This is a genomic window from Paenibacillus sp. J22R67 (assembly GCF_059692175.1).
Genome location: NZ_JCAUAX010000001.1, coordinates 1,093,456 through 1,324,141, shown reverse-complemented (window position 1 = coordinate 1,324,141; position 230,686 = coordinate 1,093,456). Strand labels below are relative to the sequence as shown.

Annotated in this window: 178 protein-coding genes and 1 pseudogene (2 of these 179 running past the window's edge); 145 read left to right on the top strand and 34 right to left on the bottom strand. The window is 44.1% G+C overall.

The window, feature by feature from the left end; genetic code table 11:
* The 3 genes from AC58VC_RS05800 to AC58VC_RS05790 form a co-directional block, all read right to left on the bottom strand.
* Positions 1 to 797, bottom strand: the 5' portion of a protein-coding gene (locus AC58VC_RS05800; protein WP_497367857.1) for a carbohydrate ABC transporter permease. Its footprint begins 79 nt before the window's first position; only the first 797 of its 876 coding nucleotides appear in the window; the start codon lies at positions 795 to 797; its stop codon lies off the left edge, out of view.
* 19 nt (positions 798 to 816) lie between these two features.
* Positions 817 to 1,692 (bottom strand): carbohydrate ABC transporter permease, encoded by an 876-nt coding sequence (locus AC58VC_RS05795; protein WP_497367917.1) that lies wholly within the window; start codon positions 1,690 to 1,692, stop codon positions 817 to 819.
* Between the two features lie 74 nt (positions 1,693 to 1,766).
* Complete coding sequence (locus AC58VC_RS05790; RefSeq protein ID WP_497367856.1) at positions 1,767 to 3,086, bottom strand: extracellular solute-binding protein; 1,320 nt, start codon at positions 3,084 to 3,086, stop codon at positions 1,767 to 1,769.
* A 205-nt stretch (positions 3,087 to 3,291) separates the two neighbouring features.
* On the opposite strand from AC58VC_RS05790, the gene AC58VC_RS05785 reads away from it, so the two are divergent.
* From AC58VC_RS05785 to AC58VC_RS05740, 10 genes are all read left to right on the top strand, one after another.
* The gene (locus tag AC58VC_RS05785) at positions 3,292 to 3,810 is read left to right on the top strand and encodes a GNAT family N-acetyltransferase (RefSeq protein WP_497367855.1); all 519 of its coding nucleotides are present in this window, start codon (positions 3,292 to 3,294) and stop codon (positions 3,808 to 3,810) included.
* A 196-nt stretch (positions 3,811 to 4,006) separates the two neighbouring features.
* Positions 4,007 to 6,310 carry a helix-turn-helix domain-containing protein gene (locus AC58VC_RS05780; RefSeq protein WP_497367854.1) on the top strand — a complete coding sequence of 768 codons (2,304 nt, stop codon included), beginning with the start codon at positions 4,007 to 4,009 and terminating at the stop codon, positions 6,308 to 6,310.
* Positions 6,311 to 6,507: 197 nt separating this feature from the next.
* Entirely contained in the window at positions 6,508 to 8,052 is a 1,545-nt protein-coding gene (locus AC58VC_RS05775; RefSeq protein ID WP_497367853.1) for a glycoside hydrolase family 28 protein, read from the top strand.
* Positions 8,053 to 8,304: 252 nt separating this feature from the next.
* Complete coding sequence (locus AC58VC_RS05770; RefSeq protein ID WP_497367916.1) at positions 8,305 to 9,162, top strand: ABC transporter permease; 858 nt, start codon at positions 8,305 to 8,307, stop codon at positions 9,160 to 9,162.
* Positions 9,163 to 9,180: 18 nt separating this feature from the next.
* Entirely contained in the window at positions 9,181 to 10,059 is an 879-nt protein-coding gene (locus AC58VC_RS05765; protein WP_497367852.1) for a carbohydrate ABC transporter permease, read from the top strand.
* A gap of 26 nt (positions 10,060 to 10,085) precedes the next feature.
* Positions 10,086 to 11,606: an extracellular solute-binding protein gene (locus AC58VC_RS05760; RefSeq protein ID WP_497367851.1), complete on the top strand. Its 1,521-nt coding sequence runs from the start codon at positions 10,086 to 10,088 to the stop codon at positions 11,604 to 11,606.
* 70 nt (positions 11,607 to 11,676) lie between these two features.
* Positions 11,677 to 12,555 (top strand): family 43 glycosylhydrolase, encoded by an 879-nt coding sequence (locus AC58VC_RS05755; RefSeq protein ID WP_497367850.1) that lies wholly within the window; start codon positions 11,677 to 11,679, stop codon positions 12,553 to 12,555.
* A gap of 2 nt (positions 12,556 to 12,557) precedes the next feature.
* Entirely contained in the window at positions 12,558 to 13,460 is a 903-nt protein-coding gene (locus AC58VC_RS05750) for a glycoside hydrolase family protein (protein ID WP_497367849.1), read from the top strand.
* A 14-nt stretch (positions 13,461 to 13,474) separates the two neighbouring features.
* The gene (locus AC58VC_RS05745) at positions 13,475 to 16,621 is read left to right on the top strand and encodes an alpha-mannosidase (protein ID WP_497367848.1); all 3,147 of its coding nucleotides are present in this window, start codon (positions 13,475 to 13,477) and stop codon (positions 16,619 to 16,621) included.
* 13 nt (positions 16,622 to 16,634) lie between these two features.
* Complete coding sequence (locus AC58VC_RS05740; protein ID WP_497367847.1) at positions 16,635 to 17,501, top strand: glycoside hydrolase family 43 protein; 867 nt, start codon at positions 16,635 to 16,637, stop codon at positions 17,499 to 17,501.
* A gap of 65 nt (positions 17,502 to 17,566) precedes the next feature.
* Here the strand turns inward: AC58VC_RS05740 and AC58VC_RS05735 are convergent, their stop codons facing one another.
* Entirely contained in the window at positions 17,567 to 18,406 is an 840-nt protein-coding gene (locus AC58VC_RS05735; RefSeq protein WP_497367846.1) for a helix-turn-helix domain-containing protein, read from the bottom strand.
* A gap of 176 nt (positions 18,407 to 18,582) precedes the next feature.
* Between AC58VC_RS05735 and AC58VC_RS05730 the strand changes: the two genes are divergently transcribed.
* The 23 genes and pseudogenes from AC58VC_RS05730 (at position 18,583) to AC58VC_RS05620 (ending at position 58,249) form a co-directional block, all read left to right on the top strand.
* Positions 18,583 to 20,475, top strand: coding sequence for a beta-L-arabinofuranosidase domain-containing protein (locus AC58VC_RS05730; RefSeq protein ID WP_497367845.1), 1,893 nt, complete (start codon positions 18,583 to 18,585; stop codon positions 20,473 to 20,475).
* A gap of 154 nt (positions 20,476 to 20,629) precedes the next feature.
* Entirely contained in the window at positions 20,630 to 22,423 is a 1,794-nt protein-coding gene (locus tag AC58VC_RS05725) for a cache domain-containing sensor histidine kinase (protein WP_497367844.1), read from the top strand.
* Positions 22,401 to 24,002 carry a response regulator gene (locus tag AC58VC_RS05720; protein WP_497367843.1) on the top strand — a complete coding sequence of 534 codons (1,602 nt, stop codon included), beginning with the start codon at positions 22,401 to 22,403 and terminating at the stop codon, positions 24,000 to 24,002. Before AC58VC_RS05725 ends, AC58VC_RS05720 begins: the two co-directional genes overlap by 23 nt.
* 269 nt (positions 24,003 to 24,271) lie before the next feature.
* Positions 24,272 to 25,615 (top strand): ABC transporter substrate-binding protein, encoded by a 1,344-nt coding sequence (locus AC58VC_RS05715; protein WP_497367842.1) that lies wholly within the window; start codon positions 24,272 to 24,274, stop codon positions 25,613 to 25,615.
* 91 nt (positions 25,616 to 25,706) lie between these two features.
* The gene (locus AC58VC_RS05710; protein WP_497367841.1) at positions 25,707 to 26,609 is read left to right on the top strand and encodes a carbohydrate ABC transporter permease; all 903 of its coding nucleotides are present in this window, start codon (positions 25,707 to 25,709) and stop codon (positions 26,607 to 26,609) included.
* 1 nt (position 26,610) lies between these two features.
* Positions 26,611 to 27,441: a carbohydrate ABC transporter permease gene (locus AC58VC_RS05705; RefSeq protein ID WP_497367840.1), complete on the top strand. Its 831-nt coding sequence runs from the start codon at positions 26,611 to 26,613 to the stop codon at positions 27,439 to 27,441.
* Positions 27,442 to 27,567: 126 nt separating this feature from the next.
* Positions 27,568 to 28,593, top strand: a complete 1,026-nt coding sequence (locus AC58VC_RS05700) for a dienelactone hydrolase family protein (RefSeq protein WP_497367839.1) — start codon at positions 27,568 to 27,570, stop codon at positions 28,591 to 28,593.
* A 113-nt stretch (positions 28,594 to 28,706) separates the two neighbouring features.
* The gene (locus tag AC58VC_RS05695; protein WP_497367838.1) at positions 28,707 to 29,861 is read left to right on the top strand and encodes a glycoside hydrolase family protein; all 1,155 of its coding nucleotides are present in this window, start codon (positions 28,707 to 28,709) and stop codon (positions 29,859 to 29,861) included.
* 45 nt (positions 29,862 to 29,906) lie between these two features.
* Positions 29,907 to 32,348 carry a hypothetical protein gene (locus AC58VC_RS05690; protein WP_497367837.1) on the top strand — a complete coding sequence of 814 codons (2,442 nt, stop codon included), beginning with the start codon at positions 29,907 to 29,909 and terminating at the stop codon, positions 32,346 to 32,348.
* Positions 32,345 to 33,922, top strand: coding sequence for a glycoside hydrolase family 43 protein (locus AC58VC_RS05685; RefSeq protein WP_497367836.1), 1,578 nt, complete (start codon positions 32,345 to 32,347; stop codon positions 33,920 to 33,922). Before AC58VC_RS05690 ends, AC58VC_RS05685 begins: the two co-directional genes overlap by 4 nt.
* Positions 33,923 to 34,061: 139 nt before the next feature.
* The gene (locus tag AC58VC_RS05680) at positions 34,062 to 36,389 is read left to right on the top strand and encodes an AraC family transcriptional regulator (RefSeq protein ID WP_497367835.1); all 2,328 of its coding nucleotides are present in this window, start codon (positions 34,062 to 34,064) and stop codon (positions 36,387 to 36,389) included.
* A gap of 241 nt (positions 36,390 to 36,630) precedes the next feature.
* Positions 36,631 to 37,614 (top strand): ABC transporter permease, encoded by a 984-nt coding sequence (locus tag AC58VC_RS05675; RefSeq protein ID WP_497367834.1) that lies wholly within the window; start codon positions 36,631 to 36,633, stop codon positions 37,612 to 37,614.
* A 16-nt stretch (positions 37,615 to 37,630) separates the two neighbouring features.
* Positions 37,631 to 38,512: a carbohydrate ABC transporter permease gene (locus AC58VC_RS05670; protein WP_497367833.1), complete on the top strand. Its 882-nt coding sequence runs from the start codon at positions 37,631 to 37,633 to the stop codon at positions 38,510 to 38,512.
* A 52-nt stretch (positions 38,513 to 38,564) separates the two neighbouring features.
* Positions 38,565 to 40,178, top strand: a complete 1,614-nt coding sequence (locus AC58VC_RS05665; RefSeq protein ID WP_497367832.1) for an extracellular solute-binding protein — start codon at positions 38,565 to 38,567, stop codon at positions 40,176 to 40,178.
* Positions 40,179 to 40,262: 84 nt separating this feature from the next.
* Positions 40,263 to 43,670 carry a hypothetical protein gene (locus tag AC58VC_RS05660; protein WP_497367831.1) on the top strand — a complete coding sequence of 1,136 codons (3,408 nt, stop codon included), beginning with the start codon at positions 40,263 to 40,265 and terminating at the stop codon, positions 43,668 to 43,670.
* A 46-nt stretch (positions 43,671 to 43,716) separates the two neighbouring features.
* Positions 43,717 to 46,860 carry a heparinase II/III domain-containing protein gene (locus tag AC58VC_RS05655; RefSeq protein ID WP_497367830.1) on the top strand — a complete coding sequence of 1,048 codons (3,144 nt, stop codon included), beginning with the start codon at positions 43,717 to 43,719 and terminating at the stop codon, positions 46,858 to 46,860.
* Positions 46,861 to 47,059: 199 nt separating this feature from the next.
* Positions 47,060 to 53,671, top strand: coding sequence for an immunoglobulin-like domain-containing protein (locus tag AC58VC_RS05650; protein WP_497367829.1), 6,612 nt, complete (start codon positions 47,060 to 47,062; stop codon positions 53,669 to 53,671).
* Between the two features lie 52 nt (positions 53,672 to 53,723).
* Positions 53,724 to 53,816, top strand: a pseudogene (locus AC58VC_RS05645) (NAD(P)H-dependent oxidoreductase); the annotation flags it as partial.
* 149 nt (positions 53,817 to 53,965) lie between these two features.
* On the top strand, positions 53,966 to 54,643 hold the full coding sequence (locus AC58VC_RS05640) for a Crp/Fnr family transcriptional regulator (RefSeq protein ID WP_497367828.1): 678 nt from the start codon (positions 53,966 to 53,968) through the stop codon (positions 54,641 to 54,643).
* Between the two features lie 30 nt (positions 54,644 to 54,673).
* Positions 54,674 to 55,513, top strand: a complete 840-nt coding sequence (locus AC58VC_RS05635) for an ABC transporter ATP-binding protein (protein WP_497367827.1) — start codon at positions 54,674 to 54,676, stop codon at positions 55,511 to 55,513.
* Positions 55,446 to 56,210, top strand: coding sequence for an ABC transporter permease (locus AC58VC_RS05630; RefSeq protein ID WP_497367826.1), 765 nt, complete (start codon positions 55,446 to 55,448; stop codon positions 56,208 to 56,210). The genes AC58VC_RS05635 and AC58VC_RS05630 overlap by 68 nt, the downstream gene beginning before the upstream one ends.
* 28 nt (positions 56,211 to 56,238) lie before the next feature.
* Positions 56,239 to 57,300 (top strand): ABC transporter substrate-binding protein, encoded by a 1,062-nt coding sequence (locus AC58VC_RS05625; RefSeq protein ID WP_497367825.1) that lies wholly within the window; start codon positions 56,239 to 56,241, stop codon positions 57,298 to 57,300.
* A gap of 28 nt (positions 57,301 to 57,328) precedes the next feature.
* A complete protein-coding gene (locus AC58VC_RS05620) occupies positions 57,329 to 58,249 on the top strand; it encodes an MBL fold metallo-hydrolase (protein ID WP_497367824.1) in 921 nt (306 codons plus the stop codon).
* Between the two features lie 93 nt (positions 58,250 to 58,342).
* On the opposite strand, the gene AC58VC_RS05615 is transcribed toward AC58VC_RS05620, so the two are convergent.
* Positions 58,343 to 59,194, bottom strand: a complete 852-nt coding sequence (locus AC58VC_RS05615) for an aldo/keto reductase (protein WP_497367823.1) — start codon at positions 59,192 to 59,194, stop codon at positions 58,343 to 58,345.
* A 221-nt stretch (positions 59,195 to 59,415) separates the two neighbouring features.
* Positions 59,416 to 60,333: an AraC family transcriptional regulator gene (locus tag AC58VC_RS05610; RefSeq protein WP_497367822.1), complete on the bottom strand. Its 918-nt coding sequence runs from the start codon at positions 60,331 to 60,333 to the stop codon at positions 59,416 to 59,418.
* A 211-nt stretch (positions 60,334 to 60,544) separates the two neighbouring features.
* Here AC58VC_RS05610 and AC58VC_RS05605 point away from each other — a divergent pair, with 211 nt between their 5' ends.
* From AC58VC_RS05605 to AC58VC_RS05580, 6 genes are all read left to right on the top strand, one after another.
* On the top strand, positions 60,545 to 60,874 hold the full coding sequence (locus AC58VC_RS05605) for a carboxymuconolactone decarboxylase family protein (protein ID WP_497367821.1): 330 nt from the start codon (positions 60,545 to 60,547) through the stop codon (positions 60,872 to 60,874).
* Between the two features lie 21 nt (positions 60,875 to 60,895).
* On the top strand, positions 60,896 to 61,291 hold the full coding sequence (locus AC58VC_RS05600; protein WP_497367820.1) for an aldo/keto reductase: 396 nt from the start codon (positions 60,896 to 60,898) through the stop codon (positions 61,289 to 61,291).
* A gap of 61 nt (positions 61,292 to 61,352) precedes the next feature.
* Positions 61,353 to 62,333, top strand: a complete 981-nt coding sequence (locus tag AC58VC_RS05595; protein ID WP_497367819.1) for an aldo/keto reductase — start codon at positions 61,353 to 61,355, stop codon at positions 62,331 to 62,333.
* Between the two features lie 188 nt (positions 62,334 to 62,521).
* Positions 62,522 to 62,977, top strand: coding sequence for a hypothetical protein (locus tag AC58VC_RS05590; RefSeq protein ID WP_497367818.1), 456 nt, complete (start codon positions 62,522 to 62,524; stop codon positions 62,975 to 62,977).
* Positions 62,974 to 63,657: an MFS transporter gene (locus AC58VC_RS05585; RefSeq protein WP_497367817.1), complete on the top strand. Its 684-nt coding sequence runs from the start codon at positions 62,974 to 62,976 to the stop codon at positions 63,655 to 63,657. The genes AC58VC_RS05590 and AC58VC_RS05585 overlap by 4 nt, the downstream gene beginning before the upstream one ends.
* Positions 63,615 to 64,382, top strand: a complete 768-nt coding sequence (locus AC58VC_RS05580; protein ID WP_497367816.1) for an MFS transporter — start codon at positions 63,615 to 63,617, stop codon at positions 64,380 to 64,382. The genes AC58VC_RS05585 and AC58VC_RS05580 overlap by 43 nt, the downstream gene beginning before the upstream one ends.
* A 106-nt stretch (positions 64,383 to 64,488) precedes the next feature.
* Here the strand turns inward: AC58VC_RS05580 and AC58VC_RS05575 are convergent, their stop codons facing one another.
* Positions 64,489 to 64,653, bottom strand: a complete 165-nt coding sequence (locus AC58VC_RS05575; RefSeq protein WP_497367815.1) for a hypothetical protein — start codon at positions 64,651 to 64,653, stop codon at positions 64,489 to 64,491.
* Positions 64,654 to 64,832: 179 nt separating this feature from the next.
* Between AC58VC_RS05575 and AC58VC_RS05570 the strand changes: the two genes are divergently transcribed.
* A complete protein-coding gene (locus AC58VC_RS05570) occupies positions 64,833 to 65,777 on the top strand; it encodes an SDR family oxidoreductase (RefSeq protein WP_497367915.1) in 945 nt (314 codons plus the stop codon).
* 76 nt (positions 65,778 to 65,853) lie between these two features.
* Here the strand turns inward: AC58VC_RS05570 and AC58VC_RS05565 are convergent, their stop codons facing one another.
* Both AC58VC_RS05565 and AC58VC_RS05560 read right to left on the bottom strand, forming a co-directional pair.
* Complete coding sequence (locus AC58VC_RS05565; protein ID WP_497367814.1) at positions 65,854 to 70,188, bottom strand: S8 family serine peptidase; 4,335 nt, start codon at positions 70,186 to 70,188, stop codon at positions 65,854 to 65,856.
* Between the two features lie 39 nt (positions 70,189 to 70,227).
* The gene (locus AC58VC_RS05560; protein ID WP_497367813.1) at positions 70,228 to 73,539 is read right to left on the bottom strand and encodes a S8 family serine peptidase; all 3,312 of its coding nucleotides are present in this window, start codon (positions 73,537 to 73,539) and stop codon (positions 70,228 to 70,230) included.
* Positions 73,540 to 73,992: 453 nt separating this feature from the next.
* Between AC58VC_RS05560 and AC58VC_RS05555 the strand changes: the two genes are divergently transcribed.
* The 5 genes from AC58VC_RS05555 to AC58VC_RS05535 all read left to right on the top strand — a co-directional run bounded on the left by AC58VC_RS05555 (position 73,993) and on the right by AC58VC_RS05535 (position 85,820).
* Positions 73,993 to 75,156 (top strand): DUF4317 domain-containing protein, encoded by a 1,164-nt coding sequence (locus AC58VC_RS05555; RefSeq protein ID WP_497367812.1) that lies wholly within the window; start codon positions 73,993 to 73,995, stop codon positions 75,154 to 75,156.
* Between the two features lie 477 nt (positions 75,157 to 75,633).
* Entirely contained in the window at positions 75,634 to 79,428 is a 3,795-nt protein-coding gene (locus tag AC58VC_RS05550) for a rhamnogalacturonan lyase family protein (RefSeq protein ID WP_497367811.1), read from the top strand.
* Positions 79,429 to 79,579: 151 nt separating this feature from the next.
* A complete protein-coding gene (locus tag AC58VC_RS05545) occupies positions 79,580 to 80,590 on the top strand; it encodes a zinc-dependent alcohol dehydrogenase (protein WP_497367810.1) in 1,011 nt (336 codons plus the stop codon).
* A 113-nt stretch (positions 80,591 to 80,703) separates the two neighbouring features.
* Positions 80,704 to 81,579: an AraC family transcriptional regulator gene (locus tag AC58VC_RS05540; protein WP_497367809.1), complete on the top strand. Its 876-nt coding sequence runs from the start codon at positions 80,704 to 80,706 to the stop codon at positions 81,577 to 81,579.
* Positions 81,580 to 81,689: 110 nt separating this feature from the next.
* A complete protein-coding gene (locus AC58VC_RS05535; protein ID WP_497367808.1) occupies positions 81,690 to 85,820 on the top strand; it encodes a carbohydrate-binding protein in 4,131 nt (1,376 codons plus the stop codon).
* 91 nt (positions 85,821 to 85,911) lie between these two features.
* Here AC58VC_RS05535 and AC58VC_RS05530 read toward each other — a convergent pair whose 3' ends face one another.
* Both AC58VC_RS05530 and AC58VC_RS05525 read right to left on the bottom strand, forming a co-directional pair.
* Positions 85,912 to 87,684, bottom strand: coding sequence for a cache domain-containing sensor histidine kinase (locus AC58VC_RS05530; RefSeq protein ID WP_497367807.1), 1,773 nt, complete (start codon positions 87,682 to 87,684; stop codon positions 85,912 to 85,914).
* Positions 87,681 to 89,264: a response regulator gene (locus tag AC58VC_RS05525; protein ID WP_497367806.1), complete on the bottom strand. Its 1,584-nt coding sequence runs from the start codon at positions 89,262 to 89,264 to the stop codon at positions 87,681 to 87,683. The genes AC58VC_RS05530 and AC58VC_RS05525 overlap by 4 nt, the downstream gene beginning before the upstream one ends.
* Positions 89,265 to 89,471: 207 nt before the next feature.
* Here AC58VC_RS05525 and AC58VC_RS05520 point away from each other — a divergent pair, with 207 nt between their 5' ends.
* From AC58VC_RS05520 to AC58VC_RS05500, 5 genes are all read left to right on the top strand, one after another.
* Positions 89,472 to 90,374, top strand: a complete 903-nt coding sequence (locus AC58VC_RS05520) for an ABC transporter permease (RefSeq protein ID WP_497367805.1) — start codon at positions 89,472 to 89,474, stop codon at positions 90,372 to 90,374.
* A 29-nt stretch (positions 90,375 to 90,403) separates the two neighbouring features.
* On the top strand, positions 90,404 to 91,294 hold the full coding sequence (locus AC58VC_RS05515) for a carbohydrate ABC transporter permease (protein WP_497367804.1): 891 nt from the start codon (positions 90,404 to 90,406) through the stop codon (positions 91,292 to 91,294).
* Between the two features lie 107 nt (positions 91,295 to 91,401).
* Positions 91,402 to 93,021: an extracellular solute-binding protein gene (locus tag AC58VC_RS05510; protein WP_497367803.1), complete on the top strand. Its 1,620-nt coding sequence runs from the start codon at positions 91,402 to 91,404 to the stop codon at positions 93,019 to 93,021.
* Between the two features lie 86 nt (positions 93,022 to 93,107).
* A complete protein-coding gene (locus tag AC58VC_RS05505) occupies positions 93,108 to 94,595 on the top strand; it encodes an alpha-amylase family protein (protein WP_497367802.1) in 1,488 nt (495 codons plus the stop codon).
* A 6-nt stretch (positions 94,596 to 94,601) separates the two neighbouring features.
* Entirely contained in the window at positions 94,602 to 95,147 is a 546-nt protein-coding gene (locus AC58VC_RS05500) for a hypothetical protein (RefSeq protein ID WP_497367801.1), read from the top strand.
* Here the strand turns inward: AC58VC_RS05500 and AC58VC_RS05495 are convergent.
* Positions 95,139 to 96,746, bottom strand: a complete 1,608-nt coding sequence (locus AC58VC_RS05495; RefSeq protein ID WP_497367800.1) for a hypothetical protein — start codon at positions 96,744 to 96,746, stop codon at positions 95,139 to 95,141. The genes AC58VC_RS05500 and AC58VC_RS05495 overlap by 9 nt on opposite strands.
* 254 nt (positions 96,747 to 97,000) lie before the next feature.
* Here AC58VC_RS05495 and AC58VC_RS05490 point away from each other — a divergent pair, with 254 nt between their 5' ends.
* Together AC58VC_RS05490 and AC58VC_RS05485 are read left to right on the top strand one after the other, a co-directional pair.
* The gene (locus AC58VC_RS05490) at positions 97,001 to 97,600 is read left to right on the top strand and encodes a TetR/AcrR family transcriptional regulator (RefSeq protein WP_497367799.1); all 600 of its coding nucleotides are present in this window, start codon (positions 97,001 to 97,003) and stop codon (positions 97,598 to 97,600) included.
* Between the two features lie 64 nt (positions 97,601 to 97,664).
* The gene (locus tag AC58VC_RS05485; RefSeq protein ID WP_497367798.1) at positions 97,665 to 98,873 is read left to right on the top strand and encodes an MFS transporter; all 1,209 of its coding nucleotides are present in this window, start codon (positions 97,665 to 97,667) and stop codon (positions 98,871 to 98,873) included.
* A 7-nt stretch (positions 98,874 to 98,880) separates the two neighbouring features.
* On the opposite strand, the gene AC58VC_RS05480 is transcribed toward AC58VC_RS05485, so the two are convergent.
* From AC58VC_RS05480 to AC58VC_RS05470, 3 genes are read right to left on the bottom strand one after another with little or no spacing between them, the layout of a single operon-like run.
* Positions 98,881 to 99,984 (bottom strand): GerAB/ArcD/ProY family transporter, encoded by a 1,104-nt coding sequence (locus AC58VC_RS05480; protein WP_497367797.1) that lies wholly within the window; start codon positions 99,982 to 99,984, stop codon positions 98,881 to 98,883.
* Positions 99,981 to 101,165 carry a Ger(x)C family spore germination protein gene (locus AC58VC_RS05475; RefSeq protein WP_497367796.1) on the bottom strand — a complete coding sequence of 395 codons (1,185 nt, stop codon included), beginning with the start codon at positions 101,163 to 101,165 and terminating at the stop codon, positions 99,981 to 99,983. Before AC58VC_RS05475 ends, AC58VC_RS05480 begins: the two co-directional genes overlap by 4 nt.
* Positions 101,166 to 101,172: 7 nt before the next feature.
* Entirely contained in the window at positions 101,173 to 102,639 is a 1,467-nt protein-coding gene (locus AC58VC_RS05470) for a spore germination protein (RefSeq protein ID WP_497367795.1), read from the bottom strand.
* A gap of 248 nt (positions 102,640 to 102,887) precedes the next feature.
* On the opposite strand from AC58VC_RS05470, the gene AC58VC_RS05465 reads away from it, so the two are divergent.
* The gene (locus tag AC58VC_RS05465) at positions 102,888 to 104,501 is read left to right on the top strand and encodes an ATP-binding protein (RefSeq protein ID WP_497367794.1); all 1,614 of its coding nucleotides are present in this window, start codon (positions 102,888 to 102,890) and stop codon (positions 104,499 to 104,501) included.
* Positions 104,502 to 104,697: 196 nt separating this feature from the next.
* On the opposite strand, the gene AC58VC_RS05460 is transcribed toward AC58VC_RS05465, so the two are convergent.
* Positions 104,698 to 105,486, bottom strand: a complete 789-nt coding sequence (locus tag AC58VC_RS05460) for a GNAT family N-acetyltransferase (protein WP_497367793.1) — start codon at positions 105,484 to 105,486, stop codon at positions 104,698 to 104,700.
* 388 nt (positions 105,487 to 105,874) lie between these two features.
* On the opposite strand from AC58VC_RS05460, the gene AC58VC_RS05455 reads away from it, so the two are divergent.
* The 4 genes from AC58VC_RS05455 (at position 105,875) to AC58VC_RS05440 (ending at position 109,947) form a co-directional block, all read left to right on the top strand.
* Complete coding sequence (locus AC58VC_RS05455) at positions 105,875 to 106,534, top strand: type 1 glutamine amidotransferase domain-containing protein (protein WP_497367792.1); 660 nt, start codon at positions 105,875 to 105,877, stop codon at positions 106,532 to 106,534.
* 18 nt (positions 106,535 to 106,552) lie between these two features.
* A complete protein-coding gene (locus AC58VC_RS05450; protein WP_497367791.1) occupies positions 106,553 to 107,719 on the top strand; it encodes an iron-containing alcohol dehydrogenase in 1,167 nt (388 codons plus the stop codon).
* 226 nt (positions 107,720 to 107,945) lie between these two features.
* Positions 107,946 to 108,782 (top strand): GNAT family N-acetyltransferase, encoded by an 837-nt coding sequence (locus AC58VC_RS05445; protein ID WP_497367790.1) that lies wholly within the window; start codon positions 107,946 to 107,948, stop codon positions 108,780 to 108,782.
* A 271-nt stretch (positions 108,783 to 109,053) separates the two neighbouring features.
* Entirely contained in the window at positions 109,054 to 109,947 is an 894-nt protein-coding gene (locus AC58VC_RS05440) for a LysR family transcriptional regulator (protein WP_497367789.1), read from the top strand.
* 5 nt (positions 109,948 to 109,952) lie between these two features.
* On the opposite strand, the gene AC58VC_RS05435 is transcribed toward AC58VC_RS05440, so the two are convergent.
* Positions 109,953 to 110,822 (bottom strand): LysR family transcriptional regulator, encoded by an 870-nt coding sequence (locus AC58VC_RS05435; RefSeq protein ID WP_497367788.1) that lies wholly within the window; start codon positions 110,820 to 110,822, stop codon positions 109,953 to 109,955.
* A gap of 286 nt (positions 110,823 to 111,108) precedes the next feature.
* Between AC58VC_RS05435 and AC58VC_RS05430 the strand changes: the two genes are divergently transcribed.
* The 14 genes from AC58VC_RS05430 to AC58VC_RS05365 all read left to right on the top strand — a co-directional run bounded on the left by AC58VC_RS05430 (position 111,109) and on the right by AC58VC_RS05365 (position 129,068).
* Entirely contained in the window at positions 111,109 to 112,146 is a 1,038-nt protein-coding gene (locus AC58VC_RS05430) for an NADH:flavin oxidoreductase/NADH oxidase (protein WP_497367787.1), read from the top strand.
* A gap of 189 nt (positions 112,147 to 112,335) precedes the next feature.
* Positions 112,336 to 113,766, top strand: a complete 1,431-nt coding sequence (locus AC58VC_RS05425; protein WP_497367786.1) for a PTS mannitol transporter subunit IIBC — start codon at positions 112,336 to 112,338, stop codon at positions 113,764 to 113,766.
* 65 nt (positions 113,767 to 113,831) lie between these two features.
* Positions 113,832 to 115,874 carry a BglG family transcription antiterminator gene (locus AC58VC_RS05420; RefSeq protein ID WP_497367785.1) on the top strand — a complete coding sequence of 681 codons (2,043 nt, stop codon included), beginning with the start codon at positions 113,832 to 113,834 and terminating at the stop codon, positions 115,872 to 115,874.
* A 24-nt stretch (positions 115,875 to 115,898) separates the two neighbouring features.
* Positions 115,899 to 116,333: a PTS mannitol transporter subunit IIA gene (locus AC58VC_RS05415; protein ID WP_497367784.1), complete on the top strand. Its 435-nt coding sequence runs from the start codon at positions 115,899 to 115,901 to the stop codon at positions 116,331 to 116,333.
* Entirely contained in the window at positions 116,333 to 117,490 is a 1,158-nt protein-coding gene (locus tag AC58VC_RS05410; protein WP_497367914.1) for a mannitol-1-phosphate 5-dehydrogenase, read from the top strand. The genes AC58VC_RS05415 and AC58VC_RS05410 overlap by 1 nt, the downstream gene beginning before the upstream one ends.
* Before the next feature lie 30 nt (positions 117,491 to 117,520).
* Positions 117,521 to 119,248 carry a phosphoenolpyruvate--protein phosphotransferase gene (gene ptsP, locus AC58VC_RS05405; RefSeq protein WP_497367913.1) on the top strand — a complete coding sequence of 576 codons (1,728 nt, stop codon included), beginning with the start codon at positions 117,521 to 117,523 and terminating at the stop codon, positions 119,246 to 119,248.
* A complete protein-coding gene (locus tag AC58VC_RS05400; protein ID WP_127449032.1) occupies positions 119,245 to 119,508 on the top strand; it encodes an HPr family phosphocarrier protein in 264 nt (87 codons plus the stop codon). Before ptsP ends, AC58VC_RS05400 begins: the two co-directional genes overlap by 4 nt.
* An 807-nt stretch (positions 119,509 to 120,315) precedes the next feature.
* On the top strand, positions 120,316 to 121,449 hold the full coding sequence (locus AC58VC_RS05395) for a glycoside hydrolase family 88 protein (RefSeq protein ID WP_497367783.1): 1,134 nt from the start codon (positions 120,316 to 120,318) through the stop codon (positions 121,447 to 121,449).
* A 155-nt stretch (positions 121,450 to 121,604) separates the two neighbouring features.
* Complete coding sequence (locus tag AC58VC_RS05390) at positions 121,605 to 122,591, top strand: ABC transporter permease (RefSeq protein ID WP_497367782.1); 987 nt, start codon at positions 121,605 to 121,607, stop codon at positions 122,589 to 122,591.
* A 12-nt stretch (positions 122,592 to 122,603) separates the two neighbouring features.
* Positions 122,604 to 123,479, top strand: a complete 876-nt coding sequence (locus AC58VC_RS05385; RefSeq protein ID WP_497367781.1) for a carbohydrate ABC transporter permease — start codon at positions 122,604 to 122,606, stop codon at positions 123,477 to 123,479.
* Between the two features lie 126 nt (positions 123,480 to 123,605).
* Positions 123,606 to 125,291: an extracellular solute-binding protein gene (locus tag AC58VC_RS05380; protein WP_497367780.1), complete on the top strand. Its 1,686-nt coding sequence runs from the start codon at positions 123,606 to 123,608 to the stop codon at positions 125,289 to 125,291.
* A 189-nt stretch (positions 125,292 to 125,480) separates the two neighbouring features.
* Positions 125,481 to 127,691 (top strand): AraC family transcriptional regulator, encoded by a 2,211-nt coding sequence (locus AC58VC_RS05375; protein ID WP_497367779.1) that lies wholly within the window; start codon positions 125,481 to 125,483, stop codon positions 127,689 to 127,691.
* Positions 127,692 to 127,932: 241 nt separating this feature from the next.
* Entirely contained in the window at positions 127,933 to 128,817 is an 885-nt protein-coding gene (locus AC58VC_RS05370) for a protein kinase domain-containing protein (RefSeq protein ID WP_497367778.1), read from the top strand.
* A gap of 44 nt (positions 128,818 to 128,861) precedes the next feature.
* Positions 128,862 to 129,068, top strand: coding sequence for a discoidin domain-containing protein (locus tag AC58VC_RS05365; protein WP_497367777.1), 207 nt, complete (start codon positions 128,862 to 128,864; stop codon positions 129,066 to 129,068).
* Between the two features lie 83 nt (positions 129,069 to 129,151).
* On the opposite strand, the gene AC58VC_RS05360 is transcribed toward AC58VC_RS05365, so the two are convergent.
* On the bottom strand, positions 129,152 to 130,495 hold the full coding sequence (locus AC58VC_RS05360; protein ID WP_497367776.1) for a hypothetical protein: 1,344 nt from the start codon (positions 130,493 to 130,495) through the stop codon (positions 129,152 to 129,154).
* A 147-nt stretch (positions 130,496 to 130,642) separates the two neighbouring features.
* On the opposite strand from AC58VC_RS05360, the gene AC58VC_RS05355 reads away from it, so the two are divergent.
* Complete coding sequence (locus AC58VC_RS05355) at positions 130,643 to 131,110, top strand: NUDIX hydrolase (RefSeq protein ID WP_497367775.1); 468 nt, start codon at positions 130,643 to 130,645, stop codon at positions 131,108 to 131,110.
* Between the two features lie 92 nt (positions 131,111 to 131,202).
* Here AC58VC_RS05355 and AC58VC_RS05350 read toward each other — a convergent pair whose 3' ends face one another.
* The gene (locus AC58VC_RS05350; protein ID WP_497367774.1) at positions 131,203 to 132,399 is read right to left on the bottom strand and encodes an MFS transporter; all 1,197 of its coding nucleotides are present in this window, start codon (positions 132,397 to 132,399) and stop codon (positions 131,203 to 131,205) included.
* Between the two features lie 117 nt (positions 132,400 to 132,516).
* On the opposite strand from AC58VC_RS05350, the gene AC58VC_RS05345 reads away from it, so the two are divergent.
* Positions 132,517 to 133,404, top strand: coding sequence for a LysR family transcriptional regulator (locus AC58VC_RS05345; protein ID WP_497367773.1), 888 nt, complete (start codon positions 132,517 to 132,519; stop codon positions 133,402 to 133,404).
* 226 nt (positions 133,405 to 133,630) lie between these two features.
* Complete coding sequence (locus tag AC58VC_RS05340) at positions 133,631 to 134,134, top strand: HEAT repeat domain-containing protein (RefSeq protein ID WP_497367772.1); 504 nt, start codon at positions 133,631 to 133,633, stop codon at positions 134,132 to 134,134.
* Positions 134,135 to 134,156: 22 nt separating this feature from the next.
* Here AC58VC_RS05340 and AC58VC_RS05335 read toward each other — a convergent pair whose 3' ends face one another.
* Positions 134,157 to 134,774 (bottom strand): TVP38/TMEM64 family protein, encoded by a 618-nt coding sequence (locus AC58VC_RS05335; protein ID WP_497367771.1) that lies wholly within the window; start codon positions 134,772 to 134,774, stop codon positions 134,157 to 134,159.
* A gap of 143 nt (positions 134,775 to 134,917) precedes the next feature.
* On the opposite strand from AC58VC_RS05335, the gene AC58VC_RS05330 reads away from it, so the two are divergent.
* The 8 genes from AC58VC_RS05330 (at position 134,918) to AC58VC_RS05295 (ending at position 144,056) form a co-directional block, all read left to right on the top strand.
* Positions 134,918 to 135,559, top strand: coding sequence for a PadR family transcriptional regulator (locus tag AC58VC_RS05330; protein ID WP_497367770.1), 642 nt, complete (start codon positions 134,918 to 134,920; stop codon positions 135,557 to 135,559).
* 68 nt (positions 135,560 to 135,627) lie between these two features.
* The gene (locus tag AC58VC_RS05325; RefSeq protein ID WP_497367769.1) at positions 135,628 to 136,533 is read left to right on the top strand and encodes an alpha/beta fold hydrolase; all 906 of its coding nucleotides are present in this window, start codon (positions 135,628 to 135,630) and stop codon (positions 136,531 to 136,533) included.
* A 10-nt stretch (positions 136,534 to 136,543) separates the two neighbouring features.
* On the top strand, positions 136,544 to 136,954 hold the full coding sequence (locus AC58VC_RS05320) for a hypothetical protein (protein WP_497367768.1): 411 nt from the start codon (positions 136,544 to 136,546) through the stop codon (positions 136,952 to 136,954).
* A 223-nt stretch (positions 136,955 to 137,177) separates the two neighbouring features.
* Positions 137,178 to 138,128 carry an ABC transporter permease gene (locus AC58VC_RS05315; protein ID WP_497367767.1) on the top strand — a complete coding sequence of 317 codons (951 nt, stop codon included), beginning with the start codon at positions 137,178 to 137,180 and terminating at the stop codon, positions 138,126 to 138,128.
* A 32-nt stretch (positions 138,129 to 138,160) separates the two neighbouring features.
* A complete protein-coding gene (locus AC58VC_RS05310; protein ID WP_497367912.1) occupies positions 138,161 to 139,015 on the top strand; it encodes a carbohydrate ABC transporter permease in 855 nt (284 codons plus the stop codon).
* Positions 139,016 to 139,061: 46 nt separating this feature from the next.
* Positions 139,062 to 140,636 (top strand): extracellular solute-binding protein, encoded by a 1,575-nt coding sequence (locus AC58VC_RS05305; protein WP_497367766.1) that lies wholly within the window; start codon positions 139,062 to 139,064, stop codon positions 140,634 to 140,636.
* A gap of 156 nt (positions 140,637 to 140,792) precedes the next feature.
* Complete coding sequence (locus AC58VC_RS05300; RefSeq protein ID WP_497367765.1) at positions 140,793 to 142,229, top strand: response regulator transcription factor; 1,437 nt, start codon at positions 140,793 to 140,795, stop codon at positions 142,227 to 142,229.
* A 24-nt stretch (positions 142,230 to 142,253) separates the two neighbouring features.
* Positions 142,254 to 144,056 (top strand): cache domain-containing sensor histidine kinase, encoded by a 1,803-nt coding sequence (locus AC58VC_RS05295; RefSeq protein ID WP_497367764.1) that lies wholly within the window; start codon positions 142,254 to 142,256, stop codon positions 144,054 to 144,056.
* Here the strand turns inward: AC58VC_RS05295 and AC58VC_RS05290 are convergent.
* Positions 144,053 to 144,337, bottom strand: coding sequence for a hypothetical protein (locus AC58VC_RS05290; protein WP_497367763.1), 285 nt, complete (start codon positions 144,335 to 144,337; stop codon positions 144,053 to 144,055). The genes AC58VC_RS05295 and AC58VC_RS05290 overlap by 4 nt on opposite strands.
* 289 nt (positions 144,338 to 144,626) lie before the next feature.
* On the opposite strand from AC58VC_RS05290, the gene AC58VC_RS05285 reads away from it, so the two are divergent.
* The 5 genes from AC58VC_RS05285 to AC58VC_RS05265 all read left to right on the top strand — a co-directional run bounded on the left by AC58VC_RS05285 (position 144,627) and on the right by AC58VC_RS05265 (position 152,436).
* Positions 144,627 to 144,971, top strand: a complete 345-nt coding sequence (locus AC58VC_RS05285) for a YojF family protein (protein WP_497367762.1) — start codon at positions 144,627 to 144,629, stop codon at positions 144,969 to 144,971.
* Positions 144,972 to 144,994: 23 nt separating this feature from the next.
* Complete coding sequence (gene bshB2, locus AC58VC_RS05280; RefSeq protein WP_497367761.1) at positions 144,995 to 145,651, top strand: bacillithiol biosynthesis deacetylase BshB2; 657 nt, start codon at positions 144,995 to 144,997, stop codon at positions 145,649 to 145,651.
* 335 nt (positions 145,652 to 145,986) lie between these two features.
* The gene (locus tag AC58VC_RS05275; RefSeq protein ID WP_497367760.1) at positions 145,987 to 149,571 is read left to right on the top strand and encodes an Ig-like domain-containing protein; all 3,585 of its coding nucleotides are present in this window, start codon (positions 145,987 to 145,989) and stop codon (positions 149,569 to 149,571) included.
* 256 nt (positions 149,572 to 149,827) lie between these two features.
* On the top strand, positions 149,828 to 150,988 hold the full coding sequence (locus AC58VC_RS05270; protein WP_497367759.1) for an FtsW/RodA/SpoVE family cell cycle protein: 1,161 nt from the start codon (positions 149,828 to 149,830) through the stop codon (positions 150,986 to 150,988).
* Between the two features lie 77 nt (positions 150,989 to 151,065).
* A complete protein-coding gene (locus AC58VC_RS05265) occupies positions 151,066 to 152,436 on the top strand; it encodes a UTP--glucose-1-phosphate uridylyltransferase (protein WP_497367758.1) in 1,371 nt (456 codons plus the stop codon).
* 114 nt (positions 152,437 to 152,550) lie between these two features.
* Here AC58VC_RS05265 and AC58VC_RS05260 read toward each other — a convergent pair whose 3' ends face one another.
* Positions 152,551 to 153,417 carry an AraC family transcriptional regulator gene (locus AC58VC_RS05260; RefSeq protein ID WP_497367757.1) on the bottom strand — a complete coding sequence of 289 codons (867 nt, stop codon included), beginning with the start codon at positions 153,415 to 153,417 and terminating at the stop codon, positions 152,551 to 152,553.
* A gap of 214 nt (positions 153,418 to 153,631) precedes the next feature.
* On the opposite strand from AC58VC_RS05260, the gene AC58VC_RS05255 reads away from it, so the two are divergent.
* The 19 genes from AC58VC_RS05255 to AC58VC_RS05165 all read left to right on the top strand — a co-directional run bounded on the left by AC58VC_RS05255 (position 153,632) and on the right by AC58VC_RS05165 (position 176,004).
* On the top strand, positions 153,632 to 153,970 hold the full coding sequence (locus tag AC58VC_RS05255) for a hypothetical protein (protein ID WP_497367756.1): 339 nt from the start codon (positions 153,632 to 153,634) through the stop codon (positions 153,968 to 153,970).
* Between the two features lie 33 nt (positions 153,971 to 154,003).
* Positions 154,004 to 155,176 (top strand): MFS transporter, encoded by a 1,173-nt coding sequence (locus tag AC58VC_RS05250; protein WP_497367755.1) that lies wholly within the window; start codon positions 154,004 to 154,006, stop codon positions 155,174 to 155,176.
* A gap of 230 nt (positions 155,177 to 155,406) precedes the next feature.
* Positions 155,407 to 155,988, top strand: coding sequence for a hypothetical protein (locus AC58VC_RS05245; protein ID WP_497367754.1), 582 nt, complete (start codon positions 155,407 to 155,409; stop codon positions 155,986 to 155,988).
* Positions 155,989 to 156,010: 22 nt separating this feature from the next.
* Positions 156,011 to 156,688, top strand: a complete 678-nt coding sequence (locus AC58VC_RS05240) for a hypothetical protein (RefSeq protein ID WP_497367753.1) — start codon at positions 156,011 to 156,013, stop codon at positions 156,686 to 156,688.
* Positions 156,685 to 157,170 carry an HIT family protein gene (locus tag AC58VC_RS05235; protein WP_497367752.1) on the top strand — a complete coding sequence of 162 codons (486 nt, stop codon included), beginning with the start codon at positions 156,685 to 156,687 and terminating at the stop codon, positions 157,168 to 157,170. The genes AC58VC_RS05240 and AC58VC_RS05235 overlap by 4 nt, the downstream gene beginning before the upstream one ends.
* A 62-nt stretch (positions 157,171 to 157,232) precedes the next feature.
* Positions 157,233 to 157,655: a hypothetical protein gene (locus AC58VC_RS05230; RefSeq protein ID WP_497367751.1), complete on the top strand. Its 423-nt coding sequence runs from the start codon at positions 157,233 to 157,235 to the stop codon at positions 157,653 to 157,655.
* Positions 157,656 to 157,736: 81 nt separating this feature from the next.
* On the top strand, positions 157,737 to 158,186 hold the full coding sequence (locus AC58VC_RS05225) for a hypothetical protein (protein ID WP_497367750.1): 450 nt from the start codon (positions 157,737 to 157,739) through the stop codon (positions 158,184 to 158,186).
* A gap of 189 nt (positions 158,187 to 158,375) precedes the next feature.
* Complete coding sequence (locus AC58VC_RS05220; protein WP_497367749.1) at positions 158,376 to 158,699, top strand: hypothetical protein; 324 nt, start codon at positions 158,376 to 158,378, stop codon at positions 158,697 to 158,699.
* Positions 158,700 to 158,801: 102 nt separating this feature from the next.
* Positions 158,802 to 159,530: an ATP-grasp domain-containing protein gene (locus AC58VC_RS05215; protein ID WP_497367748.1), complete on the top strand. Its 729-nt coding sequence runs from the start codon at positions 158,802 to 158,804 to the stop codon at positions 159,528 to 159,530.
* Positions 159,531 to 159,647: 117 nt separating this feature from the next.
* Positions 159,648 to 160,139 (top strand): GNAT family N-acetyltransferase, encoded by a 492-nt coding sequence (locus AC58VC_RS05210; RefSeq protein WP_497367747.1) that lies wholly within the window; start codon positions 159,648 to 159,650, stop codon positions 160,137 to 160,139.
* Positions 160,140 to 160,391: 252 nt separating this feature from the next.
* Positions 160,392 to 160,943: a GrpB family protein gene (locus AC58VC_RS05205; RefSeq protein ID WP_497367746.1), complete on the top strand. Its 552-nt coding sequence runs from the start codon at positions 160,392 to 160,394 to the stop codon at positions 160,941 to 160,943.
* A gap of 276 nt (positions 160,944 to 161,219) precedes the next feature.
* On the top strand, positions 161,220 to 162,074 hold the full coding sequence (gene mle, locus AC58VC_RS05200; protein WP_497367745.1) for an alpha/beta fold macrolide esterase: 855 nt from the start codon (positions 161,220 to 161,222) through the stop codon (positions 162,072 to 162,074).
* 924 nt (positions 162,075 to 162,998) lie between these two features.
* Entirely contained in the window at positions 162,999 to 163,445 is a 447-nt protein-coding gene (locus AC58VC_RS05195) for a hypothetical protein (RefSeq protein ID WP_497367744.1), read from the top strand.
* A gap of 430 nt (positions 163,446 to 163,875) precedes the next feature.
* Positions 163,876 to 165,789, top strand: coding sequence for a threonine--tRNA ligase (gene thrS / locus AC58VC_RS05190; RefSeq protein WP_497367743.1), 1,914 nt, complete (start codon positions 163,876 to 163,878; stop codon positions 165,787 to 165,789).
* A gap of 245 nt (positions 165,790 to 166,034) precedes the next feature.
* The gene (locus AC58VC_RS05185; protein ID WP_497367742.1) at positions 166,035 to 168,293 is read left to right on the top strand and encodes a helix-turn-helix domain-containing protein; all 2,259 of its coding nucleotides are present in this window, start codon (positions 166,035 to 166,037) and stop codon (positions 168,291 to 168,293) included.
* 224 nt (positions 168,294 to 168,517) lie between these two features.
* Complete coding sequence (locus AC58VC_RS05180; protein WP_497367741.1) at positions 168,518 to 170,035, top strand: extracellular solute-binding protein; 1,518 nt, start codon at positions 168,518 to 168,520, stop codon at positions 170,033 to 170,035.
* A gap of 152 nt (positions 170,036 to 170,187) precedes the next feature.
* Complete coding sequence (locus AC58VC_RS05175) at positions 170,188 to 171,144, top strand: ABC transporter permease (RefSeq protein WP_497367740.1); 957 nt, start codon at positions 170,188 to 170,190, stop codon at positions 171,142 to 171,144.
* 14 nt (positions 171,145 to 171,158) lie between these two features.
* On the top strand, positions 171,159 to 172,034 hold the full coding sequence (locus tag AC58VC_RS05170) for a carbohydrate ABC transporter permease (protein ID WP_497367739.1): 876 nt from the start codon (positions 171,159 to 171,161) through the stop codon (positions 172,032 to 172,034).
* Positions 172,035 to 172,308: 274 nt separating this feature from the next.
* Positions 172,309 to 176,004 (top strand): discoidin domain-containing protein, encoded by a 3,696-nt coding sequence (locus AC58VC_RS05165; RefSeq protein WP_497367738.1) that lies wholly within the window; start codon positions 172,309 to 172,311, stop codon positions 176,002 to 176,004.
* Between the two features lie 142 nt (positions 176,005 to 176,146).
* On the opposite strand, the gene AC58VC_RS05160 is transcribed toward AC58VC_RS05165, so the two are convergent.
* On the bottom strand, positions 176,147 to 177,058 hold the full coding sequence (locus AC58VC_RS05160; protein WP_497367737.1) for a glycosyltransferase family A protein: 912 nt from the start codon (positions 177,056 to 177,058) through the stop codon (positions 176,147 to 176,149).
* Positions 177,059 to 177,445: 387 nt separating this feature from the next.
* Between AC58VC_RS05160 and AC58VC_RS05155 the strand changes: the two genes are divergently transcribed.
* The 8 genes from AC58VC_RS05155 (at position 177,446) to AC58VC_RS05120 (ending at position 184,511) form a co-directional block, all read left to right on the top strand.
* Positions 177,446 to 178,285, top strand: a complete 840-nt coding sequence (locus AC58VC_RS05155) for a copper amine oxidase N-terminal domain-containing protein (protein WP_497367736.1) — start codon at positions 177,446 to 177,448, stop codon at positions 178,283 to 178,285.
* A gap of 194 nt (positions 178,286 to 178,479) precedes the next feature.
* Entirely contained in the window at positions 178,480 to 178,695 is a 216-nt protein-coding gene (locus AC58VC_RS05150) for a DUF896 domain-containing protein (protein ID WP_497367735.1), read from the top strand.
* 169 nt (positions 178,696 to 178,864) lie between these two features.
* Positions 178,865 to 179,428, top strand: coding sequence for an NADPH-dependent FMN reductase (locus tag AC58VC_RS05145; RefSeq protein WP_497367734.1), 564 nt, complete (start codon positions 178,865 to 178,867; stop codon positions 179,426 to 179,428).
* A gap of 38 nt (positions 179,429 to 179,466) precedes the next feature.
* Positions 179,467 to 180,468: a type I glyceraldehyde-3-phosphate dehydrogenase gene (locus AC58VC_RS05140; protein ID WP_497367733.1), complete on the top strand. Its 1,002-nt coding sequence runs from the start codon at positions 179,467 to 179,469 to the stop codon at positions 180,466 to 180,468.
* Between the two features lie 192 nt (positions 180,469 to 180,660).
* On the top strand, positions 180,661 to 181,647 hold the full coding sequence (locus tag AC58VC_RS05135) for a hypothetical protein (RefSeq protein ID WP_497367732.1): 987 nt from the start codon (positions 180,661 to 180,663) through the stop codon (positions 181,645 to 181,647).
* A 56-nt stretch (positions 181,648 to 181,703) separates the two neighbouring features.
* Positions 181,704 to 182,918, top strand: coding sequence for an MFS transporter (locus AC58VC_RS05130; protein ID WP_497367731.1), 1,215 nt, complete (start codon positions 181,704 to 181,706; stop codon positions 182,916 to 182,918).
* A 98-nt stretch (positions 182,919 to 183,016) separates the two neighbouring features.
* Positions 183,017 to 184,066: a sulfite oxidase gene (locus tag AC58VC_RS05125; protein ID WP_497367730.1), complete on the top strand. Its 1,050-nt coding sequence runs from the start codon at positions 183,017 to 183,019 to the stop codon at positions 184,064 to 184,066.
* A gap of 73 nt (positions 184,067 to 184,139) precedes the next feature.
* Entirely contained in the window at positions 184,140 to 184,511 is a 372-nt protein-coding gene (locus AC58VC_RS05120; protein WP_497367729.1) for a GNAT family N-acetyltransferase, read from the top strand.
* A 104-nt stretch (positions 184,512 to 184,615) separates the two neighbouring features.
* Here AC58VC_RS05120 and AC58VC_RS05115 read toward each other — a convergent pair whose 3' ends face one another.
* Both AC58VC_RS05115 and AC58VC_RS05110 read right to left on the bottom strand, forming a co-directional pair.
* Complete coding sequence (locus AC58VC_RS05115) at positions 184,616 to 187,033, bottom strand: carbohydrate-binding protein (RefSeq protein WP_497367728.1); 2,418 nt, start codon at positions 187,031 to 187,033, stop codon at positions 184,616 to 184,618.
* Between the two features lie 78 nt (positions 187,034 to 187,111).
* Positions 187,112 to 188,158, bottom strand: a complete 1,047-nt coding sequence (locus AC58VC_RS05110; protein WP_497367727.1) for a glycoside hydrolase family 19 protein — start codon at positions 188,156 to 188,158, stop codon at positions 187,112 to 187,114.
* A gap of 391 nt (positions 188,159 to 188,549) precedes the next feature.
* On the opposite strand from AC58VC_RS05110, the gene AC58VC_RS05105 reads away from it, so the two are divergent.
* Complete coding sequence (locus tag AC58VC_RS05105; protein WP_497367726.1) at positions 188,550 to 189,521, top strand: hypothetical protein; 972 nt, start codon at positions 188,550 to 188,552, stop codon at positions 189,519 to 189,521.
* A gap of 46 nt (positions 189,522 to 189,567) precedes the next feature.
* On the opposite strand, the gene AC58VC_RS05100 is transcribed toward AC58VC_RS05105, so the two are convergent.
* The 4 genes from AC58VC_RS05100 to AC58VC_RS05085 form a co-directional block, all read right to left on the bottom strand.
* Positions 189,568 to 189,969, bottom strand: coding sequence for a DUF6843 domain-containing protein (locus tag AC58VC_RS05100; protein WP_497367725.1), 402 nt, complete (start codon positions 189,967 to 189,969; stop codon positions 189,568 to 189,570).
* Between the two features lie 71 nt (positions 189,970 to 190,040).
* Positions 190,041 to 190,991, bottom strand: a complete 951-nt coding sequence (gene mraY / locus AC58VC_RS05095) for a phospho-N-acetylmuramoyl-pentapeptide-transferase (protein WP_497367724.1) — start codon at positions 190,989 to 190,991, stop codon at positions 190,041 to 190,043.
* A gap of 328 nt (positions 190,992 to 191,319) precedes the next feature.
* The gene (locus tag AC58VC_RS05090; protein ID WP_497367723.1) at positions 191,320 to 192,408 is read right to left on the bottom strand and encodes a M24 family metallopeptidase; all 1,089 of its coding nucleotides are present in this window, start codon (positions 192,406 to 192,408) and stop codon (positions 191,320 to 191,322) included.
* A 165-nt stretch (positions 192,409 to 192,573) separates the two neighbouring features.
* Complete coding sequence (locus tag AC58VC_RS05085; RefSeq protein WP_497367722.1) at positions 192,574 to 193,107, bottom strand: hypothetical protein; 534 nt, start codon at positions 193,105 to 193,107, stop codon at positions 192,574 to 192,576.
* 164 nt (positions 193,108 to 193,271) lie between these two features.
* Here AC58VC_RS05085 and AC58VC_RS05080 point away from each other — a divergent pair, with 164 nt between their 5' ends.
* The 16 genes from AC58VC_RS05080 (at position 193,272) to AC58VC_RS05005 (ending at position 209,839) form a co-directional block, all read left to right on the top strand.
* Positions 193,272 to 193,733, top strand: coding sequence for an SMI1/KNR4 family protein (locus tag AC58VC_RS05080; protein ID WP_497367721.1), 462 nt, complete (start codon positions 193,272 to 193,274; stop codon positions 193,731 to 193,733).
* A 264-nt stretch (positions 193,734 to 193,997) separates the two neighbouring features.
* The gene (locus AC58VC_RS05075) at positions 193,998 to 194,477 is read left to right on the top strand and encodes a DinB family protein (protein ID WP_497367720.1); all 480 of its coding nucleotides are present in this window, start codon (positions 193,998 to 194,000) and stop codon (positions 194,475 to 194,477) included.
* A gap of 44 nt (positions 194,478 to 194,521) precedes the next feature.
* Positions 194,522 to 194,932 carry a GNAT family N-acetyltransferase gene (locus AC58VC_RS05070; protein WP_497367719.1) on the top strand — a complete coding sequence of 137 codons (411 nt, stop codon included), beginning with the start codon at positions 194,522 to 194,524 and terminating at the stop codon, positions 194,930 to 194,932.
* 149 nt (positions 194,933 to 195,081) lie between these two features.
* Positions 195,082 to 196,038, top strand: a complete 957-nt coding sequence (locus AC58VC_RS05065; RefSeq protein WP_497367718.1) for a hypothetical protein — start codon at positions 195,082 to 195,084, stop codon at positions 196,036 to 196,038.
* Between the two features lie 192 nt (positions 196,039 to 196,230).
* The gene (locus tag AC58VC_RS05060) at positions 196,231 to 197,424 is read left to right on the top strand and encodes a TIM barrel protein (protein ID WP_497367717.1); all 1,194 of its coding nucleotides are present in this window, start codon (positions 196,231 to 196,233) and stop codon (positions 197,422 to 197,424) included.
* Between the two features lie 227 nt (positions 197,425 to 197,651).
* On the top strand, positions 197,652 to 198,623 hold the full coding sequence (locus AC58VC_RS05055) for an SDR family NAD(P)-dependent oxidoreductase (RefSeq protein WP_497367716.1): 972 nt from the start codon (positions 197,652 to 197,654) through the stop codon (positions 198,621 to 198,623).
* A 149-nt stretch (positions 198,624 to 198,772) separates the two neighbouring features.
* On the top strand, positions 198,773 to 200,974 hold the full coding sequence (locus AC58VC_RS05050; protein ID WP_497367715.1) for a hypothetical protein: 2,202 nt from the start codon (positions 198,773 to 198,775) through the stop codon (positions 200,972 to 200,974).
* A gap of 27 nt (positions 200,975 to 201,001) precedes the next feature.
* Positions 201,002 to 201,583 carry a dienelactone hydrolase family protein gene (locus AC58VC_RS05045; RefSeq protein ID WP_497367714.1) on the top strand — a complete coding sequence of 194 codons (582 nt, stop codon included), beginning with the start codon at positions 201,002 to 201,004 and terminating at the stop codon, positions 201,581 to 201,583.
* Between the two features lie 251 nt (positions 201,584 to 201,834).
* A complete protein-coding gene (locus AC58VC_RS05040) occupies positions 201,835 to 202,785 on the top strand; it encodes an L-lactate dehydrogenase (RefSeq protein ID WP_497367713.1) in 951 nt (316 codons plus the stop codon).
* A 49-nt stretch (positions 202,786 to 202,834) separates the two neighbouring features.
* Positions 202,835 to 203,164, top strand: coding sequence for an antibiotic biosynthesis monooxygenase family protein (locus tag AC58VC_RS05035; protein ID WP_497367712.1), 330 nt, complete (start codon positions 202,835 to 202,837; stop codon positions 203,162 to 203,164).
* A 63-nt stretch (positions 203,165 to 203,227) separates the two neighbouring features.
* Positions 203,228 to 203,791, top strand: coding sequence for a TetR/AcrR family transcriptional regulator (locus AC58VC_RS05030; protein WP_497367711.1), 564 nt, complete (start codon positions 203,228 to 203,230; stop codon positions 203,789 to 203,791).
* A gap of 326 nt (positions 203,792 to 204,117) precedes the next feature.
* Positions 204,118 to 204,999, top strand: a complete 882-nt coding sequence (locus AC58VC_RS05025; RefSeq protein ID WP_497367710.1) for an oxidoreductase — start codon at positions 204,118 to 204,120, stop codon at positions 204,997 to 204,999.
* Between the two features lie 50 nt (positions 205,000 to 205,049).
* Positions 205,050 to 206,216: an MFS transporter gene (locus tag AC58VC_RS05020; RefSeq protein WP_497367709.1), complete on the top strand. Its 1,167-nt coding sequence runs from the start codon at positions 205,050 to 205,052 to the stop codon at positions 206,214 to 206,216.
* A 33-nt stretch (positions 206,217 to 206,249) separates the two neighbouring features.
* The gene (locus tag AC58VC_RS05015) at positions 206,250 to 207,680 is read left to right on the top strand and encodes an aldehyde dehydrogenase family protein (protein ID WP_497367708.1); all 1,431 of its coding nucleotides are present in this window, start codon (positions 206,250 to 206,252) and stop codon (positions 207,678 to 207,680) included.
* 302 nt (positions 207,681 to 207,982) lie between these two features.
* Positions 207,983 to 209,131 carry a hypothetical protein gene (locus AC58VC_RS05010; protein WP_497367707.1) on the top strand — a complete coding sequence of 383 codons (1,149 nt, stop codon included), beginning with the start codon at positions 207,983 to 207,985 and terminating at the stop codon, positions 209,129 to 209,131.
* 102 nt (positions 209,132 to 209,233) lie between these two features.
* On the top strand, positions 209,234 to 209,839 hold the full coding sequence (locus tag AC58VC_RS05005; RefSeq protein ID WP_497367706.1) for an S-Ena type endospore appendage: 606 nt from the start codon (positions 209,234 to 209,236) through the stop codon (positions 209,837 to 209,839).
* Between the two features lie 7 nt (positions 209,840 to 209,846).
* Here the strand turns inward: AC58VC_RS05005 and AC58VC_RS05000 are convergent, their stop codons facing one another.
* The 5 genes from AC58VC_RS05000 to AC58VC_RS04980 form a co-directional block, all read right to left on the bottom strand.
* Positions 209,847 to 210,188: a DUF3992 domain-containing protein gene (locus AC58VC_RS05000; RefSeq protein ID WP_497367705.1), complete on the bottom strand. Its 342-nt coding sequence runs from the start codon at positions 210,186 to 210,188 to the stop codon at positions 209,847 to 209,849.
* A gap of 27 nt (positions 210,189 to 210,215) precedes the next feature.
* Complete coding sequence (locus tag AC58VC_RS04995) at positions 210,216 to 210,593, bottom strand: DUF3992 domain-containing protein (RefSeq protein WP_497367704.1); 378 nt, start codon at positions 210,591 to 210,593, stop codon at positions 210,216 to 210,218.
* Between the two features lie 171 nt (positions 210,594 to 210,764).
* The gene (locus AC58VC_RS04990; protein WP_497367703.1) at positions 210,765 to 212,399 is read right to left on the bottom strand and encodes a type 2 periplasmic-binding domain-containing protein; all 1,635 of its coding nucleotides are present in this window, start codon (positions 212,397 to 212,399) and stop codon (positions 210,765 to 210,767) included.
* Positions 212,400 to 212,423: 24 nt separating this feature from the next.
* Entirely contained in the window at positions 212,424 to 213,305 is an 882-nt protein-coding gene (locus tag AC58VC_RS04985; protein WP_497367702.1) for a carbohydrate ABC transporter permease, read from the bottom strand.
* Positions 213,306 to 213,316: 11 nt separating this feature from the next.
* Positions 213,317 to 214,177 carry an ABC transporter permease gene (locus AC58VC_RS04980; protein ID WP_497367911.1) on the bottom strand — a complete coding sequence of 287 codons (861 nt, stop codon included), beginning with the start codon at positions 214,175 to 214,177 and terminating at the stop codon, positions 213,317 to 213,319.
* A gap of 355 nt (positions 214,178 to 214,532) precedes the next feature.
* Between AC58VC_RS04980 and AC58VC_RS04975 the strand changes: the two genes are divergently transcribed.
* From AC58VC_RS04975 to AC58VC_RS04910, 14 genes are all read left to right on the top strand, one after another.
* Positions 214,533 to 216,761, top strand: coding sequence for an AraC family transcriptional regulator (locus AC58VC_RS04975; protein WP_497367701.1), 2,229 nt, complete (start codon positions 214,533 to 214,535; stop codon positions 216,759 to 216,761).
* A 96-nt stretch (positions 216,762 to 216,857) separates the two neighbouring features.
* Entirely contained in the window at positions 216,858 to 217,565 is a 708-nt protein-coding gene (locus AC58VC_RS04970) for a response regulator transcription factor (RefSeq protein ID WP_497367700.1), read from the top strand.
* On the top strand, positions 217,562 to 218,554 hold the full coding sequence (locus AC58VC_RS04965) for a sensor histidine kinase (RefSeq protein WP_497367699.1): 993 nt from the start codon (positions 217,562 to 217,564) through the stop codon (positions 218,552 to 218,554). The genes AC58VC_RS04970 and AC58VC_RS04965 overlap by 4 nt, the downstream gene beginning before the upstream one ends.
* Before the next feature lie 124 nt (positions 218,555 to 218,678).
* Positions 218,679 to 219,452: an ABC transporter ATP-binding protein gene (locus tag AC58VC_RS04960; RefSeq protein WP_497367698.1), complete on the top strand. Its 774-nt coding sequence runs from the start codon at positions 218,679 to 218,681 to the stop codon at positions 219,450 to 219,452.
* Positions 219,424 to 221,346 carry an ABC transporter permease gene (locus tag AC58VC_RS04955; protein ID WP_497367697.1) on the top strand — a complete coding sequence of 641 codons (1,923 nt, stop codon included), beginning with the start codon at positions 219,424 to 219,426 and terminating at the stop codon, positions 221,344 to 221,346. Before AC58VC_RS04960 ends, AC58VC_RS04955 begins: the two co-directional genes overlap by 29 nt.
* 256 nt (positions 221,347 to 221,602) lie before the next feature.
* Positions 221,603 to 222,190 carry a glucosaminidase domain-containing protein gene (locus AC58VC_RS04950; protein ID WP_497367696.1) on the top strand — a complete coding sequence of 196 codons (588 nt, stop codon included), beginning with the start codon at positions 221,603 to 221,605 and terminating at the stop codon, positions 222,188 to 222,190.
* A 552-nt stretch (positions 222,191 to 222,742) separates the two neighbouring features.
* Positions 222,743 to 224,404, top strand: coding sequence for a sensor histidine kinase (locus AC58VC_RS04945; RefSeq protein WP_497367695.1), 1,662 nt, complete (start codon positions 222,743 to 222,745; stop codon positions 224,402 to 224,404).
* 47 nt (positions 224,405 to 224,451) lie between these two features.
* Positions 224,452 to 225,072, top strand: coding sequence for a response regulator (locus AC58VC_RS04940; RefSeq protein WP_145655808.1), 621 nt, complete (start codon positions 224,452 to 224,454; stop codon positions 225,070 to 225,072).
* Positions 225,073 to 225,458: 386 nt separating this feature from the next.
* A complete protein-coding gene (locus AC58VC_RS04935; protein WP_497367694.1) occupies positions 225,459 to 226,202 on the top strand; it encodes a YveK family protein in 744 nt (247 codons plus the stop codon).
* On the top strand, positions 226,186 to 226,827 hold the full coding sequence (locus AC58VC_RS04930) for a CpsD/CapB family tyrosine-protein kinase (protein WP_497367693.1): 642 nt from the start codon (positions 226,186 to 226,188) through the stop codon (positions 226,825 to 226,827). The genes AC58VC_RS04935 and AC58VC_RS04930 overlap by 17 nt, the downstream gene beginning before the upstream one ends.
* Before the next feature lie 33 nt (positions 226,828 to 226,860).
* Positions 226,861 to 227,799, top strand: a complete 939-nt coding sequence (gene galU / locus AC58VC_RS04925) for a UTP--glucose-1-phosphate uridylyltransferase GalU (protein ID WP_161407258.1) — start codon at positions 226,861 to 226,863, stop codon at positions 227,797 to 227,799.
* Positions 227,768 to 228,451 (top strand): sugar transferase, encoded by a 684-nt coding sequence (locus AC58VC_RS04920; RefSeq protein ID WP_497367692.1) that lies wholly within the window; start codon positions 227,768 to 227,770, stop codon positions 228,449 to 228,451. The genes galU and AC58VC_RS04920 overlap by 32 nt, the downstream gene beginning before the upstream one ends.
* Positions 228,452 to 228,476: 25 nt before the next feature.
* Complete coding sequence (locus tag AC58VC_RS04915) at positions 228,477 to 229,412, top strand: glycosyltransferase (protein WP_497367691.1); 936 nt, start codon at positions 228,477 to 228,479, stop codon at positions 229,410 to 229,412.
* An 8-nt stretch (positions 229,413 to 229,420) separates the two neighbouring features.
* On the top strand, positions 229,421 to 230,686 hold the 5' portion of the coding sequence (locus AC58VC_RS04910; protein ID WP_497367690.1) for an O-antigen ligase family protein. The gene runs 75 nt beyond the window's last position; 1,266 of the gene's 1,341 nt are visible here — the first part of the coding sequence; its start codon is at positions 229,421 to 229,423; the stop codon falls past the right edge of the window.

Sequence of the window (230,686 nt, the reverse complement as noted above, 5' to 3'; positions counted from 1 at the left end):
ACAGCGATTGTCATAGCGGCGAGTGTTAAGCCATAATCGGTTTGGTAGCCGTCCGCGAAATTTGCAATACTTAATGGTAACGTTTTTAAGCTGCTTTTGCTAATAAAAACAAGTGCGAACGAAAAATCGTTCCAGAAATGCAGGAAGCTTAAGATGACAACCGTCGATAGTGCTGGCAAGGAGATAGGTAACATGATGCGCCAAAATACACCCCAAAGCTTAGTGCCATCAATATAGGCTGCTTCTTCTATTTCTTTTGGCACAGAAGCCAAATAAGCGGTAAGTACGAAGATAGCTGTCGGTAATGCGAAAGCGGTGTAAGGCAGTATGAGTGCCCAATACGTATTCAGAAGTCCGATTTGCTTCATGAGAATAAACAAAGGAACTAGTGTACTATGAATAGGAATCAGCATTCCAATGACGAAAAAAGCAAGGATAATACCTTTGAAACGGAATTTGAGTCGGGCGAGAACATAAGCCGCTAGGGAACTCAAAAACAACGTGAGTGCCAGTGAGACCAGCGATACAATGACCGAATTGAGAAAAGCGGTACTCATTTTGGACGCTTGCCATGCAGTTACATAGTTAGAAAACTTCCATGCTTGGGGCAAGCCGAACGGATGGTTAAAGAATTCGCTATTCGTTTTAAATGAGGAAATAACGAGCCAAAACAAGGGATACAACGTGAGGACCGCATAGAGAGTCAGGAACGTCCAGAGTGCACCTTGTTTCCATAAACGAAATGAAAACTTGCGAGTTGTCGCAGTTGATTTTACTTGAATTGGAATAGAAGACATAGTCAGCTTCCTCCTTTCACTATACTTTGGATTTACGACTTGTTGCCCATTGGCTAATACCAATGAAAATAAGACTGATCAAGACGATTGTTGTCGAAATGGCACTACCAAATCCATATCGGTACGACGAAAAGGTCGAATTATACATATACGTAGCGAGCAGCTCAGTCGCATGAGCAGGTCCGCCCTTGGTCATCACATACACGAGATCAAAAGATTTCAAGCTTCCAGAGATACATAAGATAATGGCAATTTGTACGGTGCTCCACATCATCGGCAGGGTAACTGAAAATAACTTGCGTGCGCCTTCAGCACCATCGATCTGAGTAGCATCATGGATTTCACCAGGAATATTCTGAAACGCGGAAATGAAAATAATGAGATAGAGACCGACAAAACTCCAAATGAGAGGAGGGGCTAAAGCAAAAATCGCAATCTTAGAATCAGATAACCATTGCAGCTTCCAGGATGCTAAACCAAGTTTATCAAGCAGCAGGTTCAGAATACCGATTTGTGGATGATAAATATATTGCCAGATCATCCCGATAACGACGGATGACATGACCATCGGAACGAAGACGGCAGAACGGATGAACCGTTGCAGCGCGTTGCTTTTGTGCAGCAGAATTGCCAGGATAAGTGCTACAGGAAGCTGACCGAAGACAGCGACAACTAGAAAAATAAGGTTGTTCTTTAAGGATGTCCAAAAAATAGGATCATGAATAATTTCTACATAGTTTTTCAAACCGATAAATTTGGCCGCGCCAATTCCTTTCCAGTCGAAAAAGCTATAGTATCCTGACCAGATGACAGGGACAAACACAAATAAGGCGTAAACTAAAATCGCAGGGGCAAGGCTCATAAATACGAACCTGCGTACGTAAGCTGCATTCATCATTCTCACTTCCTTCATGTATGAAATTAGCCAGCCCTGCCACAGACGTGGAGGGCTGGATGTGCTATCTTGTATTATTTACCTAGTGAAGCAGCTTGCGAGTCTTGAATTTTCTTAGCAATTGCTTCGGCGTTTCCACCCATTAGTAGCTCTTGCAGCCCGTTGTTGATGACCTCAACGGCAGCAGAGCTTAATTTAGCATCGTAGACCGGGGTGATTTTCGTGGTTTTCATCAAATCGTTGAGTTCTACGAATAACGGATTTGCTTTGGAAGGATCAAGCTCGATTTTGTAACTAACTAATGTGGAGCTGTTCAATGTTGCTTGCTGTCCTTCAGGACCAGATAGTGCGTAGAATAATTTCTGAGCTGCTTCTTTTTTCGCGCCAGTAAGTTTCTTGCTTACGCCAAGACCTGTACCAACAACACCTGAAGTGGATTGAGGATCACCTTTTCCACCAGCAACGGAAGGCATTAAAGCGATATGCGTGTTGCCAAGCACATCTTTAGGTGCGTTCTGAACTACGTCAGCCATTGCCCAGCCACCATCGATGAACATAGCTGCTTTTCCTTGATAGTACAGCTGTCTCATTTGATTTTGATCAATACTGTTGAAGCCGTCTTGGAAAGCTTTCGCGTTGCTTAGCTCTTGCAGCTTTTTCAAGGATTGAATAAATTCTGGATCTGTAAACTCCACGCCCTCTTGATTAGCCGCTTTAAGGAACCAATCGGAACCAGTCATGCGGTCAGCAAGTCCGCTGAAAATGGTGGATTGTACGGCCCAGTTTGCTTTGTTGCCCAGCGCGATTGGGATGATTTTGTTATCGTTAAACGTCTTCACAGCAGCCATAAGCTCATCCCACGTTTTTGGAACAGAGACATGGTATTGATCAAGAATGGCTTTGTTGTAGTAGATAAAGGATGTTGGAGATAGGTTCATAGGTACGGAATAGACCTTGTTATCTACGGTATATCCATCAAAAGCACCTGGAATGAAATTATTTTTCCACTCTGGCTTGCTGTCCAAGAACTCGTTGATCGGTTGAAGCAGGTTACCGCTAACGAATTCTTTCGTCATAGCGTCTGGCCACATAACGAACAAGTCTGGCATTTCATTCGCTGCTGCAACTGTTTTCAAACGAGTTTTCAAACCGTCTGTAGGCAGACCTTCAATTTCCAATTCGATATTTTTATTTTGAGCTTGGAAATCATCAAGAATTTTACGCATAGCGACAGCTTTCGCATCTTGACCAGACCAGTTGTGCCAAATGGTAAGCTTTACTTTCCCGCCAGTTGTACCGTTATCTGTAGTAGCAGCTTGTTCTCCATTCCCGCATGCGGAGACAAGCACTGTGGTTGCTAGTAATGCTGTAGAGATTAGAGTTAGTTTTTTCATGTTCGACCTCCTGATTGATTGACTCTTCCTCATTCTAAAGATTTTCTTAGGATTCGTAAGGTGAACAGGATAAGGAACTGGGTAGAAAATGATCGGATGTGATCTTCTATTCATAAGCATATCCATTGCACTGTTTTTCATTTTGGAAATGTGAATGTTATTATGTTTAATAGTGCAATACGCTAGTATGAGGGGGAATCTGACTATGTACGACAGTGAATTTGATAAAATTTTCGCGATTATGATGACTTCATTTCCGGAAAATGAACGTAGAACTTATGCTGGACAGAAGGAATTGTTATCTGATCCTCACTATCGTCTTATTACTGAAATGGATAGCAGCAACAATATGATTGCTTTTGTTGCTGTATGGGAATTTCCTTTATTTCATTTTGTCGAGCACATTGCTGTTGATCCGGCCGTACGGGGAAGCGGTCTAGGAGGAAAATTAATGAAAGCGTATATCGGTGAGTCACTAAAGCCCATTCTATTGGAAGTGGAACTCCCAGCTACGGACATAGCGCAACGGAGAGTAAGCTTTTATAAACGATTGGGTTTTCATTTCAATCATTTCGAATATGTGCAGCCTCCTCTTCAGAATGGGCAGGCTGATTTGCCGCTCAAGATTATGAGTTACCCTCAATCTCTCACAGAAGCGGAGTTTTCTCTTTTTAAAGACATTCTATATACAAAAGTGTATAAGGTTAATAAATTGTCTATATAAAAGGACCTTGGGAGGATACGAGTAGATTACGCCGGCTCTCACCATCTTGAGTAATCCTATCGCGTTTAGGGAAGGAATTGAAATAATCCTAACGAATATCTTTACTATACCTACTGCAATCAACCACCACCCGAGGATCGTTTTATCGCTCCTTGTTTTTTATTGCCTTTTTGATGAATGAAGGAGTGTACCGCCTATGTTCAAACTTATATCATCGAAGTATTGGATTCGTCTACTTTTACTAACGTTACTGATTGGAACGATTCCCGTGGTAGTTTTGGGGAGTCTATCTTATATGCGTGCAAAAGATAGCGTACAAGAAAAAGTCAATGATAGTAATATGCAGCTTCTGCAGCAAACTCAGTTGAACGTAGAGCAGGTTCTTCAATTGTTTGAGAATTTGATGACTCAGTACATCTCCACATCAACGGTGAATGAAGCTTTGCAGACGCCGTTTTCACCAAACAATTTTGTGCTGATGAACGAACTTTCTGTTGGCTTAAATAAAATGCAGCCTTATGAGCTGGGAATTCATGATGTTTATGTAGTAAACCAGCAACATGGATGGGTATTATCCAATCAAGGTTACAGCACATTAGATGAATCAACAATGAAAGATAGTATCCTAGAATATGCAAAATCAACGGAAAAATCGTTCTGGCGTACATTTACAACTGTTGCTGCTGCAGGCACACCTGCAAACGATGCCGAGGAAGCAGTGACGTCAGGCGTTCGGCTTGTCAAAAAACTTCCGATTAATAGAACAATAAGCTCTGGATTAATTATTGGAGAGCTGTCACGCAGTAAATTGGAAAAGCTGGTCTTTAATGAGTCACAGGAGCGCGAGACCGTTATCCTGGACAATAAGTTTATACCTTTGACCCAGCCTTCCGGTAGTGTTCTGAAATCAAGTGCTGAGTTGAAGCAGGCCGTGGAAATGATTCCGGATAATGCCGATCCTCACCGTGGTTATTTTACTTTAAAAGTGAATCAAAAAATGATTGGCGTAAACTTTACGAAATCTGATTATAATGACTGGTATTATATGTCTTTTTCATCATTGAATGACATCACAAAAGATTCCCGTTCGATAGGCTGGTACACCTTCTATATTTCGATGGGGACGTTTACCCTCATCTTACTAATGGCGTTAATTGGCTCCAAGCAAATGTATATGCCAGTTCGTCGTATCTTCTCTGCAGCCGCAGGCGACGACGCTGCCGATAAGCGGCAGGGCAAGGATGAGTTTCAGTTTATCGGTGAACAAATTCATCATCTGCGAACCTCACAGAATCATATGAAGGATCAACTTCGTATTCATTCCAAGCAATTGGAAGCGTTTTTTATTCGCCGGCTTTTGCAAGGAGAAGGTAGGCCAAGTGAAACACGTGAGAGGTGGATCCAGTTTGCTTATGACCCGTTGCCTGATCTTTTCGCTGTGCTTGCAGTTGAAATTGATACGCTCGAAAACACAAGATACAGTGAGCAAGATGTGGATTTGCTCCTTTTTGCGATAAACAATATGACCAGCGAGCTTATTCCTCCTAGTCGCCGGCTTGAACCTGTCGTCATGGTAGACAACCAGTTGACGATATGCCGGGGCGGCGGCCTGTCCGGGCAGGATTTCGATATGCAAATGTATGCCTATGCGGAACAGATTCAAAAGACAGTAGATGAGATTTTGGGTCTTAAGATTAGTATTGGCATCAGCAGGCCATATCCGGATATTGATAAGAGCCATCAGGCTTTTAAGGAGAGCTTGGAGGCACTTAAGTACAGGGTACGCTTCGGAGCTCAGGCCATTTTGCCATTTAATAATGTACTGCCCGATACCCAAATTGTCGCTGCCTACCCAGATTGGCTGGAGAAAGAGTTGATTGATGCTGTTAAGATGGAGGCGCGGGACAAAGCTAGAGAGCTGCTCAGGGAATTTATCCAAAAGGCAATCATGGATAATCCACGGTACGATGACCTTCAGATGGTGTTAACGCGACTTTTGATCGATCTTTTGCGGGAATGGCAAGAAGCCGGAGAAACGACGAACTCTCTGCATGGTACAAGTAAGCCTCTGCAGGAGCATCTGCTTGAACTTCGAACTGCAGAGGAGATCGAGGCTTGGTTTTATCGGGAAGTCATCGAACCGATGATGGTCTCGCTGCGCCACAAATGGGAAAGCGGGAATCAGAAAATTTCAGAGCGTATGCTGGAGATGATTCATGAGGAATTCGATTCAGCCTTGACGCTGGAACTGTGTGCGTCTCGTCTGAATTATCATCCGAATTACATTAAAACCGTTTTCCGTAAAGAAACAGGCACCAACTTCAGTGATTATCTATCCAAGTACCGCCTAACAATAGCCAAGCAGTGGCTCGTAGAAACCGATTTGAAAATAAGCGAAATTGCCGAAAAGCTCCACTACCAGAACTCGCAAAATTTCATCAGGTACTTCCGTAAAATGGAGGATATGACGCCTGGCCAATATCGAGAAAAGCATAGATAAATGATAAAAGAACCTGGTGGTGATCCCCGATCCCCATCAGGTTCTTTTATTTTCCTAATCTGCTCCGATGATTATGTCGTCTGCTCCTAGGATTATTAGTGTAAACTTTCGCTAATACCTGCCGTACCGATTATCGACAGGAATAGGTAAGGAACGTACAGTTAGACCAACGCCACTGAAATGGAAGGAAGGAAACCATGAATAAATTATCATATAACATACGCGATTTCGGTGCAGCCGGGGATGCCGTAACCAAAGATACCAAGAGTATTCAAGCAGCGATTGATACATGCTCGGAACAAGGCGGAGGAACAGTGATTGTGCCGCAGGGCAATTATTTAACAGGAACAGTCATGTTAAAACAGAACGTCAACTTGCATTTGGAGGCAACAGCAAGGATTATCTCTTCAATGGAAGAGCAAGATTTCGATCCCGATCCGCACATCGGCAGGCGAGGTCTGATCTCAGCTCGGAGTGCGAATAACATTTCTGTAACCGGTCCTGGAATTATTGACGGACAGGGTCCACGCTTTCTGGAAGAAGATGACGGGAACGGCGATCATGTGCTCCTGCCTCTGCAGGAGTTCCGTCCTAAACTCATTGATCTGGAAGGCTGCTATGATGTTCTTTTCCGTGAGGTCACCTTATTTCATGCTTCCTCATGGTGCCTTCATATGACGGGATGCCAGCGTGTGAATGTGCATGGCATCACCATCCTCGGTCAGCTCCGTGGGCCGAACAACGATGGGATTGATCCGGACAGTTGCCGTGACGTGCATATCTCCGACTGTCATATTGAAGCAGGTGATGATTGCATCGTGTTAAAAACGACAAAGCATGGTGCTGCGAATTACGGTGCTTGCGAGAATGTAACGGTAACGAACTGTACGCTGATTTCACGTTCTTGTGCGCTGAAAATTGGAACGGAAACTTTTGCTGATATCCGGAACGTTGTTTTTCAGAACTGCGTTATACGCAATTCAAATCGAGGAATGGGTGTTTGGTCTAGGAATGGCGGAACGATTGAAAATATTTTATTTTCCAATATTATCGTGGAGACTCGCCTATTCAGCGACGAATTTGAGCAGCAGCGTAAGCGTAAATGGTGGGGAAAAGGGGAGCCTATCTTTGTTTCGGCAGAGCGCCGGCGTGAACTCGATGCTGGAACACCTGGGGTCATTCGCAATATCCGTTTTGACCATATTTTGGCTGAGGGGGAAAACGCCGTTTACTTAGAGGGCTCGGAAGAATGCCGGATTGAGAATATTGCTATCCGGAATATGAAGCTAACGATGAAGCAGCGAAGTCCGTATCCAGGGGGCGTATTTGATACGAATCCTACGGCTAGAGGCGTCTTCGCCCATACGATTCCGGCAATCTTCTGCCGGTACGGTACGAATATTTCTCTGCAGGATATTGAAGTCGATTGGAATGGTACTAGAAATAGACATTGGAAGCAGGCGCTTCATGGCCAATATATTGAAAAGCTGTCGTTGCTCCAGTTCCACGGCGCACCCGCTCAGGAGGATGGAACGGCTATTGAATTAACAGATGTCCGTCATCTGTCGGTAGAGCACTGCAAAGCGCAGCCGGGAACACATACTTTTATGTCATTGGAACGTGTAGACGCACAGAGTATGTTTGTTGTAGGCAACGACTTTGCTCAAGCCGAAACCGCCATCCGCTTTACGGATGGAACCAATCCAGATTACTATGCTGCGGCAAATCGGATGCCGAAGTGATTATTCGATCTGCCCACTTGATTATTGGCAGGATTAATGGCTGCGATTCAGCATCTAAGCAGGGTTTACGCACATAATCTGCCATCAGGATTGTCGACAGGAATCCGTCACTGCTGTACGATTGGAATCAATCAGCAGGACGGATAGGGAGGGATAAACTTGGAAACGATCAAAACCGTCAAACAATCGAAAGCGTTTACAGCGGATGGTACATTTGTAAGGCGGCTCAAGCGTCAACGCTGGTTTTATTTCATGCTTTTTCCGGGACTGTTATATTTTCTAATATATAAATATATCCCCATGTGGGGAGTGTTAATTGCCTTTCAAGACTACCAGCCGTTTCAAGGATTTTTTGGTAGCAAATGGGTCGGATTCAAGCATTTCGAAACATTCTTTACGGATGATGCTTTTTGGATGCTGTTTCGAAATACGTTTGTTCTGGCTGTGTACAACATTGTATTCTTTTTCCCATTACCGATATTAATTGCCTTAATGCTGAATGAAATACGCAAAGAAATGTTCAAACGTTTCGTTCAGACGCTTATTTACATCCCGCACTTTGTTTCTTGGGTCGTTGTTGTCGGAATTAGCTTCTTGTTCTTTTCTACCGAGGGCGGCATTGTAAACACCATGTTATCTAGCGTAGGAAAGGATCCTGTTAATTTCTTGCTCAGCAAAGATTGGTTTCGAACCATCATTACCTCTCAAGTGATTTGGAAGGAAACCGGTTGGGGTACGATCATTTTTCTTGCAGCGCTGGCAGGCGTCGATCCGCAGCTGTATGAGGCTGCGCGAATCGATGGTGCCAACCGTTGGCGGCAAATGTGGCACATCACGCTACCGGCAATCCGAGGCACCATTATTATCCTACTGATCTTGCGCATAGGCAGCTTCCTTGATTCGGGGTTTGAACAAATTTTCCTCATGGTCAATCCATTGAATCGTGATGTGGGAGAAGTATTCGATACCTATGTATACAGCACTGGGATCTCCCAAGGGAAATTCAGCTATAGTACCGCAGTTGGTATGTTTAAATCGATTGTTGGACTTATTCTGGTCGTGCTTGCGAACCGGTTAGCGAAGCGGTTTGGTGAAGAAGGGATCTATTGATGAAAGGAGAGCAAACCAATGACGGGTAGAACGATTTCCGGCAGAATGGCCGACTTCATGATATATTCGATACTTATTCTAATCGCTGCTGCATGCGTGATTCCGTTTATCTATATTTTGGCGGCTTCTGTAACGGCTCCAGAGGAACTCATCAAGAAGGGCTTTATTTTGATCCCGACTAAATTTTCTCTTATTGGCTATCAATATATCTTATCAACTAGCGTAATCTTATCAAGCTTGGCCGTTTCGATTCTCGTTACGTTGATTGGAACGTTAGCGAATCTGTTCTTTACAGCACTTATGGCGTATCCGCTTGCTCAGAGAGACTTAATGGGCGTGGGTTTCTTCATGAAGTTGGTTGTATTCTCCATGCTATTCAGCGGTGGAATGATTCCGACATATCTAGTTGTTAAAGAGACTGGACTTTTGGATAGTCCAGCTGCGCTGATTGTGCCTGGACTGATAAGTGCATTTAACTTAATTATTATGCGCAGTTTTTTTCAGCAGCTTCCGGATGGGCTGGAGGAGGCGGCGCGGATTGATGGATGCAGCGACATCGGCATTTTATTCCGCATCGTACTCCCGTTATCAGCACCGGTGCTGGCTTCGCTTGCTCTATTTTACGCAGTAGGCCATTGGAACGCTTATTTTAGCGCCATTCTTTATATCAATGACAGCACGTACTGGCCTATCCAGGTGTGGTTAAGACAAATCGTAATCTTAGCACAAGGGGGGATTGGGGATTCTTCGCAATTCGGTGCGGATTTCGTTCCACCGCCAGCGGAAACCATCAAGATGGCCGTTATCGTGCTCTCTACGCTACCCATCTTAATTGTTTATCCGTTTTTGCAAAAGCATTTCGCCAAAGGTGCATTATTGGGGTCAGTGAAAGGCTAAATTAAAAACAGAAGAGGAGATTTTGTATGAAAACAAACACTTCCCGCAAATCTGTAAAAATGCTTAAAGTTGCCTGTATCACTTGTTTATCCGCTTCCATGTTGGCAGCGTGCTCAACTCAGAAAGAATCCCCTGGGCTACAGTCCTCCCAGCAGCCTTCCGGCACGCCGGTTAAGCCTCTGGAATTGAAAGTGATGATGATTCAACAGGCCCCAGAGCCGCCTAAAAAGGATAGTCCTTTTCTCAAAAAAATGGAGGAGCATACGAATACAAAGTTAGATATTACGTGGGTTCCGGGTGCCGGAACAGCCTATGACGATAAAGTAAGCGCAACAATTGCTTCAGGAAATTTACCGGACCTAATCCTCATCAGGAAAACGAAAGATTCCGCTAACTTAAATGCGCAGCTGTCAGGTGTATTCTGGGAGCTCACGCCATACTTGAAAGACTACAAAAATTTAAGCCAAATGAGTCCTGTTGCCGTTAAAAACGCGAGTATCAGCGGAAAACTGTACGGTATTCCACGGGAGCGTGTACTTTCCCGTTATGGCATGATTATTCGCAAGGATTGGTTGGATAATTTAGGATTGCAAATGCCCAAGACGGTAGATGACTTGTACAAAGTGGCAAAAGCTTTTACAGAGAATGACCCCGATAAAGACGGTAAAAAGAACACATACGGTATCCAGGAAGACGCGACTATGGAACTGCTGAAGCAATTGGTTGTTTATAACGGAGGTCCAAACGTATGGGGCTTAAAGGACGGCAAGGTGATCCCGGATTTCATGGCTCCAGAGTTCAAGCCGGCACTCGATTTGTATAAGAAAATGGTAAATGAAAAAATCATTGCGGCGGATTTCCCGATTGCCAAGAAATATGATTATTTCAATCAAGGAAAAGCGGGTATCTATTTCTCTGTTATGGATGACGGCTACGGTCGGCATATCGATATGATCAAGCAGGATCCTAAGGTTGTGGTGGATGTCACACAAAACTTCGACGGGCCGCAGGGACAGCGCGTAAGGGGAACGACCGGTTACGACTCACTGATTGCGATCCCAAAATCAAGTGTGAAGGATGAAACGAAACTGAAGCAAATTCTAGGGTTCCTAGATAAAATGGGCGATGAACCAATGTTGTCTTTGATCAATGCTGGCCTGGAAGGAGCCGACTACAAAATGGAAGGCGCAACCGCCAAAAAGGTCGCCGGTTCGAAAGGTTCAGAGGATTGGCAAAATTTTAGATGGGGCGATCCATACGCAGGTGTCAAAATTGAGAAAACACCAATTGAGCAAAAGATCGATAAATCGTTTACAGACAACACTAAAATCGGTGTAGTCGACCTCAGCTCCTCTCTGCTCTCCGATACCAACACCCAAAAAGGCGCAGATTTGAAGAAAGCTATTACCGACGCGCAAGTCAAATTCGTCTTGGGGGAATTGGACGATAAGGGCTGGGAAGCGGCTGTTGCCAAATGGCGTTCTGGCGGCGGCGACAAAATCGTCGAGGAATACACTGCTGACTATAACAAAAGTGGCGGTAAATAGTTGATGTTATTTTAAATCCGCCGAAACATCGGCGGATTTTTCATAATACAACGGAAAAGGATAGGACGCCATGGAAATGATACCTTCTACTAGTCAGCTAAGGCTATTATTTGATTATCCGCTTCGCGATACATCGATTTGTTTGGGCGGAGACGGAAATTATTACGTCACAGGAACGACCGGCTTCCCCGATTGGTGGGCAGTAACGGGAGACATTCAAATCTGGAAGTCAGCAGACTTGCAGACGTGGACACCAGTTATTACGGAACCTCGAAAGCGTTCCACGGTGTGGAACATAGATCGGGACGGCACTTGGCAGAAGCCGATCGAACTGCGCGACGGTGCACCGTTCCGCCCGCTATGGGCACCCGAGATTCATTATCTGAGAGACACCTATTGGTTGACGTACAGCATTCCACGAGTGGGCAACGGACTGTTAAAAAGCGTCAGCGGACTTGCTGAAGGCCCCTATATCGATCATATTCTTTCCGATTCGCCTCTCAGTCCGTACATCGATGCCTCCCTTTTTGAAGATGAGGACGGCAAGGTGTACTTCTTATGTGATAACGGTAAAATTGCCCGGATGAATAACGATATGACAGCCCTTGCAGAACCGTTTCGTCTACTAAGTCCAGCTAATGCCGAGCATGTTGGGTTTGAAGGGACATTCTTGTTTAAGGCGCATGGTCTTTACCATCTGGCGGGAGCGGATTTCCTTGACGGGGATTATCATTGCTATGTAGCTAGCTCCGAGCACCTATACGGACCTTATGGAGAGCGATATCTGGCGATTACGCACGGGGGGCATAATATGTTTTTTCAAGATAAGGAAGGCCAGTGGTGGAGCTCGTTCTTCGGAAATAACGCGAATGCGCCGATTAGGGAGAGACCTGGCATATTACGAGTGGAGTTCGATGACCAATTAAGAATTAGGCCTTTGGAGGAATGAAAATGACTCGCATTAATTTGGCAAACCTACAGTGGCCTGTTCTTCTACAGGGCAGTGAGCAAATCGCTTATCGCGATCCGACAGCTATTTATCATGATGGAGTATTTCGGCTCTACTATACTAGGGTAGAAACTGAAGCCGATGGCGGGACCTATATGTATACGGCAATGAGCCAAAGCGAGGATCTGGTGAACTGGAGCGAATCCAGGCTGTTAACACCTAGAGACCGCCGTTTGAACTTTTCGAGTCCAGGCAATGTAATCCGATGTCAGAATAAATGGATCATGTGTCTCCAGACATACCCTAGGCCAAATGGAGAAAAGTACGGGAATGCAAGCTCGCGGATTTGGACGATGGAAAGCTCGGATCTTGACCATTGGTCGGAGCCGGAGTTGCTTCAATTAAAAGGGGATCACGTTCCTGTGAAAGATATGGGGCGCATGATTGATCCTTATTTGATCGAAAGCAAGGATGAACCGGGAAAATGGTTTTGCTTCTATAAGCAGAATGGCGTTAGTATGTCTTATTCGTATGATCTTAAGCACTGGACTTATTATGGCAATGAACAAGCTGGTGAAAACGTCTGTATCTTGAACATGAATAATCAGTACGTCATGCTTCATTCGCCAGAAAACGGCATCGGGATCATGAATTCTCCAGACTTAAAAAATTGGACGCACGAAGGTCCTTTACTCACGCTTGGGCAGCAGCAATGGGATTGGGCGCGCGGAAGAATTACTGCAGGGTTCGTTTTGGACTGCAGAGAACTCAGTGGGGTGGGCAAATTTCTTATGTTTTTCCACGGAAGCGGACCGGAAAATGAACAGACGATTTTCGATACGCATGCTTGCATCGGAATTGCCTGGAGCGACGATCTGAAAGAATGGGATTGGCCGCAATCATGAATGGAGGAATCTCTATGTTTTTTACAATTGAGAAGCTGGAGAAGCGTTTGCTGGAGCTGGAGCCGTTCAGGTATCGGGACAAACTTCCTTTAGATGGTCTACGGATCAAAGAGGAGAGCCAGACCCAAGTCGGCCTTTATCCGGATGAAGACGGCGAGTGGAGACCGATTGCTCATCGAGAAAGCTGGCAGGGATATGATAAATATTTTTGGTTGGCAGCCGATGTCGGAATTCCAGAGGAATGGAAAGGACGTAAAGTGTTGGGCTTTTTCAACATGGGGGTAAGCGGCAGAGGGGGAATTAGCGGATTCGAATCCCTGTTGTTCGTTAACGGCACTCCTTATCAGGGACTGGATACGAACCATCAGGAGGTTTTTCTAGATCAGAGTCTCACGGGTACGACCGCCTCTTTACGCTTTCGGATGTGGACGGGATTAAACGGCTACAATCCGGCTACTACGCCGATTGACTATACAATTGATCGATTGGAGTTATGCTGGCTGGATGAACAGGCAGATGATCTATATTTTACGGCAAAAGCTATTTTGCAAGCATTAAAGGTGTTGGATGAAAACCGCTCTGAGTATCAAACCTTATTAAAATTGCTGGATCGCGCCTTTCTATGCCTGGACTGGTCGAGGCCCGGATCGGAAGCTTTCTATGAATCCGTTCAGGAGGCTGCAGACCGATTACGCGAGCAGCTGCAGCAAGAGCCGAAAACGCACGCTGTCATCGTGCAATGCATCGGCCATACACATATTGATGTCGCATGGCTGTGGAGACTGGAGCATACGAGGGAGAAAGCCGCCCGGTCCTTCTCCACGGTGCTTCGTTTAATGGAACAATACCCGGATTATGTATTTCTCCAAACCCAGCCCCAGCTCTATGAGTACATGCAGAAGGATTACCCTGAACTATATGAGCAAATTCGTCAGAGGGTTGCTGCAGGACAATGGGAAGCTGGAGGAGCAATGTGGCTGGAAGCGGATTGCAATTTGTCGTCGGGCGAATCATTGGTTCGGCATATTTTATATGGAACGCGGTTTCTGCAGAAGGAATTTGGGGTGAACTGTACCTATCTGTGGTTGCCCGACGTGTTCGGATACAGCTGGTCGCTGCCACAGATTCTAAAGAAAAGCGGTATCAGCACGTTTATGACGACCAAAATCAGTTGGAACCAATATAATCGGATGCCTAACGATACATTTATGTGGCGTGGTATTGACGGTTCTGAAATCATCACGCATTTCATCACGACACCTGATCCAGGACGGATGGAAAACGGGGCGTTCTTCTACACGTATAACGGGGGTATCACTGCGGAGTCCATTCAAGGGATATGGAACGGATACCGTGATAAAGGGATTAACCAAAAGCTGCTGCTTGCTTATGGATATGGAGATGGCGGAGGCGGCGTCAACCGCGAGATGCTGGAAATGCGCCGGAGATTGTCCGAGCTGCCAGGACTTCCGCAAGTGACGACAGGAAGAGCAGATCAGTATTTTGCCGAGCTCGAGCAAACGATTCGAGAAAGTGACCAGTATGTGCATACGTGGGACGGCGAGCTATACTTGGAGCTGCACCGAGGGACTTATACGAGTCAGGCGTACAATAAACGGATGAATCGCAAGCTCGAGTTATTGTATAGGGATACCGAATTCATGCAGGTTCTGGGCGGCGTTTGTGATCACGCCTTTATGCCGTCGCCAGACTTGGCTCAAGGCTGGAAAATCATTTTGCGTAACCAATTCCACGATATTATCCCAGGTTCTTCGATTAAAGAAGTTTACGAGGATAGCCGTGTGGAATATAACGATGCTCTTACGATTGCTGATCGAATCAGAGATGAAGCGGCGCTCTCTGTCTTAAAGCCGGAGGAAGATACTTGGACAGTATTCAACAGCGCTTCGTGGACTCGGAATGATCATGTTTTGATCCCTGCTGCGCAAGTTCCGGATCAAGGGCGATGGCTGCGAGATTCAGGAGAGATTTGCCCATCTCAGCGGACTGAGGAGGGCTGGCTCGTTTATTTGACAAATGTGCCTTCCATGGGCTTTGTAGCAATTCGCTTTGAGAAAACCTCCGCATTCGAGGTAGCGAAGGCGGAAGGTGTTCCCTTTAATCGTCTAGAGCAAGGGATTGAAACGCCTTTTTATATTGTAAAGTGGAACGATCACGGTCAGCTTACTCAAATTTACGATAAGCAGGCAGCGAGAGAAGTGCTGAAGTCTAGTGAAAATGGGAATGTGTTCGAAGTATTCGAGGATAAACCGAAAAGTCGGCATGAGGCATGGGATATCGATCTTTACTACTTAGAAAAGAGAAGAGTTATCGACGATTGCAGACAGATCCAAATAATTGAAATGGGGCCATTACGCGCAGTCGTTCAGTTCTCCTGGACGTATATGGACTCTGAATTGACCCAGAAGATGGTCCTTTACGCTGACAGCCTTCGAGTCGATTTCGACTCGAAGGTTGACTGGCATGAGCAGCGCCAGCTGCTGAAGGTTGCTTTTCCAGTTGATATTAGGGCGACAGAAGCCACTTACGATATTCAGTTCGGGAATGTAAAGAGACCTACGCATTGGAACACTAGCTGGGATTATGCGAGATTTGAAACGGTAGGGCACCAGTGGGCCGATCTATCCGAGAGAGGATATGGCATTAGTTTAATGAATGACTGCAAATATGGTTATGACATTAAAGATCACATTATGAGGCTGACTTTGATCAAGTCCGCAATGGTGCCGGATCCGACGGCAGATCAAGGGGAGCATATTTTTAGCTATTCGCTCTACCCGCACCGCGGTGATTGGTTTGCAGGCCAAACTGTGCAAGCAGCCTGGCATTTAAATAGTCCTTTGACTGCGATCCCGGGGCTGTCGGTGAAGGACTCAGGTTCGCTTTTCACCTTGGATGCGGATCATGTGTGTATAGATGCAGTTAAGCTAGCTGAGGATGGCGTGGGATTCATTGTTCGATTGCATGAATTTGGCGGTGCAAGGGGCACGATGAGACTTGCAAGCGATTGGTCCGAATTCCATTGGCAGGAGACGGATATGCTTGAATATCCTCTTTCAGGTGAAGGGATGAGTGGTCAAGGCAGCGTTCAGTGTGATATTGAGCCTTATGAGATTAGAACGTTCCGGATACAGTTTTAGGAGGGAAAATTGGATGTATCTTTTCAGCTATTTTAAGGAAGTGCAGGAGAGTCTCTTTCTTGCCATGAGTGTAGACGGTTATGCGTGGAGAGAACTAAACGGCGGTCATCCCGTATATACTTCCAGTGTCGGTACGGGTCAAATGCGTGATCCTTTCATTTGGCAGGATGGGCAAGGAGTCTTTCATCTCATTTGGACGGATGGCTGGAAGAGCCGCAGTATCGGATATGCGCGCTCGAAGGATCTCGCTCACTGGGAGGATGAAAAGCTGATCCCGGTGATGGAGCATCTGCCGGAGACCCAGAATACATGGGCTCCGGAAATCTTTTTTGACACGGTAGCCGATAGCTACAGAATCATTTGGTCTTCAACTGTTGGAGCGGGACCGCGGAATCACCGCATCTGGTCGACCACAACAAAGGATTTCAAAACATTTATGGAAGCCAAGCCATTTTTTGACCCTGGCTATAATGTCATTGATGCGAATGTGACGGATATCGGAGATCAATATGTCATGTTTTTCAAGGATGAACGGGGTACGAATGAAAGAGGGACTGATTATAAGGCTATACGTTTTTGTTATCTAACCAAGCAGGATAGCGACCGTCCTGAAGTGAAGCGGATTTCGGACTTGATCACTCCTGCGCTGACGGAAGGACCGACATTATATGCGGTCGAGCGGGATGGGAGTAGGGAGTGGATTCTGCTTGTTGACGGTTTTCAAGAACAATACTATGGCGCTTATCGATCTCGCGATTTGGAAAAGTGGGAGCCTATCGGAGATGTAATGAGGCTGCCCCGGGGCGCACGCCACGGTTCGGTTATACACTCGCGAATTCCTACTCCAACATTCCCATTCGGTACCGTCACATGGCGCTAGGCTTCTTAAGTTGTACTAAAAATAAAAAGCAACCCCATTCTCGTTTGAGGATGGGGTTATTGACCCTACGTATTCTTGTAGAAATTACTCATATAAGAAGAAGGAGATTCCCCTATTACTTTCTTAAAGACGCGGCTGAAATAGTAAGGATTCCTATATCCTAGTCTCTCGCTAATCTCAGATACATTGAGAGAAGTGTTTCGCATCCAATCGATCGCTTTGTTTATTCTTAATTTCGTATGCGCTTCAATAATGCTTAGTCCTGTTTGAGTTTTAAAGGTTGCTGATACGTAACTGTAGTTTAAATTCAGATGGCTGCTTAGTTTGGTAGAATCAAAATCCTCGTCGATATGCTGTTTAAGAAAAGTCATAACTCGCCCAGCGATAGCTTTCCCTTTGCCTAAATTTCTTGTAGATTGGCTATGTTCCTTCGTTGCTTTGTGAAGTTCCAAAAACAACTGATACACCTGAATGCTTAGTTGGACCATACCATGTTCCTTGGTATTTCCAAAATGCTCCACTAACATTTGTAATCTGTTTTCTAAGGTTCGATGAAAAGGCGAAGTTCCATGCTTTGGCATCGGGAATCGATAGGCATAGTGATCAGGATAAAAGAAGTCGATCTCGGGTAGAGGGGAGTGCTCTTTATAGGAAGAGTAGTCATGTACAGGTGAATTAAAGTGAATCCAATACCATGAAGTTCCTGGCAACGTTTCAGGGCGTCCCCAATGATGAAGTCCTTTTTTCAGAAACAAGTGTTCCTTCTCATTAATGATATATTCCGCAGTTTCCTCAACGATCTGCATGCTCCCCTGAGTCACAAATACGAATACATCAAAGTCTAATATGCGATCGTGATGCGTATACACCTCGTTAACTTGATTCCACCCAATATCCCTTATCATGGGAAACCGATCACCAGTTAAATAAACTAATGGATCTATCTTGTATGCCCCCTTACATTACTTGTATTTAGAATATACCCAAAGAAAGTATATGTAAAATATTGTTTTGTGCATTCTTATCAATATTTATTGCGGTTTAAAATATTCTTAAGATACAAAAAAATGGAGGTATCTCATTGAATATAACTAAAATGAAAGATTATCAGGCAGGAAGTGTTAAACTATCCGCGGGTCCGCTTACGGTTCGTTTCGAGCTAAATAAAAAGTATGTCTTAAGCTTAACGAATGAAAATCTACTTCGTAATTTCTATCTGGAAGCAGGATTGTGGAGTTACAGTGGAAATGGGGGGACGACAAGCGCGACTACGACGAGTATGGACGGACCCGAACATTGGCATTGGGGATGGGAATCACCGACTTGTGAGTTGAGAGGACATATGATGGGGCATTGGCTGTCTGCAGCAGCCCGCATTTATGCGCAAACCGAAGATTTGCTGGTTAAAGCAAAAGCGGATTACATCGTCCAAGAATTGGCGCGTTGTCAGGAGGCTAATGGAGGGGAATGGCTTGCTGCTTTCCCAGAGTCTTACATGAATAGAATCGCCAAAGGAACGTATGTCTGGGCACCTCATTACACGATTCATAAGCTTTTGATGGGGCTATACGACATGTATTCAATGGTTCAAAATAAAAAAGCGCTCGATTTAATGCGCGGTTTAGCTTCTTGGTTTTACCGCTGGACGGGGCAGTTTAGCCAAGAACAAATGGATGACCTCCTTGATTTAGAAACAGGTGGCATGTTAGAAGTATGGGCAGATCTATATGGTGTAACTCGTGAAGAAACACATCTCGATTTAATCCATCGTTACGATCGCCGTCGTTTTTTTGACGCATTGTTGACAGGACAAGATGTATTGACGAATAAGCATGCGAATACGCAGATTCCTGAAATTTTGGGAGCTGCTAGAGCGTGGGAAGTAACGGGAGAAGAACGTTTTCGAGAGGTCGTGGAGGCGTTCTGGGCATGCGCGGTTACGGATAGAGGATATTACTGTACGGGGGCTGGAGATGATGGTGAATTATGGGTGCCGCCCGGTCAGATGGTGGAAAGGATGGGAGTTGGACAGGAACATTGTGTGAATTACAACATGATGCGACTTGCTCATGTGCTGCTCAGATGGACAGGAGAACCACAATATGCTGACTATTGGGAGAGAAGATTCTATAACGGAGTTCTTGCTCATCAGCATGGAGAAACAGGCATGATTTCGTATTTTCTAGGTATCGGCGCAGGGAGTCATAAGAAGTGGGGCTCCCCTACACAGCACTTTTGGTGCTGCCATGGTACGCTTATTCAAGCGAATGCCTCTTATGAGCAGCAGATTTTCATGGAGTATAAGGAAGGAGTGGCTGTGTGCCAGTGGCTGCCATCTGAAGTTCATATGAAACTAGTGGATGCAGCAATTACCATTAATCTTAAGCAGGACGGGCAATATGGTGTCTATCCTTTGAATAATTGGAATGTAACGGGAATGACGGCAATAACAAAAATTGATATGCCACCAATTCCTGTACATCGACCTGATCGATTTAAGTATAGTTTGACAGTTACTTGTGACAAGGATGCTGAATTTACATTAAAACTTAGAGTCCCAAGATGGGTGAAAGATGAGCCCATTATTTACGTGAATGGCGTCCAAATGAGTGATCCAGTAAGACCTCAATCTTTCATTGGGATTCGTAAAACATGGAGCAATGGGGATATCGTACAGATTGAGTTTCCTAAGTCATTAACAACCGAGCCACTTCCTGGCGCCGAAGACATGGTAGCCTTTATGGATGGCCCGATTGTTTTGGCGGGGTTAATTGAACGTGAACATAGATTAATTGGTAACCCTACGTCGCCAGAGACCATGCTCGTAGCAGACCGCGAAAGAAATCACAGCTGGTGGAATGTGGGTTACTATCGAACGAAGGGACAAGACATTGGAATACGCTTTATTCCTCTCTATGAAATCAAGGATGAGACGTATACGGTTTATTTTCCTGTTGATCAGGTCCAAAAATAAGTGCGGCTTCTTTTGACAACGACATCCGTAAGGGTGGCGTTGTTTCTTATATCTTAAAAAAGCGCACATCCACATGAAATATCATCGCTCGTTTAGTGTGTGATTTCTGTTAGAATAGACATATTCTAAAACGAAAGCATGAGGCGGCTCACAGATGGCATCGAACCCTTTTCGGCTGCACAAAAGCATTTTTGCCAAATTTACACTCTCATTCATTTCGGTAGGTCTTATCCCGCTGCTCATTCTTAGTTATATTTCTCTGCAGACGTTCAGCGGATTCATGGAGCGTTATGCGACGAATAACTATGAGCAAATGCTACTGTTTGCGAGTCGAAATGTGGACGATATGTTCGTCAAATACAACAATATTTCCAAACTCATGTACTCCTACGGAGTTGGCGGTCTCTATGGTCAGTTGGGGCAAGCCATTGCAGCGCAAAGCAAGGAAAAAGACATCCGATTGACGATGACAATTAACGATTTCTTACAAACGGTGTTATATACAGAACGTAATTTGCAAAGTGTCTTTTTTGTTCTGCCTAACGGGACTTATGAAAGCCTGTCTAAGAACAATGTTGCTCTGGATTACCAATATGCATATCCAAAGGTCGAATGGAAAGAGCAGACGAAACTCAATCGTAACGGACTCAGCTTTTTTCCGACACACAAGCAGGATTATTTTCTTGGGGCTACGGATCCAGTGATGACGTTTGGCCGTAACCTTACTGATGTACTGGGCTCTTCCAAGGTAGAAGGTGATATTGTTGGTACCTTTTACATGGACGTAGGACTTGACGCGTTTACTGAAATCTTTAAACAAATGGTCCTGAATAAACAAGATACCGTCTATGTGGTAGATGATCAGGGGATTATCCTTTACAGTAATCAACTGGAGCTAATTGGTACTCTTTTCCATGAGAATATGTCGGATGATTTCTTGCATCTGCAACAGGCTACAGCTGAGAATAATATCAAAATTGTCGGTGAGTTTTATAAAAAAGAAATGTTTCTCAAGGTCGAACAGCTCTTACGGACGATTACGATTGTCATTGGCCTGTGTATCCTTTCGTTGATCGTGGTTGCGGTTTGGTTCTCGAATCGCTTCTCCAATCCGATTCGAAGTATTACGCGAGAAATGTCGAAGGTGGAGTCGGGTAATTTCGATACAAATGTGACCGTAAAGACAGCGGATGAGTTGGGGCTTCTTTCCCACGGCTTTAATAAAATGGTGGGACGCCTGAAGGAATACATTGACGTGGTGTATGTTGCGCAGATTAAGCAGAAGCAAACTGAGCTGAACGCATTGAAAAGCCAGATCAGGCCGCATTATTTGTACAATACGTTGGAAGTGATTCGGATGAGTGCTGTTGCGGAAGATGCGAATGAGGTAGGTGATATGATTTTGTCATTATCCCATCAGCTCAAGTATGTGCTCGATTACGGTGAAGAAACCGTTACAATCATGTCAGAGAAAACCAATGTGGAGCAATACTTTCAATTGATGGTTATCAGGTACGGCGAGCATAGGCTGGGTTTAGACTTCCGGTTCGATGCGGACTTAATGGACTGTGCGATTCCGAAGCTGTCCCTGCAGCCGATCGTAGAAAACGCCATTTATCATGGTATTATGCCAAAGTCAGGGAAGGGTACCATTCGCATTTCAATTGAAAAGCTGCCGGATAACCTACTTAGTGTCACGGTGGACGACGATGGTGTAGGGATGAGTGAAGATACACTTGAACGAGTTCGATTAAAGTTGGCTAAGGGCAGCTCGCTAGATATAGGGAGCAGTATAGGGCTAATTAATGTCCATGAACGCATCGTGGGACTGTATGGGCACGGTTTTGGTGTAGAGATCAACAGCAGCCAACATATTGGTACTACCGTCCGTCTAGTCATTCCGTTAACGAAAGAGGTGAGCGTCCGTGTTGAACGCCATTCTAGCTGATGATGAACCGATTATTATCAAAGGGTTAAAAAAGCTCATTCCATGGGAAGAGCTAGGTATTACGATCGTCGGTGAGGCGATGACGGGTAGAGGTTTGATGGAGCAGATTGAACTCAAACAGCCTGATCTCGTCATCACGGATATTAGTATGCCGGACGGATCAGGCATCGATGTCATGAAAGAAGTGCAAAGGCGGCAGTTGCATACGAAAATTATTTTCGTCAGTGCGTATCAGGAGTTTTCCTATGCCAAGGATGCGTTAGCCTTCGGTGCGGTCGATTATTTGGTGAAGCCGATTGAGAAGAGTCTGCTGCTCGAGGCAGTAGACAAAGCGATGACACAGCTGAAGGAAGCGAATGAGGATCAATCCTCCAAAGGTAAGCTGGCCGTTTATGAGCAAAAAGATAAGAAGACGCAACTCGAAGAGCTGTTTGATAGGCTTACTCAGGGGGATATTCGGTGGGAGGAAGCGCAACGTAAGCTTCAGGCCTTGAACACGCAGTTTACGGCTTCATGTTTCAGCGTGCTGTATGTGGAGCTTGCTCATGTACAGTTACAGGATGGCAGATGGGGGGAGCATGAGAAGCGTTTATTAGTGTTTGCAGTATCCAATTTGGTAGATGAGATGATCCAGCAGTATGGCAGCGGTCTCGTCATTCGAAAAGGCGAAAATTTATGCGTTATCGTGAACCACATGCGCATAGAGGATGATTTGCAGCATCTCGCGAGCGAAATGCGGGATAAGATTTCATATTTTCTTAAAATTATTGTAACGATATGTATCGGTAGGCCGGCCCGCAGCCTGCAAGAACTAAGGCAATCCTATATGTCGGCAGTTGAAACGATGAACTATAGCTATTTTGAGAATGAAGGGACGATTCTGTCCTGGTCACAGAATGCACAGCATGGAGGCTCAGAACACCTCTTGACAGATGCCAAACAGGCTGTGATTAAAGCGGTCATCGCAAAGGAAAAGCAGCAAGTGCAGGATCTGTTGGGGAGCTTCTTTGAGCATGCAGCAACCAATGCCAATGGCCGCAAAGAATCAGCTGTATTAATCGTTTATGCCTTGCTGACCGACTTAATGGAGGAGATGTCGACTGTCGGGATTGACCTTCAGATTTCGCGGGAGCTGCGCAAAGACTGGCAACAGCAGATGCATCAATTTTACCGTTTTAATGATCTCACAGATTTCATATCTGATCGCATTTTGGACATACTGGAACAAGTAAGCACCGCAGGCGGTAGCCGCGAAGCGCAGCAGATGAAGATTATTAAGGACTACATCGAGGAGCACTATAGCGAAAATATCACACTGGAAAGCATGGCTTCCCAAGTGTTTATGAATCCGTATTATTTTAGCAGCTTCTTTAAGAAGCACACGCATGAAAATTTTAAGCAGTACGTCACAAACATCCGGATGAAAAATGCCGTCCGATTACTTTTGCAAACGGATCTGCTCGTTTATGAAATTGCAGAGCAGGTAGGCTATCATAATCCAAGGCAATTCAGCGATATGTTTAAGAAAAGTTATGGCAAACTTCCGCAAGAATATAAGAGTCAAATCAAGGGTAACTAGTCAAGAATTCGACATGTTCTGGGGAACAGCTTCTGCTTAGCTTCGTTTTGAAGCGTTGGCGGAAGCTGTTTTTCATATAGATGATCTCCATAGCATTCGTTCACACCTTCTTAAATTCATGCATATCGACCTTAAAAAACTTCATTCTAAACGATTTTGTCGTATGTTAGTCTTAAATCAGGAACAGAACAGCACCTGATGAGTCGAGAAAGCATACAGCATGAGTTGTTCACAAGAAGCTAGATATTAAAGGGAGGTTACTTTTAAACATGGTCAAAACTTTTTCTAAAGTACTCGTTGGATCGACAGCATTAGCACTCATTGTAGCAGGCTGCGGTAACAACAGTGATTCCGCAACTTCAACTTCAAGCGCCACTCCGGCTGGCACAGCTGCAGCGACGACGGCTCCGAAGAAAGACGTAACATTCAGCGTCATTTATGCAACTGGCGATCCAGCGACCAAACAAGCTGTGGTTGATTCCATTGCTGCTTACACGAAAGCAAATCCGAACGTTAAAATCAAAGATTTGAGTGAAACAACAACAGCTGCTTATCTAGACTTTTTGAAAACGAAAGATGCAGTTGGCGAATTCCCGGATCTTGTCGAAATGCGTGATACACAATTGTTCGCGGACGCTGGCAAGCTGGCTGAACTTCCTAAAGATCTACAAGGTTTGTTTGAAAGCGTGCCACAAGTAAATGGCAAAGTATACAATGCGCCAATCTCGCTACCTGCACCGCAAGGGATTATCTATAGCAAGAAAGCTTACGCGGATGCAGGCATTACTGAAGAGCCTAAAACGTATGCAGATTTCATCGCGGCTCAAGAAAAACTGAAAGCAAAAGGGATTTCACCGATTGTTGTCGGCGGTAAAGATATTTTCCACTGGGGCTTCTGGGTCAATAAATTCTTGATTGATGAAGTGTTCATCAATGATGCAGATTGGAACGCTAAACGTTCTGAAGGTAAAGTGAGCTTTACAGATGCAGGTCCAGCGAAAGCGATGCAACTGATGACAGATCTGTTCACTAAAGGTTACGTAGATAAAGGGTACATGAGTACGGCGGATAATCAAACGGCTTCCATGCTCGTAACAGGCAAAGCAGCAAGCTTGTACTCCGGTCCTTGGATGTTCCCAACGATCGCACAAGCGGATCCGAAATTTGATTTCGGATGGTACCCGGTACCGGATCAAAAAGGTGCTGTAAACGTTGTGGGTCTTGCTCAACCTGCAGGTTGGTCCCTGTCAGCAAATGCAGCGAAAGATGCAGATAAAACAGCTGCAATCTCGGATTTCATCAAATTCTTCTTCAGCAAAGAGCAATACCCGAAATACCTGAAAGTAGCAAGTGCAATTCCATCAACGAAAGAAAAAATGACCTATGATGCTTCACCTCAATTGCAAGAAGTGCTAACGATGATGGCGGATCCAAATGTGAAAAAATCGCTTCAAATCAACAACTTCTGGGGAGCTAACCAAATCCCGCCGCAATTCCGTAACTGGTTCTACAAATCCGTTCAAGATTGGTTAGTAAAAGGCGATTTCAGTGCTGATTACTTGAAAAAAGCGGATGCTGAGTGGGACACTGAAGTGAAGGCAATGAAAAAATAACAAACAAAAAGGCTGCAAACGGAGAACCTCTGCGTCACTTGCGGAGGTTTTCCTGCTACTGCCTTGAACATTCAATAGGAGGCATAAGAGAATGAACACCATACAGCCTGTAAAGAGAAAAAGAAAATGGCTAACCTTTTCTGTCGTGTTTCTTATTCCTGCTCTGATCCTCTACACCTTATTCGTTATGGTACCGACAGCGAGCAGTATCTACCTTAGCTTTACTTCCTGGGACGGTGTTAGTCCTGATATTCGTTTCATTGGTTTCGATAACTTCGTAGAGATGTGGCACAGCGAGCGCGTACATAATGCGCTGAAAAATACGTTAATATTGTCAGTTGTCCTAGTTATTATAGAAAATGCCGTTGCTTTGTTACTGGCGATGCTGGTCGATCAGGTGAAATGGCTCCGTAACTTGTTTCGCAGTATTTTTTACTTTCCAACGCTACTCAGCGGGATTGTTATGGGATTTGTCTGGACGATTATTCTGAATTACAACTTTGGTGTAGTTACGCAATTACTCGATAATCTGCATCTTTCCTTCTTAAAGGTTGATTGGCTTGGAAATCCGGATTACGCATTGATCGCTATCATTTTCGCAACGGTATGGAAAGGCGCCGGCTATTATATGATTATTTATTTGGCTGGGTTGCAGGGTATTCCGCCAGAGCTATCAGAAGCGGCTAGTATTGACGGTGCGAACCGCTGGCAGCAATTCCGCCACATCACGTTTCCGCTCCTGGCAGGTGCCTTTACGGTGTGCATGATGTTATCGATGATTGCGTCCCTCAAAATATTTGATCAGATCGCCGTCATGACGGACGGAGGACCTGGTTTTGCAACAGAAACACTGACTTACATTATTTATAAAGTCGGATTTGGCGAATTGCGGCAAGGATTCGGAACCGCATTATCACTTGTTCTCTTTATTCTGATTCTAATCGTATCACTCATTCAAATTAAGCTGCTTCGCAGCAGGGAGGTGCAGTTATAAGATGAGAAGACAGAAAAGCATACTGGAGATTCTCCTCTTTGTCCTGACGCTGGTCCTTGCCATTATCTTCTTCTTCCCGATCTATTTCAGCTTGATTTCCGCCTTCAAAAGCAATGGAGCCATTCTGCGAGACGCGATCTCATTTCCAACCAGCTGGTACGTGGACAGCTTCGTGTATCTGTGGACCAAAACAGATTTCCCAAGAGCGATGGTCAACTCCATCATATTAACATTGAGCTCGATTATTGCGATGATTGCGATCATCCCCATGGCGGCGTACGCCATTGAACGGACGAATAAAAGATGGACGAATATGGTTTATGTCTACTTTCTTGCTGGTATGATGATTCCGTTCCAAGTCTATATGATTCCTTTGTTTAAAGAAATAAAAATGATGGGCTTTTACGGTAACTTGAGTGGGCCAATTCTCATCTACATCTCAGGTTCAGTCGGATTCGGCGTGCTGCTTTATACAAGTTTTCTCAAAGGGGTGCCACGTGAAATTGAGGAAGCGGCTGAGATCGACGGTTGCTCCAAATACGGCATTTTCTGGCGGATCGTATTCCCACTGCTCGGGCCGTGCACAGCGAGCTTGGTCGTGCTGAACGGTCTCGGCATTTGGAACGACTTCCTGATGCCGAGCTTAGTATTACCTTCGGATAAACCTAAGACGATGATTGTTGAAATCTTCGGCTTCGTCGGCGAATATGCTTCCCAATGGGATATGGTATTCGCAGGTACCGCGATTTCAATTATTCCTGTCTTAATTGCGTTCATCGCGCTGCAGAAATACTTTGTCAAAGGGATTGCTGCGGGTGCGACCAAAGGCTAAGCTCCTGATAACTAAAAAAGCAGTCAAGAGGAAATGCCTCTATGACTGCTTTTTTAGTGCTCACTTAAGTCTAGTTGGAAATTTGACTATAAAAAGATTATGGAATTTAGTGAGGAGGATGTACTTATGTGGTATGCGGATCATTTTCTAGCATCCGAATATGAGAAATCAAGGATGAACCACGGGCAAGATCATAATATCCAAGCGGACGACGATCGGAAAGTACGGTTAAGAGAAGTTTTAGTGCGCTCCATCGGTACTTTTGAGAAGAACGAAAATCATACGCCAGTGCTTTTAGAAGAAATAGACTGTGGTACTTATATAAGAAAGCGGGTAGAACTCTCTGCCACGCCAGGATTAACTTTTCCTGCTTATGTATTAGTGCCGAAAGGATTTGAGAAGAGAAAACTGCCAGGTGTGATGGCCGTTCACGGTCACGGATATGGAAGTAGACAAATCTTGGGCATGCATCCAGACGGCTCGTGGGATGAAGGTCAGCCTGGCATTTATCGTAACTTTGCCCTCGAATTGGTTCATCGTGGCATGGTCGTGATTGCACCAGATGTCGTCGGATTTGGAGAGAGAAGGTTACAGTCAGACTTAAAGGAAGACCCTAATGCTCCTAGCTCTTGTTATACGATGGCTGCACAATTGTTAATGGTTGGTAAGACGTTGACAGGACTTCGTGTTCAAGAGGCTTTATGTACTTTAGATTACTTTAGTGGTTTGGAGGAAGTAGATCCAGAACATATTGGAATCATGGGTTTCTCAGGAGGTAGCTTGATAGCTTTCATTGCTTCCGTCCTAGACAAACGGTTACGAGCAACTGTGCTAGCAGGCTTTCCGAACACGTTCAAGGAAAGTATTCTTGCAGTTCACCACTGTCTGTGTAACTATACCCCAGGTATTCTAAATCATGCCGAACTACCGGAACTGATTAGCTTAATTGCGCCTAGACCGCTGTTTCTGGAGTCAGGGTTGGATGATCTTATTTTTCCTAAAGAAGGATTTATAAAAGCAGTCGAAGCAATTCGAGCTGCTTATACGAGTGTTGGAAAGGCAGATAATTTGGCAACAGATCTTTTCCCTGGTGCTCATGAGATTAGCGGGAGACTGTCGTATGATTGGATGTATGACAAACTAACAGAATAGTTTAGGATATTGCTAAAAAAACCGCATATTTTGCATAAAAAACTGTACATGACCTAGTGGTATGATTAATTCATATCCAAATAAATCAATTTTAAGGGGTAGGAGAAATGAGCATGCTTGAGGCACAAGATCAAATTTGGCTGGAGAATGTGATTGGCAAAATAAAATTGAAAATGGACTGGGTTAGCGAAAAGTCTAAACATAAGATTCCGTATACGACCATTAACGGAACCCATGATAATCGCATCGTGGACAATCCAACAGGTACAGAAACAGACGAAATTAACTGGTGGACCAATGGTTTCTGGGGCGGCATGATGTGGCTCATGCATCACGAAACCGGCAACGACAAATATAAAGAAATCGCACAAATCTCCGAAAAAGAATTAGATCGTTGTTTTGAAGAATTTTACGGACTGCATCATGATGTCGGCTTTATGTGGTTGCCGACAAGTGTGGCGAATTATAAAGTGACTCAAAATCCGGAATCTCGTAAAAGAGCGCTGCATGCCGCTGTTCTGCTCGCAGGTCGCTTTAATTTGGCAGGCGGCTTTATTCGTGCTTGGAACGATTTGGAGGGCTCCGATACAAGAGGCTGGGCGATCATTGACTGCATGTTCAATATTCCACTGCTGTACTGGGCTTCGGAAGAAACCGGCGATCCGCGGTTTAAGCAAATCGCAATAAAGCATGCAGATACGTGCATGACAGCGTTTGTACGCCCGGATGGGTCTGTTAACCATATCGTGGAATTTGATCCATTTGAAGGCGGTGTTGTTCGCACATATGGGGGGCAAGGCTATGAAGAAGGCTCTTCCTGGACGAGAGGCCAGACCTGGGCGTTGTACGGGTACATGATGAGCTATATTCATACGCAAAAGGAAGAGTATTTGCAGACCGCTAAACGGATTGCCAACTATTTTATCGCGAATATTCCTACGGATGGCGTGATTCCAGTTGATTTCCGGCAGCCGAAAGAACCGATACGCGAGGATGATACGGCTGCAGCAATTGCAGCATGCGGTCTGATTGAAATTGCGAAAGTTGTAGGCGAGCATGAAAAGGATCTGTATCTGGGTGCTGCGTTGAAGATGCTCCAAACGTTGGATAGCTCCCGAATCAATTGGACAACAGACAGTGATAGCTTGGTTCAATACGGTTCAGCGGCCTATCATTCGGCAAACCATCATCACGCGATTATTTATGGCGATTATTACTTCATCGAAGCGATTTTCAAGCTAAAAGGGAACGATTTGTATCTGTGGTAGTGGTTATCGAACTAGGATAAGTAACTAAAAGGAGCATTAAACATCATGGATGCAAGCCGTTTGAGGTTTATGGCGCTGTGGGCTATTAATGACAGCTTGGATTTAGGCAAATTAAAGCAGCAGCTGGATGACATGCAAGTGACGGGGATAACGGGTGTCGTCTTTCATCCTCGCAATTATCCGGATATACCTGTCTATATGAGCAAAGCATATTTGACTATCGTCTCCGATTTGATTTTGTATGCGAAATCAATTGAGATGAGCTTCTGGATTTATGACGAAAACGGTTGGCCATCGGGAACGGCAAGTGGGCAAGTGATCGCTCGTCGTCCTGATTTGATTTGTGAATGGGTAGAATGGCGTGAGGAAGTAAGTGGCGAAGGAACGGTACACTTCCACAAGAAAAATGCCGTATCCTCGCTGGACCCGCAGGCGACATCGTTGTTTATAGAGATTACGCATGAAGGATACCGCAAAGGTCTGTCGCAAGAGGCCTGGGCGTATGTGACTGGATTTTTCACCGATGAAGTAGCCTTTCTTGATGGACATAGCGTCTCGGTGAAGCAGGGTGATGTTCCATGGGTAAGTACGCTACCAGAAATGTACCAAGCACGATTTGGCGAGGATTTGCACCCGCTTTTACCTTTGTTATTTATTGAAGGTGAACGAAGTAGAGAAGTGCGTGTACGCTATTGGGAGTTGATCACAGATGCGCTCATCGAAGGCTTTTACAAGCCGATCCAAGATTGGTGCGCAGCCCAAGGCAAGCTGTTTACGGGGCACTTGAAAGGGGAGGAAAATCCGTTCTTTCAATTGTCCTACAGTGGATCCTGCTTCCATATGTTAAAAGGTTTGACCATGCCGGCTATTGATGCGTTGGAACGCTTCCCCGGCAACGACTTCTATCCGCGTATGGTGCACTCGGTATCCGTACAGCAAGGCCGCGAAAGCAGTCTCGTAGAAGCACATGGCGGCAGTGGATGGGGCGTGACACCCGAATCGTTTTCGACTTATATCCTGTGGCTCGCTGGTCATGGTCTGGAACAATTTGTCCTACATCTTGCACAATTCCGCTTGAAGTCGGAAGCGGTCCACGATTGGCCGCCATCGATGCCGCTGCATCTAACCTGGCGGCATGCACTCCCGGCAGTGCTAGATGATATCCGCAGCAAGGTTGCAGAGCTGCCAGAGCTTCGTTCCAACCAGCCGGAACTGCTCATTGTGACACCAACACGCGGCATCATGGAGCACTTTGACCCTCGGGATGCGATGGTGATCAACGAGCATAACGGGGATGGTGTTCCAGATACAGTGAGCGGCAGCTTGAGTAATCAATTTATTGCACTTGTTCAGCAGATTCATGCATCCGGCGCACACTATGAACTGTCCGAAGAGCGTACATTAGAGGAGATAGGGGCTGTAGCCGAGGGATGGCTAACAGTCGGGCACCGAGCTTATAGCAAGGTGCTCGTCTCTAACAGCTGCAGCTGGATGCGGGATGATGCGGGTAAAACGATCGTCGATCGCATGCTGGCTTCAGGCGTCGAAGTCCTTTCCGCAGAAGCGTTTGCAGCTAGCGCCGAGCCAAGCGAGCAACCGGGTGCGCATACGCTCACCGAGGAGATACCGGTTCAAACAGCTTGGGTTGCATCCATTCCGTCTGCCAATCTCTTTGCCGTGGAGTTCACCCCGAACGAGGGAGGCAAGTTGGCAGCATCTGTCGAGATCGGAGCATTCGATGAGGATTCGGAGATGGATGTTGTCTTTCTGGATGAACCGAAGGCACTGTCATTGAACGGTCGTGTATTCGGCAATTACACCGTTAAGGATGAACGTTATCGCTACCGGGTTCCTCACAACTTGCTTGCCGGAGGCGGCAGCCTGGAGCTGCTGTTGGAACTGGCTGAAGTCGATGAACCCAATCCTGTCGTATTCATGGAAGGGAATTTTGTTGTTAGAAGCTTGTCGGCGTACCTTGATAAGGATGCCAGGCAGCAACAGACCGAAGGTCCTTTCTTGCTTACGCCAGCCTCGGAGGTGGAAGCAGCTGATCTAATCGCAGCAGGCTTACCGTTTTGCGGGGCACAAGTGAAGGTTACGAAAAGCTTTGAGATAGGACAACATGCTGAGCATGTCACTTTGCAGCTTACTGGCATCCATGCTGATGCAGCACAAATTTATGTTGATGGCGCTGAGCTCGGGTGGACATGGGGACCTAATTGGTACATGAATCTGCCAGAAGGGCTCGCAAGAGGCAAACATGAACTTGCCGTACAGCTTATTCCTAGTACCTTTAATGTGTTTGGTCCACATCGGCATGTGGATGGCGACCGCCATCTGACGAGCCCAGATCAGTACAAAGGCGTCAAGAACTTCGCGGATTCACCAGATGCACCTGATCACACTCTCGGGAAGGCATTTCATTTTGTGAAGTTTGGTATTAGCGGTGAGATCAAGCTATTACGACAAGGGAGCACGACAGCATGATTCAAAATCCAATTTTACGTGGCTTCAACCCGGATGCATCGATCATTCGGGTTGAAGATGACTATTATATTGCAACATCTACCTTTGAATGGTTTCCAGGTGTGCTCATTCATCATTCCAAAGATTTGATGAACTGGAGGCCGTTGACACGTCCACTAGATCGCTTGAGTCAACTTGATCTGCGCGGAGTGCCAAGCTCAGGCGGTATTTGGGCGCCATCCTTAAGCTACGACAACGGTACCTATTATCTATGTTTTACGAATGTGGTTGGTCGAAAAGGCGTATATAAAGATCTGCACAACTATATTGTGACAGCGCCTTCGATTGAAGGGCCATGGTCTGAGCCGATCTATCTGAATTCTAGCGGTTTTGATCACTTTTTGTTCCACGATACGGATGGCCGCAAGTATTTGTTTAACATGCAGTGGGATTTTCGCAAAAACAGAAGCAGATTCGCTGGCATCATTATGCAGGAGTTCTGCCCGGATGAAGGCAAGCTGATCGGCGAAATCAAGCTGATTACCCAAGGGACAGATTTAGGTGTTACGGAAGGTCCGATGGTGTATAAGAAGGATGGGTTCTACTACTTGCTCGTTGCCGAAGGGGGAACGGGTCCGATGCACGCAGCAACTCTCATGCGGGCGACTTCCGTCGACGGTCCTTATGAAGTTGATCCTGACTATCCGATTATCACGACAAGAAATACGCCAGAGCATCCTTTACAAAACGCAGGCCACGGCTCCTTAGTAGAAACGCAATTCGGTGACTGGTACATGGTATTTATTTGTTCTCGTCCTCTTCCGGATGGTAACAAGCTAAGTCCCTTAGGGCGAGAAACTTCGCTGCAAAAAGTAGAGTGGACACCGGACGGCTGGCTGCGACTGGCAGCAGGTGGGAAGCAGCCGCAGCTGTATATTCCGGAGACGGAGCTCACAGCGCATCCGTTTGCTCCAGACCTGATCCGGGATGATTTTGACGAACTGAAGCTCAGTGTGCATTGGCACACATTGCGTGTCCCGGCTGATGAGTCATGGTTAAGCTTAACCGAGCGTCCTGGCTTCTTGCGATTGAAGGGAAGAGAGTCACTGACCTCATTGCATAACCAAAGTCTCGTGGCAAGACGCATTCAAAGCTTCCAGTGCGAAATGGTAACATGCGTGGCGTTCGAGCCGGTAGCTTTTACCCAAATGGCAGGTCTTGTACTTTATTATGATGAGTCCGATCATTACTATCTGCGCATTTCCCACGATGACCAGCTCGGCAAGCATCTGGCGATTGTCGTAAGCGATCAGGGGCAATATGACGAGTTGGACGCTTATGTGCCGATTCCTGAAGGGGAGCGCATCTATCTAAAAGCCGCAATGAATCTCGACAAGATTCAATTCTCTTATCGCACTGACGGTCAAGCGTGGCAGACGATCGGTCCGACGTTGTACTCAGGCAATCTTGCCGACAGCTATCAGCGGAAATTATCTTTTACAGGTGGTTTCGTTGGACTTTGTACACAGGATTTGCGAGGAACTCGCCTGCATGCGGACTTCGACTTCTTTGATTACATGGAGTTGGATGCTTAATGCAAAATCCTTAAAAAAGCGCATACATTTGTTGAAAAACTGCATCCAATTTCCTTCACCTTTCTGATACAGTAAAAAGAGGCGACCTATCTAACGGCTGTCTCTTTTTTCTTTTGCCATAAACCAGAGGAGGATCGTGATGAAAAGTTTGCAAGCCTTCCTGAAAAATAAAAATATGTTGATTCGAATTATTTTGTCCTATCTGTTGGTAGGGCTCTTAGTCATTGCCATACTGACGTTTGTCATCGCGTCCAAAGTGTCCCGAAATTTAACGGAACAGATTAATCGATCAACCGATACGGCTATTGAACAGTCTTTCAATACAGCGAACATTTTATTGACATCGACATTCACTAATTTCGGAAGTCTGTTTAACGGACCTGAAATTCAGATGAGCTTTTATAATATGGACTTCAATACGAGTGAACTTGGTCGGATTGGCAACAAGCTCTATGAATTAACCAGTACGAATCCACTGATCCACTCGATCTATTTGCTAAATGATCAGAAGAAGCTGGCTTTCTCTTCACTTAGTACCGTCAAATCGTTTGAGGACTTCTATGACCCTGATGTGCTTAATCTATTGGCAAGTATTCAGCCCAATCGCTCGAACATTTTTTATCCCCGACATATCGATTATGCCATTTATGATAAGAAATATAAGATGAATGTGATTTCTCTCCTATTTCCAAATGCGGTTGGCAAGGTGGCGAATGGCGCGATGGTGCTTAATTTGGACCAGCGTACACTGCAAAGTATGGTCATGAACGGCGCGCAAAGCAGTTTGTTCGAATCCATGATTTTGAATAAACAGGGCACCGTTATTACTCACTCGATGAACGAGATGATTAATAAGAATTTAACAGATGAGTCCTATGTTCAGTCAATTAATAACTCTCCTACACCGAAAGGTTCTTTTGAATTTAAAAAAGAAGGTCGCAATTACCGAGTTTCCTATATCAAATCAGAAAGCTTGGGATGGACGTTCATTGGCTTAATCGATTATGAGAATCTCTTGCGTGAAGTCAAGGAAACACAACGGTTCATTTTAATGATGACCGGCTGTCTACTTCTGATTGTTTTGCTTATTGGCGGCTTCTTTACGAAGTGGATTTACGGTCCAATTCATCGTCTTCTTGCGAAAGTGAATCATTCCGCTGGAGGTGCCAATAAGCCGCAAGGAGAATCCGAATTGGATGTGCTTGGTAGGACATTTTTTTATTTGGATCATCAGATTCAGGATCTACAGTTGAGTGTACAGGATTATCGATCGGCCAAAAGGCACGAGGTGCTTCGCCTGCTGACATCTGGAGGCTGGTCGAATGAAGAGGAGATGGCTAGAAAACTGGCCAACGTGGGGATTGAATTTACTTATCCGAGATATGTTGTATGTTTGCTTCGACTCGATGCCTACCGTCAGCTGCTAGCTACGTATAAGGTGTCAGATATTGCCTTGCTAAGATATGCAATATCGAATATAGCCGTTGAGGTCAGTTCTAGCCGAATGCCATCTGTTTGTTTTGACTCAGGCGATGATGGAATCGCAATAATTATGAACGTGCAGGAGAATATTGAGCTAGAGCCGAAAATCACAGATATGCTGCAAGTCATTCAAGACAATGTGGCTCAATTTCTACATCTATCCGTTTCAATTGCAGTGGGATCGGAGAGTTTAGCTTTATCGGAAATCGAATCCTCAAGGGAGGCAGCTAAGCTTGCTTCCACTTATCGCATTATCTTTGGGAACGGAGCCATTATACACTCAGGCATCGAAAAGTCGAGAGAGCCGCTGCAAGACAGCCAAGTCTCTGCCTTGGAGAAACAGATCACGGATCAGTTAAAACTCGGGGATATGGCGAGCATCAGAGAAGCCTTTGCTACCTTCCTTGCCTATACCCGCCAAGCTACACCTGATGAGATGATGCTCAGCTTGACTCAGTTGCTCATTTCTACAGCGCGAACAGCTAAAGCAATGACCATGCCGATCAGCACGGATTCAATCATGGATATCGGTGGCCTCATGGCAACGCTCAATCAATGGGAGACGATAGAAGAAATCGAGGCTTGGTATTTAGAGTTATGTGAGCAAACCATTGGCTCTAGAGACTTGCAGTCGCAACAGAAGAACAAGTGGATTGTGGATAAAATAATTCTATATATTCATGAGCATTATGCAGATTCGAACTTAACCGTTGAGTCATTGGTGGAAGTAGGCGGCCTCTCTATGAATTACATGCGTAAAGTGTTTAAAGAGATTGCGGGACAATCGATTACCTCCTATTTGAGTGAATACCGTTTCGCCAAAGCCAAAGAACTGCTCGTTGAAACCGATCTTCCAGCAAATAGAATTGGCGAGATGGTAGGGATGGAAAATACGAATTATTTTTATGTATCTTTCAAAAAGCATTGCGGCAAGACACCGGATCACTATAGGAAACATCATAAGTTCAGCGTACAAGAAGCGTAATAAGGCGTATTCCAGCAACATGATACGTATTTAAAATCTGATAGCGGACCTATGAACTTTGGCATAATAAGTTCATATGTTCGCTTTTTAGATGATAAAAGCATAAATGAATGAAAGTGGTGTAATTTCACACATGGATTTCGGTGAAAACCAGTGATTTTGACTACATCTTAAACTTTCAAGAAGAAACGATCCAACGTAAAGTAGAGTCATCGAGCTGGTGAAAGGAGGAAACAACAAGATGAGCAACACAATTACATCTACACAAACAACGATGAAAGCATCGAAGGTTAAGAAACAACGTGGTGCGGTTAGTGCTTTTCTTTACGAGCTGAAGGTTAATAAATTTATGTACTTTTTGGCGCTTCCCGGAGTTATCTGGTTCTTAGTCTTTGCTTATCTACCAATGGGGGGGATTGTTGTCGCCTTCCAAGACTTCAAAGCGGTGAAGGGGATTACTGGAAGTAAATTCGTCGGATTAAAAAACTTCCAATTCTTCTTCAACTCCAGCGATTGGATTAAAATCGTGAGCAATACGGTATTTCTGAACGTACTGTTTATTACATTCGGAACGATTGCCGCTGTTGCGATCGCGATTATGGTGACGGAGATTGGAGGTAAATGGTTTAAGAAAATTTCCCAATCCGTTATGATTTTTCCGCATTTTCTCTCTTGGACGGTTGTTGCCATGTTCATGACAGCTTTCGTGGCGACAGATGGAGGATTCTTAAACCAATTCATAGGTATGTTCGGGATTGAACCCATACAATACTTGTCTTCTCCGCACTACTGGCCAGCCATTCTCGTTATGTTGAAAATTTGGCATGGGGCTGGCTTCGGTTCCATTGTCTACATGGCCACGATTTCGGGTATTAATCCGGAAATTTATGAATCTGCTGCCATGGACGGCGCGAGTCGTTTCCAGAAAATTCGTTTTATCACCCTGCCGCTCTTGAAGTCGACAGTCATTCTATTGACCATACTTGCAGTCGGGGGCATTTTTAACGGAGATTTCGGCATGATTTATGCGATTATTGGCAGAAATCCGCTTCTTTATCCATCGACAGATGTCATTGACACTTACGTTTTCCGTGCATTAATGGATCTTGGGGACATGGGGATGTCAGCAGCTGTCGGCTTCTTACAATCGATTATTGGATTCATTTTAGTGATCACAGTGAACTATGTGGCTAAGAAAACATCGCCAGACTCGGCTATCTTTTAAGAAATGGAGGCTGCATATGATTCAAGAGAGTTTATCAGACAAGTTGTTGAAATTCGTTTTTTATCTCATTCTTGTTTTGTTCTCGATTTACTGTTTGATTCCTTTTATTTCGGTTCTGGCAAGCTCGTTTGCTACAGAAGGAGAAATATTGAAGAAAGGCTATACATTTTTTCCAAAAGAATTCTCCCTACAGGCGTATAAATTGATTTTTGAAGATAATACAATCTTTCGCGCGTATGGAGTGACCACCTTCGTTACCCTCGTCGGCACGACGTTATCGATGATTTTCACCAGCGCAATGGCTTACGCCATTTCCGTTAAATCGGTCAAATATCGAAATAAAATCGCGTTTTTCGTTTATTTTACGATGCTGTTCCATGGTGGTTTGGTCGCTTCCTATTTGTTGATTTCCAAATATTTAGGAATGAAAGACTCGATTTGGGTACTCATCATCCCGAGCATGATCAGCGCTTGGAACATGTTTCTACTGCGAAATTTCTTTGCAACGATTGATGAGTCGCTTGCTGAATCCGCAAAGATGGATGGTGCGAACGATGCCTATATTTTATTTCGTATTATTCTTCCAGTTTCGCTGCCCGCGCTCGCTACAATTGGTTTGTTCTACGCTTTGAGTTATTGGAACAATTGGTTCAGCGCGCTGCTGTATATCAACGATCCACATAAGTTTCCGCTGCAATATTTAATTCAGCGTATTATGAACAATTTGGACTATATTAATCAGGTTTCTGCCGATGTAAATATCCCCAACTTTGTCCCGCCAGCGATTACAGTACGGTTGGCTACGACAATCGTTACGATCGGCCCAATCATTTTCTTGTATCCGTTTTTACAGAAATATTTTGTCAAAGGTTTAATGGTTGGTGCTGTGAAAGGCTAGTTCCGCTGTCTGCGGTTTAGTATAGATGAGGAATATTAGGGAGGATAAAGACATGAAAACGAGAACGCTTTCTACTTCGTTATTGGCAGTAGCAGTGATTACTACGGCTACGGCTTGCAGCGATTCCAAACAACTTGAAGAAAGTCCAGCAGCTTCTGCTGCTGCTTCCGCAGCACCAGCGAAACTTTCGCCTGTGACTCTAAAGGGGATGCTTTTCGGTGATCCGCCGAAAGATATGCAACTCGTTATGGATGAATTCGAAAAGCGGACCAAAGACTCGCTGAATACGAAATTAAATATTCAATGGAATCCCAGTGCTGATCATAAGCAAAAAGTGAAGTTGATGATGACTGCCGGTGAAGAGGTTGACTTCGTGTTTGACGCCGATTTTATGAATCTGAAGGAGCTTGTACCACAAGGTGCCTATGCGCAGCTGGATAAATATTTTAATAATGATGCCTATCCAGGTTTAAAGAAGGCTTTTACTCCTGAATTTGTAGAAGCGAATAAGCGTTTTGACGGACATCTGTACACGATTCCTTTCACGCAATATTTCTTTGATCTACCTGTCGTGTATATTCGTAAAGATTTACGGGAGAAATACGGTTTAGATAAGATTAACAGTTATGAAGATCTAGAGAATTTCTATAAGAAAGTACAAGAGGCTGATAAAACGCTAACTCCTCTTGCGGTAAAAGGTAATGGCGGCTTTCAGGAAATTTGGACAGGTGAAAGTAATACGAAGATTCCTAATGTTGGTACAGTTGGTATTGCTGGTATTCCAATACTTGTTCAACTATCTGATGATGGGAAGAAAGTTCAAAATATGGCTGCGCTGGGTGACGACACTGCAGCGTTTGCGAAGCTGCCTGCTCCCTTCAATACGGCTAAGACTGCTTATCCACAGTACGATAAATGGGCGGAATGGAGCAAGTTTTTAGAGAAAGACGTTGTTAGCCAAAAGGATAATAAAGCTTATTTCATGTCAGGAAAAGCAGCTTCTTATTATGGCACAATTAGCTCCTTTGCAGCAGATAGAAAGAAGCTGAAAGAAACGATCTCTACGGCAGATCTGGAGTTTTTCGTGCTGAGAAAAGATATTCGTGATATGAAACCGCAAGCCATCAGCACGAACTACAGATCAAACAATTCGATTGCAATTCCTACGACTTCTAAAAACATAGATAGAACAATGAAGTATTTCGATTGGTTGTTTAGCTCTCAAGAAAACCATGATTTAATTGAATACGGTATTCCAGGTATACACTGGGAAGCAGTAGGCAGCAATCAAATGAAATTATTGGATGAGTCCAAAAATTATGTGTTTAATGCTTTTGAAATGTCTTGGAATCCAACGATGATCCGACTCAGTCAAGATTTGGATGACACATCACGCAAATATTTTGAATACTCGGCGAAAGCGGATACGTATTATTCAGCGCCGTTAGCCATGTTTACATTTGACAGTACAAATGTGAAAGCGGAAGTTGCAAGTATTACCTCCAAAACGGATCCATTTATTCAACTGCTAAAAGCTGGTCAAATCAAAGACTGGGAAGCTCAGACTGCAAAGTTGAGCGGTGAGTTGAAAGCGCTTGGCATGGATAAAGTCCGCACAGAGCTGCAGAAGCAAATCCAAGCTTATTTGGATAAAGGCGGCAAATAATAATACGGGCGACAGTTGAGTGTGATTGTGCTCAAATGTCGCTTTCTTTTGTCAAACTTTTAAAAGTAGAAAGGAGTGAATCAAATGACAAATCGAATAAATATGTTGGAAGAGTGGCATCATTCAGGCGCCAAAGGCGGCTATGGGTATCAACTGAAAGAGGGCTTGAAATTGGAATTTCCAACTCCAGAGGGGGCCGTTGGTTGGTATCCGATTGGGTTCGAAAGAGGGAATGATGCAGCGCTGGATGTCATGGGCTGGCATGGTTTGGAACTTGCCATTTATTCAGCAGATGAAGAAACGGAAGTAAACGTAATAGCTAGGTTCATCGATGGGCGGTCAGTGACTGCAGTGATCTGGCTGGCAGGAGCGGGAGAGCATAGAGTCAGACTGAAGTTGTCTGATTTTGATATGGAAACGAGCAAAGGAAATATTTGGAGATTTCTCAAAGGTTTTGAGCTGCACGGAGAAGCTGAACTCATTCGGGCGGAACTTCGAAGAGGTCAGAAAATCTATGTGGAAAGCGATGTACGGGGCAAATCCGGTGAGATTGGTGATGATGTTGTTTATACGATGACAATTCATAATTGCACGGAGGATAAGCAAAGCGTTACTGTCAAGCAGGTGTTTGAAGGCTGGGAGTCATTACTGCCGATCGTTACACCTTCGCGATTTATTTTAGAGTCAAATGGGGAGCAGAAGGTTACAGCGAGGGTTAACGTACATGAACGAATGGTGCCTGGGGGGCATGAAACGACGACTCTTCGTTTTATCGCAGGCGGAGACAGTGAAAATGCCGTTCAAGTCGCATTAAAAACGATGCGCAGCTTACAGCATCCTTATATTTATCATAATGAAGAACAATGGGAAGCGGTTAAAAAGAAGATTGATACCCATGCCGTCTTTAAATCAGGGTATGACAATATCATCACAGTTGCCGATCAGTGGGAGGTGACTCCGCCGCTACCTGTTAATGAGAGAGACTACTGCTATAACACAAGTGAAGAATATGGGATTATGTCGGCTGCATATGCCTATGCATTGACCAAGGAGTTGAAGTATGCAGAAAAAGTAGCGGAATTCTTACGTTATTTCATTGATGAAGACAACGGATATCCGAAAAAGAAGAAGGGTTGCAGCCAAAGCTATGTGCAGGAGGGGCACTTTTTTCAGCATTTAGCGATTCCTTACGATATCATTCACGATGCTAATGTGCTAACCGAGGAAGATCATCGTGGTATTGAACAATCGTTCCGGATCTACATGGACATCCTGGATCACCATCTTCAGAGAGGTCATATTTCCAATTGGCTCTTATCCGAAATCACAGGTGCCTTGTATTGTGCACTAGCGATTCAAGATATGGAAAGAGCACTTCGCTTTGTATACGGCGCTGGAGGCTCGATCGAGCAATTGAAATACGGTTTGTTTAACGATGGATGGTGGCATGAATGTTCTGTAGGATACAACACGTGGGTTTCGTCCATGTATATCCATACTGCGCATGCGCTACTTCCGTTCGGATACAATTTGCTGCACACGCATTTCAGGATTCCATTTAATGACGAAGTTAACAGTACATATGACGGCCAAGAAGCGGAAGTAAGATTCGGGATGTACAACAAGAAGTGGGGCGGCAATCGTAAAAGCTACGTTTGTATCAAAGATTTGTTCGATGCGGTCATTCCGTTCCTCGATGATCGTGGTGTGCTGTTCGGCATCAGTGATTCCGATGAGAAGAAATTGGATGGCGTTCATTTCGGTTCTACATTTGATTTGGCCTATCAATATTATAAGGATCCAGAATACATCGCGGTTATTCAGAGGTTTGAACAAGTAGATCCTATTTTCGGGCATGCCGAGCTACCAGAGTATGTCTCTACCTATACGAAGAAAAACGCATTTTCAGATAATGTAGGTATCGCCATGTTAAGAAGTCAGACGGAGAACCGCGAACAAAAAGATCAAATTCAAGCTGTCCTGCGATATGGTTCACATGGGTATGCACATGGTCATTTCGATCGCACAGAAGTGCTATCCATCATGCGTCATGGACGCAGCTTCTTTAATCCTGAGCATGTCTGGTGGGGCTACGGGCATTTTATGTATAAGTTTTATGTGCAGAATTCGATGACCAAAAACATGGTGGTTGTCGACGGGAAAATGCAGGTGCCAAGCGACTCCAAACGCCTGATGTTTTATAGCGGGCAAGTCATTCAGGCTACAGCAATCGAAACTGTGTCACGTTGGTCTTATCCGCCTTATGGCGGCATGATTTATAACGACAATGAAACATTGGCAGATCGGTGTCTAATGAACGCAAGTTGGCTGCCAGAAGTGAAGGATGCACCACCATATGGCGCTTTATCGGATTTCACGGAACCGATCGTACAGCGAAGAGTGATGGCCGTTACGGATGATTATTTGGTTTTGTTTGATTATGTGAAAGGAGAAAAGGAGCATCAGTACGACAGCCTATTTCAAATTAAAGGGTTTAAAGGGATCCAAGGGGAGGATGTGAGTTTAACTAAACATACGAGTCAATGGACGGATAATCCTTTGTCGGACGCCCAGTTTATAACGGACTGCCATTGGTATGAAGTCTCTGGAGCAAGCATCGCCAGCTTCGAGACGGTGTTCGGCGATGGGGAAGATATGCGCGGGAATCGAACTGCACATAATATCCCTGGCGTACTGAAGATGGACGTTCATACCGCTTGGCCACGTCAATCAGTTCAAATCACTGGCAGAGCAGCAGAACATCATGGTATTACAATCCCATTCACTTATCAGGTAGAGGTTGATGGTGAGGTTCAAGCGGAAGGAGAGTTTGGGGCATGGCTGCTTGGTGAAGGTAAATGTGATGTTTCGCTGCAAGGAGCGAAGATGATGAAGTTAAAAGTGAACAATCATCCTGTCTATAATGAGCAGCGGTATCCACAACGAACCAAACAAGGGCTGTTCTGGGGAGATGCTTATTTAGTCCTGGCAGACGGAAGCAGAAAACCTTTATCCGAGCTAACCTTCATGTATGAGAATATCGATCGTGGCTTCGGTATTGGCAAAGATTACGAAGGTGGACGAGTAACGATTGTTGGCAATGAATATTCGAATGCGATTCCGACGAGTCCTATCGATCATGACAAGGAAGGCACCATAAATGTGGATGTGTCAGGGATGGGAGCTGTGCGTTTCGTAGGGCTTATAGGAGCTGACGCGTTTCCTGGCGACGAGACTCAACGTCGAATCACATATGCAGTCCGAACAGAAGGGCAGATTGGTCGGTTTATTACGGTTATTGAGCCATTTGAATCCCAAGCGATGGTTGTATCGGTGCAGGCTATTGATGACAGTACAGTGGAAGTACGGCTGAAGGACGGCAGAACACAGATACTCACAGTTGACCATATCGAGGCTGAAGATGTATCCGTCCGAATTGTGGAGTCCAAAGAAGGTCGAATCGTTCGTGAAGAACTCGCTTTCGGCAGATAGAGCAGAGCAATAAGTCATATTTATAGACAGGAGATGATAATGGACAATGGGAGAAAAAACAGAACATTGGACTCAATTACAAACGCTCGTCGATAATGCTGAAAACCTATTGAAAACGAAAGGTGAGTATTTTACCGAGGGTGCTAAACTGGCGTTAACAGCCATGGTGAATGATGCAGTTCTAGCTTTGAATGGGAAATACCGTGTTCCTTTCATTAGAAATCGTGAATTCTACAAACCTAGAGAAGAGGAAGCTGTTTTATTTGCGACAAAACGTTTTACGATGGCACCTACCTACAATATGGACGGGAAAGTTTATCATGAATATGGGCTGGAGCCTGCTCTAACGTGGTTCAAAGAGCAAGACATGTTAAATAAAGATCTAGAAACGCTGCAGAACTTGGCTGACTTTGCCATTAGCAAAGCGGAAGAGTTGTTAGCCTCTTCGACGATTGGCACAGATATTGGACAATTCGAAGCCGTTACAGTAGCTAAACTCCAAGCTTCAATCCAGGAATTGATCGCAGTCAATGAGGGAAATGCTAGCTCAGTTGAGCATGTAGCAAAGGCCGTTGTGCAGGTTTTTAATACGAGTAGAGAGGTCAGGTTCTCACGAGTATTGCGCACGGAAGTTGATACGGCTTCCACACTATACCTGACGCCAGATGGTTTGCAGAAAGTAAAGGAAATGGCCCAATCCGATATCCTGATAAAAAAACAATATGAGCAAATCGTTAACATCGCAAACACATACAGTTTGGATTACATCGAAAAGGCACTTGATTTAGTCGTGAAGGATAAAAACGATTATGAGGAAATAAATAAGCACTTTTATGTATGGAGCTCCACGGATAAAATCGTCAATTTCCGAGCGCCGGAGGGAGCGGTCAAAGCGGCGCTCTCATTCATTCTTCCGTCTCAAGAGAATGAACAGGAGGGACTTGGCCATGTCTGGATCGACAATGTGAACATCCTTTCAGCGCAAGGCGGTACCCTGGCGATTGAGAATGGCGGATTCGACGAAGGCGATGACATGCCGTTTCACTGGCAGAGTGAAATACTTCGTGGCACCCCGATACTCAAGTGGGAAGGCGAGTATCCATTCTGCGGCGGAGGAGCCAAAGGAGAAGTAGTTACGGTTAACCCATCTTCGCAAACGCAATTCTCCTATAAAGCGGATACTTCTAAGCATTCCATTTATATTTGTAATCCTACAGCTGAGGATGAAGGAGGATGGTCGTACGTCAAGGATATTTCCATAATTGGCGGCTTGGCGTACACGTTGACCTTCGCTGCCAAGATTGATGGGAAGCTGAAACAAGGGTTGAAAACGGTTATTACGTTTAAAGACGAGATGGATCAGGTCCTCGACGTGTTTGATTATGATTTTAATCGAAAATCTTCGTTACCTAATTCTTGTTTTCTGTTAACGATGCAGTGCGATGCTATTCAGTACGCATTTACACAAGATATGACATATGCCTTCAAAGCAAAAAATGAAATCTTGTATATCTTGAATGACTTCTGTCAAGGGGCAGAGCATTGGTTAGCTTGTAATTCTCGTCCTGATGGCAGTGATTCTTATGGTGCAGTTCAAGGTGGAAGAGTCCTATGCAGTGTGGCAGTAACGTACTCTTTCATTAAAGAAGCGGATGTCTTTACCCGTGAGGAGAAGGAGCGCTTCTATGCAATGATTGAATATTTGCTGCCTTATATGCTTGATTTGAGGGATCGTACTGAGCTTTCTCCCCTAGAAGCCCAACATGGCAGCGGCAATTGGCAAACGGATATGTGTGCGGGGACAGCTTATATGATGATGGTGCTGGACGACTTCCCGAATCGAAAAGCATGGTTCTATAATGCTTATATGGTGTTGAAATCTCAACTGGAGCTAAACGTCAATCCGGATTCTTCTTGGCCGGAGTCAATCCGTTACCATCATGCGGCGTTGGAGCGCTTTGCCGGTTTTGCCAGAGTGCTGAATCATGCCATCGGAGAAAATTGGTTCGAGACAACATCGCTTGCCCACATGTTTGATTTCAGCATCGATGTACAGACACCGGGATACTCATTTTTTGATGGACGCATTGGAACGCCGCCATTCGGAGATCATGCCTTGAGCGGAGGGGCCGAATTCGGGAGCTACGGAACCTATTTAGTAGACATCGAAAAGGTTGATAAAACATTAGCGGATCGCATGTATCATTCGTGGCGCATGGCAGGTAAGCCGTTTAAGAAGTTTTGGGGCGAAGGTATAGCTCTCGATAATATTCTCGGTAAAGGTGATACTTATCAGGTTTCTGGATCCATTTCCTTAGATTCAACCCTGCATTATAAGAATGCAGGAATTTATGTATTCAGGAAAAACTACGGAACCATCAGCCAGAGTTATTTTGCTATTATGTCCAGTCCTGAGCCGATCGCTCACGGACATTTGGATCAAGGCTCGTTTATTTTATATAAAAATAGTATCCCGCTCGTTATGGATTCCGGTATTGAAGGGTATTTCGACAGTAGCACCAGTTGGCATATTAGTTCATATTCGCATGCTTGCATGCAGTTTGCTACACAGAAGACATTACAGGAGAAGTCCGGTAACGGTACGATTAATCTTTCTGCAGGAACGTATAGCTTGGAGCGTGGGTGGGTTGATGTTCCCAAGACAAGCACGGTGGTGAGTGCTAACATTGGCAACTATCTAGATTCGATTACCATTCAGATAGCGAATCCTGAAGGAACAGGTATTCACACTCGAAAGGTTATCTATGTAAAGGAATATGATCTCTATGTCATTCGTGATACCGTTCAGGATTTTGAAGGGGAGTTGTTATTTAATTTACCAGTGGCAGCAAACCATTCTTTCATAGATGGTAATCGCGTTTATTCCGAAGGGATTTACAATGTGGACTTGGAGACGGTTTTTGTCAGTAACGTGAAACGAATAGATTTAGAAAAGGGGCGCTCCACGGCATTTTTTGAGAGTGAGCAAAAACACGTATGTTTGATGGATTATGTTCGAGCCATCTCTGATGCCAATGAAGGCTTTCTAACAATTCTGCATCCAAAAGAGAGGGGGCAGAAGAGTTTGAATGTAACAAAACTCGATGAAGATACGCTTCTCATTTCTACAGGGGATATAGAGTTAGAAATTGATGTGCAACATGAGCATGTATCGGTGACAAATAAATAATGTTATTTTCATAGTTTCTTCAATGCATAACGGTCTTAAAAAACAGCAGATATACCTTAAATAAGTTCATGTCTATGTATGCTAATCTTTCGTTAAACAGTAACACAAATCAATGCGAGCGTAGTTAGAGGGGATTATTCGCTATACCTGCAACCGATTACATGATTAACTATAACAAATTATTTTGGAGGTGCTCCTCATGGTCGTGAAATTATGGAAGACAAGAGTTTCAAGTATTTTGGTATTTTGTATGTTCTTCAGTTTATTTTATGGAACAGTATCCCCGGCATTGGCTGCAGATGATTCTGGGATGAGCGTTGTTGTGGTGAAGAAGGGCCCGACGGACGATGCTACGATTCACTCAGGGAGTACCACTACCAACTATGGAACTGCTACGTCACTAGTCATTGGGAGCAGCAGATCCGGCTTAATGAAATTCGATTTATCCGATATCACCGATCCCATTCAAAGCGCTACTTTAAAACTATATAAAGATAATACGAATGCGACAAATTTTACTGTTTATCGAAGTGTTTATGATAACTGGTCAGAGAACACAATTACATGGGATAAGTGGTACCCTAAAGTGGGGGGTGTACCAGATCTGACTCAAGCAGGCGAATCCTTGATCAGTACGGCATGTGCAACCAATCCTTGTGCAGCTAGCGGTGCAGCTGGAACGTTGGTTTCTATTAATTTGACCGATGCTGTCATTCAAGAAATACAGGGAGATAAGAAACTCTCACTCGTGTTCAAACGAACGGACGCTAGTGGAGTGGACAGCATTGCACTGACTTCAGCCGATATAGCTTCTAAAGAGTCTATTAAAGTAACAAATACTTACAGACCTGTACTCGAGATTTCAACCCTCAAGGCTTTGACTGAAGCTGATCGCATTGCCAATGATAAGGCTAAGCTCCTTGAGCAGCTCAACAACAAGTCCGTATCGGCTAATCTGGTATTACCATTAGAAGGGGCGACCAATACCGTTATTACTTGGTCTTCAAGTCAACCGAGTGTTCTTTCAAATGCGGGGGTAGTTACGCGCCCCGAATATACGCAATCGGACGTTCCTGTTACCTTAACTGCGACCCTCACATATGGAGGTATAACGGATACGGCAACGATGAACGTCACAGTCCTTCGTATGCCAACTCCGACGGATGCTGAGAGGGTCATGAAAGACAAGGAGCTTCTCATAGCAAAGTATAATAACATGACGGTTTTCGGTAACGTAAACTTGCAGCCATTAGGCTCATATGGATTTTCAACAATGACCTGGAAATCTGATCAACCGGCAATGGTTTCGGATGCGGGGGTTGTGCAACGACCGCTTGCTGATCAAACGGATGCTAAAGTGAAAATGGAAGTTAACATTCATTTCGGAACGGTTACTGAAGTTACCTATGTTAATTTTCTCGTACCGAAATTGACAATACGTACCGCAACTAAGCTACAAGCCTTACAGACTATGATCTTAGAGGCAGGAAAGTTGCAGGATCAATTTACCGTTGGAACTGGTCCTGGACAAGTTACACAGGCAGCTAAAGATGAATTTGCAACAGTGATTGCGTATGCCCAAACGGTAGTGAATGATCCTGATGGGGATCTCGAGCTCGGAATGGATCGTCTAAGGACGGCAGGAAAGACCTTCATAAGCACTGCCGTTATTTCTAATACTGTTATTGACGTCAAAGAAAACAAGCTGGCGTATTCCACTTACCGCCAAGAGTTGACTAAGTTAGTTTGGGAAGCAAAAGGCTTGTTGCAGATTGATCCAGACATGTACACGCAAGCCTCCAAAGATGCTGTTCAGGAACAAATCGATCATGCAGAAGCTGTTTTGAAAGGAACTTATAAAGTACCTTTTATACGCAACAGAGAATTTAATAAACCCAGACCGGATGAAGACATTCAGTTCGCAATCGATCACTATTCCAAGGCTTCACTTCCGTTTGCAGAGAAATATGGCCTTAAGGAATTAATTTCGTGGTATGCGAGCAATCATATTTTGGCAGGCACTTATAATACGATTCAGCTATCTCCAACAGGTGATGCCTTCGTCTGGGTAACGGAGAAAACGAAGCCGCATAATGGAAATACGCTTATTTACAGTGAAGGTCGGACTGCTTACATGAAGTTCGATTTGTCTTCCATTACTGCTAATGTGATGAAAGCGGATTTGCATGTATCGAACTTCAAAACGGATCGAAATAACACACAAGTACATGTTGAAAGCAACGATGCTTGGCAAGAAGATACGCTTGTGTATCCAACATCCGGCGATCCAATTCTCGGGCCTATCGTTAATACATTTATTCTTGGTACAAAAGACGCGATTGGTGCCGGTTCCGTTGATTTGACGAGCTCGGTGAAAGTTGAATTGCTAGGCGACAAAAAGCTAACCCTTAGCTTTGATAATACGCCGGGGACGACTTACGCTTCTGAAATATATTCAAATAACACAGCTGATCCGGCTAAACGTCCATATTTAGAACTCTCTTTGAACCAAATCGTGGATGCGAAGCTGCAGCAAAAGTACGACCGAATCATGGCAGATGCTAATGCTCTTGTTCAACAAGCTGTTGTCGGCTCTGACGCATGGCAATATCCGCAAAGTGTTGTAGATGGCGTGAACTCAACTGTGACAGCAGCTATTCAAGCAAAACAAGATGGTAATACCGAAGCGCTTGGTGCTGCACTTGTTCGTGTATATAATGCAATGAACGTCATGCGAGCTGCTCAGGTATTGAGAACAGAAGTCGAGCCAAATTCTAATCTCTATTTCACGGAAGCAGGTTTGCAAGAGCTGCGCGACAAGATTAATCAAGATCCTGCACTGAGGGCAAAGTACGAAGAAGCGAAACAAATTTCCGATCAACAAACACTTGCAGAGCTGGAAAACTATCGACTTTTCCTGAACGATCAAGTGGACTACAATGCGATGAACTCGCAGTATAAGCTGTGGAGTAACTCTGCTACACTTAATTTCAATCCACCTGCTGGAACAGCTACGGCAACATTGCAGTTTACATTAGACTCAGCTGACAATGAAGCTGCTGGTTTGGGGCATGCATGGATTGATAGTGTCAAAATTTCCCCTCCTGACGCGGCTGATTTGGATATTTTAAACCCTGGGTTTGATGCAGGAACGAATAGTCCAGATTATTGGCAGCCAAGCATTGTCAAAGGAAGCCCTATTATGCGATGGGAAAATAGAACCAACTACATGAATGATGGAACTCGTTCCATTTATATCGAGAATCCAACCGCAAATGATCAAGGGATTTGGACATCGCAGCAGAATATCCCTGTAACTCCAGGTTTGAATCATACGCTTACTTTTGCAGCTAAAATCGATGGGAAGTTAATTAATGGTGTCAAAGCGATTATTACCTATAAAAACCAAGCTGGTGTCGCAATCGGTTCTATTGAACTAGTAAACAACAAGAAATCAACCATGGGCCCGAACTCTAATTTGAGTATCCAAGCAGATGCCCTTGTGTACGCGATTACTGGTGATATCACGTATGCTAAAAAAGCAAAAGAACGGATCTTTTTCAATCTTAATGATTTTCTTCAAGGAGCAGAATATTGGCAGCTCACTAATGCAAGACCTGATAATATCGATGCCTACGGTAAAGTGCAGGGTGGAAGGGTTGCGTCAGTTATTGCTTCTGCCTACACATTTATCAAGAATGCTGGTGTTTACACGGAAGAAGAGCATCGTGATCTGATCGATAAGCTTACCTATTTCAATCTTTTCTTGAACGACAGACGTGATCGTAACGAGTTGGATGATTACGCTGTTCAGCTTGGAGCTAGTAACTGGGAGTCCGATGCAGTGACGGGAGCCAGCATGCTTGGTATGGTCTTTCCAGAACTTCCAGCTAGCAAACTGCTAATTGCCAACGCGAATAAGCTTCTGAAAGCTCAGTTAAATTATCAAGTCGGAGCAGAAGGGGAGTGGCCGGAATCCGTTCGTTACCATTTTGCAGTGCTCCAACGGTTGGCAGCCTATGCGAAATCTCTTCGTAACGAGACAGGGGAAGATTGGTTCGCCAATCCGAAGTTGGTTAAAATGTTTGAGTACAATCTTGAAGTTCAGACGCCGCCTTATGTATATACCGATAATATGATCAACTCGCCAATTTTTGGTGACGACATTATGACGAGTGGCAACGAGTTTTCATTGCTTGGTGTTTATTATGATGAAATTGGTCGTACCAATGAAGCGCTAGCTTCTAAGATGTTTCAGACTTGGTTGAAGGCCGGAAGTAGATTGCCAGCAAATGGTGTAGAGACGATTTTGCTTGAAAGCTTCTTCACACCACTTCATTACACGCCGGCTTTTACGCCTTTGGATTTAAAATCGACAGATAAATATCAGGGAGTCGGGCTTGTTATGTTCCGCAACCGTTTCGGTAATCCGAATGAGACGTTTATGTCGATCATGGCGAACACAAAAGCTCTTGGTCATGGACATTTTGATCAGGGATCCTTTGTCCTTTATGCGGGCGGAACGCCATTAGTATTGGATTCAGGGGTTGAAAGTTATTTTGCTGGGACTAAAGCTTGGTATACGGGTTCATCATCTCATTCCACTGTTCAATTTAAGAAAACGGATAACACGTCTTACTTGAACACACCAGCAATCAGTGATAATCATAGCTTTTCGACGAATGCGCACTTGGATACGACATCGCTGCGCGTTGCTGATCCGAATGCCAGCTCAACGGGTTCACAGACACGGAAGATTGCCTATGTGAAAGACGGCATGGAGGCTTTCGTCATTTGGGATCAAATTAAGGGTTCCAGCTCCAGTACAATTTGGAATTTGCCAGTTGCTGCTTCGCAATTATCTGACATTCAAGGTAATAAAGTTACCTCCACAGGCCATTACAATATGGACTTGGAAACAACTGTGCTTCAGCCGGCTAATCCAAACATCACCCAGGAGTGGGGACGTACAACTAATATGGTTCCGAAAATAGACGGTGATAATAAGCTGAATTACATTCGGATTACGAATCAGCCAAATCAGAATTACTTGACAGTTCTCTATCCGAAAGGCAAAGGAGCACAAGGACTGGTTACGGAACAAGTACCTGTCAGCAGTGTTCAAGTTAATGTATATCGCCTACAAACAGCGGAAAATAATTGGGCATATGTAGCACTTAACAAAGGAGTTACGGATGCAAGTGTTTCCGTTCCAGCTGACTCAGATTTGATGGACTTGAAGTCTGAAAAGGTTTATCCGGTTACTAATGGAAATGCCGTGATTCAAGTAGAGGCAGGTGACATGGTTGTTCTGAAAAGTACGACGGCCGATGGTCCTTCGACTCCAATTTCAGTAACAGGTATTTCGTTGGATAGTAGCTCTACTAGTATTAAAACCGGTGCTAGTCAACAATTACAAGCGGTCGTGGCACCTTCGAATGCAACCAATAAAGGCGTTAGCTGGTCTTCTAGTAACACAGCGGTAGCATTGGTTGATCAAACCGGTAAAGTTACTGGTATTGCGGCTGGAACAGCTACGATTACCGTTACTACAGAGGATGGTGGATTAACGGCAAATTCGACTGTAACGGTTACAACTGCAACAAGTGAAAATCCATCATCAGGTGGAGGCAGTACAGTTCCTCCTGCAGAACAACCTTCTTCACAGGTTGACCATAATAAGATAACTGTTGCGCTTAAATTGGATGAGCAGGGGATAGCTTCAGCCGTAATGACAGAAAAGGATTTGGCAGAAGCCATCCAAAACTCAACTGACAGCACAGTTATTATTTCTGCGAAAGCGACAGGAGAGGCGAAGGAAGTAAAGGTGGATGTCCCTGTACAGGAATTCCTTGCTGCTGGTAAAAAGCAAGTTGATGTCCTTAAGGTCGATACCGGATTCGCCATGGTTTCGTTGTCTTCGAAGTTGCTCGAAAAAGAAGGAGCTACCCACATTCAGCTTCAAGTCGCAAAGGTAGATACCTCCTCGTTATCTGCGGAGGCACGGCAACAGATTGGCTCCTCTGCGTCGATTTATGATTTTAGCTTAATGGTGAATGGCAAGAAAGTAACGAATTTCAATGGCAATGAGGTCAAAGTGGAATTACCTTATAGCTTAACGCCAGGCGAGAATCCCAATAAAATTGTCGTTTACTATTTGACAGACGACGGCAAGTTGGAGGCCATCAAGAATGGTAAATATGATTCTGTAACAGGCATGGTGGCATTTAAGGCAAAGCACTTCAGTAGATATTTAGCAGCGTATACAGAAGTGAGTTTCCATGATCTTGCGAGTGTAAAATGGGCGAGCGACGCAATTGAAGCGCTGGCGGCAAGAGGCGTTGTACAGGGAGTAGGGGATTCCCAGTTTAATCCAGAGAGTCAGGTGACGAGGGCGGAGTTTATTACGATGTTGGTTAACGCTTTCGATCTGAATGATCCTAATGCGGCTACAACTCTGGCAGATGTTCAACCCAATTCCTGGTATTACAGTTCAATTGCAAGCGCGCAGAAGCTAGGAATCGTAAATGGTAAATCAGCTACCTTATTTGGTGTTAACGACAGAATCAGTCGTCAGGATATGGCTGTCATGGTTTATAGGACGATGCAGGTAAGGAATGTTCATTCAGCGACGAATAACACTGCTATCACATTTACGGATCAGGCATCAATTAGCAGCTATGCTCTGGAAGGAGTAACAAGTATGCAGCAAGCAGGCATCATTGAGGGGATGAACAATGGTGATTTTGCACCTAGTTCTTTGGCGACAAGAGCTCAAGCAGCCGTTGTTATTATTAGATTATTTGAGTAGGTATTGCAAGTAGCGAACTGGTAGAAGTAAGAGGTCTCCTTATTTATAAGGGGACTTTTTTCATCTTAATAATGAACAAGCAATACTGGACTGGACATCAAAAGAAACTTATATTGCACTGGGAAAAATAGATGCTCTCCTAGGTCAAGTTGTTCATCCACAACACGATTACTTTAATTTATTTATAAATTCATTTTGTCGGCTAGATGACTGTTTTATCCTTTTTTAATTTATTATAATACCTATAGGTTAAGTAAGAATTATTACATTTTCTTGTATTGGGGTGACGATAGTATGTCAGAAAAACAAGCTTCTTCTTTAAAGGACCCAATGAAGGAAAAAGGTAATCATGAGCAGGTTTTATTAGCTGAGTTATTTGAAGAATACGGGGTTTCGCAGCATTATAAAAAAAATGAATCTATCTTCAGAGAAGATGAGGAAAGTAAGCATATTTATTTTCTCAGGTCTGGACTTGTTAAAATCTCGCAATCGGCAGAGGAAGGCCATGGTATTACTTTGTTTTTACGCAGTATGGGTGAAGTATTCGGTGCAGCTGAGGTGTTGACCGGCCAGCATAGACAAAGATTCGGGCGATGTATACTGAACAGCGAAGTGCTACTCGTACCTGCAGATCATTTTAAAAGCTTGGTACTAAGCCGACCGGATGTCCTTTATGCACTAACTGTTTCTAATGCAAGGCGTTTGCTATCTACCCAAAGGTATGTAGAAACACTCATCTCCCGACCCGTCGCTTGGAGGCTCGCCTATTTCCTGAGTCAGATCGGAGAGTGGAAGCAGAGCGAAATTCATGTCAGGCTACCGCTGAGTCATGAAGAGATGTCCTACATTATCGGGTGCAGCAGACAGACGATAACGGAAACATTGAACAAATGGAAGGAGCAGGGTCTTATTCATTACGAAAAGAAACGGGTGATTATTTACGATTATGAAGATCTCATGTCTAAGCTATGACTCGGCATATGGATCAAGGGGGAACAAGACATGATCGAAATTCAAGGGGTTAGCAAAACGTTCAAGGAGCGGGATGGTGGTGCCTTTATAGCAATTGAGAACGTCTCTTTCTCTGTCCGGAAAGGAGAGTTTGTTTCGATCCTAGGGCCATCGGGCTGTGGAAAATCAACATTGCTTAATTTGGTCGCTGGGCTGGAACAGACGGAAACAGGGAGGATTGAAGTACTTGGGCAAGCAATTCAGGGACCGGGTACGGACCGAATTGTGGTTTTTCAAGAGCATACCTTATTTCCGTGGCTGACGGTACTTGAGAATGTCTCCTTTGGACTGAAGCAGCGAGGGATGAAGAAAAAGGAGCGCTATGAGCTGGCTATGGAGCAGATGAAGCTCGTCCACCTTAGCAAATTCGCAGATCGCTACCCGCATGAGCTTTCCGGAGGCATGAAGCAGAGAGTAGCAATTGCCAGGGCACTTGTTATGGATCCAGACATTTTGTTGATGGATGAGCCGTTTGCAGCGCTCGATGAGCAGACCAGGCTGCTCTTGCACAAAGAACTCGAGGAAATTTGGATGAAAACTCGCAAAACCATACTTTTCATTACACATAATATTCGGGAAGCTGTCCTGCTGTCCGATAGGGTGCTTGTCATGTCAACTCGGCCGGGCAGGATTAAGAAAGAGTATGAGATTCAGGCAGCAAGGCCGCGAAATGCAACTGATTCGGTGCTTCATCATATTGAAGGACGCATCATGGATACATTGGCCGATGAGCTGGAAAAAGTGGCAAGAGAGGAGCATGGCGATGACTACCAGATTCAGAGGAGCAATCTTTCTCATCCTTCTGGTCATTTTATGGGAGATAGCATATAGGGTATTCAATTGGGGCTGGATGTTTCCCTCTGCTCTGCAGACTGCTCGAACCCTTTACGATGGCATCATTCATGGGCATCTGCTCGAAGCAATTGGCGGTAGTCTTCGCCGTATTCTCATAGCGTTTGGACTCTCTTGCGTCATTGGAATGACAGTAGGAGTGATTTTTGCCCGAAACCGGTTGGTGGATGAGACCTTTGGCTTTCTGGTGGTCGCTTTGCAAACAATTCCAAGCATCGCCTGGTTGCCGTTCGCCATTATCTGGTTCGGTCTGAATGATTTTTCTGTCATCTTTATTACTACCATTGGAGCAACATGGACGATGACGATCGCTACAAGGACCGGAATCAAGAACATTCCGCCTTTGTACATCAAAGCGGCTCAAATGTACGGAACCGGCCGGGGATTTAAGCTTTTCTATCAAGTGATGATTCCTGCTTCAGTTCCTCATCTTATCATGGGAATGAGAATGGCATGGGCGTTCGCTTGGCGAGCACTCGTATCTGGAGAATTGATTGCGCGTGGCATTGGACTCGGACAAATGCTGCAGGAAGGCCGTAATATCGGCGATACATCACTTATGCTGTGCATTGTGATTGTTATTGCCGTCATCGGAACCATATCTGACCGCTTTTTCTTCAAGCGTATGGAGGATCGGGTATTAATCAAATACGGCTTGAATGGCATTAAAGCTTAATTCTATGTATAAGAAAAGGAGATTTAATATGAAGAAATCTCAATCATTTTTACTCCTGGCGTTTCTGCTGACTACTTCTCTCTTATCTGCCTGTGGCACAGGAGCTTCAGGCGGCAACAAGGAGCAGACATCAGCATCAAGTCAACTGGCAGAACTTTCGACAGTGAAAATCGGTTTGCTCAAAAATGTGACCCACGCCCCAGCCTTCATCGCGATCAAAAAAGGTTATTTCCAGAAGCAATTTGGCAATAACGTCAAGGTTGAGGTTGTGGGCTTCGATAACGGCTCCGATTTCTCCACAGCTATGGCCACCAATCAGATTGATATTGGCTTTGTGGGACCTAGTCCTGTGACCAACCAGTACGTTCGAAGCAAAAATATCAAAATTATTTCTGGCTCCAATAATGGAGGAGCGGTATTGGTTGCCAGAAACGACTCTGGCATTTCCAACGTCAAGGATTTGGCAGGAAAAACAGCGGTCATCCCGACGAAAGGCAGCACGAATGAGATTTCCCTGCGTTTGCTGCTTGAACAAGAGGGACTGAAAGTAACAACTGATACTTCAGGAGTACAATTAATTACGATGGCGCCGGCTGATACGCTCGTGGCGATGAAGCAGAAGCAAGTAGATGTTGCACTGCTGCCGGAACCGTGGGGAACGCAAATTGTAAGCGAAGGCATCGGAAAGATCGTTGTTGATTGGAATAAGGTACCGCCGAATGACGGCGATTATCCACTAACCATATTGGTGGCGAACGATAAATTCCTGAAGGAGCATCGCAATGAGGCGAAAGCGGCAATTCAAGCCAATATGGAGGCAATTGAGTTTATCCAGAAAAATCCTGAAGAAGCCTATAAATTAGTTAGCGACGAGTTAAAGGAATTGACAGGTAAGGGCTTGGCACTGGAACTAATCAAGGCTGCATTAGATCATCTAAGACTGACAACGGATGTGGATAAAGCTTCGCTGGAGACAATGGCCAAGGTTGCTATTGATGCAGGCTATATGAAGGGAATCGAGAAGAACTCGCTGGATTTGAGCGATATGTTGGATTTGTCTTTGCTTCAGGAAGTAAAAAGTGAGAAATAATAGACCTTTAACGCAGGAGGAATTAAATATGCACATACAGCCACAGGAAAATCTTCAGCCCGAGTTTCATGAGGACATTAAAGTGATTTTACTCGGAACAGGCTCTCCAAGAGCATTTTATGGGAGAGCTAAGCCCGCTGTGGCCGTACTTGCGGGTCATAAGGTGTTTTTGGTAGATTGTGGAGGCGGTGTCGTGGATCAGCTAATTAAAGCAGGGGTCATGCCTCAGAGGGTATCCGATGTGCTGTTTACACATCATCATTACGATCACAACGGCGGTTTTTTCGATGTGTTTATTACCAGCTGGCGAACACACATTACCCCCGAGCATGTATTTGAGGGACGATCAACGCCGTTGCAAGTTTACGGTCCCGAGACAACCAAAGAAATTATCGGTAAAATGCGGGAATCTTTCGAGTTCGATGTCAAGCTTCGCGTCAGTTACAATTTGTCGGATGAAGCGGGTGCACGTATCGAATATACTGAACGAAACGAGGGAGTTGTCTACGAGAAGGATGGAATCAAGATTACTGCTTTCGAAGTAGATCACCGCCCAGTCTATCCTGCGGTCGCATATAAATTTGAGTACAATGGGAAGTCGGTTGTTATTTCCGGGGATACGATTCCTGTAGCAAATATGTTGAAGTACAGTCAAGAAGTCGATCTTTTGCTACACGAGGCGTATAACAAAGAATGGCTGGATATGCTGATTCAGCAATATCCGGCCTATGACAAAGCACTATCCAATCCAGCTAAATATCACACGACGACATTGGAAGCAGCCGAAATCGCAAAGCAAGCAGGTGTGAAGCATCTGGTGCTTACTCATCATATTCCCGCTCCGGCGGCAAATGAGGATGCAGAGGAAGAGTATATCCTTGGGATGCGGGATATCTATCAAGGACCGATTACGGTAGGATGCGACCTGATGTCCTTTCAGTTAGGCTAGAGTATCGGCTGCCGTTTCCAAGATAACGAAGACATTATTCCTATTATGAGGAAATACCGTGGAGACCACAATATGCATTCTACTTATCGTTTATTAAATATCGAGTTTACGAGTACCAAGCCACTTCACCTTTTCAGGATCGCGATGCGAAAAGAACAGGCTCTGTTTCGTATCTAACGTAGTAATAGACTCCATATCCTCTTGCTTTAATTCAAAATCAAAAATATGGAAGTTTTCAATAATTCTTTCTTTACGAACCGACTTTGGAATCACAACGACTTCTCTTTGTGTCAACCAACGTAAAACGACCTGAGCAACGGATTTTTTATATTTTTCAGCTATATTTACCAATATCTCATTCTGGAACAAGTCATTTTTCCCTTCAGCAAAAGGCGCCCAGGATTCGATCTGAACATGATTCTCTTTCATGAATTGTGCATTTTCTATTTGTTGGTTAAAAGGATGTGTTTCAACCTGATTGACGGCAGGAACGACTTCATTATGAATGATCAGATCGATCAGACGATCCTCATGGAAGTTACTAACGCCAATTGCACGGACCTTTCCTTCACGATACAATTCCTCCATAGCTCGCCATGAACCATGCACATCGCCGAATGGCTGATGAATTAAGTACAAATCCAAATAATCCAATTGCAATCTTTGCAGAGATTTTTCAAATGCTTTTTTTGTGCGCTCATAACCAGTATCCTGAACCCAAAGTTTAGTAGTTATAAATAACTCTTCTCGACCCACGCCACTACGTTTAATCGCTCTGCCAACTGCTTCTTCATTGAGATAAGAGGCAGCGGTATCGATCAAACGATATCCAGCCGTAATAGCGTCATAAACGCTTTGTTCACATTCATTTGCATCTTGAATCTGAAAAACACCAAAGCCGAGTATCGGCATCTCAATACCATTGTTCAAGATTACTTTTTGCATATAAAATCCTCCAGTTTTTTATGATTGTGTGCAAGTCAAGTCAAATCAATCCTATCCATAACAGCCACCTTGTTCTCATTCTTATTATGCATCAGATGATAAAGCAATCGTTATCCCATTCGTCTCAAATGTTTGCCTAAATCTCTCGCTGCCGCATGAATAACGTTAAGAGGCTCTCCCTCGGTCATTTGATGACCTTTGGGGCAGCCTCTATGCTTGCTTTACGCGTGGACTCTTTGGTCGTAGCCTGCTTTCAACCGCTTTATATCTTCTCTAGGTGGAAGGCCAAACATACGAGAATATTCACGGCTGAACTGCGATGCACTCTCATAGCCTACTCGGAAAGCTACATCGGCGGCATCTGTTGATTCGGACATTAATAAGCGCCGGGCTTCCTGTAATCGCAGCTGTTTCTGAAACTGAAGCGGACTCATGGCAGTTACCTCTTTGAAGTGCCTATGAAACGTAGAAATCCCCATATTGGCTAATTCCGCAAGCTCCTCGATTCGTAAAGGCTTATCCATGTTATTGATAATTTGATCAATAGCCTCCCGGATTTGGTAGGTGCTGCTACCTTCCATCGCGATTTGCGCCAGCGTAATACCGTACTGCCCTTGAAGGAGTCTGTATAAAATTTCTTTCGTGTAGTAGGGAGCCAGAAACGGAATGTCTTTCGGTCTGTCTAGTAAACAAGACAATCTCATGATCGCATCCAATATGGCTAACTCGATCTCGCCGACAAACATCGCCCGTTTGGTACCTTCTTGCGGGGCGAATTCAATGTTTCCCTCATTTAATACATCTAATATTTGATTCTGTGTAAATTCTAGTTTTAAGCTAAGATAAGGCTCATCGGGAGAAGCTTTGATAACGTGACCGATCACGGGCAAGTTCATGGATGAAACCAGATAGTCGGCAGGCCCATACTCAAAGCGCTCCTGGGACAGTAGTACGTCTTTATAACCTTGAGCGATGAAACATAAGCAAGGTTTGTATACTCTGTAAACGGGCTGAGACACTTGCAAGGCACGAACAATAAATAAAGATGGAATCCCCGTCTCGTGAACACCGTCTTGACCCGCATGTCGCTCAATCAGTTCGGCGAGTTCATTCTGTAGGTTATCAATACGTCCTGACATACAGTCCTCCTTGCGAATTGACTTTTGATGATCTCATTATAATATAACAATCGTCAATTGCAAAAGTAGCGACGAGAGGATTAGGCAATCATTTGAGACGAATGAGATAACGTTCTCTTTTGAAATTGTAGCATAATAAGATTGTGCTTAAATTTGCAGGCCGAGTTTTAACAACCGTTGACATAATAAGAGTGAAAGGGAGCGAGATAAAATGTCAGATTCCAAAGAACTTACTATTGCTCAGAAAGCGATCGGAGATTTCGCGCCTAAGTTGGTTGAACTAACCGACGAAGTATTATTTGGGGATGTATGGAAGCGTGAGGAACTTTCTCCGCGCGACCGCAGTTTGATTACCGTAGCGAGCTTAATCACCGGCGGAAATACACAACAGCTGAAAAACCATTTAAATTTGGCAAAACAAAACGGTTTGTCAGAAAAAGAGCTAATCGAAGCGATGACCCATCTTGCCTTCTATGCAGGTTGGCCGAAAACAATGTCAGCCATTATGGTTGCCAAAGAAGTATTCACTTCTGAAAAATAAGTGGGCAAGCGAGGTGATCAATTGGAAATTCGTTCGCTAGGAAATACGGGATTAAAAGTAACCAGCTTGTGCTTGGGAACAATGACTTTTGGCAACCAAGCGGACAAAAAGGCTTCCTTCGAAATGTTGGACAAAGCCTATGAGGCAGGTATAAATTTCATTGACACGGCCGATGTGTACCCGATCGGAAGGCAATCGCATGCCGTCGCAGGTGCGACCGAGTCGATCGTCGGGGAGTGGCAGCAAGGTAAACGAGACAACCTGGTGCTTGCGACAAAGTGTGCTGGCGCGATGGGACCTGGCCCCAACGAAAAGGGCTTGAGCAGGAAGCATATCTTCACTGCGGTTGAGGATAGTTTACGCCGCTTAAAGACGGATTATCTCGACCTTTACCAAGCAGCAGTTGGCATGGCTTGACGGGCTGTGGTTTTCACTGCCCCGCCGCCGCGAATTTAGTTAGCATAGAGGAGGCAATGAAATGGAGTATGTGAAACTAGGAAATACCGGCATGGACGTATCAAGGTTGTGTATTGGCTGTATGAGTTTTGGTGTTGCGGATCGGTGGAGTCATCCGTGGGTACTAGACGAGGAACGGAGCCGGCCGATCATCAAAAGAGCCCTCGAGCTTGGCATCAATTTTTTCGATACGGCAAATATGTACGCAGTAGGAACGAGCGAGGAAATTGTCGGGCGTGCGCTGAAGGATTACGCCAATCGGGATGAAGTTGTTCTTGCGACGAAGGTTCGATTTCCAATGCGCCAAGGTCCGAACGCGGCAGGTCTATCCCGGAAGGCCATCATGACAGAAATCGATCATAGCCTCAAACGTCTGGGTACGGATTATGTGGATTTGTATCAAATTCATCGCTGGGATTATGAAACGCCGATCGAAGAAACGATGGAAGCGCTTCATGATGTGGTGAAGGCGGGCAAAGCGAGATATATTGGTGCTTCCGCCATGTACGCGTGGCAGTTCCTGAAGGCGCAGCATATCGCAGAGAAAAATGGATGGACCCGATTCGTATCGATGCAGAATCATTACAATCTTATCTATCGGGAAGAGGAGAGGGAGATGCTCCCGCTATGCAAGGACCAGAAGATCGCCGTTATTCCGTATAGCCCGCTTGCCAAAGGAAGATTGACGCGGGACTGGGAAGAATCAACTCATCGTTCCGAAACGGACCAAGTGCAGAAATCCCAATATGGCCCGCATGAGGCTGCGGATCGGGTCATTGTGGAACGAGTTGCGGCACTGGCGGAGCAGCGCGGAGTTCCGCGTTCCCATATCGCGCTTGCTTGGGTTTTGCAGAAGGAGCCCATTACGTCACCGATTATCGGAGTAACTAAAATAGCCCATCTAGAGGATGGAGTAGCAGCTCTATCAATCAAGTTAACGCCTGAGGAGATTACTTTTCTAGAAGAACCGTATATTCCTCATCCGTATATCGGCTTTCAGTAAAACTAAACTACAGCTGTACAAAGCGAGGAGCAGGTCTGCCGCCGTGGCAAACTGCTCCTTTGGTATGTAAATGTTTATTTACGCATCGATTGTGTTTATAAGATAGTAGGGCAACTTTAACCCCCGAACAATACGATCGTTTCACAAGGAAAGGAAAAGGTAGGATTATGACTAATCTAAGCAAAAGGATGAAAGTCACGACGATCTTAGGGCTATCCTTATCTATTGTGATGGCTTCATGCTCGACAAAGGAAGTGGCAGCCGGGCAAACGCCGGTTACCTCGAATACCGGTTTAAGCAGTTCAAGATCAGAAGTGGGTAATGAATCCACATATGTTGACGGCATCCACTCTGCGATCGGTGACTACGGGAGCAACGACTCGTCCATCGGAGTGACGATTACCCTAGTTGACGACGTCATCACCGGCATCCAAATTACTCCTCAGGCAACGGATCCGAAATCCCTTGACTTGCAGCAACGTTTCGCCGATGCGATACCGGCGGTTGTCGTAGGGAAGAGGATCGACGAAGTAAACATAGATAGACTCGCCGTACCCAGCCCTACCCCGGGCGGGTTCGAGACGGCGATTGAGCAGATTAAGGAGCAGAATCGGATCGGACCGACACCCACAGGAAATGAATGAACGCAGAGTGCCGTTCAAGGAGGATAAAAGATAAAAGAGCCGCATTAGGGACTTTGAATCCTGCGGCTCTTTTTCATTTTAGAAGTAAAGTGAGAGGATTAGACAATGATCCGAGACGAATAGGATATCAGTCTCTTTTTCATTTATTGCATAATAAGAATAAGCTTAATGTGGAAACCAGCGGTAATCATCATGTTTTAAGGAGGCAAAAGTTGTTTACTCGAATAAATAAATTGTTTGCAATCAAGGGATATAGTTTGTTTGTCATTTGTGTTCTATTGGTAGGTACAGGTATTTCAATTTCACTGCCGTACTTAGCGCTCTATTGTACAGAGAAATTGGGAATGAGTGCGGCAACCTTCGGTATTTTCACAGCAGTGAGTTCGTTAAGTGGCGTGGTGGCCAACTCTTTCATAGGTAAACATTCTGATCGCAGGATGGACCGGAGATTTATTATTATTATAGCAACGGTTTCATCTGCACTAGGCTATACCTCCTATTTAGTGTTTGATAACTACTTAATTTTGCTTATTATCGTCAGTTTTTTTAGTGGTTTAGGGGCTGCCGCTATGCCGCAAATTTATGCTTACGCTCAGGAATCGGCAAATGAAAGCAATCCGATGACAAGACATTTGCCATGTCCACTTTACGTTCACTCGTATCTCTCGGTTTCCTGGTAGGACCCTTAATCGGAACAATAATCTTAGGAACTGTTGGATATAAGGGTCTCTTTCTGGGTACTTCTGCTATTTTTATTACAATAGAATCTCTTGTTTATACATTTTTACCTAAAAAAGGAAAAATTCAAAAAAAGAGAATGGGTACTGGTACAACTGCACTCAAACGCAGTCAGATCTACTATCCGTTAATTGCCTTCATCTTTCTATTTGCGGTCAATGCCATTAACGGGATTGTTACGCCATTATTTATTGTCAACGAGCTCCATGGTACATATTCCGATGTTGGAATGGTTGTTAGTATTTGTGCTGGTTTAGAGATTCCCATTATGTTCGTGTTAGGTGCTGTAAGTAGAAAAATATCCAACCATTCTTTGATGATCAGCGCATGTTTTATTGCCATACTTTACAATATTATTTTAAGTGTTTCTACCGATTCCTGGCATCTGATCGTAGCCCAGCTTTTGCAGGCAGCTTTTGTGGCTATTGTTATGGGCAATGGATTAAGCTATTTCACGGAATTGCTTCCAAATTCACCAGGGCTGTCCACATCGATTTATTACAACGGGTCTATTATTGGAAGGTTAGTAGGAAATTTAGGCGGAGGTATCATAGCTCAGTATGCTGGGTTTCGAGATGTTTATTGGGTGTGTCTGGCAATTGTAATTGTCTCATTCTTTATCTTATGGCGCATAAGACCCCATAAGGATATTGAAGTAGCTGCTTGATTACTGTTGGTTGATGAGAACCTGATGTCATAAATCACAAGAAAAGTATATCGTTCCCGGCAAAAAACCATCGTCAGATTGAAATTTGACGATGGTTTTTTGGGAGTTAAATGATGGCGTACGCTGGTTCATAACGGGGATTCGTATAGTAGGGCGGTCTGATTGAGATGACAGGCATTGGCCACGAGTGATTCAAATATTCCATCGTAAGTTTTTCATTTGAATGATGAATGAGTAAGATCTTTACTTGGGGACTGAAAATAAACCTCATTGACGTACTCCTCCTTGTTCTAGAGATGTGTGATACATTCTATTTCATTTTGGCATTAATGATTCATCTATTCAATAAATGGCGAGAGGTATTGTTTTTACCAAGGCAGCATAGATTATTGTGAAATTGAAGGCTGAGGAGGGCTGTCAGCTATGAGTAATGACAATGTTGAGAACGAAATGAGAGAGTTGCAAAAATGGTTTGAACAGAATAAAAAAAATGATCCGTACCCCCTTTATCCAAGCTATGGGAAAATAACGAGATATGAAGAGATTCCGATATCATTTCCAGAGCAACAACAGCTTCGCCAACCAGGATTAGAAAGGCTCATGGTTCCCAGCCCTATCCTTGAAAATCCCCATTACAAGGGTAGTGAAAAATTAAAAGGGAAAGTGGCATTGATTACTGGCGGAGATAGCGGGATGGGAGCTGCTATAGCGATTATTTTTGCTAAAGAAGGTGCTGACGTAGCGATCTCCTATTTGGATGAGCATGAGGATGCGCATCGTACAAAAACTCGCGTAGAACAATTAGGACAGCGTTGTCTTCTTCTTCCAGGTGATTTGCGAAGTAAGCAGCAATGCATCGATATTGTGGAAAAAACAATAGCCTTTTTTGGAAAGTTAGACACTCTTGTGAATCATGTAGGCGTCCAATTTCAGCAAAATTCGTTGACCGATATTACAGATGAACAATTTAACGAAATCTTTACGGTAAATGTATATTCTCATTTCTATACAACAAGAGCAGCTCTTCCTCACTTGAAAGCAGGGAGTACGATTATTAATACAACTTCAATAGTTGCTTATATTGGTCAGAAGCTATTGCTGGACTATACAGCAAGTAAATCTGCTATAGTAGGTTTCACCAGGGCACTTGCAAGCAGTGTAAGCAGTCAAGGTATCCGGGTTAATGCAGTCGCACCGGGACGAATTTGGACGCCTTTAATCCCGGCAAGTATGACGAGTGATGAAATAGCCCTGTGGGGTACGAACAACCCAATGAAGAGAGCTGGACAGCCCTTTGAGTTAGCTCCTACTTGGGTTTACTTAGCATCGGATGATTCCAGTTTTGTTACCGGTCAGGTGTTGCATGTCGACGGCGGGGAATGTACGAGTTCCTGATCACGGCTGGTATTACATACTTTGAAAAAAAAGCCCCTTCATCGGGAGTAATCCCGAAACGAAGGGGCTTCTTCTGTTAATTTATTCGCTTCGCAGCTAGAAGCAATTCATGAAGTACCTTGGCTGCCGCTTCACGTGTAGTTGACAGCGTTGGACGGAAGAACAGGCTTCCTGCTTCTTCAATACCATCCATTAAACCGGTGTCTGTTACTGTTTGAATACTGTCTTGGGCGTAATCACTGAATTGAGTAGAGTCAGTGTATGGCTTCACATTGCCAACTGATTGTTTCGTGATGCTCAAAAGTTTGATCGCTCTGGAGAGCATAACCGTCAAATCTTGTCTGCTAATTTCCGAGTTAGGATTGAAAATGCCGTCATAACCGGAGATCAGTCCTGCTTGATAAGCGACCGCAACATCTTGTGCGAACCAATCCTTGCTTGTGACATCACTGAATGGCGCAGGTGCTGCGCTCATATGCAGGCCAAGTGCTCTTACCAGCATCGAAGCGAACTGAGCACGTGTTACATTAATCTTCGGTGAAAATGCTGTTGACGATGTCCCATTTAGAATAAATTTATGGGCAAGTGTTTCGATCTGATCTTTCGCCCATGACGAATCGATATCGGTAAATGCAACCGAGTGACTCGCAACCGCATAGGTAGATAACCCTGGACGGCCGATCGTTACAATCGTTTTGCCATCAGCTGTTTTCTTGAATTGAGCCGGGACAGGATAACCCTCTGTTCCTTCTGTATAGAGAGCACCTGTACGACTAGCATCCACAGCTTGATCGACGATAAATGATCTGTAGACCACTTGATCTGGTTTCAACGTAACCGGTGTTCTCACACCATCTACGACAGACGATACTTCAAAGGTGTATGGCGTGCCGATGACCGCTGCACCTTCATAGCTTTCCGTGAAGTGCGATGCTTCCTCGGCAGCCGGCGTAATGTCGATCACCAAACCAGCTGTCGTCTCCAAGCCTTCTAAAGCGGATAGCGGGAGCGATACGGAGGCATCCTTCCAAGTAAAGACAATCGCACTTTGCTTGGAGGCCGCCTGCAGCATTTTTACTTGCGAAGCTGTAAGGCTTAGACTTGCGGACTGATCAGCTCCATTGGAAGAAGATATGGATACACTGAAGGCTGTCGAAGACTGCTTAGCCGAATCCAGTGCTTTCTGTAGATCAGAATCTGTTACCGTCACAACGCTATGATCTCCTTGCTTGGCAACACTTCCTGCCAAAGCAGCAATTGTTTGATTGCTTTGTACGACGGATGATGCAACTTCCTGATTACCGGCAGCTGGCGGTGCTATGTAGCCACCACCGCCGCCGCCACCTCCCCCTCCACCTGAAGGTGGCGGTGTTGGAGTTGTCGGAGGCTGAGGTTGTTCCGTACCTGCCGAGCTTTTTTGCACATAAACGGTCTGAGAGATAGAGGTCACTTTCTCAGGTTTCAGACTTTTATCGTAGTGCACGGCAACCACGACAAACTTGTACGGCCCCTCGGGAAGCTGTTTTACCACGAGTCTGCCATATTCATCTACTTCCTCCCCTACATAACTACCGTCTATATTTTCAAATGTAAACTTGCCTGCAGGAATCGGCTTTAAGCTTGCGTCAAGGAGATTGATATCGAACCATGAAGACAGCATACCTGAAGTTTCATCATCCACGCCAGTATAGTAGAGCTCCATGTAGTTCATTTCGTCGCTTAACAAGTTAGCAGAGACTTCGATTGGGGCATCATACGATACCTTCACATTGGATACTTTCATGTCCTGCAATTCAAAATCGTTATCAGAAGCATCCTTGCCTACATGAATGACAAACGGGAGATGCAGGTTCGGTAGTCCAGTACTTTGCAATAAGACTTCGCCTTCGTAAACACCGTGAACAGCTCCATTCTTAGCTTTGGCTGAAAGCGTAAAGGAATGACTCGTATTTCCAGCCACGGTAATGGTGCTGGACTGTGAATTCACAAGTCCTCCGAGCTTCACTTCGACGTTATCGCTGCTCGGTGTTTCGATAGGATCGCTTGGATCCGAAGTTACATGGTTATGCATGACGACAGAAACGGAGTAGGTCAATTCGCTTTCCGATGTATTTTTCAATCGGAGTGGTTTGACGACAGCGTCAGCACCAGGCTCAATCGCTCCGAAGCTGAGACTGCTGGCTTCGCTTTGCAGTACTTTTGGATTCATTTTCTCATCATAAATGGTAATCGGATCCATGGCTTCCACAAGTGCTGGCGTTGCAAGCGCACTAAACACATCGGCGCGCCCTGCACCCTGGGAGTAGGCATCATACTGTGTACCTTTCTCATCAAAAAGGGTGTCTGCCGTATTGGCAAGCGCAGCACGCACATCGCGAGGAGTCCAGTCTGGATGTTTTTGCAGTACCAGCAGCGCAAGGCCCGCAATATGCGGCGATGCCATGCTCGTACCACTAATTCGGTTGTACGCTCTTTCGTAATCGGCATCCGGATTTATTTTCCCGAAAGCAGGCCATGTAGAGCGAATATTCACGCCTGGCCCACTGATGTCCGGTTTAATACTGTAGTTGCCGTCGGAATTCGGTCCACGTGAGCTGAAATCGGCAATGCGATCCCCAGGTACAATCTCCGATTTGAACGAATCACCAAATGTAAACTTCAACACCTTATTGCTGTACTCAGCTGAAATTATCTTTCTTGCGAGTGCTCGACCCTCATAACCGCCCATATCGAAGGTAGGGAGGAAATCATAATTTTCGCCAAGGAAACCGGCAACGCCGATCTTGCCATCTCGTCCGCCGATATGTTCGGAGAGATCCACTTCCGTGCCTTGCCCATTCTTGGCATTTCCATTAAAAATAATGAGTGCTTTTGCATGGTGGTTTTTGGCGTTTTTCACTTTTACATCAAAAGAGAGCACACCACGTGAAGCAAAGACCACTTTTCCATCGTAATTGACATCGCTCGAATAATCCGAATCCGCTCCTAGGCCTACATAGGCGGCTTCCAACGGATCGGTGCCCAGCACTTGTGCCAGATCTTCTTGACCGACGCCCCAAGCCATAACATCCAGAGCGTATACCGCTTCATTGACCGTAACAGCCCCATAAACTGCATTGTTTACTGAGACGCGTGGTTGGGGGACTGGCGCATCAGAAAAGGCGGGTGCAACAGTGCCGCTGATGTGCTTGCTCGTACTCGTCGCAGCTGCAACCGTGATGCCCAGCTGCGAGCTGGCAGGCGATCCCATACTGTAATAATAGTAACCATCGCTTCCAGAGTTACCACTGGCAACGACAGCAGTGACACCCGAAAGAACAGCGTTATTAATGGCAATGGAATCCGGTGAGTCAGGACTTTTCTCCATATCCGAGCCCAAAGAAAGGTTGATAACGTCCATCCCATCCTTAATCGCATGCTCAATCCCGTCAATGACTTGAGCGGAGCTTCCTGTGACTTGAACTACGGGCCAACCTTTCTCATCTAAAACAATATTTTTCCCTAATACTTTATAGGAGTAAAGATCTGCTTCATAAGCAACCCCTTTTTGAACCCATTCTGAAGTTTGATTCACCGCCCGTCCAACAATGGTTCCCGAAACGTGGGTGCCGTGATCGCTACCTTCAAAACCATAATTATCATCGGGTAAGTCCTCATATGGGTCATCATCCTTATTGAAGGAGTCATATCCACCCTTGTAGGCACTTGCTAAATCCGGATGCAGGTAATCGACGCCGGTATCGATGACGCCAACCTTCAGTCCTTTGCCGGTATAGCCTAAGTTCCAAGCTTCTGTAGCCCCAATTTGTTGAAGCGGATCAATATCGTAGTTAATCGGATCATTTGTTTCAGAACTCAAAATCGGTGTTGCCGGAAGCGGAGCTGCATAATAAGTGATGTTCGGACTGATGGCTTTCACACCTGGAACTTTGGCCAGTTGAGGAATTTGATTCGCATCGATGGTGACTTCCAACCCGTTAAGGACGGTATTGTACTCAAAATTAACTTTCATCCCAATGCCTTTTGTACTGGCAGCGCTCAAGAACGATTTCTGTTCTGCTTTAACCGTTTGCTCAGCAGACTGAGCAGAGAATGACTTCTTGGCAAGCCCTGCAGCATGTTTGGCTACAGTGACTGGCTGTCCGCTTAGCTGAACAATTACATTCACTTTTTTAGATGAAGTGGTGTCGATGTCAGGATCTATGATGGCAGCGCCTGTATCAGCAGATTTCAGCAAGCTGCCGCCTTTCAGCGAATCCATCAACGAGGCGTGCAATTTGGACTGGAGTTGTTGTAGATCGGTAGAATTCGATGATGTCCCAGCTGCCTCGACTTGGTAACTGTAGGGAGCAGCAAGCATAAGAGAAGCCATTAAGAGAGCAACCGATTGTTTAATCAGCAATTTAGCCAAGTTCTATTTCCCCATTTCTTCAAATATGATTCTTGCTTCTTACTGAATGATGGAAATTGCATCAAATGAGACGAACGTACCGCTGGATGCCGCATTCTTTTGTCCTGTATTGACGATCTTGATCGTATGAACGCCAGGTGATAAAAGAGCCGACTCGAAAACAACTGCACGGTATTTCGTTGTTGCACTGTACATATCAACAGGTACAGGTGTCACAAGATTATCGTCAATGTAGATATTGGCTTTACCGCGATTCGGACCGGTATATGCGATGAGTTGAACCTTTTTGCCCTCAAATTGATATTGAGCGGTGCTGTCTGCAAGCTCTGAGTATCTGGCCATTCCACCCAAATGCTTCGAGCTGATATTCGTGAACCACGGGACGTTGAAGCTGCCTGAATAATCGTCATCCTCCACGAAGTTAGCAACCATAAAGGCATCCACGTTGAGGAAGGCAGTTCCTGATTTTTTGGCTTCAGGGTCGAGTTTGCCTGTCCATTCTATGCTGATGGTATGCTGTCCATAAGGGAACAGTTTCTCGAAGATCACTTGTTTGCTTAGTGCAGTAGGGCTGTACAAGGATGGGGAGGCTACTTTCACACCATCAAAGAACACATCGGCAATACCCTGATTTTCATTTTTCAAGCCTATCCAAGAGAAATAATTACCTTGGAATGAAAATTCAACCTTGCCTTTTTCATTGATTTGTTTCGCGCTTTTGCCTGAAAATGCACTATTGTTGAGTGTTGACCATGGGCCAATAAATACCAATGAAGGGCTTGATTCTTCATAGCCACCGATCTGGTTGTCAGTTTTGACTGTAAGCGTATAGCTGCCGCTGCCCTTATAGGCATATACATTCACATAATAAGTACCGCTCGTTGTTACCTTGTAAGTGATAGTTTCTGTGGAGGTGTCTTGATTTTCTGAATAGGCAAGCAAGTTGCCGCTTGTATAGATGGTCTTGGCATCAGGCGGATATAAGAGAAGATCAAAATCAGTGCCATTGTCGCCTGTCAATGAAATGTTGACATTGTCCCCCGCATTCAATTCCAACGAGTAAACGTCATTCGCGTCGCTCTTGTCATTCAGTTGGTTAGTAACACTTTCGCCGAAGAACGGCGTTCCTGGGATATCGTCGTCTGTTAGTGCCTTATAGGCGTTAATCATTCTGCCACTAGCCACGAATCCTGTTAAGGAGCTAAGGCGCGTACCGCTATTAATAATTCGCTGCTTAATCGCGACAGCACTTAGAGAAGGATCCTGACTAAGCACGAGTGCTGCAACGCCTGAAGCGTGAGCAGCCGCAATCGAGGTACCACTCAGAATCTCGTAATTACTTTCATAAAAGTCAGAATTCGTGTAGTTCAAATTAATTTTCGTGATCGAAGGATCTCTGGACAAAATGACATTGTAACTGTCCCTATCCTCTTCGAGCGGATACTTCATATTCGCATAAATCGTATCCGGCATGCCTTCGGCATAACTGTAATCGTGTTGTTCCACCCATTGAAAGTGAAGAACGTTTTTCACAAAATCGCTCTCGACGATACTAGATTCTCCATTAGTGCCACCTCTCTCGTCAAAACCATTGAGCACATTGTTACCTGAAAACAGGATATGACCGCTATCCTTCGTGAGGTATTCCGTTAATTGCTTCTGGTCTTCTGCCGTCAAGTTCGAAACGGACAATCGGTCAGCCATACCCGTAAACCAGATGACTGCATCGTAATTTTTCATCACTTCAGCTGTCGGACCGTCTCCTCCGTTAACAGCTGCCTGAACATGCGTGATCGTACCTGCATAATCCTTGAGTAGCTCTTCATAGATCGGAAGCCTATTCACGCTTGCTATCGGAGACATATTGGAGAGATCATCCTGAACCAGAAGGATTTTTGAGTCAGCATTGAACTTGGAAACACCCAGATACTCCATCGCTCTGTCGAATACATCTTGACGGTAGTTGAAGGAATCCTTAGATGCAGCGAAGCCCTCGTCCTCCTCATCATCTTCCTGACCATTCGGGATATACTCAAAGCCAATCCCGTTAAAAACGACTTTGTCATTCAAAACAGGATCATAGATCTCAGCGCCAAGCCCGGGATTATTCGTCGGAATTGTCGTTACGATCGCGTCACCAGGAGCCGCAACGTCAACAGACTTGAATCCATAATTTCCGATCGCGGAAAGCTGTCCTTCGTTGGTGACGGATGTCACGGAAACAATATTGGGGCTGTCATAGGAAGATGGATAAGCAGGATAACCATCATTATTGTATCCACCATTGCCCGCAGCGGTAATAAACAACATAGAAGAGGCATCAATCGCATCTTTCAGCGCTTGGCTATATTCTTCCATTTCGATACTTAAATTGGCGATCTTCACGCCTTTGTTCTCCGCATAGGCAATTGCCTTAATGATATCGGATACTGCCCCCGTTTCGGGTCCAATGAATTTGAGCGGCATCAGTTTGACATTCGGTGCGATGCCGGAAATGCCTGTCTCGTTATTGTTCGATGCAGCAATAATTCCGCCTATCACCGTACCGTGCAAATCGCCGTCAAGCTCACTGTATATCTGATTGTTATTTCCAAAGAAATTCCATCCGGAGACATCATCGATATAACCATTACCATCATCATCTTTCTGATTGCCTGGAATTTCCTTGGAATTGGTCCATAGACTGTCCTTCAAATCCAGATGGTTGCTTGCAATCCCTGTATCAATCACTGCGATGACAACATCGCTGCTGCCCTTCGTAATCTCCCAAGCTTCAGGTGCCTTGATGTCAAGGCCCACCAGACCCTCGCGCCCTTCTAGATAAGGGTTGTTGTAGTTATAAGGCACGATCTGGCCGGTGTTGTGAAGTCCCCATTGCTTCGGGAAGTACGGATCGTTTGGCAGGCTGGCCGGACGAACCTTGTGGTCAGGCTCTGCATACTGAACATTCGAATCTTTGTTTAATTCTGCGAGTAGCTGTTCAATATCTGTAGATGGGGTAAGCTGCATGACCTCTGCGTCAATGCTGCCGAGCGTCACTCTATTCTGAATGCGGCTAGCAGCAATTGCCGCTGAGGATAGAGAGCTAAAGCCTTTTTTATATTTCACAATGATACGATCGTTGACATAATCGTTTTTTGCATGGGTGACTGGAGGTTTTTGTGCTTTCTCGGATGACTGATTTTGTGCAGAGATTTGAAGAACCTCTTCTTTTGGAGCGGTTTCTTCAGTCCATGCGCTTTTCCGGGGGTTCATATCATTTGCATAAGTCAACGGAGGACTCAAGGTGCCGATTAGGAACGATGAGAACGCCATAACAATGATCGACTTCATTAACAATTTTCTCTTCAAGTGGATAGCCTCCTACGATCATATGATAGATTCGTTGCTCCTTAACCGCTGCACTTGTTGTTGGTTATGTAGTTGATCACCCTCTTAATAAGGACGGAAATGTCTGATATTGACGAATTCTGCGTTAATTAATCTTACACATAAAATGAAAATACTGGATTACACAACAAAATTTCTTATTTTTTTATATGTGATCACCACTTTCTCTTGCTGTTCATGTCATGTAATCTGACTTGACATAATGATAGTATCATATTCTTTGGAAAAATAAAGATATTTTTGTGTTTCGATTGCCAAGCGCATCCAAGAATATGTACGAATTACCGAGACTCACATTTTTGGATGATTTAGCATGGATTCTCTTAAAGTTGTTGAGTAATTAATCATAATGAATTAACATACAGAAGTAGTTCATCCAAGTGATAGGAAAGCACAGGAGTTGACCGAAGGATCATGATGAAAAAAGAAATCGCGCATATTCGCAAGCAATTTAAGTTGGATCACGAGATGCTTAAACTTTTCGATATTTTTAACGTGTATATCATGAAGGAAAGCAATGAGATCTACCATTATGAGCGCCAGCCGTTCGCCCTATTGGACAGGGAGAAGCAGGAATTATATATGGCCAATTTCAAAAAACTGCTGACCGGCGAATTAGATCAGAAGATGTTCGAGTTAAAATTTCAGGAGGAAGCGGAAGAGCCTACGCAGGTGCTTCTCCATCAAGGTTTGATAACCGGCAATGCGCAAGAATGGCAGGATTTAATGCTCTTGTTGGTGGACAAAATGTTGGTGGATACCGTATACGAACAGGATACGGTGATTACTTTCGTCCGCGGGCAATATTCTAGACCGACCAAGGCGAGAAACGATGAAGCCGAACAGAGCGAGAAGGACGAAATGTTCGCGAATTTGTTCATTTTGTGCAGCGTGAATTCCACAGAGCAACAGCGGAAAACGCTCATGTTTGATTATGTCGAGAGGGAATTTAAGTATAATGTCTTCGTAGATCCGATCATCAAATTAAACACGCCAGAGCAAGGTTTTTTCTACCCTAGCGTGACGGACAACTATTCTGACGTAAATCGCATTCTATATTGCTCAGGGAGAGCGAATGAACCCAATGTGGCCTTCATCGAGCAAGTCTTAAATGCCGAGATGACCGTGACGGCGTTAGAAGAGAGAGCCATTTTTGAGGATATCGTGAAGGAAGTAGCGGGAGAACAACTGGATGCGGCAACGATCGCTCAAGTGTACGAGGAAATTCATCGGGTCATCGAATCCAACGAGGAGGAAGAGCCTCCGAAGCTGGATTATAAAGATGTGGAACGCATGCTGATGGTGAGCGGTGTGGAGGACGTGACGAGGGAAAAGGTGGAACGAGCATTCCAGAATGTCATCGACGACAAAAACTACGAAATCAAAGCGAGCAGCGTCATTCCGAAGTTCACTTCGAAATCAATTAAGATTGATACGAAGGTAGCCACGATTACGATCAGTCCGCAAGATTTAAAGTACGTGAAACAGGTGAATTATCAAGGGAAACGATGTATCTTGATCGAGGTTGACGAAGACGCCGTGATCGAAGGATTCACACTTAATACGGAGACGTTGTAGAACGCGAGCAAAATCAAGTTTAAGAAGACACGGACCTAAATGGTACAGTGTCTTCTGTGTTTAAGTAAGGGCATTAGTTAACATCTCTGTTTTTTGAACAAACAGGTATGATTTTTAACCTACCCCTTGACTGACACGTAGTGTAAGGTGGGATTACCTGGATATCGCAGCGATTCTGGTGGTTTACTGGCGAAATGAAATAAAAGGGGGGGTGAGTCGATTGGTTGCAAATCTATAGAGTATGAATGGCTATCCAAATGAGGCAGATAATGCTGCGAGCCCACCTACTCCGAGTAATGACGCCGAATTTTCATTTACTACTTTCCATCATGATCTACGTAAAGTACCCGTATGTTGGAATAGTTTCACATGATATAAAACATTTATGGTAAGCGCTTCCAAATAAACTTTTTTTGGCACTCTACAACGGATCAACCCGTTGACACATCAACATTTGTTAAAGGAGGAAAACAAATCATGCAAAAGACAATGCAAAAACTCGTATCTCTGTCCCTGGCGCTGGCCATGTGCCTGTCCCTGCTGACCTTCAGCGTCCCGGCATCGGCTGATGACGCAGGGCGCAGTCTGCGACCAATGGAGTATCTGACACGCGGCTTGGTCGCTGCCCAGGTCACAGGCGGCATATTCCTGAGCTGGCGCTTCCTGGGAGACGAGCCCGATGGCCTCTCTTGGAACGTCTACCGGAAAGACGGTGAAGCAGATTTTGTGAAGATTACCACGATCACACCCCGGAATGTACAGCCCGAGAGTAACTACGAGACAAACCCCGGCATTGTAAAAGAAAACGTCACACCATCTAACTACACCGACCCAAATGGCCTCTTAACTTCCATCTATGAGGTAGCACCTGTCAGTAGCGGCGTTGAAGGTTTGAGACAGGGGATGTCCGTACCCATGTTGTCGGCCTTGGCAGGAAGCGCGGGGCAGGCTGGCAGAGGCGCCGTGCAATATATCCCGATGAAGCCAGCCCCTGCCCCAGTGCCGCTCGCGCACTTCATGTACCGAGGCAATAGGTTCGGCCCGGGCACCAATCTGAACACGGCTAACATGGTTATCCCCGGAACGGGCGGCCAGCACTGGTATGTTGTCGACATGGATTTGCTCAAGGCTTTCCGCGAGCCGCATGACAACAAGACCCCGGTCAGCGTGACAGATCTGAGCGGATGGGTCGACAAGCTGAACGGGTACAACCATGAAACGTGGCAGCCTACCAATTCCCTTGGGACCGATGGCATCGTCAGCGATGCCTTGTACACTGAGCTGGAGGCCAAGTTCATAAAGTACGTCGAGGAACTAGACAATGGCGCCAAGCTGGCCTACGCGAAAACCAGTACTGGCGCGATATACACATCCCAGAGCTCCGCTTACTCCACCCATGACATGACAGTGGGCGATTTTGACGGCGACGGCGAATACGAGATCGTCGTTAAATGGCGCAGTACCCAGCAAGACCCCATGTATTCTGAACCGATCTTCAGCGGCAGTAACAACTTAACCGCTCCTGAGTACATAGACGTGTACAAGTTGGATGGAACCCTGCTGTTCCGTGTCGACATGGGCTATAACGTTAGAGCGGCCAATGACCACGAGACTACGATGTTCAGCGAAGACTTTGATGGTGACGGCAAGGCCGAGCTAATGCTCAAGACTGCCTTAGGCACACGTATTGGTAACTGGGACGATGAGTCGCAGTCCGTCATATATCCGGACACTCTGAGCACCGTCGTTGGAGGCGAGAATGGCCTTAACGCGACCACGGACAAGTTCAAGGAGTACTTCGCCACGGGCAACGAACAGGCCCTTGACAACTATTGGTCTCTCCTTAACAGCTTCACCATCTCTTACCGCAGCCCGATAGCCGGAGGCGGCAACGACGGAGTCAATGATCCGACAATCAAACGGTGGATTAAGACCTATCACGTTGGCCCGATCGGCCCCGCCAAAGACGACCAAGAGTTTTTCTCGGCCTATAAGTGGGACGATGATGCTGGTAAAGGCGTGCTCGTGGACAGCGCCAAATATCCGTTCCCTTACGAGGGCAGTGTCGACGGCGAGAACTGGGCCATGACGCCTGAATCCCAGCGCGGCAATTTCTCTTATCTGGCCTTCCCCGGCCCTGGCGCTGGTAGTTCGGCAAGTGATTATAAAGCACAGATAATGGCCGAGAAAGAAGCCTACTGGCTTGAGCATCCTTGGAAGGCCGCCGTTTGGGGCGACGCGCAGGGCAATCGCGCCAACCGCTACCTCGGCATCGTAGCCGCTCTTGACGGCGTTAACAAATACGCAGTCTCCCAGCGTGGCTACTACGCAAGGACGACATTTGCCGCCTTCAATATCGTGAACGGCAAAGTCAGACTCCAGGCCAGCTTCGACTCGGCTGACCCGCGGTACTGGGCTCTGGGTGGCACCGCCTACGACTACCAGAACCGTGGTAACCATCAAACCCAAACCGCCGACCTCGACGGCGACGGTCGGGATGAGATCGTGATGAAAGCCATGGTCCTCGGTCTGAATTCCGACAAGACCATGATCCTGCCCAAGGTACTTAATGGCGATATCATGCCCACAATCGAGGGGCAGAACAGCATCCCTCCGGTAGCTGACAGCTTTGAATTCGGCACCGACGCGGTGCGCAGCAACCCGCTGAACCTGTGGGCACCTCTCCGCCACGGTGACCGCAGCGCGCTGCTCCCGGTCGACAAGGACAACAGCATCAGAATGTGGTCAGGTAGCGAGGAGCACCTTTTGGACGACATCCGAAACGGCAAGCATTACGGCTGGATGCCCGGCCCGGAGGCCCACGACCCGATGAAGGGCAAACGGCTTAACGAGCAGGGCGAGGTTATCAATGAAAACTCGCTTATCTTCGGTGTATACGCTGGCAGCGACGCCGAGGGCGCAGTGGCGGGCAACTTCTCTAACCGCTGGCCAGGCGCGCAAGGATATTCGGAGAATGGCGCCAGGAGTATGATCACCGGCGAGCTCCTGAACGGCAGCAGAAACCTGGGCAGCGGCCAGAACGCCATCTGGTTCGGTGGCGGCTTGACGGCCATGGCTGTCAGCAGCGCAACTATCAGTACGGTCAACGACCTGACTTTCGCGACCTCACCCTATCTCGCGACAGGCCTCACGTCGACCGGCAATAAAAGCACACCAACACTCAAGGCCGACATGTTCGGTGATTGGCGCGAGGAGCTCATTCTCCGAGGCAGCAACAACCGTCTGGCCATCGTCACAACCCTATCACCGACGGAGTACGGTATCCGCACGCTGATGCACGACCCGATGTACCGCAGCGGAGTGGCGAACAAGAACACCGGCTACGATCAGATGGGCTTCGCCAGTTTCTATCTAGGCGACGAGGCTAGGCTGCCGTCCAAGAGGACCGACATTGCGGTCCCGACGATGGCGCCTAATACCCAGAGTAAAATCAAGCTAACGGGTCCGGCCACGGTCCGGCCTGGTGAAACGTTCGAGCTGATTTACAGCGGGAAGGATCTAGAGTCAGGAGTCATAGCGCAGGATCTGACCTTCGAGTTCGATCCGACGGTCGTGGAGCAGGTATACGACCCTATCACGATGGCCGACGAGCAATTCGTCATCGTTAATCAGAAGCTGGTGGACGGCAAGCTGCGCGTGCTGGGTGTTCATCTTGGCGCCAAGCAGACAGATCCGAACGGGGATCTGTTGAAGCTGAGGCTAAGGGCGAAGCCGGAATCGGAGGGGAATACGTCGATCCTGCTAAGCAAGGTGGTTACGGCGGATGCAAGCGGCGTTGAGACGTCGCTCACAGGCGTGAGCCACAGCCTGAGCATTCAGCAGCAGGCGGTAGTAGATAAGTCGGCTCTGAATGCGTTGATTTCGGATGCCCAGGCTAAGCATGACCAAGCGTCGGAAGGTAGCGGAGTCGGCGATTATCCGGCAGGCTCGAAGGCTACGCTGCAGGCGGCGATCGATCAAGCCAAGGCAGTTGCGAATAACCCAGCAGCCGATCAGGCGGCGGTGGATCAGGCGACTGCACAACTACAGACGGCGCTGCAAACGTTCCTGAATTCGGTCATTAAGCCAATTGGCGGCGACTATAACAATGACAATAGGGTTAGTGTCGGCGATCTGGCATTGGCGGCTCAAGCCTATGGCAAGTCGTCCAAAGATTCCGATTGGAGCTCATGGCAGAAATTTGACCTGAGCGGCGATAGCAAGGTAGACATTCAGGATCTGTCCATGCTTGCTAGCCAAATTCTGAATTAGCAAACAACAAAAACGGAGTACCGCGGGTTCGCGGGCTCCGTTTTCTATTTATCGTGCTTTTCGATAAAAAATCATGTTTTATGTCAAAGACGCTCCAAGTAAAAACATTTATATTGAAAATGAGATCAATAGGAAGGAGTGTTTCGATGCGATGAACAACAAAAAAGTAATTTTTCTAAATCCGTGGCAGGTTGAAACGGTGGAAGAGAACTTCTCAGGACCTATTGGCGGAGAGGAAGTTCTGGTCAAAAAGCTTTATACATTAATCAGTCCAGGGACTGAACTGGCTATGCTGTCTGGAAAAGAAGCCTGGTTCCAAATGCCTGACATTCCAGGTTATGCGGCGGTAAGTGAGATTATGGAAGTGGGGGCGGGAGTGACGGGGTATGAACCCGGCGATGTTGTATTTCATTATGGGAGCCACTCCAAGTATGAAGTTGTTTCGGTTAGGGGGAACTTTCTTAAAGTTCCGGAGAGTCTGGATTTGAAATGGGTGCCGTTTACTCGCATGGCAACGGTCGCAACAACGGCGATTCGTGTTTCGAATATTGAATTTGGGGATTATGTTAGCGTAACTGGGCTTGGACTAATAGGGAATATGGCCGCTCAACTGGCTCAGACTCAGGGCGCAACTGTGATTGGTATAGATTTATCGGAGGAACGACTTCGAATTGCTGAGCACTGTGGTATGATCTATGGCGTGAATGGCGGACAAGACATTGTGAAGGAACGGATTGCTGAAATCACTCATGGGAAGGGAGTTTCTACACATATAGAGGCTACGGGTGTCCCCTATGTAGCGGTCCAGAGTCTCTCCTATATCGCGAAATTAGGAGAAATCATTTTCTTAGGCAGTCCTCGCGGTGAATATAACACAGATGTGACGGAAGTTTTGAATTACTGCCATTTATATGGCAAAGGCTGCATTACGTTCAAGGGGGCGCATGAGTGGCGTTATCCGATTGAGCCTAATGAGTTTGTCAAACATTCTTTGGTCAGAAACTCGAGCATCGTATTCGAGATGATGAAGCAGAAACGGTTGCAGATTGAACCTTTAATCAGCCATGTGCTGAAGCCGGAGGAAGCCAAGAATGCTTACGAGGGTCTCCGATTGAATAAGGATCAGTACAGCGGTGTTTTATTTGACTGGAGTGAGACATGAGTTTTAAAAGAGAAGCTCGCCGCCATTGCGGCTCTGGTCAATAGGAATCCCCATCAGTTATACTTGGAAAATGATGGGCACTCATTCATTATCACTCTGCAGGAGGGAAGTACATGGAGACATGGATGAATAACTTGACGCCTTTCGTTAGAGTGGTCAAAATTCATAAATCCTTCTCTCTGGCGGGCGAATGGATGGATTATGACCATGTGTTTACTTATATCGAGCAAGGAGAAGCTGAATTCTTTTTGGACGGGGTCAAATATCAGGTGAAGGAAGGGGACATTCTCCTAATGCCTCCCTTCATGGCGCATATTATTCGCTCTACGTCAGAGGTGCCATTGATTCAATATATCGTTCATTTTGATTTGTATTATGACGAAGAAAGAAGCTCTTGGAAAGACCAAACAATTACGGAAGAGCGTAGATCAGTGGTAGAGAAGGAGATGCAGCTAGCATCTACAATCCCCATTTCCCGTCTAACGCTTCCCGACCGGTTGGAGCTTAAGAAAAGATTCCTGATCATGCAGAAGGAGTTTTTGGCTAAGAGATCGGGTTATTCGTTGGTCCTTAAAGGGATTTGTTTGGAATTATTAGTTCTTTTTATGAAGGGCCAAGTGAGTAGCAACGATAAAGAGGGGAAGATGACGAAGGGCTGGGTGTTCATTGAAAACACCATCAAATTCATTAATGAAAGATTTTGGGACCCGGAACTGGACAATCATACGATAAGTGAGCATGTCGGAATATCGACCAATCATTTATCGTTTTTATTTAAAGATCAGCTTGGCATTACAATCCATAAATATTTGACACATATTCGAATCGAGCAATCGAAAATACATATGATTGAAGGGAGCCAAACATTAACCGCAATTGCTGAACGGGTGGGTTTCTCGAGCATTTATTTATTCAGCCGGTCTTTCAAGGCGATGGTCGGAGTTATGCCCAGCCAGTTTATGGCGATGAATTCCGATATTGAGCTATAAAGATCGTTAATTATCGTTATATTTCTGAAAATAATCGTGTAGAGATCTCTCTAACTTCATTCCTATAATGGATATGAAAGGGTTTGCACACCTTGAAAAGGAGAGATTTTATGCGAAATAGGATTGCAAAATGGCTCGCGTTGCTCATGCTTTTGTTGGTTGCCGTTCCTGTCAACGCCGGAATCGGTATTCAGACGGCTTATGCGGACAGCCAAACGTACGAAGCGGAAGCACCGGGAAATGCTATAAGCGGCAACTCAGCGGTCGCCGATTGTGGTGAATGCTCGGGCGGCAAGAAGGTTGGTGGCCTATACCAAGGCAGTACGCTGCAATTTAACGAAATTACAGTGAGTGAGAAGGGAAGTTATAAAGTAACGGTATCGTATATTTCTGGTGATCCACGCTCAGTAAACATCCGTGCAAACAGTGGTAGCGCAGAGAACTACGATTTTCCGAAAACGGCTGACTGGAACACAGTCGGCAGCTTCGATATCATGCTGCAACTGAATGCCGGTAAGAATACGATCCTGTTCGCCGACGGCAACTGGTATTCGCCGGATATCGACAAGATCGAGGTCGCTCCGTCGACAGATCCAAATCCCGGAGACGGTGATGGAGATGGTTCGGAGCCGATATTTGCCCAAATGTATGAGGCGGAGTCAGCCGTGAACACACTCGCTGGTAAAGCGACCGTGTTGAGCTGCGGTTCTTGCTCAGGAGGCAAAAAAGTCGGCGATTTATATCAGGGCAGCTCGCTGCAATTTAATCAGATCCAAACGAATGCCCCGGGTATATATACGGTCAAATTGTACTATATTTCCGGCGATCCGAGGTCCATTCAGGTCAGTGTAAACGGTGGAGCGTCCGAACTGTATGACCTTCCGAAAACGACGGATTGGAATACGGTCGGTACTTTTGACGTCGATGTCACTTTAATGGCCGGAAGCAACATAATCCTGTTGTCGGACGGTAATTCTTACTCTCCAGATATGGATAAGATTGCAGTTTCGACGAAAATCATATCCTACGAAGCGGAATCTTCAGCCAACCTGTTAGCGGGCAAGGCAAGCATAGCAGATTGTACCAATTGTTCCGGAGGCAAGAAGGTCGGAAATTTATACCAAGGAAGCTCTCTGAAATTTAATGGCGTAGAAGTCGGAGCAGCTGGAAAATATCAAGTAACGGTTTCTTATCTATCCGGTGATCCTCGTTCCTCACAAGTCAGTGTAAACGGGGGAGAAATCGAAACGTTCGATTTTCCGAAAACAGCCGATTGGGATACGGTCGGTAAGTATGTGATGAATTTATCTTTAACGGCGGGCAGCAACACCATTTTGTTCGCTGACGGAAACGGGTATTCCCCGGATATCGACAAAATTGAGGTTGGTCCTAAGACGGTTCTGATTCCCGGAGATGACGATAACGTCGACGCCAGCCTCGGCGAGCCGGGCGAGTCGAAACAGTACGGCTCTATTACCGTAACACATTATACGTATGGCGCTACGTTTTCGAATGGTGAGACTTCAATTGCGTACCATACGGACACTGGTCTGGCGGATTATTCCTGGAAAAACGTCAAAATTGTAAAAGGGGTATACGGCAGCTTGCAACTGGAACAACCCCAACCTCTCACTAGTAAGAGTTATACCCATCATACGCTATCGGATGCTGCGATCGTCCCGGTTCATGACGGTTTCGGCACCGGCATCAGGTTCACAGTCATCAATGAATCGTCCGGTAAGCCTGAACTACATCAAAGTTATACCTTATATGAAGAGAAAAGCTTTTTCCTGGCTCAGTTAAAAGCGGTGAATACTTCTCCCATGACGACGAACAACATGGCTCCTGTCGTGGTGAACAATAGCAGCGGTGTGGATATCGGGAGTAGTGTAGACAACCGGGTTCTTTTCGTCCCTTTTGATAACGATAATTGGATCCGGTATAAGGCGCAATCGATCAACACGGCGAATACGGGGTATGAAGTAACTGCAATTTACGATAATACGAATCGCAGTGGCCTCGTAATCGGTTCGGTGACTCATGATACCTGGAAAACGGGCATTGCCTGGACCGGTTATAATAACAAATTGAACAACTTGACGGTATACGGGGGAGCGTCTTCTAACATTACACATGACGTTGAACCTCATGGCCGTATATCCGGCACACAAATCAATTCACCCACCGTGTTTGTTGGCTATTTTGCAGATTACCGTGCTGGTCTTGAAGAATACGGCCATGCGAATGCCGTCATTACACCGCCCTTAAGTTTCCATAGTCCAGTAGCCAATAAAGTGCCGGTTGGTTGGAATAGTTGGGGGGCCTTCGGCAGCAATCTAACCTACCAAGATGTCATTGAGACGTCGAATTATTTTAAAACAAATCTTCAAGATAATTATTTTAATAACGGCGGAGCACTATACATTAATTTGGATTCTTATTGGGATAATTTAACGGATACCGAGTTGCAAAATGCCGTGAAGACGATTCGGGGAAATGGCCAGGAAGCCGGCATTTATTGGGCGCCATTCGTCTACTGGGGCAACGATATGAGTCAGGCCGTCGAAGGGACGAATAGTACATATACGTATGGCGACATTGTATTAAAAGACAGTACAGGAAAAGTACTTCCTACTTTGGATGGCGCCTATGCGCTTGATCCGACACACCCGGGAACGAAGGCGCGTATTGACTACTTCCTAGGCAAGTTCAAGTCCTTAGGCTTTACATTTATCAAACTGGATTTCTTAACTCACGGTTCATTAGAAGGAAGACATGCGGATCCATCCGTGACGACTGGCATTCAGGCATACAATCAAGGGATGGCTTACGTGAATAGCGTTATTGACGGCAGCATGTTCATCAGCGAATCGATTGCGCCGATATTCCCGAGCCAATATGCACACAGCCGTCGAATCTCATGCGATGTATACGGCAAAATCAGTGAAACGGAATATGAGCTGAACTCGCTTACGTATGGCTGGTGGCAGAACGGCACGATATATCCATATACGGATCCTGATCACATGGTGTTGTCCAAAGCAAACTCCTTGAACGAAGCGCGCAGCAGAGTGAATTCCTCCGTTATTTCCGGCACGGTCTTTTTGAATTCTGATGACGTTCATAATACGACCGCTCAAGCTTATATGAACGAGCTGCTCACGAACAAAGAGGTCAACCAAGTCGCTTTGCTGGGCAAAGCATTCCAAGCGATTGAAGGGAATACCGGTGCAGGTGCGGCTGACACCTTCGTGTTGAATCACAATGGCACTTATTATTTGGCCGTCTTCAACTACAATGCTGCTTCCTCAGCAGTGAAGACCATCCATTTGGACCGTGCAGGCATAACGGGAGTTGGTTCTTATCTTCGGACGGATTTATGGACAAGGTCTCAAGATAGGGTGAGTGATACCCTTGACATATCTTTGCAGCCAGCCGAGTCAAAGCTTTTCAAGCTTCAGCTGGACCTTGCGCCTCCTGTGACGAGCGTTGCTTTAGACGGAATCAGTGGTTCAGGATCTTTTACGAACAAGAACGTTACGATGACATTTAGTGCAGAGGATCAACTGGGAGGCACCGTCCTTAAGACTGAGTATAGGCTTGGTGAAGGAGACTGGGTGACGGTTAAAGGGCCTGTGACGTTATCCGCAGAGGGCGAGTACAGCATCGACTATCGTTCGACAGGCAGATACGGCAATGTGGAGCAAACCAAGCATATAACAGTCGGCATCGACCGGACAGCGCCAGTGATCCAGATGACGGAGCCACTAACGATTTGGCAAACGGATACGTTGAATCTTCCAGTTCAAATCACAGATTCGTTAAGTGGCATTAGCGGTAGCACCATTCAAATGGATAACAAAACCGCTGGCAATCCGATAAAAGCCGATCCTGCAACATTAACTGTCGGGAACCACCTTATCGATATAACCGCAACGGATTTGGCCGGGAATGTGACATCGAATACGTATGCGCTGCAGGTGAAGATCGATACCAATCATTTCATGGATCTAATTAACATCGGCGTTGCGAACGGTTCGATCACGATTTCGGACAGAGGGAAGGAACTGCTGGCCAAAGTGGAAGCAATTGTGCGAAGCAGCAATAAAGAAGCGACGGTTCGCCAGTTAAAGGCACTACGCATCTTCGTCGAAGCTTTAACGGGCAAAAAGATCAGCAAACCGTTTTCCACGATCCTCATCGGCGACATTGATTACTTCATCCAACATGCAAACAAATAAATGAGAATCAAAAATCCCCTATTTGACGAACATGGTTCGTGAAATAGGGGATTTTGATTCTATTATTGATGAAGTTTGCGCAATAACATCTCTATGAGCTAGTACCGTGCAGCGGTATGCGAATCTGTGCTTTCGTGCCGACACCGAACTTACTGTACAGTGTAACGCCGTATTCGTCGCCAAATGCCAGTTTAATCCGCTGATCTACATTGGTAATCCCATATCCAGATACATTGTCGGTTTTATTCAAAGCTCGTTCCAGCGTTTCAGGTCGCATACCCATCCCGTCGTCGATTACTTCCAAATAAATATCCCGATCATCTCTATAGGCTTTAATAATGATATTAATGCCCAGTTCGTCGTCCCAGATCGCATGATTAATGGCGTTCTCGACAAAAGGCTGTAGCGCCAGCTTGACCGTCTGGTACACAAGCACCGACTCGTCAATCACATAATGAAGCCGAAGCAGTCCTTCGAACCGGTTCTGCTGGATGGCAATGTAATACTTGGTCAGCTTGATCTCTTCGCTGATTGGCAAAATCATTTTGCCTTTGTTCAAGGAAATACGGTAAAACTTGGCGAGATGCGAGACCATTTCGTTAATGGTATTGTCTTGGTGTTTGATGGCCAGCGCTGATATCGAGGCCAGCGTATTGTACAAAAAGTGCGGATTAATCTGGGCTTGCAGCATGTTCATTTCGGCTTCTTTTTTTGAAATTTCTTTCTTATAGACCTCGTTGATCAGTTCTTTCAGGCGGCTAGTCATTTTTTGAAACGCGAAGGACAGCTGACCAATCTCGTCATGCCCCATAAATCTCATTTTGACATTAAAATCTTCCCGTTCTATCCGCCTGATGACATGGAGCAGCGACTCGATCCGCTTGGTGAAAAACCGCGCCGTGATGTAAATCAACAGTATAGAAATGGCCATGCTGCCCAGTGCGATGAACAGAATTCGCTTGGAGGCGTTTTGCGCGTTCGTAATGAAGCTCTTGTACGGGATGACGGAGATCGTCTTCCAGCCGTTTTGAATCGTATTGTAGACGACGAAGGATTTCTCGCCGTTGTACACGCTGTCGAAGCTGCCGGACTTGCTTACCCCGAACGTGCCGGGAATTAGCTGGGTTATATTTTGATTCAAAAGCGACTTATTCTGATTAGACAAGATCGTCCCGTTCTCGTCAACGATATAAATATCTTTTTGTTTGTCTTCCTTTGCCATGAGTCTATAAATTTCGGCTTCGGCAATATTGAACGTAAGAATACCGTAAGGATAGTTAAGGCTGTTGTTATTGAGCAGACGCGCCAGAGTGAAGATCGGTTCTGGATTCGTCGTATTCGAAGATACACTGTATGTCACATTCCCGTACGTATGGCTGATCGCCTCGTACCACCTTGTTGCTTTGGCTGCATCGTCAATCCGTTTAATAAACACGCTGTCAGCTGGAAATGTCGTGTTGTTCGTGTAGATGGAGACTGTACGAATGTCGGGATTCGTGGCCAGTACGTTGTTAATGACATTATTAAAATAAGTATATGAGTCCAGGTAGTCCGTACTGTCGGTATAATCTTTGGTAAGCAGCAACCGAAGCGTGCTGTCCAAATAGATGGAGGCGGATATTTTTGAATAGGAATCAAGTTTGGTTTCCAAGTTAGCGTTAATTTGATCTGTCGTTGCGATCATATTCGTGTAAACTTGCGCCGTTAGCTCCCGTTTGGTCGTGTCGTACGAATATTTAACGAAAAATAACAACGGAAGAATCGAGACGATGCAAAAGACCGTAAACAGCTTGCTATGCAGGCTGAGATTGAGAAATGTTTTGGCTATAAACCGGAATGGCATTGGCAATCGTCCTTGTATCATAAAAGTTTTTTGCGATATTCGTTAGGGGTCGTCCCTTTGAATTTCTGAAACACAGAGCAAAAGTAAGAGACATTCTCGTAGCCTACTGCTGCAGAAATCTCATGAATTTTTTTGGATTTGTCCTTGAGCAGCTCAGCCGCATGTTGAATTCGCATACGCGTCAAATATTCAAGAATCGTTTCCCCGGTTTTTTCCTTAAAAAGGGTTCGTACGTAATTGGGGGAGAGATACACCTTCTTGGCAATGTCCTCAATGGTCAACTGCATGCTGAAGCTTCGGTCAATCAGATTTGTAATTTCATGAACGATATGCAGGTTTTTGTCCTTATCTTTGTCCTTCATCAAGGCAAGTATTGAAAGGCATACGTCCGTTATGTGCACTTCGATTTCGTAGATCGTTGCATATCTCGCAATCCGCTTCCAATCATCGACATACATGGAATGGACGGACCCCCCTCCAATGATATTGGCAAAGTGCTGCTCAATGGCCGTAACTAAACGCAGAGAGGTGGAGCCTACCAGATCCTGATCGATCCTTGAATTGCGCATTGTTGCAAAAAAGCTTTGAATCGCAGCGATAGCCGTTGATTCTTGCAGGTGAGCAATGGCGTGGCAAATCGAAGTAATGGCCGCTTCAGGATTCACTTCTTCGTACACCGGAACGACCGTTTGATCGGCCATTATGCATGTACCTAAGCCGAGATAGAATTTGCTCGCATTCGCTTGCTTGGCGGCTGCGCACAAATCGTACAGACTTTCTATCCCCATACCGACGTTGGAAACGCCGATGGAGAGCGTGGCTCCGCTGCTGCTGTCGCTTGCATGCTCAAGCAACTGCTCCGCCAAATCGTAGAGTTCTTTGGATGATGCATCCAGCTTACGGCAATAGAGAATGGCGAAGGTGCCTTCCTTGATTTGACAGAGAAAGGCACCGGACATCTCCGTCTTTACGAATCGGCGAATCGGCATCACAGCTTCCATGCCAGGTTGGCTGAAAGTATCAGCCGTTATATATAAAATTTGAAAGAAACTGCTCGCCGGTATTGGAGACGGCAGGAGCTGTAATTTCTCAATCCAATGCGCTCTAATCTTAGGATTGTTTTCCAAGAAAAGCTCTCGCAAATACGTTTCCTTGAGTACGCCTGAGGTTTGCGAAGAAATGCTAATTTCTTCGCATTTCTGTTTGACTCTATCCATCAGATTATGGAGCTCCTCCATATCGAGTGGCTTTAGCAAATAGCCGATCGCTTCCACAGACAAAGCCGCTTTAATGTAGTGAAACTCATCATGCCCGCTTAGAAAAGCGATTTGAACGTTGCGGTCGATCTGCTTGGCCCGTCTGCTGAATTCCAATCCGTCCATAATCGGCATACGTACGTCCGTCAAAATAATGTCAGGGCGAAGCTCTTCCATGCGCTGAAGGGCTTCTCGCCCGTTTTTCGCGGTTCCAGCAACACGAATCCCCATATCTTCCCAACGAATATAATGGGCTAGCATCTCGAGTTCCATTTTTTCATCGTCTACCAGCAGGATACTAAACATTGAAAGCGTTACCACCTCTCTAGACGCATGTTTTCTCATTTATTGTAGAACGTATAACACAAATAAACAATGACTTCCCGTCAGATGTGTTATTTTGGAATATGATTCTGAAAATGCTTGTATAGAATTGTTCCTGGCCCATTCCTATAATGAAATCATACCAAAGATTATGGAGCTGATGAGCGGCTCGGCCGCCGCAGCACCTGGAAAAGGCGGGTTGTACATATGGAAGCGTCACTCAAAAGGATGAAAGGACAGAAATATTTATATTTGATGATGCTGCCTGCTTTCATCACCACCTTGTTATTTTCGTATGGGCCGATGTTCGGGTTGTACATGGCATTTATCAATTACTCGCCTGGCGGGGGGTCCTTTTTCCAACAGTTCTTTACAAGCAAGTTCGTCGGCTTCGAATGGTTTCAGTACTTTTTTACAAGCGGAGACTTTTATATCATTATGCGTAATACGATTGCGCAAAGTTTCTTGTCACTATTGGTCGGTTTCCCTGCACCCATTCTGTTAGCCTTGATGATCAACGAAGTGAAGACGGGTTTGTTCAAAAAAGTGGTGCAAACGGTATCCTACTTGCCTCATTTCATTTCTTGGGTTATTGCAGCGAACATCATCATCACACTGCTTTCATCGCAGGGACTTATCAACAAGCTCTTGGTGGTACTGCATATCACGGATGAACCGGTGCAATTCTTTCAAAATGGCCATTATTTCTGGGGAATCATTGCCGTATCCAACATGTGGAAAGATATGGGGTTTAATGCGATCATGTATTTGGCTGCCATATCCGCGATTAATCCCGAACTATATGAAGCTGCGAGGGTTGACGGAGCAAGCAGGATGCGCCAAATGTTCCATGTTACACTGCCGTCCTTGCGTCCGACGATTGTGATTTTGGCCATTCTGGCGATTGGGGGCATTTTGAACGCCGGGTTCGACCAGCAGTATTTGCTACAAAATAATACGATCTTGAAATATTCCGACGTCATCGATACGTATACGTACCGTTACGGGCTGCAAAATGGCATGTTCTCTTACGGGGCTGCTGTCGGGCTGTTCAAATCACTCGTCGCCTTCATCTTGGTCGTCAGCGTTAATTCGCTCTCCAAGCGGATGAATCAGCAATCATTATTTTAGCCAGAGTAGACTGGAAAGGGTGGGTCTGGATGAGAACTAAATCCAGTGGTGATATCGCTTTCGCCGGATTCGTATATGCATTTCTCATAGTGGTGTTCATTGTGACGTTCTATCCATTCTGGAACATCCTTGTACTGTCTTTGAACAGTGCGGAGGATACGATTCGGGGCGGCATTTATTTCTGGCCGAGGGTATTTTCCTTATCAAGTTACCAGCAGATTTTAACCGATCAGGAAATTTTGAATGGGGTCAAAGTGACCGTTGCACGTACGCTGATCGGTACGCCACTCGCTGTGCTCGTGATAAGCCTGCTGTCTTATCCACTCAGCAAACGCGATTTGGTCGGAGGAAAGTTCTTTACGCTTTTCTTCATATTTACGATGTACTTCGGCGGCGGCTTAATTCCCTACTATATGATTTTGAAAAGTTTACACCTCATTGATACGTTCTGGGTATATATTGCTCCAGGTCTAATGAATGTGTTTTTCATGATACTGGTGCGCACGTTTATCCAGCAGTTGCCTGGGGAATTGGATGAATCTGCGAAAATGGATGGTGCGAACGATTTGCAAATCTTCCTCAAAATCGTGCTCCCATTGACGCTTCCGGTGCTGGCTACGATAGGGATGTTTACTGCAATCGGCCATTGGAATTCATGGTTTGATTCCTACGTGTTCACCTATAAACCGGAGCTGAAGACGCTGCAGGCTGTTCTTGTCAAAATTTTGAACCAATATCAGACGTCAACGATGGTGTCGGATGCGCAGCAGATGGCCGATTCAGCGAAACGTCTTGCTGTATCGTCGGATTCGATCCGGATGGCAGCAACGATTGTCGCGACGCTGCCCATTGTCGTCGTATATCCGTTCCTGCAGAAGTATTTTGTCAAAGGCATGACCGTAGGAGCGGTGAAAGCGTAATTGAGTTGAGCATTTTATTTATGAAAGGCGGTGGTTTGGAGCGGATCTTGCATGAAGCCATGCATTTGCAGTAAACAATCATGATGAGTCAAGGGGGAAATAGTTCTATGTTCAAAACAAGGAAAACGTTCAACGTGCTGCTTTCAACGGTACTAATGGGTTCTGTCATCGCAGGCTGCTCCACGAAGGAAAACACGGCTTCGTCCAGCGAGAATCCAGCTGTTACAGCGGATAGCAAAGCAAACGATACAACGCCGATTAAATTGACGTTTTTTGATAAAAATACAGGCGATGTCTTTACGAATGAGGTTGCCAAGGAAATTACGAAACGCACGGGGGTTACGATCGAAATTCAGCAGCCGACGGGAAATCCTGCGGAGAAACTGAATCTAATGCTCGCCAGCAGCGATCTGCCGGATGTCGTCCTGATGGATCGTGGAGGCGATATCGTCAGCAAATATATTGCTGCTGGGGCGATCATTCCACTGGATGATCTGATTACGAAATACGGTCCCAATGTGAAAAAAATGTACGGTGACACCTTGAAGAAGACACGGTTCACCGACGGAAAGAATTACTATCTTTCCAACTGGTACGGTCCAGAGAACGAACCGGTATTCGGCATGAGCATGCGAATGGATTGGCTTAAGCAAATCGCTCCTGACAAGGCTGAGGGTGGGAAGCCGTTCACGGCGGACGAATTCGAAACGCTGTTAAAAGATTTTAAATCAAAGCTTGGTAAAGTCGACGGCAAAGACGTCTTCCCGATGTCGTTTAACGGTGAGAATATGAGTGCCGTGCTTGGAACGTTTAAAGGCATGTGGGGGATGAAGGCCTTTTATGAGAATAACGGGACGCTGAAGTACGATGTGAAAGATCCAAAGTATAAGGATATGCTGCTGTATTTGAACAAACTGTACCGCGAAGGCTTAATCGATCCGGAATGGCCAGTCAACAAGAAGCAGACATGGGAGCAAAAAATTTCTAACGGACTCGTCTTTGCAACACCAGGCGCTTATTGGGATTTCGGTACGCCTAATGGCGTGCTTAAGAAATCAGGCGGACCCGAAAAGCAGATGTATCCTTACAAACTTGTAGGACCTGGCGTCGACCCGTCTAAGACTACATTAGGGCCTAAGAGCACGCTCGGCTGGGATGCAATCGCGATTACGAAGACGAACAAAAATCCTGAAAGAACGATGAAGCTCATCGACTTCCTGGCAAGCGAAGAAGGCCAGTACCTGCTCATGTGGGGTATCGAGGGTGTGCACTGGGATATGAAGGATGGCAAACATACGCCGCGTCCGGAAGTGCTCCAAGGATTTAAAGACGATTGGGATAACTATGCGAAGAAAACCGGTATCCGTAAATGGACTTGGTTCGTCAAGAACGGCAAAGGCTCCGATGGGACGCCATTCGATTTGCCAGGCCGTTACCAACGCGGTGAGATTGACCAGATGGCGCTCAAGAATTTGTCCGATACGGTGTGGGATACATCTGTATACGACAACTTGGGCCCAGCCGGCGGCACACCTGATGCGCTAGTCAGCCAAAAGGTTACGGATATTATGAACCAAACGATTACCAAAATCATTATTTCTAAGAGCGAAGCCGATGCAGCTGCTCTGTTCGATAAAATGCTTGCTGACATGAAGGCAGCCGGCGACGAGAAAGTGGAGAAAATTTTGAGCGACAACTATAAGAAACGCACGGATCTTTGGAAATAAGGATGCGATTCAGGGAGGCCGGGGCATGATCCGGCCTCCCTTGTTTCTTCTATCAGCTATTCATATTGAAGGGAGCGGGTTTATCGATGGCATCCGAAATCAGGATTCAAACGCCCAATGGGCAAGTGATTGGGGAAAATGGAGCGTGCCGAATTACAATCGATTTGACGAGTGGTTTGGCTGATTATGTATGGTCTTCCGGCAGCGGACTGACTGGCGCTTACAGCACAGCGAAGCTCGGAGAGAAGCTAGTTCGATCAACCGAATACACGGAGCACAGATTGGACGATGGAGGTGTTCGAACGCTCCACGATGGTTTCGGTTCTGGCTGCCAATTTTCCGTCATTCATACCGCTGAGGCGCTTCCGGTCATGCGACAAACATTTTGGATGTATGAAACAACGCCCTATTTTTTCGTTCAAGTCGAGTTGGAGGGGGGAACTGAAGCACTGGAGACGAACTATATGTCGCCGTTGACGGTCGATGCAGCGCTAGGATCATCGGCGATTACATTGGGGACAGGCGCAGCGGAGCTAAGGGCGCTGCTCGTTCCATTCGATAACGACAAGTGGGTACGTTACGAATCAGTCGTCATGCCCAGTCAGCTGGAAAGCTACGAAGTTACGGCCGTTCTTGAGCCGGACTCCAGAAGAGGCTTAATCGTTGGTTCTGTGACGCATGATATGTGGAAAACCGGAGTGAAAATCGCCGGCGAAGAAAGAGCAGCGATTCAGCGACTGGAAGTATACGGAGGAGCGGCAGACGAGTATACGCGCGATACGATTCCTCACGGCACGCTAATCGGCCAAACGATTGCTTCACCTCGAATCTTTGTAGGCATGTATGACGATTATAGAGTTGGACTGGAACAATACGGGATGGCGAATGCCAAAGTCGCTCCTCCACTTCAATGGGAGAATGGTGTTCCTTTCGGATGGAATAGTTGGTCGGCCGCTGGTGCGGACCTTGACTACGAACTTTATGTCCACACGTCGGATTTCTTGAAAAGCTTATACGACGGAGGATTTCATCAAAATGGCACCGTCTATATCAACTTTGACACGTTCTGGACCAACTTAAGCGAGGTGCAGCTTGAGGATGCCGTGCGTCACGTTCGCGGCAACGGTCAGAAAGCAGGCATTTATTGGACGCCTTTTGCCTTCTGGGGGAACGATTTTGACCGGAATGTGGAAGGAACGGACGGCAAATATACCTATCGAGATCTCCTGCTTCGAGATGATCAAGGTCACATTTTGCCTGAATTAGACGGTGGATTAGCGATTGATTCTACGCACCCGGGGAGTCTGCTGCGGATGGAATGGTACCTGGAGCGTTTTATCCAAGCGGGTTTCGAATATATGAAGCTTGATTTCCTCGGTCATGGGGCTCTGGAAGGCAGGCACTTCGATCCAGAGATTCGTACAGGAATTCAAGCATACAACTTCGGCATGGCGTTGATCAAGAGAAGGCTCGATCCCGATGTGATCGGACGCCCGTTCTTTATTAATTTGTCTATTGCGCCAATGTTTCCACATCAATATGCTCATAGCCGCCGCATCTCCTGTGATGCTTAAGGTACTTTGAAAGATACGGAATATATGTTGAATTCACTTACTTATGGCTGGTGGATGAGTGGGACCCTGTATCCTTACAACGATCCGGATCATACCGTGCTGTACAAAAGCTTTAACCAAGAACCTACTATACCGCAGGAAGGTCGTAGCCGTTTTAATGCTTCCATTATAGCTGGGACGGTGCTCTTGATGGGGGACGATTTCCGCCAGGAGGAAGCGAGAAACAGAGCGAGCGCCTGGTTGACCCGCCCGGAGCTTCTAGCAATTGGGCGGGCAGGAAAGAGCTTTATGCCGCTTGAGGGAAATACCGATGACTCTGCTGCTGATGTTTTTTTCAAAATGGTAGGAAATAAAGAAGTTTATATCGCGGTATTTAACTATAATAAAGATGAAGCGGTTGAGAAAACCATATCTGTAGAGCGTTTGGGTCTGTCCAAAGAGGATTCTTATAAGCTTTATGATCTTTGGGAGCAAACTGCCTATCCGTCGTCAGGCGATATCCATGTTCGCTTGGAACCGGCCATGTCGAAAATTTTCAAGCTGTTATTCTAACGTCCATTTAGACTTATTTTTCGTAAACGTCCCTAGTACTTGGAAGTTGTGATCGACAACAACAATCTTATCCAAGTAAGCAACTCTTCCTTCTATTGAGCTAGGGTTGCTATTTAATGTTCTCAATAGCTCTTTTAGTACGGCATCTACCGACGTTGTAGTGGCAACTCCTTTTGTCATTGCGACAGTGCCGCCAATCGTATACTTTTTATACGATTCTTTGTCTTCTCTTAAGACCTTTTCGGCAATGTGCCTGACACCAGGATGCAAATCTGCTGACGATTGAACAAGCTTCTCAACATGTGTAACCTCGTGTTTAGATACGTTTTCCTGCAGAGGCATGTTTAGACCGGGATATTGTTTATCACGGGTCACTTTATAGTCGAAGCTCTTTGCGGTGGATTGCTTATCGTTATCCAAATGATAGACAAGATCAGGTTTCTGATTCGTATTTATTTCTCTTTGGACATCTAGCAATTCGTAAAGCATGTCTTTAACCATACTTTCATCATCAGCACGTTGCATCATGTCTGAGTACCATGTTTTAAAACCCACGATCATCGGGGATGTGCTGGCCCATTGCAGCAATTCCATAATTTCGCTAGATTTATCTGGGAACAGGCTGCTGACGATTGGCTTGATTTGTTGAAATGAAAAACCTGTTTGATTCCCGACAATTGTTGAATTGCTTTGATGCTGCTGCTGATTATACGAGTCGTATCCAGATTGCGGTTGTTGCCCGTAATAAGCGTTGTGTTGGTAACCGGTTTGAGGCTGCTGTGAAGCATAGTTGTATCCAGATTGCGGTTGTTGCCCGTAATAAGCGTTGTGTTGGTAACCGGTTTGATACTGCTGTGAAGCATAGTTGTATCCATATTGAGCTTGTTGTCCATAATAAGCGTTGTGTTGGTAGCCGGTTTGAGGCTGCTGTGTCGCATAGTTGTATCCAGATTGCGCTTGTTGCCCGTAATAATCGCTGTATGGATGATTTGTTTGATTTCCCGAAAGCGGCTGTTGAGAATAGCCTACGCTAGGGTAATTACTTTGCGGATACGAGCCACTTTGTTTCGGAGATTGCTGTTCGGAATGAGAAATGCCATTATGGTTGGAAGCAGCTATTGTTGGTGTGTTTCCTGGTGTTTGCGGATGAGGCTTTGGGACCTGAGTAGAGACATCTGTCGCCTGCTTATTGCTTGAATCATCTAGATCCATGTCGATCTCTTCGACGGACGTCCCTTTTATCTGATCGATGGCTTCTCCAAAAGCATTGTCGATATCTTGTATGGCTTCGGCAACGGAGTTATGCCGCTTCTGCAATATACTGAGCGTGCGATCCACAATGGCCTTAGAATAACCAATTGCCAAGGCAAATCTATTTACTGTATATTCTAATTCATCCATTTGATCAGCGCTTAGCTGTCTTTGAATCGTTTCATGACTCGCATTTGTGATATGCTGAGTAATCATCCTTTGTACCATTCGGTTTCCAACCGAACGATGAGCGGTATGCCATGCATTTATAGATGACGGAAGTCCCCGATGGACATCGGCTTGCATGCCCGAATCATCCTTACTTTTGGTTTGATGGATGAATACCATACGTCCCCCTAATGAACGGCTATCTACGCAGGTAAGACTCCTTATGTCAACCGTCACTTCCCATTATTTTCCTTAAGTATAACAAGGATGCTCTGAAGCGTCATTACATTTGCAAAAGCGGCTGCTATGTAGTCTCCTGCCACTAAGAGGTTTGCAAAGATTTCAATAATCACCTATAATACTGAATGAATGTTCAGTATTATAGATGATTTTCATTTTTGCAGCTCTTTCGGCTAGAAAGTGGTGAAGCATGTGTGAATAAAAAGAAACAGCAAACCGAGCAAACGAAGAAAAAGATCGCGGATGCGGCAAGAGTTTTATTTGCTCAAAAGGGCTACAAAGCAACCGCTATTGAAGACATTGTCAAAGCAGTAGGGTGCAGCGCTGGTAACATTTATTATCATTTTAAGAACAAGGAAGGGCTTTTTCTGCACTTACTTGAGGAGTGGAACACAGAGTGGGATCGGAATTGGTTGGTCAAGGAAAAGTTGTACCTGACTACAACCGATAAATTATACGGCATGGTCGAATATTTAGCACATGATCAATTGAATCATCCACTTACGAGGGCTGCTGATGAGTTTTTTAATAACGCGGAGAAAGCGCCAGATGTGGAGGAGCGAATAAACGTTATGGTCAAAGGGTATATTGACTTTAATCGACAGCTTCTTCAGAAGGGTATCGATAGCAATGAATTTGAAATTACGAATGTCTCCGGTCATGCAATTATTCTGGACAGTCTGTTGCTTGGGCTAAGCCAGCATTGCCGGAGAATGGAACGTGATGAAGCGCTAGCGGCATATCGGTTGGCTATGGATGTGTTTCTGCAGGGCATTGCCAAGCCGAAGCACTAGTGCTTTTTTTTGCAATAATACTGAATATATATTCAGTATTATTCGATGATAGGAGGAATAATAAATGACATTATTAACAAGACATCAAGGAGCTTTATTAGTACTCATGTTTAATCTTTTTCTAGTCTTTTCGGGAATAGGACTTGTTATCCCGATTATGCCTAAATTCATGGACAGTCTAGGCATCACAGGAGGGACTATCGGCTTGTTGATCGCCTCTTTTTCGCTGACGCAGCTGCTTTGTTCGCCATTAGCCGGCCGTTTGGCCGATTCCATAGGCAGAAAAAGAATGATTGTCTCCGGAATGATTGTGTTCGCCGTCTCTGAGGCAATCTTTGGATTAGCAAGTTCGACTGCCCTGCTCTTTGCTTCGAGGATGCTAGGCGGTATCAGTGCAGCAATGATAATGCCGGCCGTTATGGCTTACGCAGCAGATATTACGACAAAGGAAGAACGTGCAGCAGGGATGGGGTATATTACAGCAGCAATTACAACGGGCTTTATTATTGGACCGGGTATAGGCGGTTATATTGCTGAATTTGGTATCCGTGTACCCTTTTATTCTGCTGCGGCTGCGGGGCTTTTCGCGGCATGTATCACACTATTTATCCTTCGGGAGTCGCGTCCTACAAAAGAAATTATATCAGATACTCCATCTAGCACTGTTGAACGAAGAGGGCTTGTTTCACAATTAAGGTACGCATACAGAGAGCCCTATTTTTTAAGTTTAGTCATCGTTTTTGTTATGTCATTCGGACTTGCTAATTATGAAACAATTTATGGACTATTTGTGGATCGGAAATTTGGTTTTCAGCCAAAGGATATCGCCTTTATCATAACGTTCGGTTCCATAGCTGGCGCCGTAGTTCAAGTTACAGCCTTTAGCTGGATATTGAATCGTTTTGGGGAGCAACGCGTCATTTCTCTTTGTCTTTTCTTTGCTGGATTGTTTATTCTGCTGACGCTTTTCGTTCACCAATTCTGGATGATATTTGCTGTTACCTTTGTTGTATTTTTGGCGATTGATATTTTACGGCCAGCAATCAGTACCCAATTGTCCATGGTCGCTAAGGATCAGCAAGGCTATGTTGCCGGCTTGAATTCTGCCTTTACTAGTCTTGGCAATATTGCTGGGCCAATTGCCGCTGGCTTTTTATTAGACTTGGATGTCAATTATCCGTATACGCTGGCGAGCTTAGTCTTGTTTGTTAGTTGCGTATTATCGGTTAAAGCTAGAAAGCGCAGGATGCAGGGCAGCCCTGCATCCTCCTAATGAGGAGTTAAGTTGAAGGAAAACGTGCGGTAATCTTTTTGCGAAACTTAGCTATGATCCATAAAAACAAAGGAATTCCTATCATGTTGACTGGTAAAGCAATAGGAAGCCAATATTTCATGACATACCCCACATTGGAAACTGTTACATCTGGATACAATAATGACTGAATCAATGCGATTGGTGCAATGAACCAAATGAGTGTTTTCCATTTTTTCATATTTAACCACTGTGCTGTTCCATAGCAGCTCATAAAAAAATAGAGTGACATTTTAATAAAAACGCTGATAATCCAAATTAATTCGATGACCAAATCGATATTTTGAAGAAAACCTCCAATGGAAATGAATCGAATCATATCAAAAAACGGATGAGTCATTTTTTCTGATAATCCTGGACCAAATGTCATGATGACTAAGAGACTGGATACAACCAGTAGGAAACATACGATACCAAGTCCTACAATGGCTCGAATGGGTGCGCCCAGGGGCTGTTTCATAAAGGAAACAAGCATGGTTACCATACAGACTTCTCCAAAAAATGATAAGGGTGTTAATGCCCCTTTGGTAATATGTACGACCCCTGTATCCCTAAATATGGGTAGTATTCTAGTCCAGTCTATTACAGGGAGGATTAATGGAAGTGTAAAAAATATCATAATAACAATAATGGGGCCGAACAATTCACTGGTTCGTCCGATGCTTTCTATCCCACCCACATAATTAATATAAATGAGCAAAATAATCAATGTAACAATAATAATCCATGTCGGGGTCTTAGGAAGGAAAGTTGAATTAACGAAATCGCCAACTTCCCTCAGAATAACGCCAAGAACGGAATACCATTGAATAAAGTAAGGAATCATAATTAGCCTTCCCAACCATTTTCCTAAAATGACTTGACTGTATTGCACAATGGATTGCCTTGGGAAAAGTAAACTTAGCTTCGTGGATACATAGGCAATAAGGAGTCCTAAGACTCCAGCAAGAATGCTTGCTATCCATGCATCCTGTTGAGCCTCTTTAATATTGGGGGATAGGGTAAGTAAAAGCATATTTCCGGTTTGAAAAGAAATGAGAACCCAAAAAAATTGTCTGCCCGTCAAGTTCATTTAATAAATTCACCTTTTTTCAAATGTAAAGATGGGCCTGTTGTCCCTATTCGTTTCACGACCAATTTTACTTTAACGTCAACTTCTGCATCAGCAAAAGTGGGATCCCAGTCATTTTTTAGGGATTTCCAAGTTTGCGGGTATTTTTTATGAATGGATTCACCAAAACCAAAAATATCAGTCCCGTAAACATGCTGGACTTTTTTAACCATCTTTATTACGTTTTTTTGGGTTTCTTGATTAAGAGTATCTTCAAATTCACTTAAATTTTTAGTTTGGTTTAGATCAATAGGGATAGAATTTTCCAAAATAGCACCGGATCCTTCCAGAGTTAAATGGAATTTGATGCGATCCCCGTTTATGTCTGGTCGAATTTTACTTTGTAAATGAGAACAAATGAAACTAAATCTCCCCATATTCGGCTTAGTAATCGTGATCGTTTGGCTTTTCAACTCCTGCTTAATCCAGTTGAAAATTTTACTCTCTTCCAGATTTAAAAAACCGACCAATTTTAATTCTTTGTTAAAAATGGCAGAACCGGTAAGTCGAAATCCAACTTTCTCTTCCTTCAACTCTACATATTGACTCTGGGCATCATTTGAAATGATTTGTAATGCTTCTAAAGTCGGACTGCTTCCAACGGTTGAAGCGGAAACGAGAAAATCCCTTAGTGAGGTGTTTCCTTCCATCCCAAAAGCCATTTTTTCTTTTAATGCAGCGATAGCAGAAACGGGTTCTAGTGGATATTTTCGTTTGAGTACCTGTTCGGCTGTCCCTCCCTGAACGACCATAACATCAATTCGCAGCTTGGACTCCGGATTCCGGCTTGTAGAATCTAATAAATCGAAAAGGCCTTTTCTAGCTAAATCTTCACCAACAAAAACAATTTGTCTTTGTCCTCGAATAATTCGTCTAGAGATCTCTGCTTGCATGTTTTTCATGGCATCAGTAACATTTTTTCCTGTAGCATGTGCCGAAAAATAGTTCTGACCAATTTCCCCCTGTGTACTTCTTACCGGCTGTTTAAACTGAGCCGTTACCGAAATTTCATTATCTTTGGCAAGATCGACCCCCGAGCCTACGACGATAGCCGCATCGTTTACCTCTAAGCGGTCCCAACATCCCGTTGTGAGAACCAAGCAAGCAGACACGATGAAGAAGCATCTTGTTTTTTTGATCATTTTGGTCTTACTCCGAATCTCTTGTTTTTTTGGTTTTTAGTAAACTTGCCCTCTTAAAACTCCATCGAGGGGCGCGAATCAGAGTATCCTTTAGACCGTATACGGCGCCTGACGTACCCGTGCTAAGGTAGGGAACTCCAAAAGATTGAAGGGAAACTAAATGAATGACAAGAGTCAAGACCCCCAAAATAACACCATAAAGACCAAAGATGCCTCCTAAAATTAATATGGGGAAACGAAGTAGTCTAAAAGCAAACCCCATGCTATATCTGGGAATGGTAAACGAAGCAATACCCGTAGTAGCCACAACGATGACCATCGGTGCAGATACAATACCAGCTTGAACGGCTGCTTGTCCGATGACGAGAGCACCGACTATACTTACAGCAGAACCCACTTGTTTGGGGAGCCTGTTGCTCGCTTCACGCAATACTTCGAACATAAATTCCATGATCAATGCTTCACCTACAGCGGAAAATGGAATTCCTTCTCTGGCGTTGATGATATTAAACAACAAATTAGTTGGGATTAATTGAGAATGGTAAGTGGAAACGGCAACGTAAATGGCGGGCAAGAACAGCGAAATTAAAACCATCATAAAACGAAGTAATCGAACAACGCTTGTATAGATATACCTTTCATAGTAATCATCTGGCGTCTGTAATCCCGACCAAATTGTCATTGGCATGATTAATACAGTAGGGGTTCCATCCTCAATAATGGCGACTTTACCTTCCAACAAGCTTGATGCAACGATATCCGGGCGTTCCGTATTCTGTATGAGAGGAAACGGTGAAAAAGGTGAATCTTCAATAAGTTCTTGGATGTAGTTTGTATCCAATATGGCATCAGTCCGAATTCGTTCGACTCGCGCAAGTACTTCATTGATAATTACATCCTGGGCAAGACCTTCGACATAAGCGATTAATACTTCCGTTCTTGTCAGCTCTCCAATCGTGAGTGTTCGTAATTTCAGCTTCGGACTCCGAATCTTTCTGCGTAATAAACTAGTATTAATGATTAATGATTCCGTGAAACTTTCTTTCGGCCCGCGAATCGAATACTCGATGTTTGGTTCTTCGACAGCTCGTGACTTGAATCCCTTTAACACTGCAAGAAGCGCATGGGCTTCACCGTTGATTACAATCGCAATGTTTGCGTTCAAAACGCCATTAACTATGGCTTGCATATTTGTTGCAAAGGTTGTTTCCGCAACAGCCATAATTTGCTGGGTTAAGATTTTTCCGAATGTTTCCAAGTCTCCGAATCCATGTGGAGTGCCTTCAAAACCTAGTTTTAGAAAAGCGTTGTCAAGAAGATCGGTTTGTACGAGGCCATTTATGTAGATTAAAATGATGGCATTCTCACTGTTTATTTGGATATTGCGGAAAATAACATCGGAACAATGCATGAAAATCTTCTTTAAGTTTTCTTCATTTGTATGAATGTCTGTACTAAATTGAATAGAACTCACAGTTATCTCTCCGATGCAAGCTATGTAATCTTTCTACAGAGCCAAGGGGATTTCTATGTCAGTAATATGCACAAATTACCATTAGATCATTCATTAAGTGGCGGTTGTATAAAACTTTCTATACAAAATGTGAAAAAAATCATATGATTCCCAGAACTTGTTATTTTACTGGTAGAAACTTCATAGTTGGTTTAATATATTAAGTATGCGCTATTGAGCCATAGAATTTTAACACAAGTGAGGGCGTTATGATTTTATTTGATTTTATAGTCAATATTGCTATATTTTCGCTGCTTGTCAGTACGCCTCTGGTCATCCGTTCGTTTATTCACCATACGCCGATTAGATATTTTAATTTGTGGGCGAGCATTTATGCTGGGTTTGTTTCAGTCATTCTCGTCATGCTTTCTGTCAAGCAACAAGGATACGCCTACGATATTCGATATGCACCCGTTATTCTAGTTCTTGCTTATTTTGGACCGATCCCTGGTGTAATAACCGGGTTATTCTCGTTGTTTACAAGACTTTTTTCTGGTGGAAATTGGCCCCCGGCAATCGTTGGCTGGATAATCAATATGCTTATTTTGTGCGTAGCACATAAGTATATGTCTCGCAGCTCACAACCCAGAAAAATTGGCGCGCTTTTTTTAGCTTATGTTGCGGGATATTTGGTAACGATCCTATCTTTTCATATCTTATTGAACAAGCCGTTATTTCATCTGCAATATGTCCTGTTTGTCATGTTAGGCGTCATTTTAGGCGGCTTGCTGATCGAATCGAATGATCGACTTTTAAGAATTATTAAAGAAAACAAATATATGGAAGCGACGTTGGAGAAGAGCGAATCGAAGTACGCGCTGATCGCTAATAATACTTCTGACTTGATCATGGTTATGGATCAAAAGCATACCGTGAGTTATTTTTCTCCCTCCCATGAGGTTGTGTTAGGGTATGAACACCATGAATTGGAAGCAAATCTATTATGCATGTTGGTGCATCCGAAGGACTTGGAAATCTTTAATCATACGATTTCGACGATGTTTAGGGAGCAGGAAGGCTATTCATTGGAAGTTCGCCTTAAACATAAAGCAGGACATTGGAAAGAATTTGAATCACGTTGTGAGCCCGTCAAAGGTAGTGAATATGTCGTCGTCATCAGCCGCGATATCTCCGACCGCAAAAAAGCAGAAGAAATTTTATTGCAGTCCGAAAAGCTTTCTATTGTTGGAGAGCTTGCAGCAGGGATTGCTCATGAAATTCGAAATCCTTTAACGACAATAAAGGGTTTTCTTCAAGTATACAAAGAAGGAAATTATTCCAGGAAACATAATGACTTGCTGCTTTCTGAACTGGAACGTATTGAAGCCATCACTAGCGAGTTTCTTTCATTAGCCAAACCTCAGTTGACACAACTTACAGTCACAGACCTACGTGATATAGTGGCATACACGGCAGAGATTTTATCCCCCGAAGCACTTCTAAATAATATTGAATTCCAAATGAAATATGAAGCTACACACTTCCCGATCACAGGGGATAAGAATCAGTTAAAACAGATGTTTCTTAATATCATCAAGAACGCAATGGAGTCTATGCCTAAAGGCGGAGAGATTCAAATTTGCTTGAGAAAAGACGGAGAGCGTAATTGTGTGATTTCCATCAAAGATCACGGTTGTGGGATTCCGAAGGAGCTATTACCAAAGTTAGGGGAGCCTTTTTATAGTTTAAAGGAGAAGGGAACTGGACTTGGTTTAATGATTTGCAAGAAGATTATTAAACAGCATGAAGGAGAGATTACCTATTCAAGCAAAATGAATGAAGGGACTTTGGTAGAAATTCGGTTGCCGTTACTTCAAACATGACTTAACAGATACTAGCCATAGCATATTGAGGCGTTTCGACAGGTCATCTACCCCACTCCGTTGCCGAGGGGCGTAGATATGGACGATAAAATAGCAAAGGACAACCAAACAAAGAGCTTTCTCGATCGAGAGAGCTCTTTGTTTGGTTGTGGGATAATCCCGCTCCAGATCCTTAGTATCAGTAAACGCAATTCCATTACCCTATATAAAAATCGATGGTGACTTCTTCGCTGAATCCGAGTGCTCGGTACACGCTAACTCCCATCTCGCTTGACTGCAGTACGGCTTGCTTACTGCCAGCGGCTTGTCCTTCACGAATGGCATGTGCTGTCAAAGCACTTCCGATGCCTCTCCGCCGATATTGTTCAGATGTAGCTACATTGTAAATACCAATCGTTTCTCCATCTTGAAAGGCAGTAACAACTCCTGCAGGACTTCCGTCCAGGAACCCAACATAATGGCGAAATGTGGCTTGTTCACCGATTCCTAGCGCTTCGTTAACTTGCATAAATACATCGCCCGGGTCTCCTTGTAGGCCGAAAGCGGGAAGCGCAATCTCTTTGAACCATGAGAATTCCGAATGAGTTCGGATAAGCTTGATGTCGAAGCTCGGGATCGCTGGAGCATGATACGTCCAATCCGCAAGGGAAAGTGCCATACCAGGTGAGTGACCGGACTTTCTAAGTCCTTGTTCCTCTAGCACCCTTGCCAGCACAGCGGCGTCACTGTCATGCGACCAGTTCAACCAAGAGAAAGGGAGCTTCGATGACTGATAACGTTCGGCAATCAATGCGACCTCGCTCAAAGCTCCTTCGGATTGCAAGCCTTCATAGGTGATAATGCGATTGAATAGCGAATGAGAGAGATCGCTTTCGTAACGAACCACTTGCGGTGTCTTCACGTATGTCATACGAGGACAGGAGTCACTCATTTGCTTCATAATATGAATCATGTTTTGTTTAATCAATTCTGGGGTGCTTATCATGGTTTGACCTCACTTGGTAAGAGATTAACCGCCATCGATCCGTGGAGGTTTGCATGCTGAAATTGCACTTCATTATTGTAAAACGTAGAATTTCATCAAACAAATAACGAAATCTTACTAATGGTATAAGCATTTTTATTCATAGATGGTTGTCCTTTCTACACGCATGTCATTCCATCATAACCTTTTTTTATGCCTCCCCCAACATACCTGTAGTACAATCCTCAGTGCATGAGTGTTAAAGTATGTTTACCGCCAAGACAAAAGGCGAATGTAGCTGCTGTGATATAAAAAAATATAGCCGCATTCAGCTTTAAAGATGTGTAATAACCGTCTTAGAGGCAATAATATCAATCGTAAGTCAACTTAGATTAAGGGGGAAATTACAATGACAAAACGTGTTCTAGTCGTAGTTACGACTGCCGATAAAATAAATGAAATTGAACGCACAGGCTTATGGTTGTCAGAATTTGTAGAGCCGTATAATGCATTTACCAATAAAGGATATGAGGTTACCATTGCAAGCCCATTGGGTGGAAAAGTTCCTCTAGATCATAGAAGCCTGGAAGGCGCGTCTCAAGAAATGTTAGATATGGGCAAATATTTGCAAGATACCATTAAGCTCGAAAGCGTGGATGATATTCATTCTTATGATGCCATCTTCATCCCTGGTGGACATGGAACTATGTTTGATATGCCTGATAACGAGATCCTTCAGTCGATGATCCGTACGTTATATGAATCAGGCAAAGTCGTTGCTGCCGTGTGCCACGGTCCTGCAGCCCTTGTAGGGGTGAAGCTGTCGGATGGTACGCCACTAGTAGCAGGGAAAACGATCGCGACTTTTACAGATGAAGAAGAGAGAGAAACGACTTTAGATAAATACATGCCATTCTTGCTAGAAACACGTCTTCGCGAATTGGGAGCTAATATCGTATTGGCACCGAACTGGACAGATAATGTTCAAGTAGATGGGAATCTCATTACGAGTCAAAATCCACAATCGGCGGAAAGTGCCGCACAAGCCGTTATTCGTCAACTAAACTAATTAGGGGGTACAACGAATATGGAAAACTTTCAGTTTCATAATCCAACTAAGATTTTATTTGGAAAAGGTCAAATAAGCAGTTTGAAAGAAGAAATCCCTGCTTATGGCAAACGTATTTTGCTATTGTTCGGTGGCGGCAGCATTAAAAAGAGTGGGCTTTACGATAAGGTTATCAGTGAATTGAAAGAAATCGACGCCTTTGTTGTTGAGCTAGGCGGTGTTGAGCCGAATCCGCGACTAACGACCGTGAAAAAAGGGATAAACTTAATAAGAGAGAATCAGCTTGACTTTATTCTTGCTGTCGGCGGCGGCAGTGTTATTGATTGTGCGAAAGCAATTGCCGCTGGCGTGCCATATGACGGTGACGTATGGGATATCGTGCACAAGAAGGAAAAAGTACTGCCTAGTTCTGTTCCGATTGGCACTGTTCTAACTTTAGCGGCAACAGGCTCCGAAATGAACGGAAATTCCGTCATAACGAATTGGGAAGAAAATGCGAAAGAATCGTTCAATTCCATTCACGTTTATCCAAGATTCAGTATTCTAGATCCAGAGCTTACCTTCTCTGTACCTCGGGATCAAACGGTATACGGCATTGTTGATATTATGTCCCATGTCTTCGAACAGTATTTCCATGCTTCAAGCAATGCGCCTCTTCAAGAAAGAATCGGTGAAGCGATTCTGCACACCGTCATCGAAACGGCACCAAAGCTCGTAAACGATTTGAACAATTACGATTATCGCGAAGTTATGTTATTGAATGGAACACTCGCGTTGAACGGATTAACAGCAATGGGCGTTAAAACGGATTGGGCGACGCATTATATCGAACATGCTGTGTCGGCTGTCCATGATATCCCGCATGGCGGAGGGCTCGCGATTCTCTTCCCGCGCTGGATGGAACATGTCGCAACCGTGCGTCCCGAGAAAGTGGCACAGTTGGGGGTTCGTGTATTCGATCTGGACCCTACAGGGAAAACGGATGCCCAATTGGCAGCTGAAGCGATCGAGTCGCTCGTGAAATTTTGGACATCTATCGGAGCGCCTACTAAGCTCTCAGACTACGGAATCGATGATAAAGAAATTGAACTGATGACGGAAAGGGCGATGATCGCCAATAAAATCGGTAAATATGTGCCACTTTCCAACGATGACGTCAGGAAAATTTTGAGAAATTCTTTGTAATACACGCATCCTATAAATTGGTAGATTAAAATGGGGCTGTCTCAATGGATCATTCATGCCATAGAGATTGTCCTATTTTTCTTGGAATGATTCCTCGTTATCCTTTTGAAAATAAGTCTTTAAGCATAAATATTTTTATAAGTAATCAATAGATATATGATTTGTTCTATGAATTCAATTTAACATAAAATACTACTTAGTTATGAAAATGAAAAAGGAGATTCCGATGAAAAATACCATTGATCATACAGTAAGTACTCTTATTGAGATCGTTGAACGCGAAGCCTGGTTGGATCTAGTTGTTGCTGCTCCGGAGGATTATGTTAAAAGCTCAAAGGTTTCATATACTCGCTTGGGTGCGATCGTTGGAATTGCAGATTTAGGGGTACCTATCACGGAATTCAACCGCCTTCTTGGCTTGGGGATTGAGAAACCTGTTAATGAGGCTGAGTTGGATCAGGCAATCTCATGGATGAATGAACATGCAGCTCCATCTTTTGCTTTGCAAGTTGCTCCTACATCTCTTCCTGAAACCAAACTTAATGAGTGGATTAACACAAGAGGCTTTAAAAACGTTGGAAATGGCTGGGCGAAATTTTATAGAGATTCTATGCCTGTGGAGGATCATGTTACTCCTACTACGCTTGATGTACGACTTGTTGAGACACATGATGCTGAAGAATTTGGTAGAGTTGCGCAAGCTGGATTTGGTCTGCCGCTAACTATGATCCCTTTCTTATCGGCAATTGTTGGCCGACCCAATTGGAAAGCATATATCGCGTATGATGGAGATATTCCTGTTGCTTCCGGGGCTATGTTTATCGATAACAACTGGGCTTGGCTCGGCATCGATGCAACGTTACCCGACTATCGTGGCCGAGGGGCACAAAATGCGCTAATCAAACAGCGGTTGTCAGACGGGATAGCTGCTGGAGTCATTGGCTATACAGCTGAAACCGGACAGCCTCCTGAAGGTCAGGAAAGCACGAATAAGTCTTACAGTAACTATCACCGTGCAGGTTTTACTCGAGCCTATGTTCGTCAGAATTATAAACAACTTTAAAAAAATCATTTAGCCGAACTTACATGAAGCTTACATGTAAGTTCTTTTTTTTTACTTACTCTCCTCCGTAAGCTTGCTTCCGTCATAACGTTTAGTTATGCCGATTCTAACATAATGGTAGTACAAAACTCGAATTCGCAGTGTTACTCTAGGGCAACAGGGATAACAATAATTAACCCGTGTATAAATAATTTTATTTATGTCTCTTTATTTCTTAATTTGTTGTGTGTGTGAGAAAATCTTACAATGATAAAAAAAGGAAGGAGTGGCTATGGTAGACTTTGAATGGTACAGAAGCTTTATTGCCATTTTTAAGCACAATTCAGTTTCGGAGGCTGCTAAGACACGGATTATGACCCAGCCCGCGATGAGTCAGCACCTTGCTTGCCTTGAATCTGAAGTAGGTGAACCGCTGTTCATTCGAACTTCACGGAAAATGGTACCAACCGAACGAGGAAAGCAGCTGTATTCGCATCTAGCACCTCTAATTGAGTCGTTAGAGGAAAAGACGATGGGCTTAAAATTACATTTATCACCAACAATGAATACGATCAAAATTGGTGCAGCACCGGAATTGTTCAACGAGAACATATTGCCTCTTTTGTCGGGATTGGAATTGAATACGACAACGTACTTTGGAGATGCGGAACAATCGCTCGAGCTTCTGAAAGAGGATCGTGTAGATATTATTTTAACCAATCAGAAATTATTGACGCCAGGTATCGAATATGTACGGCTTATGGTTGAGAGTTTTGTCATCGTTGCACCAATTGAAACGGACGTACCGGATTTCCCGCTTTTGAAGGATAGGGAGGGTTGGCTTTCTGAGCAGAGGTGGATAAGCTACGGCCTTGAACTTCCGATTATTAGAAGGTTCTGGAAAGAGTTTTTCAAATCGGGACCCCTAATTAATCCAGCTCATGTTATCCCTAGTTTGGATTTAATTCTCAAAGCAATTGAGGAAGGGGCAGGGATGAGTATGCTCCCAACCCATATCCTTAAGCAACAGAACGTTACAAAGCCTAGATGGAAAATAGTTTTCGAAGATATGATGGTTCATAACGAAATACGAATTGGGTTTAAGTGCAAGCATAAGCACGTACTTGTCATCAATGAATTTATTAAGAATTTGTGTGAGCAAAATGAAGAGCGAACCGAGATTTAATAGGTTCATAGGCTAGAATTCGGATTAAATAAAGTTAACAACTGTTTACTTGTTGATTCTTCGCGAGTAATAACTGAGATTTGACGGGTTAATCCAAAATCAGTAATGGGAATTGCTTTAATCGTAGCTTTGGCTTGGATAATGAAAATTTCAGGCAAAATGGTGATGCCGAGGTTGGCGTGAACAAAACCAAGGATGCTCTGTCCCAGCTCAATTTCTAACGCAATATGTAACGTTTCATCTCTAGTTGAAAACTCCTTCTCAACCAACATCCTAACATCACATCCCTCGGGCAACATGACAAAGAGGTCTTCCTTTATCTCATCAAATGTTACTTTTTCTTTGTTTCCGTATACGGGATGATTGAGATTAGCAAATAAGAAGAATTTTTCCTTAAAGACAGGTGTCGTGTGAAAGTTATGCTGTACGTCTCTATCATCAAATAAGGCGGCATCTATGGTGCCGTTTTCTATATTTTTTAGCAAGTCAAAAAAACTGTAAAAGACCCTGATTTTGAACGCCCTTTTGGCCTGTTGATTAGCTGCCATACGGTCAGGTAAAAAAATAGTCGCTATGCTTGGCCAAGATCCAATCATAAGTTCATCTTTGCCCTCATCTTGACTTAACGTAATCTCTTTTCTCATCTCATTCAGATCATTCATAATTTTCTTGCTTCGTTCAAGTAAAATCAGGCCAGGTTGCGTAAGAGTCACGCCGGTGGATGAGCGCATCAATAATTGTGTTCCGAGTTCATCCTCCAAATTACGAATTTGTTTGCTTAAGGCGGGCTGACTAATATGCAAGATTTCACTAGCTTTCGTTAAACTTTTCGTTTCAGCCGTCTGCCGGAAGGCTTCTAACCATTCGATTTTCACGTCCATCCCCCATAACCTTTTGTTATTCCTCACCTAACTTATCGGTAGTTCGATTCGCAGCTCTGTGATGTTACAGTATGGATACAGCCAACACAACGCATTGCTAAGATGATCTTTTGCATTTTGCGAACAAATTATTTACGCAAGCGAAGGTAATTTTATGGCTGCTGTTTTAGAAAGCCGAGAAATATACCGTTTAAATAAACTCTCTATCTAACATTCTATATATATGGGATATTGCAATGTCTGATGGTAATGCTACTAGTAACGAGGAGGAAGAAAAAAAATGAATCATTTATTTACACCATATAAGTTAAAAGGTCTTGAACTCAAAAACCGCGTCGTTATGCCGCCGATGTGCCAATATGCAGTCAGGAATAATGACGGAATCGTAAACGATTGGCATTATAATCACTATCTTAGCCGCGCAATTGGTGGTGCAGGACTTATTATCATTGAGATGACCGATATTGAGCCGGATGGCCGGATTACCGATTTTGACCTTGGGTTATGGTCGGACGAGCATATCGCGCCTTTGAAGCGAATTGTGGATGCTGTCCACCAATACGGGGCTAAAGTAGGTATTCAGATTGCTCATGCTGGACGTAAAGCGGAACACGCTGAGACTCCGGTTGCGCCTTCCGCCATTCCATTCGATGAGACCGAGACGTACAAAACCCCGCGCGCGCTGACAACGGACGAAATTAAGCAATTGGTAGAAAAATATCGTTTGGCTGCTGAACGTGCTATCAAAGCTGGCGTAGATACGATTGAAATTCACGGAGCTCATGGCTATTTGATTCATCAGTTCCAGTCTGCGTATACAAACAAACGCACGGATGAATACGGCAAGGATCTGCCATTGTTCGGCCAGCAAGTGATTCGGGCCGTCAAAAGTGTGATGCCTGAAGACATGCCACTTTTCATGCGTGTTTCGGCAAGAGAATATGTGGATGGCGGATATGGTCTTGAGGAAAGTATTGCCTTTTCCAAAGTATACAAGGAAGCGGGAGTAGACCTGTTTCATATCAGCTCGGGCGGGGAAGGGCCAATTCTTGCTCATGGAAGACCCGGCACCCACGTGGCGTATCAGGTTCCAATGGCAAGAGAAATTAAAAATGCGCTCAACGTACCTGTTATAGCTGTAGGACGACTAGATGATCCAGCCTTAGCAAATGCCGTGATCGGCAACGAAGAAGCGGATCTCGTGGCTGTGGGCCGCGGGATGTTAAGAAATCCTTATTGGACACTGGAAGCAGCCAAGAAACTTGGGAAAGAAATTGAGTTTCCTGGTGTATATGGCATGGGATTTGGACTTAAGTAAATACATCATTTTGATGAGGCAGCTGGTAATCAACCAGCTGTCTTTTGCACGCTAACGGGAGGTTCTACAGCGGTAGGTTTAAATCATGTCAACATCATTCATGACGAAAAGGGATTTTGATTTGATTGATCGTGAAAGCGTTTTTGCATTACGATAAGAACATGAAACAGACAAAGGGAGGTTATTCTAATGAGTGAGATTGCTGCACAAAAGCAAGCATCGTCCGGTGGATTCCGGGTGAAAGTGCAAAGTTTCGGTCGTTTCTTAAGCGGCATGGTGATGCCTAATATTGGGGCGTTTATCGCTTGGGGATTGATTACGGCATTATTTATTCCGACAGGCTGGATTCCAAATGAATATTTGGCTAAGCTTGTAGGTCCAATGATAACATATCTGCTTCCGCTCTTGATTGGGTATACGGGAGGTACGATGATTCATGGTACACGGGGTGGTGTCATCGGGGCAGTAACCACGATGGGGGTCGTCATTGGAACCGATATTCCGATGTTTATGGGGGCAATGATTGTAGGTCCCTTCGCCGCGTGGGTGCTCAAGCAGTTCGATAAATTGATTGAGGGTAAAATTAAATCCGGTTTCGAAATGCTGGTTAACAATTTCTCTTCAGGGATCATAGGTGCCATTTTAGCGGTTCTGGCCTATACAGTTGTCGGTCCTGCCGTACAGGTAGTGAGCAAAGCACTTGCTTCCGGAGTTCAAGCGCTAGTCAACGCAGGCTTGCTTCCGCTGGCGAATGTTCTCATCGAACCAGGTAAGGTGCTGTTCTTGAACAATGCGATTAACCACGGTGTTCTGAGCCCAATCGCGCTTGATCAAGCATCCAAAACAGGGAAGTCCATCTTATTCATGTTAGAGTCTAATCCTGGTCCAGGACTTGGTATTCTACTAGCTTATTGGATTGTTGGTCGCGGTGCCGCTAAGCTCTCGGCTCCAGGTTCAGCTATTATCCACTTTTTCGGTGGTATCCATGAAATCTATTTCCCATATATCCTAATGAATCCACGCCTTATTCTAGCAGTGATCGCAGGTGGTGTGACAGGTACGTTCACGTTCTCCCTTTTCAATGCAGGTCTGGTTGCTCCTCCTTCACCGGGAAGTATTTTTGCTTACATCGCTATGGCTCCAAAAGGCGGTATGCTGCCGATTTTCAGCGGGGTAATCACCTCTACGATCGTCTCTTTCGGGGTAGGTGCTCTGCTGCTAAAAACAACGAAGCAAACGGAAAGTGAAGATTTGGAACAGGCTACAGCAAGAATGAAAGAAATGAAGCAAGCCCCTGCTGCAGCGGCGGCAGAACGCTTGGATGTTCCTGTAACGAAGCCTGTAAACCATGTACAGAAAATCGTTTTCTCCTGCGATGCCGGGATGGGATCAAGCGCAATGGGAGCTTCTATTTTAAGAAAAAAAATGAAAGAAGCCGCCATTCATATTACTGTGGTCAATACCGCAATTAATGATATCCCATCCGATGCTGATATCGTGATTACGCACAAATCCTTAACGGATCGTGCACGAAATAAAGCACCGCAGGCTGAACATATTTCCATTGAGAATTTCATGAAAAGCCCGGAATATGATGAGCTTGTGAAACGATTGGGCTAAATATAGGTATCTAACGCTGGCATCTTGCCGGCGTTATCTCCATTTTGTTCGTGAGGAGAATAATCATGAGCCTCTCAAACAGGCATCGGCAAATCCTTGAGCTGTTAATGAATCAGAGGGATGACATTACAGCGGGAGAGATTGCTGCTGAGATCAATGTAAGTACTCGAACGGTTCATAGAGAATTGTCTGAGTTAGAGACTATTTTAGAAACTTACGGTATAAGGCTGCGCAAGAAATCGGGAAAAGGCATTCAACTCCTAGCAGAACCGCAGAAACTAGAGATTCTAAGGAGTCTGTTAGATGGCAGGGTGGATGTGGAGTATTCAGCGGAAGAACGCAGGATGCTGCTTCTGTGCTTACTGCTTCAGGAGGAGGAACCTGTTAAGCTTTTTACGTTGTCGCATGATTTAGCTGTAACGATTCCAACCATCACTAATGATTTGGATGAGTTAGATAACTGGGTCAGAAGGTCTAATCTCACCCTCGTTCGCAAAAGAGGCTATGGCGTTGAGTTGAGCGGCACAGAGTCTAACAAGCGCAGGATGATCTTACGACTGGCGAAGAACGGGCTTGATGAGTCTGATCTCTTCGGAAAAAGTGAGAACCAGCACTCGCCATTGGCACAAAAGCTATTGAAGCTTATTGGAAAAGAGAATTTCACAAAGGTGGAAGAAGCGCTTTGGCTAGCTGAGGATGAAGGCTTAAGCGAAATATCGGAGGAGGAGTATACCAATTTACTGATTTCCCTCTCCATTACGATTGCCAGAGTTGAGCTCGGCAGACAGATCGAGGTAAATAGTGATCATCACTCGATTCTTCCAAGCAAATTGCTTACCCATACGATTGATCACCTGACCAAAGTGATCCCAATTCAGTTAACAGCAGCGGAAATAGCGTATATTGCTGAGCTGCTGGAGCCAACGGCTGCGCCACATGCCAATTTGCTGCTTCCGATTGACGAGTTAAGTTACATGGAAATGGTATGGAAGCTGGTCCGCAGGATGGAGAGAAGTCTAGGAGTTCCGTTCAGCGACGATCGTTCCTTGAAAGAAGGACTGCTGAGTCATCTAGAGTCCGCCATTAAGCGGCTATTGGCAGGAGCCACAATACGCAATCCGCTTTTGACACAAATTAAGAAAGATTATGAAGTTCTGTTCGAAGCCATTCGGGAAGCTGTCGATATGACCATCAGTGAAATTGCTATACCGGACGAAGAAATCGGGTTCCTGGTCATGCATTTCGGTGCTTCGATCGAGAGGCAGAAACAGTTTAAGCGAAATGTGAGAGCCATTCTGGTCTGCACAAGTGGGATAGGAACCTCCAAAATGCTGGCTGTACGCCTAACGAAGGAGCTCCCGCAAATCAATATTATTGGCAATGCTTCCTGGTTTGAAGCTGCACGTATTCCTGAGAAGGACTACGATTTGATTATATCAACGGTAGACCTTCCGCTCCCTTCAGACCAATACATGAAGCTCAGTCCGTTATTGACGAAAGATGAGGCAGAGCGTTTAAGGCTTTTTATTCAAAATGTGACTTTGCAAAAAGAGTCTGTTGAACCTATCCCTGTGCAGCATGAGGCAGGTGGATCTAGAGACCGATTGCATCGTATCCAGTACTATATTAATGAAATTGTAAGCATCATTGATCAGTTTATGGTTTATCAAATTGAGCAAAGTTATGAAAACTTGAAAGACACCTTGCATGAGATATGCAGTTATGTCAGTAGAACTGGTGTCATTGATGATGTCAAACCAATCGTTGACCTACTGTTTGCGAGGGAAAAGTTAAGCAGCCAGGTAATACCTGACACGGGTCTTGCGCTTTTTCATATTCGAAGTGAACAGGTTAAAAAACCTTCCTTCACCTTGTTTCGATTAACGAATGACTTGCCGTTAGAAAACGGGAAAAAATCTGGTGTCAGGCAATTGCTGCTAATGCTCGGTCCGCAGGAGCTTTCGAAGGAGAGTTTGGAAGTGCTTAGTGAAATAAGCTCTTTCCTGCTCATCCCAGAAATGATCGAACTGCTCAAATTTGGCAGCCAATCAGAGATTAAGCACTTTTTATCCCAAGAGTTAGCTGCTTTTCTAGAGAATAAAAAATAAATCGGATATGGGGAGAGATCTACGATGAGTATCTTATCAACCAATAAAGTAAAGCTGAATGCTAAACCCAAAGATAAATTCGAGGCCATTCGAATGGCGGGCCAATTGCTAGTAGATGCAGGTCATGCTTCAGCAGGTTATATCGATAAAATGATCGAGAGAGAGCAAACGTTATCTACTTTCATGGGCAATGGTTTGGCGATTCCACACGGCACACAGGACTCCAAATCATTGATACTCTCAACGGGACTATCCATTGTTCAAATTCCAGAGGGTGTGGACTTCGGAGATGGAGAGACGGCCAACTTGGTGATTGGGATTGCTGCCGCGGGGAATGAGCATCTGGACATTTTGACCAATGTCGCGATGATCTGCTCGGAGGATGAGAACATCGAGCAGATTATGCAAGCTTCCACACCTGAAGAGATGGTGAAGATTTTCGAAAGCGGGATGGAATGATGAAGGCTGTACATTTTGGAGCTGGTAACATTGGAAGAGGCTTCATTGGTTTGCTTTTGTCACAAGCCGGATATGAAGTTATCTTCTCAGATGTTAATGATACCTTAGTCGATTTGCTGCAGGAAAGAAAATCATACACGGTGCGTTTGGCGAATGAAGCGCAGGAGACCTTCACGGTTACAGGTGTTACAGCCATTAACGGCAAGAATTTAGAAGCAGTGGCTGAAATTGTGGCAGAGGCCGATCTAGTGACAACAGCGGTAGGGGTCAATATCTTGAAGCATATCGCGGGCGGAATTGCCAAAGGGATCGAGCTAAGGATCGCGAGGGGAGCCGCACCGCTGCACATCATCGCGTGTGAGAATGCGATTGGCGGAAGCTCGCAGCTCAAAGAACATGTCTATGCTTTGTTAAGTGAAGAGCAACGTACGAAAGCAGATGCTGCCGTTGCATTTCCCGATGCTGCTGTGGATCGAATTGTTCCTATTCAGCATAATGAGGACCCGCTTCAAGTAACTGTGGAGCCTTTCTACGAATGGGTTGTTGATGAATCGCAAATGCTGGAGGGCTTCTCGCGTATTGCCGGCGTTCATTATGTCAAGACGTTAGAGCCTTACATTGAGCGTAAGCTGTTTACCGTTAATACAGGACATTGCAGCGCTGCCTATCTTGGATATCTTCAAGGCTACGCGACAATTCAAGAGACGATGGCTAATCCGCAAATTGCCTCATTAGTAAGGCATGTTATGCATGAGACGGGTTCTATACTGATTAAGAAACATGATTTCGAACTTGCACAGCATGAGGTCTATATAGATAAAATAGTGCAAAGATTCACGAACCCTTACTTGATTGATGATGTAGCACGTGTAGGAAGATCGCCGATTCGTAAGTTATCGGTTAATGACCGGCTGGTCAGACCCGCGTTGCAAGGGTATGATTTAGGGATGACCCCTACTTATCTGGCTATGGTCATGGCTGCTGCCTTCTTATTTCAAGATTCTGCAGATCCCGAAGTTGTCCAAATTCAAGCTAGTTTGCAAGAGATTGGGCTTGCTCAAACGATTACCAAGTATACGACCATTGGTGAAGAGCATCCCATTCATCAGCTAATTCTAACGCATTACGAACAATTCAAACAAACCGTTGTTTCTTAAAGAAAGGGGAGTTTCCTCATGGCGAATAGGATGACCAAACGTCTTACTGGCATAGCTGCTTCCCCCGGCATTGCGCTGGCCAAAGCTTTTCGTTTGAACAAGGAGCATTACGAGCCCGTGGCTGAGGAAGTGGCCGACAAGGATCAGGAGATCCTTCGTTTTAGCAAAGCTGTGGAAGAAACCAAACAAGAACTGGAAGAGATTAAAGATTTGACTGAGCAGCGAATGGGTGCGGCCAAAGCGGAAATCTTCGAAGCGCATTTGATGCTGCTTGAAGATCCTGATTATATAGATGCCATCATAGAAAGTATACAAGATGAAAGCATGAATGCTGAATTCAAGCTACATGAAGTTGCAAGCAGCTTTATTGAAGTGCTCAGCGCGATGGATAATGAGCTGCTTCGGGAGCGCGCGGCAGATGTTCGTGACGTCACAGGACGTATTATGAGTAAGCTTCGCGGTGTATCTTATGCAGCGATTTCGGCTATTAATGAGCCGTGCATTCTGATCGCAGATGATTTGACACCTTCGGATACTGCGCAATTAAATCTTGACTATGTGCTTGGCTTTGTGACTGAGGTTGGGAGTCGTACTTCCCATTCCGCAATCATGGCTCGTTCCCTGGAGGTGCCAGCCGTTGTTGGTGCTGGTGAAGGAGCACAAGAGATCGTAACAGGTACGCTGCTTATCTTAGATGCGGTTGAGGGTGTTGTTCTCGTCGCGCCAAGTGATCAGGAAGTTGAGACGTATCAAACACGCAAAGACTCCTATGACGAGAGAAGAGCGCAGATGCGCAAGCTCATCAATGAGCCGACTCTTTCTTCGGATGGGCATCGTGTAGAGCTAGCTGCCAACATTGGCAGTGTGGAAGATCTGCAAAAAGTTCTTGCCAATGGAGCGGAAGGGATCGGATTATTCCGAACCGAATTCCTCTATATGGGGCGCAGCGCGCTGCCCAGTGAAGAAGAGCAGTTTCAGATATATAAACATGTGTTGGAGCGAATGAATAACAAACCTGTCGTCATACGCACGCTTGATATTGGCGGGGACAAAGAACTGCCTTATATGAAGCTTCCGATAGAAAGCAATCCATTTCTTGGTTTACGTGCGGTACGTTTATGTTTAAGCCAAAAAGACCTATTTCGTACGCAGCTAAGAGCTCTTCTGAGAGCAAGCAGTTATGGGCAGTTAAAAATCATGTTCCCTATGATTGCTGTCCTGGATGAACTGCTTGCCGCCAAACAATTGCTGCAGGAAGAGAAAGAGAAGCTTATTCAAGAAGGAATCCCAGTGTCGGGGAACATTGAAGTTGGGATTATGATAGAAGTGCCTGCTGCAGCAATAGCAGCTGATTTCTTGGCGAAAGAGGCAGATTTCTTCAGCATTGGAACCAATGATCTCATTCAATATACAATGGCTGCGGATCGGATGAATGAAAATGTTTCTTACCTCTATCAACCTTGTCATCCATCGATTCTTCGCTTAATCCAGATGGTCATCCAAGCTGCGAGCAAGGAAGGCAAATGGGTGGGCATGTGTGGAGAAATGGCTGGAGATGAGCACGCGATTCCGATTCTACTCGGCATGGGGCTTCATGAATTCAGCATGAGTGCCAGCTCGATTTTACCTGCCAGAGCTTTAATTAAAAAGACCTCTCACAAAGAATGGGCCGGCTATACACAGCAAATTCTGGCGATGGGCAGAGAGGCCCAAATCAAACAGTTTGTAGAACAGAAGACAAGGAGTGAGTTAACATGATATCTCAAACTTTTACGGTTTTGAATCCATCTGGCTTTCATGCCCGTCCGACCAAAGTATTCGTTCAAAAGGTGGGTACGTTTCCCTGCAAGGTAAGTGTCATTAAAGGGGAGAAGAAGGTCAACGGCAAAAGCTCGCTTAGTATGCTGACACTTGGCATTCAACAGAATGACGAAGTGACGTTGGAAGTGGATGGCGAGCAAGAGGAGCAAGCGATGCAAGAGCTTGGAGCTTTGCTGACGCGTATATTTGAGGAGTAGGTAGAACTCGTCTGAGCCGGAACTTCAGCCTCCGCGTTACTTGATCGTCGGTGCAAAATATAGGAACCTGAGGGCGCTATTTGTGCCCTCACGGTTCCTTTTGCAATTCTAGGGGAACTACAGGGCGTTATTTCCATGTATTGGGCGGAATATTCGCTCAATGGCATAGAAATAACGGACCGTAGTTCCCATTCTGCAGATTAATGGGCACATTTCGCAGAAATAGCGCCTTGTAGTTCCCCCTCCGAGCTAAAAACTCGGACCTGTCTTCGAGCCGGAACTTCAACCTCTGCTGAGTCCGTAAGAAAAAGTGGCTACTTGGAAGGGCTTGTCGGGTGAGCGGCTATTGGTGGGATTCGTGGTTTTTTAACTAGTTAGCGACTATAGGCAGTGTTCTTACTTTGACCGCCAGCTTAGTTGTTGTGACTTGGAGCATAAGCCGTCGGTTAACGGACGCAGATAGTTCTATTTGCTGCTTTTGGGCTAGTTTTAGTATCTAATGGACTCACGAGCCGCTATCGGCCATGAAATTACGTAGAACAGCGATAAAATCCATAAATAGAGCCTCCTCAGTCCGATAGTCCCTCAAATTCAGCCGAATTTGGCGGAATAACGTCTACTGAGTCCGTAAGAAAAAAATGGCTACTTGCGAGAATCACTTGGTTCGTTGGATTTCGTCCAACGAACCAGTCCGATAGCGCTGCCCGGCAACTCAACCCTCCACCTGTTAATCCAACAAAAACATGTATATTGAGCCAAATGCGCTGTTCTGTTTATGCTAGGAGCACAACGGATGGGAGTGAAAACATGAAGACAACAGAGCAATGGATACAAGAGGCATGGAACACGGGGATCAGCAAGGTGATGAGCACAAGCCAGCGAATCGGAGCTGCATTCCCGCACGGCTCGCACGATGGACGGTTCCAATTCATGTCGCCGCACTATTGGACGGCTGGCTTCTGGCCTGGATTGTTATGGCTTGCCTATAGAGAAGGGCAGTCTGAGGAATTACGCCAACTGGCTGAGAGCTGTGAAGAGCAGCTGGATGAGGTGCTGCACGGCTATGAGCAGCTGGATCACGATATGGGTTTCATGTGGACACTAACCTCGATCGCCAATTGGCAGTTGACTGGGAACGAGAAATCAAAACGTAGAGCATTGATGGTCGCCAGTCATCTGGCAGGCCGTTTTAACTTGCAGGGCAGCTTTATCAGGGCTTGGAATCATCCCGAACGTGTCGGATGGGTGATTATTGACTGCATGATGAACCTCCCTCTGCTGCACTGGGCATCGAACCAATCCGGTGATCCCCGGTTCAAGCACATTGCCATCGCACACGCGAAGATGGCTGTGGAACATTTTATACGCGAAGACGGCTCGGCTTATCATGTCGTATGCTTCGATCCGGAAACCGGGGAACGGACGGGAGCACTGGGCGGTCAAGGCTACGCGGAGCATTCCGCTTGGGCGCGAGGCACAGCGTGGGCCATTCATGGCTCGATTCTGAGCTACCAGCACACGGGAGATAAGGAGTTTTTGGAAGCGGCCGAGCGTGCGGCCAACTATTTCCTGACACATCTTCCTGCGGATAAGGTGCCGTATTGGGATTTCCGCTTACCTTCTTTCGAGGGGGCGCCGAGGGATTCAAGCGCAGCCGCCATTGCGGCAAGCGGGCTGCTAAATCTGGCAGCTTCTTGCCAGAGTGAGCGGGTTTCCTTTTACAAAGATCAGGCCTATGCCATTCTTCAATCGTTATCCCGGAACTACGTGGCAGGTGATTCGGAAGAGGCGATCCTAGTAGCGGGCACCGGCAATTTACCTGGTAATCAGAACATCAATAAGCCCTTAATCTATGGCGATTACTTCTATATGGAGGCCCTGTCCAAGCTGCGAGGTCATTCCTCCTTCTGGGAGCCGGATACACAATTCGCACAAAAATGATAATTTTTTACAGGTGTATGAATAGAAAAAGTGTATATTGCAGGTCAACTATCCGCACAGCAAGCGCCTGTTAACCCATCGAAATCATGTATATTGTGCGTGCGAACTAAAGCCAGGTAAGATGGGCTCAATCACAAGACGAGGAAGTGACAGCAATGAATAAGACGCTCCCACCGCCCTCGCCAGCCATCACAAGTCAGCCGAAAGCTTCTGCCAAGGCCAAACCGAACTGGTTGGTAAGGAAGTATGGAAAGCGGGTATTGAAACAGAACATTCCCTTATATATCATGTTTCTGCCTATCATAATTTTCTTTCTGGTCTTTAAGTATTATCCAATGACAGGCCTGGTGATCGCTTTTAAGAAGTACAGCTTTATTAAAGGGATATGGGGCAGCCCTTGGGCAGGACTGAGCTCGTTTAAGCTGATTTTCAGCAACGATCAAATGGTTGATATCATTTGGAATACGCTGCTTCTCAGTGGACTTTCGATTGTGATCGGTTTTCCGGTCCCCATCATTCTTGCCCTACTGCTGAATGAAGTTAGGAAAATGGCGTTCAAACGAATGGTTCAAACGTTCGTCTACCTTCCTCATTTTCTCAATTGGGTCATCGTCGGGGGCATTGTTATTACTGTGTTCTCCCAAAATACAGGCACAATTAATCATGTGATCGAGCGGATTTTTGGAACGACCATTCCGTTTTTATATAACGAATCAACATGGATAGGGATCTATATTGGATCGGGGATATGGAAGGATGCCGGCTGGGGAGCCATCATTTATTTGGCGGCGCTGACGTCCATCGATCAAAGTTTATATGAGGCGGCCAGTATAGACGGGGCTAATAAGTGGCAGCAGATGCTCCGAATTACGCTGCCGGGCATTTTGCCAACAATCATTATTATGTTGATTCTGAAAATAGGTCACCTGATGGAAGTCGGCTTCGATCAAGTGTATGTCTTGCAAAATGATGCGGTCTCCCAAGTTTCGGAAGTCATTAGTACGTTTATGTACAAAATTGGGGTTCAGCAGGCGAACTTCAGTTTAGCTACCGCGATGGGGCTGTTCGAATCTCTTGTTGGATTGGTGCTGGTCGTTCTAGCGAACCGGATCGCGCGTCATTTTGGTCAAGGTTTATGGTAGGAGGAGGAACTCATGAGCAGCACTAGCGGAGAGAAACTGTTTTATGGAGTCAACTATGTCATTTTGTTTATGATCGGTATGAGCTGCCTGCTTCCGCTCGTTCATATTTTGGCGATGTCCTTAAGCGATAAACATGCCTTGATGTCCGGCGTCGTGAGCCTCTGGCCAGTGAATTTGGACTTCAGCGGTTATGAAGCCTTGTTTAAGGAAACGCCGATTTTGAGATCGCTTGCAAACAGTTTGATTATTACAATTGTAGGTACCGTTCTTAATATTAGTTTTACAGTGCTTGCTGCGTATCCATTGTCGAAGCGCTATTTTATCGGACGTAAGGTGTATGTGTTCGCGATCATTTTTACGATGATTTTCTCGGCGGGATTAATTCCAACCTATTTGCTCCTCAAAAGCTTGGGCCTGTTGAATAACTATGGCGCCTTATGGCTGCCTGGCTTAGTGAGCGTCTGGAACCTGATGGTGTTAAGAAGCTTTTTTGAAGCGATTCCTGAGGAATTGGAAGAGGCATCGCGAATCGACGGCTGCTCCGAGTGGAGGCTGATCTTGCAAATCGTATTGCCGTTATCCATACCGGTTATAGCAGCATTATCGCTCTTTTACGGCGTTAGTCACTGGAACGCCTTCATGAACGTGTTGATTTATATCAATGATGCAAGCAAGTTAAACTTAACGGTACTCGTTCAGCAACTGATTCAGAATCAAAGTCTTATGCAGGAGATGGCGAATACGCAGCCTGAAATGGCCATGAAGCTGACGCCAGAAGGAATGAAGGCGGCAGGGGTCATTGTCATGACACTTCCGATGCTAATTGTGTATCCCTTTTTGCAAAAGTATTTTGTTAAGGGTGTCATGATCGGAGCGGTAAAAGGGTGATGTCTGTTAAATCGATTACCAAATGAAGGAGGTGATCCTGCCCTTTAAAACGTGGTAGATTTGGACAATAACGAAAAAGCGAAATAGGATAGCGGCGGTTAATTCACTAAGGGGTGACAACTGAACATGAAGACAAATAATTGGATGAAAACGGCATCAGTGACATTAGCTATGGTTGTATCGAGCGCAGCTTTACTTACAGCTTGCACGGCAGGTAAAGAAGCGGCGAATATGGCGGCTTCTACGCCTGGCAGCGGGGCAGCTGCAACAGCAAGCACGAAACCGGCTGGACCAAAACCGAAAATTACCGTTTCCATCTACGACCGGAATGCGGTTCCGGAGGGAGAAGGCACGATTACGAATAATCGCTGGACGAAGTGGATTAACGAGAATGCACCCGTTCAAGTTGAATTTATTCCCGTTCCTCGTACAGGCTCGATTGAGAAATTTAACGTTTTGTTTGCTTCTGGCGGGGCGCCTGACTTGATTATGGAGTTTTCGAATCCGTACATGAAAGATCTGGCATCCAAAGGACAGATTATTCCGCTCGAAGATGCGATTTCCAAATATTCAACGAATTACAAAAAGCTGTACCAGGAAAATCAGAACATTCAAAAGCTTACCAAATTTAATGGCAAAACATACTTCTTCGGAAGAACGATACCGTTTACGTCGAACCACTTCCTGATGATCCGCAAAGATTGGCTTGATAAGCTCAAACTTCCAATGCCTACGACGACAGAGGAATATCTGAAGGTTGCTAAAGCCTTTACTGAGCAAGATCCGGATGGAAACGGTAAAAAGGATACGCTCGGAACAACCTTCTGGGATGTCGATTATTTCTTCCAGTTAGGTCAAGCGAGCGATGAGTTGATGCCGATGTCGTCTATTACTTCGTATCATTTGTTGAACGATCAATATACGCGGACTTGGGACAGACCGAAGGCCGATCTAGCGTTCAAGAAAAGCTTATATGACGCAGGTGCCGTAGACAAGGACATTTTTGCCGACAAAACCGGTGCGAAGGCACAGCAAGACTGGGTCAACGGCAAGCTCGGTATTTGGGGGTCTGGCGGTCTAGAAGGAGCGACAATCTTCACAACGTATGAGACGTTCAAGAAAAACAATCCATCGGCTGAAGTAGCGATCCTTCCGCTTCCGAAGTCGGAATTCGGCCAGTTTTCACCAGCAACCAACCCCAACATGCAGTTTGTGGCGGGAATTAATGCGACAGCCAAGAATGTAGAAGCCGTCGTGAAATATGTAGATTGGCTGATGACACCAGACGTACAGAAGACGCTCCTGTTCGGAATGGAAGGCGTACACTACAAGGTTGGCAGCGACGGTTGTCCGAAACCGATCGATGTGGAGAAAAACAAAAAAGAGCTGAGCTGGAACGGCGACTTCCAAATGATGACCCAAACCGGCACTATGGGCAAATGCGTTGAGTACTCGAATCAGCTTGATCCGAATAAACCTCTGGACAAGGAGTATTTGAATTTGATTTCACAAGCTCGCGCAGCTTATATTACGCCTGATCGTCCAAATACAACCGAAGCTATTCTCCCGGTTAGCTTACCAGATGATATGACGGTTATTAAAAATACGCTCAAGACGACATTAACGAATACGTATACGAAAGCAATTGTAAGCGGGGCAAGCTATTCTGTTGACCAAGCCATGAAGGACGCGCAAGATACTTGGGAAAAGGGCGGCGGCAAAGGCGTCGACGAGTTCTTGAAGAAAGCTTATACGGATAACAAAAACGATGTTATTTTCACCAAAGATTACTATAAGTATTTGAACAAATAAAACGAACCAACGTGTGCATACGAAACATACATGGATTGCCCCTATTCAAAAGGCCCCTCTAGCGCAAACCAGGCGCGGAGCGGCCTTTTTGCCACGTGTGTCTATGGAGCGAAATTATGTATATTGCCCACCCATTGGGGCTGTATGATAAGATAGTTGTACTAATCATGCTAAGGAGAGAATTTCATCATGAGAAGAAATTGGTTTCATCGCTTGCTTCTTTCCTATTTACCGGTCCTCATCATGATTGTTTGCTTATTTGTTTTTATTGGGATTGTGCAGCTGAATGACCTCTCCAGAAAAGAAGCGATGAAATCAAGTCAAGTCTATGTTCAAAATATCCAAAACAGCATCGACATGTCCCTGAGATCTATCGAGATAATGATGCTGGAGACGATCACGAGGAATGTGAAACTCACGACCTTTGCCGGTATGGAAAGCGATTCTTCCTTTATCATTGAGCTTTCTCAACTGCTTCAAAGCATGACAACTTCGAATGCGTGGATCGATTCCGTTTATATTTATCGATCAGGTGATGGAACGATTGTTAGTGATAAAACGATTTTAAAAATCGAGCAGTTTGGGGACAGCGCTTACATAGAAAGTAACTTAAATAACACGCAAAAAGTTCGGTGGAGCACGCCACGCGTCTTCCGCACCATTCAGAATGGGAATCCCGAAGAGCAAGTGATCTCGATCAGCAGCGGTGTGCCCATCCATAGTAAAGGTATTGCACTGCTCGTTGTGAATATCAAGATGTCAGCGATTCAAGAGTTTCTGGAGACATACGGGAATTCGGAAGTTAATAAAATTGCGGTTATCGATAACGAAGGCAATAAACTGTTCGGAGCTGCCGGCATTGAAACCAAAACGGGTGATACGTCGCTTGTGTCGGCATATACGGGTTGGAAGTATTCGAACAGTATCAAGACGGAAGGGCTTGGCAATATTTATTTTTATATGACGAGCGGTTGGTTCATTATTGGATTCCTTGGCATGCTGATCGGAATTGGTTGGGTCATTTATATTACGCGCCAAAACTACAAGCCGATTGAAACGATTATGTCGCGTATCCAGAAATATAATCAGGTGCACAAACATAATCCAATTCAAGGGCTGTCAGTTGATGAGCTTAGTTATATCGATTACACGCTGAGCAACATGATCGAGGTTAGTGAGGAGTACGAAACTCAGTCCAAGGTTAATGAAAAATACAGGCAGCTTATGTTGTTTAAGGAACTCGTAGAAGGGAGCAATCCGATTGACCGGGCGGAATGGGAAGCGGAGCTTCGCCATATGGGCATTACTTCCTTCGGCAGCGCTTCAGTGAGTATTGGCGAGATCGACAAGTATATCGACTTTCTGAGTCAGCATTCCAGGAAGGATCAGGGGCTTTTCAAGTATATTTTAAAAAAGGTAGTGGAAGAGACTGCTGAAGCGAAAGGTCTTCGCATTTGGCAGGAATGGATCACGAATCACCGGTTGTGCATCATCTTTTTTGAAGAGCAGCAACAGCCTGCGGAATCACTCATGCTGGAAGTATCCGAGCAGGCGCGCAAGTGGATGCAGGATAACTTGAATTTAACCGTAACATTCGGGTTAGGGAACACCGTATCGGAAGCGAATGCCATCGTTCAGTCCTATGAGGCGGCTGCCAGGGCGCTCGATTATAAATCAGCGCTTGGCAGCAATCGCGTCATCGGACACTGGGAGATCGAGCTGCTGTCGCACGATGATCTCTATGTGTATTTACAATATGTGCGCACGATTGCTCAAGCATTCCGGGTAGGCAATGATGGCTGGGAGGAACAGTTGCGCCTCCTGTTCGATGGATTGCGCAGACTTATGCTGCCAAAAGAAGAAATTAGCGGTATTTTAAGCTATATGAACTATTATTTTTACCGGGAAATGATGGAGCTGCCTCCGGATTATCAAGAGCTGTGGAATCGCGAGTTTCGAACCCCTTGGGATGAGAAGATGGATGCGCTCGAAACGTTGGAGGAGCTGGAGTTCTTCTACTCGAAGACACTTACTTCCTGCGCTAGGAAAATAGAAGCGATCCGCGAGAGCAAAGGGAATCATGGCGTCGTTCAGAAAGTGAAGGAATATATTGAGGGGAACTTCAGCAATCCCGATCTGTCACTCTCCAGTCTAAGCGATCAGTTCCATATGAATGCCTCCAGCTTAAGCACACTGTTCAAAGAGGACTTCGGCGAGAAATTCGTCGTCTACTTATGCCAGATTCGGATGGAGCATGCGAAGGAGCTGCTGCGAGGCACTAACCTTCCGATTCAAGAAATATCGGAGCGGGTCGGCTATATGCATCAAATGTCCTTCATTCGGGCTTTTAAGAAGATGATTGGGACTACGCCTGGTGACTATAGGAAGGTTCATCAGTGAGTATTGGGATAAAATATAAATAAGCTGGAACATTTTTCTAATTTAATGAGAAATGGAACTTAAAAGATAATAAAGGCAATATAGTTCCGCCTGAGACATATACAATAAAAGTTGAAGTCATGATAGATTTATATTCTAAAGGGCCTCCTCGAATTCATTCTGATGATCTTACTGCAAGAACAATATTTAAAGTTAATTAATAAGAACTAGCTGCCGGATAAACAATTCAAGGAGGAACAAAATGATTGATATCCAAATTGACGATGTTATGTTCAAACTGCAAGAGGAACACGACTTCGGCTGGCTCACGAGGTTAGGCCGTGTATTTGAGGTTTTTGCTCAGCAGGATTCTGGCAATATAAGCTTTGGTGTCAAGAGAAATGGCGAAAGACTGTTCATCAAGTATGCCGGTGCTAAATGCCTAACATTTTCCGGTGACCCGCAAGACGCAATAAATAACTTGAAAAATGCCATACCACTTTATAAAGAATTAAGTCACCCATCCCTTATTAAACTCGTAGATCATTTTGAAGTTGGCTCAGGATATGCGGCTGTGTTCGAGTGGTTTGCCGGGGAATCTCTTCACCCGCATTGGTCTTTTCCGCCACCGGCGAAATATAACGATCCAAATTCCCCGTTCTATAGATATAAACACTTATCAATGGCACAAAGGTTGGCCTCTTTGGAACAAATCTTTAGTTTCCATGAGTTTGTCGAGAAAAATAATTATGTTGCCATTGATTTTTATGACGGGAGTTTACTATACAATTTCTCTGAAAATGAGACGAAAATATGCGATATCGATCTTTATCAAAGAAGACCTTATTCCAATACGATGGGAAGATTATGGGGATCCTCTCGATTTATGTCCCCTGAAGAGTTTACTCTCGGTGCTGAGATTGATGGCTGTACTAATGTATTTACCATGGGAGCCACAGCATTTGCTTTGCTAGGGGGAGAGCGTGATTGTTCGTTTGAGCTTTGGGAGGCAGGAAAAGAGCTCTATGAAATAGCTCTCAAGGCAGTGGAACCAAGCAGAGAAAATAGGTATGGAAGTGTGTCGGAATTCAAATTAGCATGGGATTCGGCAGTTAAATCGTATTTAAAAAGCTACCGAGCTTGCTGAGCATATCAATACTTTCGTGATCCTCATCGGCAAACAAAAGCCGCTTGAGCCTAACGGCTGGACAGCGACAGCGTCTTCCACAGCAGGGGGGCGAAAACGCTCAGGCTATGCTAGACGGGAACCTGGATACGAGCTGGTCAACAGGCAGTGAGCAGAAGAACGGTGACTTCATCGTTCTTGACTTGGGGGTGGAGCTATCCTTTGACCAGGTCGTCATGGATAGTGGACTCGCATTGGTGGTCCATTTCTGAGCTGCGTCTCCTTGTGGCGGATAATGCCGCAATACGGTAAATAAAAAACAGTTGGTCGGGATTCCGATCAACTGTTTTTATTTTTATTTAAAGTCGCCTAGTAAATAATTGTAGAAGGGTTCGTCCACCCAGAATTTATAGGAGTCGACGTTCAAGCTGGCATCGAGTTTCTTGAGACCATCAACAACTTCGCCAGACTTATCGCTGAGGGAGAAAGACTGCGCATAATAATGACCCTTAGTGACTTTATTGTTAGCAATCACTTTGTAGTCTTTCAATTCGGATAAGGAATAGTAGAGTGGTTGCCACCAAGAAGAGTAGATAAGTCCAGTCTGGTCTTCACTGTTCTTTTTCGCATATTGGAGAACGATCTGTTGGAATTTGTTCTTTTGTTCAGCGTTATCAAATTCGAACTCAATGTCGTATTCCTTGGCATAAGCTATGAAATTTCCGTTCTCAATCTGGACGACTTGATAATCCTCGGTTTGTGTCGGCTCGCCCCACTCTTTTAAGTAGATGAAAGCAGAGGTTTTGGGCTCGAGCTGTACTTTCGCCTGGAGGTTCTCGCTGCGCAGTAACCCGATTAACTGAATCGCATGCGTAATGTCAGAGTGTCCGTAGGTGAGAGATTGTTTGGGATCAAAGTTTGCATCGAAACGAGAATCTTTCAAGTTGTACCCCGTAATGAGATTCTTCTTCAAAGCTTCATCGAAGACAGAACGCAAATCAGTGGATGAAATGAGATCTTCCGTATGCCAGGCATCGTTAATTTTACGGAATATATCGTCATCAGAAGTCGTTCCAATATAGTGTTTGTATTGGCCATTAAAAGTAAGGATTTTACCAAGCAGGTCGTTAGCAAAGGTTTGGCTAGCAGCAGTATCCGCTTGGAAATCGGAGGAGACAAGACCCGTATCAATGGCAGCGGCCAGCTCTTGGGCAGCTTGAAGTGTTAGTTGATTGTTTTGATCGTAGTCAATATGTACTTTCGCCAGAGCGGTTTTGATTTTATCTTTGGAATAAGTATAGGCGAGTTCCTTCAAGCCGGAGGCTTTCAGAGCAATGAATGTAGCCTGCAATTGAGTAAGTGGTTGATCCCCTTGCAGTTTACCTTCGGATAAAATACCTTTTTCGTGTAAAGCAAGGGCTGCTTTGAAATAAGGACTGTCCTTTTGTAAATCTGTAAACACATTGGTCTGATCTTTGGCTTCAGCTTTCAAAATGTTGTTCACCGCGATAACGAAATCACCTTTGGATAAAGCGTCTGACAAGGTGATAGCATACTTGTCACTCAAAAACTGTTTGTATTGGACTGATGAATCACTTGCTGTAGCAGCATGGCTTAATGGGCTTACTGAGGTTAGGAGGACAGCTGTTAAGAGTGCTATTTGCAAGGGCTTGTGCGACTTCAATGGTTTCATAGGCATGGAAATGACCTCCGTTATTAATTCATATAGGAATAGTATGTATTATTGGAATATATCAGTTAAGATAATACGTGTCAACGGGATAAAGGAATTTGACTGGAGAGTTAGAAGTACTTTAACAATAAATTCTAAGATTGGGGAAGTATGATGGGCTATGTAGAAGACTTAAGAAAAATTGTAGGCACTATTCCACTCATTCTTGTTGGCGCGGTGGTTATTATTACAGATAATGAAAATAGAATCTTATTGCAAAAACGAATGCATCATCCTGTAGGGCGTTACGGGTTACCTGGCGGGTTAATGGAATTGGGGGAGTCTACTATGGAGACTGCTCAGAGAGAAGTGTATGAAGAAACAGGGCTAGAGGTTAGAAATCTTCATTTAATTGATGTGTTCTCTGGCAAAGAAAATTTTATCAAAACTCCCAATGGTGATGAATTCTATGTTGTTGTTACAGCTTATTGGACGAAGGACTTTAGTGGTACTTTAGAAATAAATGATGAAGAATCAATGAGTTTAGACTTTTATCATATGGATGATCTGCCTGAGAATATACCAAAAAGTCACAAAGAAATGATAACTAAGTACAGAACTTTGTTTGTCGAACCTCTTTAGCAGCAACGCAGTGACATGATGAAAAATACCGAAAACCATCGTCGAATTAGAAACGATGGTTTGGGGATGATAAGAATGAGGCAATTCCGAATTCATACCTTTTCAAGGGACGGACTTTTTGCTTGTGTACCCAGGTGACGCCGCGACAACAGCAACGCATAAGCTAGATATACAATCATGATCAAACCAAACAATAGGACATAGCCGCCGACATGGTAAAATAGACTGCCAAGGATCGGGCTAAAGGCCATTCCCATATAACGGGAAAAGTTGTACGCTCCGACGGCGGTTGCACGGTTTTTCGTGAAAGCACCGGTCAGTAAAGTCGTCTGCACCGGCAGCGAGAACCCGAGCGATAAGCCGAATAAGATAATTCCAGCTAGCAGCCAAGGTAAGGAAATCGAGTAGAAGATAAGGAAAAACAATACCGAAATTGCATTTAAATATGTTGTTAGCACGAGAAGCTTTTCTCCTTCTGCGCGTGCTTGGATTTTCCCGCCTAAGTAACTGCCAACCACGATACCCAGCGACATCGGCAGAAATACCAGTCCCTTTTGCTCGGCTGACAAGCCGTAACGATCGGTTAAAATGTTCGGCAGGAAGACAAGAAAATAGTAAAATACATAATACTGAATAAACCCAAGATAAATAATGGACGATCCGATCCGATTCTGAAGAATCGCTGCAAAATCCTGCAGTTGAAAGCGACCTGCCTCGATGTTATCCGGCTTTGTCTCCTTCAAATACAGGTAGTTGAAAACCAGCACAAGCATACCTGTTGCCGCTAGAGCGAGAAACACGGAGTGAAAATTGAACAACCCGCTCAGGAAGCCGCCGATGACCGGCCCGAGCACAGGTCCTAACGAAACTAACATTTGAAAGGTTCCCATCGCTTGGCCACGTTCTTTCCCTTCGAACAAATCGCTGATGACCGTAACAGCCACGACTGATCCTGCAGCGATACCGATGGCTTGCAGCGCTCGGAAGACCAGTAGAAGCGTTATCGTTTCGGAGAAAAAACATCCAACCGAAGCGATCACATACAGTGTTATTCCAAAAAGCATGACTTTGCGGCGGCCCTTAACATCCGTGAGCGGACCATAGATCACCTGCATGATGGCAAGAAATAAGGTAAACACCGAAATCGTCATGTTTACGATAAATGAAGTGGAATGGAGCTGACTCGCTACCTCAGGTAATATAGGGGTATAAATAGTTTGAGTGAATGGCCCAAGAAATGCGGCAAAAGCGACAATGTAAAGAACGAATTTACGATTCATGAGATTCATGATAGTCATTCCTTTCTCTGAAATGTTATTGTCATCGTACTTGAAATCTATTATTTATTCCAACGCATTTCATGCTATAATCTCATTTACTAGAAGGAATGAATGGGGTGTGCGAAATTGGAACTTCTTCAACTGCAATATTTTCTAGCGGTAGCTCGTTCGGAACATGTGACTGAAGCAGCCCGGGGTTTGCACGTTACGCAATCTTCATTAAGCAAAACCATTCAACGACTTGAGGAAGATTTAGGGGTCTCGCTTTTTGATCGCATAGGCAGGAAGCTGCAATTGAATGAATTCGGAAGAACATTTCTTCGGCGTGCAGAAAGGGCTTTGTTCGAATTGGAACAGGGAAAGCAGGAGCTTAGCGATTTAACAAGTCCCGATAATGGCACACTTGAATTAGGGGTGACTAGTGCAAGCGTATTACCCGACATTCTTCGGCAATATCGCAAAAAGCGGCCCAATATTCAATTTCATGTGCAGATGCTGACCACACAGGAAATGATTTTGCTTTTAGAGAGAGGTGAGGTAGATTACTGTTTATCTTCGCCTCCTGTCGAACGAGATGACATCGAATGTCAAATCGTTTTCATCGACCCCATCCTTGTCGCCGTTCCCATGGGGCATCGGCTGGCGAATAGAAGCAGCGTTTCCTTGGCCGAACTGAGGGATGAATGGTTTGTCGGGCTAAAGATCGGCTACGGTACGCGTGACTTAATGGACCCGCTCTGCAGATCAGTTGGATTTGCACCTCATTATGTCTACGAGGGGGATGAACCGGCAAGGTTGGTCAATTTGGTGGAAGCCGAAATTGGCATAGCCTTTTTACCGAGCACGGCTAGGAATGAACGAGCACAAATCAAATATCTCCAGGTAGAGAATCATGAAGTGGTGCGGAAAATCGCCTTATTGTGGCACAAGAGTCGATATATATCGGCGGCGGCTCTAGAATTTCGTGAAATTGTTGTAGAGTATTTCGATACCCTGTCCAAACAGACCATTTAATCGCATAATATTCAATTTCATTTCTACTTTCCGCGATTCAATATGTAACGGGAAATCCTCCGGTAGCATTTCCCGTTCAATTGAGAAGGCTGCCCCTCGGTCATTAATGACTTTAGGGACAGCCTCTTCGTATTTTTGGGGATCAAATTCTTACCCCCACCTTATAAGCGGCCTGAGCTTCTATATAATAAGAAGGAGATCAATGATAAATCTATGGAGGGAAGTTATGGAAGATTACAGACAGTACATTCCACTGCTAGCAACGAAAGATGGTTGGCAAACAGCATACCCCATTTTAGATAATGCGGGGAAATTAGCAATGGATGCTATTCTGGAGGGCCTTGAACATCAAAATTGGAGAATCAGGAAATGGTGTACTGCTTTGTTAGACCACAATGCAGATCAACGCTGCATAGAACCACTGGTCTGCCGATTAACTGATTCCTATGCGGATGTTAGAAGGCATGCGGTCCATAGCATTGGTTGTCAATCTTGCAAAGATGAATCGTTATGCATGGACATTATCGCTTTATTAATCGAACGTGCGATGAATGATACAAGCATTCTTGTTAAACGCAGTGCTGTTCATATGCTGGGCAATCAACCATACGATATTAGAGCATCAGAAGCGCTTGAGATTATTATCGAGAAAGAAAAAGATAGGAAGTTATTATTCAACGCAAGGTGGTCATTGAAACAACAAAATCATTTTTTAAACATACAGAAATGAATTTTGCTCGAAAATCAGCTTCTTAAAGCCAGCGCTTCTTGAGCCAGACGCGGTAAACGACGTAGACGGATGCCAAAAAGAGGACATACACGCCGAGTGCCAATACGAGCTTGCTGGTGCCAGCAAACAGACTGCTGCCGATGAACGCAAATAGGAGCATAGCAGGAATTTTGCCCAATGCGGATGCAACGGCGAATGTAATGATCGGAATGGAAGTAATGGCAGGAATGACATTAACGACAGCCTGAGGGATAACCGGAATCAGTCGAGCCAATAAAATAGTCAGGAACGGACTTTTTTCAATTGCGGCTTGGAGCTTTTCCAGCTTCTTGTACTTGGACAAGTAAGCACGACCCTGCTTTTGAAACAAGTAGCGTGCCAGCCAAAAAACAATGACAGACGCGACCGAAGCAGCAGTCCAACTGATCAAAGCGCCAATCAATGGACCGTACATAAACCCGAGCATGCCGATAACTATTTTGTAGGGGATGACCGGTACGATAATAAAACCAAGCGCAGCTGCAAAAATAAGCAGAACGGGCGCATCCCCATATTGCATCCAATGCAAAATTTCATCCTTGAATGTATAAACAATGCCTATGAGCACGAGATACAGGCAGATGGTGTACCATTTCTTCATTTGATAAGGTGTCTCCCTTACTCTGAGTCTTTCTTCTGGTGTTGATCATACTTAGTGTAACACACAACCATTCTACATTGGAGTACGTTGTCTGCTTGACGAGCTCCATCGATTGGATGGAAACCCATTGACATAGTTATAACATGAATAGTAATATTATAACTATGAAAAACAAAACGAATAAACCCCAACGATCACCACTTGCTTTAGCCATTCTCGCCCAACTTGCCGAAGAACCTATGCACCCCTACAGAATGCAGCAGCTAATCAAAGAAAGAGGAAAGGATCAGGTCATTAACGTCCGTCAGCGCACAAGTATTTATCAGACCATTGAGCGACTGTTACGGGAGGGACTCATTTCGGTCCAAGGAACCTTAAGTGAAGGAGGGCGCCCTGATCGAACGGTTTACGAATTGACCCAGGAAGGAAGCGAAGCGGCGAAGGGATGGCTTAGGGAGATGCTTTCGGGCCGATCTCAGGAATATCCGGATTTTCCCGCAGCCATCTCATTTCTCACCCTTCTGACGCCCGAAGACGTTCAGCGGCAATTCGAGAAAAGAGAAGGAGCTCTTCAGGAAGCAATCGAGCGCTTGGATTCGCAGCTACTACAGTACAAGGAGACTGTTCCCCGATTGTTCATGCTGGAGGTTGAACATAGCCGTGCCCTATTGAGGGCCGAAATTGAATGGATTCGAGCTGTCATCGAAGATTTCCGCACGGGTGAACTCTTATGGAGCGAGGAATGGATACGTGAACTATCGGATCGGCTGAGTAGTCCACAATAGCATCGTAGGGATAAGCATACGAATTTATGCAGTTCAAATGAAGGGCAACTTCTGAGGAGGAGTTTGAAATGATGAATTCAACCGCTATTCAATACGGTGCAAAGACGATGGAGTCGCCCGATGTAGTCGGCTCTGTCATATCCAGAGACGGCACCACAATCGGTTATCGGCAATTTGGTCAAGGGCCTGGCATGGTAGTGGTGCATGGCGCCAATTTATCTTCACAAAACTTCATGCAGCTCGCGAAGCAGCTAGCCGACGCATTCACGGTCTACGTGCCTGACCGCCGAGGCCGTGGTCTTAGCGGACCCTTCGGTGAAGATTACAGTATAAAGAAGGAAGTTGAAGATTTGGAGGCTCTCCTTACTCAAACAGGCGCCTGCCATGTCTTTGGGATCAGCTCAGGAGGGCTCATTGCGCTCGAAGCAGCACTTGTCTTGCCTGCTATTCGCAAGCTGGCTCTCTACGAACCCGCACTGCTGATGAATGCTGAGAGGACGGAGTGGCTAGCTCGTTATGACCAAGAGATTGGTCAAGGCAAGACAGCCGCTGCTCTCGTCACGTGTTTGAAAGGATTGCAGCTGGGCGGAGCGGTGCTTAATGCCCTCCCTCGATGGCTGCTTGAGTTCATGACGAACAAGATGATGGAGAACGAGTGCAAGAAGGCGAAGAAAGGCGACGTAACGATGAGAATGCTAGCTCCGACCTTGCATTATGACGGGCACCTACTCGTTGAGATGACCGGAAAGCTGGAGCGATTTAAGTCCTTGAACGTCGATGTATTGTTACTAGGAGGCAGCAAAGGCTTGTCATACTTGAAGCCTGCCCTCGATGCATTAGAGAAAGTGCTGCCTCAGGCCAAACGGATGGAAGTGCCCGGACTTGATCACGGCGGTGCGTGCGATGTCAGCAATACCAATCGTGGCGGTAAGCCGGAATTGGTGGCGCTGGAGCTAAGGAGATTTTTTGACTAAGTGCAAATGTTTGACACGAAGTCGTTCATATAAGAAAACAAGGGAGCAGTTCGCCACGGTTGGCAACTGTTCCCTTGTTTTATTCCACACGAACGGAAAAATGTTCGCAGCCTTTGGCTTAACCATTCTCTTCTCTATTCTCGTAATCGCATACAGTTCATATTATAGCTCAGCGAGAGTGATAGAACGAAACGCAACTACCTACATTTCAGACCGGATTCAGGGGGCTAATACCAACCTTCAATCCATGGTGGAAGAGACGGACAATATTGCCAAATCGATTGTCATACGTGATTTAACTCACCAAAGTTTGCTCAGCCATGCCGAAGCGCCGTCGCTGGAATGGTTCCAACAGAAGAAAGTGGTGGGAGACTTTCTTGCGTCGATGCCTGCATTTAAAAATTATGTGCGCTGCCTTTGAATACAACGGTCCATTTATCTATGCAATCCATGAAGGAAAAGTATGCGTAAGATATGAGAGCCGGGACTCCAATGGGGTTCCGGTTTTTTGGTGCATCAAACAATATGCGAATAAAATTATTACCAAATTCATTTAATAAATTACATTTTATTAAAAAATCTCGAAAGTATAATGATTACATGAGATATCCTAATAAGATTCGTAAGGAGAGGGATGATGGAAAGTGAAAGCGGTTTTAAGCAACCATAGAGAGGACATTAAGATAAAAAGGAATAACAGTTTCCTACGTAGCATAAAAAGAGATTCTCTCTTATATTTGCTTTTACTGCTGCCCATGGCGTATATTTTCATTTTTAAATATGCTCCCATATACGGTGTATTGATGGCTTTCCAGGATTATAACATTTTCGAGGGAATTAGCGGGAGCGAGTGGGTTGGGCTTGACGTCTTCAAATTCATTTTTGAACAGAACAGTTTTTACCGTGCTCTTGCAAATACACTTGTTCTAAACTTACTGGATTTGATAGCTGGATTCCCGGCGCCAATCATACTAGCTATTTTATTGAATGAGCTCCGACATGTCAGATTTAAAAAAGTAACTCAAACGATTCTATATTTACCTCACTTCTTATCTTGGGTCATTATCGGAGGTATGGTGTACCTGATGTTTTCTACTGGCGGCATGGCGAATAGTGTCTTGTCTAGCCTAGGTTTGGGTCATATTGAGTTTCTTTCTCAAAAAACGAATTGGCTGATCATGTATGTAGCCGTTGGGGTATGGCACAGTGTAGGATGGGGGACAATCATCTATTTAGCATCAATTATCGGAATCAATAAGGAGTTATATGAGGCTTCAGATATGGATGGATGCAGCAGGCTTCGTAAAATTTGGCATATTACTTTGCCAGGAATTAAGCCGACAATTATTATTTTGCTTATTCTGCAAATAGGAAAGATGATCTCGATTGGATTCGATCGTCCGTTTGTTATGGGGAATTCCCTGGTAAGTGAATACTCCGATGTTATCAGCACTTACGTGTACAGGATAGGAATTGGGTCCGGGGACTTCTCGCAGGCCACAGCAGTTGGACTCTTTCAATCTGTTGTAGGGTTGATACTTTTAGTGGCAGCAAATTTTATTGCCAAAAAAATCGGTGAGCAGGGAATATGGTAAGGAGTGTGAGTTGATTGATTAGAAAGCAAAAAATGAATGTAGTAGATATATGTATTATGTTATTCATAACGGCTGTAGCGATCACTTGTCTTGTTCCATTCTTATATATGATTGCGCTTTCTCTGAGTTCAAATAATGCCATTATTTCTCAGAAGGTTTCTCTTTGGCCGGTAGAGTTCACGATTGAAACCTATAAAACGATCTTAAGTGATGTAGATATGATTTATACACTTGGTTATACGATCGTGCTGACTATTATTTATACAATTATTTGTATGTTTTTAACAATTTGTGCTGCGTATCCGCTTACAAAGAAGAGATTAAAGGGAAGAAACTTTGCATTAACCGTATTAGTCGTTACCATGTATTTTAGTGGAGGCCTTATACCTAGCTATATTTTGGTGAAAAACCTGGATTTGATAAATTCGATGTGGAGCTTAATATTGCCTGGCGCTATGAGTGTTTTCAATATGATTATACTTAAAACATTCTTTGCATCCCTTCCAGAAAGCTTGGAAGAGTCCGCATCTATTGATGGCTGCAATGAATTGGGAATCCTATTTCGGATTATTCTTCCACTATCCATGCCTTCTATCGCAACTTTAAGCCTCTTTTACGCGGTTGACAGATGGAATGGCTTTCAAGATGCACTTTTTTATATAACAGACAAGAACTTGTACCCGATGCAATTAAAACTGTATCAGATCATTACGGCAAATCAACAGTTAGACACCCAGCAAGGTGAAGGCAGTGTTGGTGCCTTTATTGTTCCTGAGTCATTGAAAGCAGCGAGTGTCATGTTTGCAACGGTTCCAATCTTAGTTGTTTATCCGAAACTACAAAAGTATTTTGTTGAAGGTGTAATGACAGGTGCGATTAAGGGTTGATCTTAGGGATGGGCAATACGACAAAACGATAAAAGGTGAGGTTAAAATGAAAATCAAAAAAATGTTGGCTTTAGTACCGGCTTTAACGCTAGTAACCAGTGTGTTGGCAGGATGTGGAAGCGATCAGGCGAAAGAAGGTCAAGCAACATCAACAGCTGCTGCAAAAGCTTCAGGAACGCCGGTTACACTGACGGTTGAGGTTTTTGACAGAGGCATTCAGGGTCAGCCGGATTTGAACAATAATACTTGGTCACGGTATATCAATGATAATTTTGGAAAAGCGAACAATGCGGTTGTGAAGTTCGTTCCGGTACCCAGGTCACAGGAGATTGATAAGCTCAATGTATTGATGGCGTCTGGCGAGGCACCAGATATCTCATTTACCTATGACGGTGCAACCGTTTCCAGATATGCCAAAATCAATGGTATTCAACCCTTAGATGAGTTATTGGCTAAGCATGGCAAGGAGTTAACGAATTATCTGGGTAAGACTGTTCTTTCTTATGGACTTTATAATGGGAAACAGATGGCGATACCTGCGAAAAGGACTTCACTCGCATGGGGCGGCATGTTCATTAGAAAGGATTGGCTGGATAAGTTGGGCATGCCCACTCCTACGACTAGAGATGAACTATATAATACGTTAATTGCCTTCAGAGATAAAAATCCCGGAGGCGTGAATGGCGTCATTCCATGGGGATTGGCAGCAACGGGTATGAATTATGGCTTTGGAAATTTAAGCGAATCCTTCTGGGGGAAACAGTCGGAGGAAGAATTCGTCACGATGCCAGGCTGGCTAAGACCCGGAAACAAAGATACATTAAAGTTCCTCAATAAGCTCTATAACGAGAAACTAATCAGCCCTGATTTTGCTTTAGACAAAACAGCGAAGCAAGCGGATGCCGATGTTACGAACGGTAAAGTCGGATTCTTTAGTGCAAACTGGGATTATCCGCTAAGACAAAATATCAGTGAGCCACTGAAAATAAATGTGCCTACTGCGAACTTTGTTCCCATTGACACCTTTAAAAACTATGAAGGGAAATATAAGAAAATCGCGTACAATGAAAATGGTGTGAATGTCTTTATCCCGAAAAGCAGTAAAAATGCGGAGCTGGCAATTAAGTATCTGAACTGGATGGCCGACCCTAAAGTATTATTCTTCCTGCAATACGGTCAGGAAGGCGTTAATCACAAGATGGTTAATGATATTCCACAGGTTATTACTCAAACAGGTGATAGTATGCAAACCAGTTATCTGAATCTTGATTATACACTAGTAGTAAATGGTGTGGAGCTTGGCGATCAACAGAAGAATATTAAGGCCTTAGCTGCATCTGCTCCGGGATACGAAGCTGTTGCAGAGAAATCATACCAGATCAATACGACAGATACGTACACAGGCTTCTACTATGATACGCCGAATGAGTCCAATATTAAGTTTGGCAAAACACTCGGGGATTTGAACAAACAAATGACGGATAAGCTTATTGTCTGTAAGCCTGCAGAGTTCGACGCTTTGTATGACAAATTGGTTTCAGAGTATATGGCAGCAGGCGGGCAGGCTGTCATGGATGAAAATATTAAAATTTACAAAGCCATGCAAGCAAATAAAAAATAGTTAGCCATTCATTCACATACGTTGAGCAAAAGCCTATGGACATAACAGAGCTATGTCCATAGGCCTTTCTAATGGAACGCTTAAAGCCTTGTTATCCTGCCGTTAAAAAGATAGAATTTTAAAGATTAGGGTAGATCAGTTATCTAGGGGGTACTTATGTACAGTGTTATTATTATAGATGATGAACCGTGGGCGATTAAAGGAATAAGGAATGTATTTAACTGGGATAAATACGGTTTTGAAATCACAGGCCAATTCACAAGCGTCCATAAAGCAATCGAGTTTATCAACGAGGAGTGCCCTGATCTTGTTTTTACAGATATAAGAATGCCCGAAATTTCCGGCCTTGAGCTCATGAGGATGACCAAAGAGAAGGAATTGGATGTTGAGTTTGTAGTTGTAAGCGGTTTCGCTGAGTTTGCATATGCGCAGGAAGCCTTAAGATATGGGGCACTGGACTATTTCCTAAAGCCCATAGATATAGATATGGCCGACCCATTGATCGAGAAGCTGGCCTTGCATTTTTCTAAGAAGCGCAGTATTCGAAATAACCTGATCCTAGAGGCTTTAACTTCAATGGATAAAAGTGAATTAAATCGTTTAACACCCTTTTTTGATCGTTCGTCGGACGATTACTTTCGTGTGCTTGTTATTTATTCAAATAGTGAGAACAAGGATTATAGGCACCTAAAGTTTTTCGATCGTAAACAGACATTGGAAATTGATTTTGGTTCAAGAAAGACGCTATATATTCTCAAAAGCAGTGAAAAATCTGATTTGGATACGCAGTTAGATTGCACGGTTTTCACGGGATTAGAAATAAAGGCGATAGGAATTAGCAGCATTTCAACGAATTATGATAGTATTGCAAAACTGATGAAGGAATCTGATCTCGCAGCATCACAAATATTTTTGAATGAAGAAAAAGGTGTATTTGAATATGAGCCAAGGCTTACTGTTGTTAAGCCCTTTATAGATGAAATTTCTACAATCATTCATGAGAATAAATTCGATGAAATGGATTACATCATGGAGAAGGGTGTACATTTCTTCAGACAAAATCACTTGGGTATGGGAGAGGTAGTCTACTTATGGAATCAAGTGGTTAGTGTGTTGGTTGGAACCTACTATGACGAGTTGAAAGATATGGAGCTTGATTTCCTGAATTACTCTGAACTGAAGGAGCGCTTTGAGAACTTTGAGTCCTTATGCAGTTTTTTATATGATATTCTGATCTACATCAAGCAACTGAACGGTCAGACTGTTAATGAAGGTGATATCAACACGTATTTTAGCCAGATGGTTAAATACATCGATAATCACTTTCAGTCCAGACTATACCTGAAAGATTTGTCTGCCCAATTTTTCATTAACCAGGTCTATTGCTGCCAGTTTTTCAAGAAAAATTTGGGCAAAACCTTCTCGGAATACGTCACTGAATTGAGAGTGAAAAAAGCCTGCGAGCTTTTGAAACATACAGAATTGTCCATTGAAGAAGTTGCAACCAAAGTAGGGTACGTAGATTACTATTATTTCAATAAAGTGTTCAAAAAACAATGCGGGATCACACCTACGAAATTCAGAAAAAGTTGATGGTTAGCGATCGGAGTGGGGATTGTGCAGATTAGTAGACTGAAGCTAAAACATCAGATCTTACTCATATTTACATTTTCAATCATCATATTTACGACCATGGAATTGTATTTCTACTACAGTTTCTATGATCTTACGCAAAAAAGGGCATCCAATTATGGTAATAAAATCATTGAGCAAACACGGCAAAAAATAGATACCGTATTTAACGATCTAGAAGTAAGTACAAACATTGTTGTTAGTAATAAAAAGATTCAAGAATTTACCATTGCGGATGATGATTATAAGAGGGCTTTTGATATCGGGGCTTACGTTATTGATCTCATGGAGTATATGAGGTCTTTTAATTCATATGTGAATGGTATTGTTATTAATGATAATGAGGGAAGACGCATATACAGTTTAGCTACAGCAAACGGTGATATATTTTTTTCGAATCAATACGATGAATTTATTAAGCCATATAAAATGGATAGGAAGTCAGTTAACAAAGGAACGTATACAGATATTCTAAAAGACGAAAAAACAGGAAGCGAATATTTCTTTTATATAGCACCTATTATTGAAGCTATTGGCGGGGTTCATTTTTCACAACTAACCGGCTATTGCTCCGTTATGGTGAATACCGAAAGGCTGCAAGAACTTGTTAAAAATACGGATTTGACGCCTAACTCTACTTTGTATCTATTAAACAGCCGTAATGAAGTCATTGCGTCAAATAATGCAAATTTCCGCGGCATTTTATTCAAAGATATACTTTCAGTAGATCGCGATAGCCTAACTAGTGGCGTCAAAACCCATATAAACGGGGAAGACGTCATCGTTCAGGAAAAAGATTTGGAGCAAGCAGACGGGTGGCGGATCGTAAGTATTATTCCGGTGCACGAATTGACGACCGACATGAACGCTATCAAAAATGTTAGTATTATTGCTGGCATTGGTATCATTCTAAGCTTGATTATTTTAGGGTATTTTTTCCTGAATAATTTGACACGACCTGTCATGGGGCTAGTAGCCGATATGAAAAGAATCGGTAAAAGAGACATGAGCTTTCGGATCAAGGTACGCTCAACGAATGAAGTTGGTGTGCTGGCCTACGATATCAACAGCATGATCGACCAAATGGAAGAGATGGCAAGCAATATCTTGAATACACAGGCAAGATTATATGAGTCGGAAATTAGCAAAAAGCAAGTTGAATTTTCGGCGTTACAAAGCCAAATCAACCCGCATTTCCTTTATAATACACTAAATTGCATAAGCAGTATCGGGCTTGAATATGGCAGCAAGGAAATTGCCCAGATTACTTCCTCTATGTCAAAAATATTTCGTTACAGCATTAAAGAAGATGAGCTTGTTCGGATAAGCGAAGAAATTCAGTGTGTTCAGGCGTACATGAATATTATTTCAATACGGTATGAAAACAAGTTTTCAATGGAAGTAGATATAGAAGAAAAGCTATTGGACATGAAAACACCTAAAATGATTTTACAGCCTATCATTGAAAATTCTATTTATCATGGCCTTGAACGTAGGGACGCAGGAGGGGATCTACTTGTAAAAGGTCATATCGATGCGAATGGAGATGTCTGTTTCCAAGTGAAGGATTCTGGCATAGGGATCGGTCATGATGAGCTCGAAAGTATAAAATCGAATCTGAACATGGACGATTCGGAGAGAGTGAAGAACAGCCCGGATGGGAAAAGCATTGGACTTTCCAATATAAATAACAGGATCAAGCTGATGTTCGGAGAAGGTTATGGGGTAGAAATAGAAAGCCAGATTGGCCAGGGAACTACAGTGATCGTTAAGATTCCATCTATTTAATGGATACCGAGGTCTTGCAGCATAGATAGTAAGACGATGTCTAGAAACATCTGCCAGTTTTTGTTGGACTCAATACGACCAACCCAGCCTATGCGAATCTCATGATCTTCATTGGTCACAAAAATGGAACGACTATTCATTTGAAAATTCTGCAATCCGCTGCCGTCTACTAGATATAACAGATGGCAGTTCACGCCATGAGGTTGAAGTGACTTACAACGCTCGCGATTGAGCGTTTCCATCCCGCTACTAGGCACAATGTATATAAATAGGATTTTCAAACGTTTCGCCTCACTTCGTATACGATAGATTAAGATATGCAATAGGCGTTATCTATGTATGTTCATTTACCTGCTTTAAATGTAAAAATTAGCCAAGTTTTGGTTTTGTGATAGTAAGCTAATTTATGGTATAAAGATCAGACTTACTTGATATGGACATCAATTGCTGGAGTCGTAATACCAATAGTTAGCAGGTAACGTGGATTCCATGTCAAGGTATGCTAAAATGATGTCATATCGGACAAGCTTATACGAGTCCGATAGAATTAACGCGATTGGAGGAAAGTAAATGCAGCTTATCGACATAACGAAAGTCCAGGAGTTTATCGATACCCTTATCGATCTGGATTTATATATCCATCTTGAGATGACAACGGGAGCTTACGCCGCGCATCTGGATCGTACGAAGCATCCGGCCGCGACCTTTATTTCGAACGCCGTTATTCGTTATTCCCACGGCTCAATTTCCGGGAATGGACCTTATCGCGTCGGCTTGAAAACGGAGCAAGGTTGGGTTTACTCCGAGGGGCTTACCCATTATGAAGAGACGGATTCCGAAAGGCTTATCCTTGCGGGCCATGATACGGCAGGGAAACTCGTCGTGGCGTTGCAATTGAGCCGGGATCCGTTCTAAGGGAAAGGAGAATGAGAACACATATGGAACGACACATCCTAGTTGTACTTCCGCATCCGGACGACGAAGCCTTCAGCGCGTCAGGGACGCTTGCCATGCATCTTAGCCAAGGATCGGAAGTTACTTACGCTTGTTTGACTTTAGGAGAAATGGGCCGCAACATGGGCATACCGCCTTTCGCTAACCGGGTTACTTTACCTGTCATACGCAAGCAGGAATTGGAAGCCTCTTGCCGTGCCATCGGCATCCGGGATATTAGAATGCTCGGATTTCACGATAAAATGATCGAATTCGAGGATAAGGTGAAGTTGGACGGAAGCATCGAAGCGCTCATTAAAGAGCTCAATCCTTCGTTGGTCCTTACATTCCACCCGACGTTAAGCGTTCATCCTGATCACAACGCATGCGGGGCGGCGGTCATCCGAACAATTGGCAGTATGCCTGCCGATCGAAGACCGACCGTACATTGCATGGCATTTGCCAATAATCTTGAACAAGAGATCGGCAAACCTGATATCATGAATGACGTCAGAGGTTACTTGAAACAGAAGATGGCGTCAATTCAATCACATAGATCCCAATTTCAAGCCGCCGAATTGTTAGGTAACAAGAAATTATCGGATTCGGAAATCCAGGCGCGCTTCGGTACGGAACGATTCTGGACGTATCGATTCGTTTAAAACACAATACATGAACAGCCATCCCCTTTGCGGGATGGCATTTTTAGCATTTTCGTTTGGATCCAACGAGTGTTGACTCTGCGGTAATTTAAGCTTCAATTACATCCAAATACATGTTGAAATTGCTAACCGTTTATCCTATAATCAACTTTAAGTATTACTAGTAATACTAGTTATATTATTGATCGAGGCTATGACTGATGATTATAGGGGGAAGGAGCCCTGTGTGAGGGAAGTGTTGATCGTATCCAAATGCCAAAAGTATTTTTGGGGAGTGATTCGTGGTGCTAAAAGCAAGCCTTAAAGGAGTCCTATGTTTCAGCCTATGTCTTTCTTTGGTTTTAGGATGGCTGCCTATACCTGAGGTCAAAGCGGCAACATCCACTAGTGTGGTTGATTGGAATAACGAGAAGCAGGTCATGGATGGACTTGGAGGTGCTTTCGCTTTTAATAAAGCTGCCGGCATCAAACAAATTTATGATAAAGACCCGGTTGCCGGCCGTGAGCTGTTGGATCTCATATTTAGCCATGATAAAGGAATAGGTCTTAACATTGTCCGTACGAATCTTGGAGATGGCGGAATTGTAAACGCTGCCACGAAAGCGGAGTGGGGGAATCGCTTCTACGATGGCCCAACGGATACGATTTGGCCAGAGAAAAATGAAGGTTTCGTCTGGGATCAACCGGACTGGGCTTCGCGCAAGGCACACTTTGATGAGGCGCAAGTCTGGATTATGAAGGAAGCGATGTCTTACGGTGTGAAGACTTTCTATGCCGATGCATGGTCTCCTCCGTATTGGATGAAGACGAATAGCAGTGTTTTGGGTCAAAATGGTGCCAAATTAAAAGCAGATAGCTATCAGGATTACGCAGATTACCTTGTTCAGTATGCTATTGGGTATAAGCGTGAGTTCGGTATTCCGATTACCCATATCGGACCAGCAAATGAGTCGGAAGCGGCGCATGGCTCCTACTCGGGATTTGTGATAACAGCAGCGGAGTATAAAGATTTTATGCAAAATTATTTAGGTCCAACGCTTCAAAAGGCCATCGATGAAGGGAAATTTGCCGAGCTGGGCATGAACCCTCCCCTAATCGTAGCTCCCGAAGGCACGAACTTGAACGCTTCGTTGAATCTCGGACGCCCAATGCTCGAAGATCCTGCATCTAGTACATACATCGATGTATTCTCGACGCACTTGTATGGGACATCAAGTTTCAATAATGGTCCTTTAACGTCTACAGGAACAACAGGTGCTTATCCTGATTTCTTGCGTAACTTCAAGTTATGGCAAACAGAGTTCATGACGCAGAATACAGCGAACTCTTCTGCTGCTGCAAATACGCAGCTTTATGCGAATCAGACGATTACGGATGGCGTCAAGTGGGCAAACCTGCTGACGAATATGTTTACGAGCGATCCTGGCTTCAACAGTTTTTTGTGGTGGTGGCCGATTGGGAATAATGGCGCTGATGGTTCTGACCTGATCCGATTAGCGACGACGGGTTCACCTCAAGGGAATGGCTCTACAGTTACTGGCTTATATCGAACATTTAAACGATTATATACATTTGGAAATTTCTCTCGTTTTATTAACCCAGGTGATATTCGGATTGATGCTACTCGTGTCCCTGTTGAAGGCGTAAATATATCAGCTTATAAAAATCCTGCAAATAACGAATTTAGTATCATAGCTGTCAACAGCGGAGCAGCGAATCAAGTGGTCAACTTCAAATTGAATCATTTTCCGGCTGGTGCGGCTTCGGTTGTCGGTTATCGCACGTCAGCCAGTGAAAATCAAAAGCTGATTGAACCGGTAGTCATGACTGACGGATCTTTTGAGGTAAACATTCCGGCAAACTCAGTCATTACTTTTGTACCCCAAACGGATCACAATCTTCCCGGATTGACTACGAAGCGCGACATTTTTTCTACACTTGAAGCTGAAGACAATGACGGGGCGTCCGGCCAATTTAACATCATTCCAGGTGGTGCCAATGGAGCTTTGTCCGATGTATCGAACGGCAGCTATATTAAATTTGCTAACGTAAACTTCGGCGATGGCTCAGCCAACGGCGGCATTGTCAGACGGCATATACTAAGCATGAACGCGATAGCGGCTGCTATACAAGGCGGATTCATAGAGGTGCGAATCGATGATCCTGCAACTGGCAGAGTGGTCGGCACGTTCAACATTCCAGGCAAAGGCAGCGGAGATGCCTATTCGTCCTATCCCATCCAGATCGATACGGGAGACAAGGCGGCTAATGGTTACCATGATATATATATGGTGTTTCACGGTAATGGAAATGCGTTATTTCATATCGACCGCTTTGAGTTCGATCAATCGGTTCTTCCTTCCGGAAGTATCTTGACGAATGGAAGTTTTGAAGATTCAACGGCAGCTGCATGGGAAAGAGCGTATGGTACAACAGGCACGACATTTGATCGTACCACAGGTCAGAATTATTCCGCTCCTCCGACAGCAGTCAGCTCGACAACGGCCTATTCGGCGATGATCTCGAATCGGGAAGAAGCTGCGAACGGCATAGCCCAAGTGATTACGGATAAAGTCACGACTAACAAGAAGTACAAGGTCAATGGCTTCTTTATGCCTTCCGATGAAGGGACAACAGGGAAAATCAACTTGGTTGCTCTGGATACAGTTGGAAAGGTTGTTTATACTAAGACCCTTGCGGAAAGAAGCAATCTTGAGGCAAGGGTTTGGTCACAAATCGATTCCATCTTTACGTACGAATCCCCAAATATGGATTATGAGACGCTAAAGATCGTATTTACGAATACGGGGACGGATACTTTATATGTAGACGAAGTTACTTTGGTTCCTTATACAGAAAATGTTTGGTCTATCCGGCCTGTACAAGTATCTACCAATGTTGGAGCGGCACCTGTTCTGCCTAACGTTGTAACAGCCGTTTACAGTTCGGGTTCTGAGTCGCAGTTACCAGTTACCTGGGAACTCATCGATCCTTCCAGTTACGCGAAAGAAGGGAGTTTTACCGTAACAGGTACAGTAGAGGGAGTTTCACTGACAGCAACTGCTGCTGTGACCGTTCTAACTCCATCAGGTAATCTTGACCCAAGCTATCTGACTGGACCTGAAAAGGTGTCAACAGGCGAAGTGTTTGATTTAACCTTTGGATTAAACGGGTACAGCCATGAAGCACTTGCTCAAGATATGACCGTGACCTTCAATACGTATAAGTTGGATTTTATTGCACCAGTGTCGCTCAGTAACGATTTTAAAGTAGTTGATTATAAAAGGATAGAACCTGGCAAAATCCGGTTTCTTAACGTGTTTTTCGGTGATTTGCAAACAGATCCGAATAGAGCCCTGATGAAGCTGCAATTCAAAGCAAAACCGGAAGCAGAACCGGGGGATGTCGATGTTGCAGTTTTGGGTGTAGTGATGGCAGACCAAGATGACGTTGAACATGAAATTGCAGGGTCTTCGCATCGCATTCACATTGCTGCTGTTGAGAAGCAGGATTTAACCGAGCTGATTGCGGAAGCAGAAGGCGTATATGCGAATGCAACCGAAGGAAAGCTTGTCGGACAATACCCTATCGGGTCGAAAGAAGCACTGAATAAGGCTATTAGTGCAGCGGTTCAAATTGCAAATGATGCCTCGGCAACGCAAAGTGATGTAGATCAATCAACAACTGCATTAACCCAGGCGCTGCAATTGTTCCGAAGCTTGGTAATTGTAGCTATACCTGGCGATATCAACCACGATAATCGAATAAGTGTAGGAGATTTGTCGAAAATGGTAAAAGCCTATGGCAAGACGTCATATGATCCAGACTGGAATTCTGTGATGAGCTTAGATCTTAATCAAGACGGATTCATTGATATCGAAGATTTAGCCCGAATGGCTAAATTGATTCTCAATTGGTAAGAGATCTCGTATTAATGGTATAAACTTAAGGAGCCGCATGGCAAATAGCCTAATGCGACTCCTTATTTGTATGCCTATTTTTGAGAATCAGGAAGAGATAATAGAGTGGGTTCGCTGGGAAATTTAAGGAAAATTTAATAAATACCCCACTTTTTATTAAACAGTTTATCTTATATTTATATGTAGATTTCTTAACATATCCAGAAATAGGTGATTCATTATTGAGAATATCCTTGGAGGAACGCAATTAGCTTTCATGTTGAAAAGAATAATTAAAGGGCTGGATGTCATTATTTTGTTGCTGCTGTTCATCTTAATGATCACTAGTATATTCTGCATCTACAGCGCAACACGGACTGAACCAGATTATTCCCAATCATATATTAAAATGATGTATTATTACGGGTTTGGGTTTATTGTCTTATTTATAATGCTATTTTTTAACTATAAACTCTTATTGCGCTTTTCACCGATGTACTATTTCATAGGGGTGGGACTGCTAGTCTTATTATTTTTTAAAGGGGATACGATCAACAATGCCCAGGGGTGGTTCATTCTTCCTGGTGGGATTGGCTTTCAACCAGCAGAGCTTTGTAAGCTCATTTTAATCTTGTTTTTATCGTATTTTCTATCTAAAAGAGAAGTCGAGACGCTTAGCGTGTTCAAGGAAATACTGCCAATGGGTTTTATAACATTAGTTCCTTTTCTCTTGGTTCTAATGCAACCAGACCTCGGTAATTCCATTGCGTATTTGGTTATTTTTATTGTGGTCTGTTGGTTCGGACACATGAACTACAAGCATGTTTGGATAGGTCTAGTAATTATGATAATCTTAAGCGGAAGCTCCCTCTGGAGCTATATCAAATATCATGTGGAAATAAAGAATTTTATGGCATCCAAACATAAAGAGTACTGGTTGGATAGGGTGGATGCCGTCCTTTTGCCAGAGCAAGCTTCTGAAAAAGCAACGTATCACATGAAACAATCGATCAAAGCAATCGGATCAGGCTCGTTAGAAGGAGATGGCTATCTTCATGGAACTTCAGTCCAGAGTGGTCAGGTTCCATATACCTATGCAGATTCCATATTCGTTGTAGTAGGAGAAGAATTTGGATTTATAGGAGCATCGGTGTTACTCTTCCTTTATTTTCTTCTCATTTATCGAATGATCACTATCGCACTTAACATTCGCAGCCAAACAGGCATTTACATCATTGGTGGAATTTCCGCTATGTTTTTGTTTCAAGTTTTCGAAAACATCGGGATGCTGATTGGTATCATGCCGATTACGGGAATCACCCTTCCTTTTATCAGCTATGGAGGCACCTCGTTGTTGATTAACATGGTATCGATAGGTTTTGTTCTAAGTATAAAAATCTATGATGACATAGATGTTGAAGATATTATTATGCGTTAATGTTCGATCCAATAGCGAATATTCGGAGGAATATTTCGATAATGATGTAACGAAGCAATCTACATAGGAGGTTTTTCGTGGATAACCGATATGACGAACTCTATAAAAAGGCTCAAGCCTACGGCCAGGAGCATTTACTAAGGCATTACCCGTCGCTTTCCAATGATTCGAAGAACAAGCTGCTCGATGAGATGGAACAGCTGAATTTTGCCGCGCTTGGTGAGCTTTTTCAACGTACGAAGCAGCCAGTGGCAAACACCGACTTTATTTCGCCAATGGAAGCCTATGATTCGGAAGATTATAGCGAGGAGGAGCGGGAGAAACTGATCGAGTCTGGTTGGGACTTACTCCGTCAAGGCAAGGTCGCGGCGCTTGTCGTCGCTGGAGGGCACGGAAGCCGCCTAGAGCATGAAGGGCCTAAGGGGACCTATAACATCGGGCTGCCGTCAGGAAAGTCGCTGTTCCAGCTGCAGGCCGAGCGCTTGCTCAACTTGTCACGGAAAGCTGGTCGGTTCATCCCCTGGTACATTATGACCAGCCCTGAGAACCATCAGGATACAGTGCGATACTTCCAGGCATCAGAGTATTTCGGCTATGCCCCTGACGACATTTTCTTCTTTCGGCAAAATGTCCTGCCAGCACTGGATTCCTTAGGACACATCCTGCTCTCCGCCAAGGACGAAATCGGTCTTACCCCTAGCGGAAACGGCGACTGCTTTGCTTCCATGAAGCGGTCAGGAGCCTTGGACGACCTGAAACGTCGGGGAGTGGAGTGGCTTTTCTATTACAATGTAGATAATGCTTTGATCCGAGTCGCCGATCCGTTTTTTATAGGGGCTGCTGCACATCATAACTATCCGATTGCCACCAAAGTCGCAGAAAAATCCTACCCTGAGGAGAAAGTCGGCATTCTTTGCATGAAGGACGGCAGACCCGCAGTCATTGAATACATGGACGTGCCTAAAGAGCTAATGTACGAAAGAGATAGCTCGGGCCACTTGACCTACGGGCTGGCCAACCTTTCGATTCATTTGTTTCGTACCGATTTTATCGAACAGCATGCGGATACGAATATTCCTTATCACGCCGCCAATAAAGCGGTCAAATTCATAGACGATCAGGGACATCCGGTCCATCCAGAGTCGCCTAATGCTTTTAAATTTGAAAAATTTATATTTGATTTCTTTCCGCTCGCCGAACGCATGATGGTTTTGAAAATACGAAAAGAGGAAGAGTTCGCCCCTGTCAAAAACAAGGAGGGCAAGGACAGTCCGGCGACAGCTCGCTCACTTGTGCAGGAATTATATAAGAAGTGGCTCTTGGAAGCAGGTGTGGATTCCTCTGCGCTTGTAGGACGGGATATCGAAATTTCCCCATTGGTTTCTTACGCGGGGGAGGGGCTGACACCGGAAGTTTTGAAAGCTCTTTTAGACGTACAGTCTAACTGATGCTACTAAAGATAGTTCCAAAGACAGGACGGCTGCCGTCCTGTCTTTGCTTTTAAACGGATGGTGTAGCGCGGTGATTGTCTCGTCTCAATATTCTCAGTTCCATCGAACTTTTTAATTAAACTGACTTTTACGATACTGAATGGGAGTAAAGCCCGTTATCTTTTTAAAAATACGGCAAAAGTAAGGGAAATTAGGTATTCCAACCAATGAACCGATCTGTTCAATAGATTTTGATTCTGTTTTTAACAACCAGCAAGCTTGTCTTATTCTTCGCGCGATCACATATTCGGAAATGCTTCCCCCTGTTTCGGTCCGAAATAACCGAGATACATGACTCTTGGAAAGATGGAGTTCCTTTGCTAATTCAATTAAGTCAAATGGTTCCGTAAAATGCTCTTCGACCCAATTCATTATTTTTTCAGCATGGCTATCCGGACGTGAGACTCCTCCAAATTCTCCAATATGTAGCGAGATAAGATAGTCTAAAATGTTGAGGATCAACATGGACGCAGTCTCGTGGTCTTCAGCCTTTTCTTTCCACCCCATTACCAAGTCATTGAATCGTTCAAGAACACCTATCATATAAGTTGAGTCGCGCTCCTCACGGAACACCTGATTGGACATTTGTTCCTTCCATATCTGATCAAAAAAACGAGACAGTACAGAAAAGTGTTTTAAATGAGGTGCAACAATGGAGGGCTCAAAGGTTAAAACCGTTCGTACATATGGATTTTGAGCATTGGCATCAAATTGAATACGGTGAAGCTGGAAGGGTTGCAAAATCACTACACATCCTGCCTCTAATTTGTAAATCTTGCGGTTAAGGGTCAGGGTTCCACTTCCTTGATGGACAAATAAGACCTCGATCCCTTTATGATAATGGTAAGTAATAGGGGGACACTCGTAGGACACGTCCCTATATTTAAGTCGTATCCCCCTGTTGTTCAGAACATGAAATACTTGTGCACGTTCATCCATTTGTTGTGTGTGTTTCAACGATGTTCACCATCCAACCATCTTTTCAAAAATATCAATTGAGTGATATTTTGTGACTGATCGATATAACTTTTTTGGCCAAATAGTAAGCTATAATAATAATGTCGATACCATCTAATTATACGTTGTAGTATTTATTTGTGGCAATGCTGCTTACAGAGAAAAAGGGGCGCAGACCTTCGGAGGTGGGCATAAAATGATTTTCCCTTTAGCGATTCTAGAAGAGGACGAACAGACTGAGTTATGGGATGGAATTAAAGATATTCTGAAAGAATGCTATCAGATAACAGAAGACGAGGCGATGTTAGTTATTCATGAAAGTAGTGAAAAAGCACAAGAGTTGTTAAGCGATTATCTCCCCTACATAGACACCATCCATGAAATTATTGGTGGAATTAGAGACACGCTAGACAATCATATGAATCTAGTGTTTCAGAAAGAAGAATTGCCAAATCAATTGATTTATGAAGCAGCTGCGTGGCACGCGTTTGAATATGTAAGATGTTACTATAAAAGAGCGGCAAATTTCGTATAACGGCATATCCAACTGAAATAGGAGAAAAATCAGATGGCAGGAAGATCAACGTACGTGTACATGTCTATGTATTACTCACTGGTATTTATGGCTTTAGGCGCTTTCAGTAACTATATTCCCATCTATTACAACGACATGCGGCTTGATCATTTTCAGATTGGTCTGCTCTCGACTGCGGGAGCGATTACCGCAATGATCGCTCAACCACGCTGGGGACTGGCCGCCGATAGAGCTGCATCGAAAAACAACTTGCTCCTTATAGCCCTGCTGCTGACCTCTATTCTCGTCTGGACGCTTCCGGCGGCAGGCAATCAATTCTGGTTGCTATTCGTGTGCACAATTGTGTTCGGGGCCGTCCAATGTGTGATCAACCCACTCGGCGACACGATCACGTTGGAGATTTCCCGCAAGTTGGGAATGAACTTCTCACGGATCCGCACAGCAGGATCCGTCGGTTATGCCTTGATGGCGGTTATTGCCGGCTGGCTGCTGGACCGAAACCTGCATTATATGTTTCCGTTGTTCTCTGGACTAGTGTTCATCGCCTTCCTGCTGGCTTGGGGTATTCCTAAGGTGGAAGGTCATCAGCACAAAGCGAAGGTGGAACTCAAACAGCTGTTCACTAGTAGAAAGCTAGTTCTGATCTACTTGTACACGCTGGTTGTAAACTGTACGTTGGGCTTTTTTACTACGTTTCAAGCCGTCTATAGTAAGGAAGAGGGACTGAGCACGGCGCTGATCGGCCTTGGGGTCAGTTTAGGTTCGATCAGTCAGTTTCCGTTCATGCTCTTTTTTCAACCACTTTACCGGAGGTTCGGGATCTTTAAGATCTTGCTCTGTTCCGGGATTATCCTTGCCGTTCGGTGGTTACTGTTCAGCGGCTCGCTAAACCCAGCCGTTTATTTGGCGACATGGGTACTGCACGGCGGGACGTTCATGCTATTTTACTTATGTCTCGCCGAGTATGTGAACACACATGTGCCCAAAGAGTTGAAAGCAAGCGGCCAAATGATGAATTCTTTGACAATGAACGCCATCAGCAAGACAGTAGGTTCGCTGTTAGGCGGACTTTACGCCGGCTGGTTCGGCATCCGATCAGGATTTTTGGTCAGTTCTTTCATCTGTGTTGTTGCAGTGGCTTTGTTCTGGTATTACTATAGGTCAAACGATGAGGAAAAAGTGGAAATTGAAGGGACGGCGCAATAGGTGAGGCTGCCAGTTGATCAACTTCTTAAGGAAGAACTGGAATGAAGCAAGATCTGTCACAAGTGGAAAATACCAAAGATTAAAACCTCCCAGTTCTAGCAAAGCTAGAGTAACTTAAACCGGGGAGGTTTTTTTATTATGATTTTACAAGATTTAGCATAGGATCTATTTATCCACATTGAAGCACAACCTTCCAGTTATTGGAGCGTAAAATGAACAGGAGGGGAATAATGGAAAAGTTGAAATTAAGGATTGCATGTGGAATTGTATTGATATTTCTATTTTTTTATTTAGGCGAATACAAATTAGATGCATTAAGTGCTGCCACAGCGAACACATTTGTACCGGAGGATTCCGTATTATTAGATGAGGTTGAATATCCATGGGGAAAAGTAATGATCTTCAACTCACTTGAAAAGCCGATGACAGTCATTTGCTTCAAATCATTTGGCTTTCTATGGGTTTCAGGATCGTCCACGTATTATTATCATAACGATGACCCCATTAAAACTATAGGCGGAGTCTCATACTCGGATGACAAAGGCAGGGCTGCGACCGTTTTCAGTGTTATGTTGAATGACCCACAGATATCTTATTTAGAGATCGGACCAGAAGGAAACAGATTAAGTAAGAAAGCAACATTAAATGTACCGATTACTTTCAAATGGGATAAATCATATCCATGGAATGTTTTTAATGCTAAAGCGTTTAATGAAGATGGGAAAGTTCTCTATGAATATCGCTACGCTCAATCAAACTATATTAGATCCGAGGATTTAAAATGGTATCCAATTTCGGCAAAAATCCCATGATCTACATAGGAGGAATAATTAAATGAAAGTTATCAGTATTGAAGGTGCAAGTGCAGCTGGTAAAACTACCACATCAAGCTCCCTTACCTCAAAATATAATGGTTTTCATATTCCAGAAGTTAATACATGGTGGAAGCGCCCTGACAATGAGTATCCTGAGTGGTTTTTCGAACGGCAGGTTAATCGTTGGGAAATAGCACAAGAAAAAATAAAAGACTATGATTTTATAGTCATTGATATCGACCTATTCCAACCCTTCTGGTATAACTGGGCTTTCAATTTCTCGCTTTTTGGAGGTCAATCCCTTGATTTTGTTGCAGATTTCTATCGAAAGCAATTACTTGCGAAAAAAATCGGATTTCCAGATAAATACTACATTTTGAGCACCAACGAAGCGGAGTTACGAAGACGCAAAGCAAATGACATAACAAGAAGACGTGGAGGATTCGAACTGAATTTAGGATTTATTGAACCTCAGAAGCATTACTTTCAAGCTTTACATGCATTCGAACCAAATTTAGTTTGTTTTATCGAATCTGTTTCAATTGATGAGAATGTGAAGCAAATTCACGAGTCTCTTCCTTCTCAGGTACAAGAATATACATACTCAATTGAGCTTTTTGAATTTATGATAGATTGGCTAAGGAAAAATAAAGTATCTGATTTCGTATTGATGGAACATATAAGGGGAGTTGAATGAGAACATTGACAGCATCATTTTCACATAAACCCGAAGGATACGAATGTCCATTTTGTCGTATTGTTTCGGGAATTCAGCGACCTAATCAGGGTACAAGACAAAGCGACATCGTCTATCAGAATCAATATGTAACGGCATTTATAGCGAGTAAATGGTGGCCAAACAATAAAGGACATGTTCTTATTGTTCCTAATCAACATTTTGAGAACATCTTTGAACTCCCTGCGGATTACGCTGCTGAAATTCACCGTGCTGCTCAGCTTACAGCGTATGCAATGAAAAGTACATATGGGTGTGACGGGATTTCTACACGGCAACATAATGAGCCTGCTGGCAATCAAGACGTTTGGCATTATCACCTGCATGTTTACCCTAGATATACAAACGATCAACTTTATCTGACAAAGGGCTCTCAGTCCGACCCAGATGAACGCTCATTCTTTGCTGAAAAGCTACGTTCTTGGATAAATGAAAACGTTTAAGTTCTAGGAGAATTTAATGATAACACTAAGATCTAAGCGTCTGATTAGACGAGGTGATAGGAATGAAGAAAATAAATAGCTTAAACATAATGTTAGTTTTAGTAGTATGCTTGATTTTTCCAGGCTGTACGAAGTCAAATACTGAGTCAGAACCAATACACACTGAACCTTCAGCGACGAATACATCTACCAATTTAGTCGGTTCCGTTAAGGTAGAAAACTTAGGTATCGATACTAAAATAACTTATACTTTCAAAAATCAAAGTGAAAAAAAAGTGACTGTTATTGGTGGAGCAAGATATAAATTGTTAAAAGACAACAAAGAAGTAGACGAAGGTGGAGTTCCAATAAAAGACTACCTTGATTTGGAGCCTGGTCAGCACTATACAGATATAAAGACATTCTCGAAACTGGAGCCTGGCTCATACACAATACATGTGGAATGGAATAAAACCATTGTATCTGCTGAATTTGTTCAAAACTAAAATTAATATCTGATTGTATTTGCTTGAAATACTCGAAGGATCAGATGACTCTTCAATAAATTAACGAGCAGGAGGCTTATCATGCAACGAATCTCTGAAGAAGAAGCACGTTCTTTTTTCGGAATTGAGAATAAATATGACCTTATGGAAAATGGTGAGCGTAGATTTAGATTAAATTGTTCAGTGGATGGAAGTTCGTACTGTAGAACCGTAGCAGCAGAGAATGGTGCATGGCAAAATAGCCATTTCCATAAGATGGTATCAGAGTTTTATGTTGTTCAATCAGGATGGATCGTGTATGCAGAAAAAATAGATAGTAAATTGCATATGTGCTTATTAACGGAAGGAGAAAGTGTGACGTTTAAACCATTAGTTCATCATAACATCTTTTTGTCTTCGAATTCTGTTATACATACTATAAAATACGGCCTCGCTTTAGATAATGATTGGTTCCCTTCCTCAGAGCTGGACAAGATAACTAAACATTTGGATCCATATGAACTTTTTGCATTAAACGCTAAGGGGAAATGAGAGATGAATAAAGACAGCACGGAAAAGGCAGTTCAGACGATAGGCTGCCTTTTCCGAGCTAATGGGCCGGAATGCTTAATTATCATGTGGAATAAAATGTAAATACATAGGTTATAGGAGTTGATATTAACGGGAGAACGATAGCCTAAAGATTTTTCGAATACTCCGTGGAGTTTGGAGGCCTAAATAATGTCTGTTAGTGTGTTTAGAATGAATCAAGAGGATAATTCATTTGAACTAGGTTTTGAAATACCAATATCTAGCGAAGAATTCTTTATAAAGTTTTGGCAACCAGCTATTGAGGAGTTAAAAATCTATGGTATTCAGAATGGAGTAGAATTAAGAAAAGAACAGTTGGAATCTACACTTCTGGAACTTAAAAAAATGAGAATATGGGCACATGTTAATCTGGAGAATAATGTTTTGGAATATATGGTGACAAGGATTGATTTACTTATTAAAAAGTTACCATTAGCTTTTAGAGATGAAAACACCATTGTGTGGATTGGGTAACTTTATTCTTTACAAAGATTCGTTACGCTCCCTCGGTGAAAATAATTAAATGGGTGGGCAGCCCCAGGTACTACTATAAATTTATATGAATGGGTGATAGTTATGAAAGTATACATAAGAAAAGGTTTTGATAATGAAATAGCGAACCACAATTTTTACGCAGCTTATGATGGATTTAAACAGATGGGTTTTGAAATCCAATATTTTAATGATATCAAGGATATATCCGATCATCAAAGAGAAGATATTATTATTAGCTATGTTGATGATGTTAGAACGGTATTTTCACAATATGAGATAGTTCCTCCTGAAATCGATTACCCTGATGAAATAGCAACATTTTTGGGTAGGAAGGTTTGGAAGTCTAAACTCAGTGTAATTGCAAACAACCCCGAAAATTGGAATGTATTTATTAAGCCAGTTGAGGATAAGAAGTTTACCGGAGTTGTGGTTAGAAGTACCAAGGATCTTATCGGTTGTGGTGCATATGGCGAAGATCCGGATATTTTATGTTCGGAAGTTGTCAATTTTGCAGCTGAATGGAGATGTTTTGTTTGGTACGGAAAGATTCTGGATATTCGCAGGTATCGGGGAAATTGGCGACTACACTTTGATTATAAAGTTGTCGAGAATATTGTCTCACAATTCACTTCCGCTCCTAAAGGGTATGCTGTGGATTTGGGATTAACGGATAGAGGAGAAACCTTATTAATTGAAGTCAATGACGGTTATTCGCTAGGCCACTATGGTTTGTTTTCGCTTGATTATGCTAAATTATTATCAGCAAGATGGGCTGAATTAACCAATACACTAGATGAATGTAAATTTTAATGGGTCTCATTTTAAGAAATAATGAAAGGACTCTATAATCGTTAAGCCTAACGGAAAACTTTAGTTAAATAGTTCATAATCCGTTCTTTCAGTAATATAATGAAACGGGGTGATGAAATGGATAAAAATGGTGATATCACAATTCTTGCTCCTATGTGCGAAAAAGATATGGAATGGCTGAAAGAACAGTGGTTGCAGTGGGGTGACGATACCGTAATATCAAAAGGTAAGAAGCATCATATTCCGGAGTTGGGAGCATTCATCGCCTGGGCCGATGGTACACGAGTCGGGGGGGCTACTTACCGTCTTGGTATAAATGATTGCGAGTTAGTGAGTATTAATTCGCTAGTACAAGGCATAGGTGTCGGGAGTAATTTGATTTTTACAGTAGAACAGAAGATAAAGCAATCGGGAAGGAACCGCATTTGGCTTGTCACAACAAACGATAATGTGGATGCGTTAAGATTTTATCAACGACGTGGGTATCGAATAACGGCCATAAATCAAAACGCAGTTGATGAGGCTAGGAAGCTGAAGCCAACAATCCCTAAAGTGGGTTATTACGATATACCTATTCATGACGAAATTGAACTCGAAAAAATACTATAATTATTAAGTTCCCCAGAAGAATATTGATGCTATAATATATAATCAACCTTCGTAAATAGGTGGAGTATACATGATTGTTGCATATCTAGGTCTAGTTGGAATTTTATTGCTAGTCGGGAATAGCACAATAATACAGCGACAGTCTAGGACTATATTTACTAGTCCATGGCTCTCGCTGTTTTAATTTCCCTCGGTAGAACTGCTCCTCCTTAATAATATAATTAGGATAATATTTGGAAGGTGCTGATGTGGGTGTCAAAAAAATGGAACAAGGTCGAAGAAACCGAGGTTAGCGTAGTTCCTTTTGACCCAAATTGGTTCGTTTTATATACAGAAGAGGCACGTAGATTAAGAAATACAATTTATGATATCGCTATTTCAATTGAACACTTCGGTAGCACTTCCGTACCTGGGCTGGACGCTAAACCAATTGTCGATATACTGGTTGGCACACAATCTGATGTTAGTCTGACGGAAGTTCATATCAAAGCTCTTGCGAAGTTAAATTATGAATTTTTAGGAGAAGACGGACGAAGACCTGGTCGATTTTTCTTCCGAAAAAGAGGGTTGAATAATTTTAACGTAAGCTTTGTACCATTCGATGGTGACTTATGGAGAGATAATGTAGTATTGCGTGATTATTTACGTACACATCCCGATGAAGTTCGTCGCTATGCGGCAATTAAGAAAGCTGCGGCACACACATCACCCAATAGCTTGTTAGGCTATCAGAACCATAAGCGCCCTTTTGTAGAGGAAATGAAAGAATGTGCGCGAGTTTGGCACAATAATTCTGGACCATAGAACTGTATTTAAATAATTGGAAAAAACGAAAAGCTTTTCGCGGAATGGTCGGATTCGAGCGGAAAAGCAAAGGATTATGTTATAATCATAGGAGGGCTAAATACCCTCACTCACTTTGTTTAGGAGAATGCATATCATGATTATCAAGTTCATTCGGTTACGTTAATTTTAAGGTTCAATTTATGTAAACCCATTAAATTTTCCGGGAAATAACTGGGTTTATTTCATTGTGCCTTTTTATAATTAACAAATTCGAATGAAATGAGGAGATAATCAATGAATGAAAAGATAAATATAATCAACGGAAATGATATATGTACGGAGTGCTTCGGAAATCCAACCCATCCGGCGGTCTTACTAATTATGGGAGCTATGTGTTCCATGGTGTATTGGGATGAAGAGTTCTGTCAACATTTAGCCAACACGGGGCGTTATGTTATTCGGTATGATAACCGAGATGTCGGACGTTCTATCAACTATGAAGTGGGGACTTCTGGATATACGGTGGTAGACATGGCTGATGATGCTGTTGGGGTACTTGATGCACACGGTATTGATCAATCGCACATCGTCGGAATGTCGTTGGGGGGTATGATCGCTCAAATTGTTGCAATAAGATCTCCTCAAAGAGTCCTGACCATTACTTTAATTGCTTCAAGTATTTTCGGTTCGGATGAGAACGTTCGTGGCTTGCCTCCAATGGACCAGAAAATACTTGCTTATCATGCCGGTGGAGCAACGCTGAATTGGTCGGACGAAGAAACGGTTGCAAACTATTTGGTCGAAGGGTCACGTTTGCTATGTGGGTCAAAGCATGTATTTGACGAGAAGAGGGTCTATAAGCAAGTAACCTCAGAAATAAAGCGTGCCAATAATTTGCTCAGCATGTTCAATCATGCACTTCTTAAAGGAGACGATTTCTACGAGGGGAAATTAACGGAAATCACTGTACCCACATTGGTGATCCACGGCACTGAAGACACTGTGCTTCCATATGAACATGGTTTAGCGCTTACTAAAGAAATTTCCAATGCAAGGTTACTTACCCTTTCAGGTTCAGGTCACGAAATTCACTTTGACGATTGGGATCATATCATTAACGCTATTTCGAATCATACTTCAATCGGGTAAGCATTACTTGATTCAAATAGTAAATAAAGTTATACCAATAAGGGCTACAATTCGGTTGTGCCGATTGTAGCCCTTATTTATCACATTTATGGCGTTTAACCGTCATTGCGTTAACGGCGAGCTTTAGTTAAATATGCAACATGCGAAAACCTTAAATAAACTAATGAAAATCCAAGCTGTTCTAAATATTGTTCGATGTCATTTTCTCCCACATTTCAGATACAGACGTAAGGAAATGATGGTGCTATAATTAAATTTACTCAATCTGAAAGCCGTCAAGTTGAAGCTGCCTATATTCAAGCAAAGAGTGGGCAGATGGATGGCGCGGTACTACGGATTGGAAAAGGCATTGCTTCTATGTGAGGAGCGATTACGAACGGGAAGTTATGGCAAAGATTTTCACATTTTGTTCTGAGTTAATAAATTAAATCTGCGGAGGTGTCTATTCTGCAAGAATTTTTATGCGGTCAATGCGCTCAATCTAATAATTTAAGTCTTGAAATGCGAATTGCTATAGCAATCTCATTAAAGAGGGGTTATCAATACATCTGTAGTGAATGTTCTCAAAGTTATATGTTACCACTAAATAGTGCCGGAGTTGAAGATGGTGATGAGAATGAGGTAGTCGACGATATTAATATTCCGCTTTCCTCACCTATAATCGATATAAACCGGAATGAAGCTAAACGAGAAACGAATAACGTAGAACAACTTGATCTCTTTCTTCTTTAATTATCGTCGTACACAGAGTTTTGTTCAAAAAATATCAGGTGCACATAACCGCCGCTGCTAATAATAAACAGTGGCGGTTATTTTGTTTCAAATTTTTAGTGATGCTATACGCTGAGTTACTTCTTTGGGACTAAAAAAAATATATCATGAAGTGATTAGGTAAATAGGTATTAATCGATGGAGGGAAACCATATGAGTGAAAACGAAAATGTTGAAATTCTTCTAATAACAAATGCGATAATAAAAGATAATCAACTTTCACTTAAAGCCAAGGGACTCTATTTCAATATAATTTTCTTAAAAGAAGAACGGGAACTAACCATGGACGTGATTAAGAAAATGAGTCCAATCGATAGTGATCGTTCTATTAAGATGGGTCTCACCGAGCTTGAAAAGGGAGGTTATATCAAACGAAAAATGCTTCAAAATGGAGAAGCTAGTTGGGATTTAAATAGTACAATGAATATAAAAAACAAAAAAGAAGCAGCAGTGAAAACCGTAGAAGAAAAGAAACAAAATCAAATGAATAAGACGATAAGAAAAAAGGCGCTACCAAAGAAGAGTACGCGAACACAGAAAACAACAAAAAAATCCGGCTTGAATCGTGCTTTGAGCGATTTCATTAAGGAATTCTTTTGAAATATATATAAATGGGGAATCCTCTATAATAATTCTTTCCTTTGACTTTTACGAGCGCGATTATGTAATATTGTACCAGTAAACATAAATTAGGCACTGACCAAAGACATGATTTCCTTCACGAACTGTCCAGAGAGAGAAGTTTAGGCTGAAAGCTTCTCCTGTCACCGGTTGCGAAATTACCCCTTTGTAGCCGTGTCGCTGAACCCGTCGATCTATTTTTCGCGGCAGTAAGCGTCACCGCCTTATCCCCGATACCGGATACCAATAAGGATCTTGCATCTGCTACTTTGGTGAACAGCCAAAGAATGACACGTTGAAGGTCAAATTAGGGTGGAACCACGAGCTGAACGCACTCGTCCCTTTGTGGGAGAGATGCGTTTTTTTGCGTTCAAAAATATTGAAAAATTAGAAATGGAGGTAAACAATCATGGAGATCGATGTAACATTGCCAGATGGAACAATTAGGAGGTATCTCTCAGGTACGACTATCGAACAAGTGGCGGAATCTATTCGTACAGGTTTGAAGAAAAATGCTGTAGCTGGAATGATCAATGGCAAACTCGTTGATCTTAATCAACCGATCGAGCCTAATAGTCTTGTCGAAATCGTTACTCTTGACAGTAAAGAGGGCCTAGAGATATACAGGCACAGTACGGCACATGTAATGGCCCAATCCATTAAACGTATATATGGAGATAAGGCAGTCAAGCTCGGAATTGGACCGGTCATCGAAGATGGATTTTATTATGATATAGATATAGAAAAACCGCTGTCTATTGATGATCTTGCTGCTATTGAAAAAGAGATGGAAAAAGTTGTCCAAGAGAACTTACCTATTATCCGTCGGGTCGTCAGCCGTACAGAAGCAATTAAGACATTCGAAAATCTTGGAGAACCGTTAAAATTGGAGCTCATCCGCGATCTACCAGATGATGCCGTCATTACCATTTATGATCAGGGTGAGTTCTTTGATCTATGTCGGGGACCGCACCTTCCCTCTACAGGTCGCATAAAGGCGTTTAAGCTGATGAACGTGGCGGGAGCCTACTGGCGTGGAGACTCCAATAATAAGGTGCTGCAGCGTATTTATGGGACTGCATTTCCGAAGAAGGCACAGCTTGAAGAACATCTGCATGTTCTTGAAGAAGCCAAAAAGCGTGACCACCGCAAACTCGGCAAAGAGCTTGAACTGTTTATGTTCTCTGAAGAAGCACCAGGAATGCCTTTCTTTCTTCCGAAAGGGATGACCATTCGTACTGAGCTTGAAAACTTCGCGCGTGATTTACAGAGACAGCGCGACTATGATGAAGTACGTACACCGCTTATGATGAATAATCGGGTTTGGGAGCAATCGGGACATTGGGATCATTATAAGGATAACATGTACTTCACCAACGTGGACGAAACCAAATTTGCGCTTAAACCGATGAACTGTCCAGGACACATGCTCATTTTTAAAAACAGTTTACATTCCTACCGGGAATTACCTATCCGTCTATCCGAGTTTGGCCAAGTGCACCGCCATGAGCTTTCAGGGGCGCTTAATGGAATGATGCGGGTTCGTACATTCTGCCAGGATGACGCACACCTTTTCGTACTACCTGAACAAATTGAGGATGAAATTAGCCGTGTTATTTCCCTAATTGACCACGTTTATCAAGTGCTAGGCTTTGAATACAAGGTCGAACTATCCACCCGCCCGGAAGATTCTATGGGTTCAGAAGAGCTATGGAACCAGGCTGAACAATCATTAAAAAATGTCTTGGACAAACTCGGCATTGATTATCATGTTAATGAAGGCGATGGGGCATTCTATGGACCCAAGATAGATTTTCACATTTTAGATGCACTTAAACGGAGCTGGCAGTGTGGAACGATTCAACTGGATTTTCAGATGCCCGAAAAATTCGATCTGTCTTTCATCGGTGAAGACAATCAGAAGCACCGGCCTGTCGTCATACATCGTGCGCTTTATGGATCAATTGAGCGATTTATCGGCATGCTAACCGAGCATTTTTCCGGAGCGTTTCCGTTATGGCTTTCGCCAGTCCACGCGAAATTATTGCCGATTTCGGAGAACTATATCGACTATGCCTTTCAAGTGAAGAAAGCACTTGAAAATGACGGGATTCGTGTTGAAGTAGATGTGAGGAACGAAAAACTCGGCTATAAAATTCGTGAAGCTGGGCTCGAAAAAATACCGTACATGCTTGTTCTCGGTGAGAATGAGAAGAATTCCGATAGTGTGTCTGTGAGAAAACGGGGTGAAGGAGACCTCGGATCAAAAAGTATCTTAGAGATTATTGGGCAAATAAATGAAGAGATTCGTGCCAAAAAATAAGTGGATATCGGTATTTGGGGCTGTTCTATAATTGGAACAGCCTCACTTTAATTTTCGTCTTTTGTCCGTCGTGTTATTCGTTGGCCGATGAGAGATTATGGCACCATATGTAATGACACATGCTAGGATAATAGTTAGCCTCATGATGTAATAAAATTCGCACTTCTCTGGTAAGATTCATACTAGACAAAGTAGGGATCCTGTCATATTGTTTTTGTGGGATAATTGAGAAAGAAGGGTATGCCATGTGGAGCCGGTTAAAGCCGAAGAAAATGTATTTGAACATATTTTTGTATTCATGCATTGTCGTGACCTTGCTCACCTTAGTGTTCACGATGTTCCTCAGTCAGCAGTTTGCTCGAAACGCAATTGATGAAATGGATAAATCTAATCAAGAGAAAATGAAGCAAGTTGTTAGAACCTCGGAATTTACCCTGCAGAAATTACGTCAGTTTGCTTTGAAAGTCTATTCAGATGAAAGTATTGCACTCTGGATGAATATGGAGAAGAACGATTATTCCCCATTGTTATTGAGTAAAGCGGCGACAAGTGTAAGGGAATTTATGAGCAGCGAACCCTTCATTCACGGTATTTATTTAATCAACTTCAATGTTGACCAAATCTACACATCAGATTCAAGCATCTATACGACGCAGGACTTTTATGACCAAAGGATGTTGAACTACATTAAGGGTCAAAAAACCCCGTATCTGCAGTATGTTAACCATGAGGTGGAAGGTGAAACGTATCTGGCTCTTGTTGTACCAGCAGCCGGGCCTAATCAGAACTATCAGGGATTTGTCGCGATTCTGTTCAGTAAACCATTGTTAAATGAGAACATGCTGCAGATCTCGCAGGACGATCAGAACAAAATTTATATTGAAGGTAAGAATAAGGAGTTTATTCTAGGTAATTTGGAACCTGCGTTAACGAAAGAACTCATGGAAATGGATAAATCGGCAGCGGTACAAAACTGGAAATGGAAATCCGATAATGAGACTTGGTCCATTCAGACAGAACGGCTGCCTATTGAAGGATGGGATGTTTATCACTTGTCGCCAATCTCTTTATGGCAAGCAAAGGTAGCCAAGATTCGGATTGAAATTATCGGTTCTTCGATCTTACTGCTGTTAGCCTTGTTGTTATTCTTGTTCTGGCAATCGTATCGCAGCTTGAAGCCTCTTAGTGATTTGGCCCATCAAATAAAAAGCAAGCTAGGGATAGAGCATCCTATCATGCAGACAAAGAATGCCAATGAGATGGCTTGGATTCATTCCGGTTTCCATTCACTTGTTGAGAAAATCGAACAATTGGATATATCGATCAAAAGCAGCAAAGCTTTGGTGAAAGATGATTTCTTACGCCAATGGATTCTTAATTCGAAGTCTCTCAAACCGATTGAAGAGTTTATTAGAAGCCAGACTCGTATTCTCAGCACGGAATGCTTCCGCATGGCTATCATTCGTCTAGAATCGTATGGACGCTTCGAAGAGCAGTATGATTTCGCTTCGCGAAAATTATTGCGCTTTGCCATGGGGAACATTATGGTTGAAGTCCTGACGAACCACGGGTATGCATCGGAAACGGTCGATTTCGGATCCGATCACATCGTGGCGCTCATTTCCACACCTCTTTCAGAGGATGAGTTGGCACAAGCCATCAGAGCTCTGGAGGACGTACGGGTTCAGATAAGGCAATGGCTTAAGCTAGAAGTGCAAACAGCTGTCAGCTCCGTACTTGATGTAGAGGAGAATCTGTCAATTATTTATACTCAGCTTTACGAATTAACGTTAATGAGATTCTTAAATAATGAGGACAGGGTGTTTACCTCCGAAGATCTGGAGCGGTATGAACGAGGTAAAGACAGTGATCTTGACGAAGCTTTGCTAAAGCAGGTTATTCACTCCATCCAACTCAAAAATGAAAAGGCGCTTGAAGGCTATTTCGACCAACTCACCTTTCATATGCAGGAACTAAACTATGAAGAATGCAAGCTGCAGCTTACCCACATCATTTATTCGATCATGAAGAGCTTCAAGAATCATACAACATTTCATGGGATGAAGAATATCCATCTCTTCTTGGAGCAATTTGCAACCCTCGAGGAAGTGAAATCGTGGATGTATAAGGAGATGCTGCAGATCATAGAGCGGCACAGGAAGAAAAGTGTTTCTCGTCGAAAGGAAGAGGTTGCTGCGGAGATGATTGAATATGTGCGTAACCATCTTCACAATCCGATGCTCTCCGTGGATGACATCGCTGACCATATATCCATGTCGGTGAACTATACCAGACAAATATTCAAGGACCATTTCGAGTGTTCATTGTCCGATTTTATTACAAACCAACGGATAGAGCATGCCGTTAAGCTGCTAACAACGACCGATTGGACCGTAGCAGATATAACGGAACAATCCGGATTTCAAACCAAAAGCACCTTCTTCCAGACGTTCAAACGAGCAACGGGCATGACGCCGAATCAATATCGTATAGAAAAAACATAGACAAAGGCATAAAATTCGTACTCTGTTTGTTGGAAATTATGTACTCTCCTGATTTGTGACAATTCGTACTGATTGATAGATAACGGACTATACGGAGCATGAACAATCTGATTATGATACAAACACGAGGCCGAGCGCGGAATACAGGATGCACAAAGTTGGGAAGCAAAAGCACTGGTAAGGCGCTATACTCGGTTTGTTATTTAATTAGGAGGGTTACAACGATGAAATTAAGAAGTAAAGGTTCCATGTTATTGGCTGTGTCGCTTATACTAGCGGGAACATTGACTGGCTGCAGTTCGAAACAGGCAGAGTCACCCGAAACTGGCAGCCCGGCAGCCTCCGTCGCTGCAAAACTGAGTCCAGTTACATTGAAAATCATGTTTCCTGGAGACCCTCCGGCTAACTGGAATGAAGTCAAGGGGGAGATGGAGAGCCGTCTGGCAGATTCACTCAATGTGAAGCTCAATGTGGTTTTTATTCCATGGGCAGATGTTCTTCAGAAACGACAAGTCGCATTATCCTCCGCGGAAGACTATGATCTGATTTGGGACAATAATCCGTATCAGAACATTGCAGCTGGACTTTACGAACCATTAGACGTACTGATTGACAAGTATGGACCTGAGATAAAGAGTAACCGCTCTGCTGAGCTGCTGGAAGCCAACAAGGTAAACAGCAAACTTTACGCGGTTCCGCTTGAAGTGAACTTCATTCGTCCGTGGACGTTTGTTATACGTAAGGACATCCGGGAGAAACTGGGCATTGCTCCGATCAAAAGCTATGATGATTTGGTCAAATTCATGTATACGGTCAAAGAAAAGACTCCGGATATTACCCCGTACATCCCTAACGGTTCTGAACATGTTGGCTTAAGGATGGCAGGTATGCTTGATCCGAAAGCTAATCTTGCAGCAGTATCGAATTATCCAGGTCTGTATACCAAAGGCAATGATGGAAAGGTCTATAATATCTTTGATAATATGGACCCTATGATCATGAAAAATTTTGAACAAAATTACAAGCTCTATCAGGATGGGATTCTTGCGAAAGATGCCCTTCTGCTCAAAAATGCGGAATTCGCTAAAGGAAAAGCGGCTGTAACAACCTTCTTTGATTTCGGTGTATCTCTTAGTACCCGAACTTCTCTAGAGAAATCAGTTCCGGGAGCCACTGCAGAAGCATTCAGCTTGTTTGACCCCAGCATGAAGCTGTCCTCAACGTTCAAAGCAGGAAACTTCATTGCCGTCCCTGTGATCAGTAAAAACAAAGAACGCGCCATTCAATTCATTAATTGGCTGAACCAGAAGGATAATTACGACTTGCTTGCCTACGGAGTAAAAGGTAAGAACTGGGAAGATGCGGGCGAAGGTCTGTATAAACCCATCAAAGAAAGCCCTTATGCCGGCATTCCTTTCGCTTGGGGGTGGAATCCCAAGTTGGACCGTATCGATGCCAGCTTGCCTGAAGATGATATCAAGTTGAATAAGTGGCAGAGGGATCCTAATCATTTTACAACGGATATTCTCGCGGGATTCACCTTCGATCCAAGCCCGGTATCCAACGAAGTCGCACAATTGAGCAATGCGGGCAAAGAACTTTATGATCCGATTGTATTGGGTCTGGTTGAACCAAACGAGGGGTTAGCGAAGCTTAAGGATAAAGCATATGCCAATGTCAAGAAAATCCAAGTGGAATATCAAAAGCAGCTGGATGCCTATCTGGCCGCCAAAAAGAAGTAAGCGGACCTATAAGCCGGAGACCTTGAATCGAGGTCTCCGGCTTTTTTGTATTGGTAAACGCCATACTCTGTGAGTGATAAAATTCAAACCTCTATAGAGTGTTACAGTTCAAACTCATTGTTAAAAGTAAGACTATACGCGCAGCTTTAGGAATGCGTAATATTCAAGTAGATACGAAAGGAAAGGTGAGCATTATGATTGTGGAACTCAGGAAGAACAAATGGCTGTATGCTATGGCGCTTCCGGTGATTGTGTACGTATTTATTTTTTCTTATTTACCAATGTCCGCGCATCTACTGGCCTTTAAGCAATTTATACCTGCTAAGGGAATATGGGGAAGCAGATGGGTGGGACTCGACAATCTTGTGTTTTTTTTTACAGGTCAGGATTGGTTGGCGGTTACGTTAAATACTGTATTTTTGAATCTTCTATTCATTACGGCAGGTACCGTATGCTCTTTATTAATCGCCTTGTTACTGAATGAAATTAGACATGTGTTCTTCAAGAAGGTAGCCCAATCACTTGTGATTTTGCCGCATTTTATTTCCATTATCGTTGTTAACCTGATGGTCATGAATTTCTTTAATGGACAGGATGGGATGATTAATCGGGTGTTGAAGGATGCCGGCTTCCAGACGGTCGATTGGTTTCAGACGCCATCCGTCTGGCCAATGCTTTTGACATTTATATTCGTCTGGAAGGGAGCCGGGTGGGGTTCGATTATTTATTTGGCGACGATAACCGGGTTTTCTGAAGAGTTTTATGAAAGTGCAAGAATCGATGGTGCCAAACGTTGGCAGCAGATCTGGCATATCACACTGCCACTGCTCCGGCCGACCATTATCGTGTTAACACTTTTAGCGCTTGGACGTATTTTCTACGGTGATTTTGGGTTGATTTACGGAATAATAGGAGACAATTCGTTGCTCTTCAAGGCTACGGATGTCATCGATACATACACGTACCGATCTTTGAGGGATGTCGGCAACATGAACAGCTACAGCAATGCGGCGGCAATAGCCTTATTCCAGTCGGTAATGGGTTTTATAACTATTCTATTCTTCAATTGTGTTGTCCGCCGGGTTGACAATGACTCGAAATTATTCTAGAGAGGAGCTTTCGTATGTTAGTGAAACAGCGGGATACATCCCAATGGGCTGTATCCATCGCAGCATATGTATTCATCGGATTTTTTGCCCTGATGTGCCTTATTCCCTTCTGGCTTGTGTATATCGGGTCGTTCACAGCGGAGCACCTGATTGTCAAAGGTTTTCAAATGCTCCCTACCGAATTCACACTTGATTCCTATCGCTTCTTATTCAAAGGCAGACAGGTGTACCGAAGCGGGTTTGTTTCCATATTTGTTACGGTAATCGGTACCGCCGGTGCCTTGCTCTTGACTTCTATGTTCGCCTATGTTGCAGCTCATCCGAAGGTGAAATACAGGAATTTCCTTTCCTTTTATATTTATTTCACGATGCTGTTTGCACCTGGTCTGGTCGGCTATTATTTGCTCATCTCCAACTGGTTGAATTTGCGGGACTCCTTATTGGCTTTGATCTTGCCGCACTTGTTCTCCGCATTCAATGCATTCTTGATGACCTCCTACTTTCGTACGCTTCCGTTTGAGTTAAATGAAGCGGCTACCGTGGATGGCGCGCATGAGCTCTACATCTTCTTCCGTGTTATCTGGCCGCTCTCCATGCCAGTCATTGCAACCATCACCTTGTTCTATGCGCTTACCTATTGGAATGACTGGTTCAATGCGCTGATGTTTATTGATAATCCAGACAATCATCCCCTGCAGATGATGTTAAGAAGAATTATTTCTAATGCGCAAAATCTGGATTATTTAAATACGAGTGTGAATATTCCAGTTTCAGCTTCAGGCGTGCAGCTTTCAACGGTAGTTATCACGATTGGACCCATCATTTTCTTATATCCGTTCCTGCAGCGTTATTTCATTAAGGGGATGACAATTGGGGCGGTCAAGGGGTAGATGTACGGGTTCAGTTACACGCAATCTTTCCTGATTGTACGAGGAGTAATGTAGACGAACCCATATTAAATCGGTGCAAGGAATCGAAAATTTTCGATGAATGGCCGATTTAACCCCATGAATGTAAGCGCTTATATTTTATGGAGGACTTGATGAAATTGAAAGTAGGTGGTTTATATGTAACAGTAAATCGAACGTTTCCATACATGCAGAAGAATAGCCCTATGCTTTTTAAGCAAAAGCCTTTTTAGAAGAAAAGAGGAGGGATATTTAAATGGAAAAAATGTGTAAATGGTATCTAACTCGTATTTGGGCACTATTTATGGGACTTATTATGGTAGCAACGTTCATCCCTATTGGAGAAGTTCAAGGGGCAGGGACTCTGCTTAAAACTGGAAACTACAATTACAGCGTCTCCCCAAATGGGGGCAACTCTCCGGACAAGGGAGTAACCGGTTTGGTATCCTCAGCAAGTGGCGTGTTGCTTGACGGATCAACCACAACGTATGCCGGATTCATGGGGAGCGGTACGGGTACCCCAGGAAGCGTGCAGGTCGTTTTTGACCTGTTGAAGGATTACCCTTTAGAGAGCATAAACGTCGTGCTGAACTCACCGAATTCGTTTTGGGGATTTAAAGAGTTTACCGTCAAATACCGCCCGGAGGCTGCGGAGTATTACTATATGGCTGGCAAACACACCAGAACGCCAGTAATAACCTCAACGAGCCCAAGCTCAACCTGGAACTATTCGGTCAACATACCGATGTCGAACAAGACGGCCAGATTTATTATCATCGATATTAAGCGACCTCATGACTTTCAGCATATCCCTCTCACCGAAGTTCAAATTTATAAAGGAACCGGACAGGAAGGCGTGAATCCCGGACCTGCGCTTACTGCGGAGCAAATGGCTCTCGAACTTAACAAAGAAGTCTTAACGGCAGAAAATTTGCTGAAAACCGGTAATTATTTTTACAGCCACGCTCCGAATGGAGGCAGTACTCCTGATAAAGGCATGACTGGGTTGGTATCCTCAAGCAATGGAGTGTTGCTTGACGGGTCAACTGCAACCTATGCCGGATTTATGGGGAGCGCGACTTCCCCAGGGACGATACAAGTGGTATTTGACCTGTTGAAGGACTATCCGCTGGACAGGATAAACCTCGTTCTGAATTCACCCAATTCTGCTTGGGGATTTAAAGAATTTACGGTAAAATACCGCCCTGAGGCTGTAGAGGATTATTACTACATTGCTGCCAAGCACATCAGAACACCAGGAATAACTTCAACGAGCCCAAGCTCAACCTGGAACTATTCGGTCAATATACCGATGTCAAACAAGACGGCCAGATTTATTGTCATCGATATTAAGCGTCCTCATGCCTTTCAACATATTCCTCTTACCGAAGTTCAAATTTATAAAGGGACCGGACAGGAAGGTGTGAATCCCGGACCTGCGCTTACTGCGGAGCAAATGGATCTCGAACTGAATAAAGACGGCTTAATGGCAGACAAGTATGGGCAGTGGGTTTATGAAACCTGGCCGGGAAAAGTAACATCCGACGAGCAACTACAGCAGGAATATACGAGTGAGGCGGATGCGCTGTCCGATGTTTCACTGGATCTTACCAAATACGATCCATACGGCGGGATTAAAAGTGGAGGCGGTTACACCGGCAGCGGTTATTTCAGACTTCAGCAAATAGATAACAAATGGTGGTTTATTACCCCGGATGGGAATAAATTTATTCTGAAGGGTGTGGATGCTACAAGTATTTGGGAGTGGGGATACGGGACGCCGCTTAAAAAAGCTGACGGTACTCCAAGAGGGGTGTTCGAGGAACTTCCTGATTCTACGGCTTATGCTCCTGCCTATATAAATGATTCCAATGGTGAAAGAGTAAGCTTCGTCATTGCCAATATGATGCGAAAATATGGCAGCAACTTCGAGTCGAAATGGGAGGATATCACAAAGAAACGTTTAATCGATTGGGGATTTAACGCCTTTAGCAAATGGACCAAACCAACTAATATTACGTTTCCATATATTAATGTTCTGCAAGACCCCGGCAATTTAAAAAGGATTCAATGGACTTACGATGTTTTTGACCCGCAGAGTGAAGCGATCATCGAAGCCGCATTAACCCCACAGCTTGATAAAGCCAAGAATGACCCATGGCTAATCGGTTATACTTACGACAATGAGGCCGGATGGACAACCGATATCGTAAAAGAGGTATTGACATATCATTCGTCGTCTGCGGCTAAAAGCGCTTTCGTGAATTTTCTTGCACCAAGGTACAACCATGATCTTACTGCCGTTAACCAGCTCTTGGGTACGAGCGAGGCATCGTTTGACGAGTTAAAGAATACTCCGATAAATATGGCCAATGTGCCTGCTGCGGATGTATCGGAATTTATCAAACTGGCATCCAGGACGTATTTCTCAACCGTCAAAAATATCATCAAAAGACATGATACGAATCATCTGTTCCTCGGTTCGTCCGTAGTTCCCACCTGGCGTACCAGTCTGGAATGGGATTCGGCGGCCATGGAGTTTGTAGATGCATTTTCAGTGGACAATTACACGAACGATCCAAGTTGGATTTCCAGATATGAAGCTTTCGGAAAACCGTTATTGAATCTGGAATATACATTTAGTACTACCCAGCGTGGGTTGTCACCCGTGAATGGAGCTACAAGTGTGGCTAATATAGCGGATAGAGGTATAGCCTACAAATCTTTCGTGGAAAGTGAAACTTCACATCCGTTGTTTGTTGGGTCAGGCTGGTTTTCTTACTTCGATCAAGCGGTTACATGGCGTAAAGACGGCGAGAACTTCAATATAGGCTTAGTAAACCAACAGGATCAGCCCTACACGGATATGGTCAATATCATGAAGACCGTCAATGCCGGTTTGGAAAATGTACATGATTATGGGATAAACCTGGCATTGGATAAGCCTGTCACGGTCAGCTCATCCATGTCTGCTTCTTTAGACGCCGAGAATGCATTTGATGGGAAGACAACTACGAGATGGGGATCGAACTATACCGACAATGAATGGATCTATACGGATCTTGGCTCAATGCAGACTGTAAGCAGGGTTAGACTTAACTGGGAGACAGCATATGGTAAAGAATATAAAATTCAGGTGTCGGACAATGCTGTAGACTGGACCGATGTATATAGCACCAATACAGGCAACGGAGGTATAGACGATATCTCTTTTTCCGCAACTAGCGCAAGGTTTGTCAGAATGCTGGGTATAAAGAGAGGTACCGGCTACGGATATTCTCTGTGGGAGTTGGAGGTATATGAACAGCCTGGAGCAACACAAGATGATATTCCGCCGGTCACTACAGTTGAATTACCTCCGGCTAACGACAACGGATGGTATTCTTCGGATGTAAGGATGACCTTAATTGCTTCTGATCCGTTATCCGGTATCCATCATGTTCAATATCGGATCAATGGCGGCCAATGGCAAAACTATGATAACGCTATCGACGTTACGGATGAAGGAACAAATACGATAGATTATCAAAGTAAGGACAAAGCAGGAAACACCGAAGACCTAAAGAGTGTAATCGTGAAACTGGATAAAACAGCACCGGAGATACAAATGAATCTGGATAAAAACGAGCTGTGGCCAGCTAATCATAAAATGGTAACCGTAACAGCAGGAACGTACAGCCCAGTAGACCCGATATCTGGCATTCAGACTATTATTTTAGAATCCATCACCTCCAGCGAACTGGATGATGGTGTCGGAGATGGAAACACTTCGCAGGATGTTCTAAATGCGGAGTTTGGTAAGCCGGATTTTACGTTTGATTTGAGGGCTGAGCGATCCGGGAGCGGAGGAGGACGTGTATACACGATTACTTATATCGTTACGGATTATGCAGGTAACGTGAGAAATGTAATATTGAAGGTAAACGTTCCAAAGAACCGAGAACAAGGATGATATGATAATAGTTGATTACCCTAAAGAGAAATTTTAGTTGGAAAAGACACCGCGGCAGCCGGTCAAGTTGATCGGCTGCCTTTCCTCATAACGTTGACGATACGGACAGAGTCTTGGGCAAATAACTAAAAGATAAAGCTTTTTATATGGATTCTTTTTTTGCAAATAACAGGAATTTTATTCCTTTTAAGTAACCTATTGATGCATCATTATTATTTTTAACCATTTCTTTAACTATTGAATAGACAATAGTCCATAATAGTGCCCCGTAATTCAAAATCCCAGCTTGTTTTATTTTAAGGAAATAGTAATGATTTACGACTTTGGCCTTAGAAACATTTTCAGCTTTATCCCTGGATTGAGGCGATTCGTGATGTATTATTTTTAAATCCGGATCTATAACCAATCTACCATATTTGCTTGCATAGTAGCACATATATAGATCATCGCCGACAGCATAACTTTCCATCCAGCTTAGAGGCTTCATGTCTTTAAGTGAACTCTTTTTAAATGACATATTACACCCATGAAAAAATTCTGTTTCAAAATTTGAACGGGCTTTATTCCAATTTGCTATAGACCCTGCTAAACCACTTTTGGACAATTTCCCCAATGAACGGGACATTTGAAACGTAGCCACTCCGAGCGCATTTGCTATTTTACTAGAATATAAACCCTTGGCTATTCCTCCTACTCCTACCAAACTTGAATCATCTTCATAATTTTGTAGTAATTTTCTTATATAGTAAGGATCATCTAATTCAACATCATCATCTAGATAAAGGATAATTTCATGTACGGCGATTTTTACACATTCAACCCTTGAAAGCCAAACTCCAGCTTTTAATTTCTTAAAGTATGAAAGCTTCATGCATTTTATTTTGGATATGATAGCCTCAAATAAACGTAATTGTTCCTTTTTGATATCTCCATCATCCACAATTAAAATCTCAACCTCACAATAAAGTTCAACCTGCCTACTGATGGATTCGATGCATTTGGTGATATCTGCAATTCGATTTCTAGTACAGATTGCAATTGTAATATTTTTCAATTTTAACGCCTCCGATTGGTTCACCTGTTCTGTGTTTGTTATCTGAGTGTCTTCGATCAACTTGTCTTGCTCGGTTTGACTCTTTTACATAAAAGTAAAATAGGCGTATAACTTCGGATGAGTTATACACTATTTATTGGATTACCCACTTTTTCCAATACTGAAGCAAGCCAGAATGTTGTGCTGCAATTCGGTTTTTACTTTCAGTATTGTCGGCCGATACTAAGCTATACGAGAGCTATAATTATTTTCAGGGGGCATGTGGATTTAAGAACGCGGGATCGCTAAGTTTATGGTTTTCTTTTTTTAATTCAAGTGTATACCCTCACAAAGTCCGAAAGAAATTCCGAATATACTTAGTGTTACTTATAAGAGGAGGAATAAAAGATGAAAAAAAGATGGATGGTTATCGCGTCATGTGTACTGGCAACAAGTCTTATGGCAGGTTCGGCATTGGCAAAATCTGAAACAAACCAATCGAATGAGGGTAAGTCTGATGCTGTAAAGGTTAACGTTGATCTCAAGGTGAAAGCTGATGGGGATGCGACTGTTACATCCGATACGTATGGCAATCAAGGCCATAATGGATATAAAGGGCTGCTCAACGCGATCGACAATGTGAAGGACAAGCCAGCAGGGGCTGTTATTGCAGATCTTCTTTTAAGCAAATATGGGACCCAACTGACGGCTGAAAAGAAAGCAGAGCTTGAGGTAATCAAAGAGAAGGACGCAGCTTTGTCGTTAGTTGCAGATCTTTTGGATGAGAACGGCAGCGTAACTGACGCCGTGTACGTTCAAAAGGAAGCTATTTTAGCAAACGTGACTAATCTTGACTCTTACAAAAAACTTGGCAAATTGTATGAGAAGCTAGGGAACAAAGGCGTGAAATTGTACGTTAACGGTGATGAGCCTACCTTCGAAGTAGCTCCGTTTATTCGCGAAGGTAACACACTAGTTCCATTCCGTGCAATTTCTGAGGCTTTAAAAGCCACGGTTACTTGGAATGCAGAAGAACGCTCGGTTACTGTTACACGCGATGGTATTACTGTGAAACTCTTTATTGATAGCAAGACGGCTACGGTCAACGGGAAAGAAGTGACACTTGAGGTACCCGCAGCAATTGAGCAGGGCAGCACGGTTGTGCCGGTTCGTTTTGTGAGCGAAGCCCTGAAAGCAGTAGTTAAATGGGAAGCAGATACTCAATCTGTTGTCATTTATGAAGAATAATCCGAAATAATTATAGAGCCATCCGGTAACGGACGGTTCTTTTCTTTGTGAGACATCCCCTGTGTTTCTAATCTGGTCGCGAAGTCAAATTAATTGAAAACAGGATATTGACAGTTATCTTAAAATCGTGTATCTTTAAATTAAGATAATTGAATTTGAGACATTATCCAAATGACTTCAAGGAGGTAATGGGAATGATTCCAATTTTGAACCGTATTAATGAACTGAGCAGATTTGAGCGAAGATCAGGTCTATCTGATACTGAGAAAGCGGAACAAGCAGCGCTTCGGACGCAGTATTTGCAGATTATACGCGGGCAGCTATTAACAACGCTTCTGAACGTGTCTGTTATGGATGAAGTCGGGAACGATGTTACGCCCAAAAAGCTTATTGATAAAAAAAGCAGTTAATGATCAATAATTTTTGTCATATATCTTAATATTAAGAATGTGTAAATTAAGATAATTGTTCGATTGATAACGAGCCAGGTTAATAGCCGTGGCACCCAAACTAAAGTTACCCCACATAAATATGGAGAGTATTGTATGATTATATGAGAATGAATTCAGGAGGTTGCTGATGTCAAAACGAATAGGGATTATTGTAGGAAGTTTGAGGGAAAATTCGTATAATCAAATGATTGCCAATACGATCCCAGAACTAGTAGATTCCGCAGAATATGAATTCATATCGATTGCTAATCTCCCCTTGTATAACGCGGATTTTGATAAAGGAGTAGGGCCAGATCCAGTTATACATTTTCGAGAGGCGATTCAAAAAACGGATGGCATTCTCATTGTTAGTCCGGAGTACAACTCAGGTATACCGGGAGTACTGAAAAATGCATTGGACTGGGCATCGACACCGACCAAAACAGCCGTCTTAATTCGTAAGCCTGCAGGTGTGATAGGCGCAACACCTGGCGCAAAAGGGACGATTCTTTCGCAGCAGCAAATCAGGCAAACATTGGATGCCACTCAGTCCTATGTGATGCCGGCTCAAAAAATGTATATTTCTCAAATTACGGACAAGATTGATTCAAATACTCGTAAGCTCACGGATGAGGCAACTCGCAAATATTTGCAGCGTTATGTTCAATCATTTTTGCAATGGACTAATCAGGTACAACGGTTGAATGACTAGTAAAGAAAATAACTAATCTAATATATATGGAGGCTATTATGGGTAAAATTGCGCTTTTTGGTTTTGGACGTATCGGAAGACAGCTCCTTCGGGCAGCGTTGCAACAAAATTTGTTTGTCCCCTTTTCTATCTCGGATATTAAAGACGAAGCTACGCTTGCCGCACTTTTTGAAGTGGATACAAATTACAAGCGTTGGCATGAGAAAGTATCTGCTCAAGAAGGCGCAATCGTAATCGGCGACAGGGAGATTCGTTATTTGAATTCAGCCACTGAATTGCCGAATTGGGGTGAGTTAGGTGTTGAATTGGTCATTGATTGTACCGGGCGAGCAGTTACGCGATCAGTAGCTGAACTGCACTTGGAACGAGGCGCCAAAAGGGTGCTTGTCAGCGGCCCGAGCAAAACCTTAGAAGATTGTGACGCAGTACTTCTTAAAGGAATTAACTTAGAAAGCTTCGATCCGGAAAAGCATAAAATCATTAGCATGGCGAGTTGCACGACCAATGCGCTTGCACCGGTAGTTAAATTGGTCAGAGAAAACTATGGTATTCAATACGGATTATTTTCCACGGTACACTCTTATACGAACACGCAATCGTTAACGGATCAGCCGATGAAGGATCGACGGGATTCATGGGCAGCAGCGGAGAACATCATTCCATCATCCTCAGGTGCAGCCAAAGCTCTGAAATTCATTTGGAATGATCTACAAATCACCGGCAAAGCTTATCGGATTCCAACTCGTACCGGGAGCATCGCAGAACTTAATTTGATAACGGAAAAACGATGCACTGTTCAAGAGATTAACGATATGTTTCGAGAGGCTGCGAGAGAAGGAGAATTAAAGGGTGTTCTGGATGTTTTGGAAGGCGAATGGGCCTCTTCCCGTATCGTAGCTGATCCCCATTCTTCGATTATTGACTTGCCTTTAACCCAAGTACAAGGTGAGTTATTGTCTGTCGCTACTTGGTACGATAACGAATGGGGTTATGCTTCACGGTTGGCTGAAGTAGCCTCTTATCTTGTTTCAAAATCATAACCTAGACGATTGATGATGAATTGGATGCATCTTAGGACGTTTGAGCAGAGCCTAAGGCGACGGCCAATACATCTAAACAGGGAGCAGTTGGCCGCGGCAACTGCTCCCTGTTTTCGTTCAAGTAATGGGCAGGATAATGGAAATAATTCAAAGAAATTAATAGAATAAAATCGGCTGATTTTCTCGATAAGAATGAAGGGGGAGAGCCTAATTAAAATTGCTCCAGAGAGGTTTGAGTTTGGGATCGAGAAGGAATATGCATTAGTTTATAAAGAACATGACTTCATAAGTTATTTATTAGCCTCACAAGAGATTATAAATAAAATAAATTCCATGTCGAATATTCATGAAAATTTAGTGAAAAAAGTTCTTTATTTGTTTGAAAAGGGCTGGCAGATACATCCTGAATACTCCAATGCTTTAATAGAAGTCGTATCTCCTCCTTATACCTTGGATAGTTTTAACGAAATAATAGATGGTTTTCAAGTTTTCGAAGAAGTTGTATGTAATTTGTTAATAGACTTTAAAGAAAAAAACACAAATCTAACAGGAGAGATTTTATTATCAGATAAATTTAGTTCTTCGACAGATGCATTCATTAATTATAAAAAAGAAAAAATCACTGATATTAAGCAAATTATACTTACGGATGAGGTTGTAACTTTTCTGGGAAGTGATGATCTAATTCCCAGTTCCTTCAAGGGAATTGAAGATTTAAATTTACTTTATGCGGGGTTTATTTCTACACATGTTACACTACATCCAAAATATTGTTCAAGTTGGGACATTAATCGTGAGGCCGAATACTTTTGGAGCTTATTAAATCTTCTGTTTTTATCTGAATATGATATAAATGACACTACCTTTTATTATAATGGTAAAGATGAAATCAAGTGTTCAGTAACACCCCGAAGTGAATTAATATCATGGGCAGATAGGACAAGCACCTTCTTTGAAAGAAGTATTAAGCAAATAATGGAAGGCGATGTTCAAGTGAAAGTTGATGCGTATAATCTTTTTTTAAATGAACAATGCAAAGGAAACAGAACTTATTTAGCAAAAATAAAACATGTTGAAGAGTGGACTTTATTTGAAATTAGAAGGTTTCATAGTGGAATATCAATTAACAGTATGAAAGATTTTTTATTAAATGCAAGTAAGATTCTAATTAACCCATAATACCAATCCCCATTTACTCCATACATTCAAATGTCTTAATAGCGTGGAGGTTTCATATGTTTAAGAAAATCCAAGGGAACGCTAGAGGCTGCTTAATATATGAACCTATGTTTATTTTACCGTACAGTATGCTTACTACGTATGCAACCGTATATATGTTCCAGTTGGGAGTCAGCGAGAGACAAATCGGTTTTATTACTTCGGTGGGACTGATTATGCAGATCTTTACCTCTTTCATCAGTGGATACCTTACGGATCGGATGGGCAGGCGCCGGGCGCTTCTCTATTTTGATCTTATAAGTTGGAGTGCCGTCGCACTCATCTGGGCTGTATCGCAAAATTTCTGGTATTTTCTGATTGCTGCCGTATTCAACAGTTTCCTTAGGGTGCCTAATACAGCATGGTACTGTTTATTGGTCGAAGATACCGCTCAAAATGATCGGTCTACTGTATTTAGAATTCTGCAACTCATCGGGGTGATCGGGGGATTGTTCGCTCCGCTCGGTGGACTTCTAGTTAACCACTTCACGCTTATTCCTGCAATGCGCATTATGTACGGCATTTTTTTCGTTAGCTTAACGGTGATGTTTTTGGCCCGAAACTTCGCCACTTATGAGACGGAGATTGGCGTACGAAAAAGAAAAGAGAGCGCAACCTTTAACCTGAAGGACAATTTTCAAGCATATATCAATACGGTTAAGACCATCCTTTCAAATCGGGCGTTGATGATTGTCTTTGGCGTGTACATTTGCTTTAATTTTCAAGTGACTTTGCAAAATACATATCTCTCAATTTATCTTGTTGAAGCTCTGAAAATTAGCGAAGCACTTATTTCAATATTTCCAGCGGTATCCTCCTTAGCCATGCTCGCATTGATGTTCCTCGTTGTCCCACGATTACAGGAGAATAAGGCACAAGTTTACATGATTTGGGGATTTTCACTTGCAATCGTGTCAAAAATTATTTTAATTGCCGCTACACCAGGCCAATTTACACTGGTGATAGTCAGTACAATGCTTGCCGCTGCAGGCAGTATTATTTCCAGTCCCTATCTGGAGGCGATCGTAGCAAATTCCATCGATGATGAACAACGCGCAAAAATGTTTTCGATTCTGCAAGTTCTTGTCTTACTATGTATCTCTCCATCAGGCGTAATCGGCGGATGGACATATTCCATCGATCCTAGGCTGCCTTTCATCTTAATCATTTTATCTTCTATTGTAAGCATTGTTTTGATGATCATGTTGCGTAGGGAGGCCAATGATCTTTAATTGGTGACATTAACGCCGGCTCATCGAATCAAAAGTCATGTGTACCAGCTAGAGGATCATACCTTAAATCAGGACTTTTTATGAAAGGATGATCCTCCTTGTTGTATTCATCTCATTTGATTACACGAAAGATCATACCTGAAAATCAGGAGTTCCCGATGATATCTTTATGTAATCGAGTTACCCCGGAAAATCTATTTTATATCCGAAATCACTTTACATATCCAACCGTGGATGTGACTAAGTGGAGATTACAAATTGATGGTTTTGTAAGTAGACCAATATTATTGAGCTACCGAGATCTTTTACAAATGCAAAAGGTTTCGATCCCTGTAACGCTTGAATGCGCTGGGGAAAAGAGAGCTTTATTTGATCCAAAAGTCCCTGATGTACAGTGGGAATTAGGTGCATGCAGTCACGCTGTTTGGACAGGAGTGCGTCTTGTAGATATTTTAAAAATTGTTGGTATTCAAATGAATGGGATAGAAGTAACTTTTGAAGGAATGGATAAAGGAACTAGAACGGATATGCCAGGAGTATTTGCCTTTATCAGAAGTTTACCAATGAAAGCTGCTCTTAATCCAGATATTCTGATTGCTCTATACATGAATGGGAAGCCCCTACCTTTCCGCCATGGTTATCCCGCAAGACTCATTGTTCCAGGGTGGTATGGCATGGCATCTGTTAAGTGGCTGCACCGTATAAAGGTGATTGAGCAGCCATTTAATGGCCCTTTTCAAACGACTGATTATATATATGCAAGTAAATTATTTTCTGGTTCTTATGCAGAGCCAGTAACAACAATCCGGCTTAATTCAACGATTGCACGACCTACCGATCAGGAAGTATTGGCTAAAGGTGAGCACTGGCTAGTAGGCACAACAATCTCTGGTGAATATCCGGTTGCCCTTGTTGAAATCAGCACGGATAACGGAATGACATGGCAGCTTGCGTCTTTCTTAGATGCATATGAGTCCTATTCTTGGAGGCGCTGGCACTTCAAATGGGCTGCAACGAATTCGGGGACTTATGACATTTGTATACGAGCTACGGATGTTGCAGGGAATATCCAACCAGAAACCGCCGATTGGAATGTAAAGGGATATGGTTATAATGCGATTCAAAAAATACGTGTTTATGTGGATTGATCCTTGTTTCACCGCCTTTCCTAAAGGGTAATAAGTACAAACAAGCATCACATCCTGCAGGAGGTGTTCCACTATGGAAGCAAACAACACGTTTCACGAAGCTGAGGAGGAAATTGTTTTGCAAAAGCAAGGCAACGCCTACATTCTGAGTACGTTGTCAGGTAAGGTAGGCGAGATTACTTACAGGCTTGTCGATACCGGAACCTGGGTGATCGATCATACCTATGTGGACCCGCGCTACCGTGGTCGTCAACTTGGTAAACAGCTGCTGGATTTGGTCGTCCGCGAAGCCCGCGACAACGGGCGTAAAATCATTCCTTCCTGCTCATTCGCGTTGGAGGAATTCAAAAAAAGCGCCACGTATGCCGATGTTTGGGAAAAAGGTGAATCGTCAAGCGAGCTCTCCGACCCGTATAGAAAAGGCAGTGCCTTAATGGGACGATAAGGGTTCGATACAAACAGAGAAGAATGAAATAGCCAGTCGCCGATGGGTTTTCGACGACTGGCTGCTCAATCTCTCTCAGACTGAATCGAACCGAGCTTTGCGATTTATTTTCTTAACAGCTCAAAATCATCGAACGCTGCCCAGTTGCCCGCATTAGCGTCGCTCCAGACTCCGATCTCGATTCGGCCATTAGTTACATTGATGTTGTCGATTGAGTATTTCGTATAATTGACGACGGGATTGCTTCCAATAACTGCTTGAACTTCTGCTGCACCATAATTTTTCGCGTATAGATGAAGTGCTTTATGTCCGCCGCCCGATCTAGCCCATACGCTGACGGAATAAACGCCGTTTGGCACGGTCAGTGATTGAGACGTAAGCTGTTGATAAGCTCCAGCTAGCCAATGCGTTAGCTTATAGCTGCCAGTGTGCGGTTTGTCAGCATCCGCTTTACACGCCAATTCAGCCCCGCTATGCCACTCCGTCCACCCCTCTAAATTACCCGTTTCAAATCCCGGATTCTTTATCAGATTTGCTGGTTTTTGCGGAGTAGGCTGCTGATTTGCCGGCTGTTGATTCGTAAATTGCATCCAATTCAAGTTAAACCCCGGCCCTGCAGCGTATAGGCGTAACGTCTTCTGACCTGCACTGAGGCTCACTTCGCCACTCACGGTCTTCCATTCTTGCCATCCGCCAGTATTAGGCACGGAAATAGTGCTTAACACGGTATCGCCTAATTTCAGCTGGAGAGATCCAGTGTCAACTTGACTCGCTACACCTAGCTCTACTTTATAAGTCCCTGCAGCAGCTACATTCACAGCGTAATCCATCCAATCACCTGCGTCGATCCATCCGACATTCAACCCACCGCCGACAGCCTTGGTGTTCTCTAGCTGCACACCGCTCATTGCACTGTATTGTTCAGCTTCAATCTTGCCAGGAATCGGCGTATAGATAACGACGGTCACTCCACCGCTTCTCTTTTGCTTTTGATCCAAATATAGAGACTGCGGAGCCAGATCTCCTCCTGTTCCAACGCCCTCGACAAAGTCCTGTGGCGCTGAACGCTCAGTAGACGGTACATTGTACTCTACACCGCTGGCTGCACCACGGGTGCCAATCACATAGCCACGACCGAATTGTCTTGATTTAACAATCGCCGATTGCCCAGGGGCATAAGCGACTCCGTTGGTATTCCAAATGACCGATTGCGATGTGGTCCAACCATGCTCCACGGTTCCATAAGGCCGGTAGATTGCTTCAATAAAATCGCTGTTCATGGTCATATTGTCGAGTAGATTCGCCATGCTTAAATACATATGAAAATCTGTTGCTAGACGCGGTTGGTTCGACGTACTATTGTGAATGACATTGCCGCTTGTCCACATGTATTGGAACGTAAAGCTATGTCTTCCTAGGGAAGCCGTAGCATGCTGTACCAAATTATCTTCGCCTTGCATTAAGTAGAGATACCCGTTTCCGCCTTCTCCCCTATACTGCGGTTTCTGCAAATGTGTGTTCTGAACCGTTATCGTACGGGACTGATACAATACAATCCCATGAGATAGCAAATGCAAATCACTTGTGTTGGACGAAGGCTTGAAGCTATCCACCTGATCAATCCAACTATTTTTGACATTTGAAAAACCAATCGCTTTCGAGGCATGTACTTCATAGGCGGCAGTTCCAGGCTTCTTGTAATCGAGATCTCCCCAGCTAGAGCCTGTATGCTGCTTCATGCCGATGGACAATTGCTCAATCCCAATCTCCGACAGCGTTTCTCCCACTTTATATACCCTTGCCTTGTCTCTTGCCTTCAACGAATATCGGATTGGAATATCTACCGTCAGCGTATTGGCTGCTGTGTCGATTGCCGTGATTTTACGGTAAAAAGTCGGCCCTTTTACAGCTCCTGTGTTCCATTTTCCGGACATCTCATGTTCAGCAATAAAAGCATCTGTAGCATCGGAATGCAGTACGATAAAATCATTCGCGCTGTATCCACTGACACTACTTACAGGAATAACGGTTGCCAAAGGGTTTACGTCTCCTCGGATAGACGTGGGCGCATTTGTCGGCGTATGCCAGTCAGCGGAATGGGCTGGTGCAACGCGAATGACCGATTTCTCCCGCATATTTGGTGTGTCATTGTAAATGAATGTTGCGCTTTTGCCGGCTCCCCGCAGAACAACATTGTTATTATTAATCCACAGTGCGCTTGAACTCGTTCCTTGCGGGTGAACACGGTATGTACCTGCGGGCAAGTAAACGACACCGCCTCCTGCAGCACCGGCCGCATTAATCGCATTCTGGATGGCCGCCGTCGAATCTGCTTTACCACTGGCGTCTGCTCCATATTGCGTAACGACATTATAGACGGAGCCGGGCGGCGTTGATGGAATCTGCTTTTCTCCTCTCCAATAACCTGCATAAGAAAAATCTTGAAGAAAGTTTCCTTGAGTATCTTTATACCCTAATGTCCAATTATCTGGATATAGTGAGCTGCGCCATGTTTGAGCCATTGTAGTACCGCTTTCTCTTGCCTTTGAGGCAAGATTTAATAGTATACCGTTAATAGGAGTTCAAACTATCAAACGTTTTTAGCAAGAAAGATGGTTGCCTGGATTAACACCGAGAATGGTGCAAATTTTCTTGTATTGCTCAACTCGGTTAGGCACTGCACCGCCGCCACCACGGTTACACTCTAGTGCACCGTTAATGGTACGGATGGTTTCCCCGAATCCTTTTGATTGAACCATTGCGTTATGACAGGTCATAGTGCCAGCACCCGTCTGTGTGTTCCAGAACCATAGGGCTGTTTTCATCGCGACGGCAGGGTCTTGTGCAACTAAATCTGGATTTGAAAGTAGTGGAAGTCCAAGTGCCTCACCAGCAGCTCCGTAATTATAGTTCCAGCTGAGTTGCAGTGGACCACGACCATAGTATTGCTTGCCAGGAACAACTTTATATTTGCTGTTATAGTCAAAATAGTGGTTATAGTTAGCCTTGTTTGCCTCAATGATGTGATACAGACCGCCTGTCTCGTGATGGATGTTGGCAAGGAAAGCAGCGGCTTCTTGACGTTCAATCGTATGGCCACCTGTTTTGGAGAAAGCAGGGTAAGCGCTAGTAGCAGCAACTAATCCGGCATATGTGTAGAAATGATTTCGACCAGCGAAAATTTGGTTGAATTGCTGCTCAGTTACTACGAATCCGTTAGAAGGCTGCGGGGCAGGTGTTACTGGATTCTGGGTTTGTTGAGCGGAAATAATGAATTCTTCCCAGCCTGATGCAGATGGTCTATTCGCATAAAGAACGCCATCCAGGTTCATATCAGCGCATACGTATAGATTGTTAGCCACTGCTTGCAAGGCGATCTTTCCATTGCCTCGATCAACTCTTTTGAACTTCTCCCAAGCTTGAATCGTTGTTGCTCTTGCAATCAATTTCGTATTTTCGTTCAAATCAGCAGTAACGTATTTGTTGTTGGCAGAGGATAAGAAAGAGATCGTACCATCCGAGTTGTTAATGACATCAAAGGTTTCCCATCCCTTAGCCGTCGTTCGATTGGCAATGAGTGGACTAGTTCCTTGATCTTCAGCTGATACATAGCTGTTGTTAGATGCGGATTTAATGACAGATAACATTTATAGAACCTCCTATATATTGAATGATAGAGTTGCAGCATCGAATAATGCTGTAAAGCAGTAGTACTTCAATCTTCACCACCTTCTGCTTATGGTAAAGCTATTGTAGGTTCTGAATTCTTTTTATACAAATAATAAAATATGAAATAATTCATCAATAAATTTATGCTAATCAAAATTTTTATTTCATCTAAGTCGATTTTCCTAAATGAAAATATGATTATACTAGCAAAAGTGATCTTAAAGTCTCTATTAAAAGTAAGCCAATAGGTATGAAGGGCTTCACAATCCAACAGCGTCTTAACAAAACCTTAAAAATATAGTGAGTAACTTTTTAGATGTTCGGTCGTCTATTTTTAAAAAGGAAAAATTTGGGTAGGGGTGGTTGCGAATGAGAAGAGGTTATTGGTATGCCGTGCTGCACTTGGCGATTATGTTGGCTTCGATTGTATGCGCTTCACCAGCGAGCGCCAATTTGCCAGTTTCCACCCTGGTGGTGCTTAAGGAAGTGCCAATCTATGACGATAAACACGACACAGAACATCAGGTTGGGGCCATTTCCGCGACACAGGAGGTTAAAGTTAAGGAAACGGTGCCGAAATGGGATGAGAATGAGGAAATTAAGTGGTTTCTAGTTGAGACGTGGCTTGGCGACAAGTGGATTCAAGCTAGCGACAAGGTGGCAACAGGCGGTTATCGCCAATTGGATCGCGTTATCACATTGGTGCAAGACACAGAGCTCTTCGATCTGCAAAATGACGAGATAAAAACCGGTTTGACGATCAAGCCGCAAAAGGTTAAGGTGGTCGGACATTATAACACGTTCAATTATCGGGTATCCAACGCGACCTCGGTCGGTTTGAGCACGCTAAACTGGTATCAGATTGAAACGGAGTTCGGCATCAAATGGATACTAGAACCATTTATTTGGGAAGATGTGAAGACAGCGGACGTTTCGTTCGATGTCATTCTTTCGAAAGCTGCAAGCGTGTATCCGTATCCACTGGCTGTTAAGGAGCAGGAGGAAACGGTTGATCCCGGCAAATTCTCTGCGAAAGCCGTATGGATGAAGAATGGCAGGCCATTCGAGAACACCATTTGGTTGAAGGTAGATCTGCCACACAACGAAAGATGGTTACTGCTGGATACTGACATCAGCATGCAGGTTACGCTGGATTCGGAGACACGAAAGTTCAGCGCACCGTATGAGCAGTTTGAACAATCTGACTTGCTGCAACCCGGTACCTATACGATTATTGCTAATTCGGGAGAATGGTCTTGTGTTGAGATGGATTCTGGAAATTTTTGGATTCGTACGTTGACGGAGGAGGTCCAACATGGTGCGGACATTTTCAATGATTAGGAAGCCCTCTCATTTTATTTATTATCATTGATTGTTCTTAGCAACTTTATTGTTGTCTTATATAATTGTCGTATTGCTCTTTTGTACCAATAAATAATCTAGCAACGGTTAGATTATCTTCGCCTCCACCATGCGAAGACACCCCATGAAATTGTTCATTGCTTACTTTCTTACGCTCCCCCTGATTATCAACATAATATACCTCAACAGCTCCACTCACCATGGTATCTGAGGTTTTCAATTTACCTGACTTAGGTATGTTATAAAAAAATGTATTTCTTTCTTTTGGAAGTTGTGGGTAATCTGATTGGTCAAAGGTAACTTCTACTTCTCCAACAAAATTTTCTGGTATGAGATAAATATGGAGAGGATTTTTATTTATTGTAGCTATTAGAAAGGTTATGCATAGAATCATGATTGTTAAGGCTACAAATAGATACTTTTTCAATAAAACTCCTCCTTTATAGGGATGTTACATTGTTATTGACACACAATAAATCTCGCGTGACTGAATACGATCTAGAGGGCATATTTCCAAATAAACCAACAGATAAGAGCAGATAGCCAAGAAATAAAACCAAATATCATGACGATTTTATTCTCGCTCCAGCCATATTTCAAACTGAAATGATAATGAATTGGTGCCATTTTAAATAGTCGTAATTTCGTTCGTTTATAGTACCAGACTTGCAAGATAACTGAGAATTGTTCAGCCAGATAAACTGAAAACAGGATGGGAATTAATATCTCTACCTTCTCAATTATCGCTAAGATGGAGAGTGAACCTCCAATGGCAAGCGATCCGGTATCTCCCATAAATGCTTTGGCAGGGTAAATGTTATAGAAAAATAATCCGAGTAGGCAGCTAATCATTACGAGGGAAAATATTTGTACTTCCTGCTTGTTGGAGATTAGAAAAAAGAAAAAGTAAGTGGGAATTGCAACATTAATCAATAACCCGTCTAGACCGTCTGTAAAATTGATTGCATTAGCCGATCCAACCACAAAAAATAACATGATAATTATGTACGCGTATACAGGCAAGTGAAGCTGATAACCACTGAACAAAGAGATATCGCTCGTTAGTTGAAATGAATGGAACAAAACGATTAGCAGAGTTCCTGCAAATGCGAATTGAAATACTAATTTTGTCCGTCCCGAAATGCCTGATGGATCTTGGTGTGCTGCCTTTTTGAAATCATCCATAAAGCCAACTGAACTGAATAAGAGAAATGAAACGCACAAAAAAAGCATCAATGGTGCAGGATGAAATTGCAATGACGTTGCCACACCGATAAGCAATATGAGGCCAGCCATCAGCGGTGTCCCGCGCTTAGCTTGATGGTCGGGGGGGAGCTGGGTGCGAATGGGTTGAGTAAGTTTCAGGGTGCGCAGCACCCAAATGAGTAGTGGAGTAAATAACGCCACAAGCAAAAAAGAAAGACCAGATATTCCGAATATCCCAAGCATGCTGATAGCCCCTTTCCCTTGTCCAAAATGAAAAAACCTTAAACATTCAGTTAATCTTTAAAGCAACTTTACATAAAGTTTTAAAGCTAATAAAGAGAAGGTTTGGATGGAATTTTTTCATATTTTTAGTACGAGTCGTTGAGCCCCAAGGAGGAATGTGTCTTTTTGGATTGTCCCATTGATTAAGCTTATGTTCTGATGTTCATATTTTTACATTAATTTTCATGAGAGTAAGCATTTAATAGATAATGGCTGGAAAAACAAAGAGACCTGATTTCAGGTCTCTTTGTGGTTTCTATGAAATTATTAAAAGTAGTCGAAAAAACTGTTACCCGATGACGGTTAGTTCCTTCGGGAACGACGTCAGCACCTCGACGCCGCTATCCGTGACGAGCACATCATCCTCGATCCGCACGCCGCCGACGCCCGGTACATAGATGCCCGGCTCGATCGTGAAGACCATGCCGCTGCGCAGCAGCTCCTGGTTATGACCATGCACGGACGGATATTCGTGCACATCCATGCCAAGGCCGTGCCCAAGCCGGTGCATGAAATACGTCCCGTAGCCGGCGTTAGTGATGTGCTCGCGCGCTGCGTGGTCCAGGCTGGCCAGCGTAGCGCCGGGGCGAGTCGCTTCAATGGCCAACAGGTTCGCCTGCAGCACCGTCTGATAGATTTTTGTCTGCTCTTCCGAAATATCGCCTACCGCGAACGTTCGCGTAATATCCGATGCATATCCGTCCGCATAGACGCCGAGGTCGAATAAGAGCAGTTCTCCTTCGCGGACGGCTCTTGAGTCAGGAACGCCATGCGGCAGCGCAGATTTCTCACCAGCCAGCACCATCGTCGAGAAGGAAGGTCCGCTCGCGCCGAGCTTCTTCATCTGGTACTCCAGCTCCGCCACAAGCTCAATCTCCGTAACGCCAGGCTTCACTTGAGCGATGCCGGCACGCAGCACATCCTCGATGATCCGCACCGCATGTTTCATGCGCATCACTTCGTCCGGAGTCTTAATGACGCGCATCTCGCGCAGCGGCTCGTCGATATCCGCATAGACAGCTGCACCAACCGCTTGGCTAATGGCCTCAAACCGGCTAACAGTCATATAGTCTTTCTCCAGTCCAAGCGTCCGGATGCCCGCAGGCATAAGTTTGTTGAGAACTTCGTATGGGTTATCGGTGTCCGTATGAGTGTAGATCTCTTTCACGGACGATGCGGCTTGTGCCGCTTCAAGGTCCAGAGCCGGCACGATTAGCAATGGTTCGGCTCCACGTGGAATAAGCAGACCAAGAAAACGCTCATGCGGGTCGCTCGCAAACCCGGTCAAATAATACACATGCTTCGGCATCGTAATCAGTACGGCATCAATTGATCGTCGTTCCATGTAGGCAACTAGTTGTTCAATACGCATATTCATTCAATCAATCAACCATCCTTTCGCCGTTTACGGATACTAAAAATCACAATATAACCATTATCGGTAAATTACATTAAAGTAGTCCGATTCAATAAAACTCATTAAAATGAAAGCCGTTTCGACCCATTATAATGTCAATAAGTGTCGGGTGACAAGAACCTTTTCTCATTCTCGACGGATTGCAACGAACTCACTTAAATTGTTTTGAATACTATCATTTATTATCTGTAATGTTTCAGCGGCGGCTTCATCAAATGCAGCATGCAATAAGCTTATTGAGGCAAATAAATCCTTGTCACGCATAAGGTCTTCACGAATAACCTTAAATTCATTCAGACTAATTGGATGATTAGTTTCTTTGAGAGCAACTTCAACATTTTCGAGTATATTGAGCATTCTATTGCCCTCAAAATACTTTAATCCAGATTTGATTGCTAACCATATTTTTGGCTGAGCCATAAAGTACGCACTCCACCAATAAAACTCAACTAGAGATTTAATTGCATGATTATAATAAACTTGGAAGGAGAATAATGCTTTTTGACCATTAGTTAACTCGTTATAGAATTGTTCCATGTTTATGGAGCTATTCTCGACGGATTGCTCTGCGACTCGTTCTTTATAAGTTTGAATCAGCGGTTTGAAACAAACATCACATAGTGCGTCTTTTGTTAATAAGCCAAATTCTTGCTTGGTCATCTTTACTATCAAAAATAATCACTCTCCTTACCATAATTATACAGTGGTTGAGTGAAAAAAACCTTTGAATAGCTTGAAATATTGTTTGCAAAATATGCTAATGTAGGAATTAAAATGAGGTCTTCGCGAATAATGAATATTCCCTTAAGGAAGGAGGTCTGTTTGTGAAAAGTGAACTGTTATTAAAGCTCCTGCATGATAAGGAATTGCATAGTAACCGACCATTTAATGGGTGTAGCGAGACAGAAATAAGTTTACTAGAACAAGAAATGGGAATCAGATTACCTGAGTCTTATCGCCAATACTTACTTGCTGTAGGGCATCATTCGGGAAGATTATTTCAAGGTACAGATATGGATTTTTCACAACTAAGGGAGCTTCAGGATGAGGCAAAGGAATTATTACGAGAGAATCATAATCCGGTAATGTTGCCTGAGAGAGCTTTTGTGTTCTCAATGCATCAGGGTTATGAAATTAGATTCTTTAATTTAAACGAAGGAGATAATCCTCCAATTATGGAGTGGCACGAGGGAAGCAACAATGGGATAATTAAACTCTATGATTCATTTGAAGAGTTTCTTTTTGATTCAATTTATCAGCATACAGCCTTAAAGAGGTTTGATTAATTTACAGAGAAAAATAGCTCAATAAAAATACGAAGGCAGTCGGTCAATGATGAACGGCTGCTTTTTTGATTGAATAAGCAGGCAGCATACTTTCAGTTACTCCCTGTATTTCATTAAATTAAGCGACATAGTTATCCAAATTATAGTAAAATTAATTGACTCATGAACTAATCTTTTAGCAACGGAAGGAACATAAAACAATGGAAATTGAATTGAAATCAGTGCAAATAGAGGTTGCTCAAAAATGAAATGTAGGTTCCCAAGATGATTAGTTTGGATAACAGCACGATTCACCGCTTTAAAGAATTTACAGAATGGACAGATACCTTACATGATGTGCGCAATAGCATTTGGTTACAACCAATAGTCGAAGGAAAAGCAGTGGTAGGAGAAATAATTTCACATCTTAAAAATTGGGATTCTTACCTCATCTCAACGATTATCCCAGCGATTAAAACTGGCGAAGGAATGGTATTTCCGGAGTTCAATTCGTTCAACGAAATTGCCTATGAGTACGCCAGATCGGGCATTTCTAAGGATTTTCTGCTCGATGAATTTAAGCAAACCCGTCTTAATCTAATTGAAATGCTGTTAGCCGAGCCGGATGTTGCTGCCAAACATGTTACCGTGAATGGAGTAGAAACATGCCCGCACACTGGCACATCCTATTCACTCCTTTACATCATTCATGAATTTATTGATCACGACAACCATCATAAAAATCAAATTTTATCGGTAGTTTGAGTAATACCAGGTTCTACCTAGATCAGTTAGGAAAGGAAATCAAAGTGAGGATTATAGCTGCCACCGAAAGGGATATTGATTTTATAAAAAGCAGGGATCACCATCTCAAGGAGAAATTAATAGTATCTAAAATCAGAGATAGAGAAATTTTCTTGCTCCAAGAGGAAAGTGAAGGAAACATCGGTTGGATGCGTTATAGCTATTTTTGGGATAACACTCCTTTTATGAATATGATCTGGATCGAGGAGCCTTACCGGAGTAAAGGGTTTGGGAAACAAGTAGTCGATTTTTGGGAAAATCAAATGCATGAACAAGGCTTTAAACTGGTCATGACGTCTACTCAGGCAGATGAAGCAGCTCAGCATTTTTATAGAAAATTAGGTTATAAGGATGCAGGGTGTTTATTACTGGAAGATCAACCAATGGAGATTATGTTTACTAAAAAACTCAGCTAGAGATGTATTGTCTCGGTAGCCTGTTGTGTGTAAGAGCAGGAAAATCTATCTATTTCACGAATAAAAAATTACAAATAATTTATCGTTGGTCAATAACAGCCAAGGAGGGTACATCGTAGACATTTGACCAAATGAAGGAGGATCTTTAGATGTTTACTGAAATTCCCGAATGGCAAATCTCGAAGCCCAAGCAATCAGTTATAGACTGGCTGCTTGGCGGGGACCCAGCGATCCGATGGCAAGTGATGCGTGACCTAACCCAAGAGCCCAATGACCGCGTTGCCGCAGAACGATCGCGGGTCGCATCCGAAGGTTGGGGCGCCCGCGTCCTCAGTCTGCAATCTGCCAAGGGCAACTGGGGCGGAGAAGCCGACGCACGGAACTGGCTATGTACAAGCTACACGTTACTGCTTTTGAAGGACCTAGGCCTAGATCCGTCGGGCGAGGAAGCCCGCAGAGCCATCAGTCTAGTGCGTGAGAACATCACTTGGCCGCAACAAATGGGAGGCCAGCCTTACTTTGACGGCGAGACTGAACCTTGTGTCAATGGGTGGATACTTGGAACGGGTTCTCACTTCGGAGAGGGCAGCGCGCGGCTAGTCGATCGGCTTCTCGGTGAGCAGCTTGAGGACGGAGGCTGGAATTGCAACGCTCCTACAAGTCGGCGATCCTCGTTCCACAGCACCATCTGTGTCCTGGAAGGATTGCTAGCGTATGAGAAGGCTGAGGGTGAAACTGCTGCCGTGACCGAAGCTCGCGTCCGGGCACAGGAGTACCTGTTGGAGCGCCACATGCTAAGGTCCCTAACATCGGGTGAGGTGATTGATTCCACTTGGGCGCGATTCTCGTTCCCGACGACATGGCATTATGACATACTGCGTGGTCTGGATTACTTGCGCAGTGCAGGTGTTGAACCCGACGAAAGAGTCACAGAGGCCGTTAGTTTGGTAGCGAGGAAACAAGACCAAAACGGGATGTGGCCGCTAGAGAACTCACACTCCGATCGAGTTCACTTCGATATGGAAGGTGCGGATGGCGAGCCTAGTCGTTGGAACACGCTTCGGGCTTTACGAGTGCTGGATTGGTACTCAACACATCGGAGGTAACTATGAACGGAAAGCCTCACGTAATATCCATAGCTGCTGTCTCAGGCGGTGGGAAGACCACCAGGGATGCTTACTTAGAAATGCAAAGAACAGTTAAGCCGAATTCAGATATTATAATTGAGGGGTCTTTGCCAACTTCAGTAATTGTAAATCAAATATTAAATGAGTTAAAAAACAGGACGGAGATGCGGCATGACAGATCCTAAGATTTTTTTGGCTGTGGATAATTGTGTCTTTTCCAAGAGATGGACGCGTCCAGCAGAGTGGATGAATTTACTCAGTGCCATGGGTGTTTATTACGTTGAGGCTAGTGCCGATAACGAATGCGATCCTCTGTATATGGGTATGGATTACATGCAAAGATGGGTGCAAGAAGTGAAGACCGCGAGTGAGCATACGGGTGTAAAGGTAGCAAATATCTATTCCGGGCATGGCACATATGCAACGTTGGGATTAGCTCACCACGACATTGCTGTACGTGAGCGCATTCAGAATGAGTGGATTAAGCCATTGGCCGATATCGCGGCAAACGTAGGGGCTGGAATCGGATTTTATTGTCATGCCTTCTCTGATAATGTCCTGCAAAATCCTGCGGTTTACCGTGAAACGGAAGAAGATTTATATACCAGACTTGCAGATATAGCAGTATATTGCCAAGCGAAAGGTATTCACACCCCAAGTGTCGAGCAAATGTATACTCCGCATCAAATACCATGGACGATTGAAGGTTCAAAACGTCTGCTTAAGGAAGTATTCCGCTTTTCTCAAGCGCCGTTTTATTTAACATTGGACACCGGACATCAAAGCGGTCAGCGTAAGTTTCTTCGCCCGGATTCCCCAATCATTAAGGAGATGGTGAACCGTTTTAGAATAAAAGGGTATCAGGATTCTTTATGGATGGGCCCAAAATCCGCTTATGATCTATTTCAACAAATGATACATACAACAGAAGACCAAGCAATCGCTATGATGGAGCAAATCTTACAAGAAATAGATCGTTATCCCTATTTATTCGCTGCTGAATCGGATGGTGATACATATCGTTGGCTTGAAGAGCTGGGCTGTTATTCTCCAATCGTACATTTACAACAAACAACGGGGACATCCTCATCCCATCAGCCTTTTACGGAGGCTTGCAATCGGAACGGCATCATTTTTGGGGAGCTTGTGTTAAGGGCGCTAGAGAAAGCCTATCAAACTCCTGACGAAGAGGGGTTCCCTCCCAAATGCAAGGAGATCTATCTAACACTCGAGATTTTCTCTGGCACTAGTGAGATGAACATCGGTATTAGGAAGAAGTTGCAGGACTCGATTGATTACTGGAGGCAGTTCATACCTGAAGACGGTTTGTCATTGAATGAAATATTGAAACTTTTGAATCGGTAACAAGCGTAAAGAGATTGTAACAGAATTGAAATTTTAAATTCATGTGCCATTAATAAAGTAAGCCTATAATAAATCTCGACCCCCCTTTAAAATATAAACTTTAGACCCTCAGCCCGTTGCTGTGGGTCTCTTTTTTACTAATTTATGATTGACTAATCAATAACTGGATGTTAAGATAAATCCAAGTTAGTGATTGACCAATCACAAAAAAGAATGGGGCTAATCAAATGAAAAAAGCGATTGTAATAGGAGCAACGGGCGGCACGGGAGCAGCAATCACACAGGAACTTGTCAAAAGAGGTGTAGAAACCATTGCATTTGGACGTTCTCGCCAGAAATTAGAACAGTTAGCCAGAAAGCTTGGCAATCCGATGCACTTGACTCTTTCTGTAGGAGATGCAATGCGTCCTGAGGATATAGTGGCCCAAGCTGGAGATGCTGACGTAATGTTCCACTGCGCGAACGTAGCTTATCACGAGATGGTAAGCAAACTGATTCCACTGGGCGAATCTGTGATGGAGGCCGCGGAGCGGCTTGCGATAAAAGTCGTAGCCATCGATGGGATCTATCCTTATGGGAGAAGACAGACGGTGCTTGTCACTGAGGAGCATCCCAAACAACCTCATACCATTAAAGGAAAAGTCAGACTGGACTATGAAAGGATGCTGTTTAGCAAACGGTGGAGCCATGTACAAGTCATGATTGTTCGCTTGCCAGATTATTATGGACCTACGGCCAATGAAGCCTCGTATTTAGGCTCAACGCTGGAAGCGATCGCTGCTGGTAAAATGGCTTTTTTCATCGGCAACATGAAAGTCCCCCGTGAATATGTCTATTTGCCGGACGCAGCTGCGATGGTTGCTGAACTGGCAGGCAAGGACTGCGCTTATGGACAGAATTGGAATATACCAGGCAGTGGTCTTATTTCAGGGCGCGAGATCGTGCGGATTGCCCAATCGGCAAGTGGCTTCGCTAAACCGGTCATTCCGTTGAAAAAATTAGGATTATCGTTGATTGGCATGGGAGTCCCTGTGATGAAAGAAATTGTCGAGATGCTTTATTTAACCGAGGAGCCACTGGAGTTAAGCGGTGAAAAATACAAACGGTACATCGGATCTATCGTAGCGACGCCGTTCAAACAAGGTATAACTTCCACTATAGTGGCATTACAGGAGAGCAAGGTTTCTCAGGCACATTAGTAATTGGTTTATCAATAATTTCATGGGGGGAAAGACGGTGGGGTTCGCTAAGAGGATTTCCAATTGGCTGAATAGAAGTATAAAGTCAACCTATTTTTGGAAATTCTCAGGCATAAATTAATCCCAGCAGCTTGAAGAAGGGGGACTGTATGACCCGTCCATTGGTGCACGCGAATGAATCTCGTGGATCGCGCAAAGAATCAACGAGGCCAACAGAGACTCAGACACAACAGCAGCAATCTGAAGCTTTTGCTCCTATGATGGGAGGTATTCGGGGCATTATGGGCTTGCAGTCCACGATTGGTAATCGTGCAGTCACCCAGCTTGTTCGAAATCAAGTACGTCCCCAGTCTTCGCAGGGTGTTCAGACGAACCCAGGAACTATGCATGTTCAATTGATGCCTAAGTTCAAAAGCGAGGAAGAAGCAATCATTTATTTCGAGGATTGGGAAGAAGGTACTGTTTTTAGTGAACATGCTCGTGAAGTGAAGCAATTATTGCAGATAGCTATCCAGAATGGCTGGGAGGATTTGCAGGAACGAATCGAATATGCACAAAGCGAAAGTGAAATGGCTGCCATTGAACAATTCAAATCTTGGGACTTATCGAATAGCTCCTTATTTGCAGCAGCTAAGAGGCTGCTGGAGAAGGCGCAGGACAAAGGCTGGGAGCAACTGGAGGATCTTGTTATCGACTATGTGCGTAAGGTGGAGGATGAGCGCGATGAGCCCCTCACACCATCGGACGGTTTGCTGCAAATACAGCGCGATTTCCTCAAACGTTGGGCCAGTAATTCACCAATCCCTATGGATATTTTGAAAAAACTCATGTTTCATGCCGGCGAGACGGAAAAAGAACTGGCATGGCTGACGATACTGCTTGAGCTGCCGATTCCGCCTTTGACCCTCTCTCAGTTTGACTTTATCACTCGATACCACAAAGATTTGGAGGGAAATAAAGAGGCATTAAGCTGGGTAGTAAAAGTAGTAGATGAGTCACCTACACTAAGTGAAGCGCAAGGAATTATCGAATTAGCGAAGGAATTTGATTATAAAATCGAATTTGCATTGGAAGCCGTTGTAGGTTCCGAGACGTATGCCGAAAGCGTCAGAGAGAAAGAATTTCAAAAGGTTCAGGATAGTTCTAAACGTCAGAAGGAAAAAGTTTCGAAAATCGGTCGCGAGAAGGCGATGAACAATTTAACAAGAAACCAGAAGAAGGATTTAGAGAAACCTTCCAAAAAATCCGAGATTGAAGATCATCTAGAAAAAGATGAGAATAAATTCACGCAAGGAATATTCGAGCTGATTGATCATAGGGCGCAAGAAGCGGAAGAGCACGTTATTAAGGTGATCGGCCCTGAGGCCTATGAGAAGCGGCGAAATGAATACTTAGCTTTTTTCCAACTGACGAATTATGACCCTGCAGCTCTTGCTGCGTTAGATTTATGCGATCATAACTTCAAGACGGCTGAGAAAATCGTTCAAATGGTACAGCAAGCTCCTAATCTGCTGAACTTTATCGCTCATGATGGCGTGAAATTGCAGCATTTGAATCTCTGTACGAGTGAGCTTCCGCTAGCCACCCTGAACATCCTGCTTACGCAAATAACGTGTGACGAGCTGATTAGCTTCGCGGCCAACGATTTTTGCTTGCAGTTGCTGGGGATGCTTCACACGGATAATGTACCTGTGCTTCATATGAAGCAGCTTGCCTTTAGGCCGGATCGGCTTGTCTATTGTGATCCGCAATTTGCTGCGGATTATTCGCACCTGTTGGTTCACTATACACCAGTTCAGATTAGCCAGTTGATTACTGTGACACCCGACGGTGCGAACACGAAATGTCACGTTCTTCGCACGCTGCGTCCTAAAGCTGCTTCCGCAGCTGACCTGCAAACCTGTTTAACGTTGACGGCTCGCATGCGCTGGAATCAAGATATATTAATTCATGAAATAGGCACCTTGGCAAATGGCAGAACAGCATTGCAGTTTACGAACTTTATCTATGGGAAAAGGCTCTCTATCTTCAATCGCGATACGAAATTCAATCATTGGGTAAATACGCTTTGCGTGTTGATGACGGATCAGGGATATACGGTGACTGTTAGTGCTTCCTATCTTCTCCCCGGTAACAATACCTACGAACGTGAATGTAAAATCTATGATAATGTAGGTACAGAGCGAGGGGAGTTTGTGGTTCATTATCACCCAGGTGCTGTACAAAGTGTGGAACATCCATACGGCTCTGGGGCGCATATTAAGCCTCACAGCGGGAATTTAACAACGCCAAGAATCGGAAGGGATTACTTGGAGGATGTTTTGAGAACGGTGATTCCGACTAAGAAGTAACAGATACTGCGAAGGAGGAGATGAAAGATGGCCGAGGTTCTTATATTTCATCATGCGCTAGGACTGACCCAAGGTATTCACATCTTTGCTGAGGAGCTTAGAAAAGAGGGGCACACTGTACATGTTCCTGACCTTTTCGAAGGTCGTTTGTTCCCCACAATCCAGGACGGTTTGGCCTATGTCAAAGAGATGGGGTTCGAAGAGATGATGGAGCGGGGCGAACGTGTGGCAAATGAGCTACCAAAAGACATCGTCTATGCCGGATTTTCGTTAGGCGTACTCTCTGCCCAGAAGCTCGCCCAGACTCGGGAAGGAGCTATTGGCGCTTTGATGTTTTACTCCTGTGTTCCAACCTCCATGTTCGGATCACCCTGGCCAGCGGATCTACCGGCACAGATTCATAGCATGGATGCTGATCCGTATTTCGTTGACGACGGCGACATGGAAGCCGCTCGTGAGCTTGTGGCTTCGGTCAATCATGTCGAACTCTTTCTGTACCCAGGCGATGGGCACTGCTTCGCTGACAGCAGTTTGCCTTCTTATGACCCTGACGCGGCGGCGTTGCTAATGCAACGTGTACTCGAATTTCTCCGTCAGTTGAGCGTTTGAGGGGGAACGACAAAAAGACAGGGAAGCAAATGACTCAAGGCCTTTGAATGGAATAGAGATTAGCGTGTGACCACAAAAAATACATAAAAAAAGCAAGCTATAAGGATTTGATTCCTTATAGCTTTTCTTTTTTACCAGACACTATGGATATAGCAGACAATTATGAATAATATTACTCATAAGGCTATAAATTAAACAATGGTGAAATGATAGTATATTAGATGAAAAGCCTTTCAAGTGGAGGTTATAGGATGGGGAATGGAACTAGAAAAGTTGCTATTGTCGGTGCTGGCATGGTTGGTTCCGGCTGCGCCTACTCCATGATTAATCAGTCGATATGTGATGAAATTATGATTATAGACCGCACTTATGATAAAGCCTTAGCTCATGCGCTCGATTTGTCACACTGTATGGAATTTACTACGACGAGAACGAAGGTATCCGCGGGTCATCTGAAAGACTGCTCCGATCGGGATGTCATTATTTTAACAGCAGGAAGTTACCCGAAATCATCTCTATCTAGGCTAGAGCTGTTAGCAGATGCCAAAGCTACAACTGAAAATATTGTGAAACAGATTATGAACAGCGGGTTTAACGGTATTTTTGTAGTCGTAGCTAATCCAGTAGATATCATCACTTATTACGTTCGGGAAGTATCTGGGTTGCCGCGAGAGCGTGTTATCGGAACAGGAACATCTATTGACACCTCACGAATGAAGACATTAGTGTCTGAAGTATTTGCAATTGATCCGCGGAGTGTTCAAGGTTACACATTGGGCGAACATGGAGATTCTCAGTTTGTAGCCTGGTCTCATGTAACAGTCGGTGGAAAACCGATTCTGCAAATTTTGCATGATCATAGCGAACGCTTCAAAGATGTTAATCTGCAAAGGCTAGAGGATAATACCAAAAATTCAGGTTGGGAAATACTTAGCCGCAAAGGGAATACTCAATTCGGAATCAGCAATGCACTAGCTTACATCACACGCTCGATATTGAATGATGAGCATAAAATAATAGCCGTTTCAGCAATATTAAATGGCGAGTACCAGCAGAAAGATATCTGCATCGGGGTTCCTGCGGTTATTGGGAAAGGGGGCATTCAGGAAATCGTGGAGTTGAATCTGGCAGCGGATGAGAAAGAGAAGTTTCTGGTATCATGCGGAATCATAAAGGAAAATATTTTGAAATTATTCGATTAAAATAGGGGAAGATACGCGAGAATAAATAAATAAAGGAGGAGTTAACTTCATGACACTGATATCCGCGAATAATAACATTCTTACTTTTATTAATGTGTTCACAGTGGAACCGAAAAATCAAGAACGTCTAATCGACTTACTCACTAGTGCAACAGATGTCTCTGTTCGCTATGCGCCAGGATTTATTTCTTGCAGCCTCCATCGGGGAACAGAAGGCACTAAAGTTACGATGTATGCGCAGTGGCAAAGTGCGGAGCATTACCAAGCAATGAGAAATGACCCGAAACCTCTTCCCTATTTACAGGAAGCAATGAAGATAGCTACGTTTGAACCGGGCAGCTATGAAGTCGTCAAAACTTTTGAGCCCTCTACGGAATAAGGTCGTGTATACTTGACATCAACCTCGGGATCGTACTAATGTTAGTGCCAAGAGGTGGATCACATGAGCAAGAAAAAGGACATTATGGCTGCGACGCTCGACTTAATTGATGAAGAGGGACTTCAGTCAGTTACCTTCTCCAAAATATTTAAGCGAGCAAACGTAGGGTCTGGCACGATGTATAACTATTTTGCAAATAAAGAAGAACTGGTTAATGCGGTGTATAAAGAAGCACGGATGCTGATGGGGGAATACCTGCTAAAGGACTATAATCCTGAAGCGAGCTTGTATGAGCGTTTTAGGTGCCTTCAGTTAAATAGACTGCAGTTCGGCATTCATTGTCCAAAGGAATTCATGTTTATCGACAGTTTTTCCTATTCGCCGTATATCTCACCTGAGTTGCGCGCGATGGACGATGCCCAGAACTCCCGAGATGTCATTATTTCATTGATTGTCGAGGGTCAAAAGATGGGGATCATCAAAGAAATGGATTCTCATTTATGTCACCAGCTCATCCATGGGATGATAGCTTCTATTCTGAAAGGATATTATGTACGGAAATATCCGATGAATGAGCTCCAGATTCAACAAATTCTGGAGAGTTGTTGGAAGGCAATACTCGTTTGAAAAACAGTCTTTGGGACTTTAGGGTCTCGCGGGCTGTTTTTTTGTTTTATTCACTTATTAGAATTAAAATTCCAATTTATATTAGAATGATTAATGTCTGGTTTGTAAATTGGAATTATAATTCCAACATAAAGAACGTTTTGTAGGCTGAAAATGTGTGTATTAACCTTGATTAGATGCATATTTCATAGATACTGAGCTTAAAATGCATACTTCCATATTTTATTTGGAATAAAAATTCCGAAATATCTTGACCTGCGATTGTCGAGGGAGTATATTAACTATGGAACAAACATTCCACGCACAAATCGAGGAGGCAAAATTATATGTCTAAAGTTTGGTTGATTACAGGAAGTTCACGCGGTTTTGGTCGCAGTCTTGCAGAAGCGGTATTGGCTAAAGGAGATCAACTAGTCGCTACAGCTCGCAACACGGAGCAGATTGCCGATCTTGCAGCACGTTATGGCAATCAAGTTCGCATCGTACAGTTAGATGTAAATCGATACGAGCAGGCTGAAGCAGCTATACTGGCCGCATTCGAAGCGTTCGGACGGCTGGACGTCCTTGTTAATAATGCAGGCTACGGAAATGTTTCTTCTATTGAAGAAACGTCGATGGAAGATTTCCGTGCTCAAGTCGAAACGAATCTCTGGGGTGTCATCAACGTAACGAAAGCCGCTCTACCGCTGTTGAGAGAACAAGGCCATGGCCATATTGTCCAATTTTCTTCGATTGGCGGACGTACAGGTGCACCAGGTCTTGCACCGTATCAAACGGCAAAGTGGGCAGTAGAAGGTTTCTCCGAAGTGTTGTCCAAAGAGGTAGGGCCGCTTGGACTGAAGGTCACATTGATCGAACCGGGCGGTTTCCGTACCGATTGGGCAGGCTCTTCCATGCAGCATATCTCGCCTCGTGATGAATACCAAGCCACAGTCGGCGGCCTGCTTGCACATCTTCGTGATACAACAGGGAAAGAGAACGGCGATCCGGATAAAGCAGCACAAGCAATCATTGCGATCGTGAATGAGGAAAATCCGCCGCTTCGATTGTTACTGGGAAGCGATGCAGTAGCTATCGCAAACGCCGTGGACCAAGGCAAGTTAGCGGAAACGAAACGCTGGCAGAAGCTTAGCCAGTCTACTGATTTTGAATCCAAAGAGCTAGATCCAGAAGTATCGCGCATGTATGACGAGTTTGAAGAGCAATAAGTTTGCCCATAGACTGATTGGTCACATAAAGTCAGAAAGAGGGTACATCAATGAAGCTAAGCGCAAGAATTGCTTTATTATCGATGGCAGTTACTACGACCTTCGGAACGATGATGGCCGCGCCAGCAGTTAAACCACTGGCGGTGGCTTTCCCCGGTACCAACGCGCTGTTAGTGCAATGGGTTGTCACCATTTCATCGCTATTTATTTTGCCAACCTTATTCATGGCTGGGAATCTCGGCAGACGTTTTTCCCGGAAAAATATCTTAATTGCAGGTTTGTTGCTGTATATCATAGGCGGCGTTGGCCCAGCTTTCATGAACTCATTTGAAATGATATTAGTATGTAGGGCGATCTTGGGTCTCAGTATCGGGCTCATCTCGCCAACGTTCAACGCTTTGATTGCGGAGAACTTCCAGGGCAAAGAACGATCGCGAATGAACGGTATACAGACTTCAATCAATGGCATCGGTGGGGCAATTTTCCTATCTTTTGGTGGAATTATCGCATCATTTGGTTGGAGAGACGTATTTTTAACCTATCTGTATGCCGCTTTGTTATTTATCTTGGTGATCGCATTTCTTCCCAAGTTTCCACCGATCCAGGTGGAACAAATGGCGAAAGGAACCGTAAAGCTGCCGAAGTTTTTCTTTGCGGTTGCTGCCGCGGCTGGGCTTCATTCGATGATGTTTACTTTGATTCCGACGAACCTTTCGTTATTTCTGTCTAATAACGGCATTGGCAGTATAGCTTCGGTAGGTTATTTGACCGCTTTCGCTCTAGTTGGCGTTTTCGTCGGAGGGCTTGCGGTGACCCGTTTAAGCAGCATGTTAAAAAAACTGCTTGTCCCGCTGGATCTAGCCCTGATGGCCGGAGGTTTCTTGCTTCTCGGTTCGGCGCACACGGTATGGACGGTAGCACTTTCAGTGTTCATGATTGGCTTGGCAGAAGGCATGTTGTTCCCACTGTCATTCATTAAAACAGCGGAAGTTGTACCTAAACTTAGCTTAACAACCGCAATTTCACTGATGCTTGCTTGTGTCTATGCCTGCCAATTCCTCAGTCCTTTATTCGTAAAAGGAGTAGAACTGCTGCTTCATACGGATTCAACTCGTGATGTGTTTATGGCGATAGCTGCAGCTTTGGCTGTTACGGCTGTCACCTACTGGCCGCTTGCTCGAAACCGGAAAAACGCAGCTGTGCAATCCGTTTCTTAAAGCAACAAAAACTACACAAAGAAGGTGTCTGTTATGAGAAATATGGATAACATTTATATAAACGGAAAGTTCATAGCTCCGAATGGTACGGATATGCTGGATCTGGTCGACCCCTCTACAAGAAAAGTTTTTGGTCGTGTAACGCTAGGAAATGAAGAGGATACTAAACTTGCAATTGCGGCAGCCAAAGCAGCATTCTCTTCCTTCTCTAGAACTTCTGTGCAGGAAAGATCCGCGATGCTGCAGCGTTTGAACGACGCAATCTTGGATCGGATTGACGAGCTGGCGGAAGCTAACATCCTGGAATACGGTGCTCCTAGAATGGCAGCAACCGGTCGGGTAAAACTGGCTGCGGCAAACTTGATGGATAGCAAAGAGGCGCTGGAACAGTTCGAGTTTGTCCACATGATAGGCAAAGCCAAAGTTGTTGCCGAGCCTGTAGGCGTAATCGGAATTATCACACCTTGGAATGCAAGTTATTCGCAGATTACGGCAAAACTAGGTGCAGCGATAGCGGCGGGATGCACGGTTGTGATTAAGCCTAGTGAATTAAGCGCGCTACAAACTCAACTGCTAACTGAATGCTTCCATGCAGCGGACATTCCAGCTGGTGTGATCAACGTCGTGAATGGCCTTGGTGCAACGGTAGGCGCCGAGTTGACGCGCAATCCGGATGTGGCAATGATTAATTTTACCGGCTCAACACGGGTAGGAAAAGAAATTCGCAGAGCTACAGTAGACTCCATGAAGCGCGTCACTTTAGAGCTTGGTGGCAAATCTCCCAATATCGTACTCGACGATGCGGATTTTACCAAAGCAATCCCTGCCGCTGTCAGATCATGCTACACGAATAATGGGCAAGCTTGCGTGGCCGGCACAAGATTATTTGTTCCAGAGCACCGATTGGAAGAAGTTAAGAAACTTGCACGTGAAGCTGTAGAGTCGATGAAAGTTGGTCTTCCATCCGAAGCCGATACGCTGCTTGGGCCGCTCGTCACAGAGAAACAATACAATCAAGTTCAGCATTACATTTTCACGGGTATTCATGAAGGCGCGGAGTTGGTGATTGGTGGTGAAGGTCAGCCACAGGGGCTAGAACAGGGGAACTTTGTCAAACCGACGGTGTTTGCTAACGTAACAGAAGAAATGACGATCGCGAAGGAAGAGATTTTCGGACCGGTACTTTCAATTCTGACGTTTAAAACCGAGGAAGAAGCTGTTACTATGGCCAATAACACGGATTACGGTTTAGGTGCTTATATCAGCACTGCGAATCTGGAGAAAGCTAGCGAGTTGGCGTCCCGTATCCAAGCAGGTGTGGTGCTTATCAACGGGGCAGGCTTCGAAATGAAAGCTCCTTTCGGCGGATTCAAGCATTCCGGTATCGGTCGTGAATACGGTGTTTATGGTTTGGAAGATTGTCTGGAAACCAAAACGATTACCGGTTTCAATCTACCGATGTAATATATGTATAGTTTCTACATTAATATAGGGATCAAGGTTCTGTCTGCTGACAGAACCTTGGTCCTATTTAGCTATGGATTAAGGCTAACGTACAAGCATTAGCTAGGAGGGATGCATTTACTAGTAATAGAGTTGTTCTGTCTATATGTAAAATGCAATTGGCATAAAGAGAGGGGCTGCTAGAGATGTCATATAGCTGCTCGAGATGTAAGAAGGCATTCGTAGAATCCTCCTATTCCACTTGTTCAAGTTGCTCAAGTTCTGGCACGTTGAGCTGCGATGGAATTTCGAAGAAGAAAGGAGTGACTGGTCCGACTGGGGCTACTGGGTCTACTGGCGAGACGGGAGCGACGGGTGCAACGGGAGCAACGGGTGCAACAGGAGCCGCGGGAGCCACGGGAGCCACGGGAACCGCGGGAGCCACGGGAGCAACGGGAGCAACAGGAGCGACAGGAGCAACGGGAGCCACGGGAGCGACGGGAGTGACGGGAGCAACGGGAGCGACGGGTGCAACGGGAGCAACGGGTGCAACAGGAGCCGCGGGAGCCACGGGAGCCACGGGAACCGCGGGAGCAACGGGAGCAACAGGAGCGACAGGAGCCGCGGGAGCCACGGGAGCAACGGGGCCAACGGGAGCCACGGGAGTGACGGGAGCAACGGGAGCGGCGGGAGCAACGGGGCCAACGGGAGCCACGGGAGCCACGGGAGTGACGGGAGCGACAGGAGCCACGGGAGCCACGGGAGCGACGGGAGTGACGGGAGCCACGGGAGCCACGGGAGCCACGGGAACCGCGGGAGCCACGGGAGCCACGGGAACCGCGGGAGCAACGGGAGCAACAGGAGCGACAGGAGCAACGGGAGCCACGGGAGTGACAGGAGCGGCGGGAGCGACGGGAGCAACGGGAGCAACAGGAGCAACGGGAGCAACAGGAGCAACAGGAGCCACGGGAGAGACAGGGCCAAACTTCGCGGCTGTTGGGTTCTCGGCGTTTTTGTCCACAGTTTCTGTGTCTGCGAGCTCACAGCTTACGAACTGGTCGACAGCGAATCCTTATTATGGTCACGCTAATTTTAATGCAGTTACAGGAAATTTTACGATTCCGGTTACGGGGAGATATACAATACTGGCGACAATCAATTACACTACTACAGCTGCTGTTGCCGTAAGTCTTGGCGCAGGCATCAATCCTTTTTTTGTCGTTCAACGTACGTCGCCAACAGTAACGAATTTGGTGAGCGGGCTTTTACCCGTATTAAATGTGAACGTGGTCTTAGTCTTAAGTTTGAGGGTTGTTTTGGGAAATGGAAATATCACATTAGCGGGCGAGGTTTTACTTTCAGCAGGAGATGTTATTGGACTTTTCTATAATGCGAACGGTTTGACGATCAATTTAAACGTTGGAAATGGTGGTTCGAATGGTGTAGTTTGGTCTGTTCATGAGATTACCTAATTTTTGGAAAAATTTCTTTTTTAATGAAGGACCATGTGCGGATTAACTACATCTAATATCAAGTATGCATCTGAAATAAAACATCTGAAGGGAGGGGGGATGATGCTGAAAAGGGGAAAGGGCAACAAGAAGAAAATTATCATATCTTTGAAAATTGCGTTTAGGGTTAAATACACATGCCGTTTGAAAAACAAACGAAAACGAACCTACAAACTGCGTACACGATGTGGTAAAAATAAAATGCCCAAAAGGAGACCTTCGCTCATTTTTCGCTGCCCTCCGAAACATTGCAAAGGCCAAAAAACAATTCCTTGGGCATATCCAATTAAAGTGCCAACTATAGATCCACCAACGAAAGGCGCCTCCAATTTGGTTGTTGATAAAGAGTGCTGTGGAAATATATTAATACAAGGACAGCAGTCTGGATTCTATATATGGGAAACGGATGTTGACTCCAATATCACGATTGCCCAGATCAGTATATTTTCGAGTTCAAGCAGCACACAAGCAATAGAGGTGAAGGTTGATGGTACAGAAAGTAAAATACTGTCTGTACCACCAGGCAGTACAATCAATTTTATAGGACAGGGAACCAAATCCATATTTATATCTGTGCAAGCTACGGAGATGACGTATGTGGAAGGGAAATATGTCATTTCAACAACGCTGCAGGTTCCCGCGGAATCCGATTGCCATAGCGAGGAATAAGTAGGTTTTATAGGTTATAACGTACGGTTATACAAAATTCGCCTTGCGCAGCTCCAGCAGATGTGAACGAAATACTATCAAATCGCCCAACAGTGAAAGCTGCACTTCCTCCTACAGGAATGAGAAGCGTTTGAATGGGAGCGACGATTCCTATTTTGAAAAAGTTAACGGTAAGTACGGTAGCAGCGGTGCCCGTTTCAAATTTCACATACCCTGTTCCATTAATGATACTGGAGATATTATCTGAAAAAATGGTTTGTGTATCTGCGGCAGTAAACAGCCAATTCGTGCATACTTTATCCTGCACAAATATTTTATCCGTGCAACAACTAAGTGCTGTATCACACATATACAGGTGTCCCTCCTTTTGTACCTTTTATTGGACTGGATAACGAGTTGTTATGCAAAACTCTCCTTGATAGGTGCCAAGGGTTGCGCCAGGCAAAGTTAAACGGATAGAACCGAAACGTCGATAAGTAAAAGATAGACTCGATCCAGGAGAAATTGTGATTGGAGTAATCATGGCAACTCCTGCACTATTCAGCAGATCAAACGTAATATCAGCAGGTCCAACGTCATATTGCAAATAGCCCGTTCCGACAATATTTTGATTAATGTTATTTGTAAATACCGTAAGTAGCACATCAGTGGCTACAACGGTGCCACTCCATGGTGTACATACCTTATCCTGAACAAAGGTTTTATCCGAACAGCAAGTTAAAGCAGTTGCAGATGCATTGGTATTACAGGCCATAGCTAAATACCTCCCATATTTATATTCTCAACTAGTTAATGCAGGCAATAACCTGCTTGCTTGGACAAACGACTTATATTGTTAAAATAAGGAAAAAAAAGGCCTTGCACAAATAAATAAAATCCCACGATATCGTTGGGATTTTATTTGTGATGAATATTTAGTTATCTTCTAGCGGGTTCCACCGGAATATCTCTCGTAAGCTGCTTTATAGATGGACATATATTGGGCTACGCCCATTTTATCTACACTAGCCACATACTTGTCCCAGTCGTCGAAGGAAGCTGTGCCGTTAATTAGATTAGCTTCGGTTTCGGTAATGAATTTCTGGATGTCAGCACCTTTGGAACTCATAAATGCCGTTTCCTCTTCTGTAAAGTTAAAGCTGTACCACATTTCTTTGATGAGGTTTTTGGAGGCTTTTTTACCCGCCTCGACGGATTCCGGCAGACTTTCAGAACCTTTGAAATATTTCTCCTGGACATATCCCGGATAACTGCCTCCAGGCCATGTTGTAAATTTGGCAACCGCCTGATCTAGGGTCAGTCCGTTTGGATTATTTTTCACTTCGTCTGTAAATTCGAGCTTACCGTCTGATTTTTGGGTATAAGTGGCATCTTTTTGTCCCATGAAATAGAAGGTAGCTCCTTCATCGCCATAGAAGTAATCCATCCAGCGGAGCGTGGCTTCCGGATTCTTGTTTTTATCAGTCATGACGAAGGCTCCTGGCCATGCGATAGGATTTTTCACGGATACATACAACTGATCCCCATGAGGACCTTTAAACGCACCAAGACCTACATACCCCTTCTGATTCATAACGGCTTGGGGATGAGGGACGAATGCCGATCCTAGTAGACCTTTCTCGCCTTTGGCATAAAGCGCCGTGTCCTTCAACGTGAAGATTTCCTTATCAATTAGTCCCTCGGAATATAGCTTGTTCATATACTGCAGCACTTCTTTGTATTGTGGAGCGGTCCGGTAGAACCTTAAATTGTTGGAAGCTGGATCTACGTCCACGTAAGGGTGAGCAACTGCGCCGCGATTTCCGAAGCCCCATCCGCCGCCGATGTAGCGTTGTATCGTTTGGATACCGAACATTCCGCTTAAAGGGACTTCGTCCTTTTGACCATTACCATTCATATCTGAATCTTTGACAGCCTTCAAATACGTATAAAATTCCTCTGTCGTTTCAGGTTCCTTCATATTAAGCTTATCCAACCAGTTCTTGTTTATCCAAAGCGGTGTGCCGATAAGCATAGGCAGGAATTCGGGACTATAGAAGGATGGCAAGGAATAGATACCGCCGTCCGGCATGGTCAATCCCTTTTTCAGATCAGGATACTTGTCCAAAAGCTTCTTGAAGTTAGGCGCATTCTTCTCGATCAAATCATTCAACTTGAGAAAGACGCCTTGGTTGCCGTATTTCATCAGGTCAGAGACAGGCACCCTCGCGGAATAGAAAGCATCGGGATAATCGCCGCTCGCCAGCGCCAGATTTCGTTTCTCTGTCAGACTTTCAAAAGGAATCAGCTGGAACTCAGCATCGATGTTAGACATCTTGGCATACTCTTTCCAAACGGTCGTATCTTCAAATTTATTGCCATTCTGCGGGGATTTGCCCGTAAACAATTTGAGTTGAAGCTTCTCATTCACAATCGGAAAACCGGTGGCATTCAGATTCTGTGCTGGTTTTTCATCCGATTTGGCTGTATTTCCTTTATTTTCTGCGTCTCCGCAGCCACTAATAACTCCAAAAGTAAGTATGGCGGATATGGCTAAGGCTGTCGTTTTGGTTGCTTTCATAATGAAACTACCTCCGATATCATATTATCCTTTGAGGGCGCCGACCATCACGCCTTTATTAAAATATTTTTGCAGGAACGGATATAAAATGAGAATGGGCAAATTCGCTACAATTACAATAGCATACTTGATGGATTCTACATCTAGCACGGAACTCGACAGGGATCCTTCAGATACGTCAACCATATCCTTGGTCTCTCCCTGTACGAGAATCTCTCGTAAAATAAGCTGGAGCGGGTACTTATCCCGATCTGACAAATAGATCAACGCATTGAAGTAAGCGTTCCAGTGCCCGACACTATAAAAGAGTACCATAACAGCCAAAATAGGCGCTGATAGAGGAAGCACAATACGCCATAAAATTCGTAGATTCGAGCAACCGTCAATGGCTGCGGCTTCCTGCAGCTCAAAGGGCAGTCCGTTCTGAAAAAAAGTACGCATCAGCATAATGTTCCATACGGAAACTGCGCCTGGAAGAACCATGACCCAGTAACTATTCAGCAGCCCGAGCTGCTTCATTAATAGATAAGTCGGGATCAGTCCACCGCTGAAGAACATGGTGAACACCATGAAACCCGAGATCCAATGTCTGCCGATCAAATTACGCCGAGATAGAGGGAAAGCCGCTGCTACGGTAAGCGCAACATTGATAGCTGTCCCGCTAACTGTATACAGAATCGTATTGCCGTAGCCTTGCATGATCTCCTTGTTTTGAAACAACTTCTCATAACCTCTCCAAGATAGATCCTTCGGCCAAATCCAGATATCTCCATTCAGGACCAGCTGTGGGCTGCTGAAGGAGGCAATCAGCACAAAATACAAAGGGTAGAGCACGATTAGCACCACAAATAACAAAAAACAATATACCAATATGATAAAAATTCGGTCCATCCAGCTTTGATTCATCGATTGTCTCCTTACCATAGGCTGGTCTCACTTACTTTGCGGGCGATGGCGTTCACCACAACCAGCATCACGAAATTGATCAACGAGTTAAACAGGCCGACTGCCGCAGAGAAACCATACTCCGCTCCGAGTATTCCGCTTCGGTACACATGCGTGGAGATGACGTCGGAAGCCTGCATATTCAGAGCGTTTTGCAGTAAGTAAATTTTCTCGAATCCGACGCCGAGTACCGTACCCATATTCAGAATGAGTAAAATAATGATGGTCGGTCTTAGACCTGGCAAATTAATATGCCAGATACGCCGAAGTCGGCCAGCGCCGTCCATTTGTGCGGACTCATGCAGATGGGGATCGATGCCAGCCAAGGCAGCGAGATAGATGATGGAATTCCAGCCCATTTGCTGCCAGATGCCGGAAGTCACGTACATGCTTTTGAACCAGCCTGGATTCGTCAAAAAGGCAATCGGTTTAAAGCCCATCCAAACAAGAACATGATTGACGAGGCCGTTTTCGTGCGATAGGAAGATCATCATTAACCCAACTACGATTACAGTAGAGAGAAAATGAGGGGCGTACAGAATGGTCTGAATCCATTTCTGATATTTTTTTCGCCTGATCTCATTGACCATCAGCGCCAATACTATGGGGACAGGAAAGCCTGCGACGATCTGATAAACCCCGATGGACAACGTATTGGTTAGAATTCTCCCGAAATAGAAGCTTTCAAAAAAGCGCTTGAAATGATCGAAGCCGATCCAGGGGCTCCCCCAAATTCCTTTGGTCACGAAGTACTGTTTGAAAGCAATCTGCAATCCGTACATAGGCACATATTCAAAAAGGATGAAGAAAGCAACCACTGGAAAGAGCAACATATATAAATCCCAATTTCGCCTAACTTCCTTCCAATGTTTTCCCCAGCTCTGTCCAGTAGTTTTTTTCTTCGGATACGCCTTACCGCCCGGTATTGTTTGCTCCAAGAGTCACACCTCCTTTCTTCATTTTCAAGGTTGATCATAGACGGTGAGCGGTAGAAATGAAATTGACTCTTTTTTAGGCAATTGACAGATTCTTTGATTCTTCAGGGAGAGAAATAGGCTAACTCCTTACGGATACGTGGTTTTGGTGACTTTAAGATGAGGATGATAAGGTTTTGTAAAGGTGTTGCTTGTTGCTTTTACGACCTGCTAGCATTGAACATATGAGATTTAGTGGGTAAGGAGGGGCATCATGGAACTCTTGAATCAGAAAAGCAAATCGTTTCTCGTTCGGATATTTATCAGCTTTTTGACAATTATTACGCTGTTATCCGTTTTTAATTTTGTGTTATTTTCATTTTTTCAGCAGAATATCAAGCAGGAGATCATTCGGTATAACGAGCGTATGCTGACTCAGGCTGCGGAAAATTACAACAGCCATTTAAACCGTCTGAGAACCGTACTTTTCCAGATGTATCATGATAATTCAATTACCAAATTTAATGCGCAGCTGCTTGCCAACGAAAACGGAGACGCCAATTATTATTTGGTAGTCGATATGGTGCGAAAGCTGCGGGAAACGGCTGGGAATCCTTTATTTTACTTAGACAACCTTATGGTGTTATATCGCTCGAATCTATTCATGGCGGACAAGGAAGGCAGCAGTACGGAAGTCGCTCTGGATGTCGAGCCGAACTTTCATCCACCGTATGATTTGGCTTACTGGGAGAAGGAATTTGAGCGCCCAAGGAACTATTTCTTGCACCCAGCGAAGGATTATCCATTAGATAACTTCAGTAAGGAGCAGAAAACTTACATTCCGTTCTCGTTTAAGCTGCCCGGTGCGAATTATGAATTAATCGCTATGTTAGATGCAGACAAGTTGAATCAGACGCTGATGGGAGATGTCCCGTTTATCATTCAAACCGAGGAAGGCGAGAATCTCTATCGTTCCCATTCATCGGCATCTATTGAAGCAATGCCAGTTTTTGCACCCGGCGACTCCTATAAGCTATTCGATAACAACTATTTCTTTGTCCATGAGGACTTGGAAAACCATCTTCGTTACGTAACCGTAGTTCCGTATGCGAACATTGCAGCACAGATCTCGAAGCTTAGGGTGACTCAGATTATCGTTTTGTTGATTTCCATAGCCATTGCTATGGTCATGTCTTACTGGTTCAGTCGACGTCTCCAGTCACCAGTGAAACGGATTATCGCCTCTTTGCAGCATCCGGAAGATCAACATCTACGGATGGACTCCACCATTTATGAGTTTGAAACGATTAGCCATCATATCGACAAACTGTCGGAAGAGCGGACAAGAATTCATGACGAGTTGAAAAATAGTAATTCCCTGCTGACTAATTATGGCTATATCGCTAAGCTAAAATCTCTGCATGTGGGCATCACGGAGCTGCGCGAATTTGCCCAGGCGGAAGGGCCGTTCACGCTGGTTCTGTATCAGTTAAATGCAAGAAGTATGGAAAGACTCGGCGAGGATATCAAACGTTATATCGGCGAATACATTGAAATTGTCCTTTCCGAGTATGGGCTGAATGCCTATACGTTCCAGATTGAGAACGATCAGATTATCTCAGTTGTTTTCGGGCAGGATCAAACGGACCGGTTGACGGAAGCGCTTCAGCAGGTCAAGGAGACACTGGATAAAGACCGTCAAACCTGTCTGATGATGATGGCAGTCAGCTCTGTTTTCGAACGGAGCGTCGAGCTGAACATGGCCTATGAGCAGGTATCGGGCATGCTCAAGCAGGCACGTCCGCTGGATGAAACACAAATTATCTTCAAGCAGGAGTCGGTTGCCTTCTTATTTGTTTTTACAACGGAACAGGAGCAGGAGATGCACGCTCACCTGCAAGCAGGCAACGAAAAGATGTGCCTGCTTGCCATCCATCGGATGCTTGATGCGATGGAGCGAAGTCAGGCGACATTGGCGCAGTTTCGCCATTTCAGTGAGGGATGGGCTTCCCGTATCGTGAAATCAGTGGAGCAAAATGAAGCGGATAGCGCGGTCAGGAACCAGGTCTTAAGTCTGCGAAAGCAATTGGAGTTCAGCTTTACCTTGATGGAGTTTCAGCAAATCTTCGACTCGCTGATTCCTATTTATGCGGAGTGGGTACGTAGGAAGAAGGAGGAGAAAGACGAAGTTATCGCTTTTGTGATGAAAACGATGGAGACCCAATATTCAGAGGACATTTCATTAGATTTCATCGCGGAGTCACTGGATATGTCCAGTGCTTACTTGTCCGTCTACATTAAAGAGAAGACGGGGGCAAATTTCAGTGACCATATGAATCGAGTGCGGATTCAGAAGGCCAAGGAGCTGCTTGTCGGCTCTAATCTCAGCATTCAGAATATCGGGGAACAGATCGGCTACCGCAACGGCACCTCATTCATAAGGATGTTCAAGAAAATAACCGGAGAAACACCTGGCGAGTTTCGCCGCTGTCAGACGGTGTAATGATAGGCATGGAAGTGAGCGGAGCTGCGCGAGTTTGCGGGCTCCTTTTGCTTTCTGCCCAAATGTTGTAGAATTTCAGGGAATGGAGATGCTTAGATGTATAAGATTATGATCGTTGAAGATGACTCGAAAATTGCAGAGATGCTTCAATTCCATATTCAAAAATATGGCGACACGGGCATTGTTGTCCGTGATTTTGAACATGTGCTAGAGCAGTTTAAGGAAATTGGCCCTCATATTGTCGTTCTTGATATCAATTTACCCAGTTACGATGGGTACTACTGGTGTCGTCAAATCCGCTCCATCTCCATATGCCCGATCATTTTCCTATCCGCACGAAGCGATAAAATGGATCAGGTGATGGCGCTTGAGCATGGAGCCGATGATTATATGACAAAACCGTTCCATCATGAGGTCTTCATGGCCAAGATCCGCAGCCATCTGCGACGTGTATATGGCGATTATGCGCCTAAGATGGAAGAACGAGTGGTTGCACAGGATGGGTTAGTGCTGTATCCGGAGCGGATGGAGCTGCATTTAACCGACCAGAAGGTGACGTTGACCAAGAAAGAGGTCATCTTAATGGAAGTTTTGCTTGAACGCAGTCCGCGGCTGGTCAGTCGAGAGACGATTCTGGACAAGCTTTGGGATAATGTTACGTTCGTAGATGAGAATACGCTTAGTGTAAATATGACGAGAATCCGTAAGAAGTTAACCGAACTTGGTATCCCGGATGCACTGGAAACGGTTCGAGGATCAGGGTATCGGCTTAATCCAATCTGGAAGGAAGAAAGAGGATTATGAAGCTGTTTCTCCGTGAACATGTCATGTTCGTATGTTTCACGCTTGTCCAGTTGTTCGTGGTCCTGTTTGTTGATTGGTTGGATGGCTATCAACATCCCGCAACGGCCTTGTATGCGGGATTTTTGGGCATCGTTTTTATGCTTGTGTATATGTTACTTCAATATATTCGTCATCGCCGCATGTATGAACGCTTATCTCAGTCTAATGAAGAGAGTTATCCTTCTTTCCCAATCGCAGATTCGTCTGCCATTTCCCAGGCTTTGAAGCAGCTGATGGATAACCAATACGGGCATTACCAGCTGGACATGAAAAACTGGGAACGCAAGCAAGAGAAACATGTCTCTTTCATGAACCAGTGGGTTCATCAGATGAAAACGCCACTTTCGGTGATTGAACTAATTACCCAAGATGAGGATGATGAGCGTCTAGATAGTATATCGGAAGAGTCCGAACGGCTGCGCCAGGGATTAGAGATGGTGCTCTACATGTCAAGGCTGGAAACATTTGCGCAAGACTTCAGCGTGGATGTCGTTACGTTATCGGATGTCATTAACGAGGTTATTACGGACTACAAAAGGCTTTTCATCCGCAGTCAGGTATACCCCGAAATGCTGGTAGATCCCAATCTGACTGTTCAAACAGATGCCAAGTGGCTGCGTTTTATTATCCAGCAAGTGTTATCCAATGCGATCAAGTACTCAGCAGGCAGCCACAAGAAAGTGACGATTTCGACTTCCGCAGCTGATCGTACGGTGCATTTGGAGATTCAGGATCGTGGAGTAGGTATTCCACAATCGGATATTAACCGCGTGTTTCGGCCTTTTTTCACGGGAGAGAATGGTCGAAGATTCAAGGAGTCTACGGGTATGGGCTTATATGTCGTAAAGGAAGTTATCGATAAGTTGAATCACAAGATAGAGATACAATCTGAAGAGGGAAAAGGAACGACCGTAACGATTGCGTTTCCTTATGCGATTCGGAAGGGATGACGGGGCGATGCTTTTCATCCTTTTTTTGAACCTTACAAAGCTGTTAGGTAACTGAAAGGATAGTCGATAGGAGAAAGGGGAACGCTGGATTACACTACTACTAGAGAAAAGGAGATGAGTGCACATGGAAATTCTAAAAGTGACGGATCTGAATAAAACATACATGGGAAAAGTCTCCTATGAAGCGCTGAAAAGTATTGATTTGACCATAAACAAAGGCGAGTTTGTTGGCATTATGGGACCTTCGGGAAGCGGGAAAACAACGCTGTTGAATGTTATTTCCACGATAGATGCCCCTACTTCGGGACAAGTGCTTATTCATGGACAACAGCCGCATCTGCTATCCCCTAATCAGCTGGCCTTGTTCAGGCGGCGTGAGCTTGGCTTTATTTTTCAGTTCTTTAATCTGCTTCCTACCTTGACGGTCAAGGAAAACATGGTGCTTCCCCTAGCACTGGACGGGATTGGCCACCTGGAAATTAACGAGCGAGTTGAGCGCATGGCCGCAAGGCTGGGGATCGAGCATATTTTGAACAAACGCACGTACGAGATTTCGGGAGGCCAGGCACAACGCACTGCCATTGGCCGAGCGCTGCTCCATCAGCCCAAATTAATTCTTGCTGATGAGCCGACGGGGAATCTGGATTCCAAAGCTGCCCGCGATGTCATGGGTGTGCTGACAACGTTAAATCGGGAACAAGAAGCAACGATGATGCTTGTCACGCATGATGCCGTGGCTGCGAGCTATTGCAATCGCGTCGTTTTTATTAAAGATGGCATGTTGTATCATGAGATCCATTGTGGAGATAGCCGGGAAGCCTTTTATCAGAAAATCGTGAATGTCCTTTCACTGTTAGGAGGGCATGGGCATGACATTTCGGCAAATCGCTTTTCATAACATTTTACGGAATAAAAGAATATATGTGGCCCATTTTTTGAGCGGCGCATTTGCCGTGATGATCTTTTTTATCTATGCGATGCTGTTGTTCCATCCGGACCTGCAAGGGGAACTCGCATCAACGAGTGAAACGATCGGACATTTGAGTACAATTGGATTGAAAGTATCCCAGTATTTAATCTTTATTTTCTCCTTTCTGTTCCTGCTGTACTCCGTCAGCTCGTACTTAAAGACAAGGAAGAAGGAATTCGGCATCCTGATGATTCACGGCATGTCGCCGCGGCAGCAAAATGGCCTTATTTTTACCGAAAATATGATGATTGGACTAGCTTCTATCGTTGCTGGAATTGCTAGCGGACTCGTCTTTACGAAGCTCATCTTGTTGCTAAGTGCCCATATTTTGGCGATTAAAAAGGGACTATCCTTTTATTTCCCGGACAAAGCCATGTGGACCACAGCCGGAGCGTTCTTGCTCCTGTTCCTGCTGGTTTCATTAGTCACAACTCGGTTGGTGCGAACAGGTCAACTAGTTGATTTGTTTCAATCCGAAGAGAAACCAAAAGAGGAGCCCAAGGCGTCCACAGGCTTGTCGCTGTTAGCAATCGTGTTGATCGGTATTGGATATAGTCTGGTTTTTTACTTCGTAATCGAGCGAATCTTTTCCTTAGTGCTCTTATCCTTAGGGGTATTATTTACGATAGCGGGGACATATTTCTTATTCACACAGCTTAGTGTGTTCCTCATTCAGGCTTACAAGAAGCAGGAACGGCTATTTTATAAAAAAGTAAACCTGATTACGATCTCCGAATTAGCCTACCGTGTCCGTGATAATGCGAGCATGTTCTTTATGGTGACCATTGTGTCTGCTGTAGCTTTCACCGGCATTGGAGTGTGCTTAGCGCTTGGCAATCCGGGCTTGTCGCAAATGACCAATCCCTTTGCCTTTACGTATGTGACTCAGGCGGGACACAGCAAGGAGACCTCGAATGTTGCCGCTATCGAGAAAGCATTGAAAGAAGGACAATTCCCTTATGATAGAATCTTGATTACGCCGAAGTACTCAGAAGGAATGACGCTTCTCAAACTTAGTGATTATAATCAGCTGGCCAAAGCGCTGGGTTATCCGTCAGAAACATTGGAGAATGACCAAAAGGCGCTGGGCGTACCCTCCACAATCGAGGAAAAAAATGACATTGCCAAGCATAAAGACATGCCCCGAACGAAAGAAGTTTTATTAAGGGAAAACAGCTACGTTTTGGATATGAAAAAGTATGTGCCGTATCTCGTAACACCTACAATCTTAAGGGGAAATCTCACGGTGGTTACCGATTCCTTCTATAATAAAGTGCCATTTGATGAGCTTGGAGAACGGAGGTATTATACGTTTGCTTTGAATAATTGGGAAGAGAGCAAGGAGATCTCCAAACAATTGGTTCAATCGGTTGGGGAGGATCGTGAGGAAGGCAAGTACTTTCTGACACAGCCTCTTGTTCTAGAGTGGCTTGAAGCGAAGCAGAAGAACGGCATTTTGCTGATTATTAGTGTTCTGGTAGGCGTCGTCTTCTTCACGTTTGCGGCTAGCTTCCTGTACTTGCGGCTTTATTCAGATTTAGACCGGGATCAGAAACAGTTTCAGTTAATGGCAAATCTAGGATTAAGCCGTTCGGAGCTGAAGACGATTGTAACCCGTCAATTCAGGGTTATGTTCTTTATTCCGCTGCTGATGGCTATCCTGCACAGCACAGTCGCGTTCACTGCTCTGCAGCAGCTAGTAGATTTTAGTGTTGTAAAAGGGGCGATTACGATATTTGCGGCTTTCGCTATCATCCAAGTGGTGTATTACTATACAGCACGTTGGCGTTATATGGATCATTTGTATCAAAAATTAACGTGACCCATCTTCATGGGTTGAAGCGATTAAGGAGCATATCATCAGGATATGTTCCTTATTTGTATGACATGATTCGACAATTGCGGAAGAGCGGTTCGGGGACTAGATCTAGTATAGTATTATTTATACATATATAGTAAAAACGTTATTAATAGCCTAGTATTTGTATTCCTTTTTATATGCTAGTATAGAAATTATAGAGGAATAGGAAAAATGCCGTCCTGTCCGCTGTCCATTATTAAATTGGAGGGCACAAATGATGAATAAAGTTGAATGGTGGGAAAAGGCCAAGGAGGCCAGCAAGCAAACAGGCTGGTTACCTACGGTTATATTAGCTCAGTGGCAGCATGAGACAGGAAACTTTACGAGCGCTAATCTGATGAATAATAACAATATAGCCGGTCAGACCTGGCAGCCTTACATGAGCGAAGCGCTTAAAGGTAGTACCAGGCCAAAAGTAGAAGGCGGTTATTATATCAAATATGCCGACCCAGTTATTGGCTATGTTGACTTTATACAGACTAACGGAAGGTATAAAGATATTAAGCTGCAGACGACCGAAGCGGGACAGATAGAAGCTATTGCGGCAGCAGGATGGGCAGCGGATAAAAGGTATGCCGAGCTCCTCATGAATTGCTTAGCAGGTAACAGAAATCAAGGCTTTACGCTTGAGCGATGGGAGGACGAGACCTTGAAACTTGATGAGAATGTCGTTCATACAATTATCAATACCTGGATTAAACCAGCTTGGGGACAAGCTTACGAATCAAAGGACACCAAAGAGATGGATTACATGAACTGGTTAGCCAATCAGCTTAGACAGGCGGCAGGCTTGCCGCTGGAATAGTAAAAAGCCTCCCTTAGCAGGGAGGTCTTTTTGCTATATAGGGAATTATATGTTTCGGGGCTTTCTGTAGTTCCTTTGAGGTTGTTTAGGCTGATTACAATTTACGACTCCTACGCGGCTTTATCCAATTTCGGCGCCATATTCATACAAAAGGGGCGCATTTGGAATAAGAATAAGGCGTTTCTCCCGTATGTTTTCGACAACAAGAAATAAATCAAAGAGTAAAGCGCTAACACGGCTTAACTCTTTTGTCTTTTAAAAAAAATTTACAGGAATTTTATGGTACAAAAGGATGAATTTTAATTTGGTCATTCCAATCTGGTTTGCATTTTTTTCCGACAAAGGGTTAGGTCTAAATGATCAAACGTATAGATCGTAACTCCTGAAATTAGTAGTTTTAGGTTTCATAGAGACAGAAAACTACAAAAATAGCGAATAGTATAGTCATGTAGTGCTCTTTTGACTGTAAGATTTTAACTGTTATGATTATGGTAAACATGGGTATTGTTGAAGGAGCCACTTACAAATATCGGTTAAAGGATGATTACACAGATGAGAAAGATGTTCTCAGGTGAGAGTAGGGTCTTTTACTTGTACCGGTTTATTTCGCTTGCTGGGACTTCGCTAGTGTACGCTATTGAGGATCGCGGCCCCCCACTAGGTGTGAAAATTGGTATCATCCTCGTGTTGTTCATCTTTGCTACGTGGATCACAGACATGTATACCCAAAGCGGCAAAGCCTCTCGCACAATTAAAATAACCGTAGGCTTGGAAATGACGGGGATGATGGTCCTCCATCTTCTAAGCGGCGGTATGGACAGTCCGTTCCTGTGGTGTGTTTTCAATCCCGCTTGGATGGCTGCCAGCTATCTATCCTCTGCCTACTGCTGGTTCATGATGCTCAGTTACTTTTTATTTATTACAGCTTTTTCTTATTTTTTTACGAACGGGCAGATGGAGACACTTGGCAGTATTTTACTGAGTGAGAATCGGTTTTACCTCATGCTGCTGTTTATGACGCTCACTATTCAATTATTGGCCGGCGTTAAAAAACGTCTTGAGATTGCGAACGCACGAACCACGGAAACTATGGAGCATATGAAGTCGCTGTATCAAATCGTGGAAGCAGCAACCCATAGTGATTCTGAGAACTTGAAGGTTATTTTTGCTGAGTTCGCTTTAAAGTTGACCAAGCTACGAATGTCTTTTTTCTGGGATGTCAATGGGCAAGCCAAACCTGATCAACTGATTACCCAAGGTGTCTTACCGATTGGCATTGAAACTTCCCTTTCTGAGGCTTTTGAAATGCATGAAGCTGAGCTAAGACAGCTCGATTCCAGCAGGCTGATGAGTCTAGCGGAATATGGTGACTTTCTTGTGATGCCGATCAAATCGTCAACCCGATTCTGGGGAGTCATGGGCGTTAAGATTGAGCATGCCAGCTACGAAGAAGGCAGACAGGGGTATATTAAACAGCTTGGCTTTCTATCGGAGCTTTGCTCCGTCATTCTGGAGAGGCACCAGCTGGAACGAATCGAGAATCAGTTAATGATTATCGAGGAACAGAATCGGATTGCCGATGAAATGCATGACAGTGTTTCACAGTACATATTCGGAATTGTCTATGCCGTGCATTCACTGAGTCGCAAATGGAAAGAGATTTCCAGAGATCAGATCAAAGAGCAGCTGCAACTCATTCAAGAGTCTTCCGTAGCAGCTTCTCAAGAACTTCGTTCCACCATTTATAGCCTGAGTTCTAGGAAAAATGGCGGTGACTTTTGGATTACGACCGTCAAATCACATCTGGACAGCGTGTCTAAGCTGCATGCTGTGAAAGTGAATTTGCATGTAACTGGCGATGATCATCGTCTGCATGTTAATTATCAAAAGGCTTTGTTTCGAATTATTTCAGAATCCACTGGAAATGCCATTCGTCATGGGCGCAGTACACTCATCAAGGTCGAGCTTCGTATTAAGTCCGATGAGGTGAGCCTTTCTGTTTTGGATAACGGAAGTGGCTTCAGTGTGAAAGAACGATTGTCAGACCCTAAAGCTGTTGGATTAGGTGTAAACAATATGGAACTACTTGTCCAGTCACTTGGTGGAACGATTAGTATTCAGAGCACAGAAGGAAAAGGTACACATATTCAACTGACCATCCCATTCCAACCACAAGACAACAAGGAACTAAATGAACTTCAGATGATGGGCTAAACAAGGTCAAGTAGGCTATTCCCATTCAAACGAAAGCAGGTGGAACTTTGAAAGTTGTTATCGTAGATGATCATCCGTTGGTGCGTAGAGGATTGTCAGCTGTGCTAAAGCTTGAAGCAAACATCGAAATTTCTGGTGAATCGGAGACGGTGGAGCAAGCATTGGAGCTAATCAAGGAAACAAAACCGGATTTGGCTATTGTGGATCTAAAGTTAGGGAATCGTTCTGGTCTTGAAGTGGTAGAGAATATTAAAGATACATCATGCCGAAGCATCATTTTGACGTCATCGACGTTGGAGCAAGATGTAAGAAAGGCAGAAGCTGTGGGTGCGGATGGTTATGTACTCAAAGAAGCGCTTCCAGAAGAATTGCTTTTGGCTATCAAATTGATTTTCAAAGGGAAAAAGTATTTTGACCCAGGCCTCATGGAAATGTTGTTTAAGAAAGAGGAAGAGGACAGTTTCAGTAAGTTAACGCCGAAAGAGCGTGAAGTGTTGATTGGTCTAGGAGAAGGTTTATCCAATCAAGGAATGGCGAAGAAATTAATGGTGACGGAGTTTACAGTCAAGAAGCATGTTAGCCAAATTCTAAATAAGCTGTGTGTCAACGATCGTACACAAGCAGCGTTGTTAGCACAGTCCAAAGGATTAGTTAGTGGGTTTCAGTGAGTCACTACGGCCATATGGTCCAAAAGTATACCATCGTTTTATTACATATAGGTACGAGTGGATAGACGAAATAGACCCAAAAATTATAATTTAGAGTAATATCATAATTTTGGGAATTCATTTAGTATTTGACTATAACCAATTAAATGACAAAAAGCGGCATTCTTCATTCCATTTGGTAGAGTGCTTCAACTAGCTTACAAGCTAGTTATCACCGTCGAATAGTGATTGTAGAATGCTCTGTATAAAAGGAGTGATTGAATGTCGTTTCGATAGGTGGGGATGAGAAGAATAAAACGCTTTCATTACAAACATCTTAACTGAAAATTTTCGGAAAAGCAATACAGTATTTCTTGATTTATTAACTATTTTTTCGGGAGGGAATCATGGAGAAATCGATCTTAGATTACTTTGTACTCATTCGCAAAAAGCTGTGGATGATTGCGCTGTTCGTTCTTCTCTCGTGCCTGACAACCTTCTATGTCAGCAAAACTTTTGTTGTGCCTGTTTACAAGGCAAACACACAAGTACTGGTAAGCAGTACGTTTAAGAGTGAAGAAACGATAGACCTGAATGATGTTTCGATGAATATGAATTTAGTTGAGAGCTACAAGGAAATCATTAAGTCAGACCAAATCATTCAGAAGCTACTGCAGAATCATCCGGAATTCGGAATGACGCAGAAAGAACTGCTGACGAACTTGAAGGTGAGCTCCACCGATAAAACGCAAATTATCAAAATTGAGTTGGAAGATCCTAGTTATGAGAAAGCCGTCGCGATGACGAAAACACTTGCGGATACATTCATGAGTGAAGTGCCGACATTGATGAACATGAACAATGTCAAAATACTTTCTAGCTCTGATGTAGCTGTGAAGCCTTTGCCAGCGAATGGCAGTATCGTAATCAACTTGGCTTTGAGCTTTATTTTATCGGCGATGGCAGCTATTGGTGTGTTTTTCTTTTTTGAGAATATCAACGATACAATTCGCTCTGAGAAAGAAGCTGAGCACTTCGTGGGCCTTCCCGTTCTTGCTTCCATCGGAACGATAAAGAAGGGCAATGCAACGAAGACGTCCAAGTCGCTGAGCAGAGAGGTAGGGGAACAAACGTATGTTACAGCTAAGTAATGTGCTTGTGACTGAATTAGATCCCATTGCGCCAGTTTCCGAATCCTATCGCTCTTTACGTACGGCGGTACGCTTCAAAAAGGTTGTGTCCGCTGATCAAGGGCTGGGCATGGTATTGATGGTTGCATCACCCAAGTCGCAAGAAGGCAAGACAACGACGCTTGCCAATCTTGCGATAACGTATGCGCAGGAAGGCAAGTCTGTCGTGATCGTTGATAGTAACTTGCGTCAGCCATCGCTGCATAAATTATTTGGTAAGAATAATACAAAAGGCTTGCTTCATTTTTTTCAAAAGGGGCTTTCTGTAGATGATGTCATCATACCGACAGGAATCATTGGACTTGATCTCATCGTTGCTGGCGGTCAACCAGTCAATCCGTCAGAATTGGTAGGCTCCTCCCAAATGATGGACCTGATGAACCAACTGAAACAACGATATGAGGTTATACTTATCGATTCACCGTCAACGCTTGACTATACAGATGCAAGTTTGCTCACGGAATACAGTGATGGCGTACTGCTAGTCGCTAGGAACGGTAAAACAAAGCGGGAATGGGCGAAACAAGCAAGAACTCAGCTCGAACAATCAGGAGCCCGCATGCTAGGTATGGTTTTCAACCAATAATTGAATATGTACTCTCTTAGGAGGATGAGAAGGATGAAGACGGTCAAGAAAGCAATAATTCCGGCTGCGGGGTTAGGAACGAGATTTCTACCCGCCACGAAAGCGATGCCCAAAGAGATGCTCCCAATCATCAACAAACCAACTATTCAATACATCGTGGAAGAAGCCATCGAATCCGGAATCGAAGATATTATTATTGTAACCGGTAAAGGAAAGAGAGCGATCGAAGACCACTTCGATAATGCTTTCGAGCTTGAGAACAAGCTGATGGAAACGGGGAAGCTGGAGCTGTTGAAAGAAGTTCAGCGTTCATCCAAGGTAGAAATTCATTATATTCGTCAAAAAGAACCCAAGGGACTTGGGCATGCCGTCTGGTGTGCAAGGAGGTTCATTGGCAATGAACCATTCGCTGTACTGCTGGGCGATGATATTGTCACAGGGAAGGTCCCCTGCTTGAAACAGCTGATTGAGCAATATGAATTATCAGAAAATTCCGTCATCGGCGTCCAAAAAGTCCCGCCAGAACTTACAAATCGTTACGGTATCATTGATCCTGGTGAGCAAAATGATCGCCTATATCAAGTAAAAGACTTTATTGAAAAACCTAAATTAGGTACGGCCCCTTCCAATCTTGCCATTATGGGGAGATATGTGTTCTCTCCTAAAATCTTTGAATTTTTGGAGCTTCAGGAGAAAGGCGCTGGCGGCGAAATTCAGTTGACAGACGCGATTCAGAAGCTTAATCAGATAGAACGTGTTCTTGCTTATCATTTTGACGGCATTCGTTATGATGTTGGTGAACGGCTTGGGTATATTCTTACCACGATGGCTTTCGCACTAGAGAGTAAAGATCTTCGGTTAGATGTACTTGATGCGATGGCTTCGCTCCTTATTAAGGAGAAATATGCACCTATTTTAGAACATTTGGGAGGTGAAGATTATGAGCTTGCGAGAACTGCAGGAGGAATATGAGTACTACTATCCGGCTGCTACAAGATTGCAGGGAAGAAAGAGCATAACTTCCTATTCCTTTATGAAGCGTACGTTAGATATTATTCTCTCCTTAGCCGGTCTTATTTTCTTGATGCCTTTGTTTATCGTAGTTGCCGTTTGGATCAAGCTGGAAGATCCAGACGGTTCCGTTTTCTTCAAACAAAATAGGGTGGGTAAAGATGAAACTTTGTTCCCTATGTTTAAATTTCGCTCGATGGTATCTAATGCCGAAGCATTGAAGCAGCAATTAATGAGCCAAAATGAAGTCGAGGGCGCGATGTTCAAAATGAAGAATGATCCTCGTGTGACTCGCGTTGGCAGAGTGTTGCGCAAAACGAGCATTGACGAGTTGCCGCAACTGTGGAATGTACTCATCGGTGATATGAGCTTGGTTGGTCCTAGACCGGCTTTACCAAGTGAAGTTAAAGAGTACACCAACTATGACAAGAAGCGTTTGGCTGTAACGCCTGGTTGCACGGGTTTATGGCAAGTTAGCGGAAGAAGCAATCTAAGCTTTGAGCAAATGGTTGAGCTTGATTTGACTTATATCCGTGAGCGCAGCGTTTTCTATGATTTGAAAATTATGATGAAAACCGTTTCGGTCCTTCTCGGTTCCAAAGACGCCTTTTAAAAAAAAGTAGAAAAGGAGTACCGCAATGGTGCATGATCAGCCAAAACCAAGGGTGTCAATTGTCATCTGTACCTATAATCGCGCAGATTTGCTTCAGATTACGTTGGATTCACTGCCTGAATTAGCTGCAATAGATATGGCTGAGATTCTTATTGTGGATAACAATTCCACGGATCATACGCGTGAGATCTCCGAGTCATTTGCCCTTCGTCAAGCTGGGGTCTTACGTGTTCAATATGTATTTGAACCAACCCAAGGACTGTCGGCTGCGCGAAATAGGGGAATACAAGAAGCAAAAGGTGATATTATCGCCTATCTCGATGATGATGCGGTTCCTTGTTTGGGGTGGATTCGCACGATTGTGGACACCTTTGATCATCGGCATGATGTCTATGCGATAGGTGGCATGATTCGTCCGAAGTTCGAAAGCGAGAGACCAGCCTGGTTGATCAAATCGCTTGAACTTCCTTATACGATTGTAGATCGGGGAGAAGATGTACATGAATATCCGATGAATAAGCATCCCTTCGGTGCGAATATGGCTATTCGCAAATCATTTCATGAGACATATTTGTTTCCAACAGACCTTGGAAGGAAGGGAACGCTCCTGCTGTCTGGCGAAGAGTCTTGGATTTTCGAGCAAATGCAACAGGAAAGAAAGACGATTCTTTATCACCCTTCCATGGTCGTGGATCACTTCATCCCCGACAATCGCTTAACGAAAGATTGGATTAAGCAGCGCTATTATTATCAAGGTATTACGAATGGTTCCATGCACAAAGGTTTTATGGGTAAAACGGCTTTGCTCGTTAATGTTGCCTGCAGGGTGCTCTACATAGCTGTAAATGCCTTGTTCGCACATTCGGAAGGCGAAAAATTACTCATTGCATGTCGGATGCAAAGTATAAAAGGCACATTACTCACGATGCGTAGTCGTGTGAAAATGCGTTTAACAGGGTGAGGATACGGATGACGCCTGTGTTTCCAATACAGCTCAAGAAACCGATGTACTATGCTCCGCTCTATGTGCTGCTTGCAGTGATTATGGGCGTAGCGGCTACTTATCAGCCTATTATCAGTATGTTGGGGCTGGTCGTACTTTTCATGTGCGTGTATGCCATTTACCAACCGGAAAAAATGAGTTATATGGTTCTGCTTTCAACCGCTATATCTGTTAACTACATTGTTGAAGCGAATTTCCCAGGGCTGGAGATCCTTTCCCTCTATAAGCTTGGGATTCTCATTTTATTAGTTCCAAGTATGCTGCAGAATGGACTTCGGTTGAAGTTCATTTACCCAATAATAGCTATTGCTGGCATGTTGTTCATTACCTTGTTTTTCTCAGAATGGCATCCGAGACTAACGCTTTCCATCACCGTGAAAGCATTTATCGGACTCGCGCTCCCTTTCTTTTTTCTCATGATCAAATGGAAAAAGGAAACAGCGCAAAAGCACATCCGGATCATCTGCCTACTTCCATTGGTAAGTGTGGTGACCGGGGCAATCCTGCAGCTGGCTCATCTGTATTCGTTTCTCAACGTTGAGTTCACGGGGGCGATCCGAGTACAAGGGGCGAATATCGCGCCTCATTTGGCGATGTTAGCTTTTATCGGAATTACTGTTGCTTTGATTGAAACCAAACGCAATCCACTGCATGCCAAATTCTTATATTGTACATTGGCCGCCAACTTTGCGATCCTGATCGCTACGGGAACTAGAGGGCCAATACTCGCCATGCTGGCTATGGCTGCGTACTATTTCTACGATATGGTTAAGCAGTATATCAAAGGGAAGCTCATCTTATTAATCCCGTTGGTCTGCTCCTTGGCCTTGATTGGCGGAGCCGTATATGTACAGTGGGACAATATGACCAAGCGCTCTTTCGAGCGCCAAACGGGCACGGGGATCGATTTATCCGGTAGGACAGAAGCATGGAACTACTTTCTTAAGGGAGTGGAAGATTCCCCGCTGACAGGTAGAGGCCTTGGTGCAGTTACAGTCGCGAATGACGGCAGTTTATATGTCGGCTTCGTGGTTCCGCACAACGAATATATCCGCTTTTATTATGATTCGGGTTATATCGGTTGCATTCTGTTGTTCCTATCGTTACTTGTCTTATTTCGAATGATTTATCGCGTCATTCCACAACGAATTAAAATTTATTATGCAGCATTCATTTTGGCATTCCTGCTATATTCCTTGTCGGATAATACATTATCGACAATTCAATTCATC

Excerpts from the sequence above, each read along its gene's own strand:
- AC58VC_RS05570 (WP_497367915.1), top strand. The coding sequence starts at position 64,833 with ATGAGAGAGTTGCAAAAATGGTTTGAACAGAATAAAAAAAATGATCCG.
- AC58VC_RS05210 (WP_497367747.1), top strand. The coding sequence starts at position 159,648 with ATGGATAAAAATGGTGATATCACAATTCTTGCTCCTATGTGCGAAAAA.
- AC58VC_RS05660 (WP_497367831.1), top strand. The coding sequence starts at position 40,263 with ATGACAAATCGAATAAATATGTTGGAAGAGTGGCATCATTCAGGCGCC.
- AC58VC_RS05175 (WP_497367740.1), top strand. The coding sequence starts at position 170,188 with ATGCGTAATATTCAAGTAGATACGAAAGGAAAGGTGAGCATTATGATT.
- AC58VC_RS05715 (WP_497367842.1), top strand. The coding sequence starts at position 24,272 with ATGGTCAAAACTTTTTCTAAAGTACTCGTTGGATCGACAGCATTAGCA.
- AC58VC_RS05350 (WP_497367774.1), bottom strand. The coding sequence starts at position 132,399 with ATGAATCTCATGAATCGTAAATTCGTTCTTTACATTGTCGCTTTTGCC.
- AC58VC_RS05225 (WP_497367750.1), top strand. The coding sequence starts at position 157,737 with ATGCAACGAATCTCTGAAGAAGAAGCACGTTCTTTTTTCGGAATTGAG.
- AC58VC_RS04980 (WP_497367911.1), bottom strand. The coding sequence starts at position 214,177 with ATGTTGCTCTTTCCAGTGGTTGCTTTCTTCATCCTTTTTGAATATGTG.
- AC58VC_RS05155 (WP_497367736.1), top strand. The coding sequence starts at position 177,446 with ATGAAAAAAAGATGGATGGTTATCGCGTCATGTGTACTGGCAACAAGT.
- AC58VC_RS05445 (WP_497367790.1), top strand. The coding sequence starts at position 107,946 with ATGAAAAATACCATTGATCATACAGTAAGTACTCTTATTGAGATCGTT.
- AC58VC_RS05665 (WP_497367832.1), top strand. The coding sequence starts at position 38,565 with ATGAAAACGAGAACGCTTTCTACTTCGTTATTGGCAGTAGCAGTGATT.
- AC58VC_RS05640 (WP_497367828.1), top strand. The coding sequence starts at position 53,966 with ATGTCAGAAAAACAAGCTTCTTCTTTAAAGGACCCAATGAAGGAAAAA.
- AC58VC_RS05795 (WP_497367917.1), bottom strand. The coding sequence starts at position 1,692 with ATGAATGCAGCTTACGTACGCAGGTTCGTATTTATGAGCCTTGCCCCT.
- AC58VC_RS05780 (WP_497367854.1), top strand. The coding sequence starts at position 4,007 with ATGTTCAAACTTATATCATCGAAGTATTGGATTCGTCTACTTTTACTA.
- AC58VC_RS05260 (WP_497367757.1), bottom strand. The coding sequence starts at position 153,417 with ATGGATGAACGTGCACAAGTATTTCATGTTCTGAACAACAGGGGGATA.
- AC58VC_RS05740 (WP_497367847.1), top strand. The coding sequence starts at position 16,635 with ATGTATCTTTTCAGCTATTTTAAGGAAGTGCAGGAGAGTCTCTTTCTT.
- AC58VC_RS05745 (WP_497367848.1), top strand. The coding sequence starts at position 13,475 with ATGTTTTTTACAATTGAGAAGCTGGAGAAGCGTTTGCTGGAGCTGGAG.
- AC58VC_RS05170 (WP_497367739.1), top strand. The coding sequence starts at position 171,159 with ATGTTAGTGAAACAGCGGGATACATCCCAATGGGCTGTATCCATCGCA.
- AC58VC_RS05495 (WP_497367800.1), bottom strand. The coding sequence starts at position 96,746 with ATGGTATTCATCCATCAAACCAAAAGTAAGGATGATTCGGGCATGCAA.
- ptsP (WP_497367913.1), top strand. The coding sequence starts at position 117,521 with ATGACCAAACGTCTTACTGGCATAGCTGCTTCCCCCGGCATTGCGCTG.
- AC58VC_RS05610 (WP_497367822.1), bottom strand. The coding sequence starts at position 60,333 with ATGTCAGGACGTATTGATAACCTACAGAATGAACTCGCCGAACTGATT.
- AC58VC_RS05130 (WP_497367731.1), top strand. The coding sequence starts at position 181,704 with ATGTTTAAGAAAATCCAAGGGAACGCTAGAGGCTGCTTAATATATGAA.
- AC58VC_RS05375 (WP_497367779.1), top strand. The coding sequence starts at position 125,481 with ATGAGAAGAAATTGGTTTCATCGCTTGCTTCTTTCCTATTTACCGGTC.
- AC58VC_RS05330 (WP_497367770.1), top strand. The coding sequence starts at position 134,918 with ATGAATAGTAATATTATAACTATGAAAAACAAAACGAATAAACCCCAA.
- AC58VC_RS05150 (WP_497367735.1), top strand. The coding sequence starts at position 178,480 with ATGATTCCAATTTTGAACCGTATTAATGAACTGAGCAGATTTGAGCGA.
- AC58VC_RS05105 (WP_497367726.1), top strand. The coding sequence starts at position 188,550 with ATGAGAAGAGGTTATTGGTATGCCGTGCTGCACTTGGCGATTATGTTG.
- AC58VC_RS05630 (WP_497367826.1), top strand. The coding sequence starts at position 55,446 with ATGACTACCAGATTCAGAGGAGCAATCTTTCTCATCCTTCTGGTCATT.
- AC58VC_RS05310 (WP_497367912.1), top strand. The coding sequence starts at position 138,161 with ATGAATGTAGTAGATATATGTATTATGTTATTCATAACGGCTGTAGCG.
- AC58VC_RS05035 (WP_497367712.1), top strand. The coding sequence starts at position 202,835 with ATGACACTGATATCCGCGAATAATAACATTCTTACTTTTATTAATGTG.
- AC58VC_RS05695 (WP_497367838.1), top strand. The coding sequence starts at position 28,707 with ATGCTTGAGGCACAAGATCAAATTTGGCTGGAGAATGTGATTGGCAAA.
- AC58VC_RS05135 (WP_497367732.1), top strand. The coding sequence starts at position 180,661 with ATGAAGGGGGAGAGCCTAATTAAAATTGCTCCAGAGAGGTTTGAGTTT.
- AC58VC_RS05440 (WP_497367789.1), top strand. The coding sequence starts at position 109,054 with ATGGTAGACTTTGAATGGTACAGAAGCTTTATTGCCATTTTTAAGCAC.
- AC58VC_RS04990 (WP_497367703.1), bottom strand. The coding sequence starts at position 212,399 with ATGAAAGCAACCAAAACGACAGCCTTAGCCATATCCGCCATACTTACT.
- AC58VC_RS04960 (WP_497367698.1), top strand. The coding sequence starts at position 218,679 with ATGGAAATTCTAAAAGTGACGGATCTGAATAAAACATACATGGGAAAA.
- AC58VC_RS04915 (WP_497367691.1), top strand. The coding sequence starts at position 228,477 with ATGGTGCATGATCAGCCAAAACCAAGGGTGTCAATTGTCATCTGTACC.
- AC58VC_RS05215 (WP_497367748.1), top strand. The coding sequence starts at position 158,802 with ATGAAAGTATACATAAGAAAAGGTTTTGATAATGAAATAGCGAACCAC.
- AC58VC_RS05370 (WP_497367778.1), top strand. The coding sequence starts at position 127,933 with ATGATTGATATCCAAATTGACGATGTTATGTTCAAACTGCAAGAGGAA.
- AC58VC_RS05575 (WP_497367815.1), bottom strand. The coding sequence starts at position 64,653 with ATGAGGTTTATTTTCAGTCCCCAAGTAAAGATCTTACTCATTCATCAT.
- AC58VC_RS05760 (WP_497367851.1), top strand. The coding sequence starts at position 10,086 with ATGAAAACAAACACTTCCCGCAAATCTGTAAAAATGCTTAAAGTTGCC.
- bshB2 (WP_497367761.1), top strand. The coding sequence starts at position 144,995 with ATGGAACGACACATCCTAGTTGTACTTCCGCATCCGGACGACGAAGCC.
- AC58VC_RS05220 (WP_497367749.1), top strand. The coding sequence starts at position 158,376 with ATGTCTGTTAGTGTGTTTAGAATGAATCAAGAGGATAATTCATTTGAA.
- AC58VC_RS05380 (WP_497367780.1), top strand. The coding sequence starts at position 123,606 with ATGAAGACAAATAATTGGATGAAAACGGCATCAGTGACATTAGCTATG.
- AC58VC_RS04920 (WP_497367692.1), top strand. The coding sequence starts at position 227,768 with ATGAGCTTGCGAGAACTGCAGGAGGAATATGAGTACTACTATCCGGCT.
- AC58VC_RS04975 (WP_497367701.1), top strand. The coding sequence starts at position 214,533 with ATGGAACTCTTGAATCAGAAAAGCAAATCGTTTCTCGTTCGGATATTT.
- AC58VC_RS05340 (WP_497367772.1), top strand. The coding sequence starts at position 133,631 with ATGGAAGATTACAGACAGTACATTCCACTGCTAGCAACGAAAGATGGT.
- AC58VC_RS05145 (WP_497367734.1), top strand. The coding sequence starts at position 178,865 with ATGTCAAAACGAATAGGGATTATTGTAGGAAGTTTGAGGGAAAATTCG.
- AC58VC_RS05050 (WP_497367715.1), top strand. The coding sequence starts at position 198,773 with ATGACCCGTCCATTGGTGCACGCGAATGAATCTCGTGGATCGCGCAAA.
- AC58VC_RS05255 (WP_497367756.1), top strand. The coding sequence starts at position 153,632 with ATGATTTTCCCTTTAGCGATTCTAGAAGAGGACGAACAGACTGAGTTA.
- AC58VC_RS05420 (WP_497367785.1), top strand. The coding sequence starts at position 113,832 with ATGAGCCTCTCAAACAGGCATCGGCAAATCCTTGAGCTGTTAATGAAT.
- AC58VC_RS05710 (WP_497367841.1), top strand. The coding sequence starts at position 25,707 with ATGAACACCATACAGCCTGTAAAGAGAAAAAGAAAATGGCTAACCTTT.
- AC58VC_RS05545 (WP_497367810.1), top strand. The coding sequence starts at position 79,580 with ATGAACAACAAAAAAGTAATTTTTCTAAATCCGTGGCAGGTTGAAACG.
- AC58VC_RS05460 (WP_497367793.1), bottom strand. The coding sequence starts at position 105,486 with ATGATAAGCACCCCAGAATTGATTAAACAAAACATGATTCATATTATG.
- AC58VC_RS05585 (WP_497367817.1), top strand. The coding sequence starts at position 62,974 with ATGAACGCAGAGTGCCGTTCAAGGAGGATAAAAGATAAAAGAGCCGCA.
- AC58VC_RS04965 (WP_497367699.1), top strand. The coding sequence starts at position 217,562 with ATGAAGCTGTTTCTCCGTGAACATGTCATGTTCGTATGTTTCACGCTT.
- AC58VC_RS05355 (WP_497367775.1), top strand. The coding sequence starts at position 130,643 with ATGGGCTATGTAGAAGACTTAAGAAAAATTGTAGGCACTATTCCACTC.
- AC58VC_RS05680 (WP_497367835.1), top strand. The coding sequence starts at position 34,062 with ATGAAAAGTTTGCAAGCCTTCCTGAAAAATAAAAATATGTTGATTCGA.
- AC58VC_RS04945 (WP_497367695.1), top strand. The coding sequence starts at position 222,743 with ATGAGAAAGATGTTCTCAGGTGAGAGTAGGGTCTTTTACTTGTACCGG.
- AC58VC_RS05455 (WP_497367792.1), top strand. The coding sequence starts at position 105,875 with ATGACAAAACGTGTTCTAGTCGTAGTTACGACTGCCGATAAAATAAAT.
- AC58VC_RS05325 (WP_497367769.1), top strand. The coding sequence starts at position 135,628 with ATGATGAATTCAACCGCTATTCAATACGGTGCAAAGACGATGGAGTCG.
- AC58VC_RS05790 (WP_497367856.1), bottom strand. The coding sequence starts at position 3,086 with ATGAAAAAACTAACTCTAATCTCTACAGCATTACTAGCAACCACAGTG.
- AC58VC_RS05040 (WP_497367713.1), top strand. The coding sequence starts at position 201,835 with ATGGGGAATGGAACTAGAAAAGTTGCTATTGTCGGTGCTGGCATGGTT.
- AC58VC_RS05615 (WP_497367823.1), bottom strand. The coding sequence starts at position 59,194 with ATGCAAAAAGTAATCTTGAACAATGGTATTGAGATGCCGATACTCGGC.
- AC58VC_RS05750 (WP_497367849.1), top strand. The coding sequence starts at position 12,558 with ATGACTCGCATTAATTTGGCAAACCTACAGTGGCCTGTTCTTCTACAG.
- AC58VC_RS05535 (WP_497367808.1), top strand. The coding sequence starts at position 81,690 with ATGCGAAATAGGATTGCAAAATGGCTCGCGTTGCTCATGCTTTTGTTG.
- AC58VC_RS05005 (WP_497367706.1), top strand. The coding sequence starts at position 209,234 with ATGCTGAAAAGGGGAAAGGGCAACAAGAAGAAAATTATCATATCTTTG.
- AC58VC_RS05550 (WP_497367811.1), top strand. The coding sequence starts at position 75,634 with ATGCAAAAGACAATGCAAAAACTCGTATCTCTGTCCCTGGCGCTGGCC.
- AC58VC_RS05065 (WP_497367718.1), top strand. The coding sequence starts at position 195,082 with ATGTTTACTGAAATTCCCGAATGGCAAATCTCGAAGCCCAAGCAATCA.
- AC58VC_RS05055 (WP_497367716.1), top strand. The coding sequence starts at position 197,652 with ATGAAAAAAGCGATTGTAATAGGAGCAACGGGCGGCACGGGAGCAGCA.
- AC58VC_RS05400 (WP_127449032.1), top strand. The coding sequence starts at position 119,245 with ATGATATCTCAAACTTTTACGGTTTTGAATCCATCTGGCTTTCATGCC.
- AC58VC_RS05650 (WP_497367829.1), top strand. The coding sequence starts at position 47,060 with ATGGTCGTGAAATTATGGAAGACAAGAGTTTCAAGTATTTTGGTATTT.
- AC58VC_RS05540 (WP_497367809.1), top strand. The coding sequence starts at position 80,704 with ATGGAGACATGGATGAATAACTTGACGCCTTTCGTTAGAGTGGTCAAA.
- AC58VC_RS05025 (WP_497367710.1), top strand. The coding sequence starts at position 204,118 with ATGTCTAAAGTTTGGTTGATTACAGGAAGTTCACGCGGTTTTGGTCGC.
- AC58VC_RS05230 (WP_497367751.1), top strand. The coding sequence starts at position 157,233 with ATGAAGAAAATAAATAGCTTAAACATAATGTTAGTTTTAGTAGTATGC.
- AC58VC_RS04950 (WP_497367696.1), top strand. The coding sequence starts at position 221,603 with ATGAATAAAGTTGAATGGTGGGAAAAGGCCAAGGAGGCCAGCAAGCAA.
- AC58VC_RS05580 (WP_497367816.1), top strand. The coding sequence starts at position 63,615 with ATGTCCACTTTACGTTCACTCGTATCTCTCGGTTTCCTGGTAGGACCC.
- AC58VC_RS05085 (WP_497367722.1), bottom strand. The coding sequence starts at position 193,107 with ATGACCAAGCAAGAATTTGGCTTATTAACAAAAGACGCACTATGTGAT.
- AC58VC_RS05625 (WP_497367825.1), top strand. The coding sequence starts at position 56,239 with ATGAAGAAATCTCAATCATTTTTACTCCTGGCGTTTCTGCTGACTACT.
- AC58VC_RS05530 (WP_497367807.1), bottom strand. The coding sequence starts at position 87,684 with ATGATACAAGGACGATTGCCAATGCCATTCCGGTTTATAGCCAAAACA.
- AC58VC_RS05765 (WP_497367852.1), top strand. The coding sequence starts at position 9,181 with ATGACGGGTAGAACGATTTCCGGCAGAATGGCCGACTTCATGATATAT.
- AC58VC_RS05180 (WP_497367741.1), top strand. The coding sequence starts at position 168,518 with ATGAAATTAAGAAGTAAAGGTTCCATGTTATTGGCTGTGTCGCTTATA.
- AC58VC_RS05000 (WP_497367705.1), bottom strand. The coding sequence starts at position 210,188 with ATGTGTGATACAGCACTTAGTTGTTGCACGGATAAAATATTTGTGCAG.
- AC58VC_RS05735 (WP_497367846.1), bottom strand. The coding sequence starts at position 18,406 with ATGATAAGGGATATTGGGTGGAATCAAGTTAACGAGGTGTATACGCAT.
- AC58VC_RS05705 (WP_497367840.1), top strand. The coding sequence starts at position 26,611 with ATGAGAAGACAGAAAAGCATACTGGAGATTCTCCTCTTTGTCCTGACG.
- AC58VC_RS05505 (WP_497367802.1), top strand. The coding sequence starts at position 93,108 with ATGGCATCCGAAATCAGGATTCAAACGCCCAATGGGCAAGTGATTGGG.
- AC58VC_RS05250 (WP_497367755.1), top strand. The coding sequence starts at position 154,004 with ATGGCAGGAAGATCAACGTACGTGTACATGTCTATGTATTACTCACTG.
- AC58VC_RS05485 (WP_497367798.1), top strand. The coding sequence starts at position 97,665 with ATGACATTATTAACAAGACATCAAGGAGCTTTATTAGTACTCATGTTT.
- AC58VC_RS05185 (WP_497367742.1), top strand. The coding sequence starts at position 166,035 with ATGTGGAGCCGGTTAAAGCCGAAGAAAATGTATTTGAACATATTTTTG.
- AC58VC_RS05235 (WP_497367752.1), top strand. The coding sequence starts at position 156,685 with ATGAGAACATTGACAGCATCATTTTCACATAAACCCGAAGGATACGAA.
- AC58VC_RS05590 (WP_497367818.1), top strand. The coding sequence starts at position 62,522 with ATGAAAGTCACGACGATCTTAGGGCTATCCTTATCTATTGTGATGGCT.
- AC58VC_RS05305 (WP_497367766.1), top strand. The coding sequence starts at position 139,062 with ATGAAAATCAAAAAAATGTTGGCTTTAGTACCGGCTTTAACGCTAGTA.
- AC58VC_RS05270 (WP_497367759.1), top strand. The coding sequence starts at position 149,828 with ATGTTGAAAAGAATAATTAAAGGGCTGGATGTCATTATTTTGTTGCTG.
- AC58VC_RS05020 (WP_497367709.1), top strand. The coding sequence starts at position 205,050 with ATGAAGCTAAGCGCAAGAATTGCTTTATTATCGATGGCAGTTACTACG.
- AC58VC_RS05120 (WP_497367729.1), top strand. The coding sequence starts at position 184,140 with ATGGAAGCAAACAACACGTTTCACGAAGCTGAGGAGGAAATTGTTTTG.
- AC58VC_RS05450 (WP_497367791.1), top strand. The coding sequence starts at position 106,553 with ATGGAAAACTTTCAGTTTCATAATCCAACTAAGATTTTATTTGGAAAA.
- AC58VC_RS05090 (WP_497367723.1), bottom strand. The coding sequence starts at position 192,408 with ATGAATATGCGTATTGAACAACTAGTTGCCTACATGGAACGACGATCA.
- AC58VC_RS05785 (WP_497367855.1), top strand. The coding sequence starts at position 3,292 with ATGTACGACAGTGAATTTGATAAAATTTTCGCGATTATGATGACTTCA.
- mle (WP_497367745.1), top strand. The coding sequence starts at position 161,220 with ATGAATGAAAAGATAAATATAATCAACGGAAATGATATATGTACGGAG.
- AC58VC_RS04970 (WP_497367700.1), top strand. The coding sequence starts at position 216,858 with ATGTATAAGATTATGATCGTTGAAGATGACTCGAAAATTGCAGAGATG.
- AC58VC_RS05635 (WP_497367827.1), top strand. The coding sequence starts at position 54,674 with ATGATCGAAATTCAAGGGGTTAGCAAAACGTTCAAGGAGCGGGATGGT.
- AC58VC_RS04955 (WP_497367697.1), top strand. The coding sequence starts at position 219,424 with ATGACATTTCGGCAAATCGCTTTTCATAACATTTTACGGAATAAAAGA.
- AC58VC_RS05335 (WP_497367771.1), bottom strand. The coding sequence starts at position 134,774 with ATGAAGAAATGGTACACCATCTGCCTGTATCTCGTGCTCATAGGCATT.
- AC58VC_RS05140 (WP_497367733.1), top strand. The coding sequence starts at position 179,467 with ATGGGTAAAATTGCGCTTTTTGGTTTTGGACGTATCGGAAGACAGCTC.
- AC58VC_RS05555 (WP_497367812.1), top strand. The coding sequence starts at position 73,993 with ATGATGAAAAAAGAAATCGCGCATATTCGCAAGCAATTTAAGTTGGAT.
- AC58VC_RS05605 (WP_497367821.1), top strand. The coding sequence starts at position 60,545 with ATGTCAGATTCCAAAGAACTTACTATTGCTCAGAAAGCGATCGGAGAT.
- AC58VC_RS05300 (WP_497367765.1), top strand. The coding sequence starts at position 140,793 with ATGTACAGTGTTATTATTATAGATGATGAACCGTGGGCGATTAAAGGA.
- AC58VC_RS05060 (WP_497367717.1), top strand. The coding sequence starts at position 196,231 with ATGACAGATCCTAAGATTTTTTTGGCTGTGGATAATTGTGTCTTTTCC.
- AC58VC_RS05520 (WP_497367805.1), top strand. The coding sequence starts at position 89,472 with ATGAAAGGACAGAAATATTTATATTTGATGATGCTGCCTGCTTTCATC.
- AC58VC_RS05390 (WP_497367782.1), top strand. The coding sequence starts at position 121,605 with ATGAATAAGACGCTCCCACCGCCCTCGCCAGCCATCACAAGTCAGCCG.
- AC58VC_RS05425 (WP_497367786.1), top strand. The coding sequence starts at position 112,336 with ATGAGTGAGATTGCTGCACAAAAGCAAGCATCGTCCGGTGGATTCCGG.
- AC58VC_RS05725 (WP_497367844.1), top strand. The coding sequence starts at position 20,630 with ATGGCATCGAACCCTTTTCGGCTGCACAAAAGCATTTTTGCCAAATTT.
- AC58VC_RS05030 (WP_497367711.1), top strand. The coding sequence starts at position 203,228 with ATGAGCAAGAAAAAGGACATTATGGCTGCGACGCTCGACTTAATTGAT.
- AC58VC_RS04995 (WP_497367704.1), bottom strand. The coding sequence starts at position 210,593 with ATGGCCTGTAATACCAATGCATCTGCAACTGCTTTAACTTGCTGTTCG.
- AC58VC_RS05525 (WP_497367806.1), bottom strand. The coding sequence starts at position 89,264 with ATGAGAAAACATGCGTCTAGAGAGGTGGTAACGCTTTCAATGTTTAGT.
- AC58VC_RS05110 (WP_497367727.1), bottom strand. The coding sequence starts at position 188,158 with ATGTTATCTGTCATTAAATCCGCATCTAACAACAGCTATGTATCAGCT.
- AC58VC_RS05595 (WP_497367819.1), top strand. The coding sequence starts at position 61,353 with ATGGAGTATGTGAAACTAGGAAATACCGGCATGGACGTATCAAGGTTG.
- AC58VC_RS05245 (WP_497367754.1), top strand. The coding sequence starts at position 155,407 with ATGGAAAAGTTGAAATTAAGGATTGCATGTGGAATTGTATTGATATTT.
- AC58VC_RS05195 (WP_497367744.1), top strand. The coding sequence starts at position 162,999 with ATGAGTGAAAACGAAAATGTTGAAATTCTTCTAATAACAAATGCGATA.
- AC58VC_RS05015 (WP_497367708.1), top strand. The coding sequence starts at position 206,250 with ATGAGAAATATGGATAACATTTATATAAACGGAAAGTTCATAGCTCCG.
- AC58VC_RS05775 (WP_497367853.1), top strand. The coding sequence starts at position 6,508 with ATGAATAAATTATCATATAACATACGCGATTTCGGTGCAGCCGGGGAT.
- AC58VC_RS05480 (WP_497367797.1), bottom strand. The coding sequence starts at position 99,984 with ATGAACTTGACGGGCAGACAATTTTTTTGGGTTCTCATTTCTTTTCAA.
- AC58VC_RS05515 (WP_497367804.1), top strand. The coding sequence starts at position 90,404 with ATGAGAACTAAATCCAGTGGTGATATCGCTTTCGCCGGATTCGTATAT.
- mraY (WP_497367724.1), bottom strand. The coding sequence starts at position 190,991 with ATGCTTGGGATATTCGGAATATCTGGTCTTTCTTTTTTGCTTGTGGCG.
- AC58VC_RS05655 (WP_497367830.1), top strand. The coding sequence starts at position 43,717 with ATGGGAGAAAAAACAGAACATTGGACTCAATTACAAACGCTCGTCGAT.
- AC58VC_RS05510 (WP_497367803.1), top strand. The coding sequence starts at position 91,402 with ATGTTCAAAACAAGGAAAACGTTCAACGTGCTGCTTTCAACGGTACTA.
- AC58VC_RS05165 (WP_497367738.1), top strand. The coding sequence starts at position 172,309 with ATGGAAAAAATGTGTAAATGGTATCTAACTCGTATTTGGGCACTATTT.
- AC58VC_RS05240 (WP_497367753.1), top strand. The coding sequence starts at position 156,011 with ATGAAAGTTATCAGTATTGAAGGTGCAAGTGCAGCTGGTAAAACTACC.
- AC58VC_RS05360 (WP_497367776.1), bottom strand. The coding sequence starts at position 130,495 with ATGCCTATGAAACCATTGAAGTCGCACAAGCCCTTGCAAATAGCACTC.
- AC58VC_RS04985 (WP_497367702.1), bottom strand. The coding sequence starts at position 213,305 with ATGAATCAAAGCTGGATGGACCGAATTTTTATCATATTGGTATATTGT.
- AC58VC_RS05620 (WP_497367824.1), top strand. The coding sequence starts at position 57,329 with ATGCACATACAGCCACAGGAAAATCTTCAGCCCGAGTTTCATGAGGAC.
- thrS (WP_497367743.1), top strand. The coding sequence starts at position 163,876 with ATGGAGATCGATGTAACATTGCCAGATGGAACAATTAGGAGGTATCTC.
- AC58VC_RS05395 (WP_497367783.1), top strand. The coding sequence starts at position 120,316 with ATGAAGACAACAGAGCAATGGATACAAGAGGCATGGAACACGGGGATC.
- AC58VC_RS05285 (WP_497367762.1), top strand. The coding sequence starts at position 144,627 with ATGCAGCTTATCGACATAACGAAAGTCCAGGAGTTTATCGATACCCTT.
- AC58VC_RS05415 (WP_497367784.1), top strand. The coding sequence starts at position 115,899 with ATGAGTATCTTATCAACCAATAAAGTAAAGCTGAATGCTAAACCCAAA.
- AC58VC_RS05430 (WP_497367787.1), top strand. The coding sequence starts at position 111,109 with ATGAATCATTTATTTACACCATATAAGTTAAAAGGTCTTGAACTCAAA.
- AC58VC_RS05670 (WP_497367833.1), top strand. The coding sequence starts at position 37,631 with ATGATTCAAGAGAGTTTATCAGACAAGTTGTTGAAATTCGTTTTTTAT.
- AC58VC_RS05675 (WP_497367834.1), top strand. The coding sequence starts at position 36,631 with ATGAGCAACACAATTACATCTACACAAACAACGATGAAAGCATCGAAG.
- AC58VC_RS04930 (WP_497367693.1), top strand. The coding sequence starts at position 226,186 with ATGTTACAGCTAAGTAATGTGCTTGTGACTGAATTAGATCCCATTGCG.
- AC58VC_RS05115 (WP_497367728.1), bottom strand. The coding sequence starts at position 187,033 with ATGGCTCAAACATGGCGCAGCTCACTATATCCAGATAATTGGACATTA.
- AC58VC_RS05385 (WP_497367781.1), top strand. The coding sequence starts at position 122,604 with ATGAGCAGCACTAGCGGAGAGAAACTGTTTTATGGAGTCAACTATGTC.
- AC58VC_RS05045 (WP_497367714.1), top strand. The coding sequence starts at position 201,002 with ATGGCCGAGGTTCTTATATTTCATCATGCGCTAGGACTGACCCAAGGT.
- galU (WP_161407258.1), top strand. The coding sequence starts at position 226,861 with ATGAAGACGGTCAAGAAAGCAATAATTCCGGCTGCGGGGTTAGGAACG.
- AC58VC_RS05690 (WP_497367837.1), top strand. The coding sequence starts at position 29,907 with ATGGATGCAAGCCGTTTGAGGTTTATGGCGCTGTGGGCTATTAATGAC.
- AC58VC_RS05475 (WP_497367796.1), bottom strand. The coding sequence starts at position 101,165 with ATGATCAAAAAAACAAGATGCTTCTTCATCGTGTCTGCTTGCTTGGTT.
- AC58VC_RS05700 (WP_497367839.1), top strand. The coding sequence starts at position 27,568 with ATGTGGTATGCGGATCATTTTCTAGCATCCGAATATGAGAAATCAAGG.
- AC58VC_RS05075 (WP_497367720.1), top strand. The coding sequence starts at position 193,998 with ATGATTAGTTTGGATAACAGCACGATTCACCGCTTTAAAGAATTTACA.
- AC58VC_RS05465 (WP_497367794.1), top strand. The coding sequence starts at position 102,888 with ATGATTTTATTTGATTTTATAGTCAATATTGCTATATTTTCGCTGCTT.
- AC58VC_RS04935 (WP_497367694.1), top strand. The coding sequence starts at position 225,459 with ATGGAGAAATCGATCTTAGATTACTTTGTACTCATTCGCAAAAAGCTG.
- AC58VC_RS05685 (WP_497367836.1), top strand. The coding sequence starts at position 32,345 with ATGATTCAAAATCCAATTTTACGTGGCTTCAACCCGGATGCATCGATC.
- AC58VC_RS05755 (WP_497367850.1), top strand. The coding sequence starts at position 11,677 with ATGGAAATGATACCTTCTACTAGTCAGCTAAGGCTATTATTTGATTAT.
- AC58VC_RS05410 (WP_497367914.1), top strand. The coding sequence starts at position 116,333 with ATGAAGGCTGTACATTTTGGAGCTGGTAACATTGGAAGAGGCTTCATT.
- AC58VC_RS05770 (WP_497367916.1), top strand. The coding sequence starts at position 8,305 with ATGCTTTTTCCGGGACTGTTATATTTTCTAATATATAAATATATCCCC.